Raw genomic sequence first — 230,686 nt, 5'->3', positions numbered from 1 at the left:
ACTCACGCATAAAACCTCTGGATTTATTAAAAACATTCATCCGAGATTCTCTCAATTGTCGGCGCCGACGTTGTTCCGCCGGCGGTAAAGCCGTTTCATCAAGGCACTCTTGACTGCAACAGCCTTTATATTTTTCCGCACAGGACTGGCATTGAATAAACAACAAGTGACATCCCTGATTACGACAATTGGTATGTGTATCGCAAGGCTCGCCACACTGATGGCAATGTGCAATGACATCCTCCGAGACGCGTTCCCCCATCCGTTCATCAAAGACAAAGTTTTTCCCGATGAACTTAACCGGTAATCCCAGAGCGTTAGCCTGGCGCACATACTCAATAATTCCACCCTCGATATGAAAAACATGCTTAAAACCATTATGGCGCATATAAGCGCTGGCTTTTTCACAACGTATTCCACCCGTACAGTACATGACAATATTTTTATCTTTTTCCCTGGCCAGCATATCCACCGCCATTGGCAATTGTTCCCGAAAAGTATCGGATGGAACCTCAATGGCATGTTCAAAATGCCCGACTTCATACTCATAATGATTACGCATGTCGATAAACAACGTGTCGGGATCAGCAGCCATGCGATTAACCTCCGCAGCGTTGAGATACTGCCCGACCTTGCATGGGTCGAAAGACGGATCGTCAATGCCGTCGGCCACTATTCGATCACGCACCTTAATACGCAGAACCCAAAAAGACTTGCCGTCATCCTGAAGCGCGACATTAAGTCTGATGCCGACCAATGCAGGGTGTGCCGCAAATAACGTGCATCTGAAACGTTCAAAATGGCTGGCTGGGACGCTAATTTGGGCATTGATCCCTTCTCGCGCAATATAAATGCGGCCGAAGACTTTTAAGTCGACCAAGGCGATATAAAGTGCATCGCGAAAAGACTGTGGATCATCCAACGAAAAATATTTGTAAAAAGATACCGTGGTTCGCGGCTCGGTCTCAGCCAGCATACGCGCTTTCAGTTCTTCATTGGAAACCCGGTTATGTAACACTGGCATGGTGTTAATATCCTTGCTGTCATTCATGTTAAAACCCAAACACACTTCGTTAACAAAGCGTCAAAATCATACACAAGCAAACATCCGCTGTCGTGAACGAAGGGGTATCCGAATACAAAATAATTAGTTGGCAACTTCGCTGTCTCTGGCAATACTCCAAACATCAGGATTAATTCCTCAAGGAGGCAGCTCTCATGAGTCAACTATTTACCCCGATAACACTCGGCAATCTGACGCTACCCAATCGCATCATCATCGCACCGATGTGTCAGTATTCCGCCGAAGATGGCCGGGCTACCGAATGGCATATGATGCACCTGGGCAATTTATCGCATTCCGGTGCAGGCTTGCTGATTATTGAAGCGACCGCTGTCGTGCCCGAAGGCCGCATATCTCCCCGTGATCTGGGCCTATGGGATGATGACACCGAACGCTCATTGATCCCGATAATCCGCGGTATCCGTAAATATTCGACCATCCCTCTGGGTATTCAGCTTGCTCATGCCGGGCGTAAAGCATCGACGGATGTCCCCTGGTCTGGTCGTGCATGGTTAGCGCCGGAGCTCGGCGGCTGGCCGACAGTCGCCCCGTCGCCGCTACCTTATCATCCCGATGATGCCGCGCCAGTTGCGCTGAGCCACAGCCAAATTAAAGATCTGATCGATGCTTTTGCCGCTTCGGCCCGGCGGGCAGACCGTCTGGGATTCGATTTAATCGAATTGCATGCGGCACATGGCTACCTATTACATCAGTTCCTTTCACCGCTGACGAACCAGCGTGATGATGAGTACGGGGGCTCATTGCAAAACCGCATGCGTTTTCTACGTGAAGTATATACAGCCGTCCGGGAAGTATTCCCCCGGCACAAAGCGATTGGCGTCCGGATTTCTGCGACCGACGGCGTTGAAGGTGGATGGGATTTGGCTCAATCACTTGAATTAGCGCATCTGTTGCGCCAATTGGATTGCGACTTCATCCATGTCTCAAGTGGCGGTTTATCCCCACGCCAACAACTCACTGTTTACCCGAACTATCAGGTTCCCTATGCGCGGGAAATTCGTCGACAAACAGGGATCACGACGATCGCCGTCGGTTTGATAACCGAACCCGAACAGGCAGAAGCCATTGTTGCCACCGGCGATGCCGACGCAGTGGCACTGGCACGTGCGATATTGTTCGACCCTCGCTGGCCCTGGCATGCAGCAGCCCGCCTCAACGCAGAAGTCAGCGTGCCCCCACAATTTTGGCGCAGCGAGCCGCGATATGCCCATGGCATATTTCAAAAAAATTGAATTAATTACCCCATGCCCGATGCAAATCAGTTCGTCCGGGTGCGAGTACCAAGTGGCACATATCCCTCATCGGAATCTGTCATCAAAGATTAAACTCTATTTTTTACCGGTGTTATCATGACGGCACATTGATTTTGTTAGTAAAAATAGGTGGGGGTTTCAACCACCGGCTTCAGGTGCCGACGACGGCAGGTTATCCATCAACAGTTTTCACTATTTAATTACGCTATGACACAACTCCCTTCTTTTAATCGTTCTTTGCTGCACCCTCGCTATTGGCTCACCTGGTTGGGGATTATTGTGCTCTATCTGCTGGTTTTACTGCCCTATCCCGTCATCTATCGCCTTGGCACCGCGTTGGGCCGTTTGTCCATGTCCGTTCTCAAACGGCGGGCCAGGATTGCTGATCGTAATCTGCAGCTCTGCTTCCCAAATATGTCTGAAGCAGAGCGACTCATCCTGGTGAAAAAAATTTCGAATCTGTCGGTATGGGGTTGATGGAAACCGGTATGGCATGGTTTTGGCCCGACTGGCGGATTAATCGCTGGTTCAGCGTAAGTGGTATTGAGCACATGCTCCCGTTGCGTGAACAAAAACGGGGCATTTTGCTGATCGGGCTACATTTTCTCACGCTGGAATTAGGTGCGCGGATCTTCGGTATGCAAAACGCGGGGATTGGCGTTTATCGTCCGAACGACAACAAATTGCTCGATTGGCTGCAAACATGGGGAAGAATGCGCTCGAATAAATCTATGTTGGATCGCAAAGATATCAAAGGCATGATCAGAGCCTTGAAACAGGGTGAGATTATATGGTACGCCCCGGATCATGATTACGGCCCACGCAGCAGTGTTTTTGTTCCTCTGTTTGCGGTAGATAAAGCCGCGACGACGGTAGGCAGTTATATGCTAGCCCGGGCCGCCAAACCTGCGATCGTGCCCTTTGTCCCCCGCCGTTTACCTGACGGCAAAGGTTATGAGTTGCTGATTCAACCCGCAGAACTGGCGTTCCCGCTGGAGAGCGAAGAGTCTACTGCGGCGTGGATGAACAAGATTATTGAAAAAAATATTCTGTTGGCACCAGACCAATACATGTGGCTACATCGACGCTTCAAAACTCGCCCGACGGGTGAAACATCATTGTACTAGTGCCGCTACATTCATTCTTCAGGAATGCATCTGCCGGGTTCCGTCATTCGTAACATACCGTCTTCATGGCGGTTTTGATTGTCTATATCCCCGCCCTGGCGGGGCATTTGCTATAAGCAAGAAAAAAGCAACGACTATGTCGTTGCTTTTTTCATTGCTCTACACCTTCGCATAAACCTATTCGGACTTGATAACAGGCCGAGGCAATGCCTGATAATACGCTTGCCACTGAGCATATTGCTCAGGCTGTTTCCAGACACGCTGATGCAAGCGCGCAAGGATCACCGGATCGCTAAGTAACGCAAGACGCAAATTGTTATCCACGTCTTGCGGGTTTCTACTCAATGCTTCACTGACCCGCTGTTCGCGAACCGATTCGATCGCCTGACTAAAGCGATGGCGAGCAGTAGCCATTGCGCTGGCCAACGCATTGATCGACGGATCAAACACCGCATGCATAAAGCCATCATCAAGCTTCCGTTCACGATTGCGACGGAAATATTCATCTGTCGCCACCAATTCACGGGGAGGGTTGTACTCCTCAGGAATCAGCAACAGCCTGGCGCGTTTACAAGCTAACCCGATATTGGCCCGGCTGGACAGTGTCGAGACCACCGGCGAAAGGATCAGCGAGAAAACAATCGGAGCCAGCCACCAGAGGAATCGCAGATCGAGCCATGCCATACCGAGCGCCCAAACCAGGCCCAATGTCAGTTGTGAACCGTGTCGAACAAAAGCTTCGCTCCAGGGTGTGGCATCATCATCGCGTTGCGGAGATTTCCACTGTACAGACCATCCCAGAAATGCGCTGACAACAAAAACGGTATGGAACAACATACGTACCGGCGCAAGCAAGACGGAAAACAACATCTCTATCAGCAGCGACATAAATAGTCGGTTAACGCCGCCGTATTCCCTGGCGCCTTTGGCACACACCAGAACCACACTCAGCAACTTCGGCAGGAACAGCAACACCAGCGTCGTGGAAAACAGCGCGATAGCCAACTCCGGTCGCCACTGAGGCCATACTGGGAAAAGCTGTCTGGGTTGCAGAAAATACTGCGGCTCCATCAATGTATGAACCACTTGAAGCGCCGTCGATAACGCCAGGAACATGAACCACAATGGTGCCGATAGATAAGACATCACCCCAGTCAGGAATACCGCACGATGAACCGGATGCATCCCCTTAACCAGAAACAGACGGAAATTCATCAGGTTGCCATGACACCAACGCCTGTCGCGTTTCAATTCATCCAGTAGATTGGGCGGAAGCTCTTCGTAGCTGCCCGGCAAATCGTAGGCAATCCACACGCCCCATCCGGCACGACGCATCAATGCAGCTTCGACAAAGTCATGAGACAGAATCGAACCGGCGAAAGACCCTGCGCCCGGCAACGGGGCTAACGCACAATGCTCAATGAAGGGTTTGATACGAATAATGGCATTGTGCCCCCAATAGTGGGACTCACCTAACTGCCAGAAATGCAGCCCTGCCGTAAACAGAGGACCGTATACGCGGGTCGCAAACTGTTGGCAGCGCGCGTAGAGCGTATCCATCCCCGATGCTCTGGGCGCCGACTGGATAATCCCCGCATTAGGATTGGCCTCCATCAAACGCACCAGCGAAGTTAGACACTCGCCGCTCATCACGCTGTCTGCATCCAGCACCACCATATAGCTGTACTGATTGCCCCACCGCCGGCAGAAGTCATCGATATTTCCGCTCTTGCGCTTAACGCGGCGGCGACGGCGACGATAGAAGATACGACCGGCGCCATTCACTTCGCGGCAAAGATCCATCCATGCTTTTTGCTCGGCAACACAAATATCCGGATCGTTACTGTCACTCAGTACATAAACGTCGAAATGATCCAACTCGCCGGTAGCCGCCACCGATTCATATGTCGCACGCAAGCCAGCAAATACACGTTCCACATCTTCGTTACAGATTGGCATGATCAACGCGGTACGGTGCGCCGGATTTAAAGGCTCGTCACCGACCGTTGACGATGAAATACTGTATTTATCCCGACCAATCAGCAGTTGCAGGAATCCCATCAGCGCGGTCCAAAACCCGGCGGAGACCCAGCAGAAAAGAACGGCAAACAGAATCAGGATGCCGCTTTGCAATACATACGGCAGCAACTGCATGAAGGTACGCCATAAATCCTGATGCGCCATCTCGAACGGATTAATCAGCGCCCATCCCTGATAAGGAAGAATCGTCTTCATATACCAGGTAGCGATCGCCGTTTGAAACAAAGTCAAAATCAACAGGATATAACGTCGAATCGTGCCGACGCTTCTCCAGCGATTCTCGGCCTCGTTTTCCTCTGCCGTCCGGTACTGATGACGGGGAGGACGCGCTTGCCCCCGGAAGCCATCCCACCAGCGCGCCAGAGGATTCGTCTGCCAGGCATCAGGGAACATGGATGACCGGACGATATGACGCATCGCCAACAAAGCCGTGCGCCCTTCGCGATCTTTGGACACCTGCTTTCCGCCGTTCAATCCATCTTCCCAAGCCATTTCCAGACGTCGCTGGACGGATACCAGGGGAATATCATCATCAGAATGCATGTTGACGGAAGAGCCGTCAGACAACGCCTGATGCAACGCAGCGGGATCCTGAGTCTGCGCAAGCGATGTACGCAGGCCCTCTGCCTGAGACTCAGACAGAGGGAGTTTCTCGATATAATCGAGGGAGAAAGTTGACTTATTCATTAGCAGGCAGCTGATAGCTCCAGGTTTCAGTCAATGTAGCATCACCATTAACCAACGCCGCTCTCATCTCGGTAGGTTGCTTGTTATCCTTCACTCGCAGACGCAGAGTCAGACGCCAGCCATGGGTAACAGGATTATAACGGACGCTATTTTCTACGATTTCACCGTTATCCCCGATACTAACCTGAGGGACAACAGGCGCACTCGGATCCAGATCTTTCATCTTACCGCCGGCGAAATCCACCAAAAACGCAACGGTGCCGTCAGGCTGACGAATCAGGTTGGACTGTTTCACATCCCCGGTGGAACGCATGGTACGGATAGCATATGCCTGATCCGGAGAATGCAATGCCTCTTCATCCTGACTAAAATGCAGACGGTATTTAACTTCGAGTGGTTTGCCTTTTTCCGGCAAGTTTTCCGGGGTCCAAAAGGCAACGATATTGTCGTTGGTTTCATCCGCCGTCGGAATTTCAACCAGCTCAACCTTGCCTTTCCCCCACTCGCCTTTGGTCTCTACCCAACCACTCGGGCGCAAATCATAGCGATCATCCAGATCCTCATAGCCAGAGAAATTACGCCCGCGCTGCAAAAGGCCAAATCCTTTCGGGTTGTCAATAGTATAGGTGCTTACAGACAAGTGTTTGGGGTTGTTCAACGGACGCCAGATCCACTCCCCGTTGCCGGCATGAATACCCAACCCGTTGGAATCATGCAACGCCGGGCGATAATTCAATGTCGGGGAAGGCTGATGCGGACCGAACAGGAACATGCTGGTTAATGGTGCGATTCCCAGTTTGCCCACTTTGTCGCGCAGGAAAATTTTCGCTTCCACATCGATCATACTGTCGCTGCCAGGATAGACGACAAAACGATACGCTCCTGAAGAACGTGGAGAATCCAGCAGCGCGTAGATGACTAAATGCTTGTCGTTTGCTTTAGGACGCTCAATCCAGAACTCACGAAAACGGGGAAACTCTTCGCCGGATGGCAGCGCCGTATCAATAGCCAGCCCACGAGCGGAAAGACCATAAACCTGCCCTTTCCCCAACACGCGGAAATAACTGGCCCCCAACATGCTCAGAATCTCATCATCTTTATCCTGCTTATTGATCGGATAAAGCACTTTAAACCCGGCAAAGCCAAGATCCTTTACCACATCGGTATTGTGATTGACCGACCCAAAATCAAAATAATCCGGGGAGTATTTAATTTCCTGAACACTGGTAGCCGTGACTTCATTGATCTTAACAGGAATATCAAAATACATGCCCTGATGGTAGAACTGTAATTTGAACGACGTCTGGAGAGTGTTCCAGTAGGATTTTTCCTGATTGAAACGGATTTGCTGGTAGTCAGCAAATTTCATATCCCGGAATTGCGCAGGCAGATTGCTCTTGGGCGCTTCATAGCCTTTTTCAGCGAGTTTTTCTGCTTTTTGCGCAACATCGTCAAGAGAAAAAGCCCAGGAAGGCAAAGAGATAAAAGACAACATGATAGCGGCTGAAAGCCAACGAAGATTTGCAACCGGCTGCTTAGCCCCACATTTATTAACCAGCACATCTCCCCCTGTATGTGTGCTTAAATCAACTAAAATCCATATTAATGGATAAATTAGCTTTCCGACAACTTGATAACCGACTGGTTCATCATAAAAGGTCAGCGTTTATACAACATTAACGGATAAAAATGATAAACCACCGTCTTTAAACAGAAAATATTCTCTACGCTCGACCTTGGTTAGCTTGTAGCAAATGAGAACACGTCATATGGAATCCGCTTGTTCTGAAAAACTCATGATGACCCGTTTCGCAAATCTTCAGGCTATCCCTTAGATAAATGCGGAAAGATTCTCCTCTCTCTATCCTGACGAGGCAAGAGACTTCTGTTGAAAGCGCTTATTAACAAGACATTTCTGGGAAACAGCTTCGAGATTTTTACGCCAGGCCACACCAAAAAGACATTTCATTAACAACATTACGACGACGCGAGATAACATGCCGCGTTATTGATGGCTTGCTGGTTTGGAATTTTTGCCATCATTATTCCCTTCTCTATACCGTTCCCCGCATCGCGCCGTCGAGGGCTCTTCGCCTATCTGACAGGCTACACCCAGCCGCTGCCGGCATGGTACTGATGCATTGACCGCATTGACGCAACATCACTACGTTAATTCGGTATTGCCTTATATCGAAACGACGGACACGAAGATTCACACCACCGTTTTGACGCTAAGCCCATAATTTTACCCTAAGCTCATAAATCGCACGGCGGTTAGATCAAAGTCCCGGCCCGCGAGCCAGGACTTGGTCAGCAGCCTGCGCTGATGTCAGGAAGGCTGCTTTATAGCAGTCGACACAGAGGGTTTAGAACGATGTCCATTCTTCGTTTGCAACACGTCCTTTCTCTGTTGCGACCATGCCATTCGCCAGAGCCAGTTTCGGCGTCTTATTTACGGGTTGTACAACATCCCGGCCAGCCAGGCTGCTTCCGAGCTTAAAGATATTTACAACCTGCGCGAGACTTTGCGCTTGCTCCTGTAGCGATATCGCCGCAGCGGCGGACTCCTCTACCAACGCTGCATTCTGTTGCGTCGTCGTATCGATTTGACCAATCGCCAGATTGATCTGATTAATGCCTTCACTCTGTTCCTGGCTGGCCTGCGCGATTTCATTCATAACGCCGTTGGCACTCTGCGCATTGTCAATCACCGCGCCCATGGTGTGTTCCGTATTCTCCACCAGCACCATGCCGTCCTGCACTTTCTGCACCGAGTCATCGATAAGTTCCTTGATCTCTTTTGCCGACGCCGCGCTGCGCTGCGCCAAAGCCCGAACTTCGCTTGCCACAACAGCGAACCCACGGCCTTGCTCCCCTGCCCGAGCAGCCTCAACTGCGGCATTCAACGCCAAAATGTTGGTTTGGAAGGCAATACCGTCAATTACGCTGATGATCTCAGCCATTCTCTGTGATGACTCTTTTATCTCACGCATTTCACGTGTTACGTTCGCCATCATTTCACCACTTTGTCTTACGATGCCTGAGGCCTGACTGGCGAGGCTTGCCGCGTGCTCTGTATTCTCTGCCGTATTTTTGATAGTAGATGTCAGTTGCTCTATCGAGGCGGCGGTTTGCTCCAGTGAACTGGCTTGCTCCTCTGTTCTGGCCGACAGATCCTGGTTTCCAGCGGCAATCTGCGATGCAGCGGAAGAAATCGTATCCGCACCATCGCGCACCTGCGTTACGATAGCCCGCAAACTACCGTTCATTTCATGCAACGCACGCAACAGCAGCCCCGTTTCATCCTTATGGTTTGTCACCACATCCGAGGTTAAATCGCCTTTAGCGACACGTTCCGCCACCCGTAGCGCCTGTCGCAATGGGGTAGTTACACTGCGGGTAATCGCCCACGCAATCAGCCCGCCGGCGACAATGCTGACCACAAAGACGGCGATCAACAAAATAACGATCCGGGAATAACTCTGTTTAACCGTTTCACGCGCATTGACCATCTGATCATCTTCATAATCAATGAATTCCAACACTTTGGCGCGATACTTCTGCTGGAGCCCAAGGGATACATTCAGTAATTCTTCCTTTGCAGCCGGTTGATCACCGCTAAGGATCAGCGCCATCAATTTATTACCGGAAACAGAATACTCGCCGCGGACTTGTTGAATTTCATTAACCAGCCGGGCTGTACGTTCATCCTGTTCGCTATTTTTCAGCTCATTAATCAACTGTGTTATTTTCTCGGAGTAACCTTTTATCTCCTCCGCTTTTCGCTTTATTTGATCTGGCGAATCAAGAACCAGTGTCACCTGCTGCCCTAACAGCGCATTATTAAGTGCATCAATCAGCTGGTTGCCTTTAACCGTAAGCGGATAAAGCTTGGACACCGTTTGATCCATCTTTTGGTTGAAATCGCTCAAATTCGTCAAGGCCACACCACCGGCGATCAACAACATGACAATAAGAAATGAAAACCCCATTGCCAGTCGAGCACCTATACGTAAATTAGAAAAACTCATTATTATCCCCTTTCATAAAGATTAATTTTTCGATTAAGCATAAATAATAAAAAACGGTCGTCCCCCGCATTAATAACGGCATTCCATTACACTCAGTAAAAATAAAAATTTCCCCCATCTCAAAATAACAAGACAGGTATGGGAATATAAATAACAACAAGAATCATCGTCGAGAGAACGCTGAGAGAAGGACAGTTGTGGGATGGCTATATTCGATTGCACCCAATCGTTCATAATGACATTGTTGTCATCATCAAGCAGAGCTGCCACGCTGACCATTCTACCCTCCATGGATACTGATCCACCGTATTATGCAACATGCATGAACAAGCACAACACAGACCAGACAATAATATGACATCCGCACGCCTCCCCGGTATTCGGTTAACGTTCGGCACATTCTGTTCCCGTATCACCTCACAACCGTTGCCAGGTTTCGATACAATCAACCACTCATGTCGCACAACACCTGGCCCTCAGTATTCTATTTACAACCGCCAACAATAATAATTGCGAATTGTTATAACTGTTATTGTAAATAGACTCGGTAACGGGCTTATCATTAATCATAACTATAACACAGGTAATAATTAGAAATGAATATTCCTGATTTTAACTTCCACTTCAATTAACGTTGAGATACATATCTTTTCAAAAAGACGACACTAAACGTTTAATGTGAACAGACAATAATTATGCCTGCGTATCATGTTCACTATTAAAAAATTAGAGCAGGTGATAGTTGATAAATATCCTGGAGTTCATCCCGAATACGTCATTTAATTGCCCAAAGAGCAAATAAAAATGGGATATCCATTATGTAAAATAACAGTGAATACTCAGATGGGTATTAACGAAATGCCACCGGAATACTAAGGTGGCACATCCGGTGAGAAGATTATTTTTTCTTGGCGGCGCTTTTGAGCTTCAGCAATTGCCGAAGTTTCTTGATCTCTTTCGATGTCAGTGGCTCAACACTCTCCTCCGTATTCTGACTATCAATCACATCTACTTCGCAGTCAGCAGCATGCTCGTCGATATCAAAACTTTTAAACAACCGAGCACTCACCTCGGCACTGATAGACACCTGATTCTTCAGTGCAGCTTCTTTGAGCTTTTCTTTAAGCTCAAGAGGGATCTTCAGCGACAAACTTGATATCTCACTCATTTCATTACCTTTATGGCAGTGTAAAACATCAACGTATGCCACTCTTGTTACAATGTCCATAGCGAAATAAAAAATTAATATTTATGTCATACAAATGAAGTAAATAATAAAATCGCCTGCTGTGAGCTAAATCGCAGCTGTTCAATAACCGTCAATGCAAAGAATAATGTGACAATGCTCACATCTAAACGCTGATATTTAAAGATGGCAGAGGAAAACATAATAACCCAACGCTATCTGGCGGCATCGTTTATGCTCATTTCGCCAACATGAATCGACTATTGATTTTTTGACTCACTCGTCAGAAATAAATCTCTCAGACAGGTATGCTTTGAAAAGAGAATAAATAATTCCCCACTGAATTATAACATAAGTGACATTCAGTTCCTGATAATGAGAGATCACGATTGCACAGTTACCCTAAAATAGTTCGGTCAAGGAAATGACAAGCGGGAAGATTTTATCAGAGTTAACTGATTGATTGTAAAGCAACAAGCTCATAGAATTGGCAGCCCCTGCAGCGTAAGGAAATAAATGTGTCACACCATCATATGTGGGAAACGATCAAACTGATCTATCTCATTGGTTTTTGTATAGCAATTCTGTTCACTTTCTTTATGAGCAAAGACCGTTCACTGCTCATTCGTTTTCTCGCCTCCGCGCTGATCGCCCTTACCTGGCCATTAAGTTTTCCCGTGGTCATTGTTTTCTCATTTTTTTAATTAATGTCATTTAATAAACTGGAAGCGTTCACCCACTGGCGAAAATTGCTGCGGCCAAAAAGTTATTATTGATATAACAAAAAACCATACCGGCTAATGAGCAGCCTCTCCCAATCAGCCAATAAATCACTTTTTGCCGTTGTTGCCCAAAATAGCCTGCAAATCCTGCTTCAGCACCGACATCTGGCTGGCATATTTTTCTTTTGATTCCGCATCTTCTATTAATTGCACAACGGTTTCAGACAATGTCAGCCCGCGCCTATGCGCCAGAGCAGCTAGCCGCTGCCAGACGATATATTCAAGATCGATCGACTTTTTGCGAGTGTGCTGGTGCTCAGCGTTGAAATGGCGTTTGCGGCGAGCCCTAATCGTCTGCTTCATCCGATTTTCCAGCGCCGGACTCATATAGTTGGCGATCCATTCCAGAACCTTGACCGGCTGGCTCTCCATTTTCAACAATTCATCAATCGCCGCGCCTGCGGCACTCTGTTCAATCAGGCGCGTGATCGGCTCACCCTCGCGGTGTTTCTTCACCAGGTATTTCCACTTCCACCCGCACTCAAGATTCTCTAATTGCTGATATTTCATCATGAACCCTTTAGTGACCGCGTAACGTGACTGTATATATTACCATTGTTGCCCGAGTGAATTGCACCAGGCAATCCTCTATTGGCTTTTTTTTAATCAAACCATCATTCCTAAAGAAGATCACCTCCGCATCCTTCCGCTACGGTACGTATGCAGCATAGAGAAATCTTGTATAATTGCGCTTTTCCTTAAGACGAACACAATAGACACTTTGACCAGTAACCGACTCGAATGGCAGCAATTGTTGCCCGATCTCACGCAGTTCCAATCACTTTTCAGCCAGGCAGCGCAGTTGCCCCCTGCTGAGTTCTCAGCGGTGCAATCTCGTCTGGATGATGCATTGACAGTGTTCTGCCATCCCCGCTCGCCTTCCCGCTTCATGCTACTGAAGGCACAAGAGAACAATGCTTATCTCGCACTGATCGCCCAGGCTGTCACAAGCCTGCTCCCGGCATCGGACATCGTTTACGGCAGCCACTATCACATTACGGGGCGCCAGGTTAACGTTCAGCTGGCGCAGAACATAACTGATAATTTCGCCGCGACACTACGATGTGGCTATCAGGAGTGGATCGAACCGGAACAACTTTTCGGTTGCGTGCGTATTTTTAACGATGACGTCTCTCTGCAACCGGGCCTGATTCATCGGGTTAACGGCGGCACGTTGATCCTTTCAGCGAGAACGCTGCTGGCACAGCCGTTGATGTGGCTGCGACTGAAACAGATTATCATTGATGGCGCCTATCACTGGTTGTCTCCTGACGAACATCGCCCCTTGCCGCTGGGGATCCCGCCCATGCCGCTGGAAATTCGTCTGATCGTTCTGGGTGATCGTGAGAGTCTGGGCGATATCCATGAGATGGAACCCGAGTTGGGTGAACTGGCCATCTACGGCGAATTTGAAGCACTGCTGCCGCTGGTTGACGAGGAGGATTTGAAAAACTGGTGCGCCTATATCAATGCATTATGTCTTGAGAACGCCCTCCCCCGGTTAACCAGCGATGCCTGGCCGGAGCTGATTCGTCTTGCTGTGCGTTACAGTGGGGATCAATACAACTTACCGCTCTGCCCCCGCTGGCTAAACCATCATCTGAAACAAGCCGCACTGTATGCACAGCAAGAAGAGATTACCGGGCAATCTATTATTGATGCCGAAACATCGCAGCGCTGGCGGGAAAGCTATCTCTATGAACGCATGCAGGATGAAATCGAGCAAGGGCAGATTCTGATTGAAACCGAAGGCGAAGTCATTGGCCAGGTCAACGGGCTATCGGTATTAGAGTATCCTGGTTATCCGATTATGTTCGGCGAACCGACCCGCATCAGTTGTGTCGTTCACCCTGGCGACGGTGAATTTACCGATGTCGAACGCAAAGCGGAATTAGGCGGCAATCTTCACGCCAAAGGCATGATGATCATGCAGGCGTTTTTGATCGCCGAACTGGAGCTTGAACAACAACTTCCTTTTTCAGCGTCCATTGTGTTCGAACAATCCTACAGTGAAGTTGACGGCGATAGTGCATCGTTGGCGGAACTTAGCGCACTGATTAGCGCCTTATCGCAACAGCCTATCAATCAACAATTCGCGGTAACGGGTTCTGTTGACCAATTCGGCCATGTTCAGCCGATTGGCGGCGTCAACGAGAAAATCGAAGGGTTCTTCGAAGTCTGCCAACGTCGTGGCTTAACGGGACAGCAAGGCGTCATTATCCCTTCCAGCAATCAGCGTCATCTTTGTCTGCTGCCGGATGTGATCGACGCCGTGCGTAAAGGCGAGTTCCATATCTATCCGGTAGATTCGGTTGATGAAGTGCTGGAATTACTCACGAAAGTCGCCTACGACGATGACCGACATCCTAGTTTACTGGCAACGATCCGAGAACGTATTGCCAGCCTGATGCCGCAGGAACGTCGCCGTTTTCCATGGTTTTTTCGTTAAATAGCGGCAATGTCGTGCAATCATACTGGTATGTCCAGCCGTAATAAACTTGCTCAGCGTACATCTGTACGCTAACCTGCGAGCTTCACAAAAAACAGGGTTTCAGAAACATGGTAGATAAACGCGAATCGTACTCAAAGGAAGATCTTCTCGCCAGCGGGCGCGGAGAGCTGTTTGGTGCTCAGGGTCCGCAATTGCCATCGGGCAACATGCTCATGATGGATCGCGTCATCAAGATGACCGAAAACGGTGGCCTGCATGACAAAGGCTACATAGAAGCGGAGCTGGACATCCATCCGGACTTATGGTTCTTTGGGTGCCATTTCATTGGCGATCCTGTTATGCCGGGCTGCCTCGGTTTGGATGCCATGTGGCAACTGGTCGGTTTCTATCTCGGCTGGCTGGGTGGAGAAGGCAAAGGACGAGCGCTGGGTGTTGGTGAAGTGAAATTTACCGGTCAGGTATTGCCAAATGCTCAAAAAGTCACTTACCGCATTCACTTCAAGCGTGTCATTAATCGCAAGCTGATCATGGGCATTGCGGATGGCGAAGTTTTTGTCGACGGGCGTTTAATCTACACCGCAACAGATCTGAAAGTCGGTTTGTTCAAGGATACCAGTAGTTTTTAATCCATCGTCATCAGGCAGGCGCCCCAACGTCAACAAACCAAGGGCGCTATTCTTCCGGATGCTCGACTCAATTCATTCATCCGCATTGACAATCACCGTTAATCCCGGAATGTGCTAGCCTGTTCCTGCTCTTCTCCTGCGTTCTTCAATCGTATTTTTGCGATCCACCCCCACATATGATGGTTTGCTGTTTTCAGTCGACAAGGTATACTTTCACAATTGAAATAGCGTTTTAAAAAATGTAGTTATCCGATATGAATAAAGGAACGAACATGAAAATTGCACTGATTAACGAGAACAGCCAGGCCGCCAAGAACGCCGTGATCGCCGCAGCGTTGTCTAAAGCTGTTGAGCCGCAAGGACATACCGTATACAACTACGGCCAATATGCTGTTGAAGATGCAGCACAATTGACCTATATCCAGAACGGTATTCTGGCTGCCATCCTGCTGAACTCCGGTGCTGCCGACTTTGTCGTCACCGGTTGTGGTACCGGTCAGGGCGCAATGTTGGCTTGCAACTCCTTCCCAGGCGTGATCTGCGGTCTGGTTGTCGACCCGTCCGATGCTTACCTGTTCTCCCAAATCAACAATGGCAATGCCGTATCCCTGCCTTATGCCAAGGGCTTTGGTTGGGGTGCCGAGTTGAACCTGGAAAACCTGTTCACTCAGCTGTTCAAGGAAGAAGGCGGCAGGGGCTACCCGAGCGATCGCGTTGCCCCCCAGCAGCGTAACAAGAAAATTCTGGACGCGGTCAAAGCGGTTACTTACAACGATCTGATTACTATTCTGAAAGAACTGGATCAAGAACTGGTTAAAGGTGCGATTGCCGGCCCGAAATTCCAGGAATATTTCTTTGCTAACAGCAAAAATGCTGAAATTACCGCATACATTAAATCACTACTGAACTGATATTCAGCGCATTAAACCGCCGCTTTGGCAGTAATGCCGATCAGTTGGCCGAACCAGTGGTTTCTAAGAATCCGGGAATGCTCGCCCATTTCCGGATTTTTTATGCACATTGGGCAGGGTCTTGGCCTTATTCCCCGCTACGATTCATGACGTAATCCGATAATGGCTTAGGCGATATTCCTGGCCCGAAACTGATTTCCCGCTGTCTTGCCGAATCAGGTACTGTCACTCCGCATAAACACACTCGTCAATTACTTAACCGGCTGGCATTACCCCCGTTCCAGCGGTAGTTTTTTATCTTTGTCGTAGGCAAATCAGCTAGGCCTTATCGGCTTCGTTCAACACTTGAGCAGAAAGAATAAAACGACCAAATAGCGCTTGACCGGATAATGTCGACTGCCTATAGTAGCGCCCCGTTGCCGCCTATGGCGGTGACACCCCGGTGAGGTGTCCGAGTGGCTGAAGGAGCACGCCTGGAAAGTGTGTATACGTGAAAACGTATCGAGGGTTCGAATCCCTCCCTCACCGCCACTTCTGATTGTTAAGTGTTATCGTAGATACCCTTCCACTCTTTACCCATTATCATCCTTACTTTATTTTCAAACCGACTCGTCCATTCTTGCTCATGTTAATCAATAAGTTGATGCATAATCACCAGTGATTACAACACCAGAAAACGCTTCTTGTCACCTTGCATTCGTCTTGTTCACACGACACATTGGCAGTTTCGCAATGCCAAACAATAACGTCTCTCGGCCCTACCCACAGTTGGTTTACAAAGGGGCTCACGCCATACATCAGTCGTCAGCGCCAACAAAGACAACCGCAGCCGTAAAATGTCTATCCAATAGAAATAAAACGAATATTTTGCACTTACTTTTCAATATCAATTCTTTATAAATGGAAAAATCGCCATCTATTTTTATTTATCCTAAAAAGATTATCGACCATAAAAAGAAGTAACCCATCTAATTATTAATAGCGTTATCTCTGATGCTTTTTTATAAAAAATATAAAATCCGCATCTATGATTATTAATGTTTACTTAATCTATGATGAATACATTAGCTATCGTCAGAGACCTATACGGCAACATGCAATTATCCTGAGTATATTGGCGGAGCATAAAAATGACTATTGTAAAAAAACTGGCAATCGCAATCACTATCTTTACCATCGCCCTAATCGGTGTGGGTGGCTTTGGCCTTCAATCACTTAGTCAATCCAGAGATCGGATGGATTACGTCCTGACCAATACCATGCCCAGTCTTGACAACCTGGTTCAGTCGTCCAATGCATTGGGTGATGCGCTAAATTCACTGTCGCTGTATTTTTTGACAAAAGACGAACAACACCGTAGTAACTTAAAACAGGCTATTGATACGTCTCTTGCCAAAGTAGAAAAACTGAATGCAGATTATATAAAAAATCTGATTTCAGACGATAAAGATTTAGCAATGTCAAATGCGAATCTGCAATATTTGAATGACTTCAAATCTGCAAAAGATAAACTCTTTCAGCAGTTCCAAAGTGATAATCAAGCCGCAGATAAAGCTTTCTCCGACCAGGGGTATATTAGTCTGGCACAGGATAAACTGGTTAAAGGCTTCCAGGATCAATATAACTACAACGTTTTTCTCGCTAACGGCCTGCAAGCGCAAAACAACGACAGTTTTAAACTGACCTTTATCGAACTGCTTGGGTTGATTCTCATCGCACTGATTATTGCAGGTACCTTATCAACAACAATTCTGCGCTATGTACGCAATAGCCTTAACGCCTTACGCCAGACACTGACTGCCGTGAGCGAAGACCTGGATTTGACACACCAGGCCGATGCCAGTCGGAATGACGAAGTGGGTCAAACCGCTGCTGCGTTTAACAACTTGATCCAGCGTTTCTCTTCAGTATTGCACGACGTTCGGACGGCGAGTGAAAGTGTATCGACTGCATCAGGCGAGATTGCGTCGGCTAATGAAGATCTCTCTTCTCGCACCGAAGAACAAGCGTCATCGCTGGCGCAAACTGCTGCCAGCATGCATGAGATTGCCTCAACCATCGAAAGTAATGTCGATAACACCAACCAGGCGAATCGTCTGGGCCAGGAAGCAGGAACTGCGGTAGAACATGGTGATGCCTCCGTCCAAAAAATGATGCTCGCGATGGCAGAAATTGCCCATGGTTCAGCAAAAGTGGCCGACATCACCAATCTGATAGAAGGCATCGCTTTCCAGACCAATATTCTCGCCCTTAACGCGGCAGTCGAAGCAGCACGCGCCGGCGAGCACGGACGAGGTTTTGCGGTTGTCGCCGGCGAGGTTCGCACACTTTCTCAGCGCTCATCATCCGCGGCGAAAGAAATCAAAACACTGATCGACACCGCCATCTCTTCTGTACAAAACGGTACCGCTCAGGCTGATGAAGTCCGTGATGCTATCGGGAATGTGAAAAGAGTGATTCAGAACGTATCAGGCTTAATTGCAGAAGTTTCGCTGGCATCCGAAGAACAAAGCCGGGGCATCTCACAAATCAACATTGCTCTCAACCAGATGGAGTCCGTCACACAGCAAAACGCCGCCATGGTGGAACAAGCTTCAGCCGCGGCCGACTCTCTGAACGAACAGGCATATAAACTTCAGCAGTCGGTCGAGATATTCAGGCTGCAGGGTACTGCCATATCCGAGCACGCCTCATCGCCGGCACGCCGTCATCTTCAATTGACAACCCATTAATTCAACGATGAAAAAGGGCTGCATACGCAGCCCTTTTATTATTAGCGCACGTAATCAGGAATAAGCGAATAACGCCCGCTGACACAATTCCGAACGCACACAATCTTCTTTATCGAACGTGACGATGCCTACCATATCGTCCTCCTGGAAACGCGCCAATGCATCACTCAGCCCTGATATCGCCCCCACAGGCAGATCACATTGAGTAATATCCCCATTCACAATGACGGTGACATTTTCGCCTAATCGCGTGAGGAACATGCGCATTTGATTAACGGTGACATTCTGTGCTTCATCCAGAATAACAACGGCATTTTCAAATGTGCGGCCTCGCATATAAGCAAAAGGCGCAATTTCAACTTTGGCGATTTCAGGCCTCAAGCAATACTGCAGAAAGGATGCCCCCAGACGCCGCTGTAATACGTCATATACCGGACGAAAATAAGGCGCAAACTTCTCAGCAATATCCCCCGGCAAAAAGCCCAAATCCTCCTCCACCTGCAAGACCGGGCGGGTAACGATTATCTTCTCAACCTCTTTGTGAAGTAATGCCTCAGCCGCTTTGGCTGTACTCAGAAACGTCTTGCCGCACCCGGCTTCGCCGGTGGCAAATATCAACTGTTTATTTTCTATTGCAGACAAATAATACTCCTGAGCCAGATTTCGGGCCTCTATCAACGAAGTATCGCGACTTTCCCGCGCCATGCCGATAGATTCAATTCCTCCAAGCTGAACCAGAGAAGTGACCGATTCTTCTTCACGCTGACGATGACTGCGTGATTCACGTCTGATTACGCGCTTAGCTTCACGACGTGCTTTGATCACTGCTTTTTGTCTTCCCATAGTGGCACCTTACAGTTTGTTTCAGTTACCGAACGGACTTTGGCCGATGGTGTTTCATTCACAAATAAGGTTGGCTCCCTTATTAAGCCGTAAAGAGGATAAAAAGGAAAAAAACGATGCATAACAGCATCTGACGATCTGTTGGCATCGGCTTTTGCAGTTAATCGGGAAAATACAGGATTGAAAGGATAGTGCGTAGTCAGGGATATGAGGCGGGAGACAGACTCCCCGCTTTGATGAAGCGGTAGAAGAGAACAAAAATGTTGACTATTGTGTCCACAAAAGGACTCTGTCATTCGTGCTCCTCACAGTGACAATAACTATTCTGGCGAATAATGATTGGCCGTATCAGGGTTTCTGACACCTGAAGAAAAATTACAACTTCACGATGTCAGTATTATGACAGTGCAATATTAACGATACGTCTGGCAAGCACTTTTACACTGGAATAATTTAATCCTATGAATACGACATATTCCCTCGCCGTCGTCAGGCGAGGGAGATTCATTAGTAATGTTTTTGCCAATGGAGATACTGGTCATACTTGCGCAATGCGCTGCGATAGGTGTTTTGCTCAATGTCCGGCAGATAATCGCAGATACGCTGTTGAATATTGTCACTGGCGGCAAAACTTTCCTGAGGGTAATTTTTCGCAACCAACAGTTCATCAAGCCGCCTCAGGCGAATGACATATTCACGCATGGTGCTATGCCGAACTTCTGTCTGTTCGATGAGATATTGCGTAAAAGCTCTAATATCGAAGTAATTGGCGTGAGTATTGCAAAAAACCTCGCTGCAAAACCGGCAAAGAGGAATAAGCTCTTCCTGTACGGATTCCCAGACATCATTATCAATAAGCCGATCCATAATACCGATCGATTTTTTATTGATAAGCTGATTTCGAAATACCAACGAAACGCGATCCAGTTCTTTCGAACAGTTTGCACAATGCGTTTGTCTGTGCTTGAAGTCTTTCAGATAACGGCTGAGAAGCTGCTTCTTCCTGGTTGATTGAGGCATGAGTCCATTCCTGACAGTAAGTTGATCCAACTAACATGTCTACGCTTCAAATTAAACGTCATTCATTAATTTCACGCGCAGACGCTTAATGGCCTGGCTATGCAACTGACTGACGCGCGACTCTCCCACTTCCAGAACCGCCCCGATTTCCTTCAGGTTCAATTCTTCCTGGTAGTAGAGGGTCAACACCATTTTTTCACGTTCTGGCAAATTTTCAATCGCCTCCATAACCCGCTGACGCAAATTGACATCCATCAGCTGATGAAGAGGATTGGCTTCTTCGTTCCCTTCCAGCAACGCTTCAGCACTGTCCCCATGCTCTTCCCGCCACTCATCGTAAGAAAACAGCTGGCTGTTGTTGGTATCCAGCAGAATCTGACGATACTCTTCCAGCGAGATATTCAGAGACTGTGCGACTTCCTGTTCGGTAGGTGCCCTGCCGAGCAGTTGTTCAGCTTGTCGCATTGCATGAGCCACTTCACGGGCATTACGTCTGACACTACGTGGTGCCCAATCTCGGCTGCGCAGTTCATCCAGCATTGCGCCTCGAATCCGCTGTACGGCATAGGTCGTAAATGCCGTCCCCTGAAGCGAATCATAACGCTCCACTGCACTTAACAGCCCAATGCCCCCCGCTTGAAGAAGATCATCAAGCTCGACACTTGCCGGAAGACGAACCTGTAAGCGTAAGGCTTCATGGCGCACTAAGGGAACATAGCGCTTCCATAAGGAATTTTTATCCATTGTGCCTTCAGCGGTGTACAGTTCGCTCACAGTGATAAATACCTATGGTGATAAAGTTACCGATACTATTATGCGATTGTCACATCCCCGCAATCGACCGAATAACCCTAAAAAAGAGGCTTTATTTGCAACAGACAAAAACGTCAAAGTCGCTAACTACAATACTTACCAACAAAATCTCGCACTTGATTTTTGAAGTGAATGGGCTCATCACAGATGATTTTTTTATATCCATCAAAATCTTTGATCATAATAGCAAAATCGTTAAAAATAGAAAGAATCAACATCCTGAACTTCGATAAAAACTCATCACTGTCTGAATCAAGTTTATAACTATCTGGAATGGGTATATCAACATGATTTCTAGCACTTCCTTTTATTCCCGTTACAATACAGCAGCCAGCCATAGCAGCTTCTCGAGGGAAACGATCCTTCCCAGGGTGAGAACCAAAGTCTATGTAAACTTTACTTTGCAAAAGTAAGTTTTTAACTTGTTCTGGCGTCATGTTAGCTATTGGGATAAATTTAAAATCAGGATTGTTTTCTATTAGATACTTTGTAACTTCTATACCCTTTGCCGGATTAAATGCTATAATATTATGTCGTTGAATATTTTCCGAAACTGGAGTTAAATGTTTTTCATTTAAATAGTCCGTTAGCATCTCAGATTCAATTTCATGTTTTAGCAAAAATAGTCTAGCATATTCACTCTGTACAAGATGTTTATATTTTTTCATAGCATAAACAGATAATTTACCGCCTTTCAGTATACTGCTAACTCGTTTCGTTGGATTATCTATTTCACCAAAAAAATAATTATCTACTGATAGCCACCAGATAAATGCAGAACATCTCGGTAGAGAGTTTAAAAATACCGTTACCACTTCTGGGACAACAACGATCTGATCCTTAATCTGAGCTCTATCAAACCTTGAAATCTTCACGTCATAATGCTGGTAGCGCTCAGGGACAGAATATTCATTTCCAATTGGATAATAAATCATCTGGGCGTCTACTCCAGCATTTCTAAGCTCGTGAGTGAATTGATGTAATAATTCAGGCCCACCTGTTACAACCCCGCCAGGGCAAAAAACAAACACTTTTTTTGACATATATTCCTCATGACAATCTGATCTGATAAAGGGTAAATAACATTAGTAAGAAAAATAGCACTCTAGTTTAAAGGCTGAACAAAGAAAGCAGGGATATTTTCTCCTGAATTTCTCTTTCTAAGATACATCGCTGCTGTATCTAATGCTTCAGATATTGTCACGTGCATATCCAGATATCTATAAGTCCCCAATCGCCCAATAAAAGTTATATTTTTTTCTTTATTAGCTAATTCTATGTAATCAAATAAGATATTTTTATCTTTAACTAATCTTATTGGGTAATATGGAACATCATCATTCATACACTCCCGACTATATTCTTTATAAATTAATGTGGAATCATAAGACTCCCATGGAGCAAAGTTTTTATGTTCAGATATTCTAGTCCATGGTACATTGATATCACAATAATTTATCACTGCATTGCCTTGATAGTCTCCGTGGTGATATTCAGGTTTGAAATCAAGAGTTCTATAACCTAATTTTCCTTTTAAATGATTAAACCATGCATCAATAGGTCCACTATAAAAAACATGCTCATACTCAGATGCCATTTCACGGAAAAAATGTGTATTCAAGATTAAATGAATATTTTTATGAGTGAGTATTTTTTCAACAATAACCGTATAACCGTTTTCGGGGATCCCCTGATAATTGCTATTGTAATAATTATCATCGTAATTAAATCGAACAGGGAGTCTTTTCAAAATGCTCGCAGGTAGCTCAGATGGATGAACTCCCCATTGTTTCTGTGTATAGCCTTTAAAAAAAGCCTCATAGAGATCTTTACCTACAAATTTTAGTGCTTGCTCCTCAAAAGTAACTGGAATATTAATTGCATTCTCAGCTATTGAACTAACAAAATTTTTTGCTTCATGGGGAGAAAAAACCTTCCCAAAAAAACTATTGATTGTCATTAGGTTAATAGGGAGAGAATATATATGACCGTTACTAATAGCTTTGACGCGATTAGTGAAGTTATTAATTTTGTCAAATTGATTTATATATTTCCATACTCTTTCATCGCTAGTATGAAATATATGTGGCCCATATTTATGAACCATAATCCCAGTTTGTTTATCTCTAGCGGTGTAACAATTCCCCGCCACATGGTTACGACTATCAAATACAGATACATCATAACCAGCAAGAGCAAGCTCTCTTGCTAAGACAGCACCAGAAAAACCCGCGCCCACAACGGCAATTTTCTTCATGATAGTCCTCACTTCATCATGTAGACTGAATAGTATTATAATTTAAATACATACTTCAGCTACCACATAATTTCGATGCGTAACACAGTTTCACTATTTAATGTCTTTCGGTGACGCACGTTCAATCAATTAGGTAACCAAGCCTCCCGCCATATATGCAAATTATCACCATCCAGCATCCAATCACGACTGACGGCTTGTTTTAGCATATCCCCCGTCTTTGCTGTTTCATTAAGATCGGACAAGTATTCTCTGATCGCATCCATCCACTCTTTATAACGATTGCGGACGCGGGTCACAGGCAGATCACAACGATACGGTTCAATATCACTGCAAATAACGGGATAACCACATGCACCATACTCCAGCAAACGAAGATTACTTTTACAGCGGTTAAACAGATTATCCTCAAGTGGGGCCAACGCGAGATCCAGATTCATGGACGCCAGCTTTTCCGGATAGGAATCGATCGGCACACCTTTATAAAATTCATGGATATAGGGACGAAGTTTTTCCGGACACATACCGAAAAAGACCCATTCAACCTCATCCGCCAAATCCCGGACAATATCCACAATCAGCTCCAAATCGCCGGTATGGCTACTACCGCCACCCCATCCTACGCGCGGTTTTTTCCCTTGTCGGCGCAGCGAGGTCAAGTTACCCCACCATTCAACCGGTAGCTTGTTCTCCACCACGCGAATATCTGCATGCATGCCGGCGAAGGCCTCAGCCAAAGGCTGGGTAGAAACAACGAATCGATCCATAAAACCCAGACTTTTACGCATCGCTTTGAGGATATCTTTGGGAACATCTTTGCGATGAATACTCTTCAGCGGAACGTTGGGCATGTAATCGTCCACCTCGTAAACTTTGAACGTACCCGTGTATTTGGACAGACGATGAACCCAGTCATGGAAGTAGTCGGATGTTGGGCGCTGGCAAATCAGAACATCCGGTGCATAGCGCGCCATCGTCGGCAAACTCAGATAGACGTTTGCCAGTTTGCCATCGATCAAACCAGCATCCTTTAACGCATTGAAAGGTTTAATCACGCGGTAGTGGCCGCAACCAAATGAATCAGCATTTTGTGCCATCACGATAGGCAACGGATTCCAACTCAGCGGGCGCCAGATCAATGAGGGATCGGGTTCAATTTCAAACCCTCGCCCATTAAGAGACAGGTTGATGTTATAAGCTGGATCGCGACTGATGACCGGAAGCCATTTTTCATACATCCGATCCTGTTCCACCAAAAATGCACGGTGCTTATGCTCCATTTCAGCATTATCGTCCTTCACCGATTCCGTGCTATTTGCCGCTTTGTCATGCATAACGATGGCATACGGAGTCCAGACGGTAAGATAACCGGCTTCGCGCGCCTTCAGACAAAGATCCACATTGCCGTAGGCAGTGCCGAACTGCTGTTCATCGAACCCACCAATATCATCAAACAGCGCTTTCTTAATCAGCATGCAGGCGGCGCTTATCGCGGTGTAATCTTGATCAACGACCAGGCGTTCCATATAACCGCTGGAGTTCACTGATTCACCGGCAAATGGGATATCCGCCGGGCCGCGCAATCCGAGAATCATCCCCGCATGTTGCACGCTGCCATCGGAATAAATCAGTTTGGCGCCAACAATACCCACCTCCGGGCGCTGAATATGATTAAGCATATTATCCAGCCATTCAGCCTGGATAATGGCGGTTTCGCTTTTCAGGAACAGCAGATAATCACCATTGGCGGCTGAAAACGCCAAATTGTTAACACCAAATTCAGTTGCCCCTTCCGGAGCATAAAATACCCGGATACGATGGGGATCCACTTTCGCCAGACCATCCAGCCAGACTTTGGTCTCATTATTCTGGCTGCCATGATCCACAATAATCAGTTCGTAATTCCGGTATTTGGTTTTCTCCAATAGACTGGTAACGCTGCTGGCCAATACGGAAAGTTTATCCTTGGCAGGAATAATGATAGAAACCAGCGGTTTTTCCGCATGGTTATAGACCAGTCGATAATGCCCCGGCGCCGGAGTCAAAACTCGAGCATTCTCATATCCGCGCCTTACCAAGTGACGTTCCAGCACTCGAATCTCATCCGGTATGGATCGCAACGTCACGGCATCCGATATGGTCAGGAACTCCGCCAAGTGCCCTATCGACCCAATCCCTTTCTGTTCAATCAGCCGAACAATAAATTCGAACTCGATACTTTGTGAAAATGCATTGTCAAATCCACCCAGCTCCAGCAGCACTTCCCGTTTAAACAGCCAGTGGGACGCCATAATGGCGGGAGTGCTGAGCAGATAATCTAGATTGAAATCAGGGCGACAAGACGCACCGATGTTATCGTTGTCTCCACGCAACAGTTCATCGCCGTAAACTGCAGAACAGCCTTGTGCGCTAACAAGACCGATACTGGTCATAATCAACCCGCCTGCCGTTACACACTCACCAGCACGGATATTTAAAAGCCAGTCGAACTCAACATTCGTGACAATATCGTTTAATGATTGGGCAAGTAAATTTTCTAATTTCTTATACTCCACCCCATCCATAATGGGATAGATATCATTCTCTGCCATCGTCAATACTATTGGTTTGACAATTACTCCAGAAATAGAGGAATCAAAAATACTCTCAAGAGTTTTATTAACTTTTTCCGCATCGTTAAACGCATCATAAATAACAATACAGAATGTCCTTCCATCCGGATTTTGCTCCAGATAACGGTTGATAAACTCTGACTCGATCCGGGTAGGTACGCGAGCAGCCAGCCATCCACCTTTTGATTCCGTTTTTTTAATCAGTAACTCGTTCTGTTTATTTCTTATTGCTTCATCAATGTCGAAGTCAATGAACTGTTCGGGAAAATCGAGCGGTGCAATCTGGATATATTTACTATTGCCCTTATAGGGTATAAACCAACCAACCTGAACAATCGCCTTGCCAAAAAGGGAATGCTCAACAAATTCTTTGCCATCGATTGCATCATTAATTTTCCCGGTATCAAGGATACGTATTTGTGACAGCGGTTGCGCCAACATCACCAGATCGCCGCGCATCAGCAATTTCGTATACAACACCAGGGAACCCATAGCGCCAAAACTCTGACCACCAATATGGAAAATTGGTTTTTCCACTGACAGCAGATCAGCCTTCCGGAAAAGGGTGCAGGAAAATGCACCAATAAAATTGATGACATAATCCGCAAAGAAACTTGGCACCCCTTCGCCTTTTATGATTCTGTCATCCGTAAATGGATAAACCGAGGCCGCACTTTCATTTAATTCTTGCCCATCGCTACCAATCCTTTGATGTCGGGATGATGCAATTGTCAACGAAGTATCACTATCCAGAACCCCAACCAATAATCTAACGCAATCTTCCCGGATTACATCCTTGTCAAACAAAAACTTGATATATTCGCCTTTCACCATATCAAGGGATTTGACAAAACGATTCTCAAAATCATGAGATGCATCACAGCGGTGATAATGAATGGTATAAGGAGACATCGCGAGTAATTTGTAGGCGATGTTTTCAATTACGCTGTCAGAAGTAGCATCGCATACAATAATTTCAATGTTGGCATAGTCTTGCTGTAAGGCACTTCGGAGTGACAACTCAAAAAAACGAGGATTCTCTGCAAAAATGATAACACTTACCAATGGCGTATTACCCATCACCACACCTCTTGTTGATCAGGCCTGCTAGCCTCTTTTATTTTCTTATACCGCCGAATAAAGCAGCATAATCGCTAGCATCTCATAAATTTAGCAGATTATAAACGCCTATAGCCGGTTCCAAACAGAGAATGTCAGACACTTTTTTACGGCTATTCAATCTATGAAGTGAAATGCAACTATTTCATTTATGACTTTTAATATGATCGGGAAAAAATAACCATGTATAGCATCGGTTGAAGAACAAACAGGCGCTCAATAAATATTGTCCATATAAAAGTAAAAATCCGCCTTCAAAGAAGGCGGCTTTGATGTAGCCCCCTGAAAGGGGGCACAACATCTTTATTCGCCACTCTTTAGCCTTCTTCTCGAATGCATTACCGAGGAAAAAACCTCACAGTCTCTCTGAATCATCAAAGTGTAAGATGAAACATTTACGCATGGGCTTTCTTCAGGCTAGAGCCTCACAGGAACAATCACCACCTCCCGAGGAGGTGGTTTAAAGCTGACAATAAAAAACCCCACCGAAGTGGGGTTTTGCAACACAAGGCATATTACTGCAGCAGAGACAGAACAGTCTGCGGTACAGAGTTAGCCTGGGCCAAAACAGAGGTACCAGCCTGTTGCAGGATCTGGGCTTTACTCATATTGGACACTTCAGTTGCATAGTCAGCATCCTGGATACGAGACTGAGCTTCGCTCAGGTTGGTCGTGGTGCTGGTCAGGTTGTTGATAGTAGAGTCGAAGCGGTTCTGAATCGCACCGAGGTTACTCTTCATGCTATCTACCTGAGCGATGGCTTTGTCCAGCGTAGTCAGCGGATCAGACGTCGCAGCCAGAGTCAGGTCATCAGTGCTGACCGAATCGATAGAAATAGTCAGAGTACCCGTGGTACTGTCTACAGACAGATCGTTGGAAGTCAGTTTGTAGTAAGCCGTAGTACCGGAAGCACCAACGTTAGATACGGCAGAAGTCAGAGTACCGCTGACGAAGTAGTTACCATTGTCATCAGAAACCAGAGTCGCACCGCTCAGCACGCCGCTGAAGGAACCAGAAACACTACCACCAGTCGTGCTACCAACAGTCACGCTAACACCGGTGTAAGAAGTACTGTTGTAAGTACCGGAGCTTGCATCAGTAGCAGAACCAGACAATGAAGGACCATCGACGTTAAAACCAGTCAGGTTCAGGCTGGTTGTATTGATTTTCTGCAGGTCGATAGTGATGGTCTGACCATCCTGAGAGCCAACCTGAATAGATACGGAGGTCTTGCTACCATCCAGAACTTTAACGCCGTTAAAGTCGGTCTGGGCAGAAATACGGTCGATTTCAGACAGACGCTGAGTGATTTCATCCTGGATTGACTGCAGGTCGCTTGCAGAGTTGGTACCGTTCTGAGCCTGTACGGTCAGAGTACGGATGGACTGCAAGTTTTCGTTGATTTCGTCCAGAGCGCCTTCAGTGGTCTGAGCCAGAGAGATACCATCGCTGGCGTTGCTGGAAGCCTGAGTCAGACCGTTGATCTGAGAAGTGAAACGGTTAGAAATCGCCTGACCCGCAGCGTTATCTGCAGCGCTGTTGATTTTCAGACCAGAGGACAGACGTTCAATCGCAGTACTCAACGAAGTCTTAGACTTGTTTAAGTTGTTCTGCGCAATCAGCGAAATGCTGTTTGTGTTAATTACTTGTGCCATAAGAGATTTCCTTTTAAATCATCCATCAGGACTTAAATGGTAAGGGTTCAGGCTTTGCCGCCCACGGCGTCAACCACCGTCCTTTGTGGTATCGGCTTACTGCACCCAACCTTTAGGTGTTTAGGTCAAAATTTTATATTTTTTTATTTTCAATTGGTTGCATTTATTTTTCTCAAAATCATCCGTATAAAACGGTCAAATACTCTCAGCAAATCCGTCCGGCAGAGAATAGGAATGTGTATAGATAAATCACGAGATCAATGGCTAGGATCAAATCCTATCGCCCTTGAGATAGAACGTAACAACATAGAATTGTTGATGTTTAATTCCCAGGAATGAAATTCCCAACCATCCTGGCAATAACATCAAAAAATTCCCCGAAGACACGTTCAGCAAAAGTGGGAAGAAGAGGCATCAGAAAGCTAAGAGTCAGAATACCGACAGTCAGTGTCACCGGGAATCCAATAACAAAAACCGAAAGCTGCGGCGACATCCGGTTCAAAAACCCCAGAGACAAGTTTATAACCAGCAATAATGTGATCAGCGGTAATGCCAGTCTGAGTCCATAGTTGAAAATCTGTATCCCGGCTAACGCTACCGAATAGAAAATATGACTGTCGATGGCGTCATCGTTAATTGGGATAACATGAAAAGTATCAGCGAGCATGGAGACCAACCATAAGTGCCCATTGGACGCCATGAAAAGTAATAACACGAGTAAATTCAAAAGACGTGCCAGTACCGGCATATTCGGCCCGCCAGACGGGTCGAAAAAGGTCGCAAACGATAACCCCATCTGCAGACCGATCAGCTCGCCGGCGACACGGAAAGCAGTCAATGCTAACTGCATGGTAAAACCGATACAAACACCTATCGCCATTTGTTTTCCCAGCACCCATAGCCCGCTGGCAGAAAAAATAGGAATCAACGGGATAGGTATCGTGGGACTGACAAGAAAGGTGATTAGCAACGCCAGACCAATCTTTACTCTATTGTTGATCTCTTTTTCGCTTAATACCGGTGCAGTGGATATCAATGCCAATATTCGGATAAACGGCCAGAAAAACTGATTAAGCCAATGAGTTAAGTCTGCCGCCGTCAATTCGATCATGATTAGCCAATGATCGTTGGCAGGCTGCCAAACAACGAACGGACATAATCAAGGAATACCCCTAGCATCCAAGGGCCGGCAATAATGATTGTGGCAAAGACAGCAAGTACCTTGGGAATAAAAGAAAGCGTCATCTCGTTTATCTGGGTCGCTGCCTGCAGGATACTTACGATAAGGCCTGTTACCAGTGCAGCCAGTAACAACGGAGCCGACAACGAAAGCGCCACTTTCATCGCTTCATTGCCCATTGCCATTATGGATTCAGGTGTCATGATTTCAGTCCCTACGACATTTAGTCATGGTTAACTGTAAAAGCTCTGTACCAACGAACTCAACAACAATTGCCACCCGTCAACCAGCACAAATAACATCAGTTTGAATGGTAACGAAACCGTTGCTGGAGGTACCATCATCATTCCCAACGCCATAAGTACACTGGCTACAACCAAGTCAATGATCAGGAAAGGAATGAAGATAGTGAACCCAATCTGAAATGCGGTTTTCAACTCACTGGTCACAAAGGCTGGCACCAAAACACGCATAGGAACCGCTTCAGGCCCTGATAATGCGGATATTTCGGCTAAACGGGCGAACAATGCCAGATCCGTTTCCCGCGTTTGACGCAACATAAACTGACGCAACGGCTGGGAACCCCGCTCGATTGCAGTTTCCATATTGATTTTATTCTCGCTGAAAGGCTGGTACGCATCTTGATATACCTTAGTCAAAACAGGAGACATAATGAAAAAAGTCAAAAATAGGCTGAGGCCGATCAGAATTTGGTTTGGCGGAGCCGTCGGCGTACCTAAAGCACTACGCAGTAATCCCAGCACAATGATAATGCGAGTGAAACTGGTCATCATCAGCAAAACAGCAGGAATAAATGTCAGCGATGTTAACAACACCAGCGTCTGGACTGGAAGACTCCAACTCTGAGCGCCATTTGCCAACGGCTGACTGATGATGCCGGGTAACTGAGCCCACGAATTCGGGGCGAAAAAGACAATCAGAATGGTAAAAAAGCTGCGCCGAACTAAACGCGCACGTGGTGCAGAAAACATCATCATTCTGATTTTTCCGAGCGAGTTAACACTTTATTCAGGAGTGAACGAAAATCTGTCGACTTCGATTTATCCACCGCAGGCACCTCATCTATCGTTTTTGCGGGCAAAGTATGCAAATGAGTGATCTGCTGAGGCGTAACCCCCAATACCAACCACTCATTATCCACCTCAACGATGACGACTCGCTCACGCTGACCGACCAGGCAGCTCGAAACTACCTTCAACATCTTGTTCTGTCTCATTTGTGGGGCAAAGCCCAACTTTCTGGCCAACCATGCCATCAGTAGAATGAGTACAAGAATCAGGCCTAAAACAACACCAATTTGCGTCAATGCAGAATCTGAAGAATACGACGGTGCGGTGCCAACTGCTGGCTGCACCGTCGATGTGAGCATTGTCTGATCCTGGGGTTGAGACATGGGAGCTAACGGCTCAGACGACGCATACGTTCAGAGGGAGTGATAATATCTGTAATGCGCACACCGTACTTATCAGCAACGACGACAACTTCACCCTGAGCAATCAAATAACCATTGATTAAGATATCCAAAGGCTCGCCAGCCAACCCATCAAGAGCCACTACTGACCCTTGGGACAGTCTCAGAAGCTCTTTGATTGTCATTTTGGTTCTGCCCAACTCAACAGTCAGCTTTACTGGAATATCTAAAATTAAATCAATATCTTGAGCTGTCCCAGATGCCGTATCGACATCAAGTGTTTTAAAAATCCCTTCAGCGCTGCCTGCTTTCTCTGCGGTCTGTTGCTCATTAAATGCATCAGCCCACAGATCGTCCACTGAATCTTTTTCTTCGGACGGTTTCTTCGTGTCACTCATTGGGCTGTTCCTCGTTATTCAGATTATTCAGATTATTCAAAATAGGATTAATCAAACGTTCAACCCTGAGGGCATATTGTCCTTTGAAAGTACCATATTGCCCGGTAAGGACGGGTACGCCATCAACATGAGCAACCAAACTCTCAGGTTTTTCAATAGGTAATACATCACCTGGTTTTAATTTCAATACTTTCGACAATCTTAAGGGAATGTCGACAAAATTCGCAACCAACTCCAATTCAGAATGCTGTACCTGCTTGGCCAACGTTTCCCGCCAGTTTTGATCTTCCTGACGCGAGTTCTCCAGAGGTGGATTCACCAGCAGCTCACGCAACGGTTCAATCATCGCGAAAGGAATACAAATATTGAATTCCCCCGTGAGATTACCAATTTCAACATGGAACGGCGTAGTGACCACGATATCATTAGGCGATGTCGTGATATTCGTAAACTTAACCTGCATTTCAGACCGGACATATTCCACATCCAGCTTGTAAATGGCATTCCAGGCATCACCATAAGCGTCTAATGCCAACCGAAGCATTCTTTTTACTACTCGCTGTTCGGTATGTGTGAATTCCCGACCTTCTACTTTTGTGGGGAAACGACCATCCCCCCCGAACAGGTTATCCACCGCAATAAAGACCAGGCTGGGAGAGAATACAAATAAAGCAGTCCCTCGAAGTGGTTTCAAATGCACTAGGTTAAGGTTTGTTGGCACCGGCAAATTGCGGGCAAAATCATGATAGGGCTGAATCTTGATAGGTCCAGCAGTGATATCCGGGCTACGACGGAGTAGGTTGAATAGCCCCATGCGAAACTGACGGGCAAAACGCTCGTTAATAATCTCCAGTGATTGTAAACGCTCACGAACAACCCGCCGCTGTGTATTGGGGTCATACGGTTTAATATCACTGTCAGCAGACGCGGCTGATTTGGCTTTGTTATCGCTATCATCACTATCGCCATTCAGTAATGCGTCAATTTCGGCCTGGGAAAGAATGCTGTCACTCATAATAATTATCGCAGTATAAAAGCCGTGAACAGGACATCATTCACCACCTGATTCGGTTGTCCGGGCACCAGTGGTGGACTTAACACTTGCTTAATCTCTTCAATCAGTTTTTGCTTACCCTGTTCATTCGCTAAGGCAACGGCATTTTGACGAGACAAGAGCAACAACAGACGACTGCGAACCTCCGGTAAATAGCGCGTAAAACGACCCTTGGTCTCTTCGTCCGGTAACCGCAGTGTAAATCCAATATACAAAACCCGATCCGGATTGTTATCTGGATTGACCAGATTCACAGTGAACGTATCCAATGGCATGAATACTGGCTCGGGGGGAGGAGCTTCCTTGGCTACCTGAGGTTCCACGTTCTTTTGATGGAGAAACCACCAACTAGCACCAGCAGCACATGCAGCTGCGAGCACTACAGCAATCAGTAGTAGTAACCAGACAGAACGCTTACGCCCCGACTGTGTTTTTTTTTCAGCCATAGACCAAGATAATTCCTATACGCATTGGTATTAAATGCAGGATACGAACTGCACTATATATAGTGATTATCCCGTCTATTTATTCTATCAATAGGATGAATAGACGAGGAAAATCACACTACCTTAAAGGTTTGTTTTACGCAAAAGTATCAACACCATTCAAGGATGACGCGACTCGTTGCAGCGATGCCGGAACATCCAGAACGTCTCGCGCGGCATCCACTGATGAAGAATATTGTTGCGATGACGAAGATCCAGACTGCCCCTGACTGTTTTGCTGCCATCCTGAGCCAGAATAACTCTCGCTACCTACACTGGTTTGGCCCAGTGTAATACCACTTTCTGACAACGCGGTTCTTAACTGGGGCAATGCAGCCTCCAGTGCTGCTCGAACCTGGCTATGAGCTGATGCCAGATGAATTTGGGCCTGATTGTCGTCAAGCGTCATACTAACCTGGATAGCGCCGAGCTCTTGCGGATGAAGCTTCAACTCCACATTTTGCTGATTATTGCGGCTGAACATCACGATCTGCTGGCTGAATGCCTGCTGCCATTCATCACTCCCCAGACGGGCATTAATCGTTGCCGATGCTGCAGAACTCGTAGGTGTGGTACTCAAGGTCGTACTGTTACCAACCGTTTGACTCAACGTACTATTCAGTGCATTCAGTGAGGATGTCGTTGCAGATGCATTCGCTTCTGTAGATTGTTTATGCTCCGTTACCGTCGAAGTCAACGTTACATCAGCCGATTGCACTTGCGCACGGGAGCTATCTGTGGAACTCACTTTGACATCGCTGATGGTATCTTTACTGTTTTTACCCTTTCCAGCCGTTAGCGACGAAGAACCGGTTATCGCCGTAGTCTTGGCAGAATCAACCGCTTCACCGGTATCGCTCGATAATCCAAGCTCTTTCGACGTGCTTAATTGGCGAGTTTGCGCCAACAAGAGTGAGCTCTTCTCCGTACCATCGGCCGAACCCAATGCAACTGCCGACTCCGCAGCTAAATGAACATCCGTCGAGGTAGTATCCGTCCCTGTAACAATTTTCTGAAGTTGCTGCGGAATCTCCGAGCCCAACATGGCAATGAAGGCGGAAGATGACGTAGCTGCATCCGTCCCTGCAGTAGAGTCCGTTGAAATCACAATATCGCCATCGGTGATATCAAGCGCATCATCATCTGTTGATGTATCTGCTTTCTGGCCATTGGGTACCGCAGAATCTTTACTGACTGACGTATTTTTAGCGTGTGCAGTGCGCGATTGTTGAAGCATTGCATTCAACGATGCATTCAGCAGTGTTTCACCGTTTTCCAGAGAAGCATCATCCACAGCATCACTCTTGTTTTCCACCGTGTTGGTAGCATCTGATTTTGCTTTCTCGGTAGTCGTTTTACTTTCTACCGTGGTCTGCGATGAAGTTTGTTGGGACTGAGCAGACTGCTGTGAAGATGCCGTATGCTCCTCCAGTGGTTTGCTCTCATCTTGAGAGGTCTTGGCCTGCTGCCCATTATCTGTACTGGTAGTACTGGTAGTGGTTTGATTGTTCTGACTTTGCTGAGTGCTGGCCATCTGCGAAGACAGCATGTCGCTAAAGGTACTGGGCTGGGAAGTCCCATACACTGGACTGGACGAACCAGACGTCGTGGAATCTGATTGACTTACGCCATTTTGATTAGACAAAGCGGTGGCAATAGATAAATTCATGGATTCAGTTTCCTTAATGATGCGCGCTGTGCAAATTCATCCATCAGTTTCTGGTCACGACGGTTCTCCTTGAGGAGAAATTCCTGCATCGCCCGCTCTTTCAACGTTTCAAAAGCATTCAACCGTTGTCGTTTTGTCTGCCATGTGGAGAGCGCTTGCTCAAGACGCTGAGCCCACACATGTAATTGTTTTTGGTGTTGCTCTATTGCCAGTTCCAGAGTTTTTATAAATTGCTGATAATTATACCAGTTGGCTGCATTAATACCGGTACCCATCGACTCCTGAAGGCGCAGGCGGTAGTCATTTTCATAGTCAAGCAGCATATCAAGCTGTTTTTGTGCCTGGCTATGGGACTGACGAACCTTACCTAATAATGTAGCGGCGTCGTCGACTTCCTGCTGAGCCAATTCGCGAAGCTTATCAAGAGGAGTATCGCTCTTCATAGTACCTCATTAACTATAGCGGCAATATACAGTCCAATCGTACCCAACCCATTCCTTGCGGAGACAGCGGGGAAATCCCGCTACTACCGTCACACAGTAAAGAGCTCGCCTAACTGCTGTAGGGCATGATCTTCGTCGCACCGTTCATACATACCCTGCTGTAAAAAGCTTTCCATACGTGGATAAAGCTTTATCGCTTTATCAAGCAGAGGATCGCTACCTGCGGCATAGGCGCCAACACTGATTAGATCCTTATTACGCTGGTATACCGATAATAGCTGTTTAAATTGTCGCACTTTTGCGTAATGTGATTCGTCGATTAACGATGTCATTGCACGGCTAATCGACGCTTCAATATCAATCGCAGGATAATGTCCTGATTCAGCGAGCTGACGCGACAACACAATATGTCCATCCAGTATCGCGCGGGCGGAGTCAGCGATAGGATCTTGCTGGTCATCCCCCTCGGTCAACACGGTGTAAAACCCCGTAATCGACCCGCCCCCATGAATCCCATTACCGGCACGTTCAACCAGTGCGGGCAATTTCGCAAATACGGATGGCGGATAGCCTTTCGTCGCTGGAGGTTCACCGATCGCCAATGCAATCTCACGTTGCGCCATCGCATAGCGTGTCAACGAATCCATAATCAACAGCACATGATACCCTTTGTCACGGAAATCCTCCGCAATCCGGGTCGCATAGGCCGCCCCCTGCATTCTCAGCAAAGGTGACACATCCGCAGGCGCAGCAATCACTACAGAACGAGATCGCCCTTCAGCGCCTAAAATATTTTCAATAAAATCTTTGACTTCTCGTCCACGCTCTCCGATCAACCCAACGACAATCACGTCAGCCTGCGTATACCGGGCCATCATGCCGAGCAGGACACTTTTCCCTACGCCAGAGCCGGCAAATAGCCCCATTCGCTGACCGCGACCCACCGTCAATAGCGCATTGATCGCTCTCACACCCACATCAAGTACATGATCAATCGGCGTCCGCTGCAGTGGGTTGAACGGTGGCGTTGTCAACGACGCACGGTACCCTGTTTCAGGAAGCGGCAACCCATCAAGAGGCTTACCCGCACCGTCAAGGATGCGCCCCAACAACGACATGCCCAGTGGCAATTTTTTCCCCTGCCCTTCATTATCTCCACCAATTCTGGCATAGACACGGGCGCCAGGAACGATGCCATCCACTTCTTCCAACGGCATCAGAAACAATCTCTGCCCATTAAAACCGACGACTTCGCTTTCAACTTCCTGCATCAAATCGCCATGAGGGCGCTCAATCATACAAGTAGCCCCCAGCGGCAGGTGTAATCCGGTGGCTTCAAGTACCAATCCCGTTGCGCGGGTCAAGCGCCCATAACGACGCACAGTTGGAGTAGATGCCATCCTTTTTCGATGGAATCCAGCGTTGAGAGCCAGCGAGAGAGCCGCACAGTCATTATAATTCCCCCGGCGCGGCCAACCGACACAGCTCATGCCAACGTGTTGCGATACTGGAATCCAGATCGCCATCATCAGCACTGATCTTACATCCCCCCGGATGTAATTGGTTATCGGCCAACAAACGCCAGCCATTAGCAGCCAGCGCTGGCCCGAGATGCTGCTCGATTCGCTCCATGTCGGACGGATGAACCCGAAGTTGAGGTTTCCCGCTAAATAAAGGCTCTTGCTGAATCATTTGCTGTATCTGGTTAAGCAGTGCAGAACCATCACAAACCGGTGATTGCCCGATGACTTGTTTCGCCGCAGTCAATGCCATTTGCATCAGTCTGGAAACAATGATGCTATCGAGAGAATCGAGCGTTTGTTGAAACTCAGTCACCATCTGCTGCATTTGAGCAGCCAAAGGCTCCTGCTGCTTCAGTCCTTCCTCCACACCCTGCTGGCGACCTGCTTCAACGCCTTGCCGGAATCCCTCCTCATACCCCTTTTGATGCCCCTCCTGATAACCAATTTCCTGCGCTCGCAGTTGTACTTGCTCACGCAACAGCTCCAGGCTGTTATCAGGTTCAGAATCCACCTCGGTAAACTGCGGGGCTGCATCAAGAGGCTCGTCCAACACCGGAAGAACCGGCTCACTCAGGTCCTTCAGTTTCCAGGGGCGCCACGGCAACTCGTTCGAATGATTAGACATAAGCGTCGTCACCACCGCCAATTATCATTTCACCACTGTCGGCAAGTCGGCGAACAATAAGCAGAATGGCTTTCTGCTCGTTCTCGACCTGCGACATACGTACCGGCCCGCGCGTTGCCAGATCGTCACGCAGGATTTCAGCCGCACGCTGCGACATATTGCGCAGGAATTTCTCCCGCAATGCATCGTCTGCCCCTTTCAGTGCAATCAGCAGAGATTCGGACTCCACTTCCTGCAACAGGCGCTGAATACTGCGATCGTCGACATCGACGAGATTCTCAAACAGGAACATTTCATCAATGATTTTTTGCGCCAGTTCGCCATCAAACTCACGCACAGCTTCGATAACCGCTTCTTCCTGCTGCGTTTTCATCAAGTTAATAATCTCGGCTGCAGTACGAACACCGCCCATCTTGCTGCGTTTGAGATTTTGGCCGTCTAGCAGGCCATTGAGCACTTCGGTCAATTCAGCCAAAGCCGCAGGCTGCACCCCGCCAAACGTGGCAATACGCAACATGACGTCATTACGTAACCGTTCATCAAACAAGGCCAGGATATCTGCAGCCTGGGCACGCTTCAGGTGGATAAGAATGGTCGAGATAATCTGCGGATGCTCGTCTTTGATGAGATCGGCCGCCATTTGCGGCTCCATAAAGTTGAGCGTTTCCATACCAGAAGAGGTTTCCTTGCTCTCAAGGATATCCTCCAGCAATGACGCCGCACGCTCTTCACCCAAGGCTTTGATCAGTACAGAGCGAAGATAATCGCCCGCATTGACGCTAAGCGCAGCATACTGTTCCGCTTCAGCCTCAAACTCCCGTAGCACTTCCATCAGCTCTTTATTGGAAATCTGTTTCATATTCGCCATGGCGGCACTTACATGCTGAACCTCACGCGCAGACAGGTGAGTAAAGACCTCCGCGGCGCGATCTTCACCAATCGTCATCAGTAAGATGGCGCTTTTTTCAGTTCCAGTCAGACTCATAGTTCAGTACTCATCCATTGGCGAATAACCAAGGCGCAGACGCGCGGTTCGCTTTCAGCCAGGTCACGAATTCGCTGGCTCTGATTTTCAGCGTGGACACGCTGCTGCGATTTCCGCTGCTGTTCCTGCTCCTCACGACTAAGCTGGACAACAATATCCTCTTCCTGTTTTGCGGCGGAGAGCCCTTCCATAAGTGCCTGCTGTTGGGCTCGTTTCTGCATCTGAGGTCGTACTGTTTTGCGCCACAGAATCCAGGCGACCAGCAAAACCAACAGCCACTTGCCAATGCTGGTTACGAGGTCAAGAAACGCCTGTTTCTGCCAGAAGGGCAATTCTCCGCTACCATCCGTCACTTCATTGAACGGCGCATTCACAACATTAAGGGTATCGCCCCGATCACTTGAGAATCCCATTGTTTCACGGGTCAGAGATTCGATCTGCTTAACCTGCTCTTCACTTAATGCAGCAGCCTTACCTTCGCTATTCAGCGCATAATTGACAACTACCGCCACAGAAAGACGCTGGACATTGCCCGCACTTTGCTTGGTATGACGAATCGTCCGGTCAACCTCATAGTTGATCGTCGAATCCCGACGAGTATTTGAAGACTGTAACCCTGAAGCGGACGTCCCCGCCTGTGCGCCAGCGCTGGCATTGTTCGCCGCATTTGTCTGACTGGCATTATTTTGATTGGTCTGATTGCCGGGTGTAGTAACCGGTGCCGTTGGTGTTGCGGACGGCTGGTTCGACAATGCACCAGGTACGCCGCCAATATTTCTACCACCCAATTGCTCACTTTGACTTGATTGCTGCGAACGCACAGCAGCCTGATTCGGTGTTTGATTGGGCTGATATTGTTCGTCGGTTTGCTCACGGTTTGAAAAATCGATCTGAGCCGTCACTTGCGCATGCACATTCCCCATACCGACGATTGGCGTCAGAATGGCCTCGATACGACGCTGATAACGACCTTCAACTTCCGTCGCATATTTGAGCTGCGCCGCGTTCAGATCACGTCCCGCCGCATCCGTTTGGCTCAAAAGACGACCGTTTTGATCGACAACCGTTACATTCTCAGGCGGCAGCCCAGAGACACTGCTGGAAACCATATAAACAATGGCGTTAATCTGCCCTTCATCAAGCGCTCTGCCTGGTTGCAGGTTCAGCGTCACCGAGGCTGACGGTGATTTTTGTTCCCGGACAAAAAGCGAAGGTTTAGGGATAGCCAGATGAACGCGGGCGCTATGAACAGGACCGAGCGTCTCAATCGTTCTGGACAATTCGCCTTCCAGCGCGCGTTGATAATTAATCTGTTCACTAAACTGGCTGATCCCGAACTTCTCTTGATCAAGCAGTTCAAACCCTACGGCACCGCCTTTCGGTAGCCCAAGTTGCGCCAGTCGCAAACGGGTGTCATAAATTTTGTCGGAGGGAATAAGTATCGCACCGCCATTGTCAGCAAAACGATATGGCACGTTCATTTGCGTCAGTTGAGTGACGACTTCGCCACCATCACGATCGTTAAGATTGCTGTAAAGCACTCTATAATCAGGACTTTTAGCCCATAAAGCCAATGCTGTCACAACGGCTACCGCAAATGCCGCAGCAATAAGCAGTGGCACTCTTAGGTTAGCGCGTAGCCGATTAAGTACAGCAGTAAATCCGTTCATACTCATCGCGGGCGAACTGCTTTTCACGGAGCTCATGCACTCTTCCTGCCAATTAACATTTTGATAGTTATTGATAAAAACAAAATAGACTCCCTGATAAGCAATGGCTGTTTAGCAGCTTAAGCGTTCACCTTTCTGGTTTGGGCGATATATTATTTCCCTGCACAGCACAATTCTATGGGTGAATTAGCAAATGTTTTTATAGCTATTTAAGCGCTTAGGGTGCCAGGTATTCTGGTACATTGATTACCAATTATCCATGACTGTTCTTGGGGCTTGAAAATGTCAGTGCAAGGAATTGAATCTGTTCTGCACCAACTGCAATCTGTAGCAACACAGGCGGCATCAACCAACCTGTCCAGCACTTCCGTTGATACAAATGAAGTTGCGGCAGGTGTTGGTTTCGCGCAAGAGATGAAATCCGCGCTGGATAAAATCAGCCAACAGCAGGAAACGGCTAAAACTCAGGCTCAACAATATGAATTGGGCGAAAAAGGCATCGCACTTAACGATGTCATGGTTGACTTGCAGAAAGCGTCATTATCGTTGCAGATGGGAGTTCAGGTTCGAAATAAATTGGTATCCGCCTATCAGGAAATCATGAACATGTCCGTCTGAATGTCGCAGATCACGCATCTAACCTCCGAACTCGGAGTGTATTTGTAATAAAAAACGAGTGCGGATATTATCCACTCTCGTTTTTTATTATGCATGATGCTGTTTAGTATTAAATTCAAATTAAACCAGCAAAGTGTAAATACACTGCTCAAACATGGCTAACTCGACAAACTATAATTGGTATTACAGTTGAAATAACGAGGAACGAGAATGACTGTTACTCGATCTTACCGTTTGCCACCACCAGGAAGCATCGAATTACCACTTGAGAATTTATGATATGCAGCATTAACAGACTGTTGACGGGTAGATTGACCAATCAATTCTCTTAGCTCATCCATCCGCGCTTGTAGTTTATCCCGTATAGTTTGTTCGTTATTAAGGATTTTTTCCAGATACACTTTGATGCGTTCCTGATCGAGCGGTGTAAGGGTCAGATTTTTTCCCTCAATCAGTGATGTCAGCTTACTCACTGCGCTCAGGTATTCCTGTTCTAATTCGATAAGTTTTTCCCACTCTGACTGCATCGCCAATTGCAACATGCGATCGCTTAATTCTAGTATTTGTTGGTAACAAATAAGGGCTGATTTGTGGGCATCCATTAGTCTTTTCCTGGATCTATACTATATTGACGGCTCTGTATCACTGATATCATTTGTCATTCCGTCTTATCATATGAAAATTATGTAAGCCGTATAATGAACCTATCAGAATTCAGAATTACCCTTCGGTATTAGGACTAACTGGATCGACTTGCTTCCAGGCATCCGCAATTCCCCGCAACAATTCTGTTATTTCCTGTAGCAACTCGCGGTCATTGCGTAGGTTAGCATTCAATAATTGCCGAATCATATAATCATATAATTGCGCCAGGTTAGTGCTTATCTCTCCGCCTTTTTCCATATCCAAGGAAGCCAACAGGCCACTATCAATGATTCTTACGGCCTTTGTTATGGCATTCCCTTTCGCAACAGTATCGCCTTGCTCCATGAAAATATCAGCCCGAACGAGAGCACTGATAGCCCCATCAAACAACATAGTGATCAGTTTATGAGGACTGGCGCTCATTACACCACTTTCCAGTCCAACCTGAGCATATGCTTGCGAACCATACATTGTTGCTGCCATCAGTGCCTCTATACTATTTTATTAACTGCTGGAACTCGTCAGCTGGTCGAACATAGATGTCAGCGTATCTGAGGTAGAATTAAGTTCAGATACCAGAACATCCAATGCCACAAACTGTTTTTTATAACGCGCCATTCTGGTTTCAATCTGGCTCTGAGTGGCTGTATAGTTATCCGCCAATTTATCAATAATCGACTGGACGCCTTCCTCCGCGCCATCAATCACCCCGTCGTCGTCGGTATAGGTTGAAATAGCCGAAACCATCTGGGTTGCCAGGCCTGTGGTTTTGCCATTCCCTACAAAGAAATCCGATACTGCAGACGCATCTTCAGTCAACGCATTGATTAATGTCTCGTCGTCAAGCGACAAGGTACCGTAAATGGTATTGTCATTGTCATCTTTCGAAGACGACTCAATGGATATACCGAGTTGCGTGATTACTTTGTACGTATCGCTGCTTTGAGCATGGCTCAGCAATGACTTAAGTTGGGTTTTAATTGAACTAAGGACTGAATCACCAACCAATGCGCCATTATCACTAGATTGCGACTCACCAGCGTCAACCGACGTATATTTCGATAAAGTGGCAAAGGAACTGAGCAATGTATTGTAGGCATCAACCCAATCGCTCACTGCACTCACTGCATCCGTGATGCTCTTGCTGACGGTCAACGTTTCGGCAGATGAAGACACCGAAGAAAGTTCAAGCGTTACGCCTTCCGCAGGAACATCCGTGACAGTATTGCTGCTTCGCTCAATGGAAATACCGTTAACCGTTAGCTTCGCATTCTGTGCGGCAACCTGTTCCGTCATCCCATTCGATGTGGACGTGCTATCACCATCATATCCGATGATACCGTTTAACGTCGTATCATCGCTGCTGACGGTAAAGGTTGACGCTTCACCAGTGTCGTCAGAAGTCAGAGTCAACTGATAACTGCTATCACCCGATTGAATAATACTCGCCGTTACACCAGCCTTAGCTGAGTTAATCGCACTGGCAATCCCCGAGAGAGTAGTTTGAGAATTTGTCAGCGTGACATTAACTGCTGTATTACTACCCACTGTAATCGTCACTGTGCGACTGCTCAGGCTGCTATCGCCCAGTTCGGTAGTTTTACTGCTTTGCGTTGCACTCGCCAATGTCTGGGCGGTTGCCAACTGAGTGACCTGAACAGAATAGCTGCCAGTTGAAGCAGTTGATTCAGCAGTAGCCGTGAAGGATGTGTTTGTTGACGTTTTTTTCGTTGTATAAAGCGAACTATCCGACAGTGCTTCCGTCGCGGTTGAAAACGTCTCCAGCGCACTTTGCAGCGTACCGTAGGCCGTCAACTTCGCTTCATAACTGGTCTGTTTAGTCGTAATCGCCGTAAGTTTCTGATCTTCGACTTCTTGCAGAGACTCCAACAGAGAACTCAAGTCAAGACCCGAACCAACGCCAAGCGAAGATACCAGTCCTGAGCTGCTTGTCGATGTGCTAGTACTGGTTGATGAACTCGTACTACTCGTTGTCGTTGCCATTATTCAGCCCTTTCAGAGATTTCATCCGTTCGTTTATACATTATCGGTAACAACTGATAAAAGTTTACACATATCAACTTATATCCATAGCACCGTACTTTTGCTTCGGAAGCGAAATTTTCTGCAATCAATGCCTTACCAGAGGAAATATCATCAATAGCAGGTACATCTGTTATAAACAAAAAACGGCGTATCGTTCATTTTGGTAAAACAAACGATACAGCCAAAAGAAATACGCCCGGTTTAAGCGTATTCAAAACCATAAAATCTTTAAATATCAACTATTCATTTCGAATAGCGACAAAGATTGCATTGATGAGAAAGCCGTATAAGCCGCCTGCAGCGTAGCTTTTCTCAACGTATTCTCAGCAATAATATCGTACCAGTCAGTCGCATCAGCGCCTTTCAGGCTGGTCATCAAATCAGAATAGATAAGATCCTTGCTATCACCAGCACTATCAAGAGTATCTAATTCGTTAATTTTGCTTCCAACAGAAGCCTGAATGGTGAGAACACCATCAAGCGAATCGGACATTCCTGTAGTTGCTGTACCGAGTGCAGCCGTATAGGTATCCATATTGGTGTTGTCACCATTGGTATCATCAAGCGAAATGTCTAACGCATCCAATACATTATTAATGTGGGTAAAAATATCACCAAAGACATCATCCCCCGTATCACCAACCGTCATTGTCCGACTGGCATCCACTTTCTGGCTGATTGCCGTATCGCTGCCGACATAACTGATAACACTCGGGTCGCTAGTGGTATCTTCAGAAAACGGTGCTGTATCTGTCTTATAACCGGCAAAAATATAATTGCCGTTAGAATCTGTACTATTGGCCAGACCGAGAAGCTGATCTTTATAACCCTGCAATTCCGTTTTCAAAGACTGACGATCAGTGTCACTGTACGTCGTATCACCAGCCTCAACGATCAAAGTTTGGATATTCTGAATAACATCAGTAACTTGATCCAATGTCGTCGTTTCAAGCTTCAAGCTATTCGATGCAGAAGAACGAGATGTTGCATACTGAGCACTGCTTGCCTGAGTCTGTGCCAGAATAACGGCCTGGGCAGAAGCGACAGGATCGTCCGAAGGCGAATTAACCTTTTGCAGGTTTGACAACTGAACCGACGACTCTTGATATCGTGAGTATGAATTGCTGACACTCTGCTGATTCTGCTTGTAAATTATTGCGGTACTCAGACGCATGATTTTCGTCCTCTATATTCGTAATCAATTCGAGCCAATATACTGCCTGGAGATATTTACCAATCAACCGGAAATTGCCGACAGCAGTGAGTCGAAAATAGTATTGGCTGTACTCAGTATTTTGGCATTCGCAGTATAGTATTGCTGATAACGCTGCAGATCGACGTACTCTTCATCCAGATTTACACCTGATACAGACTGCTGTTTTTCCGTCAATTGATCGACAATCGTCGACTGCGTTTCACTCTTGGTTTCAGCACCGCTTGTTTTAACGCCAATATCACTGACAAGCGCAGCATAAGCACTGTTTAATGTAGTATTACCATTGATAAGCTTACTATTCTGCAGATCTAATAATGCCGATGCGTTACGGTTATCGCTCTCTCCAGTACTGGAATCGTCCTGCCCGGCAGCCAACAAAGCCGGATCACTGATGGCGACTGACAGGTCTGAAATCACGTCACTCACCGTATTCAGTGTGAATTTATCACCCGAACTGGCAGAGCCGCTTACCGTAATCTCCACACCATCAAAACTCAACGTCGTATTACCACTGGAATCTGACCCTGTCGTATAGCTCACGCTTGAACCGTCAGATGATTTGGTGACTGACCACGAACCGCTCTTGTAGCTCAGAACATAATCACTGGCTTGAACAGAGGAAGTATCGGTATAACTGGCGGTCAACGTGGCACTCCCGCTGTTATTGCTATTGCTAACCACTGTCGGCGAAGAGAACGAGAAGAAATCGGTACCTGCGTCGCCATTAAGATCAATACCCGCTTTATGCTGCGTATTGAAACTATCGGCCAGCGTAAGCGCAATCAGGTTCAACTGATCTCTGGCGCTATCCAACGCTGACGAGCGAAAGTTAAGCAGGCCATAAACGCTACCACTCTGCAAATCATCTTCGTCTAATTCGATAGGGTCGCCAACACCAGTATCATAAGCAAGCACAGTGCGCGAAGAATCACTACTTGAAGTCACAGCCTTCATGCTGTAGGACGTATCGCCCTGAACCAGAGTTAACCCATTCTTAAGACTTACCGATACCATACTGTCCTGCGTCGTCACATCAACACCGACGATATCGTTAAGCTCGCTGATAAGTTGATCCCGCTGGTCAAGAAGCTGATTTGCAGCGCTGCCAGACGTGCCAAGCTGGGAAATCTGTTTATTTAATGTCGCTATTTGCTGTGTGTAGCTATTAATTTGATCTGCGCTACTTGAAATCGAAGAGTTAATGGCAGAGTCCATATCACGTAAATATTGATCGGTACTCACAAACTGGTTAACCATACTTTCGGCGCTACTGATCACCGTCTGACGAGCAGATGTATCGCTTGCATTTTCACTTAACGATTCCAGTGCGGTAAAAAACGAAGACATCAGTGTCGAAATACTGCTATCACTGTCTGACAGCAAGTCGTCAATTTGGGAAACTTGTTCATAATAAGCACTAGTAGCCTGATAAGTGCTTGAGGCGCTTCTAAGCTGGCTAACAACCAAAGAATCATATGCACGATCAACAGATACAACGGAAACACCATTGCCTACCGTTCCATATGTCTTGGTGGTCCCGGATGTCTGCGCCAGAGAAACACTCTGTCTGTTATAGCCATCCGTACTAGAGTTACTAATATTGTTCGATGTGGTACTGAGAGCTACCTGAGCGGCTTTCAGGCCGGAAGATGCAATGCTGATTAAAGAACTGCTCATGAGCTTCCCTTTTATTAAAGATTTGTATCGACAATGACACTTGATTCAAGTATCGGCAGCACAACACGAAACTTGAGCACCAAAAACAAAAAAAGCGCACTCAAAATAAGCCGCTTATATCGTGGGTATACGCTTTGACTGCTTTTTGAGAAACGTTTTTGATCTGCCCGATGATTTGAACCAGTTTATCGCCATACCGCGGATCAGTAGCATAACCGGCACGTTGTAAAGCATAGGCAGCCTCTTCGGCATTACCTGCATTGACTACATCTTTATAACGCGAGTTATTGGTCAGCAGAGAAATATAGTCATTAATAGATTCAAGGTAGGAATCATATACTCGAAATTTTTCTTTTACCCGATACGAACGCCCATTCTCGAACTCCGTCGTCCATATCTCCGTGACTTTCCCATCCCAACTGTTTCCCGCTTTAACACCAAACAGATTGTGACTGGTTTTCCCCTCTGACGTCATGATCTCTTTTTTCCCCCACCCGGACTCCAGCGCAGCCTGAGCCATAATGAGATAATGTGGGATACCGGTTTTCAGGCTTGCAATCATGGAAGGAATCGAAAGTCTATCGGTAAAATTGGCCGATACCGGGGGAAGTTCTGAATATTCGCGGCCATCACCTTCACGATCTGACGATTGGCCAGAGCGGCGCATCAACTCGCCTGCCAATGCAGGCGTTAGTGCCGTTGGGGAAAAATCATCCGATGTCAGCGGCATTGCCGTTTTACCGACATCATCGCCTACTTCTCCCTTAAAATTTTTCCCCAACTGCTTCACCATCATATCGGCAAGCCCCAGACCTTTGGCAGACAAGTCCTGCGATATCTGCTGATCGTACATGCTGGTAAACATGCGGGTTTGCTGACTATCCATGATTCCATCCTGAGGTAATGCGGATCGCATACTCTTCAGCATCATGTTGACAAATAGCCCTTCAACCTGCTGTGCAACCTTTTTTAATGCTGCGGGGTCACTTTTCCCCGCGTCATTACGCAGCTTATTCAACGACTTTACGTCATACGCTGCAGATGCTTGCTGGTCGACGGATTTATCAAGCGGAATCATTTAGATAATCTCCACCTGGGCTTTAATGCAGCCTGCACTGCGCATCGCCTGGATAATCGACATTAGATCCATCGGCGTTGCACCTAGCGCATTCAACGCTCGAACGACACTGTTAAGATTGGCGCTGGCATTCACGCGCTGCAATGCACCGCCTTCTTGCCTGACATCAATCTGCGTCTGCTGGGTCACTGTTGTCTGACCGCCGGCAAGCGGTGTATTGGGCTGACTGACATTTTGCTGATTATTTACGACAACCGAGAGATTGCCCTGAGCGACCGCGCAAGAATCAAGAGTCACGTTGCGATTCATCACCACCGACCCCGTCCGGGAATTGATGATCACTTTGGCATCCATTTCGCCGACATCAATGTTGATATCTTGAATCTGGGCCAGGAACCGAACCTGCTGCGTATTGTTAGCGGGAATAGTGACTTCGATGGTTCTGCCGTCTATCGCTCTGGCGGAACCCGATGCACCATAGCGATTCACCGCATCACTCACTCGCTGGGCCAGACTGAAATTGTCATCCTTTAACTGCAGGATCAAACGATTACTGGTGCCGAACGTACTTGGCAATTCGCGCTCGATAATGGCCCCGCTATTAATTCGCCCACCGGACAACTGGTTAATCTTTACCTGACTCCCCCCAGAAGAAGCGCCAGCCCCCCCCCACCAACAGATTTCCCTGTGCAAGGGCATAGACCTGATTATCCACCCCTTTCAGCGGCGTCAATACCAACGTCCCGCCTTTCAGGCTCTTGGCTGATCCCAACGAAGATACGACAACATCAATGCGTTGACCGGCTCGGGCAAATGGCGGGTAATTAGCCGTCACCATCACCGCCGCCACGTTTTTCAACTGCATGTTCGTACCACTGGGAACAGTGATACCTAATTGGGACAACATGTTGGTCAAACTCTGTGTCGTAAAGGGGGTTTGCGTCGTCTGGTCGCCCGTGCCATCCAAACCAACCACCAGCCCATATCCAATCAGCGGGTTATCGCGCACTCCCTGGATATCCACCAAATCACGCAAACGCTCAGCGCTAGCCGTCAACGACAGCATTAGCGATAACGTGATAAAGAAAAGTGTTAACCACCTTACCCGCATGATAAACCTCTTAAAATGGTGCAACGTTCAGGAAGAAGCGCTGCAACCACCCCATTTCCTGAGCTTCATTGATATAACCTTTACCAACATATTCGATACGGGCATCAGCAACTTGAGTGGAAACAACCGAGTTCGTTCCGGTAATCGTGCGAGGATTAACCACGCCAGAAAAACGGATATATTCCGCTCCCTGATTGATGGCTATCTGCTTTTCCCCGACAACTTTCAGGTTGCCGTTGCTTAACACCTCTCTGACCGTCACGGTAATCGTGCCGGTAAAAGTGTTGCTCGCCGTAGCGCCCCCTTTGCCGGTAAAGTCATTTGTACCTGCGGCATCCAAATCGGCGCGTTGATTACCAAACAGCCCTTGCAACATTCTGGGAGCCGTCGTCACGGTGCTGGTTGCTGAACCATCCCGTGAGGCACTGGCGGTCGAACTCTTACTGGCACTCACATTTTCCTGCAACGTGATGGTAAGAATATCCCCCACATTGCGAGGACGGCGATCCTCAAACAATGGCTGGTAGCCATAATTCATCGGCTGGACAGTCTGAAAAATAGAACCATTGGTGGCATACATAACGGCCGGGGCGGGCTGCGCGGTTGTGTCGCCCTCAACCAGGTTTTTGTGCGGCATATATGCACACCCGGCAAGCGCGATGGCCGCCGAAACCAGCAATACTGATCGGCCGGCCACCTCCCTTCTCCTGCGTTGATCCTTCATGCAAATCAGCATTTTTTTTCTAATTAACACCATAAATATGTGTTCTTAAATTTGCGTCAGACGTTGCAACATGGAATCAGACGTAGAAACAGCCTTACTGTTTATTTCATAGGCACGCTGAACCTGAATCATACTGACCAGTTCTTCCGCCACATTGACGTTAGATGTCTCGACGTAACCCTGATAAAGAACACCGGCGCCATTCTGCCCAGGAGTCGACTGAGTCGGCGCCCCGGAGCTTTGCGTTTCCTGATACAGATTTTCACCCAGGCTCTGCAAGCCGGCCGGGTTGATAAACGTGCTCAACGTCAACTGCCCCACCTGCGTCGATGCCGTCTGCCCCTGCAGGGTTACACTGACGGTGCCATCGCGTGCGACTGTCATTGTTTGGGCCGTAGTGGGAATAGTGATCGCCGGCTGCACGGTATAACCGCTGGCAGTGACCAGCTGACCATTAGCATCCAATTGAAATGAACCATCACGAGTATAAGCCGTGGTGCCATCCGGCATCAGCACTTCGAAAAACCCCTGGCCATTAATGGCGATATCCTTGGTGTTCTCTGTCTGTTCCAAATTGCCCTGGCTATGCAACCGCTCAGTCGAAACCGGGCGAACCCCAGTCCCCAATTGCAGCCCTGAAGGAAGGTTTGTCTGATCCGATGACTGAGCTCCCGGCTGGCGAACAGTTTGATACAGCAAGTCTTCAAATACCGCACGCTGACGCTTGAAACCATTGGTACTAACGTTTGCCAAGTTGTTGGAAATGACATCCATATTGGTTTGCTGGGCGTCGAGGCCAGTCTTGGCAATCCAAAGTGAACGAATCATATGTTTACCCTTAAAAATTTATCAGCTTACGGATAACAGTTTATTGGCGCTTTCCGCGTTTTGATCGACGCTTGCAATCACTTTCATTTGCATCTCGAAACGCCTTGCACTGCCAATCATGTCCACCAGAGACTCAACAGTATTCACGTTACTGCCTTCAAGCACGCCCGGCATCACTCTGACCGTAGGGTCAGCAGGCAGGGCATTCCCCACCTGTTGACTCGCAGCAGGAGAAACATGGAAAAGGCCATCGTCACCGCGCACCAACTGAGTCGAATCCCCTTTGACCAGCTTCAGGGCACCTACCTGAGCAACCGTATTAGGCGAATCGCCATCCCCGAGTGAGGCAACCGTACCGTTCGCAGAGATAGTGATGCTGGCTTGCGTCGGCACAACCAACGGACCTGCATCGCCGACAACCGGGAATCCCTGGATAGTCAATTGCCCCGTCGGGTCGATCTGAATAGAGCCGTTGCGGGTATATGCTTCTTCACCATTCGGCAGTTGTACCGCCAACCAGCCATCATTCTGTACAGCGACATCAAGAGGCCGTGACGTGTAATCCAGAGGCCCTTGCGACATATCAGCACCCGGTGTGGATGCTATCGACAAGGTTCTTGTCGGCAATGTCGGGCCATCAACAGGCACGGCACGCATGGCGCTCAACTGAGCCCTAAAGCCTGGCGTAGAGGCATTAGCGAGGTTGTTCGTGATGACCGACTGCTGATCAAGTGTCTGACTCGCCGCACCCATCGCGGTATATATGGCATGATCCATATTTCTACCTTGCTTCTGTTATTAACGCAGGTTCACGAGAGTATTCAGGATGGCATCCTGTGTTTTGATCGTTTGCGCGTTGGACTGATAGTTACGCTGAGCAACTATCATATTGACCAGTTCTTGACTGATATCAACGTTTGACGACTCCAATGCACCACTGGTCAAGGTACCGAATACGCCGGTTCCCGCTGTACCCAGCAGCGCCTGTCCCGAAGCAGACGTTTCAGACCACACGTTATCACCTTGCGATGACAAACCTTGTGGGTTAGAGAAACTGGCCAGGACAATCTGCCCGAGCAATTGAGTCTGACTGTTAGAGTAGGTACCTGTAATTGTACCGTCATCATTGATGGTATAGGACGTCAGACTGCCAGCGGTATAACCATCCTGACTCTTGGTATTAACGCTACTGTCCGAGTTCTGCTGAGTGGTCCCCGTAAAATCAATACTAAAAGTATTCGCGGCGGAACCATTCAGCGAATTGGTGCTGATATTGAAAGAAGTCGTCCCGGTGATCTGCCCACTGGTACTGAAAGAAATAGCCCCCAGATCCTGTGCAGTCGCCGAAGAATCGCTGCTGTCCAACGCATGTACTTCCCAGGTATTGTCTGCCGTTTTGGTGAAATACAAGTTGACGGTATGAACGTTACCCAGACTGTCATACGTTGTCAGCGACTGAGTCCAGTTATATGTGCTTGAGTCTGTTGCATCGAAGGTCGTGGTGATTGCATCTTCACCAGAGTCCAGGTTCGCAGAGAAACTGGCTGTGCTGGTAGCACTTGCCGCCATGCCCGAGGACGAAATATTCAACACTGTTGGTTGGGAGCCTGAGGCGATGCTCGGAGGAGTACCTGTAGCTGCGTACCCTGTCACATAGTACCCGGTTTTTGTCACCAGATTACGATCCGAATCCAGCGTAAATTCACCATTGCGTGTGTAATATACGGACCCACTATCATCAGTAACCCGGAAGAAACCGGTTTTTGATATAGCGACGTCCGTGCCGACATCAGTTGATTCCACCGTACCATCAGTGAAGTTCTGTGTTACGGATGCAACTTTAACCCCCAGCCCTACAGCAGAATCTGCATAAATATCTGCGAACGAGACACTTGCTGATTTAAATCCCGTCGTTTCGGAGTTGGCGATGTTGTTACCAATCACGTCCAAATTGCTGGAAGCAGCATTCAATCCACTTACCGCTTGTGAAAAACCCATTTCGAGGCTCTCCTGAATAGTTAATAACCAAATTACAGTGACAACTCACACTTAAGGAGGATTGATACCAACTTAAATGATCTGTTTTACGTCACTCAGCGAGGCAGTTCCTGAAAGCCCCAGATTAAGCACTGCATCACTGGAATCCGTATTGACGCCATAAACCAATGCATATTTTAGCGGGGTTGCAGTAACGGTAGAGCCAGAGGAGGATGTCGCTGTTACCGTATAGGTATAAGAACCTGCATCCACTGCGGTGCCGCTGTCGTTAGTGCCATCCCAGCTGTAAGTCTGAATGCCCGCACTCTGCGACCCTAGGTCTACCGTTCTTACCGTATTACCGCTGGAATCTTTGATCGTCACGACGACGCTGGTTGCAGCGCTATCCAACTCGACGCCGAAAGCCGTCGTGGAACTGTCATCACCCACAGTAATGCTATTGCCTTCGATCAGGACGCCATTACCAATCAGTGTTGAAGCCTGCAGCATTTCGTTAGTATCAAGCTGGCTGGTAATTGAACCCAGAGTGGTATTGATCTCTTCGATACCGCTGAGCATGCTGATTTGCGCCAATTGCGTTGTCAGTTGGCTGTTATCCATAGGATCCGTCGGATCCTGGTTTTGCAACTGTGCTACCAGAAGCGTCATGAACTCATTTTGGAGATCTGAACTGCTGCTTCCCGTACTTGATGTTGAAGATGTTGTGGTACTGCTACTGCTCGATTCGGTAAGTGAAACTGCAACACTCATAGCCTTCCCTCCCCTGCTATATTACTGGCCCAGCGTTAATGTCTTTTGCATCAACGTTTTGGCAGTATTAAGAACCTCGACATTAGCCTGATAGCTGCGCGATGCGGAAATGGAGTTAACCATTTCTGCCGCCACATCCACATTAGGCATGCGGACATAGCCACGCTGGTCAGCTAACGGATTACCCGGCTGGTAAACCAGCTTGTCCGGGGAGGGATCTTCGACAACGTCATCGACCCTGACTCCACCGATTTCCTGGCCTTCGGTTGCAGCCAATTTAAAAACCACCTGCTTGGCGCGATAGGGCTGACCGTCAGGCCCAGTGACACTATCCGCATTTGCCAGGTTACTGGCGCTTACGTTCATACGCTGCGATTGCGCGGTAAGCGCCGAACCTGAGATTTCAAAGATACTGGTTAATGACATAACGGTTATTTATCCTGTAACACTGACGTCATGCTCTTGATCTGACCGCCCAGCAGAGTGAGATCTGTTTGATAACGCAAGCTATTATCAGCAAAGTTCGTGCGCTCTCTATCCATATCAACGGTATTTCCATCCAGAGCTGGCTGATCGGGCACCCGATACAACAAATTCAAATCAGGAAACGATTCGCCAGATACTTCAATATGCCGAACCGACGTCGTCGTCAGAGAAAGCGAACTTTCTGATGTACGCCCTTGTTTCATCGCTTTTTTGAGCTCATTGGCAAAATCGATATCCCTAGCCTGATAGCCCGGGGTATCCGCATTGGCGATGTTACCGGCAAGAATCTCCTGGCGCTGAGCCCGTAAATTCAAAGCCTCTTGCATGAAACGAAACGACGCATCGATTTTGTCAAGCATACTTTTCCCTTAGGAAAAAAGATTAAGGTAGAGTGACGATAAACAGCATAAACTCCGCACGCTAACTTTATCGTTGGAATAACGGTGAAATGAGTAGCTATTTTCCCGTTTGATAAACGCACTATCACGCTAGACTGCGAGCACTTGAATCGACAATGTCATGCAATATTTTGATTTGTGTTCTCAGATGATGGGTGAAATAGGCTTTGGTGAACAAAATACGTAGCAAAACAGCAGCAAGTTCATATCTGTCCTTTTGTGCAGTCGCGTTTTTACTCTTCGCCCTGGCACCAATACCTTCCTTTGCTTCAGGCGGGGAGAATGTTACTGCGGCACTAAAAGCATTTATACAAAGCCAAATTACAGTTCCATCATCAGAGATTTCCGTCGCAGTACGAACGCCGCTAAATAGATTATCACCCTGCACAACACCGCATTTCGTCCTACCGCCCAACAAAAAATTATGGGGAAACATCAACATCAGGGTGACATGTGATAGCCAGCGTTATTTTCTACAAGCCGATGTTCAGGTTATCGCACCCTATGTCGTCGCCGCTAAAACAATACCAACCCGGCATCAGATCCAGGCTGACGACATCGCTGTAACAAGGGGGCGAATTGATTTATTGACAACAGCACCGATCACCACTCCGGCTGAAGCTATTGGTAATGTGACAACCAGAATGCTTGGCGCCGGGCAAGCCATCTCCGCAAAAATGCTCCGAAGCGCCTGGGCGATAAAAATGGGAGAACCGGTACAAGTCGTCGTTTCCGGTACTGGATTCAGTATCAACAGCGAAGGGAAAGCGCTGGAAAATGCAGCAGTAAATGATAAAGTTAGAGTGCGCATGGATTCTGGGCAAATCATCAGCGGTATCGCGGCTGAAAAGGGTCTGGTACGAATTATACAGTGACAATTAAAGGTTCCACATGATGTGCCGATAATCACAGTAGGAATTATTCCCGGCGCTTATCCAGCAATATTGGAGGATCTATGAGCATCGATAGTACCCGGCCAGTTTCCGGTGTGAAATCAATACAAAATAAAGACTCGGGACTTTTGCAAAGTACCAAAGGTAAGACATCGTCTGTAACAGATAATAGCGAAACAGAGCAAACCCAGGTCAACTTGAGCGAAGCGCAATCTCGTCTGATGCAGCCAAGCAGTCAGGATATTGACCTGGAAAAAGTTGAGTCGATCAAACAAGCCATTAAAGATGGTAAGCTTCAGATTGATGTAGGCAAGATTGCTGATGCTCTCTTGAATGAAGCACAATCTGATATTTGAATATCGAAGTAGAAGGTAACGAAGCAATGCAGTTAGAAGAGCTACTTGAAACCATACACAATTCTTTGGTTTTACTTCAGGATATCCTGTCTAAGGAACAGGCTGAATTGAGCGCTCTTCAGATAAACCCAGCTTTTCTGCATCGATTGACTGAAAAGAAAAATGAACAATTGGCTAGTCTCAAGCATTACGATACTCAGCGCTTACGACTGGAAAAAGAATTATCAATTTCCCCTCCATACAGCCAGAGTTCTTCTCTTAATGCGGCCTGGAATAAAATTTACGTTATCACTAAAGAGTTAAGCCGCGACAATAGACGTAATGGCATGTTGCTCGATGCTCATCTGAAGAATACACAGGATGCCTTGGCTTTTTTTGAGAAGAAAAAGCGTCAGGACATCTATGGCCCTGATGGACAAACACGCACTGGCGATAAGCTTGGCAGGAAATTCAGCGTCTGATTCGCGTCAACATTTTCGAGCGCAACTCAATACCAAAAATTAGCCAATCGATTAGTTATGGTAATTAACCATCACCTCATAACGCAAAACTGTCATCGGTGGCCTTAGCGCCCCCTTCCCAGGAATATAAAACACAAAATAGAATGGTCGATTTGCAGGGACACCTTCAAACGCCAGCGTTTTACCGCTAGCGCCGTCCAGCCGGATGCACCTGTCGGAAGTACAGAGTGACGACGAAAAACGGGACGGTATAGCGGAAGAACTCAGATTGTAACGCCATACTACTGACGTTACCGTCGAGCGTTCTGGAAACATCCCATTCGATTGCAGCATAGCCGAACGATAAACAACCCCTTTTTGTCCTAGGTAAATATTTGCACCGTCCCAGACAGGCGACTTACCGACACCAAGCACATAGCCCGATGCCAGCAGTCCAAATATTAACCAGATGCCCTTCACTTGTTGCCAGCTCCGCCGATGATCGATGTCATCCGGATCTGACGAGTATCCGTAATCTCCTGATTAGACAGCACAACAAGTTGTGGCAGGCTACGTCGGAGAAAACGCGACAATAGTGGTCTCAATGCATGAGTGACCAGCAGTACAGGAGGTGCACCAAGCATTTCCTGATGTTGCACTGCATCCTGAGACTGACTTAACAAACGATCGGCCAACCCAGGCTCCAACCCTCCGCCATTTTGTAGTGCCTGCAACAGTACGCGCTCCAGCGTCGATTCAAGACCGATAACCTGTATATCATCTTTCCCAGGGAACCATTGCTGAGTGATTGCACGTCCCAATGCAACACGAACAACCACAGTGAGTTCATTCGGATCTTTCTGCACTGGGGCATGTTCAGCCAACGTTTCTAAAATCGTGTACATATCACGAATAGACACACGCTCCGCCAGCAAATTCTGCATAACCTTATGGAATACAGTCAGCGTCACGACCCCAGGAATAAAGTCATCCGTCAGCTTAGGCATCTCTTTTGACACCCGATCCATCAACTGCTGGGCCTCCTGGCGACCAAACAGATCACTGGCATGAACATTAAGCAAATGGTTAAGATGGGTTGCAACCACCGTACTGGCCTCGACCACGGTATATCCTTGAGCTTGCGCTTGATCTTTCAACGCGCTGTCAATCCATACCGCGGGTAATCCAAACGCAGGATCTTTTGTAATATCACCGGTAAGTTTACCAACCGCATTTCCCGGATTAATGGCCATCCAACGACCTGGATGCGCTTCACCGCTTCCGATCTCGACCCCTTTCATAAAAATACGATAGCTAGCCGGTTGAAGCTCAAGGTTATCGCGAATATGCACAACCGGAGGCAAAAATCCGATTTCTTGTGCAAATTTTTTCCGGATACTACGAATTCGCCCCAGCAATTCGCCATTCTGTTGAAAATCAACCATAGGAATTAATCTGTAACCAACTTCCAGTCCTAGCTGATCTTCAAGTTGTACATCAGACCAATTGGCTTCAACAATCTGAGGCTGCTGACTTTCCGCTTTAGTTGGCTCTACTGCAGACTGAGCAGCTTTTTTCTCTTCGCTATGACGCATCCACCACGCCAGGCCAAGCAAAATAGTCGTGAACAACAAAAACACGAAGTTGGGCATTCCGGGTACCAACCCCATCAACCCCAACACTGCAGCACTCAGAACCATCACTCGCGGGTTATTGAACAGTTGGGTCACCATCTGTTCGCCGACATCCTGATCCGTGCTTACCCGAGTAACAATAACACCAGCTGCAGTTGAAATAACCAATGCAGGTATTTGGGCAACTAACCCATCGCCGATGGTCAGCAAGGTATAACTTTCTGCGGCCTTACCAAGCGGCATATTATGCTGAAGAACCCCGACCAGCAGTCCTCCGATAACATTAATGGCCATGATAACCAGCCCGGCGATGGCATCGCCACGCACAAACTTACTCGCACCATCCATTGAACCATAGAAATCAGCTTCCTGAGCGACCTCTGAACGACGGCGCTTAGCGTCAGCCTCACCAATCAGGCCGGCATTAAGATCCGCATCGATCGCCATCTGCTTACCTGGCATACCGTCAAGAACAAAACGGGCACCCACTTCCGCAATACGGCCGGCACCTTTGGTAATTACCATAAAATTTATAAGTATCAGTATGATAAAAACCACCAACCCGATGGCAAAGTTGCCTCCGACCAGGAAATGACCAAATGCTTCAACCACCCGCCCAGCCGCTGCCGCCCCAGTATGCCCTTCCAGCAGAATGATACGGGTAGACGCTACGTTAAGCGAAAGACGCAACAATGTTGAGAACAGTAGGATCGTCGGGAAAGCAGCAAAATCCAGCGTGCGCTGCGTAAACATCGCGACGAGTAGAACCATCACGGATAATGCGATATTGAAAGTAAACAGCAAATCAAGGATAAACGGTGGTAATGGCAACACCATCATTGACAAAATCATCAGGATCAGCACGGGTCCTGCTAATATTTGCCACTGTGTATCTTTGAAATTGCCTGGCAGGCGCAGCAATGAAGCCAGATTAGCCATCAATTATGTTCTCTTTAGCAAAGTCCAGTGAATCTGGCACAGGTAAATTCGTTGGTTTACGAGGGACAATCCCTCCTTCACGTTTCCAGCGCTTAATCTGGTAGACCCAGACAAGAACTTCCGCAACTGCGGCATAAAGAGTGGAAGGAATATTCTTGCCAATCTCGGAATGTTTATACAGTGCCCGGGCCAGCGGAGGAGCCTCAAGAATAGGTATCTTATGCTCATTACCTAATTCTCTGATTTTCAAGGCTATCTCTCCGGCACCTTTCGCAAGCACTTTCGGTGCACTCATTTTTTGTTCATTGTACTGCAAGGCCACAGCATAATGCGTCGGGTTGGTGACGATTACATCCGCTTTAGGCACATCTGCCATCATACGCCGCTGGGCCATAGCTCGCTGCAACTGACGAATGCGGCCCTTGACATGGGGATCACCCTCATTCTGTTTAAATTCATCACGGATATCCTGTTTGCTCATTCTCAATTTCTTGAGATGGCTCCATATCTGCCAGAACACATCAAATCCGACCATTGGGATCAAACCAATAAGTACAAAAAAACCACAAAAAATCGCAAAATGTAACGAATCAGTCACCGCACTGAATAGTGGTTCAGACACCAGCCGCAGTATATCCTGCCAATTATGCCATAGGAATAAGCTGGTAATGCCCCCGACGACCACAGCCTTGAGGATAGCCTTAAACAGTTCCGCCAACATCTGCGATGACACTAAACGTTTTATCCCAGAAATGGGGTTCAACTTATTCAGATTGAACTCCATCTGTTTGGTAGAAAAAATCAACCCCCCCAGCATGACCGGAGCGGCGATTGCTACAACAACCGTCCCCAGGATAATAGGAACCAAGGCCGAGCCTCCCAACTTGAGCAGGCCCAACATATGTTTGAGCATCTGTTTGTCGTCACTGATCATTTCATGGGTGAAAAACAACCCCTGGCTCAGCAATAGCGCTAGACGGCGGGCAACAATATCTCCGGCCATCCACAAGATACCCAACCCAACGACCAACATCATGATGGACGTTAGCTCACGCGAGCGAGGGATTTGACCTTCTTCTCGAGCTTTTTCCTTTCGGTGGGGGGTAGGAGCTTCTGTTTTCTCCAGATCGCTATCATCTGCCACTACGGCTGTTCCTGTTTGCGCTGTTCGATATTAAAGATATACAGCGTTAGCATGACAAATACGGAGAAACTTTATGGATGGAAAAAAGAAGAAAACTGGTGGCTATTTATTTTATTGGAACATAAAACACCGTGGGAATTTACGATCGAGATGGTTCCTCTCGATCGTAAAAATCCACATGCCTTGAACCACGGAAACCAGGCGTCTGCTATATGGCTCGTGATAATCAGAATCCCAGACTATCCAGCAAATCGTCGACTTGATCCTGATTGGAGACAATTCCAGCAGCAGTCTTATCAACTTGAGGTCCGTTAAGCAGCCCATCATTAGCACGTCGATCTGCAGATGGTTTGTCTGGAATATTTTCCAGCAACACCATCAACAACTGCTTCTCTATTTCCTGAACGACATCCATCATCCTTTTGATAACCTGACCAGTAAGATCCTGGAAATCCTGCGCCATCATGATTTCCAGCAATTGGGCATTAGTGAACCCCGTATGGTCAGGAACCGTCTCAAGATAATTACGAGTATCTGTCACCAACTCACGAGCATCCGCTAGTTCAATTGGGTTTTCAAACCATTGATCCCAACGATCTTTTAGAGATTTTGCTTCAACCTCCAATTGATTCTGTCGCGGCTGAGCGGCTTCCACACAACTTAGCGCACGTTCTGCCGCCTGCGCAGTCATTTGGACAACATAATCAAGTCGATCACGAGCATCAGGAATAGCTTCTGCAGCTTCGGCAATCGCTTGATCCAAACCAAGTTCTTTTAGGCTGTCACGCAACATGCGAGTCAATTGCCCGATGCGAGATATTATCTCTGTGGCAGTGGCTTGATCGCTAGAGGGCATCGGATGTGGATTCATGGCATCTCCTTAAATACCCAGCTTTTCGAAAATCTTGCTAAGCTTTTCTTCAAGTGTTGCGGCAGTAAAAGGTTTAACAACATAACCACTCGCACCCGCTTGTGCGGCGGCAATAATGTTTTCTTTCTTAGCCTCAGCAGTCACCATCAAGACTGGGAGCTTGGAAAGAGCACCATCGGCTCGGATCGCCTGCAACAATTCCAACCCGTCCATATTAGGCATATTCCAGTCTGATATTACAAAGTCGAAACCGCCTGCACGAAGCTTATTCAGCGCATCCGCACCATCTTCCGCTTCATCTACATTATTAAAGCCCAGCTCTTTTAGTAGATTTCGAACAATACGACGCATCGTCGAAAAATCATCCACTACTAAAAACCTGAGTTCTTTATCAGCCATACTTACTCCTAAATATTATTGCTCACCCGGAGCTGCTATATACGTAATGCCTGTCCAGCAGAAATTTGTGCCAGCATGCGCTGACTCACCTGGTGCAAATCCACCACCTCATCGACACCACCGAGTGCAATAGCCTCTCGCGGCATACCGAATACCACACAACTGGCTTCATTCTGTGCAATGGTGTAAGCCCCTGCCTGATGCAATTCCAGCATACCTGCCGCACCATCGTTCCCCATTCCCGTCAGAATAACCCCAACAGCATTCCGGCCCGCGTACTGTGCTACAGAATGAAACAACACGTCAACCGAAGGGCGATGACGATTGACCGGCGGGCCATCATGCAATTTTACTTGATAGTTTGCACCACTGCGCATCAACTCAAGGTGGCGAGCTCCCGGAGCTATATAAGCGTGACCAGGTAAAACACGCTCACCATCTTCCGCTTCTTTCACTGTAATCTGACACAATTTATTCAGGCGTTCAGCAAAAGATTTAGTAAATCCAGGTGGCATATGTTGAGTGATCAACAATGCCGGACTGGTTGGCGGAAGAGGCTGTAATACATGCCTGATGGCTTCCGTTCCACCCGTTGATGCACCGATTGCAATTAATTTTTCACTACTCAACAACGGCGTACTTGGCATAACAAGAGTCGGCGTTACCGTTGTATTACGCTGAGGTAAACGAGCTTTGGCAGCCATGCGTATTTTTTCAGCGATCAACTCACTATAGGCCAACATCCCTTCACGAATACCCAATTGGGGCTTCGTGACAAAATCAATCGCACCCAGTTCCAGAGCACGCAACGTAATTTCTGAACCTTTTCCTGTCAAAGACGAAACCATGACTACCGGCATAGGGCGAAGACGCATCAGTTTTTCAAGAAAATCCAACCCATCCATCCGCGGCATTTCCACATCCAGCGTCAATACCTGCGGATTGAATTTTTTAATAAGGTCACGCGCCACCAATGGGTCAGGGGCTGTAGCGACTACTTCCATATCGGGATGGCTATTAATGATTTCAGTCATGATCTGGCGCATTAACGCAGAATCATCAACACACAATACTTTTATTTTACTCATTATCTTTCCTTAGCCAGCCCATATACAGTCTGCCCGCGCAGATAAAACTCTTTACTTATCTGACTAAAATTCTCTGAATGTCCGGCAAATAACAACCCGCCAGGCTTCAGCAACGGGACAAAGCGGCGCAGAATGCGTTCTTGTGTTTCTTTATCAAAATAAATCATTACGTTACGACAAAAAATCGCATCAAATGGCGCCGGGACAGCCCAATCTGGAGCTAATAGGTTGACCTGCTGAAAATGTATCATCGACGACAATTCCGGTCGCACACGAACTAAACCGCTATGTGGACCTGTTCCCTTCAAAAAGAAACGCTGTAATTGCTGGGGTGAAAGTGAGCGCAACTCTTCCTGGCGATAAATCCCCGCCGATGCTTTCTCCAAAACCTGAGTGTCGATATCACTGGCGATAACCTGACAACTACCAGAACGATCGCCGTAAACCTCTGCCAACGTCATTGCCAGAGAATATGGTTCTTCCCCCGTCGATGCAGCTGTACTCCAGATACTATAACCACCTGGTCGTTTACGGGCATGCTCAGCCAGAATAGGAAAGTGATGCGCCTCACGAAAAAAGCAGTGAGATTCGTCGTCAATGCATTAACGAATGCCTGCCATTCAGAGCTATTAGGATCGGATTCCAACAACGCCAGATACTGGCCAAAATCATTAATCCCCAACAATCGAAGACGACGAACCAGGCGGTTATAGACCATCTCCCGCTTGTGATCGGCTAGAACAATACCGGCTCTCTGATAAATCAACTGACTGATACGCCGGAAGTGAGTATCAGACAGAGGCAACCGTTCTACCATCTGACTTAAAATAGATGTGGAACCTGAACGATTTGGCGATGGTGTATTCTTCATATCTAACCGCCCGAATATGAATAGATTATCTTATTGTTTTCCAATTAGATTTCCTATTATGAAATGCATAGACCTTTCACTGTCATTCAGGCATCCATTTTTGCATGGTACGATAAAACAACACACATTCCACAATGCCGACCTACGTCCTCCAGCCAGGAAACAGGTATGGATACCTTCGATCGAACCTGTATCTGTTCTGTATTTTATGAGTTCCCTATCAGCACCAGGTTACTCAGCATCCTCGGAGTAAACCCAGTGCTATACATTTGCCGACCTGTAGACCGCTGGCGCCCATCACAACGTTTCGAACACCCCATACTCTAGCCCGGCATTACCCATATCAATCGGCCAAAATGAACCTTTCTTTAACTAAACCAGCGTGCATTGCACAACAAAAATCAAAAACTGTTGCAACTATCCCAAAAAATGGATCCTCTGAGCAGAATTCATCCTCTCTTTGCCCAAAAACACTCAGGAAATAATCACTTCATGCCACAAACTGACAACAATTGAAGCCGTCAAGTTCTGGCTACTTCTATTGATCACATAAACATGACAGCCCGAATAACAACCTAACCAATAGGTTGCATGACAAAATGCAACCTATCAGCTTACTCAACACCGCCATTCCAGACTTATCGAACCACCAAACGCTATACGCTAGAATTTTTCCCAGTTATCCGATGCTTTGCTTTCTTTTCTATCTGATGCAACCTTCACTAGCCCAACTTTCGGAGCGCTCACTCTGGCATGATCATGACTCACTGATTGTGCCATCGATTTCCCACTGACAGGCAACTGAAAAACCGCAACAGCCTGATTCAAAATGCGTACCTGCTCTTCAAGAGCAACAGCAGCTGTTGCAGATTCCTCCACCAAAGCGGCATTTTGTTGAGTGACCTGATCCATTTCAGTGACGGCCAGTCCGACCTGTTCTATTCCACGGCTTTGCTCATCAGATGCAGATGCAATCTCACCCATAATATCCGTCACGCGAGTCACCGAGCTGACGATTTCTCCCATGGTCTCACCTGCACTTTCAACCAGGATCGAGCCTTCATCCACACGGCTGACAGAATCATCAATGAGCGATTTGATTTCTTTGGCTGCCTGAGCACTGCGTTGAGCAAGACTTCTTACTTCACCCGCGACAACGGCAAAACCACGACCTTGCTCGCCCGCTCTGGCTGCTTCTACTGCAGCATTGAGCGCCAATATGTTGGTCTGAAATGCAATACCATCAATCACGCTGGTAATATCTGCGATTTTTTGCGAACTCCCAGCAATGTTGTGCATGGTTTTCACCACATTATCAACAACCTTACCGCCTTTCTGCGCGGTTTCCGACGCATTCAGCGCCAATTGACTAGCCTGGCGAGCATTCTCCGCATTCTGCTTCACAGTCGCTGTCAGTTGTTCCATGCTGGCGGCTGTTTCTTCAAGAGATGAAGCTTGTTGTTCCGTTCTGGAAGAAAGATCATTATTGCCAGCGCTAATCTCGCTAGCACCAGTGTAAATGGCTTCAGCTCCATGCCGGACAGCACTGACCGTCGTGATGAACTCACTCTGCATATGCCGTAAATTATCAGCCAGAATGCCCATCTCATTGGAACCATGGAAATCAATACGTGTTGTCAAAACACCTTTAGCCATCTGGCGAATATGTTCTATCAACGAGTTCAGTGGATAAATCAGCGAACGAGTAATACTCACCCACATCATAAGCACCATTATCAGCAGTAATACGGCCACTGAACCGAGAATCCAAATCGAAGAAGAATAGGCCGAATTATTTTCCACGATCGCTTGATTGTATACTTTATCGTAAGACTCTTTGTAAGAGTAATAGGCCTTTTCAAATTTGTCCTGGAAACTTTGTGTCGGCTGATCAAAAAATTCTTTTAGCTGTCCGTTGGAAATAAAAACGATTAACTCATTTAGCGCACTGTTTAATGCGTTATAATTCTCTTTTATCGCCTGTGCTACAACGGCGTCTTGCTGTTCAACATAGGGTATCTTTTCATAATTAGCGAAATGGGCATTAGCAACAACTAACTGCTTTTTGGCCAAAGCGATCAAATCATTAGCGCTAACTCCACCAGATTTTCCACCGGACACATCAAGTGCATATCGGGTTCCAGCACGGTTCAACGTGTTGCGTGTCTGCAAGAGATAAGACCACGTAGAGTCTAGCTCAGATTTTTGCTGATTAATTACCTGAGTAACTTTGAATATTTCTCGGTCTGATTTTAAAGCATGAAAAAATAGACCACCCGAAGCAATTTGAAGCGCACTAAATAACCCCAGTGCAATAATCAAACTGGTGACAACTTTTATACGATTAAGCATATCTAGCCTTATTTATATAACTATTATCGATGCATTAGCATCTGTTGTAACATTACCGTGAAAAATTGTAGAAAGTAGCGGATTTAAATAAAACTAAGGGCCACCGAAGTGGCCCCCATTTAGCGATTATTAGATTTTTGTAACGCTATCAACCAAGGCCATCTCTTCACTGCTTAATAATTTCTCGATATCAACGAGAATCAGCATTCGTTCGCCCAATGAACCCAGCCCGGTCAGATATTCCGTCGACAAAGTCACTGCGAATTCAGGCGCCGGACGAATCTGATCTGCCGTCAAGGAAAGCACATCCGAAACGCCGTCAACAACGATACCTACTACACGCTGGCTAAGGTTGAGCACGATGACAACAGTGTTATCATCATAATCCACTTCCTGCTGTGCAAATTTGATACGTAAATCAACAATCGGAACAATAACTCCGCGCAGATTTGTCACACCCTTAATAAATGATGGCGTGTTGGCAATACGTGTCACTTGGTCGTAACCGCGTATCTCCTGTACTTTCAGAATATCAACACCGTACTCTTCATCGCCCAGAGTAAAAATCAGGAATTCCTGACCTACTGTCTCGCCAGCCAATTTCGTAACATTTGCAAGTCCAGTCATGTTTGTCACCTTTATTTAATAACCGTCATCTTGTTATCAAGCAGCGGTTTCAGCCACTCGCTTCTCCCGATACAGTGCCTGAAGCGCCGATACATCGACGATCAATGCTACGCTACCATCCCCTAGAATAGTCGCGGCTGAAACTCCCGGCACCTTGCGATAATTACTTTCCAGGTTTTTAACTACAACCTGATGTTGACCAATGAGCTGATCGACTAAAAGTGCATAACGCCGCCCCGCACTTTGCAGTATTACGACGATACCTTGAGTAGCATCCGTCTTGGCCTCTGCGACATCAAACACCTGATACAACTCAACCAACGGTAAATATTCGCCACGAACCTGCAGCACTCGCTCTCCGCCGGCCAACGGATACAAGTCTTCCGCCTGCGGCTGCAAAGACTCCATTACTGCATTTAATGGCAGAATAAATACTTCACCGCTGACTTTCACTGACATCCCATCAAGGATGGCCAAAGTTAACGGCAACAGAATTCGAATGGTGGTTCCTTTACCTTTCTGAAAGTGAATTTCAACGTGACCGCCCATTTCCTGGATATTTCGTTTAACAACATCCATACCTACGCCACGGCCAGACACATCGGTTACTTTTTCCGCCGTAGAAAAGCCAGGGGCAAAAATCAGCATTCCGACATCTTCATCCGTCATGCTTTCACTAACAGCCATTCCCTGTGATAGAGCCTTGGCGAGAATACGCTCACGATTAAGGCCCGCACCATCGTCGATAACCTCGATGCAAATATTCCCACCCTGATGCTCAGCGGATAATGTCAGATTACCCACCGCAGGTTTGCCTGCCGCAATGCGTTTTTCCGGCGACTCGATACCATGATCAAGGCTATTACGAACCAGATGGGTTAATGGGTCGATAATGCGTTCGATCAGACTCTTATCCAGTTCTGTCGAACTACCCAATAATGTCAGTTCAACCTCTTTGCCCAACTTGGCTGCCAAATCACGTACCAGTCGAGGGAAACGGCTAAATACGTACTCCATCGGCATCATACGGATCGACATAACAGACTCTTGAAGGTCACGTGCATTGCGTTCCAATTGCCCCATGCTGTTAAGTAAGTCACCATGAGCGACAGGATCAAGAGCGCTTGAGCGTTGAGCTATCATCGATTGAGTAATGACCAGTTCACCAACCAGGTTTATTAGCTGATCAACTTTTTCCACGGCAACACGGATGCTGGTATCGCCGGTTTTGGGCCTCGCCTTGCCTGCATCACTACCAGCCTTAGCGACAGGTGCACTTGGTTGAGACTTGGGCTGAGATTCCTCTGGAACGGCTGCCACTTCAGCAATGGCCGGCGCGGTAGGCACTACCTCAACCGCAAGAACCGGAGCCGCTTCATTGGCGCCAGAACCCTCGGATGCATTCTTGAAACTGATCTGATCGGGTTCAAGAACGAAACACAACACAGCACTGATATCATCCTCACTGGCGGAGGTTTCCAGCATTACATCAACACTATTGCTTGTTTGCTGAGTGTCTTTGATGGTTCCAAGATTTCCCAGTTCTTCAAGTAATTGGGGAATATCCTGCTCTTTCAGTTTCGTGAGGGAAATGTACAGTCCGCCATGTCCCGAAGCAGCTGATGCCGACGGGCCACCCACAGCGTTTTCTGTTTTAACTGCTACTGCCGCAGGAACAGACTCAGACGCGCTCGGTTCTTCTTTTGACTCCAGAGCGAGCTGACGCAGAGCTTGGCAAATATACTCAAAGCTTTCCGCATTGGGTTCCTGCGAGGTTTTATAAGCATCCAACTGTTCCTGCATGATATCTTTTGTTTCCAAAAACAGGTTGATAATATCGGTACTCAGTCGCATTTCTCCGCGACGGGCACCATCCAACAGGTTTTCTAATAGATGCGTGGTTTCTTGTAATATAGTAAAACCGAAAGTTCCTGCGCCCCCTTTAATCGAGTGAGCAGCGCGGAATATGGCGTTCATTTGTTCCGTATCAGGAGCTGATGGATCAAGCTGCAATAAATGCTGCTCCATATCCGCCAGCAATTCATCTGCTTCATCAAAGAATGTTTGATAGAAAGCACTCATGTCCATGCTCACGTGGGTCACCTCTGCTGTGAATCGCGGCTTATTGAAGAAGGTGTCGCCTGACTATCAGGTGCGGCAGGCAACGCAGTTGTCGGCTGCCGACGACCTGGTGTCGATGCTCCATTCGCGCCCGATGCTGGTGCCACTGCCGGAACCGGTGCTTGAGCAGGAGCCCCGGTTGCAGCCGGCGCAGGCGTCCCGTTAGTCTCGGGTTGTGGTAAAGTCATACCATTACTGTTTTCGGCAGAGCCATCGACAGATTTAGACTTATCCAACCCCATATTCTGCAAATTCTCTATTTTATCAATGTTGACGGCACTACTTTCAGCATTCTCACGCTCGATATTTTCCTGTGCCTGCTTATTTAGCACAACCAGACTGATACGGCGGTTGATAGCATCGCTGCCATCTTTGGCTTGCTTTAAGTTCATTGTATCAGCCATCCCTACAACCCGAAGTACTTTACCTTCAGTCAATCCTCCAGCAATCAACTCGCGTCGTGATGCATTTGCTCGATCGGCAGACAACTCCCAGTTGCTATAACCTCTTTCCCCTGTCGCGTACCTTGCATCATCAGTGTGTCCAGAGAGGCTGATTTTATTAGGGATATCATTAAGTATCGGCGCTATAGCTCGCAAAATATCACTCATGTAAGGTTCTACCTGAGCACTACCGGTTTTAAACATAGGCCTGTTGTTGCTATCAATTATCTGTATACGCAACCCTTCATCAACCATTTCGATCAATAAATGAGGCCGCAGTGCACGTAAACGCGGATCAGCTTCGATCAACTGATCAAGACGCTCACGCAATTTATTGAGTTTTATTTCTTCGAGTCGTCCATCCATCGTATCGATCTGCCTCGATACATCCCCTTCCTGATGAGTCGGATCAGCCCCTCCGCCCGGTATAGGATTTGATGCATCACTCATTTTGGGCCCGGATGTAATCGCAATTTTCAAGGGTGTACGAAAATACTCAGCAATCTGAGCTAGCTGGGATGGAGATGAAATAGCGATAAGCCACATAACCAAGAAAAGTGCCATCATGGCTGTCATAAAGTCAGCATAGGCAATTTTCCATGAACCGCCATGATGAGCCGCATGTCCCGATTTACGTTTTTTGCGGATAATGGGATGTTGATGTTTCATGCGTCATTTTCCGCTGCCTGCTGCGGTGGAGCTTTTACGCTACGAATATGATCTTCCATTTCAGTGAATGAAGGACGTACCGTGGAATACAGCGTTTTACGACCAAATTCAACAGCGATCTGCGGTGCATAGCCATTAAGGCTCGACAACAAAGTAACCTTAATACATTGTAATACTTTAATTTTTTCTGAATTTTTTTGACGTAATAAAGACGCTAAAGGAGAAACAAAACCATAAGCCAATAAAATACCAAGAAATGTCCCTACCATTGCATGGGCAATCATCATCCCCAACTCAGCAGCCGGACGGTCGACAAACGCCAGAGAATGAACCACCCCCATCACTGCTGCAACAATACCGAAAGCCGGCAAGCCATCACCCATCAGGTTAAGGCTGGTCGCAGGGACTTCGATTTCATGCTCAACCGTTTCGATTTCTTCATCCATTAGCGTCTCTATTTCAAACGCATTCATGTTTCCACTAACCATTAATCGAAGATAGTCGGTGACAAACTCAATAACATAATTATCGGACAGAATTCGTGGATAAGTTGAGAAGATCTCACTTTCTTTAGGATTATCAATGTCAAACTCTAACGAAAGCATACCCTGTTGGCGAGATTTGGCCATCAGACGGAATAGAACAGCCATAAGATCCATATATACAGCTTTGGTATATTTGGAACCTTTGAATAGGGTTGGAAGCGCACGCAATGTCCCTTTGATTCCCTTGCCCGTATTACCGACAATAAAAGCACCTATTGCCGAACCACCAATGATCAGTAACTCTGAGGGTTGATAAAGAGCTCCCAGCTCACCGCCAACGATAAGATAACCGCCCAGTATGGAGCCTATAGTGACAAGATAACCCAATATAACCAGCACAAGAATTCCTTATAAAATAGCAAAGGTGGTTGGGCAAGGCATAAGTACTGTAGAGCCTTAACAACACTTGCTTGGAAAGATTCCGTCACTTGAACTCACAGTGACAGAATCACGAATCAGGCTCAGACGGCGTGCTTGACCTGTTCATCCAGCAGTTGAGGTATCATATCGGCAACATGCGGAGAAAGTTTACGTCTTTTTACTGCTCGGGAAGGAGGTTGACACAGACTGCAGACGAACCCGTTTTTAGGTTGATGAGCATGAGTGATAAACATGCCTTTGCAGCAATTACAAGAGGATAGCTGCAGCATGCCACTATCAACAAAACGCACTAATGTCCACGCCCGGGTCAACGCTAGCAGAGGAGCATCGCTTTGTGGAGCACATTGCTCCAGATAGAGGCGGTAAGCCCTTATAACTGCCTCTACGCCACTATGCTGACCATTTTTCAGCAAAAATAAATAGGCGTTATAGAACATGGACGAATGAATATTCTGTTCCCATGTCATGAACCAGTCAGTAGAAAAAGGCAGCATACCTTTAGGTGGGGGACTCCCTCTCAATTCTTTATACAATTTGATTAAACGCCCACGACTCAGCTGGGTTTCACTTTCCAGCATCTGTAAGCGAGCGCCAAGAGATATCAGCTCCATCGCTAACTGAATATCTTTCGCTTCTTGAACAATGCTTTTTTCCGCCATCATCATGCCCTTTTCTTAGGCAGGTTTTCTTCTTTAGAAGACAACTCTTGTAATAAATGACTAGATAATAAGATTCCGGTATGAATTTGCTGCAAATCATCAACACGTGACTCTTGAGTCAGAAGCTTAATCGTATTGTGATCACTGAAGCGGAAATGACATATCAGTTGATTGGTTTCGGCCAGCTTGACCATCTGCGGCAAAGTAAGCTGCATCAGCGTATCGGCCATCTCTTCATTTATGCCGAGACGAAACATAGCAGATGCCTTTTCGTCGTTGATTAACCGTTGAGCAAGTAACAAGTAAGACAAATTGATGTCATAAATGTGCTTGAGTAATTCAGAGGTACCCATAATCCCATCCCGACAGGCTATGTTTTAAACTTCAGTTAGGTGATATAACGTATCGCCCGGTTAAACAGTCACTCTCCATAGGTGGCATGAAAACTATCGGTGCCAGATTATTTAAAGCGTTATAGTGTTATCTACGACGAAAATGCAGTATCAACTGTGTTGATGTACTCCACGCTCTCGTTGTCCGTTACCACAGATGTATCCTTCCTGGCTTCACTTTTCCGCCCATACCCAGAGCATAGGATTAATCCTAATTCCTGCCACTCTACCGCCTTAGCCATGACTCATACAACGAAAGCCAGAGAGCATTTTGATAAAAGTGTGATGCATGTCACATTTTAAAAGGATCTCACTTACAACATTTCACTATTTTTGCCTTCCAATGAAATTTTTCTGAACATAAAACAACCAACAACACTCCCAAAAATCTCGTTAAGTCAAAACAATATACGAATTATTTAAAATAAATCAATACGTTATGTAAACTCTGCATATTCTTTCATTCTGTTTACATGCGCTATTAGCGAATAGATTAGTTATATAAGTGCTCATTTGCCAGCAATGTCGCTGGCAAACAGAGAATAGTGTGTGGCAAGAGCTGAATATTGAGCAGGAACCTGGAAAGCAATACGCGATTTTCAAAAACTCAGGTTACGATTACTGGAATAAGTAATGTAACGGTTCTCATTACATCCTCATAAATAGCCCTGCCTACCGCCGTACACAAACATGCCTGCTATTCTCAGCGGGAAACACACTCAACCAGGTTCTCTATTGCAAGAAAAATGGAGATACCATTAAATGCATGGGGGCTACTGCATACATGATACATGCCTGGATCATTGGAGCCCTTTATTGCCGACATTATGCTCGTTCGAGAAACGTTCAAGCTGTCGCTATCTATACAAATGCCAATAGCGCTTATTTCCTTCATATCGCGCATGTTTGCACAGAATAATCGCCACACCATCAAAACAACGGTGATATCCCACTATGAGTGGGATATCAATTTTTAACATATCCAACCAGTTGAGCTGGTTTCTTCAGATCCCATTTAATTACTTAATAATGAAAACGGTTAACAGCAGAAAGAGACTTTTTCAGCCACCAGATTCGTGATCAAAATCGCACTGAAATGTATGAATGTTTCACATCATAGATGCTAGGCTATGTTCGTAATACGCGAGCAAAATTGTTGCGCTAATGTTTCCATAAGTTAACACTCTCAGGTTATGTCGGTAGTACACACAGCAAGCGATGATTCATTTTTCCTGAAACGAGCGATATGGATATGAAAATGATGTCAAAATCAAATCAACAGGGTAAAGCGGGCATATTGAGTAACCTTGGTCTGGTACCGTTATTTGTCATCATTCTGGGCGGCATCATGCTGATGTTTGCTCTGGCTATTGGTACCGCCAGCTATTTTCTGGTTCGCGCTAACCAAAATCTGGATTATGTCACCCAGGAAATCGACGTCCGTCTAGGTCTCTCCAACAGTTCCAACCATCTCAGAACCGCCCGATTGCTTATTATTCAGGCTGGAGCTGCTGTTCGCGTTGGAGATACGGAGGTATTTAACAACAATATAAAGCAAGCCGAACAACGCATCGTAATGTCAAAAGATGCGTTCAATATCTATGAAAACCGGACCGTTAAAACCGATACGGATATCGCTTTGGATCCCGATCTGAAAAAGGCTTACAACGATTATATCGAAAAAGGCATCCTGCCGATGTTGAAGGCAGCCAAAGACGGTTATTTTGAAGAAATACTGAATCATGAGGCAGATGAAGTTCGCGTACTGGATGCGGAATACAATAAGCCGCTGCTGAAAGCGATTGCATTTCGGACAGAACGCGCCAAGGCACTGAATGCCGAAGCTCAACATCAAGCCATGTTAGGTTATTCACTGATGGCGATCAGCTTTGTGATTGCCGCAGTGATGACCTTGCTGACATTCATGTTCTTGCGTGGCACGTTGATTAAACCGATGAATGTTCTGGTCACTCGCATCCAACGCATTGCGCAAGGCGACCTGACTCAATCCGATGAACGTTTCGGTCGAAACGAGATGGGGATTCTCGGCCAGAATGTCCAACAAATGCAGGCATCACTGGTGCATACGGTTTCAACGGTTCGTGATAGTGCGGGCTCTATTTATCAGGGTACGACAGAAATTACCGCCGGTAACAAAGACCTTGCCTCCAGAACGGAACAGCAGGCTGCAGCTATCGAACAGACGGCCGCCAGCATGGAGCAGTTGACCGCCACAGTAAAACAAAACTCGGATAACGCCCACCATGCCAGCCAATTGGCATCAAATGCCTCCGGAAAAGCGCGTCAAGGTGGCGAAATCGTTGAAAATGTCATCAACACGATGAACAGTATCTCCGGCAGTTCCCGTAAAATCTCTGAAATCACCAATGTCATCAACAGCATTGCCTTCCAGACCAACATTCTGGCGCTGAATGCTGCGGTAGAAGCGGCGCGGGCAGGCGAACAAGGACGTGGTTTTGCCGTTGTCGCAGGTGAAGTTCGTAATCTGGCGCAGCGCAGTGCTCAAGCCGCCAAGGAGATTGAAAATCTGATTTCTGAATCAGTTACCCTAGTCAACAATGGCTCCGCCCTGGTTGATAAAGCTGGGCAGACAATGCACGAAATCGTCCATGCAGTAACCAACGTCACCGATATTATGAATGAGATCGCCTCCGCATCTGACGAACAGAGCAGAGGGATCAGCCAGGTCGGTCAGGCGATTACGGAAATGGACAGCACAACGCAACAGAATGCGGCATTGGTACAGCAAGCATCGGCAGCCGCCGCGTCACTTGAGGAACAGGCATCAATACTGACTCACGCCGTAGCCGCATTCAAACTCGCCAATCACGCGGGTTCGTCATTCATCACGCCAGCCAAGCCAGCATTGGCGACAACGGCGGCCACGACAACAAATCTGCAGCTTGGGAAACCGCACGCCAAGACCGGCAGCGATAACTGGGAAACGTTCTGACTGATATGCCCGATACAGCGGTTGCTGTATCGGGCCGTTTATTTCAAAGTCTTTCCGGCTCAACAAAGACCCCTTCCGGGCTGTTGAGCTCGTTAAAAAACCAAATCCCATCGGGATAATCATCCAGCGCCACCAGGTACATAACGCCTTCCTGAAACATCTCTACCGCCAGAATCACGCCCTCCCTGCGAGTAGCACCATCCGTTTTTACCGTAACACGATCGTTTACATTCATAATATTGCTCTGAAAACCCAGAATATGGTCGCCTCCTGTTACTTTACAGATCTTCTCTCGTGAACCGCAATGCAGATGCAACTAATTCTCAGTGAGTGGTGATTCCGTTTACATGACAGAAGATCAAAACGGCTATCCTTGCCGGGGCAGCAACATATCATGGGAATTTCAATATAAAATCATGTTTCAACTAAATCGTGCCGCCGTACTGTTTCATACGCAAAGGGTGTTTATAATCACCGCAGAAAACCATTTGATACCCCAACACCCAATGTGCGACAACAGCGCGAGAATGCCCCAATTCCCCTTCTTTGATCATGGTACGGATCAGCGACATAGTGCACACTGCTTCTATGCTCCAGGATAACCATGGCTAAATGAACGGGCTCAACCGCAAAAAACGAGTAAAAGTCAGGTCTCCTCCCCGCTTCAAATCAAAAACAGGTAATACGATCTTGAGTACAGCCAAACAGCTGTTAAGTACGCTACGCGATACCTCTTGGTATAGAAAACGCCGCTCAAACCGCGTTTTGCTCAAACGTGAAATCATGCCACTGGCGCTGCCGATCTTTATTGAAGGGCTTTGCGTTGTTCTGATGGGGATTTTCAGTACATTCCTCGTCAGTTGGTTAGGTAAAGAAGCGATGGCGGCTGTCGGATTGGCCGATAGCTTCAACATGCTGGTCATCGCCTTTTTCACAGCGGTAGCTCTTGGTACGGCAGTTGTCGTCGCTTTCAATCTCGGGCAGCGTAAGCGATATATGGCTCTGCAAGCATCCAGGCAATCCATGTCGTTACTGGTTCTGGTGTCCTTTGTGCTGGTTGGGGTGGTTGAATTATCCGGCGCTACCATCATCAACCTTATCGCCTGGAGCGCTGAACCAGCGGTAAAAACACTGGCTTTAACATTCCTTCGTCTGACCGTTTGGGGTTATCCGGCTATAGCGATAGCGCTCGTCGGATGCGGTGCACTGCGTGGCGCTGGCAATACCCGGCTGCCTATGCTGATTAATATCGCTATGAATATCCTGAATATTATAATCAGCGGCATTCTAATTTACGGTATCGGCCCCTGGCACGGATTGGGATTTATTGGCGCAGGTTTAGGCATTACGCTTTCACGTTATATCGGCGCCTTATTTGTCATTTTAACCTTAATGAAAGGGTTCAATGGCGCGTTACGTATTTCGTTTAAAAGCTACTTTTACCCTTTTACAACAGCGATCCTCTACGAGGTACTAAGTATTGGCATTCCCGCCAGTATTGAATCCGTCATGTTTAACATCGGAAAACTGATTACTCAACGTTTTGTCGCAGGTATGGGAACCGAAGTCATTGCCGGTAATTTTATCGCGTTTTCTATTGTGGCGTTGATCAACCTACCAGGGAACTCCCTCGGCGCAGCATCAACCATCATCGTAGGAACCCGCTTGGGGAAAGGCCAAATTGCCCAGTCGGTACGCCAGCTTAAACACATTTTCTGGTTATCCAACATTGGACTTTGTGCATTGGGGATCCTATCCGTTCCTATGGCTGGTTGGCTGTCATCGTTCTATACCAATGAGCCCGATGTCATAAAGGTTGCCAAGGAACTGATATGGCTTAATGCGCTGTTCATGCCAGCCTGGGCGGCTTCCTGGGTGTTACCCGCCGGCCTCAAGGGCGCTAAAGACGCCAGTTACACCATGTGGGTTGCTTTGGCAGGCATGTGGGGATGCCGGGTTATAGCTGGTTATATACTGGGCGTTATGCTTGGCTTCGGCGTCGTTGGCGTATGGATGGGCATGTTTTTCGACTGGATCGTGCGAGGTATCCTTTTCTACCGTCGCATGGCCAGTGGGAAATGGTTGTGGCGATACAAGAAAGAAAAAACGCCCAATCCATAATCAGCCATATCAGCAACAATTAAGTTCAACACATTAATGTTGCTCTTTTGCTGCTCTCCGCCTAATAACATGAATTCCGCTGGCCCCATCCTGGGCATAGGGAAATCCGGCGAATGACTGCGGTATCGTGGTGATATCGAGAGAAAGTCTAATTATTCGACAACTCGTAAATAACTTGCTTCATATTGCGGACATTATTCCCCCTCAATTTCAGATTGATATTGTCGTTAATTCATAACCTTCATCGTAGTCACCTAAATAAGAGATCTTAGTCTCATTAATAATGGTTAATATTACACAACCAATCAATAGCTTCTTATGCAGAAGGGCTTAAAAATATATAAATATTTACATTGAAATCAGTATGGTAAAAAATATTGAATCATCATGCAGTTAATTATGAATTGCCGTTTTTTTACACGTGAAATAGACATTGTTTTAGATAACTATGCTGAGTGTAATATAAATTCCATTTGACCCCATGAAGCCGCTCATGAATACTGCCGAAAAATAACAAGCCCATCGCCTATAAGGCTTTTTAACCTGGAGTGAGCAATGAAAAAAACGATTATCGCAATGTGTCTGGCCATTTCGGCATCCGCAGCACTTCTGCCTGTTTCTGGTATCGCTGCAGTACGAGATGAAATGTCAGCCATGCAAAAAAGCTACAAAGCAGCATCCAATGCCAATGATGCTGCGACACTGAAGGCCGAACTGTTGAAGCTGAAGGAACACACCACTAAAGCGAAGGCTGACCCGCAGGCTAATAAAGGTGCTGAAAGTGCAGTATTTAACGAAGGCTTAAGTAAGCTACTCAAACAAATTGATGATGCTATTGCACTGGTTGATGCAGGCAAGCTGGAACAAGCAAAGGCCGCAACGGACGAGTTGAAGAAAACCCGTGCGGAATACCACAAAAAGCTTGGCGTATAACATCCCTCGCAATGACCGCCGTGGTTCCACAACCACGGCGGTATACATTTAAAATCTGAATGTCGCCGTGGCGGTAACACGACGTTCACTGCCCCAATAACAGGCATAATCTGAGTAGCAACTGGCAACGTATTGACGATCCAACAGATTCTCCACATTGACGCCAATACTGGATCCCGGCATGCCAAATCGCGCCAGATCGTATTTCACCATCGCATCAAGCAAACCATATGGCGCAACTTTGAAAGAATTGTCGGCATCGCCATACGAACTGCCGATATAACGGACGCCTGATCCTATACTCACCCCGCTAAGCGCTGCTTCACGGAAGGTGTAATCCAGCCATAAGGACGCCTGGTTATTAGGAATCTGGTAGGGTCGCTTCCCTTGCAAAGCATTATCCCGCGTGTACTTCACATCAACATGGGAATAAGCCGCCGTCATGTTGACATTCTGGTTTAATGCGCTTTTAGCTTCCAACTCAACACCCTGGGCACGAATTTCCCCGGTCTGAATACTGAAACTCGGATTAGAGAGATCAGTGGTCAGATTATTACTCTTCGTCAGGGTATAGACGGCAGCCGTCAGAACAACCGGCCGATCCTTCGGTGCATATTTCACCCCAACTTCATATTGTTTACCCAACGAAGGTTTGAACGTTCCCCCATCAGCATTGGTGCCCGATGTCGGTTCAAACGATTCGCTATAGCTAAAATAAGGCGTTATGCCGTTATCAAACAGGTAGTTGATCCCACCACGCCAGGTAAATTGCCCATCGTTCCGGGCTTCGGTCGAGCCTGAATTACGATTTTGCGCCGAAGTTTTCGACCAGTCATAACGCCCGCCTATCGTCAACAGCCACTGCTTCCACTGCGCTTGATCCTGTATATAAAAACCCGTTTGTTCCTGACGATTCAAATACTTCCAGGCAAACAACGAATCAGAAGGAATCGTGTCGTCCCCATAAAGGGGGTTGCTCATATCCAGCGACGAAGCGGAGCCGAAATAGGCGTCGATATCATTGCGCATACGCATATAATCGACGCCGAACAGCACGGTATGCTCGACGTCCGCCGTTGAGAATGCAGCCTGAGCCTGATTATCAACCGTGAAGCTGTTCAGATGCTCACGGGAAATAACCGATGCGCGATCTAATACATATGATTGAGAAGAGGAAACACCGGAGCCATAAATGCCGCGATAATAGGAATCCAACTGCATGTAACGCAGGTTCTGTCTTACGATCCAGGTGTCATTGAATGCGTGTTCCGCGCTGTAACCGATCATTTTCTGGTTACGTGAAAGCTTATTACTCGCTTCCCCTTCATTGAAGGAGGTCGACAGCTTATGCGCCTGCCCATCGGCATCGAAATACGGATTCACCGTTCCCTGACGCGGCAACCACCCGTAGAACCCGGTATAGGGATCATTTTGGAAATGCGTTAACAGGGTAAATGTAGTGTTCTGATCAGGCTGCCAGCTAAATGACGGCGCAATGGAATAACGCTTTTCCTTGGCCATATCCTGCTGCGCATCGCTGCTACGCGCCACACCGGTAAACCGATAGGTATACACCCCGCTATCATCCAGCGCGCCGCCAAAATCGAACCCGGTTTGATAGAGATTATCCGTCCCCATTTTGAACTGCACTTCACGGATCGTCTCGGCCGTCGGACGTTTACTGACCAGCGCAACCAACCCACCGGGGCTGGTTTTGCCATAAAGGACAGAAACCGGCCCGCGCAATACTTCAACGCGCTCAAGCATATAGGGATCCAGGACGGCTTCCGAGTAGTTATCCCCCTGTAGCTTAAGACCATCCAAATACTGGTTAGTATTGACCGACGTGAATCCCCGGATATTCACCACATCATAGGTATTGGAACTGCCGCGGTTACCGGAAAACACACCGGGTGTGTAGCCCAATGCATCTTTTACCGTATCGGGTTGACGGATCTGAAGCTCTTCACTGGTGACGACCGATACGGATTGTGGGTTCTTCTCGATTGACGTATCGGTTTTCGTACCGGTAGCGCTACGTTTGGCGACGATAGTTGGCGCCGGCCCCCAAGCGTCTTCCTTCGTAGCCGCCGACGCTTCAACGGTAATCGTTTCCTCTGCGGCGAGTGCTACCGAAGAGACACTCCCTAACGCAGCCGAAATCATAATGGCCAAATATCCACGCCGCGACAAAGCGGAGCAACCAGGATCAAAAGAGAAAGTACACGTAGTTATCATGAATAGGTTCCCTGAGCACACCTTTGTGCAAATGATAATCATTAACATAAAGGCGTGCATAATATGCGAACTAACTTATGCACTCAAGGATAGAATTTGGAGAGACGTCAGACTGACGCAACGTAACCGGCAGTTCAGTTGTGATACTGAAAAGATTCAGCGTGACGCGAAAGCTACCTTCGTCATGGCATGTGGCAGTCTCATACCGAGGCAAGGTGATTAACGCATCCAGCCCAATACGGATGGGGCCGCCATGGGAGCGCTTTGCTGAAAATGTTCCAACTGGCCATTATGAACGCCTGATTTGCGTGATTCAGGTCGTGTGGTTGAGGTGATGTGTAATCTGCCCCTGCCATCTGGTAAAGGTGCGATTAATTCAACCCCGCCACACAGCCATTCCTGGAGAAAAATCGTTGGGTTTTGCGCTTTAATTATTCAACCACGATGAATAATGCGGACTTATCAAAAATCACTTCTGCATACCGGCAAAAAACAGCGCTGCCATTTTGCTGCCACGGGCCAAATTACAGGCACAAAAAAACCGCCTTGTGGCGGTAATATTCTTTCAGTTTTTTCTTATTTATTAAGGCGTTAACACATGGTGCCCAGAGCGGGACTTGAACCCGCACAGCGCGAACGCCGAGGGATTTTAAATCCCTTGTGTCTACCGATTCCACCATCTGGGCTCAGAATTTGGAGGCGCGTCCCGGAGTCGAACCGAGGTGGACGGATTTGCAATCCGCTGCATGGCCACTCTGCCAACGCGCCTTATTTAGACATTCACTATGCAGGGTGTTTAGCCTAAAAACAATCAACAACATATTGATTATTAAGGAATTTTCACTTCCCGCATCAGGAATGGACGCTATTATGGACTGGTTCCTGATAGATGGCAAGGGCTTTGTACCATCACTAAAATCAAACGCTCAAAAGTTAGTCTTGGACGCAACATTGAATAGCGATATGGCGGAGATATATTCTCATTTTGCTTATTATGCAGGCATGTTGTTCCAGAGTTATCATCATTAACATGATCAAACAGCATAACGCTCGATTTAACAGTGCTATGCAACGGTGTTTTGGTGTTCGATTGGACGCTCAAAGACAGCTGTCATGTTGCGATTATGGTTGATGAATTTCCGTACATTCCCAGGCAAGCCTTATCGCAATATTAGATAGCAGCTTCATCGCGCATGATTTCCAGATGAAAAACCGAAAATATTCATTTACACGCGATCCGTCGTCAATAGACGCTATCATCAGCCCGCCGTTGAAATGCTGGCGCCATATTTCCTCACACAGTGATTTGTCACAGAATTTAAAAAAGTGCATACAAGTAAAACCGTTGGCTTTACATCACTCTATACTATTGATTCTATGTTGTTTTTAAACCAGACAACTCAATTGGGACAAGTAAAGGAAAAGCGATGAAAAAACTGACATTAAGTGCCGGCGCATTGATGGTCATGCTAGCGTTAACCGGCTGCGCCCAGCAACGCCAGCAGGAAGCGCAAACCGCGCTGTCTAACCAGTCTGTATTGGCGCTGAACTGGTTCCAGCAGTCCGGCGAATACCAGGCGCTGAGTTATCAGGCGTTCAATACCGCTCGTATCGCCTTTGACGCCGCCCCCGTCGCGCCGGGCAAGAAAAAAGCCGTCGTGGTCGATTTGGATGAAACCATGCTGGACAACAGCCCCTACAGCGGCTGGCAAGTCAAACAACATCAGCCGTATGACGGCAAGTCCTGGGCGAAATGGTCCCAGTCTCGCCAGGCAACCGCCGTACCCGGTGCTGTCGCTTTCGCCAAGTACGTAACCAACCACGGCGGGCAAATGTTTTATGTTTCCAACCGGTTACAGTCCGAGTTTAATGACACCCGAGAAAATATGCTGAAACTCGGCTTCCCAGGTGTAACGGATCAAACCGTACTGTTGAGTCAAGGCAGCTCCAACAAGCAAGCGCGTTTTGACGAAATCAAGGCCGCAGGCAACGACATCGTGCTGTATGTCGGCGACAACCTTAACGATTTCGGATCCGCCACCTATCACAAAGACAACGCAGAGCGCCGCGCTTTCGTCAGCCAAAATCAAACCAAATTCGGCACTCAATACATCGTACTGCCCAATCCGTTGTACGGTGATTGGGAAAGCGGCCTGAGCAAGGATTACAACAAACTGACGCCGGAACAGAAGCTACAGGTTCGAGACCAGCAGATCAAAGCCTGGTCTGGGCAGTAAGTCATCGCCATATATGATTTCCCCGGCATGAAAGCGGGCGTCGCAAGCGCCTGCTTTTTTTATGGCATACATTCCGGCAAACCACATCGTTAGCAACGGCCATGACATGTTTATACCGTCTTCACCTATTGCAATAACAGCCAAACCTTAAGGCTGCATTAACACCAACCGCGCAATTACACAACATAAAACACCATTAATTACCACCTTACCTTCTGAAACAACGCGGTAAAGTTTCCTTGCTCTTTCTAAGGTTTCTACCGGGCGGCAGACAGCGCCAACTTGTTCATTCTTGCTCATTGAGAACAGATACGTTCAGGAATCATACCGGCGACACAGTGGCCCGATTACCGGTATAGCCACCAACCCACGGCTAAATACCCAGAATAAGGCCGAATCATTGGCTGAACGGCGCGGTCGCAACAGCCCAAGTCATTATTGAGGGATAGCGCTTATTGCCCGGCACATCCGGGCAATGAACAGACCAGAACAGGGTCTGATGAATGCTTCAAGTTAACACTTGAAGTTTATTAATATAAATCAGGAGGTTGCAATATGAGCATGTCAATTCCTTCCAGCGGTGATTACTCTTCCGCTGTATCCACTTCCGTAAGCACAACCGCTAAGAACGTTGTTCCTGAAAGCACCCGCGACAATGAAGCCGCCGAGACAAGACCGGATGGTGATGAGTCAATGGCGCAGAATCTGCTGAATACTACCGGCAGCGTCGGAACCAAGATCAACACAACAGCCTGATGTAACGGCTTCATACAGTAAGAGCGCTCTCACTGAGGGCAACGACTGTCTTTATAACGCACCGTTTGCATATCGCAGCGGTGCTTTTTTGCTGCTGACGCCGTTTTGCTGTTGCTGCTCCCCTCCGCCAATAACTACTCGCCAGAAACGCCATTGCCATCCGCTTATTGTATGTGAGACGCATTATCGATAACCTTGCACCACCGCGTTAATACCTCAGGAAATCCAATGATTACGTACTCTGGAATGATACCGTATGCTACCGGCGTCAGACGCCGCCTCATCAAAGGCAAACGCAGCGGGTACCTGGCACGATGTGTGCTGCTGCTCGGCATGCTGCTCAGTGGATGCGACGACGGCAAGCCGCCGGCACAGTCCGTCACTCCCGCCCCGACAGCCGGCTGGCCCCGCACCCTCCAGACCCTCAAAGGCCCGCTGACGCTGTCAACCCAACCCAAACGCATCGTGTCGACCAGCGTCACCGTGAGCGGCACCCTGCTGGCCATTCAGGCGCCGCTGGTCGGCTCAGGCGCAACGGCGCCGCATACCGTCGTTTCCGACGATCAGGGGTTCTTCAATCAATGGAGCGCCGAGGCCCGAAAACGCGACGTAAAACCGCTGTATATTACGGAACCTAATGCCGAAGCCATCGCCGCCGCCGCGCCGGATCTGATCATCATTTCAGCCACCGGCGGCGATTCCGCCATGAAGTTATACGATCAACTGTCGGTCATTGCCCCGACGCTGGTCGTCAACTACGGCGATAAAAGCTGGCAGCAATTGGCGGAACAGTTGGGAAGCGCAACCGGTCATGAAGATGATGCCAGGCAGATCACGACACAGTTCGACCAGCGGGTGCTCGCCGTTAAACAGGCGATACAGCTACCGCCGCAGCCGGTTTCCGCGCTGGTGTATTACGAAGACGGCCGCGGCGTAAATTTGTGGACTCGGGCTTCGGCGCAAGGACAGCTGCTCACCGAGTTAGGTTTTGAGCTGGCGGAACTGCCGGACGCTATTCAGACCGGCCTCCAGCAAGGCAAGCGGCAGGATATTCTGCAAATTTCCGGCGAAAATCTGGCGGCTAGCCTCAATGGCCGCTCGCTGTTGCTGTTCGCCACCGACGACGCCACCGTCGAACAGGTCATCAAGAATCCATTCCTTAGCCACCTGGAACCGGTACAGCAACGACAGATATGGTCAATGGGAACAGACACCTTCCGTCTGGACTACTACAGCGCCAGCAACATGCTCGATCGCATCGAACAGCACTTTCGCCGGCGCTAACCATGCGTCATTAGCCCTGCTCTGAACGCGGGATCTCAGGATCCCGCCCGATCAGCGGACGCCGATGCGGACTCCAGCTCGGGTTCAGGTGCCGGCTGACACTCCGGCTCACCGAAACGACACTGTCTCAGCGGACGCACCAGTAATGCCATCATCCCACCGAAGACGGCCGCTACGCCGCCGAAGGTCAGCATACTGGCGGCAGGCAATAGCACCTTGCCCATGACGCCTAATAGCAGCGCGCCAATAGAATCGCCGGTGACATCCTGCGCCGTCCCCAGACTGTTCACCCTGCCCAGCAAATGATCCGGCGTATGCGTCTGGATCAGCGTGAACTGCAACAGCGACGTGGTGGCATTAAGATAGCCATACCCCACCAGCGCCACCAGCGCGGGCAACAGGTGAGCAAACAAACCTAGCGACGCCACCGTCAGAAACGCGCCAATCGCGCATCCCAACAACAGCAGGCCGGGACGGCGCACGCCGGACACCCAGCCGCTGGTGAACGCTCCCAGCATCGCCCCCAACGGCACCGCCGAATACATCAACCCCACCGCCGACGGCCCGGCATGATAGGTGCCGTTCGCCAACGCAGGAAATAGCACGCGCATCGCGCCGACAATGCTGACCAGCATGCCGACCAGAACCACGCAACCCACCACCGGGTGCGAACAGACAAACCTCACCCCGCTGGCCAATGACCGCAACGGGTGTTCCGGTTCACGCGGCGCCGGACGCATCGACGGCAAGCGCGTCAGCGGAATCAGCGTAGCCAGCGTTCCCGCCGCCGCCACGGCAAAATTCCAACCGACGCCGCCCGCAACAATAATCACCCCGCCCAACGCGGGTGATAAAATCGCGCCTAATCGCACCGTCAACATAGTCAACGCCCCCGCTGCGGGAAGGTTTTCACGCCCGACCAACAACGGGATCACTGCCATCAACGCCGTCATCCCCAACGCACCGAAAAAGCCATCCCATGCCGCCAGAACATAAAGCGCGATCAGCGAAGGCGTGCCGGAAAACGCATTGATGCTCAGCGCCACAAACCCCAGGCCGCAGGTGCCGCGGGCAAACAGGATCAGCCGACGCCGATCGAAACGGTCGGCCAGTACGCCGCCCAACATGAGGCCGATAAACATCCCGATGCCGTCCAGCGCCACCGCCATCCCCACCTGCAATGTGGAGCCGGTCATCGCCTGAATCTGAACCGGCACCCCCACGGTCAGCATCCCCAGCGCAAATACCGACAACATCCGGGCCACAAAAATGGCACGAAAATGTCGATTGTTCTTCAGCAGGCTGAAGTCGAGCAAAAAAGAAGGTTTAGCCATAATCATCCATTCATTGTTTGTTTTGAGGCCATCTCCCGTCATGACCGACGGCGGCCACCGTTGCCGACATCCATCGCCAGACACGTTCATCGATCCCCGCAAGCCGCCGCAAAAGGAGTGACCTCACCGGTGTCAGGTCAATGTCTTTGCCGCCAACCCTGTGTTATTCTAGCCACCAAACAACATTAATGATAATAATAATCATATGCATTTTTAATAAAGAGGAGCTTATTGATGATGCCTTTACAGCGTGTGCTGCCCGGCAATCGGGCAATCGCGCAGCTGTCGGATGCACTGACACGGCGTCGCTATTACGGCATCGCCCCTTGCCTGCTGTTGTTGTTCCTCGTCGGTATCGCCAGCCTGATGCTGGGGGCTCGCGCCATCTCCGTCGATGTGGTGTGGCAAAGCCTGGCCGGCCTCCTGCAAACACCGGATAGCACTATCGTGCTGCAGTCCCGTCTGCCGCGCACCCTGGCCGGCATTCTGATCGGTGCGGCGCTGGGCGCTTCCGGCGCGGTTATCCAGGCGCTGACCCGCAATCCGCTGGCCGACCCTGGGCTGCTGGGCATCAATGCGGGCGCCAGCTTCGCCATCGTGCTGGGCATTATCGGTTTTGGCATCAGCACCATGGCATCCTGGTTAACCTTTGCCTGGGCCGGCGTACTGTTCAGTAGCCTGACGATATGGTTGATCGGCTCGCTGAGCGGCGGCCGGGTCAACCCCATACGTCTTACATTGGCGGGCGTGGCGCTTAGCGCGGTATTGACCGGCATCACCAGCGCCATCTCGCTACTCAATCCCTATGCCTTCGATCAGTTGCGTCTGTGGGAAGCCGGCACGCTGGATATCCGTTCCCTGCAAAACATCGCACTGGTGCTACCGCCGGTTCTGCTGGGCTGCGTGCTGGCGTTTGTCTCTGCGCGCTCGCTTAACACTCTCAGCATGGGGGAAGACCTTGCCACGGCGCTGGGCACAAAAGTGACGCTGATCAGAGTGCTGGCGATGATCGCCGTCATGCTGCTGTGTGGTTCCGCTACCGCGCTGGCTGGCCCGATTGGCTTCATCGGCCTGATGATCCCGCACGTCGCCCGCTGGTGGGCCGGGCCGGATCAGCGTTGGATCCTGCTTTATTCCCTGCTGTTCTCGCCAATCCTGCTGCTGTTGGCCGATATCATCGGCCGCCTGCTGGTGCCGGGCGAACTGCGCGTGTCTATCGTTACCGCCTTCATCGGCGCGCCGGTATTAATCTGGCTGGTGCGCCAGCGTCAACGCATGTAGAGGAAAACGGATGCTGTCGACCCGACTCCCGCTGTTATACGCCGCTACGGGGATTCGTCTGCCGTGGCGCACGCTTTATGTCAACGGCCTGTTGCTGTTGCTGGGTCTGATGCTGCTGACGTTGGCCATCATGCTCGGCACCCTGTCATTCTCCGTCGCCGAAGTCTGGCAAGCCCTGTCTGGCCACGGAAACGGCAGCGCCGTCACCGTGATCACCCAATGGCGCGCGCCGCGCGCCGTCACCGCGCTGCTGCTGGGCGGCGCGCTCGGCGTCAGCGGCGCCATTTTCCAGTCGCTGACCCGTAACCCGCTGGGCAGCCCGGATATCATCGGTTTCAACATGGGCGCTTACACCGGAGCTCTCGTCACCTTTATTCTGCTGCAAGGCGGTTACTACGACGCAGCGATTGGCGCAGTGATCGGCGGCATTGCCACCGCCGTCGCGGTATACCTGCTGGCCTGGCGGCGGGGCATTTCCGGCTTCCGGCTGATCATCGTCGGGATTGCCGTCAGCGCCATGCTCTCAGCCTTCAACACCTGGTTGATGATTACCGGTTCACTCGAAACCGTGATGGCGGCGGCGCTATGGGGCAACGGGACGCTGAACGGCATGACCTGGGGCAAAGCGACACCTGCGCTAGTGCTTTGCCCCATCGCCATCGTCGTCACTCTGCTGCTATCCCGGCGGTTGCAACTGCTGGAAATGGGTGACGACAGCGCACGGGCATTGGGCGTGAATGCGGAAGCCAGCCGCCTGTGGCTGATGCTGTGCGGCATTGTGCTCACTGCGGTGGTCGCCGCCTGCGCCGGGCCGATTTCATTCATCGCGCTGGCGGCGCCGCAAATCGCCCGTCGGCTGACGCACGCCAGCAGCGTACCGCTGGGCGCATCGGCGCTGGTCGGCGCGGCATTGCTGCTGGCCGCCGACATCATTGCCCAACACGCATTTCACGGCCGGCAATTGCCGGTAGGGGCGGTTACAGTCAGCATCGGCGGTCTTTACCTGATCGGGTTGTTGATCCGCGAATCGCGCCGTTCATAACACGTTATTCATCCGTCTGCGAAGGGAAACCGTCCATGACCCATCTTTTGCATGCCTCACAGCTCACGCTCGGTTACGACCAGAAAATCATCGCGCAGGATCTGAGCGTCGCCATTCCCGAAGGGAAATTCAGCGTCATCATCGGCCCTAACGCCTGCGGCAAATCGACGCTACTGCGCGCCCTGTGCCGCCTGTTGAAACCCCAGGCAGGCGAAGTGCTGCTGGATGGCCGCAACATCCACCGGATCCCCACCAAGCTACTGGCCCGGCAACTCGGCCTGCTGCCGCAACACGCCATCGTGCCGGACAACATCACCGTCGCCGATCTGGTGTCCCGCGGGCGCTACCCGCACCAAACGCTGCTGCGTCCGTGGAGCCAGGACGACCAGGATGCGGTCGCACACGCGATGGCCGCCACCAGCGTCGGCGATCTGGCGGAACGTTGCGTGGATGAGCTGTCCGGCGGTCAACGCCAACGGGTGTGGATTGCCATGGTGTTGGCACAACAGACGCCGTTGCTGCTGCTGGATGAACCCACGACTTGGCTGGATATCGCCCATCAGATCGATCTGTTGGATCTGTTCCGCGAATTGAACCAGCGCCACAACCGCACGCTGGTGGCGGTCCTGCACGACCTTAACCAAGCCTGCCGCTACGCCGATCATCTGATTGTAATGCGCGCCGGACAAGTGATGGCGCAAGGTCAGCCGTCCGAGATTATCAGCGCGCAGCTGGTGCAGGAGGTCTTCGGTCTGTCGTGCGTGATTATCGACGACCCGGTTTCCCACACTCCGCTGATCGTTCCCTGCGGACGTCATCACCCGGCGGCCTGACACCCCCCTCCCGCCCCATCGTATCAGGCATAAAAGAAGCCCCCCTGTCAGCACCGCGCTCACAGGGGGGCTTCGTTATCATTAAACGCCGGGAGCGTTTTTCCACGACGCCCCACGTCGGCCCACAAGGTAGCGCACCGCGAGGGGCGCCATAGCAAATGGCCGACCTGCCCGGCCATCCGTTACCGCGACTGTCCTATGATTCGCGACGCAGCAGGCGATTGAGCAAGGGCCCCAGTTCAGGCTGCATCGACGGCGAGAGGATATCCACATGCTCGCAGTCCAATCGGTACTGGGTCAGGTTGCCGATGTACGGCGCCCAGGTCGCGTCGATATCCATGTCGTCTGGTAACGTCCGGGTCGCCACAAACAACACCGCGTCGCCGTCATAACGCAGCGAACGTGCCGATGGCAGGATCCGCAGCGAATCGTCGTAGTTGGCGACGATATTGTCGTACAGCGCCATCCGTTCCGCCCGCAGCTCGGGATCCGACTCCTCTTCCAGACTGGCGAGAAAATCCGCCTGCTCACGCTCCATCTCGCGGTTCGCCTGTTCATCGTCCGCATCCGGCTCGCGCCAGTCCTGCTCTTCCGGCGGGTAGGTATCCAGCAGCCCCAGGAAAGCGACTTCCTCGCCCTGCTGCTGCAAACGCGCGGCGATAGAGTGCGCCAGCATACCGCCCAGCGAATACCCCAGCAGAAAATACGGCCCTTTCGGCTGGATACGCCGTAGGGTCGCCAGATGGTGATCGCTCATGGATTGCAAATCGTCATAACGGGCGATGACCCCGTCCGGCCGCAACGACTGTAGCCCCACGATCGGGTAGTCGCCATCGAGGTAGCGCAGCAAACCGGCATACGGCCAGGCGAAACCGGATGCCGGGTGCACACAAAACAGCGTCGGGCCGTCGCCGCTGCGTAGCGGCAGCGTTTCATCCACGCCGCCGCGCCCGCTGTTCGCGTCGTCATCCATCAACGCGGCTATCCGCGCCACCGTCCGCGCCGCCATGATTTGGCCGACCCCCACCGCACGCTGCAACTGCCGCCGGATATCCGACGATAGCCGCATCGCCAGCAGCGAATGGCCGCCGAGCGCGAAGAAATCGTCGTCCGCCGATACCGGCCCGCACGCCAACACTTCGCCGAACAGCGCCGCCACCGCCCGTTCATTGACGGTATCCGGCGCCCGGCCCTGCTGTTGCAATCCCGCCGGGGACGGCAACGCCTTGCGATCCAGTTTGCCGTTGGCGCTGAGCGGGAAATCCGCCATCTGCACATAGCCCACCGGCACCATATGCGCGGGCAACTGGCGGGCCAGCGCCTGCTGCAACGCCGCACTGTCCAGCGTGACATCGGCCGCCATCACCAGCCAGGCGATCAATTGGCGGGCATCAGCGCCCTGCAACCCATGCTGCCCGCCGCCCAGTTCACGCGCACCGACGACGGCTTGCGCCACCCCCGGCAGCGCCAGCAGCGCCTGTTCGATTTCCCCCAGCTCGATACGCTGGCCGCGAATTTTGAGTTGATCGTCGCTGCGCCCGAGATATTCCACCGTGCCATCGTCCAGCCAGCGGGCGATATCGCCGGTGCGGTACATGCGCTCACCCACGGCAAACGGGTCGGCGACAAACCGGCTGGCGGTCAGATCCGGCCGGCGCAGATAGCCCTGAGCCAGCTGTACGCCGCACAGGTAAAGATCCCCGGCGACGCCGAGCGGCACCGGGCGCAGTGCGCCGTCCAAGATGCGCAGTTGCGTATTCCATACCGGCAACCCAATGGGAATGCCCGGCAGCGTGCAACGCGCCAACGCCTCGCCGGAGGCCGGTTGCCAGGTGACATCCACCGCGGCCTCCGTCGGCCCATACAGGTTATGCAACGGGGCGGCGATCAGCCGCTGATAGTTTAGCGCCAGCTCACGCGACAAGGCTTCGCCGCTACAGAACACGCGCCGCAGGCTGTGACAACCGATCGTCTGCGTCGACCGCGCCTCCAGCGCGCTGACCCAGGCCGCCAGCATGGACGGCACAAAATGCAGCGTCGTGACCGCGTAATCGTCGATCAGCTGCACCAATGCATCCGGGTCGCGGTGCGCTTCCGGCGGCGCCATCACCAACTGTGCGCCGACCATCAACGGCCAGAAGAATTCCCACACCGAGACGTCAAAACTGCACGGCGTTTTTTGCAACACCACATCATCCGCGCCCAGCGTGTATTGATGCTGCATCCACCACAGCCGGTTGACGATCGCTTCATGGCCGACCACCACGCCTTTCGGGCGGCCGGTGGAGCCGGAGGTGTAAATGACATAGGCAGCCTGTTGCGGCTCGACCGTCACCGGCGCGTAATGCGGCTGTTGACGGTCATCGGCCAGCGTATCCAGCAGCAGTACGTCCGCTAGCGGCGCAAAGCGCGATCGCAACCCGCTTTCGGTGATAATCAGCCGGGGACGGGCGTCTTCCACCATCAGCGCCAGCCGTTCGTCCGGATAGCCGGTATCCAGCGGCAGCCACGCCGCGCCAGCCTCCAGAATGGCGCTGAGCGCCAGACTCAGTCGTACCGAACGCGGCAACGCCACCGCCACGATATCCCCCGGCTGGACGCCGGCATCGATCAGCCGCTCCGCCAGCAGCCGTGCCTGATGCCACATCTGACGATAAGTCAGCCGGTGCTGGCAGTCCGACAGCGCGAGGCGTTCCGGCGTGCGTGCCGCCTGCTCCGCTACCGCCTGATGCAGGGTGCCGCGCGGCACCACATGCGCGGTGCGGTTCACCGCATCCAGCAGCGCCTGCTCCTCCGGCACCAACAGGTTCCAGGCACGCAGCGGCCGTTCCGGCTGCGCCACCAGTTGCTCCAGCAGCAGCATTAATCGCTGCGCCAGGCGCTGCGGCTGCGGCACGCTGTCGCGGTACTCCATCAGCAGACGCAGGCGTTTGCCGGGCAGTACCAGCAGCGTCAGCGGATAATGGGTATAACCGCGGTTATTAACGCCGTCGCAGCGCAACGGCTGTTCGCTTCGGCTCAGCGCGTCGCCGTCCGGATAGTTCTCCACCACCAGCAACGTATCGAACAGCGTGCCGGTTCCGGCCAACTGCTGGATCTCGCCCAACCCAAGATCGTCATGCTCAATCAGTTGAATTTGCTGTGTTTGCAGCGCCGCCAGCTGTTCCGGCAGCGAACGCGCAGGATCCAGCGTCAGACGCACCGGCAGGGTATTGCTGAACAGCCCAATCTGCCGCTCGATCCCGTCCAGATGGCCGAACCGGCCAGATACCGGCGACCCGAAAATCACATCATCGGCGCCGCAGCTGGCGCTCAACAATACCCCCAAATTCCCTGCATCAGGGTGTTGAGCGTCAGGCCGTGTTCACGACACAACGCCAGCAGCCCCTGTTCCAGCGCCGGCTCAGGCAACAACGCCAGCTCGTGGACATCACCGTGATGAGGCCCGTCGCCGAATAACAGCGTCGGACGTGCGCCCGCCAGTACCGAGCGCCAGCATTGGCGAGAAACCTCAGCGTCTCTCGCCGCCAGGCGCCGCACGATATCGGCATAGGCCACCGGGTGCGCACGCAGCGCCGTTTCCCCCTGATAGAGTACGGTAAACAGATCCTGCAGGCAGATCGGCGTCGACCAACCGTCCACCACCAGATGGTGGGCATTGAGAAACAGCTGGTGACGCTCGCCGTCGGCGTGCGTCACCAGCAAGGCGCGCAGCATGGCATCCGGCTGGCGGAACAGATCACGCTTCAGTTCTTCCTGCTCCAGCGCCAGCAACGCGGCGGCTTCATCGACGGCGGGCAACGCCGGTAACGTCCGACATGCCAGCGGCCAGTAGTCGCCATCGTCGCGCAACAGCGGCAACACCTGCAACGGCAGCGGCGCCAACCCGGTATCAAACCGGGCAGCCAATTGCGGATGATGGCGCACTACCGCCGCCAGCGCCCGGCGCAGACGGTCGACGTCCAGCGGGCCGCGCAGCGACAGCCGGGTCAGCGAATTGTAGCTGCCGTCGGTTTCCGCCATCTGCGCGTGGAACAGCAACCCCTGCTGCAACGGCAGCACCGGCAACACCGCCGCCAGCGGGCCATACTGCCGACGGAGATCCGCCAGCACCGCATCGGTCACGCCGGGGAGCGCCACCTCCGCCGCGGTTAACGTATCGGCCGCCGCCAACGGCTGCTGCTGCGCGCCCGCCAGCAGGCGATCCAGCGCCATCGCCAGCGCCTGATGCAGCGCGGTAATCTCGTCGGCGGTAAAAATGCCGTCCGCCCAGCCCCAGTGCACCGCCAGCTGCGGCGCGCCGTCCTGTTCGTCGACAAAAATATTGATGTCCAGCGCATGGGTGAGCGGCATCCGTTCATCCTGCGTCACCGCAAAGGTGTCGCGGAAATGGCGTGCGGTGCGCATCGGCGCCCAGTCGCCCGTCTCGGTGCCAAAGCGCCCCAGATAGTTGAACAGTATTTCCGGCGCATGCTCTTCCAGCGCCGCCAGCACCTCGCCGCTTTCGCTATCCAGATAGCGCAGCACGCCATAGCCGATGCCGCGATCCGGCACGACACGCAAGGCGGCCTTCACCGCTCGCACCGCCTGCCAGGGGGTTTCATCGTCGACGCCGCCGATCAACACCGGGTATTCCGCCGTCAGCCAGCCGACGGTTCTGGCCAGATCCGAGCCGGCATCCAGCTCCGGGCGGCCGTGCGACTCCAACCCAATACGCAGCGGTTGCACGCCGTAACGCTGACGGCACGCCATCGTCAGCGCGCTCAGCAGAATTTCATCCACGCCGGCGCGGTAATTTTCCGGCAGCCGGGTCAGCACCGCCTGCGTCTGGGCGGCGTTTAATGTCAGGCGCAGCAAGCGACGGCTGTCATGGCGATGTCGCTGCCGGTTCAGCGCCCGCGCCCCCAGCATCGGCACCGGTTCCTGCATCACCGACCGCCAGAACGGCAGTTCCGCGCGCCGGGACGGTATCTGCGCGTTCAGCGTTTCGGACCAGTCATACAGCGAACACTCTTCCACCGACAACGCCGCCGCCCGGCCATTGATGATGTCCTCACACGCCTGCCGCAGTTCCGGCAACAACACGCGCCACGATACGCCGTCCACCACCAGATGGTGCGCCACCAGCACCAGGGCGCACGAGCGACCCGCGCACTGTAGGAGAACGGCCTGCATCATGACGCCGCGGGCAGGATCCAGCCGCGCCGCCGCTGCCTCAAACGCCTGTTCGGCGCCGCTTTCCAACATCCCGACGTGCTCCAGCGTCAGGGTTTGTACCCACTGCGGCTCGAACGGGCGGCCGTCTATCGTCAACTGCGTTTCGGCCGCCGAGGCCGTTAACGCCGGATGCGCCTGCACCAACGCCGCCAGCGCCGACGTCAGCATCCCCGGCTGTAGCGCCGCAGGCGTCGCCAGCAACACGCCGTGCGCAAAACAGGCAGTGATCCCGGCCTGATGAGCAAACCCGTGTACCATCGGTAATCCATCCGCCACACCTTGTCGATTCGACTGCACCGACGGTGTCGATGGGCCACTGGCCTGCATCGCCAGCGCCATGCGCGCAGGCGTCCGCTGGGCGAAAATCTCTTTCGGCCGCAATTGCCAGCCTGCGCGACGCAGCAATGTTCCCAGCCCCATGGCGGAAATGCTGTCGCCGCCGAGCGCAAAGAAATCATCCTCCGCGCCGACCCGTTCCCTATTCAGCAGTTGGGCGATGGCGCCGCAGACCAGCCGTTCCTGTTCGGTTTGCGGCTCGCGTCCCGTCGATGCCGCCGCCTGCTGAGGTTTGGGCAACGCCTGCCGGTCGATTTTACCGTTCACCGTCAGCGGCAGTTCCGCCATCACCATCAGGATGGCGGGCACCATGTATTCCGGCAGGCTTTCCGCCAGCTGTGCCAGCAGACGCGCCTGGATATCCGGCTGCCGGCGCGCCGCGTCGTCCGGCACCGAGCAATAACCGATCAACCGATGCGTGGCGCCGATATTTTCGGCAATCACGACGGCGGTGCTGATTTCTGGCAGTGCTGCCAGCGCGTTTTCCACTTCGCCCAGCTCCACACGGAAACCACGCACCTTGATTTGGTGATCCACCCGGCCGATAAACGCCAGCTGGCCGTCATTGCGCCAACGCATCAGATCACCGGTGCGGTACATCACCTCGCCCGGTATAAACGGACAGGCGACGAAGCGCGTCGCCGTCAGATCCGGCCGGTGCAGATAGCCGCGGGCGATCCCCGGCCCGGCGATGTACAGCTCGCCGGGCACGCCGGCCGGCACCGGCTGCAGGCGGTTATCCAGCAACCAGACGCGGGTATTGGCCACCGGGCCGCCGATAACCGGCTGTTCGGCCGCCTGCACGCTGGCGCCCAGAGTGTCGATGGTGTATTCCGACGGCCCATAATAGTTGTGGATTTCTATCTGCGGATGTTGGCGCATCAGTTGCCACAGGCGCGGCGTCGCCGCCTCGCCGCCGATCATGATAAAGGCGGGCGGGTGGTTGCCCGGCTCCAGCAGGCCGCTGTCGATCATCTGGGAGAAAAATGACGGCGTGATATCCATCATGTCCACCGACACCTGATTCAGGTGTTGCACCAACGCCCAGGCGTCGCGCCGCAGTTCTTCATCAAACAGGTACAGCTCGCTGCCCATCAGCATGCAAAACAACGGCTCCCAGGAGGAATCAAACGAGAAGGACGCGGTATGGCCGGCGCGCAGACGCCGACCATGGCGTTGCAGAAAACGATCGATGGCCGGGCCAAACAGGAAATGAGTGTGTGATACCAGCAGATTCAGCAAGCCGCGATGGGTACTCATCACCCCTTTCGGACGCCCGGTGGAGCCGGAGGTATAAATCATGTAGGCCAGGTGTTCGCCGCACAGCGCTTCACGCCGTTCGTCGTCAAGTACCGGGCCGTCGGCGGCCAGCGCGCAGAGTTCACGTACCAATGGGTCGTCCAGGCACAGCGTTTGCGGCAAAACCGGCATCCGCGCCTGTACCGATTGATGCGTCAACAACAGCGCCGGCTCGGCGTCGTCGCACATCAATGCCAGGCGCTCACGGGGATAGTCTAGATCCAACGGCATATAGGCCGCGCCGCTGGCCAGCACGGCGAAAATGGCCACCACGGCATCCGCCGAACGGGGAATGCCGATCGCCACGACGTCGCCCGCCCCGATGCCACGGGCGATCAATACACGCGCCAGCTGCATCGAACGCCGGGTGAGCTGCCGGTAGCTCAGCGATTCGCGTGCGTCCATCAACGCCGGCGCGTCCGGCTGTATGCAGGTCTGTCGCCGCAGGCTATCCAGTACGGAGACCATGCCTTCGGGCATCGCCAGCTGCGGGCCACGCCCCCAGTCCTCAATGCGCCGCCACTCCGCCGGGCTTACCAGCGCCAGCTCGCCAATCGCCTGCTGCGGCTGCGCCACCAGCTGAGTCATCACCTGTTGCAACCGCCCGGCGTGCCACTGCAACGTTTGCGGGTCATAGCGCGCCGGATTGGCGACCCATTCCAGTTGCAGCTCGCCGTCCTGAACGCCGAGGGTGAACTCCAGGTCGTCCACCGGCCCCATCGCCAGTATGTGCGTCACCACCGGCGTGCCTTCCAGCCGCAGTTCGGCCTGGTAGACCTTAAAGTTGATGACCGGCCCGTACAGTTCCCGATGGTTGCCGACTAACCCCAGATCGCGCCGCAGTTGCTCCGCGTCGTAGCGCTGATGGCGCCGCACCGTGCGGATCTCCCGGCATAGCGCCCGCGTCACTGTTTCCAGCGTCATATCGGGGCTCAGTTCAAGCTGTAACGGCAAGACATTGACCACCGGCCCGGTGGCGCATAACGCGGCCGACCCCATGCGGCGCATGAACGGGAACCCCAGTGACAACCGCGCTTCGCCGCTCATGCGGTACAGATACACCGCCAGCGCCGCCATAGCGATTTCCGCCGGTTGCGCCAGCCCGGACGCCGCCAGCGCCTCAAAGGGCGCGCCCGGCATCACGGCCCGCTGGGTCAAGGGTCGCGAGCCGGAATGCGCCTCACCACACTCATCCGTCGCCAACGAGACCGGCATCGGCAAGTCGCGCGCGTGCTGCCGCCAGAATGCGGCGGACTGCTCACAGGCTGCCGACGTTGGCCAGGCCCGGTATTCGTCTACCACCGCGGCAAAGGATTCAAACGGCGACGGCGACGGCGTTTCGCCCGCCCGCAGCGCGTTATAGATGGCCGCAATGCGCCGGGTCAGGGCGTCGAAGCTGAAACCGTCCAACATCAGATGATGAAAGCGCTGATACCACAACCAGCGTTCCGGTTGCGCCGAGACCCGGATCACCGCCTGCCGGTACAGCGGCGCATCGCCGTCTGCAGGCAACGGCGCGTCCAGATCGGCATGCATCCATTGCCAGGCTTGCGCTTCACCGTCGACAACCGCGCTGAAATCCAACCACTCCGGCGGATTGACCTGCAACGGGTCTCGCCGTAGCGCAAGCCACTGCACCGGCTCGCCGGCAGCGTTGACGCCAAACCGCGCCAGCACCGTATCCGCTTCCGCCATCGCCTGTCGGATAGCGGTGTCCAGACACGTTCTGTCCACCGGGCCGCGCAGTTCAAGCGCGTGCGCCACCGTAAAATCGTTATGTCGGTCGGATAGTTGATCCGCCATCCAGATACCCGGTTGCGCCGCCACCAGCGGCAACTCCTGATATTTCGCCTGTTCAGCAGGCGCTACACCTAATTCTGACACCTTGTATTCCTTTATCATCCGTCAACGGTTCGGGGAGAACAGCGTCCGCCTTGTCAGGTCGGCCGGTGATGACCCGTCTGAAAACCCATCCCGTTCGATCGCCCCTGCGAGAACGGAGACACACGCACAGGCACCCCTTTCGCCGTTGTCCCCGCGGTATTTTTCCACCGGCTCGGTCAGACGAACGGCATTACGCCTGAGACGTCGTTTTCACTCCGGCAGGCCGCATATCCAGCCACTGCGCCTGCGTATAACCGATACACGCCTCGCGGCTCTGCGGCCCGAATACCGCCGCCCAGCCGGCGGGAATAGCGGCGAACTCAGGCCACAGGCTGAACTGTTGCTGCGTATTGATCAGCACCAGAAACGTTAAACGTTCATCATCAAACGGATTCACAGATTCCTGGGACATGGCGTCACTCCTTGTTGTTTGTCGTTGTCGGCTGCGTTGTCAGCAGCCAGCGTAAACCGTCAATCAATCCACCGCGCCAACACAGCATGTCGTGACCGCCGTTGTAGACGCGGTAATGCACATGATGGCCCGCCGCGTTCAGCGCGGCGTTCATCTGCTGATTGACGAAATGGATATCGCTTTCCCGGCGGCCCGCCTCCTGGAACACCACCAGCGGCCTCGCGGGACGTCCGCACTGTCGTACCTCGGCAATCAGCATGCCGACATCCTGCTCATGGCGGCCGCCCATGCAGGTCAGCACTTTTTGATGCGGCCACCAAAAGGATCCGGACTGCGTCAACACCCGGCCGAAACGTTCGGGCCAATACAGGCCGGCATACAACGACGCCAGCCCGCCGTAACTCTGGCCGGATACCAGCGTGCGATCGGGATCGTCGCTAAAGGCCGCATACTGCGCCGCCATCGGTAATAACTCATCCTGCACCGCCCGCCAGAATGCCGGATTGCAGGGCAATTCCTGGCTGCGGCGCGGCATATCGATGGCGTCGATAAACAGATAAACGGCGGCAGGCAGCCGGCCGGCATCGGTTTCCTCATCCAGCGGCGCGAACAGCGGCGTTTCCTCCGCCCACTTTTGCCCGTCCAGCACGATCGCCAGCGGGCGCGCAGCGGGCTCGTCGGTATGGCCGGTAATGTATAGCCAGATACGGCGGCGATTCCCCAACTGCGGGCTGTGCCACTCGAACGTGAATCGGCGGGAAGGATCCGCCGGTACGGCCGTACCGCCGTCGGTCGACGACCAGGCAGCTTGCGGCAATGCATCCGGCAGGTGGACGGCGGAAAGTTGCTTCCCTGTCCAGGTATCCCAAGGGGTAGCCGGATTGAGCGGATCGGCCGTCATCAAGGGAAACAGCGAACACCACCATTCGCGCTGCTGTTCGTGATCGGTGAACGCCGGCGGCAGATGCTCGCTGCCAACGGGGATCAGGCAGTAACTGCCGCGCCAGTCGCGTTCGATATCCACCGACCAGTGCCAAACATCCGTGCCGGGAAGGCGTTGCAGGCTCTGCGGCGTAAAGTGGTGATGATCGGTCACGCCGTTAACATCGATATACACCTGTCGAATGGTGGAATGCCGCGCCGTTCCGGCCGGATCGCGCCAGAGAAACGTCATTCGTACTTGCTGCTCTCCTTGCGGCTCCAGCAGCGGCGTTCCCACGCTGGCGATCTGTCGCCACCATTCCTGCGTTCCCGCCTGGGGCGACGATAGCAAGGCGGCAGCAAATCCCGGCGCCTGTATTTCCGGCATCAAACCCTCCCGGGCCGCAGCCCTTTACGTTTTTCTTACATTTAATCAAATTTATTAATGTGTCGAATGACAAGGATACCGTCATAAACATCGATAGAAATAATATTGAGAATTATTTACATTTGCAATAAGATGGGTGTCTCGATTTTTATCGGGATATCAGCAATACACTCTGGGTTATAGCAACGTTCGAAAACATTAAAAGCTATTGATTATATTTAATTTATTGATGGCTATGGTCAAAGACGACCTTTCGATATGGCTCGCCCATGTACACATACTGAACCAACAGGGCTGTTTTCTGAGGGGAAAGCCGATGTATCACACTAAAAAGAAACCATTAGCTATTTTCATATCTTTACTGGTCGCGCCGCTGGCTCAGGCGGCAACGACAACCCACAATGACACCATTGTCGTTTCCGCCAGTACCAATGAAAGTGTTACCGCGCCGCTAAAAGGCGTCGTCGCCAAGGAAAGCGCCGCGGGCACCAAAACCAGCACGCCGTTGGTGAAAACGCCCCAATCCGTCAGCGTCGTGACCCGCGATCAGATGGACAACCAGGCGGTTGCCAACGTCTCGGACGCGCTGAACTATTCCAGCGGCGTGGTGACAAACTACCGCGGTTCCTCAAACCGCAGCGATGAAGTGATTGCCCGCGGCTTCCGCTATGCGCCTAAATTCCTGGATGGATTGAGCTATGGCTTAAACGGCCAGGCCGGCGTGATGGGGAAAATCGACCCCTGGCTGTTGGAGCGCGTAGAACTGGTGCATGGCCCGGCTTCCGTGCTGTACGGGCAGGTTAACCCCGGCGGGCTGATCAGCATGACCAGCAAACGCCCGACGGCGGAAGAGATCCACAAGATTAAATTCAGCGCCGGCAACCAAAGCCTGGGCGAAGCCGCGTTTGACTTCGGCGGCGCGCTTAACGACGACAAATCGCTGCTGTACCGCCTGAACGGCATCGCCAGCACTCGCAAAGAATTCGTCAATGACTATAAACAACAGCGTGTGGCTATCGCACCGGCGATCACCTGGCTCCCCAACCCGGATACCAGTTTTACCCTGCTGACCAGCTACCAGAACGACCCAAAAGCCGGGCAGCGTAACTTCCTGCCGGCATACGGCACCGTATTCGGCACCAGCGCCGGTTATCTGCCTTATGATTTTAACGTCAGTGATGCCAACTATAACCAGTCCGAGCGTGAGCAAACCGCTATCGGTTATATCTTCGATCACTCGTTCAATGAGGTGCTTTCGTTCCAGCAGAATTTCCGTTATTCACAGTTGAACGAGAAATATAAATATCTGGTGTACTCCACCGGCGGTACCGCCACCAATACCACCCTGTCTCGTCGTGCACAGCGCGAAGAAACCGAAGCGAACGAACTGGGCCTGGACAACCAGCTGAAAGCGAAATTCAGCACCGGCGAACTCTCCCATACCCTGATTGGCGGGCTGGATTACAAATGGACGGATCGCGATTACAAGCTCTGGCGTGCAGCCGGCAGCCAGTACGATCTTAACTGGGCCAACCCAACCTACGGCCTGAAAATTGACGAAAGCACGCAGTCCCTAACCACCAACCAGCGCAAGAAACTGGATCAGACCGGCGTTTATCTGCAGGATCAACTGGAGTGGAATCAGTGGAACCTGCTGTTGTCCGGTCGCCATGACTGGAGCCAGGTCAGAACCACCAACCGCAATACCAGCACCACGGACGAAAGAAACGACGCCAAATTCACCGGCCGCACCGCGTTGCTGTACGCTTTCGACAACGGGATTTCACCGTATGTCAGTTACAGCACCTCGTTCGAGCCCAACCTCGACAGCGGCGCTCCCGGTACCGCACCGTTCGACCCGACGACCGGCGAACAGTCGGAAGTGGGGATCAAATTCCAGCCCAAGGGCAGCAATACCCTGCTGACGGTGTCGTTGTTCGACATCACCCAGAAGAATATCTCTTCTTACAACAGCACCATCGGTTACTACGAACAGATCGGCAAAGTGAAATCCAAAGGGGTGGAAACCGAGGCGCACACGCAATTAACACCGGAAATCAGCCTGATCGCGGCCTACACCTATACCGACGCGGAGACCAAAGAGAGCAACACCGCCAGCCAGGTCAACAAGTCGCCGGCGGCCATTCCTCGCCACACCGCCTCCGCCTGGGGCAACTACAGCTTCCTGACCGGTCCGCTGAAAGGCGTCACGCTGGGCTCCGGCGTGCGTTACATCGGCACCAGCTATGGGGATAACGCCGAATCCTTCAAGGTACCGGCCTATACCCTGTACGACGCCATGGCGCGTTACGAACTGGGCGAAGCGTTACCTAACCTGAAAGGCACGACGTTACAACTCAACGTCAACAATCTGACCGACAAACACTACGTCGCGTCTTGCTCCGGCACCACAGCCTGTTTCTATGGCTCGGGCCGTACCGTTGTCGCCAGCGTCAGCTACAGCTGGTAAGCGGTTTTCTCGGGCGGACGTGTTGTCCGCCCTGCTTATGCCACAACCGACTACACGCGATAGGTTTACTCAACAGACATAAGGAACAGACTGTGTCGACGCTATCAGCCACTACCCACGCTCTGCACTCCCGTTCACTACTGAACGACGATTTTCTCTTCCTGTCGCCGCAAGGCAGTCTGCACACCCGAGGATGCTACGCTTCGCTGAGCGCATCGACAGAAGATGGCGGCGATCTTGAGGGTGCCTTCCAGCAGCAGGTTTCCGGCCTGTTTGCCGCAGCCCGGCAGGATGGATTGCCGCACCCGTTGCTGGTCGGCGCCATTCCATTCGACAAACGCCAGCCGGCCCACCTGTTCATTCCGCAGCACACCCGCTGGTTCCCACGCGAAGAGCTGCAATCGCTTGACGTCGCGGACACGCCGATCGCCATCCGCCGGTTGCGGGAATCCCCGGAACACGAGGCCTTTTGCCGCATGGTCAACGCCGGCGTGGCCGATACCCGTGAAGGTCGCCTGAACAAAATCGTCTTGTCCCGTCTGCTGGATATCGATACCGACCAGCCGCTGGATTCCATCCAGATGCTGTTGAGACTTAATCGGCAGAACCCCTGGAGCTACAATTTTCATCTGCCGCTGGCGCAGGGCGCGCTGCTGGGCGCCAGCCCGGAACTGTTGCTGTATAAACGCGGCAACGACGTGCTGTCGCAACCGCTGGCGGGCTCAGCCCGGCGCAGCGACGATCCGCTGGAAGATCAGCAACTGCGCCAATCGCTGATGCAGTCGGGCAAAGACCACCACGAACACCGTATCGTCACCGAAGAGATCAGGCGTCTGCTCGCTCCGCGTTGCCAGACGCTAACGCTGCCGGACGCACCGACACTGCTCAACACCCCGGTGCTGTGGCATCTGGCAAGCCGCATCAGCGGTATCGTGCGCAATCCGCAGGAAAATGCGCTGTCGATGGCTTGCCTGCTGCACCCGACCCCGGCGCTGTGCGGCGCGCCCACACCGGCGGCCAGAGAACGTATCGCCGAGCTGGAGCCCTTTACCCGGGGACTGTTCGGCGGCATCGTCGGTTGGTGCGACGCACAAGGTAACGGCGAGTGGGTTGTCACCATCCGCTGCGGCGAAATACGCCATCATCGCGTTCGGCTGTTCGCCGGCGCCGGCATCGTGCCGGACTCGCAACCGGTTAGCGAATGGCATGAAACCGGCGTGAAACTGAGCACCATGCTGCGCGCCTTCGGCCTGCGTCAGGCCCAGGAGTGTGCCGCATGACGCTCGCATTTACCCGTTGGCCGGCGGCGCTCGCGCACCGTTACCGCGAGCGCGGCTACTGGGACGACCTGCCGCTGTGCGACATCATTGCCCGTCACGCCGACAGTGAGGCGACGGCACTGATCTGCGGCGAGCGTCGGTTCAGCTATGCGCGCATGCAGCAGTTGAGCGCCCGTCTGGCGGCGGCGCTGCGGCGACACGGCGTACTGCCGGGGCAAACCGCGCTGGTGCAATTGGGCAATACCGCTGAATTCTATCTGACCTTCTTCGCCCTGTTGCGGGCCGGCGTCGTGCCGGTCAACGCCTTATACAATCACCAACGCAGCGAACTGCGCGCTTACGCCGACCAGATAGCGCCGGCGCTGCTGATCGCCGATCGTCGCCACCCCCTGTTTGCGGATAATGATTTTTATCGACGAACTGCGCCAGCGCTGCCCGACGCTACAAACCAGTATCTTGCTCGGTCATGAAGATGAGACGCGGGATTTGGCCCGTCTGCTGTACGACGAAGCCCCCCTCTCATGGGAAGACACCCCCACTCCGGCGGATGAAGTGGCGTTCTTCCAGCTATCCGGCGGCAGTACCGGGACACCCAAACTGATCCCCCGAACCCACAACGATTACTACTACAGCACCCGTGGCAGCGTGGAGATTTGCCGTTTCGACCGGCAGACCCGCTATCTGTGCGCGCTGCCCGCCGCCCACAACTACCCGCTCAGTTCGCCGGGCGCGCTGGGCGCGTTCTATGCGGGCGGCGCCGTCGTACTGGCGAACAACCCCAGCGCCAGCTGCTGTTTCCCGCTGATCGCCCGCCACCGCATCAACGTCACCGCGTTGGTGCCGCCGGCCGTCACGCTATGGCTGGAGGCGGTAACATTGGCCGGACAACGCCACGCACTGGAGAGCCTGCAACTGCTACAAGTGGGCGGCGCGCGGCTGAGCGAATCGCTGGCGCGCCGCATTCCGGCGGAGCTCGGATGCCAGTTACAACAGGTGTTCGGCATGGCGGAAGGGTTGGTGAATTACACCCGTCTGGATGATGACGAGCAGCATATCTTCACCACGCAGGGGCGCCCCATCAGCCCCGACGACGAAGTATGGGTCGCCGACGCCGACGGCAACCCGCTGCCGCACGGCCAGGCCGGCCGTCTGATGACCCGCGGCCCTTATACCTTCCGCGGCTACTACCGTAGCCCAGAGCACAACCGCCAGGCGTTCGACGAACACGGGTTCTACTGTTCCGGCGATCTGGTGATCCTGCGGGAAGACGGGTATCTGCAGGTGGTCGGCCGCGAGAAGGATCAAATCAACCGCGGCGGCGAAAAGATTGCCGCCGAAGAGGTGGAAAACCTGCTGCTGCGTCACCCGGCGGTGATCAATGCCGCGCTGGTCGCCATTCCCGATACGCTGATGGGTGAAAAAAGCTGTGCGTTCATCGTCACCCGCGAGCCCGTTAAGCCCGTCGTGCTGCGCCGCCATCTGCGTGAGCAAGGCATCGCCGACTACAAATTGCCGGATCGTTTCGAAACCCTGCCGTTACTGCCGGAAACCGCCGTCGGCAAAGTGGATAAAAAGCAGTTGCGCCAGCTGGCCGAACAGCGTCTGGCGGCAACCGCAGGAGAGTAAATCATGAGTATTCCATCGCTGAACGACTATTCGCTGCCTACCGACGATCAACTGCCCGCCAACAAGGTCAACTGGCCGTTGGACGCCGACCGTGCTGCGTTGCTGATCCACGATATGCAGTGTTACTTCCTCAATTTCTGGGGCCAGGACAGCCAGCTGACCCAACAATTGATCGCCAATATCGTGCGCCTGAAACAGATTTGCCGTCAGCGGGGCATCCCGGTGTTCTACACCGCCCAGCCAGACCGGCAGAGCCCTGCCGATCGGGCGCTGTTGAACGACATGTGGGGCCCAGGGCTTAACCGGCACCCCGACCAGCAAAAAATTACCGACGCGCTGGCGCCGGATCCCGAGGATACCGTGCTGGTGAAGTGGCGTTACAGCGCCTTCCAGCGCTCCGATCTGGAACAACGGCTAAAACAGAGCGGGCGTGACCAGCTGATCATCTGCGGCGTTTATGCCCACATCGGTTGCCTGACGACAGCCACCGATGCCTTCATGCGTGATGTCAAACCGTTCATGGTGGCCGATGCTCTGGCGGATTTTTCCCAGGAAGAGCACATGATGGCGCTGCGTTATACCGCCGGGCGCTGCGGCCGGGTGGTCACTACCGATCAGTCGCTGTCAGCGCTGGCGCCGGCGACCGGCTACACACTGACGCAACTGCGCGCCGATCTGTTGCCGCTGCTGGACGACGACAGCGATGACATCTGCGATGACGAAAATCTGCTCGACTATGGGCTGGATTCGGTGCGCATTATGTCGCTGGTCGCCCGCTGGCGTCAGCAGGGACACGACCTCGATTTCGTCGCGCTGGTCAAGCAGCCGACGCTGCGACACTGGCACCGGCTGCTCAACCCATTACGGGAGGGCGCATGAACGGCGACTTGCACTTTCAAGGCCAGCTCGTGTGGGTTACAGGCGCGGGTCGCGGCATCGGTTACGACACCGCCTGCCGGTTCGCGGCGGCGGGTGCCGAGGTGATCGGGTTCGACCGGGCATTTCCCCATACCGACCTGCCGTTTTCCGCCCGCGAGTTGGACATCAGCGACGCATCGGCGGTTGCCGACTGCTGCGGCGCGTTGCTCAGGGAACGGCCGCACCTGGATGTGCTGGTCAACGGCGCCGGGATCCTGCGCATGGGGCAGACGGAAAACCTGAGCCAGCAGGACTGGCTGGATTGCCTGTCAGTCAACGCAGGCGGCGCTTTCAACCTGTTTCAGGCGGTGATCCCTCAGTTCCAGCGCCAGCGCCGCGGCGCTATTGTCTCGATCGGCTCCAATGCGGCGCACGTTCCGCGCGTCGGCATGGCGGCCTACTGTGCGTCCAAAGCGGCGTTGCGCAGCCTGTGCCTGACGGTGGGGCTGGAGCTGGCGCCCTATGGAGTACGCTGCAATCTGGTCTCACCCGGTTCGACCGATACCCCGATGCAACGCGGCCTGTGGCACTCCCCCGCTTCGGAACAGCACACCATCGACGGTTTTCCGGCGCAGTACAAGCTCGGTATCCCGCTGGGGAAAATCGCTCAACCACGGGAAATTGCCGACGCCATACTGTTTCTCGCCTCCGATCTGGCAAGCCATATCACGCTGCAGGATATCGTGATCGATGGCGGCGCGACGCTAGGGGCCTGATACGAATGATGATTTGGCAACGCGATGTCTCGCTGGACAGCCTTAATCACATGAGCCAAACCTGCATGCTGTCGCATTTGGGGATCGTCTTTACCCATATCGGAGAATCCTGCCTGGAAGCCACCATGCCGGTAGACGATCGAACCCGGCAACCGTTCGGTCTGCTGCACGGCGGGGCCTCCGTGGTGTTGGCGGAATCGCTAGGGTCAGTCGCTGGCTGGTTGTGCACGCCGCCGGGCGCCAGCGTAGTCGGCAGCGAAATCAACGCCACCCATCTGCGGGCGGTGAGCCAGGGCGAGGTACGGGGGATCTGCCAGCCGTTGCATCTGGGACAGCGCACACAGGTCTGGCAGATTGAAATCGTCGACCCACGGCAAACGCTTTGTTGCGTTTCGCGGTTGACCACCACCGTCATCCAGCCTTAAATACCGGCGGCAAGGTATCGGGCAAGATAGTCGCCTGTCCCGTACCCGCCGGCACTGCGCTCTGAACATGCCCATCCGGGTCTGCCACCTGACAAACGGCGCCGTTTAATATGCTTAGCCGACGCCGACATCCCCATGCCGGGTGCAACATCCGGCTTACAGAGACGAGGGAAATGCCTTGATGCGGGCATGCCCGACAAAAGGGGACGCCGCCAGCGATACAGGAAAGGAAGAGGTTGGTAGCAGGCGGGCAATCGAGATATTCAGCGCCGAACAGGCATGGCGGCGGACGCCGCCGAGGGTCACGCGGGTGGGGACAGTTTTTCGGCGAAGGACGCCAACCGCGTCAGGCCGTATTCCCATTGACCAAAGCCTGATTCGGCATTGATGTGCCCGGCTTCACCGACGTCCACCAGTTCACTGCCCCAGGCATCCGTCCAGTATTCGGCGCGGGAAAAGGTCATCAGTGGATCATTATGGCTGGCGAACGCCAGGCTCGGCGCCGTCAACCGTTCCGGCCGAATGCGATCCTCAATCTCGAAACGCATCGGCTCGGCGGGCGCCACCAGCATCACGCCGGCGATCCCAGCCATGTCTTGCTGGACAGCATAACAGGACGCCAGCGCGCCGAAACTGTGGCCAATCAGCATCGCCGGTCGATCGCAGCTCGCCAGTTCGCGGCGAATCGCCAGCACCCAGCGATCCAGATTCGCCTGATACCACTCTTTCTGGCGGATACGACGCCAGAACGGGAAACGCCGTTCCCAATAGCTCTGCCAATGATCTTCATCGCTGTCACGCAATCCCGGCACCAGCACCATCGTTAAACGCTGATCGATCTCCGCCAGCCGCTGGTCGACTTCTGTTGTCTGCATCAGGCTCGGTATCCCCCTGCTGAATGGACTGTCGGGGCAACATGGCGCGGCACGACATTGTCGTATTCATTGTCGTATTCATTGTCGTATTCGCGTTTGCCGACGCCGTTTGGCCCAACATCATTACAATCTGATAACAATATCAGCCCTGTTTAACAGCCTATCACGGGATAGGATTTTTGTATCGTGTTTGGCCGCACCAAATTTACAGGGTTCAGCGGGGGCCCAAGGCGCGGCTACAGGGCCAGCACCGGGCCGAAACCATGCCGCGCCAACACCGCCTGCCCCGCGTCAGAACAGATAAAACGGGCCAGATGGACGGCAGGCGGATACACCGGCAACAGCGTCGTCAACATATAGCAGGCCGTAATCTGGTAAGGGTCGTCCAGCTCGACGATATGCACGCCGCCCATGCGCCGCATTTGGGGAATATAGCTGGCGTAACCGATATGCATATCGCTCTGCCCGTTCAGAATCAGCGCGGCGCCCGCAGGTACGCCGGACGGCGCCGGCGCTGCGCGCGTCGCGCCCACCAGCGCTTGCGCACGCTGGCGCAGCGCCTCGCCTTGGCCGGGGTGCAACTGTTCGATACGCGCAAACAGCGCCTGGGCATAATCACCGCCGGGATCGCTGCCCGGCGTCGACGTGGATAACACATAGCGGGGATCGCCAAGCGCCGATAGCCAGTGCTGTCGCACCAGTTCCGGATCGTCACGCATCGTAATGCACAGCCGATTAGTGGCGAACGCCATCGGCTGTGCCGCTTTGCCGCATGCCGCCAGGTGCAGAGGGTGTTCCCGGTTAGCGGACGCGAACACATCGGCCGATGCGCCATCCATCAATTGTTGGGCCAGTAATCCGGCCGGTCCAAATTCAGGTTCGATATCAATGGCGTAACGGCTGGAAAAAGCATCAAACAGATCGTGGAACGCCAGCCGCAGGCTGCCGGCGGCGAAAACACGTAAAGGACGATAAATCATGGCGTGATATCACTGAAAAGAGGCACCAGCGTGCTATAGCGCTGTCCCGCCCATTCCAGCGAACAAGAACGGATAGGCACGCCATAAAGCCGGCTTAAATGGGTTTCGGTCAACGTGGTGGCATTAGGCCCGTACAGGTAGCCGCCGTCATTCATCAACAGCAGCGCACGCTGGGCAATCATGACCCCGTGCGCCGGATCGTGAGTGGAAAACATGACGCTGATCTTCTGCTCCCGAGCCAGCCGTTGCAACAAAACCAGTACCGCCGACTGATGCGCCAGATCCAGCGCGGCTGTCGGCTCGTCCAGCAATAGTACCTGGCACTCGGTCGCCAGCGCGCGGGCAATCAGCACCAACTGCTGCTGCCCACCCGATAACCGATCGAACGGACGATCCGCCAACGCATCCATCCCCAACGACGTCAGCGCGGCGCGGGCCTGCGCGATGTCATGCGCGGACGGCATGGAGAACAAACCGACCTGCCGCGCCCGCCCCATCAGCACAATATCCAGTACGCTGTAGGGAAACGGCGGCGTAAAACGCTGGGGCACAAAGCCGATGAGCCCGTGGCGCTCAACACGACCGGACAACGGCGGTAAAACCCCCAGCAATGTCTGCATCAGCGTGGTTTTCCCCCGGCCATTGCCCCCCAACACCGCCGTAATCTCGCCACGGCGCAGGCTAAGGCTGACCGGCTCGAACAACGCCTGCCCCGGTGCATGACCGCACGCCAGTTGGTCGGCGCACAAGAGGATATCGCTCACCCTTTTACCTCCTGCCGATAGCGGCACAACACCATGACCACGGCGGGCGCACCCAGCAACGCGGTCAGAATACCCAACGGCACTTCCGCAGTGGTGATACTGCGCGCCAGATCATCCACCAACACCATGAATCCGCCGCCGAGACACATGGCCGTCGGTAACAGCCGACGGTGATCCGGCCCCACCCAGAGGCGCGCAATATGCGGCACCACCAGACCAATCCAGCCGATACTGCCGCTGACCGCCACCTGCGCCGCGACGATCGCCGCGCACAGTGTCAGAATCAACCAACGCAGACGCATTCCCCGCATCCCCAGCGTCACGGCATCCTGTTCTCCCATCGACAATACGTTGATACGCCAACGCAGGCGCAGCAATAAACCGCCTGCCAGTACCAACGGAATTGCCAGCGTGAATACGCTGTGCCAGTGCGCGGTCGCGAAACTCCCCAATAGCCAAAAAACAATGCTGGGCAGTTTTTCTTCCGTATCAGCCAGATACTGCATCAGGCTGACTAACGCGCCAAAGAAACCGCTCAGGATCACCCCCGCCAGAATCAGCACCAGAATGTGCTGCCGCCCTAGCAACGAGGCGATCAGAAACACCAGTAACAATGCCGCCATCCCGGATGCAAATGCGCACAGCAGCAGCATGACCGACGGCCACCCCAACAGAATGGCGAGCGTGCCGCCGAATGCCGCGCCGGAGGAGACGCCGATAATATGCGGATCCACCAGCGGATTACGGAACACGCCCTGCAACGTGGCGCCGCACAGCGCCAGGCCGGAACCGACCAACAGTGCCAGCAACACCCGCGGCAGACGAACGTCCCACACCACCTGTTGTTCAATCGCCGGGATCGCTTGTCCCGCGCCGCCAAACGGCGACGCCAGAATCTGTACAATACGCACCACAGGCAATCGGTATTGCCCAACGCCCAGCGAGAATACGGCAATCAGCAGCATCGCGGCCGACAATACCGCCAGCAGTAGTCGATAACGTGCCGGCGTCATTTGGCCGGTTTATCCGTCGTCCGTTGGTATGTCGTGCGATAAAAACGCTGGTAGTAGTCGTTGGCGGCCTGCTGCATGTCGATGTCCTTAAAACGCTCGGGGTAGAGCTGTTTGGCCATCCACAACTCCCCGATGGCCAGTGCTTCCGGCATCGGATATCCCCAAGCCTTAGCGTATTCCGGCATCAGATAGACCCGCTGCTGTTTCACGGCGTCGATGGCTTGCCAGGCTGAATCCTGCAGGATTTTGCCCACCACGTCGGGGTAGCGATCCTGAACGAAAATCACCTGCGGATTCCACTGCAGTACGTTCTCGATGGAGACCTGTTTGAAACCCTGGATGGTCGCGGCAGCCACGTTCAGCGCGCCCGCGTGCGCCATCATCAGCCCGGTGTATTTACCGGAACCGTAGGTGGTCAAGTCCGGGTTCGCCATGTACACGCGGACTCGCTTCTCCATCGGAATATCCTGCAGACGAGCGGAGACCAATGCCCGCTGTTTAAATGTGTAGTCGATCAGCGCTTCCGCCTGCGCCTGGTGATTGACCACTTCGCCAATCAGCCGAATGCCCGCTTTCAGCCCCTCGTTGTATGCCGTTTCTTCATCATCCATCGTCGGATTGAGCTTGCCGGCTTCGCCAGGTTTGTCCTGTCGCAGTGAAACGGCAATCACCGGGATCCCAGTGCGCTCAAGCTGCGCCAACATTTCCGGTGGTGCATAGTTGGCAATAAAAATCGCCTGCGGCGACAACGCCAGTACGCTTTCGATATTGACCTGGGTCAGATCGCCCGGCATCGGCAGCGACGCCAGACGCGGCGCCAGCCGTACATAATCGGCACCCAACTGTTTTTTCCAACTGGAGAGCACCCCTACCACCGTATCCTGCGCGTCCAGTTGCACCAGCAAATTGAGTGTCTGATGTTGCAGCACCACCACGCGATTCACCTGATCCGGCAACGTCACCTGTCGCCCCAATTGATCCGTTACCTGCCGCGTCGCCAGTGTTTGCCAAGAAAACACTAACAGTACCGATGCCAATAGCACTGATCCGTATCGATTCATTATATTCCCCGGTTATCGTTATATAAAAAAGAAATAGCGATAGCATAGCGGCTGATATTGATCCAGGCATTACTGACACAACCATGATTTCAGGCAAACTCTGCGGGTAAAAAGGTAGTGGCAACCAACGGAAACCGCCGCCGCAACGGCATCTCAAACGCGCTATTGGCTCCCCATCGCCGCCGGCATCACGCTGTCATCTGCCGCCATCCCGGCAATACGCAGCCACTCCTGCCGGAAACGGGTTTGACAGTGATTTCTGATGACGAAACAGCCGATATCAGTCAGGAAATAGACTCAAACCGGCACGAAACCTTAGCCGCTACTGTTTTACGCCGAGCGCCGTCGATTTCGAGGAACGCCTATTGAATTACCCCGTGACCAGGCGTAGATTTAGCGCCGATTCCGTCATTGGCCGCCATGCTCCCGGCAATGACAGTGGGACAATCTGCAACGTTGCAGAATGATCCTGAACAGTGAAACGCACAATCGGAATCATTGCAGGCGTGACAATAACGGGAGAGAGAACAGTGAAGTACTTATTTATGGGTGTTTCATTCATTCTGTTTTTGTGGGTAGGCACGTTTTTTATGATGGTGGAATAAGCCCTGACGGCTATTCCAGGCGGCGCTGAAGCATCGACACAATTCCGGCAATCATCATCATCGATATACACAAAAAACGAACACACAACAGGCTGACGGTTCATCCGGCAGCCTGTTTTCATTTTGGTCAGCGCCGCCGACGCCACACAGATACGGCCATCGTGGCCAACTCAGCCGATAGTTGAGCCCCGTCCCGGCATGCAAAAGCACCGCGCCGCAGGGTATCGTTCTGCCTATTCTCCACCGGTTCAGGGTTAAAGCCCCCTGCCGGGCAGATCCACATCAGTACCCGAACCCGGCCAGCGCATGGATAAACAGAACAACGCCGCCGCCTACCGCCAGCCAGGGGCCAAACGCCAGCGGTTGTTGCAGGTTGACGCGCCGTATGCTGCGCCAGCACAACGTCAACAGCAACCCGGTCAGCGAGGCAATCAACACCAGATTCGGCAACGACTGCCACCCTAACCAAGCTCCCAGCGCCGCCAGCAATTTGAAATCGCCATACCCCAGCGCCTCGCGGCCGCTTAACAACCGGAACCCCCAATACACTAACCACAACGACAAATACCCCGCCACTGCGCCGATGACCGCCTCGTCCAATGGAACAAACGTATCCACCAGATTGAACAGCAACCCGCACCAAAGCAACGGTAGCGTGACGACATCCGGCAAAAGCTGGGTGCGCGCATCGATTAGCGCCGCAACCGTCAGCATGCACAACAGTAACAGCGCGCCGAACAGGGCCAGCCCCGGCGGCCACACCATGCCCGCCAGCAGGAACAGCAAGCCAGTCGCCGCCTCTACCAGCGGATAACGCCAGTCGATGGCATTGCCGCAACAATGAGCCCGTCCCCGCAACAGCAGCCAGCTCAACACCGGGACATTGTCGCGCAGCCGCAGTCGGCGGTGACAGTGCGGGCAGGAGGACGGCGGCCAGCCTAGATCGTACCGGGCCTCCGGCTTGCCCATCGGCAGGCCGAGATGAAAGCGCGCCTCTCGCTGCCAACGGCGATCCAACATAATGGGCAAACGGTAGATCACTACATTGAGAAAGCTGCCGACAATCAGCCCCAACACCAACAACGCCGCCCGCCATCCGAAGGGAAACGCGACCGCATACTGACTGACATCCATCACCATTTCCCCTGGGAATGATCACGATACCGAGCGCCGACGATATCCATCGGCGAAAAAAGCGCCGTTGAACGCATCAGGGACGTCGCTCCAGCGACAACCGAGTCACTTCCACCTGACCGGGCGCATTCGGCACCGCCGCCACATCCAGCCCTTGCGTGATAATGCCGTTCTTCTGCTCCAGCTCCGCCAGCCAGTGCAGCAACGCATTGAAGTTGCTGCGCGCCAGCGTCACCGAAATCTGATTATCCTGCGGCTGCATCCTCAGCACCGTAATGCCGAACTGGGTGGCACTCTGCGGGATTAATACCGTCAGACTGGCGTCGCGCCCCACTATCTGGCGGCGGATACCTCCGGGCGGCGGCAGCTTAGGTGCCTGCTGTTGCATCCAACGCACCGTTTGCCGTTCCCGGTCGATGGCGGTCTGCCACTGCCGCGCCAGATCCCGCCAGGGCGCCCAGCACAGGTAATAGAACAGACACAACGCCATAAACGCGCCGCATAATCCCATCATTCCGCGTTCGCGGACGCTCATGAGTTGCCAACGGCGCCGTAACTCATTCATTGCGGGCTCCTTAAGATCAGTTGACCTTCGACGTGGTCTTTTTCCTGCTTCATCTCACCCGGCGGGATTTGGAAATACGCTTGCGCCTGTTGACGAAACTGTTCCATCTGGGCAAAAGATGTCGCACGCACGCTGAGCCGCATTTCGTCCCGTCCGCGATCATAGGACAGCGACTGCAAGGCGATTCCTTCATTTTGCGCCACCAGTTGCTGCAACCGATTCATCTGCTCCGTCAGTGCAAAGCCGCTGTTGCCGGATTGCGCATCCTGCAAATGTCGCTGCATCTGGGCGCGTGGGTTGATCACCTGCTTCTCATCGGGAAAAAGCTGGCGATAGACGCGCACGCTTTCCTGGCGCCAATACTGTGCCTGACGGTACAGTTGGACGTGCATCCACACTGACTCGCCCAGCAATAACAGTACATAGGCCGCCAGCGCGATCAGGACGCTACGCCAGGGCGCCAGCGCCTGCCTCCAGGGTTTGACCGGCGCATAGTCGCCCTGACGTAAATCCATGCCGGCAGGCAGAACGGCGCCGGCGGCCAGCGTCAGCAGATCCGTCTCCGGCATCGGTTGCCAGGTTAACGCGACGGCCGGCACCGGGCTGTAGCAACGCACCGCCGGCATCGGCTGAAATGTCTCCAGCAGCGCCTGATACCAGCTTTGCTCCGCCGCCATCCCCATCCCGCTATCCAGCCGGAACAGCCACACATCATGATGATTGAGCGCGCTCCAAGCACTCTCCTGGCGAGGCAGCACCATTACATCGGGCACCACGGCCTCAATCGGCACGCCCAGCGCCTCCGTCTGCTTTAGCCAGCGCGCCAGGCAGGTACGCCGCATTACCGCCACTGTCGCCTTATCGCCTTGCCATTCCACAACCGCGAAATGCAACTGCTCGATATCGGCAGCTAACTGTTCTTCCAGCATAAAGGGGATTGCCTGCAGCAACTGGCGCCTGGAATGACGCGGCAGCGCCAGTACGTGGAAGGTGATGTCGGTTGCAGGCACTAAAACCCGCACCGATTGCGTGGGATAGTCCGCCAACACAGACTGAAGCTGCTCCACCGTGCCGCTGCCCTGAACCACGCAGTGCTGACGGCCGACAGACCAGAACTGCCACTCCGCTTCATCGGTTTCGCTCCCGGAAAAACGGGCAATCAGCCGGTACTTTCCGCCGATGTTTTCGGTTCTGTTCATGGGTTCACCGTCCTATATCCCCCGTACTGCCGTTGTATTACGTTGATCTGTTTGCCCCGATGAAACAGGCTGCGCTGATAGAACTCGCTATCATCAACCCGTACCTGAATGTCGGCGAAAAACCATTCGCTTTTGAGCGCCAGTGATTTATTCGCCCCGGATTTACCCTCTTCCGGCATCTGCGACATACTCATGAAATCATTGATTTTATCCCACCCCTGCCGCGGCCTTTGTTGTAGGATCTTTTCCGCGCTATCCGGACTGAGCTGCCCCATAAACATCGCGGAAAGCAGCAACGCACGATCAGGCGTCAGGCTGTTGACATTGATAACCAGCTTATCCACCGGCAGTACACACACATAGGGCAACAGTCGGCGGTACAGCGACGCATCCATCCCCATTACCGCTCTGAGTTCCGTTACGTCGGTCATTGGCTGGTTCCCTGGCAGGAAGGTCGGATAACTGTCGGCCTCCGCACCCTGCTCCCGCGGCTCGTTATCCTCATCGAGCCAATCACGAACCGAGTCAGTCACCCGATCAGCTCGCGCCGGATCCTCGCCTAACATGATGATCAACTGCCGCAACACCTGTGCAGCGTAAGGCGTCTGCTCCGTTCCGCCGTTGCTGCTCTGAGCCGCATTGCTTTCCGAACTGGTTTCGGTGCTGCTGGTGGTGGTGCCGGAGGCCGGCTTTTTCTTTATCGGATTCAGCGCGTTCAGGTTCAAACACGCCTGCCCATCTTCCACTTGCCCCCGGATTTCCGAGCCATCCTCCATCACCTGATGATCGACTTGCGACCAGGATTGCCCAATGAACGTATGCTCCGGCGATTCTGCGCCGTCGCGCTCCAATACGCCGGCAATCAATGCCTCCGCGCCCAGGGCATACCATTTAGCCTGGGTACGGCTCAGCAAGTGATCCGTCCGCTGCCATGCCCTGCCGCTGCGTTCAGCAATGGATGCGGCCACAGTAACCATCAGCGCCAGCATCAACATCACGATCAGTAACGCCATCCCCCGCTGACGACGGTTCATGAGCTACCCTCATTACTCTCTGGCGACGTGTTCTTTTCCGTGCTGTCGTCGCTCTGCTCGCCGCTCTCCTTCTCCTGTCCGTTGCCCTTTTTATCACTCAGTCGGTCACGTTTTTCGTCAAACCGGTGCGTCAGCAAAAACACCCGGGTAATCTCGCCGTAATCTCTCAAGGTGACGACTACCGCGATGCCATCCGGCAGCTCCTTCGCGTCACCCCAACGATCCTGCCACCCCGAGCGGCCGAAAAAGTGCAAGGTAAAACCATCGACCTGGGTCAATAGCGGCCGTATAGCGGCCTCCTGCGACGTAGCCGGTTCCGGCGAATCATAGAACAACCGCTCCAGCTGGCCGTCCCGCACCCGATATCCTACCCGCTGCAGTTCGGAGCGGGGCAAAATCCCCAGCGGATTCAACCAACCGGAACGGACAAAACTCACCGCCCAGTCATTACTCCCCAGTTGATAACGCTCAGCGAAAAACCCCAACGCATACCCCTGGCTACGACGAGGCACAATCTGCGAGAAGTCGCGTTCGATCAACGAAAACGCCCGCTGCAACTCCGCCAGACGCGCCTCTTTGCGCGCCGACGCTTCGTCATTCTTGATGACGCCATTCAGCACCTGCGAGGCCGCCACGCTCAGCGCGGCAAACACCGCCAGCGCCAGCATCATTTCCAGCAGAGTAAAGCCTTGTTCCTGGGTACGTATCACGGTTGGGGTTCCCTCGGCGGATCCTGCCGAATCACATAGCTGCGCAACACGGCATCCGCCGCGCCGTTATCCTTTTCATGCCTCACCTCGACATCAACCGATCGCACCTTGTCGACACCCGCATCCGCTCCCAGCATCCGCCAGTACCATATCGTCCCGGCAAACCGGGTTTCGCCCTCGAGCCAGAAGGTTTCCGGCTGACGCTTTTCCAACCGCAGCACCGCCAACTGGTTTTCCGCTATCCAGACGGCAAAGGTTTTCTCTTCCAGACGGCTCAGCATGGACGACTGCTGCGCCGTGGTTCTCAGCACCGTCAGCCCAGCCAGCGCGAAAATCACCAGCGCGACCATCACTTCCAGCAGCGTCATCCCCCGTTGCTTCATGCTCAATCACTGCCTCGCGTCCGGCGACATTGTTAGAAAACCGTTGGTATCCACCTGTAGCCAGGCGGTGCTGCTACCGTTACGCAACGTCAAGCGGAACGGCGTCACCTCACCGCCGGGCAAAATCAGAATGTTGGGGTCGCCGTTCCCCGGCGAAAAACCCGCGCCATCACCCGCCGCACCGGCCTGTACCGTCAGCTCCATCTCAAAGCTGGCGGGCAGTTCGTTGGGCTGAGACAGTCGATAAGGCAGCCAGGGTTGCCACTGGTAACGTAACTGCTGCCGGTCTTCCGGCGAGTTCTCAACCACCTGACGTTGTAGCAGCGCGTATTGCCAGCGGTGAGGTTGGACATAAATGCCCAAAATTTGGTCATTCATCTGACTCTCCTCCACCGCATACTGCAGTTGCGCCTGAAAACGGGCGATCTGCCAGCCGCTGTCCTGCCGTTTCGGCGTCGGGATCGCCATCATGATCAACGTGGCGGCCACGCCGGCCAGCAACACCACCAGCATGATTTCCAGCAGCGTGAATCCCCGTTGCCGCACTATTTGCTCCCGCTACCGCCGTTCTGGCCGGCATTACCGACATTCCAGTTACCGATATCGTCGTCAGTATCCGGCATACCGTCTGGGCCATAAGAGAAAACATCCACCTTGCCGTGACGACCAGGGCTCACCAGTTGGTAATCAGCGCCCCACGGATCCTGCGGCAAACGGCGAATATAACCATCCTGAGGATAGTTACGCGGCTCCGGCGGCGTGGTCGGTTTCTTCACCAACGCGCCTAAGCCCTGTTCCGTGGTGGGGTAACGGCTGTTATCCAGCTTGTACATGTCCAGCGCGCTTTCCAGCGCCACAATATCGCTGATGGCCTTTTGCCTGTCGGCTTTTTCCTTGTTTCCCATCAGGTTGGGGACAACCAGGCTCGCCAGCACGCCAAGGATGACGATGACTACCATGATCTCCAACAGGGTAAAACCTCGCTGACGCTGTTCCATCTTTTTTCCTACCTCATCAATGTGTGAATCTTTGCTACATGCTCATCAGGGTATTCAGTTGCAAAATCGGCTGAAGAATGGCCAGTACGATAAACAGCACGATGCCCGCCATGCTCACCACCAGCAGCGGCTCAAACAGCCCGAGCGCCAATGTCATCTGGGCACTGAACTCGCGATCCTGGTTATCCGCGGCGCGGGATAGCATGTCGTCAAGCTCGCCGCTGCGTTCGCCGCTGGCAATCATGTGCCGCATCATCGGGGGAAACAGCGCGGTCTGCTCCAGCGCTTTATTGAGGCTAACCCCTTCCCGCACGGCGTCGGTCGCCTGCCCCAAACGGAAACGGGCATAGTCGTTGGTCAGCACGTCGCCGCTGATGCGCATGGCTTGCAGCAGAGGGACGGCGCTGGAATTAAGAATACTGAGGGTTCGGGCATAACGGGCGGTATTCAGCCCGCGTGCGATGCGGCCGACCACCGGGAGAAATAACAGACGGCGATGAAACACAATCCGGCGCTTTTCTTCCCTTAACAGCACGCGCGCGCCCATGATAGTCAAAACCAACGCCAGCAGCGCCCAGGGACCAAACGTCCGCACCGCATCGCTGACGCTCATCAGCAGACGGGTCGATAACGGCAATGCTTGCTTCATATGGATGAACTGCTCGACGACTTTCGGCACCACGGCGGAGAGCAGAATACTGACGACGGCCACCGCCACCAGCGTCAGGACACAGGGATAAATCATGGCCTGTTGAATGCGGCTGCGCATCTGCTGGCGTTGTTCGGTATAGTCCGCCAGACGATTCAGCACAGCATCCAGATGGCCCGACGCTTCGCCGGCCGCTACCATCGCGCAATACAGGCGTTCGAAGCTGTTGGGGAAATTTCCCATCGCCTCCGCCAGCGAGTGACCTTCCACCACCTTAGCCCGCACCGCCGCCATCAGCGCCCGCAGCCTGGGTTTTTCACTCTGTCTGGCCACGGCATCCAGCGCCTCTTCCAGCGGCAGCGCCGCTGCAACCAGCGTCGCCAACTGCCGAGTCAACAATGCCAAATCGCTGGCGCTGATTCGGTGAGCCCGACGTAACGAGAATGACCCGTTGCCACGCAGCGCCGCTTCGCCGCGCTGTTCCTCGACGTTGACCGGCATCAGCCCTTTTTCCCTCAGCAATTGACGGGCAAGGCGCGCGGAATCCGCCTCCTGCATGCCCTGGCACTTTTTCCCTTGTGCATTCAATGCCTGATACTGGAACAGCGCCATGTCATTCCTCTTTAGTTACCCTGACCACCTCTTCCCAGGTGGTGATCCCGGCCAGTACCTTATCCAACCCATCCTGACGAATGGTCGCCCTGTTGCCGCCAAGCATTTCGGCGATAGCCAGTTCGCCGTCGCCGCGGTGAATTGCGGCGCGCACAGAGTCGTCAATCAGTAACAATTCATGGATACCGGTTCGACCGCGATAGCCGCTATGGCCGCATTTATCGCACCCACCGGGCCGATAAAGCTGAGTGTCGGCGGGCAACCCCGTTTGCTGTTGTTGCTCATCCGTAATGGTATAAGGCTCTCGACATTCGGGGCACAGCGTGCGCACCAACCGCTGGGCCAAGACCCCCAGCAATGAGGTGGACAACAAAAACGGCTCGATACCCATGTCCTGCAACCGGGAAAGCGCCCCCAGCGCACTATTAGTATGCAACGTGGACAACACCAGATGCCCGGTCAATGATGCCTGCACCGCGATTTGTGCGGTCTCGCCGTCGCGGATCTCCCCCACCAGTACGACGTCCGGATCCTGGCGCAGAATAGCGCGCAGCCCACGCGCAAACGTCATATCTACTTTCGGGTTGACCTGGGTTTGACCGATGCCGTCCAGTTCATATTCGATGGGATCCTCCACCGTCATGATATTGCGTTCAGCCGAATCCAGACGGCTCAACGCCGCATACAGCGTGGTACTCTTCCCCGAGCCGGTCGGCCCAGTGACCAGAATAATGCCGTGCGGACGATGTATCAGCGTGTCGAGCAACTGGCGGTTGCGCTCCACCATCCCCAACAACTCCAGGTCAAGCCGAACGCTATTTTTATCCAACAGACGTAACACGACACGTTCGCCGTAGTTGGAAGGCAAGGTAGAAACGCGCACGTCAATGGCTCGGCCGCCGATCCGCAGCGCCATGCGGCCATCCTGGGGAATACGCTTTTCCGCAATGTCCAATTTCGCCATCACTTTGATGCGCGAAACCAGCAGCGACGCCAATTGCCGCTGCGGGCGCAATATCTCGCGGAGGACGCCATCAATCCGAAAGCGGATCAGCAAATGACGTTCAAAGGTTTCGATATGGATATCCGAAGCTTTGTGTTTGATGGCCTCCGTCAGCATGGCGTTGATCAAGCGGATAATCGGCGCATCGTCTTCGGCGTCCAGTAGGTCGTCGCTGTCGGGCAATTCTTCTGCCAGCGTATAGAAATCAATGTCGTTACCGATGTCTTCCATCAGACGGCGGGCCTCTTCTGAATCCCGCTGATAACGCATAACCAGTTGCCGCTCGAACTCTTCCGGGCTGACACGGCTAATCGTCAAGGGCCGACCGGCAACTCTGCGCGCTTCCAGCAACGCGGCGGCGGACGCTTGTGGTGCGCAGATCGCCTCAGCCGTGTCGCTGCCGTCCTCCTGCAACAGCAGAACCTGCTGGGCACGGGCGAAAGCAAACGGCAATATCGGCCGCAGTTCTGGCATGGTGATGGGCTGTTCGCTCATCGCCCCTCCGAGTAGAACGAGCCAATCGCCGACTGCACCTGACGGAAGGTATAGGTATTGCCTCCAGATGGCAGACGCAACGTATTGCTATCCAAAACCTTGTTGCTGCGCTGCAGATCCTGTTCGCTGTCGAACGCTTTGTACTGGTTGATCGATGTAGCCTGATATTGCTGACGGTCGCGGATGATCGTTGGACGCAGGAACAGCATCAGGTTGCGTTTGGATACGGTGAGGCTCTTCGAACGGAACAGATTGCCCAACACCGGAATGTCACCCAGTAAAGGCACCTTGCTGTCCGTTTCGACCGTAGATTTGTTCAGCAATCCACCGACGACCACGGTTTCACCATTCGTCACCATAACCGCATTATTGACGGTACGGGTATTAAACGTAGCGCCAAGATCGCTGCTGGTACTGCTGGAAGAATCCGCCACGCTGGAAACCTCTTGCTCTATTTGCAGCAATACGGAATCACCTTCATTGATCTGTGGTTTTACTTTCAGCTTGATGCCGACGGTCTTACGTTCCACCGTACTGTAGATGTTATCCGCCGAGGTCGTCTGGGATCCGGTCAATACTGGAACCTCCTGACCCACATTGAAGGTGGCTTCCATATTGTCTATCGTCACAATGCTCGGGGTCGCCAGTACATCGTTTTTGCTATTGCTGGACAACGCCGTCAGCAACATCGACCAATTACCGTGATAGAAACCAGCGGCAATGCCGTTGAAACTACCGAGCGCACTGGAGAAATTACTGGTCAGCGTACCGTCATCCCGGTATTGGTCGACCCCAACAATCGCGGTGGAAATCGGCATTCCCGTGTTGGTGTATTGCGTCATCCCCGCGCGTTTGTTAGCCCACTGAATCCCCAGATTGAGGCCATCTGCATCCTGGACTTCGGCGATAATCGCCTCAACCAACACCTGAGGACGGCGAATATCCAGTTGGTTAATGACCTGTTCCAGGTCACGCATGATATCGGGTGGTGCAGTGATAATCAGAGAGTTGGTCTGATCATGCGCCCGCATGATCACTTCTTTGCCCTGAATAATAATGGTGCGACCGCCGGAACTGCTGCTGGAACCGAACGTGGAACCAAACCCCATGCCGGAACCGGACGAGGAGTACGCCCCATTACCGGCGTTGGAAGAAGATGACGAATTGCTGGAACTGCTGGAGCTACTGGAACTGCTATTGCTGGAGCTGCTGCCCGATCGGGTCGACGAGGAACGATTGTTGGTTGACGATGAATTACGGTTGCCACTGGTTCCGTTACCCGCCAGCACTTCGATCAGATCCAGCGCTTTGGCATATTTGAGGTAAATCACCTTGGTACCGCCCTGCACCACCTGCTTGCGGTCGAGCTGATGGATCATTTCCACTACGCGCTGACGCGCATTATCTTCACCACTGACCACTACCGAGTTGGTACGGCTGTCGGCCACCACGTTGGCCACCATGGTGCTGGGCAATGCATTTTTTTCATCCGTTTTGTTCAGATCGTTGACCAGTTTGGCAACGTCGTCCGCAGAGGCATACGTCAGCGGGATAGTAACGACGTTGCGATCGCCGGTTTTATCCACCGTGCTGACGATTTCCATCAAACGCTTCACCACCGCGGCACGGCCGGTCATCAACAGGACATTGGAGGGTTCATAATGCACCACGCTACCGGCGCCGGCATTATCGTTGAGTTGGCGCAGCAACGGCGCGAGATCGCGGGCCGCCACGTTATTCAACGGCACAACCCTTGTTACCAGCTCATCGCCGACCCCCGGTTGTTCATCGTTGGCGACGGGAATGGAGGAGGATTTGGCGTCTTTGGAACGGATGACTTTCAGCACGCCGTTATCCATCGGCACCACGGAAAACCCGTAGACATCCAGCACGCTAAGGAAAAACTGGTAATATTGTTCCTCGTTCATCATATCGTAGCTGCGCACGGTGATGGTTCCGCGCACGGTCGGATCGATAATCACGGTTTTATTCAGATTCTTACTGACGGTATTGATGAACTCCTGGATGTCAGTGCCCTTGAAACTGGCTGAAAACTCAGCCGACCAACTGTATGTCGAACTTATCAGGAGAGCGGTTAATCCCAGCCAACCCCAACGTTTCATTATCCCTTTGCCCAGCACGTTACTCGTCTCCCCCAAGTTCCAGATAGATATCCTGCCGTTGGCCGTCTCGCTCCACGGTCAGGGTAAAATTATGTACGTCAGCCATCCGCTCCATGGCTTTCTTGGCCTGATCCTGATCGCGTAAATCCAACCCATTCATCCCCACGGCGAGATCGTTATCCTGCAACCCCACGCGGTAGAAGGCATCACTCTGCGGCCCCGGATTCAAGCGATACCCTTGCAACCGGTCGCCATTCATGATCGGCGAGAAGGAAACGAAATCGCTCATATTGGTGGAGGCTCGTTGCTGCAGTTGCTCTTTGACCTGCGACATGGGGATCGACGCATCGCTGTCGCCGCCGTCCGACACATACAGTTCAAGTGCTTCATAACGCCCTTGATATTGCAGAATGACCCTATCCGGACGAATAGAAACAATGCGGGCGTTATAGCCTGGGACATCCTCGTTGATTCCCCGGCTAAACTGTTGATTGTCCTTGCTGATAATCGCTATCGAGCGGGATGATTCGTTCGTGCTGACCATGACGCCCGTCAGCATGAGTTTGAGAGAAGAAAGCGGCAGATTGGTCATTTGCGCAGTATCCAGCGCGCCAGGCTGCGTTTTTTCCGCAGAAATGCCGAACAACGTGAAATCGCTCAGCCGGACGGGCTGTTGCCGCGCCTGCGCCGGCATGACCTGTGAGTTGGGAGCTGGCGCGTTGTCCGGGAATCCGGCGCGCCAGAACAGCATTGCCAGTTGCTGACAAATAAGCAACAGCACTAACCCCAACAAAACCCGTCTGACGACAGGCGGTGATAACGGTGGCAATTGTGAGATTTTCATCTGCAAACATTGTCCCTATGTGTTCGCCGATTAGCCCATCCGCATTGCGGGATGCGAACCGGGGTAATACAGAATTCCTTTCCAGGGAGAGTAACATGCCATTCAGCCCCGGAAAGAACAACATGCGTTTTACGCAATCGCGTCGCCAGACGAATCATATTTGATATTTCACCAATCATGATATGGCAACAGAATCTGCGATCAGCATTCTCATCATGAAATTATTCATTCCCTAATCAGCCATGGATGTTATTTATCCAACAAGGCACTGGAACTTATCCTGCAAGGCACCGGAGCAGCATTTGAGGATAATAAAACGCCCCGTTGACGGCAAACCGGGCTTTCAATGCCTACCCCAGAAAAAATCAATCTGATCAACGCTTTCGCAAGCATAAAACAAAAAAACCGTGGCAATCCTTTGGACAGATATCATTTTTTCTGGTTATTTCCTTATAAAACATGGCTTGATTTATCAATCATTTCATCATGTTTCACTACAATGTATTCTGCATCCCGCAGCTATCTTTCACCTTCAACAGGTTCCTGGTTATATTTAATTCAATTCACTCAATCGCGCTATCTCTCTATTATCTGATATTCAGGATATGCGAAACACATTACAAAACCCGAACGGGTTATAACACTTATTAAACAATCCTGTTCTCGTTATCCGACCGAAAGAGTTATATTTATTCACGTAAAGATAATCTTGATAAAAAACAGAACTCAAATAGACTCCGTCACGTTTGTATGCGTATTTAATAGACGGCTATCCCGACAAACAAACCGTCGGCATCAAAAATGAGCAATTCCAATGACTTTTTGTCGCTTTCCCCGATGGCTACACGGGATAATTCAGCATGGCAAGACTCCCAAGCTCCTTTGCCTCCGGCGCATCCAGACATCGTATTCACGCATCTTAATGCGCCGTGGAAACACCCTGAATTCCCGATCAAGGGTACAATTCACGCAAACAGAAACAGCGATACCACAAGACTAAAACACCGTTTCATTAAAACATATCCCGCTATTTTTTTTGCGACCAGGCTCAAAATTTTATTTGCCCTGATTTTCAGATACGGGAAATCTTGCCGAAATGGCGGGCTGGTCACATAAATAAGATGAATGACTGCCAGCAGGGCCCTGTTTTCTGAAAAATAGCAGGTTCAGGTCATGGATGCCGCTCCTCCGGGTAAACTGGGTGAGCCAACGTTTTGAGGTCAACGTGAATAATACATCGGAAGTCAAAGCCCCAGCCCAGAGCGAAACGTCTTCAGGCTATCGAATTCCAGGTTCTCTATTGGTTGTCTATGCCTGCCTGATTTTCTTTTTAGGCTGGTTTGGTCATCAGCGCTGGGCGGAATTCAGCCCCCCGACAGCCAATCTGCCGGCAGCCGCTATCGTTGCCGCGTCGCCAGTCCGGGCACCGATTCAGGAGCAAGCACAGCCCAATATCGCCGCAGAGCAAACCGCCTCCCCTTCAACCCCCCCGGCTGTGGCAACAGAAACTGTGCCGCCGCCGGATAAAAAACCGGTCATCGGCTGGCAAACCGCCAAACCTGGAGAATTGCCTTTTATCGCGTTCAGCGCCCATGTTTACACGTCGGATCCGGCAAAACGCAGCGTAACACTCAACGGCACGCTTTATCACGAAGGCGATACGCCGTATAAAGGATTAATTATTGAACAGATTCAACAGGATGTGTTGATTTTCAGTTTCAACGGCGAGCCGTTCGTTCTGGACTCTTTGCAAGACTGGCCCGGAGGGAAACCAGACTCGGATATGATCGAAGGCGATTCGCAGTAGTCATAATACCGGCCGTGCAATGCTGACGGCCGGTTTTTTGCCAATCAGCGGCTGCGCATCGCATCAATAAAGGGCGCCATTGAGCGGTTAAAGGCGGAACACTGGGCGGTTTTCGGCGTACCATCTTTCAATAGGCCTTGATAAAGCGTTTCGCTGGTCTGAGGCAACGTGGAATAGCGGCTGGTATCCCATCCTTTCTGACCCGCGACTTTCACCGCCGTTTTCAAAATCGCCGCGTCATCAGGCAAATCACTGCGTTCACACTGGATCCGCAGGTATTTACTGGCGGCGACCAACGACGCCAATTGGTTAATCTGTTCGTTAACCGGCACAGCAGCCGCCCGGGATGCCGATGGCTTTGACGGCGTTTTTTCGGACGCCGTCCCCTGACACCCAGCCAGACCCAGACAACATACGCCAAATAACACCGCTTTTATTGAGAATAAACGCATGACTCGACTCGTCTTATTAATGAAGTTCCATCTTAAGGGGCATTAGCAAATCACTCTCCGTCTATCACGACAAGGCGTGATACGAGACAGCGTGATCAAGTCAGCAGAAAAATGTGCTGCAGTTAATACACCCGCTCAACACCGGACAACCCTACAACAATAGGATGAATAACAACAGGATGAATAACAATAGGGTGAATAACAACAGGGTGAAATTCCGGTAAGAAAACTTCACCCTGCAATGCATAAAAATAGTTATATCAAAGCGCTCACACGTTACTCATGACTTGTCGGTTAAGCATCTGCGCAACCGGAGCGGACATCAATGACATGATCCGCGCTTGATCGTACTTATTCTGGTTTATGTGCCGCTTTAGCCGCGCCGGGAAGTACCCCATCCGCCCGGAACATCGCTTTGATGCCCCTGACCGCCTGACGGATCCGATCTTGATTCTCGATCAAAGCAAAACGCACATGCGTATCGCCGTAATCGCCAAAGCCGATCCCGGGAGAGACACAGACCTTCGCCTCAGATAATAACCGTTTGGCAAATTCCAGCGACCCCAGGTGCGCATATTGTTCAGGGATTTTCGCCCATACGTACATGGAGGCTTTCGGCTCATCCACCATCCAGCCGGCTTCATGCAACCCCTTGACCAGCACATTACGCCGCTGGCGGTACTGCTCGGCGATATCGCGCACGCACTGCTGATCGCCTTCCAATGCCGCAATCGCCGCCACCTGCAATGGCGTAAACGTACCGTAATCATGGTAGCTTTTGATTCGGGCCAATGCGCTCACCAGCTCTTGATTGCCAACCATGAAACCGATACGCCATCCCGCCATGTTGTAACTTTTGGACAGCGTGAAAAACTCTACTGCAATATCCTTGGCGCCAGGAACCTGCATGATTGAAGGCGCTTTCCAGCCGTCGTAGACGATATCCGCATACGCCAGATCGTGAACCACCAGAACGCCATACTGTTTAGCCAGCGCCACCACCCGCTCAAAAAAATCCAGTTCGACGCACTGCGCCGTCGGGTTGGAAGGGAATCCCAGAATCATCATTTTCGGCTTGGGAATCGTCTCGCGGATGGCTCGCTCCAGCTCATTGAAGAAATCGACCCCCTCAACCAGCGGCACAGAACGCACCTGCGCGCCGGCGATAACCGCGCCATAAATGTGAATAGGGTAGCTGGGATTCGGCACCAGAACCGTGTCGCCATGATCCAACGTTGCCAGCATCAGATGCGCCAACCCCTCTTTGGAACCAATGGTGACAATCGCTTCGCTTTCCGGGTCGATATCAACCTGATAACGCTCGGCATACCAATGCGAAATCGCCCGACGAAGACGGGGAATACCGCGGGACGTCGAATAACCGTGCGTATCTTCCCGCTGCGCCACCGTACAGAGTTTTTCCACAATGTGCGGAGGCGTCGGGCCATCGGGGTTGCCCATGCTGAAATCGATAATATCTTCGCCACGACGGCGGGCAGCCATTTTCAGTTCGGCGGTGATATTAAAAACGTAAGGGGGAAGACGATCGATACGCGAAAAACGACGTGGAGAGTTAAAATCAGCCATAACATCCTCAGAATAACGTGAGCGCCCGGACCATCCGAGCGACGCCAGGTTCGGGATCCGAACCTTAATTCACCCTATCCGAGTTCGGTTGTGCTGTCGATATGCCAACCGTAATTATTTCCAATTGCCGATACCTCTCTTTTCGCCGTCGAGACACTTTCCTGTGACAAGCTGTTACACCTCACTTTCGTCTTCCGATGGAAACCAGTATCTTTATGCGCTGCTCGACGCGCAGCCGCCCAGCCAGACTATTTCGGTATGTTTCGGCAAACTGTCCGTCCGCTTCCGGTTTCTTCATGCCTAAACGTTTCCCTATCAATTCGACGCCGGCATGGTGTTTTTGCCCGATATTCAGTTAAGGAGTGTTGTCATGCAACGCATGGTTTATGTGGATGGACAGTACCTGCCCGAATCGCAGGCTACTATCTCTGTGTTTGATCGCGGCTTTCTGTTTGCCGACGCCGTTTACGAGGTGACATCGGTCATCAACGGCGGACTGGTGGATCTGGATGCACATCTGGCGCGCCTGCAACGCTCCTGCCGTGAACTCTCACTCACATTGCCGGTGACAATCGATACACTGAAAAATATCCATCTGGCGCTGATAGAAAAAAACGCGCTGCATGAAGGCTCTATTTACCTGCAATTAAGCCGCGGCAACGCCGGCGATCGCGATTTTCATTATCCACCGACCGACGTGAAACCTACGTTGGTGCTCTTTACTCAGGCGCGTCCGATTATTGCTCATCCAAAAGCTGAGATTGGCCTGACGGTCATCACCAGCCCGGATATTCGCTGGCAACGCCGCGATATTAAAACCGTTAGCCTGCTGGCCGCCTGCATGGCCAAAGAGTTAGCGCATGCGCAACAGGCCGATGACGCACTGCTGGTGGAGAATGGGTTTATCACGGAAGGAACATCAAGCAACTGTTATATCGTCACCGACGATAAGACGGTTATCACTCGCCCGCTGAGCCATGCCCTGCTGCCGGGTATCACCCGTCAGTCGTTGCTTGCACTGGCGCAACAAGACAACATTTCTGTAGAAGAACGGCCTTTCACACCGGAAGACGCCTATCAAGCGCGAGAAATCTTCATCACGTCGGCGACCTCTTTCGTGCTGCCGGTGGTGAAACTCGACGACCGCATTATCGGCGATGGAAAGCCGGGGCCCATCACCCGCCGGCTGCGTGAAATTTATATCGACATGGCTCAAACCCAGACCCGCATCTGACAACATCAGGACGCCCGGACTAACCACGTACAGTACGGGCCTCCCTTTTTTCGCCGGGACGTATTCCCTTCGATTGCAATCATCCCCACCGCCACTGCTCAGGGATTGCCCGACTGACGTGAAAGCGGTCTCAATTCGTTGACTCACTGGGGAGGGTCGGTATAATCCAGCGCACTGTCGTATTCCAACCGACATTTGTGCATGCGCCCTTAGCTCAGTTGGATAGAGCAACGGCCTTCTAAGCCGTAGGTCACAGGTTCGAACCCTGTAGGGCGTACCATCTTAAGTTCTCCCAAACGCTACCGAATTCACCAAAACCCCGTAATATTCATTGATACTACTAGGATTTTCTGTCGCTGAGCTCCACCGAGGTCAATCCAGCATACCGGAAATCAAGTCGATGTTGGGGGGCTCTTCTTGTTCAATGACGATCTTCTTGTTCAATGACGATTAGAGGCCCCTGAACTGGGGCTGGCGACGCGATCAACTGGCCGATCTAGCGCGTATGCTGTATCTGCTGGATGGCAAACCGATTCCCGACAACCGAGGCGATATCACCATCCGGCTGATGAACCATATCCGCGATAATCCCCATCAGCAAGAATACGAAGATGAGTATTTTAGCGTCCGTTATCTTCAGATAAGGTACTGGGCATCTCACCTTCAAGCGTCCTGACCTGATCGATCAGATGAACAATATAATCGCCAAACATTATCCGGGGATGTTGGCGGCAAGGTGATTAACCAATCATGCCACATTTGTATATCCCATTGACATATCCCATCAATATTCTATGCTATCGATAGCACAAAATTTCTCCAAGGAGACTACCATGGAAAAAACCACAGTCTTTAAAAGCAATCGTAGCCAGGCGGTACGACTCCCTAAAGCTGTTGCACTGCCCGATGATGTGAAGCAGGTTGATATCGTCGCGATTGGTCGCACACGTATCATCACTCCGGCAGGCGAAAGCTGGGACAGTTGGTTCGAAGAGGATGGCGTAACACCTGACTTTATGATCACCAGAGAGCAACCCGATGATCAGATCAGGGAAGATTTCTGATGCTGAAATATCTGCTCGATACCAATATCTGTATTTACACCATCAAGAACAAACCGCAGGAAGTCAGGGACGCTTTCTACCGTCATTACGGGCAGTTTGCTATCAGTGCTATCACGCTGATGGAACTGATATATGGCGCGGAGAAATCGGTAAACCCAGAAAAAAATCTGGCAGTGATTGAAGGATTTTCTGCACGTTTGGAAGTGCAACCTTATGGTTTTGACGCTGCCGTACATACCGGCCAAATTCGTGCGGAACTGGCAAAACAAGGAACCTCTATCGGCCCGTATGATGCCATGTTAGCCGGTCACGCGCGGTTCGCAGGTTTAATACTGGTAACGAACAATGTACGCGAATTTGAGCGTGTACCTGGGCTACGAGTGGAAAACTGGGTCAGTCGATAAGCCGTATTCTGCCCTCCCTCAAAACAGGATATAGTCTACCGCCTACTGCGGATAACCCGCAAAAAATCCAGCCAGAAAGGTTTGGGGGCCACTACGTTTTTCGAACTGGTGACAATCCTTATATTTCAATATAGATACGTGGCTAATTCGCATCCTTTAGGGCTCTCAATATCTTTCTATCCCATTCAATCACCTGATGATAAAACGCCTTGCTGTATAGGTTTGGCTAATGCCTGATTAACATCGCATCAGCCGACGCTACACCAGCAAGGCGCTTTTGTAATACCCGTTCCAGCCAACGAGATACTTAACACCAGAACAGTTGCACTGTCATACCCTGTCTTCCGGTGCGGTTGTTTTCACTTTAGGGAAGAAAATAAGGGCAATTACAGCGCACAGAGCCGAGGCTAACCAAACACTGCTCCAGCTCAGGGTAGTTTGTAGCCAGGGAATCGCAACGGGAGTGATAAACATCACAACAAATACACTGGTATTTCCCATGGCCAGGGCAGTGCCCGCCCGCTTCGCACCAGCCATAGAGGCAAGTTCTGTGTATGCAACACCGTGCCAGGCAGATACCGCCACTCCTGAAAAAATAAACAGGCCCGCGAGCAGCACAACGGTTTCCCGGGTCGGTGACAACGCTGGCCACAACCAAACCAGCACACTCAACAGAATGAACGCCAGTATGCTGAGAAGCGTGCAACCACGAAGGTAGGCTTTACGGTTTTTGTTCTTATCCGTCCAGCGTCCACTCCAGATACGCGATACCATAGCGCCAATCTGAATTGTCGCCAGGCAGACAGAAACAACGCTCACGTCAATATGAGCAAAATCATGCAGAAATACAGAGCCAAAGGTCAGTAGTGCAAACTGTGGCCCACATAAAATACCGATAGCCAGCACTATCTTCCAGATAGCAGGATCGTGTAACGGTCCTTTACCTGTCATGGAAACGGCCGCTGATGCCATATGTTTTTTTCTCTGGCTATATCGGGTTCGTGCAACCAGAGCCATGCATAGTAGCCGGCAATAATGCATAGAATCGCAGAAACAATAAATAACACGACAAAGCCATAACGGGCGGCCAGCCAAGGCAACAACAGTGCGCCCAAGCCATACCCCATCGGCACTGCTGTCTGACGGATACTCATTGCCAGACCCCGTTCCCCCTCTTGAAACCAAGCCATAATTGCCCGGCCACTGGAGCCATTAACGCTACTCCCCAGTAAGCCAATGCCTAGCACACCGGCAATCAACAGCCAATATGCAGGGACAAAACCGCTATGCGGGGCAGCAAAAGCGGCCATCAACAACAACATGGCGCCGGTGCTCAACAAGCCGGTAAGCAGAACCGGCCGGTCGCCCCATCGATCCGTCATCAACCCCCAGGGCAATTCGCTGATGGCAATCCCCAGGCCTAGCATCCCAAGCACGAACCCCAGTTCAGCATTGGTAATATGGTAATCTGTGCGCATAAAAACCGCCGTTGCGGGCAGCCCCCCCACGACCATGGAGAAACATGCATTAGCAGCAACCCCAATGCCCAAAACCTTCCAGCGATGCCGTACACCGCGCAGGGTGGTCACTGTATCCGTCATTTTATTGTCCCCTGTAATTTTTCCGATTCCGTTGTCGCCGGTAATTTTTCCGTCGTAATCAACGTTGCTATGCTGCTGATCACTTCAAGAGCAGCCTGGTGCTTTTTCTCACTGATTGCGGATACTGCATCCTTCAACACGAGGACATTAAAACCACGATCATGGGCACTCATCGCTGTTGCCAGAACAACGAACTCCGTTGATATGCCGGCAAGGATCAAGGTATCTACCCCTAAACATCGGAGCGTTAACTCAAGGTTCGATTGATAGAATGGATCAACCCGATGTTTGCGAACGATGTTTTCGCCAGGACGCGGCGCCAGCTCGGCGATGATGTCGGTTGACCACGTATTGAAGCACAGCAGATGATTTCGTCGTGCGATATCAAACACCTCAGACCCCACGGGACATTCGATATAGTTTTCAGAAAATCCAACGACAACATGCACGACCGGGATCTGGTTAGCCCGGGCGATTTCAAGGGCACGGGCCGCATGTGGCACCACATCATGTTCCTTCGCTTGCTGGAAATATCCCTTCTGTGCATATACACCGTTGGGATGAACAATCTCATTGAGAAAATCCAGCATCAGTAATGCTATTTTCTTCATTGCCTTATTCCTGATTTGCTCTCTGGGTGACAGGCAGTGCGGTCAGAATGTGTTCTGCAATAGCATCTGCATCGCAAATAAAATCCGTCCAGTAGCCTGGACGACTGCTCCCGGCGGACATAAACCACCTTGTATGTTCACTGGGTATGCCAATCACATAGAGTTGCCGGACGGCCTCACCTTGCGCATTGATGGGATGGAAAGGTGCGGGGGTGACTGCAACACCACCACTCACCACCTGGGTTTCGCCATCGTTCAGCGTAAAGTCTTGCCATATGCCGCGGCGGCACAGCGCCTGGGTGAGCGGTGACAGATCCCTGGCCAGATCCTGTGCGGGTACTCTTGCATCCAGCAGGGTTTGCACATGCCACACGGCGCCTTCAACCTGGGGGGAGGTCAGCGCAAAACGTCCCGCTGCGCTATCACAGGAAATCGTCATGTTCGGCCCAACGACATGCAGGATATTTGCATCGATCAATGCCAGCACTTGCCGGGTTCTATAGCGAGGCGGCCCCGCGGAAAGCAAAGCGCTTACAGGGGAGTAACGATGGAGGAAGGCATCTCGAAAGGAGGACGGTGTAAGCCCGCCAAAATCAACGACTTTGCGGACAAGACCCCGTGTGTCGCGTAATGTATCCAAGGCTGCCTTTAAGGGGTTATCAACATTTCCCCCCTCGGCTTCCTGATAATCACTCATCAAAAGATGCTTCAGTTCTGCATGGAAATGGCTTGCGGAAGTAAACCGGCGCTGGCTGAATGGGTCGGCAAGTTGATAAATATCCAGCGCGGGCAAATCTGTAATACCAAAATTACGCGCAATATGCGGGATATCGGCAAAGTCATTTTCAGGTAATGACTGGATATACTGGCGGAATTCACTTTCTGCCGTCACCCCATAACGCTGACGAATTGCCGTCGCGTACCAGGTCAGATTAACTTCAGCCATAAGCAAAGGCAGCACGTCTTTGTCAAAGTCAATGCGCCCTCTAAGGGCAAGCGCCTCAGCACGCTCGGCAGTAAACAACACACTGTTATAACGAAAATTAGGGTGTTTTTGGTTACGCCCACGCCCCGGAATAGGCAAGCTACTCCGGGAACCGGCGATTAACTGCGGTTCATGCCCGGAAGGGATATAACGCAGAGTGCCATCAGGCTGTTCTGTAAATTTACCGCCTCTGGCCGTTGTTAAGGCCGCCATCACATCCAGAAACGACAACCCCAATCCAATAATTCCGACATGACTGCCAGCCGGAATGTCTTTCAACGGCATATCCGCTGCGGAGTCCCCCTGAATCCAACACAGTTCAGGGTGGTTTTCAGCAAAGCGCTGCCATTGCTGTTCTTGCGCTGAAAGACGATTTTTGGGATGACCCGTTGCCAGAACGACGCGATCGACGACAACATCTTCACCCTGTTTAAAATGCAAGGTGGCATGCTGTTCGCCGTCAGGAACAATGTCGACGACCTCTGCCTGCCGGGGTAAAAAGCGCTGCTGGGGGGAGAGCGATTGTTTAATGCAGCCCAGCACAAACTGCATATATTCGCCATACAGTGCTCGCGGGGCCCAGGTATTATCGCCGGGAAAATCATCACGAGTCTGTTTCCACCAGACGGCAAGAGAAGGGCCGCAACCCGGCCTGGCATTCTCAGCATCACCTGCGCCCGAAAAAGCCGACACCTCTTCAGCAACGGTGTTCATGACAAAACAGTCATCCTGATCCCGACGCCAGATCCTCCCTGTTTCCGGATGCTGCTTATCGATATAGTGAATATCAACGGCCGCTTCAGGCTGCTTTTGTAATCTCACGGCAAGACGCTCAAGAACAGAGAGTGCCCGAGGCCCGTTGCCGATAATGGCAATACGCAGAGGCGTCGTCATGATGCCTCCTGTTGCAGCGATGCGTCATATTCCGTTATCGCTTCGGCGATGCTATCCATCGCCGCAACAATGGTTTCCATGGCACCGGCAAAAGATAACCTGATCATCATGGTTTCTTCTTTACCAAAGGCGGTTCCTGGGGTCACGGCAACATGGGCATGGGCAAGTAACCAGAGGGTGAATGTTTGTGCGTCGCCCATGCCAAGACCGCGAATATCGGCATAGACATAGAGTCCGCCTTCCGGCACATAGCATTCGATGCCAGGGATCCTGTTCAGGCTGTCAACCATATAATCCCGACGTTTTCGGTACGCCTTAACCATATCCTCCATCGGTTGACGATCCCCGATCAGCGCAGCTAATCCACCTTGCTGAATAAATGCGCCGGCACAGCCGACACTGTGTTGCTGAACCTTGAGTATTTCATTCAACACGTATTCCGGGGCGCAGAGATACCCCAGACGCCACCCCGTCATTGCCCAGGCTTTAGAAAAGCCGCTAACCGTTATAGTGCGTTCAAACATGCCCGGCTCCGCCGCAATACTTCGGTGCGGCGCAGTGATATAGCGGATATGTTCATAAATTTCATCCATGACAACGAAAAGATCATGTTCCAGCGCGACCTGGCATATAACCTGTATTTCTTCTTCTGTAAGGATGTGCCCAGTCGGGTTATTGGGATTATTTAACAGCAATACCCGTGTTTTATCAGTAATACAGGCAGCCAATGCTTTACGTGTTATTTGATATTTATTTTCACGAGTTAAAGGTAGATCAACCGCTTTTGCGCCTGCCATTTCCGCCATTGCGATATAACTCACCCAACAAGGCGATGGAATAACAATCTCATCACCAGGGTTAAGTAATGTCATTAATGTAATAAACAATGCATGCTTGGCAGAAGGCGTAACAATAATATTTTTATCCCAGCACGCTGAGATATGATTCTCTTCAAATAAACGATTAGCTATTGCTTTGAGCAGTCCTGGGGAACCCTTACTGGCTGTATAATGCGTCATGCCATTTTTCATGGCTGACACAGTAAAATTTATTATATGCTCAGGTGTGGAAAAATCGGGTTCACCGCCGCCGAGATCATAAACGACATGCCCTTCGGCTTTCATTTTTTTAACTTTATCAAGAATCGCATAGGTTTCAGAAAGGCCTATACGTTTTACACGATCGGCTACGCTTCTCATATTCGTCATCTACTTATTAATAATAATGGGAGTGGTATTAATTCGTTAGATAATTAATCCTCAACCAGACCAAACATCCCTTTAGCCCAATAAGCCTGGTATTGCTCCGCCGTTTTTTGATCACGAAAAGCGTATGTTTTCAATAACCATCGACGAGCAGCATTTTCTTTATTCTGGATATCTATTTTTTCACGATTATGTAGCCCATCCTGATTCGCGAAAACAAGAAGATCACCCTGAATAATCCTATGACGTTGCTTATCCGCTTTTGTCATCGCCTGCATAAATGCTATCAGCGCATCTTTTGCCTGCTCCGGCGCCCCAGGTGCCACATGAGTCAGTGTGTCCAGATAGCGAATACTGTGGTGATTTTTAAGGATTGCATGATCTGGAGAGCTGATTTGACGACTATTTGTTTCACGAGAATAAACATCAAACTCCGTGCGATACCAAGGCTGGCGCAGTGCCGTCTGTTGCTCCTCAGACAAATGCTTGATTAATGACTTTCCATCAATGTAGCCGGTAAAAATCAGTTCTTCATCCGGGCAATGCAGGCCAAGCAACGTAACAAAATCGGCACGAACTGCATGAGCAGTACGGTCATTGTGATAAACCAGTTCACTGTCACTGAAACCGGTTAATTGCCCACTATATTTACGAATTGCTACTACATCTGTAAAAAAGTCCCCATTATGGCGGCTACCATACGCCAGAAGCGGTGTGCCGGTAAGCAATGCAAATGTTTCTAGTAGTGCTTCGCCGATAAACGTTTTTTTCTTTTTATATTTATCTTCAAGCGGATTATCCGGATCCAATGCGGGAACATTAATATCACGAGGGCAGTTACGCAAAACATGCACATCACTGATACCATGATGTCTTTCATGTTTAATTGAATTACAGATATCAATAAAAAATCCAGGTACTTTGCGGGACTGACACAACTCATTTATTGTTAATTTAAACTCTTGATAATGGGTGTATGGGTTTACTGCGTTCTGACTTAAAAAATGTGTTAATTGATTATTCTCTTCATCTGAGAAATGATAAAAAGGTTTCATGATTTCTTGCATCCTGTCAATGAAATGATAATTAACAAATCAACTATATATACCCTATATATACATATACCCTATATATATCCGTCATACTTCAAGTTGCAGGCGCATTGGTAGCATTTGCTCACTCGAATGACTTACTTGAATAAGTGTACCGGCATTCACTGACGTGCCGCGTGACAAGACGCTTAATCAGCTTTGCCCTAAAAAGCGAACGCCAGACGTTATTCAACATGCTAACTATTTGTCCTGCAACTCGAATTATGTAGGATATAGCATTCTTAAATCATTAAAGGATATTATTTCACCCTTTACTGCGCTGGCAACCACCGTTGATGGGCTGGCGAGCCAAACTTTTCCCGGACCAGAACGCCCTGGAAAATTCCTATTAATAGCGCTAATCGTCACTTGGTTACTATTAAAAGAGGCACCGGGCCCGCAATTCGCACATGCACCACAAGCCGGCTTTAATAAAATTGCACCTGCGTTTTTAAATGTCTCTAAATATCCTCGCTCGTGACAATATTCATAAACATCCATAGTACCGAACTGAAGGTATAACATGACGTCCGACGGGATCTTCTTCCCTTTCTGTACTGCCCAGTGAAGAACTTTGTGATACTCGTCAAAATCATCCCGTTTTCCTGCCGTACAAGATCCGCCATAAGCGATGTCTATTTTTACAGGCTCAGTGAGTTGTGATAGTGCCAGACCATTACCCGGATCCCCTGGAGAAGCAACCATCGGCGACAATTCCCGACAGTCAATTTCTATCACCGCGGCATAACTTGCCCCTTCATCACTGTGCATCCAAGGCTCAAGAGTAAAATGGATACCACGACGTTCTTTCAAAAAGTTAACAGTATTACTGTCTGGTGCAATCAGGCCGGATACCCCCCCAAGTTCAGCCACCATATTCGTTAAAGTGATACGATCATCAATGGATAATCGCTCAATCGTATCGCCGCAGAACTCAAAAACTTTACCAATGCCATTCCCTTGCCGGATCCATTCTGTAGACAGCAATTGAAGGATCATGTCCTTTGCACCGGTTCCTTCAGGCAATCTTCCGGTAAAAACAACCCGAACACTATCAGGAGACATCAGCCGAAACACACCCGTTACCATGCTGGCAGCCATGTCTGTACTACCAACACCAATCGCCAGGCACCCTAACGCACCACAATGTGGTGTATGAGAGTCAGTACCAATAATAATTTGGCCCGGCAATGCATAGCGCTCCGCCATGAGTGCATGCGAAATACCTTCGGCCCCATCACCGTCCAGGTTGTAACGGTGTGCAGTCAGCCGCCACTGCTGAGTAAAAGCACGATGAGCATCCAACAAATGCTCAAGATCACCCGTCAGTTTCTGCTCAACATGCACCTTACTTTGATGCATGTAAGGTAAATGATCTTCGAAAGTAACCACCGACTCAGGCTGCCAAAGTGTCAGGTTATCCCCAAAGGTTCGCTTTAACATGTGGCCACACATGGCGGTGTAATATTCATGAATAAAACGCCAATCCGGCCGCAGATGTAATGCGTTTCCTGAAGAATGAATACCTGTAAGCAGATGTCTGGCGATGATTTTCTCGCACAATGTCATCCTCTTTTCTGTTAATTCAGTACCAACCAACTGCGGCAAACCATACTGGTTTAATTGTGCTTTCCACCAAGGGAGAAGACCTCCACATTGAAGAACCTGACGAGAAGTGTCCTCCCGCCCGGCGATGATGTCTTCAATGGTAACGACATCACCCCGTTCAAGTCGGGCAAGCAGCCCCATATCCGTAGACGTTAACAGGCCGATGTTATCCGCATTTTGCCGGTAAATACGCTCAAAACTCTCTGCAATTACAAGCTGTATACCTGCTGCTTTTTCCGCTACCGGGCTGTGCTCCCTGGATGAACCTTTTCCATAACGCAAGCCCCCAACAACAACATTAACACCCGCATTTATAACGGCGTTTTTCCGAATGGGATTCTCATTTGAGCATTTTAAGCCAGTCCAGACAAAGCTCCCCAGGCGCTCGTCATAATAGGCTAGTGCTGGGATGGGGGTAATTTCATCCGTTGAAATGTCATTACGTAAAGGCTGAGCTGATGACAACGTGAACGTTTCCCCCTGTAACTGCGCCGTGATTTTGTGCGGATCTTCGGTCAAATACAGGATTCGAGCCTGAGTTAGAATTGATTTCATGCTGCAGTATCTGTTAATCCTGATTCAACGCGATCGCCCCATGTTGCGTATATCAAGGCGCCCTGTGGTGTACGCCAGGCATGCTGACTACCTGGCGCATAACAAACTAGATCCCCCGGAAGATAGACACCATTTTCATCTTCGAATGACCCATCAAGAATGAGAAACGTTTCATGCCCTTTATGAAGATGAGATTTTGCTGATGCTCCCGGCGCGCAATGTACCAACGAGATACGTTGCCCCGAATCATCATGGAAAATATCAAAAATACGTGCATTTTTACGATCCAGCGTACTGTGGGTCTCCCACTTAACGGCATCAATGTCTTTAATTAATGAAAACAAATTCATGGTAACGGGCAAATCGTTATTCACTTTCTCTTCTCCATAAGATCTGTATGACTCTTAACTCAGCATTTCAATCACTCCAGCAATAGCCTGTTTGTAATACGCTTCGGACTGTGTAGCCCGGGCAATCACAAATGCTCCTTGCATGACTGAAATCAGTGTTAATGCTGTATGTTTAACATTCAGCTCGGCAGAAAACTCCCCTGACGCTTTGCCCGCTTCAAGTACGCTCTCTATCTCGCCAATCAACCATTCAAAATTTTGGGCTATAGGCTCACGGAGTGAATCATCGCGGATAATCTCGCTATCCTGCGCCAACCCCCCCATACGACACCCGGAAAGAATGTCACGCTCTCGCTGCAAGTAGTTTCCAATACGCTCACGTGCGCTTTTTTCCGTGTGCAAAATACCAGCGATTTCTTGTTGCAGTTCCTCTGCATTACGCAGGATGGTCTGGCGCGCCAAGTCAGCTTTCCCCTTAAAGTGGTGATACATGCTGCCTTGTCCTACACCGGATGCCTTCTGTATTTCTTTAGGACTCGTATTGGAGTATCCCTTTGTCCACAACAGTTCCTGCATTGTCTTTATCAACGTGTCTTTAGCTTTCATTTTTGTACCTATTAGTATGTAAAATTACAACCAGAAAAAAATAAAAAGTTGTTAACTCTAAAGGTTAATCGTTTGCATATTGTTAATGTTAAGTTCTGTTTTATCTGCGACATAAAAACCTTTACTATCTCCCTATTGTTAGTGCACGTTACTGTAGATTTTCTTCATAAATCACACCAAATATTCTTCGTAGCAAGTGACTCCTGCTAACAACGATCTAGCCAGACAGAACAATAATCTTTGTTTACTAATTAATAACTCATTATTTTAAATAAGAAAGTTAAAAACGAACTTTGCATTGATACGCCCGTTGTTCTACCCTCTTTCAAACTCCAATTATATTAATTTTATTAATACATAAATTAATTATTAGCTCCCTATAACAAGGGTTTAACATACGGGATCACAGCAGCTATCTGATCCGACATGTAACAAATCTGATAATTTTCGGAAGTGTAGCATGTTTATTAAATAGCCTGCGCATTCTTATCTATACCCTAAATCATTCGAGTTGCAGGACAACCGGCTGGCGTGTTGAGCAACGCCAGGCGTTAGTTCTTTAGGACAAGACGTATGCAGCGCCTTATAGCTCGGCAAATGGGTAAATCCCGATGCGCTTACTCAAGTAAGTGATTCGAATGAACGAACGCCGCAACATGCTTACCACTTGAAGTCTGCTGGAGATATAACACTACAGGTTCGGTTTAGCGGGATACTTACACTTACCGTGAGAAGATATTTACTGTTCATGCCGGGGGAATTTCGCCAACAATGCGCACGGCAACACAACCGTATTGCACGTTCTGAATCATGCGCTACCTGGACGTGGTTGATAGAGAGACGACGGTGGTGCTTACTAGATACCTAAAAGAGCCTAAGCTCTGCCGAATCGATGGAGTACGGACTTTGGTCGACGTCTATAGAAGAGAACTGGAGCGGGAAACGAGACTCGAACTCGCGACCCCGACCTTGGCAAGGTCGTGCTCTACCAACTGAGCTATTCCCGCGTTACTAACATATTGATGCAGTTCATATTACTCTGAATCAAATACGCTGTTAATGCGCCGCACGCTACTGACCAGAGCTCGCTAGTCAACAAACGAGTCCCTTGCATCCCATCACCTGCTTTGTTTTAACGCAGAGAGCTAATGTTCAAGCAAATCGTGTCGTGCGGCTTTAAGGTAGTTGAACATTGACCAGAATGTCAGCACAGCAGCGATATAGAGTGCCCCTACCGCAGCGATCTCTACCCATGGGTCTGGCCGCCATAGCAACCCCACCAGCGCGACCATCTGCGCCATGGTTTTGACTTTCCCGATCCAGGAAACAGCGACACTACTGCGTTTACCGATTTCCGCCATCCATTCGCGTAATGCAGAGATGATAATCTCACGGGCAATCATGGTGGCGGCAGGGAGGCTGATCCACCATGAGTGATAATGCTCAATGACCAGTACCAGTGCAACGGCCACCAATACTTTGTCCGCAACCGGATCAAGGAAAGCGCCAAACCTTGTAGTCTGCTTCCAGCGCCGGGCAAGAAAACCATCAAACCAATCAGTTACAGCAGCATAAACAAAGAGACTTGCACAAACCACGGGAGCCCAGCTGAACGGCAGATAAAACGCCAGAACGAAGAAAGGTATCAGGGCAACACGAAGCAGGGTCAGCCATGTAGGTATATTAAATTGCATAGCGTTCAAGAACTGTCAGGCCTAAAAAGTGAATGTGGTAAGTATGTTGCTACATTGCCCCTAGTGTTTCAATGCATGGAAAATTTTTTCTGCCAGCGCATGCGAAATTCCCGGGACATTGGCAATTTCATCAATGCTCGCGCTCATCAGCGGTTGCAGCCCCCCCATATACTTCAACAGCATCTGACGGCGCTTGGGGCCAATGCCTTCAATAGTCTCAAGCGCACTGGTACTTTTCACTTTGGCGCGTTTTTTGCGATGGCCGCTAATTGCATGGTCATGAGAATCATCGCGGATATGTTGTATGACATGCAAGGCCGGGGAATCCGGCGGCAGCGCCATCCCTTCGCCTGTAGTGTCTAAAAACAGCGTTTCCAATCCCGCTTTGCGATCGCTTCCTTTCGCAACGCCCAGCAGCAATGGTTTTGTTTTATCCCAGGGAACTTGTAACGACTCAAAAACCGCTTTGGCTTGGGCCAGCTGGCCTTTCCCTCCGTCAATGACAACCACATCTGGAATCTTGCTATCATCGAGCGATTTGCCATAGCGACGTTTCAAAACTTGGGTCATCGCCGCGTAATCATCGCCAGGGGTAATGTCTGTAATATTGTAGCGACGATATTCCGAACGTAATGGGCCATTACTATCAAAGACAACGCAGGATGCCACGGTCTGCTCGCCCATAGTATGACTGATATCAAAACATTCCATGCGTTTGATATCACCCAAACCTAATATCCTGGACAATTCCGCTAACCGCTGCTGAACCGTCGATTGCTGAGATAATTTGGTCACTAATGCCGTATGGGCATTGGTACGAGCCAGTTTGAGATAACGCGCCCGATCACCCCGAGGTTTACACTGGATACTAATTTTACGGCCGGCTATCGTCGATAACGACTCGGCAAGCAGTTGAAGATCGGGCAATGAAAAATCCAACAACACATCTGACGGTAAGGTTCGGGCCCCGCTGCCTTGTAAATAAAACTGCCCGACAAACGTCTGAACCACTTCCCCCAATGCTGTCCCACCCGGCACTTTGGGGAAATAACTGCGGCTCCCCAGCACCTGGCCCTGACGAATAAACAACACATGCAAACACGCCATCCCTGCGTCAAATGCAACACCTATTACGTCAAGATCATCCCCATGGCCGGAGACAAACTGTTTTTCCGTCACACGACGTACCGCCTGAATTTGATCACGGATACGGGCAGCTTCTTCAAACTTTAGTTCCCGGCTTGCATTTTCCATGCGGTCAACAAGCCGCTCAAGCACCTGCTGATCCTTACCAGATAAAAAAAGGCGTACATAATCAACTTGCTGCTGATACTCGTCATCACTCACATATCCCGCCACGCATGGGCCAAGGCAGCGACCGATCTGGTATTGCAGGCAAGGGCGCGAACGATTGCGATAGACATTATTTTCGCACTGCCGTATCGGAAATAATTTTTGTAGCAAAAGTAAGGTCTCACGAACTGCGCTACCGTTCGGGAATGGGCCAAAATACTCACCTTTCGCATGCTTTGCCCCACGATGGATTGATAAGCGGGGATGAATATCACCGCTGAGGAAAATCATCGGATAAGATTTATCATCTCGCAGCAGAACATTATATCGAGGCTGATAGCGTTTAATGTAGTTATGCTCTAACAACAATGCTTCCGTCTCAGTATGCGTAATCGTGACATCGATCTGGCGAATACTTTTGACTAAAGCCTCTGTTTTTCGGCTGGCTACATGTGTTCGAAAATAACTGGAAAGGCGCTTCTTTAGATCTTTGGCTTTACCAACATAGATAACCGTATTGCTGGCGTCATACATGCGATAAACCCCAGGCTGACTGGTCACGGTCTTCATGAAAGCCTGGGCATCAAAACACTCATTCACTACTGATCAATGTCTCCGCGTTAAAGAGCCCATGACGGATTGCCAGATGGGTCAACTCAACATCACCATTTATGTTCAATTTATTAAACATTCGATAACGATAACTATTAACCGTTTTAGGACTGAGATTCAACTGATCGGAAATCTCCGTCACTTTCTGCCCTTTGGTGATCATCATCATGATCTGCAATTCTCTCTCGGACAGACACTCCAGTGGTGTTTCAGTTTGTGGTTCAAGCTGACTCAATGCCATCTGCTGTGCAATGTCCGAGGCAATATAGCGCTTACCAGCATGAACGGAACGAATCGCACAGATAACTTCTTCCGGCGTCGCGCCCTTACTGAGATAGCCAGCAGCACCTGCTTGCATCACTTTGGCAGGCAACGGATTCTCCGTATAAATGGTTAACATGATAACCTTCACTTCTGGAGAGAACCGTACAATTTTGCGGGTAGCCTCAAGGCCGCCAATTCCGGGCATACTCATGTCCATCAAGACGACATCAACACTATTGGTACGGCACCATTTTACCGCATCTTCACCGCACTGCGCCTCACCGACCACTTTGAGGCCTTTGATATCGTCAAGAATGCGCCGTATCCCTGCCCGCACCAATTCATGGTCATCAACAAGAAAAACGCTAATCAAAGAACAGTTCTCCAAAAAGAAAGTAACACTTACAGCCGAAGCTTGTTGCAGGTGTACTATATGGTTTAAAAAACAATGAATACACTTTCCAATTAAAAGTGTATTTTATTCTACCGTGTGGTAATGTTTTCTAAGTCTTTGAATGATACCGCTCTGGTATCAACCGCGAACTAGCCTCCATCACAGTATTCACATTTCAAACCTGGTTTTTAGAGAAATGGATAGTAAAACCATCCCAAAATAAAAAAATCAATATAATCAATAGATTACCAAAAACTGCAACTTCAGGCAATCCATTAAATCAATTTTCAGTTATGTCGCCGTTCAGAACAACTTCCAGCGACCATTTTATATAAATAATACACCCATCAGAAAATATCCATATGAAAATTGCAATGTTTCCAATCGGACGCATTTAAAGCAACTTTACAACCTAAAGTATCGTTCCGTTATTACTGCGGACTTATTACACAATCTTCAGAAAAGATACACACCCACGGCGGAATACGTTTATTTTGCCAAACACAAATTTAGACAAATCGGTTATAGTAACTTGTCTTTTTGTTATGTAGCCGGTCGTGTATGTATATCTATCAATATGTTACCAGCTACTGTGCCACAGTCTTCCTTAGGAGAAAATGATGAACAATTGCGATTTCACCACAGAAGCATCAGCAGAGACGCTAGCTCATGAAGTCAGTTGTCTGAAAGTTATGCTGACCCTGATGCTGAAATCCATCGGCCAGGCTGATGCAGGTAAGATAATGATTACGATGGATAAATACATTTCTCAATTGGAAGAACCAACTCAATCTGCCATATTCAGCAACACCGTCAAACAAATAAAAACAATGTATCGTAATTAATTAAAGCATCAACACATTATTTAACATCCCTGATGATTCAATACTGCCTGGTTAAATATCAGGCAGCGTAATTTCCACGGAACACGCGTTAATTTCCATTGAGTAACGAAATTAATTACATAAAATTAGTTATTCTGAAATAAACCAAATACCAAGAATCTATTCGGAGAGAATAAGCACGAATTAATAACAAGGAATTACTTTTTAAAAAACGGAAGAGAATATTGCAGATAAAGAAGTGTGTTGGTGGGTCGTATAGGGCTCGAACCTATGACCAATTGATTAAGAGTCAACTGCTCTACCAACTGAGCTAACGACCCAACGGGGACGGATTATTCCCTTATTAATGCCATCTGTCAAACAGTTCGTATTATTTTTTGCCGATGCGGATATCAAAATAGGATTGTTGCATATCCTCATTTTTGTTAGGCTTGCCGGCCATATAAGTCCTGTTTATACCCAGCGCTCCAGTTGTTCCAGCGCCGGAAGACGAAACCATCCCGCGCTACACCTGACGTCTTTCACCGCACTACTTGCGTCTCACTCGCTGCTGATTATAAACACACTCAGCCATAAGAATAAATTATTCAAAGTCTATACTCCTGCAGCTGATACCTTCACCGGCATCCTTTTATTTGCAGGCATGGACAACGAGAACATAAAGCAGGAAATCACACGACATGACAGACCAACATCATACACAAACACCCCAAAGCGCCGAACATAACGGGCTACGCCGAAATTTGACTAACCGACATATCCAGCTTATCGCGATTGGCGGTGCTATCGGCACCGGCTTATTCATGGGCTCAGGCAAAACCATCAGTCTGGCGGGGCCATCGATTATCTTCGTTTACATGATCATCGGTTTCATGTTGTTCTTCGTGATGCGGGCAATGGGAGAGATTCTGCTCTCAAACCTGAACTATAAATCCTTCAGCGATTTCGCGGCGGATCTGCTTGGCCCGTGGGCAGGTTTCTTCACTGGCTGGACCTACTGGTTCTGCTGGGTCGTTACAGGGATAGCCGATGTCGTCGCCATCAGCGCCTATGCGCAATTCTGGTTTCCTGAATTATCTCAATGGATTAGCTCTCTATTGTGCGTACTGCTGCTGCTGACGCTCAACCTGGCGACGGTTAAATTGTTCGGTGAGATGGAATTCTGGTTTGCGATGATAAAAATCATCGCCATCGTCGCCCTGATCGCCATCGGTGCGACATTGGTTGTCATGCATCACTCATCCCCGGCAGGTCTCGTGGCTTCTTTTGCCAATCTGTGGCAGGACGAAGGGATGTTTCCAAAAGGTATCAGCGGGTTCTTCGCCGGTTTCCAGATAGCGGTCTTCGCGTTTGTCGGCATTGAGTTGGTAGGCACTACCGCAGCGGAAACCAAAAATCCGACGGTTGTACTCCCTCGCGCCATTAATGCCATCCCCATCCGGGTCATCATGTTTTATGTATTTGCATTGCTCATGATTATGTCGGTGACGCCATGGCGTCATATCGCCGCCGATCGCAGTCCCTTCGTGGATATGTTCATGCTGGTGGGTTTGCCTGCAGCAGCCAGCATCATCAATTTTGTTGTGACGACGTCCGCAGCCTCTTCCGCCAACAGCGGCGTATTCTCCACCAGCCGCATGTTGTTCGGCCTGGCTAAACAAGGGGATGCCCCTCATCGCTTCGGTGTTCTTTCCAAACGCGCCGTACCCTCGGCCGGCTTGATGTTTTCCTGTATTTGCCTGCTTTCAGGCGTCGTATTGATCTACCTGATCCCAAATGTCATGACCGTCTTCACTCTGGTTACGACGGTATCCGCCATCCTGTTTATGTTTATCTGGAGCATGATTCTCTGTTCCTATCTGGCCTACCGTAAATCCCGGCCGGAACTGCATGCCACCTCAACGTACAAAATGCCTTGGGGGAAAGTGATGTGCTGGGTATGTCTGGCGTTTTTTGCCTGCGTATTAGTATTGCTAACCTTGCAGCCGGATACATTGCAGGCATTGCTGGTTACGCCACTCTGGTTCATCGTTCTGGCAGTCGCTTATTGGATAAAATCGGGTAAGAAACGGATGATGGCGCAACCCGATAAATCATCCTGATGGATGACGTAACACGCACATTAGAAAAAAATCAATGCGGTCAGCTATGTGTGCAGGAATAGCTGACCGCATCCAATTCATGCGTTAACGGTCTGTCGTACACTGTTCACCGCATGTCTGGCTTGCTCACACTGATTCAGGATCGTCTGTGCGTGCGAATACAAAATTTTGCCCGCCTCCGTCGGCGTTACGCCACGACGACTGCGCACCAGCAATTGCTTCTCAAGCTCGCTCTCCAATGTGGCGACTTGTTGGCTCAGCGCAGGCTGTGCGATATGCAACATTTCAGCCGCTTGGGTAAGGCTGCCGATATCAACGATTTTCACGAAATATTTGAGCCGTCTCAGATTCATGTGTACCTCCCGAATAGTTACCTATAAGTAAAAGCAAGAAGTGCGCCAGATCATTTACGTGATATAAAAAAAGAGAGGGATCGCCTTAACCGGCTTAAAAATAAGTAAAAGCAATGGACATCGGACAGCGCATCCTCGCCCTCCCGCCATTCACCTTCTCAAACGGCGCATTATTACGCACTGCAGTGGTGCAAAATCTGCTATCTGGAAGTGCACCTGGCGACGAACACCGCCTCCACGGACAGCGCCATGCTAAATTTCAGTTTATTCGTCAGCGACTTTCCACCGACACAACGGCATCAAAACAGCCAATAAACGCAGGCGTTCGCAAAACAGCTGGAGAACGTGAACGTCAATGACGTCTGATCATCGACGACCGAAAACAGGACACCGCAAATTCAATTCATCATTACCAGATGTCCGGCTTCCACCTGCCGATAATGGCGTAGTGGCGGCTGGAAATCTGCCGGACGCAATGGGCTGGATAACTCATCCTGGATCAGCGATCGCTTGATGTTCATGTCAGGGTCTGGGACGGGGACTGCCGACAACAAGCGCCGGGTATAAGGGTGCTGCGGATTACAGAAAATAGACTGGCGTGAGCCAATCTCCACGATTTCCCCCTGATACATCACGGCTACACGGTGACTGATGCGCTCGACCACCGCCATATCATGAGAGATGAACAGATAGGCCAGCCCATACTGCTGCTGCAAATCGAGCAACAGATTGACGATTTGCGCTTTAACGGTCATATCCAACGCGGAAACCGACTCATCGGCAATGATCAGGCGGGGATTCAATGCCAGTGCGCGGGCGATACAGAGCCGCTGCCGTTGTCCACCGGAAAACTGATGCGGATAACGTTCCGCCATATCGGCACGAAGACCGACGTTCTCCAGCAGTTCGGCGACACGAGCGGGCGCCTGCCCGGCACTCACCAACCCGTGGCTTAACATAGGTTCGGCGATAGCGTCTCCAACCCGCAATCGGGGATTCAGGCTCTCGTAAGGATCCTGGAATATCATTTGCGCTTGCGTCCGCAGCCGTTTCAACGTCGGCGCATCCGCCATCAACATATCCCGCCCGCCAATCGTTACCTGCCCGCAGGTAGGAGACGTCAGCCGCAGAATGGCGCGCCCGGTGGTAGATTTACCGCAGCCCGACTCGCCGACCAGCGATAACGTTTCTCCGGGAAAGAGATCGAAAGATACGCCTTCCACCGCATGTATGCGGCCAGTCACCCGTTTCAACCAACCGGATTTCACGTCGAACCGCATCACCAGATTCTTTACCGACAGGATCGGCTCCCCATTAATGACAGTATCGACTTGCGGTATTTGTTCCGCAGGCTCAGCCGCATCGAACAACGCAAAACGCTGGGGAAGCGGGATGCCCGCCATCGCGCCCAGACGCGGTACGGCGGAAAACAGGCGTTTACTATAAGGGTGCTGGGGCTGCCGGAAAAGTTGCCGAGTCTCAGCCAGCTCCACACCTTCACCGCGATACATCACCAGCGTGCGATCAGCGACTTCCGCCACTACCCCCATATCGTGGGTAATGAACAGAATCGACATATTCTCCTCTTCCTGCAACGCATTGATCAGCGCCAAAATCTGCGCCTGAATCGTCACATCCAGCGCCGTCGTAGGCTCGTCGACAATCAACAGTCTGGGTTTGCACGCCAGCGCGATGGCGATCACTACCCGTTGGCGCATGCCGCCGGAAAAACTCATGGGGTATTCGTCCAGCCTGGAACGAGCAGCCGGGATCCGCACACGTTCCAGCAGTCGCACCGCTTCTGCCCGGGCGCTGGCGCGATCCATGCCGCGGTGACGCCGCAAAACTTCGGTAATCTGCGTCCCGATCGTCAGCACGGGATTGAGGCTGGTCATCGGCTCCTGAAACACCATCCCGATACGATTTCCCCGGATATGCTGCATCTGGGCGGCGGAGAGCGACAACAGCTCCTGCTCCTCAAACCGCACGCTACCATTGATGCAAGCCTGAGAATCGAGTAAGCGCATAATCGACATCGCGGTAACGCTTTTCCCCGAGCCGGATTCCCCCACCAACGCCAGCGTCTCTCCCGCCGCGATATCAAAAGACAAATCGCGCACGATCGGCCGCCATTCACCATGCGTCCGGAATGCTGTATTGAGCTGTTTCACGCTAAGTACCGGCTGGCTCACACCTTATTCCTCACGTCTGGTATTCAGGATATCCCTCAGGGCATCGCCGATCAGATTAATGGCGACAATCAGCAGCAGCAGCATGATGCCGGGAAACAGACTAATCCAGTAATCGCCGGACATCAGGTAGTCGAAACCATTGGCTATCAACAACCCCAGCGACGGCTCGGTAATCGGCAGGCCTATCCCCAGGAAAGAGAGCGTCGCCTCCAGCATGATGGCGTAGGCGATGCGCATCGTCGCAACCACGATCAACGGCGGCAGGCAATTGGGCAACACATGCCGGAACAGAATGCGCACATCGGAAAAGGCCATGCCGCGTGCCGCATCGACATAACTGCGACGGCTCTCCACCAGCGCTGACCCGCGCACCGTGCGCGCATAATAGGCCCACTGAGTGATCACCAGCGCCAGAATAATCTTATCGACGCCCTGCCCAAGCACCGCCAACAGAATCAACGCAATCAAGATGGGCGGGAAACTGAGCTGAATATCGACAACGCGCATACACAACGCATCTATCCGGCCGCCGCGCCAGGCGCTTAACAGCCCGACCGCCATGCCGATCAGCAATGCCAGCAGCGCACTGCTGACGGCAACAATCAGACTGGTGCGGGTGCCATAGAGAATAGCGCTGAACAGATCGCGCCCCTGATCATCCGTCCCCAACCAGTAACTCAACCCGGTCATGCCGGCGGAGCCCGGCGGCAGACGGTTATCCATGATCGCCAGTTGCGATAAATCGTAGGGATTCTGCGGCGACAACCAAGGCGCCAGCAGCGCCAACACCACAATCAGCGCCAATACTACCATCCCCACCAGGGAAAAACGGTTACGCGCCAACGCATGCAACGTCCGCCATACCGAGTCATAGCGAGAGCGCTCATGCGTCAATTCAGTAGAATCCGTCATCGTTTAACGCCCTCCCAGACGAATGCGCGGGTCGCACAGCGCGTAGAGCACATCCACCAGCAGGTTGATCAGGCTGAACATCACCACCGTCATCATCAGATACGCAAGAATCACCGGCCTGTCGAGCACGGCGATAGAATCGATAATCAATTTCCCCATGCCTGGCCAGGCATAAATAGTTTCAGTCACCACGGCAAAGGCGATCAGGGAGCCCAGCTCCAGACCAATCACGGTAATTAACGGGATCAGCGTATTCTTCAATACGTGCACCAGCAGGATGCGGCTCTCGGACAACCCTTTAGCGCGCGCAAACCGGACATAATCCTGTTGCAAGCACTCCTGAACACCCGCCCGGGTCAAGCGGATAATCAGCGAAATCTTAAACAGCGCCAGATTGAAGGCAGGCAGCAACAGGTGCTGCCAGCCGTCGAGCGTCATCAAACTCACCGGTACCCCGGCTATCTCTACCGTCGCGCCGCGACCGGACGCAGGCAACCAGCCCAGTTTGACGCTGAACAGCATGATCATCATCATGCCGATCCAGAATGTAGGCAGGCTGAACCCCAGAATGGAGAAGGTCATGATGGAGCGCGACATCCAGCCGTCCGGGCGCATGCCCGCGACGATGCCCAACGGAATACCGACGATCAATGCCACCACAAACGCCACCAGCGCCAGCTCCAGCGTGGCGGGCATCCGTTGCAAGATCAGGTGCAACGCCGGCTGGTTAAAGATGTAGGAATTGCCCAGATCGCCCTGCAGGGCATGGATAACAAACAGGGAATACTGCTGCCACAACGGCTTATCCAGCCCGAAGGCCTGAATAATCGCATCACGCTCAGCGGGGGTAGCATGGCTGCCCAGCAGCAGATCGATCGGATTTCCCACCAGATAGACACCGCTGAACACCAGAACCGACATCACCAACAAGGTCATCAGCGTCTGTCCAAAGCGATTGAGCAGGAAACCCACCATCGGATACTCCTATGCCTGCGAATGGCCGTAACGCGCCATCACCTGTGTCAGAAGAGAGAAAAAACCAGCTTCATCAATAGACTGCATAACCGTCGCGTTAGGTTCCGCATTCAGTTTGTTATGAAAATCCGCCCAGGTGTGTCCGGCGGTTTCACCGTCAGTCACCACGCCGACACGAGTACGGCAGCCGTTAAACAGTGTCGGTTGCAGCAACCAGGCGATGACGGCAGCGTCATGTACCGGCCCGCCTTCCCGACCAAGGCGTTGAACATCACTACGATCGAAGGTTTCAAACAGTCGGGCGACAGCCTGACCGGGTAATCCGCCGCATTCGCGCAGCGTCGCCAGCTCGCGGGAAGTCAACAATGCCTGGAACGTTACGTCCAACGGCATGATCACCAGCGGAATACCGCTGAAAAAGACGCGATGCGCCGCATGCGGATCGGCATAGATATTGAATTCCGCCCACGGCGTCCGATGCCCTAACGCCGTAAATGCGCAACTCATGGTGACAATCTGGCGGATACCTTTCGCCACATCCGGGTGCTGAATCAACGCCAGCGCCAGATTGGTCATCGGGCCGATAGCGCAAATCGTGATCGGATTATGATCCTCAGCCGCCTGACGCGCAGTACGCACAATAAAATCGACGGCATGCTCTTGTTGCAAGGTTAACGGTTCGGCAGGCACCAGCTCAGGCCGAAAAGCGCCGATGTGTACGTATTTGCCGAACCGTTGCGGCCCGATCAACGGCCGCGGCGCACCGGCGAAAACCGGGACATCACGACGCCCGGACAGCGCTACGATACGGCTCGCATTCAGCGTCGTATCTTCAAGCGCCACGTTGCCGGCAACGACAGTGATGCCGAGAATATCCAACTCCGGAGAGGCCAGCGCCAGCCACAATGCGACGGCGTCATCCACGCCCGGATCGGTATCGATAATAATGCGATGGCGTGTCATTGCTCATTTCCGTAACAGGAGAAAAGCTGGCAGAACAGCCGGAATACGCCGTCTGCATCCACGCGGGTCACGACCGACACATTGGCGGGCTCGCCAGACTTGGCATACAGGTCTACGACCGTCCGCCCCATACAAAGTTCGCTCTGGTGTTCGACAAACACCCGCGCCGTCTCACTGCTGAATAACCTCGGGTTCAACAACCAGGCGATCACCAGCGGGTCGTGCAACGGGCCGCCCCGGGAACCATAGCGCCTGACGTCATTGCGATCCCAAAACGCCATCAACTCCCCCAACGCCTGACGTAAACGACCGGCATTGGCGACCAGTTCCGTCACCCGCTCCGGCGTCAGAATCACCTGATGCGTTGCATCCAGCGGCAGCATGGTGATCGGCACGGCTTGCGAGAACACCACCTGCGCCGCATGCGGATCAGCCAGCATATTGAATTCAGACGTCATGGTGCGATTGCCTAACTCACGGCAGGTGCCGCCCATTAGTACAATACGTGCGATGCCTGCGGCGATATCCGGCGCCATACAGAAGGCGCTGGCGATATTGGTCAGCGGCCCCAGCGCGCACAACGTCAGCGGCTGGCCCACGCGGGCCGCCTCACGGCAGGAAGTCACTAAAAAATCAACGGCATGTTGCGTTTCCGGCGGTTTGACCGGCGCGGGAAACGCACCGTCGCCCAACCCGCTTTTACCGTGAAACTGGCCGTGAATGGGCGCGCGCAGCATCGGCTGCCAGCAACCGCGATACACCGGGATATCCTGGCGTTTTCCCAGTTCGGTGATCTGCAACGCATTGCGCAGCGTTGTCTCTACCGGCTGATTGCCGTTAACGACGGTGATCCCGCGGATATCCAGCCCAGGCGCAACGAAGGCGCTCAGCAATGCGATCGCGTCATCAATACCGGGATCGCAGTCAATAATCACCGGAATAGTCATAACGCGCCAACCGAACGCAAGACGTCAGCGATCTCCTCCAGCGCGGCTCCCGCCAACGGTTTTTGCGGCGGGAGCGGATCGCCGACCGCAAATCCTTGCAGTTGTAGCGCGGCTTTGATGCAGGCCGCCACCGAATAACGGGCAAAAATTTCGTTGACGCGCCATAGCGGCCGCTGCAGCGTCATCGCCTGCGACCAATCACCGCGCCGGGCCGCCTCATACAGCGCCAGGCTCTGTTTCGGTACGATGCAGGCCGGGCCGGCCATCCATCCGACGCCGCCTATCAACATCACACAGGCAGGAATATGCGCAGACGCAGCGAAGACGCTCATCCGTCCCTGCGTGCGTTCAATGATTGACAGCAGACGGCCGGTATTGGTCGAGGCGTCCTTGATGTAGTTAATATTCGTCACATGACTGAGCCGTTCAATCACTGGCAGGCTCAAGTCCGAACGTTGAAACTGGGGATTGGTGTACAGCACCACCGGTTTGGTTTGGGCGGCGGCGGCGATAGCGCGAAAGTAAGCTTCCACGCCGTCATCGGCAATAGGGAAATAGGCTTCAAGAATAGCCAGGATGCCGTCGACGCCCAGTTGGACAAACGCTTCCGTCTGGGCCACGGCATCCTGAATAGTGGTAGCGGCTACGCCGGCAATGACCGGAACCCGGCCCCTGGCGGCAGTAACCACGGTACTGACAATATCAAAACGTTGCCGGGCATTGAGATAGGCGAATTCACCAGTGCTTCCCAACGGAGTCAACCCATGAACACCGCTGGCGATCAAATGCTCGACCAGCTCGGTCAGCACGGCCTTATCGACCTCGCCATCCGTTTTCACCGGTGAAACCAGATAAGGGAAAACCCCACTAAATTCAACCATCTCTCTGCCTCGGTATTCTTTTTATAAAGACCCTGGTGTTAACGCAAAATTACGCACTGGATGGGTCTAGAGCCTATCTCGGTAGGGCGATGGCCTGCCTTCATCCATCGCGCGAATGAAGCACAACCCTGCTACAGATACCCCGACGACACATACGCCTACGGGGATAGGCTCTTAATCTCAACCCATCGTTATGACGGTGTGTTGGGAATGACGTGTTCTCACCCCTCCTCACCCAATACTTATTACAATTAACTAATTGATAAATCTAATAATTATAGAACCATCTACAACGACTTACTGTGAACAAAATAGGGCAAGGTATAGCCGTCGGTACGACCGGCATAGCTATAGCCTTTTTTCATCGCCCAGGTATTGGACAGGAACAGCAGAGGAATCACGCCCTGCTCTTTCATGGCCAAATCGGTAGCCTGCTGCAACAGTTTGTCGCGCTGGCTTTCATCAAGGGTACTGCGTGCCTGATTCAGCAGCCGGTCAAATTCGGCATTCGAATAACGCCCCCGGTTGCCCTGGCCGGCATTCGGCCCGAACGTCTCCAGCAACGGCCCCAACACACCGGAGGCCTCGCCGGTTTCAATCGCTGCGCCGCCCATCACCAGGCTGAACTCACGCTTTGCCGCCTTGGCGAAATAAACACTGCCCGGCATAGTGACGACTTCGGTTTTAATGCCTACCTGGCTGAACATCTGCCCCAGCGCCTGCGCGATTTTGGCATCGTTGGGATAACGGTCATTAGACGCATGGAACGTCAGCGTAAAACCGTTGGGATAACCCGACTGTGCCAGCATCTGTTTCGCTTTCGCCGGGTCATATACCGGTGCGGCTATCTGCCGGGAATACCCCTGATACCCCTGAGGTACCAATTGCGAAGACGATAACCCTTGCCCATCCAGGATGCGTTGCACAATGGCATCACGGTTGATCGCCAACGACATCGCCTGACGCACCTCTACTTTGCGCAGTGGATTTTTGCCATCCTCCCCCTGCGCAAACGGGGAAATTTCACGATCCTGATCCGGGTGCAGATAAAGAATACGATTACCCGGCACAGAGATCGTCGTCAGACTGGATTGTTTGGCGATATTGCTTTTATCCGCCGTCGGTACGCTTTCAATCAAATCCACATCGCCGGACAGCAGCGCCGCTACGCGAGCGCCGTTGTTCTTCACCAGACGCAGCGTCACCGTATCCCAGTCGGGTTTGCCGCCCCAGTAGTTGTCGTTACGCTGCAACACGACCTTATCATCCGGCGCATAGGACACAAATTTGAACGGCCCGGTGCCGATCACCTCTTTCCCACTGTTCAGCGTCTCGGTCGGTACCTCGGAAAGACGCGCTGGCATGATGGCGATACGGCTGAGGTTATTCAGCAATAATGCCGACGGCGTTTGGGTGTGAATCTCCACCGTCAACGGGTCGATAGCCTTAATATCGACAATATCCGCTACGTAAGGTGCGTATGAACTGGGGCTATTCTTCGATGCCAGCGCCACGCGCTTCACACTGGCGACCACATCGTCTGCCGTAAAAGCGCTGCCATCATGAAACTTCACATTCGGCCGCAGTTTGAATTGCCAAGTGGTATCGTTCAACGCTTTCCATGACACAGCCAGTGCCGGCGTAATCTGCTGTCTTTCATTCTGATTGACCAGGCCGTCGAAAATATTTCGTGCCATGGCACTGTTCGCCCCCCCGACATAGAACTGCGGATCCATCGAGGTAGTAAAAGACGCGAGGCCTATTGTTAAATCTGCGGCTTGCGCCAAAGGCATCAGGGCAAACAAACTGGCAAATAACACTGTTCCTTTCATACTCTATCCTTATTGCTGTCGTTATCTCAGGTATGTCGGCGTGTTACTAACGGCTATGGCTGATATCCTGAGTCTACGAGTTGGTTTATGTGATGAAAAATTGTATTTTATACGTAACTCATAAATAAATATTATACTTGGTAACATCTATGGGTCGAATCAACCTCAGACAAATTGATGCTTTTCATAAAGTGATTCTTACCGGTGGTATCACGCAGGCAGCTAATATGATGAATATTACGCAACCTGCTGTCAGCAGATTGATTAAAGATTTTGAATATGGGTTGAATTTAAAGTTGTTTGATCGGGATGGACGGGGTCTGGTGCCCCGTGACGAAGCGCTCAAATTGTTTCGCGAAATTGAACGGCTTTATCTTGGAATTGACCATATTACCCGGATTGCCAACGACATCCGCCAGGCCAAAGGCAGTATCCTGCGTATCGGCGCCGTTTCTTCACTCTCCAGTCTGTGCGCCGAGTACCTCTTTCCGCCGCTGCTGCACGACTATCCCGATATTTCTCTGTTTATGGATGTGGAAAGTACGCTCACCATTACGGAAATGGTGATGAGCAACCAGTACGACGTCGGTTTCATCAACGGTACACCTACCGTCAAGGGACTCCATGCAGAAATGATTGGCGCCGCTCACGCCGTGGCGGTGGTCTCTCCACAGCACGAACTGGCCGATGCACCGCAGATCACCCTGATGGATCTGATTCGCTATCGTCCGATCCTACCGGGCAGAAAGACCATACTGCACGATCAGATCCTCAAGGCCGTCGCACGGGAAGGGCTGGAGCTAAAACACCCGGTGGAAACCGCCTTGCGTCATTGCTGCTCTATGGCCGCAGCAGGGCTGGGCATCGGTATCGTCGACCTCATCACCGCGCAGACCAGCAGTGCCAATCTGCTGATCAAGCCGCTTCTGCCCCGTATGGATATCGCCTATCTGGCCATTTTCCCGCCGCAAAGCGCCCGTAGCCAATTGATCGACACCCTCATTCTGCGGATGAAAATGCTGATTGCCACACCAGTCAGCGGTATCGACCACTGACCCGGACAAGAACGAAAACATCGCGTCCGAAACCAGGAGGGCACACCCCCCGATTGACGTCATCAGGTGGGGGAAAACAGTTCGCCATCCGGTAGGTCGTTGACCGATAAACGTCGCAAAACCATCAATTTGGATATTCTGTTAGCAAACAGACGCAAAATGCGGTTTACCCCTTTGACATACAACATCCTCACCGTTATCATGCGCCCCACTTCACCGATTCCTCTGTAGTTCAGTCGGTAGAACGGCGGACTGTTAATCCGTATGTCACTGGTTCGAGTCCAGTCAGAGGAGCCAATTCAGAAAAGCAGATGTCGAAAGGCATTTGCTTTTATATCCAACGCGATAGCATCAAAACCCTTTCCCGATGCATTTTCAGTTTACCCTCCGCATCGGGAGAATTTGGTGGTCAGATTTGGGGTCTTTCCGGTTCGATAATGGCGTGACCCCCACATGTCGCTTAACAACACGAAAATCCACACCCTAAGCCAGGGGCGGCATCCGTAAACTGCTGGCACAGAATATCAACCCCGCACACCAGCGGGCGGCTAAACAAGCGCCCCGTTCACCAGAAAAATCATTCAGGGACGTGGCGCTGGGCTGGCACAAGAGCAACCGGACATGGTCAGAGAACCACGCCGCCCGTCTGCTTGCCAGTATGAACAACCATCTCTTTCCAGTTATCGGGCACCTGCCTGCTACTGAGCTGAAACTCCGTCATTTCATCGACCGGCTGACAGGTATCGAAGAAAAAAGTTACCCCATTCTTGTCATCTTTCTTCCCGCTGTTGTGGTTATTCTTTTCCGTCAACGATTTCTTTAGCACAGGGAATACCTGCTGTACTTCATTACCGCGGACGATTTGAAACTGGCCCCGTTTTCCACCACGCTGATCACACCGGTAATATTACGGATATGAGCCTCATTCATTCGGGAATGATCATTAAACTCCATTCGTAACCGTGTGCAGCGTAGTGCGTTGACTGACGAACATTTCCGGCCACCCACATAGTGGAGAATCTGCTTAACTGTTGCGTTGTCATTCATGATGTCCCTTAGTGTTGAGCCCCCAAAAAAAGACCAAAACAGAGACGCTCCCCGATACGGGAAAGCATTCCTATTTTAGTCTTGCCTGCTTTCGCAGTAACATGCCGCAATAAAAATGGACTATTGCGCTGGATGACTGGAATGAATTTATATTTGCACCATGCTGGTGTTAATAAATCTTGGTATTCAGCACATTAATTTATGCCAGACCCTGTCGTCTTCCCTGAAAGGGGGTGTATTCGCCTTATAACGGATTTAACTCATCCAGTTCGAAATAGCCGTTGTAACCTTTCAAATAGATCGCCGCACGATGCTGAAATAATAAAACCGCTTCTGTTCGGGTTTCCGCCTCCGTATTCAAAATACTGGAGCGAACCTTTTGCCCGATCGGGAAGCGACTGTTCCACTGGGCAACCTTCTGGGCTGCCGCTTGTGTTTTGTTATGCATCGACCCACCTGTAGCTTCAGCGACGTTTTTCGTGTCATAGGCGTCGCGTGGTAACTGAATGGCCTGTAGTTCGGCTGCCGTCGTCTCTGCTTTTATTTTTTCGACCAGACCGCTCACAACGTCACCATGGCCCAACTCCGTAAATTCAACCGCCCCCAGGCTCATGAGATATTGAATACTTTCCGTCCAGCGTACCGGGCTGGCAATTTGTTGAGCCAGACAGGTAAACAGCGTCTCATCCTGATATGGCCGGGCCGTGACATTGGCAATCACCGGGATTTTCAACGCCGAGAATTGAAAGTTTCGCAGGTATTTTTCAAACTTCTCCATTGAATCCCGCATTAGTCGGGAGTGAAAAGCACCGCTGGTATTTAAGGGAACACATCTGATATCGCCACGTTCAAAATCATCGACGGCATGCATGATATCGCCACGAGGCCCCGAAATCACAATTTGTGATGGCGTATTAAAATTAGCCAAATCAATATGATCCAACCTGTTAGCTTTCAATAATTCCCGCACCTGGGCTTCACTCGCACCCAGTACCGCTGCCATACCACCACCGGCGGCCTGCCCCATCAATTCACCACGTTTTTTCACCAGCTTCAGACCGGTGGCAAAATCAAAGCACTCGGCGGCCAGTAAGGCGTTAAATTCACCTAAGCTATGGCCTAAAACAAAATCCGGCCGGGTGCCGGTTTCCTCCAGTCTCCTGAAATAAGACAACGCATTGACGACATAAATTGCAGGCTGGGTATATTGTGTCTGGTTCAACTTTCCATCAGGATCATCCAGACAGAGTGTCTCAATTGAATAACCGAGTATATCGTTGGCAATACGGGTCAAGTCAGCAAACCGGCCGAACAACGCCTCTCCCATTCCTCGTTGTTGGGAGCCTTGTCCCGGAAACATATAAACTTGAATTGTCATGACTGTTCACTCCTTTGAATGGATTCTGTTAGGTATTTCTACTTAGCCGCCTGTTCAACAGATGCCCTCTTACGCTTTCAATTGCGACAACAGGTATTCAAGAGATTTCATCCCGTCACCGAACTGGTTTAATACATAGCCATGCTGATAATTACTTCCTTTCGAATACTTCAGAAAGTTAGACAAACTGCCTGTAGCCGATACATCAATAAAAAAGTGATCCTCCATTGCAGTAAACGCCGAACGTGCGAGGGCGGAAAAGTCAATTTTATCTCTGACAATCTGCCATAAATACGCCTGAGCATCGGCTTGTTGTAACACACCGACAGACCGTCCCAATACAGACGAATAAACGGGAATGGCCGGCGTAAAGACCGGTATCTTATGCAGTAATGTCTGATAGGCAGGCTTGATAGCTTCAATCGCATCCGAATGAAAGCCGTAGCGAACCGGCAGCGCAACCGACAGAATACCTTTACCAGCCAGCTGCTGTTTAACCGCTGTTATGGCGGCTTGATCCCCGGAAATGAAGAAATTATTGTCGAAATTCACCCCCGCCAACGTGCAACGGGAAAAAACGTCAGCACAGCCAGAGAAAAATGTCTGGAGAGGCCAGCACCGCGACCAAACCACCTTCAGGCGCATACTGAACCAACAACCGAGCTTGCTCAACGACCAACCGCAGCGCATCATCCAGCCGGAGCATCCCGGCAACAACGGCAGCAACGTACTCACCCAAACTGTGGCCGACAACGGCAGTGGGCTGGATACCACGGGCAATCAACATCTGAGTCAGGCTGTATCCCAAACAAAATAGTGCCGGATGGGTATAGCGAATATCATCAAACGCAGTCCCGCAATCGTGTTCACCATAGAGTGTTTCCAGCAGATTCACGCCACTGAGCATATGAACTTTGTGACAAAGGCTGTCCATCGTCTGCCGGAAATGCTCATCCCCCTGGTAAAAAACCCGTCCCATCTGATAATACTGACTACCCTGCCCCGCATACATGAAAACACACTTGCGCGCTGTTGCCGGTATCGACTTGGTTGACGGCTGCGGCATCGTCCTGACTTCCTGAATCGGTGTAGACACAGGCGGGACTAAAGATATCGGGGGCACGTTACCGATCGACATCGGATCTTCGACAATACGCTGGTGGAGTTTCGTTAACACATCCCCTGGACCGACTTCCACGAAATCATCATAGCCTTGCGCCAGTAACCAGGAGATGGATTCATACCAACGAACCGGGCTGGAAATTTGTCGGGTCAATAATGTCTGATACCCCGTGGCCGGATAGGCCCGGGCCGTTACATTAGACATCACGGGAACAGACAAGGGATGGAAAGTAAATTCAGCCAGAAAATCGGCAAACTCTCGCTCAATGTCCAGCATACTGCGGGAATGGAACGCGGCGCTGACATTCAACTGGACAAAACGAGCACCGGCATCAATAAAACGTTGTTCCAGCGCCGGTGCCAGCACTTCGTCATAATCCCCCGAGATGATGCACTGTCGGCGGGAATTGATATTGGCTATATCCACATGCTGAAAGCCGCTATCGGCCAAAATACGCTCAATCTCATCCAGATTAATTTCCAGCAAGGCGACCATTGCCCCCTTCGGGGCCTGGCTCATCAGTTGACCACGTTTTTGTACCAGCCGAAGCCCGGTAATAAAGTCAAACGCGCCGGCAGCAAACAGCGCGTTGTACTCTCCCAGACTATGCCCGGCCAGACAATCCGGCGGGGCCGCTCCGCGGGCCTTACGTTCTAAATAGCTCAGCGCATTCACGGTATACAATGCCGGTTGGGTATACTGAGTCTGGTTTAACACCCGCTGAGGATCTTTCACGCAAAGTTTGGCAATGTCATACCCGAGCACCTGATTTGCCTGAGCAACCAGTTCTGGATATTGATCGAATAAGTCATAACCCATTGTACGATATTGCGATCCTTGCCCTGGAAAGGTATAGACTGTCTTCATAAATGTCCCCGCTGTACTATTCTGCCAACCCTCATTTCTGCCGGACTCTCGTTCTGTTAACAGATCATCGTTGCCCGCCATCTGCGCACGGCGCGGGCAGATACGTCTGCTCAGACGTGTCGCTAAGAAGATAAAGAGTGGCTGGTTATCAACCCGATTTGTCGTGACAACATTGATGCGGCTTCCTGCATCAACATTTCCCCGATTTCATTGACATGGCGAGCACGCCAGCTTTCATAGACAGAGCCTTTCACCCATTGATTGAAAGCCCCCAACGCCGGCCCGCAATGTACCTGATAATCGACTTTGTTTTCCTGATCGCCAGCCAGCGCCAGGCGCGAGCTATAGGCAAAATACCAACGAAATATCGCTGCCATTTTACGTTTGGGATGCTCTTCTATTTTCATCAACATCTGGGGACGGTTCGCCTGATAATATTGCCTGACTTCTTTCCAGACATCGGATATCGGGCGCTTAAAATACTTGTCTTCAAGCTGCTTTTTAACGACCTGAGGTATCTCTTCCAGCGAAGCATACTGTTGATAAAGCTGATAAAGTTTATTCGCCCGCGAGGGGAAAAACACCCCTCGCCTGAGCACCTGAACTTTGGCGCCTTGTTCAAACATATCGCCGGCCGGGGCATAATCGGTATCCTGAATATTGATACTTTGCAGTAAATCTTTCACCTCATCGCTGGTAGCCGCTTCCACTGAGCACTGATTCACCGAACCGGTGACAATAAAATCAGCGCCAAGCATAAAGGCCGCCATCACCGCTTCTGGAGTACCGATCCCCCCCTGCGGCACCGATCCTGATTGGCTTTGGGTATCGCTGCCGGGCCGAAATATCCCGGCAAAGCCGGGATATTGCCGGAAACAGGACATAAGCATTACCCTGATCGGTGTGACCTGCCGAATCAGACTCGACGCAGATGTCCTGAGCCATTGGCACCCAGGGAGCCAGCTCAGCCTCCTGCTGGGTAATCACCCCTTGCTGACAGAGTTGGGCAACCAGCTCAGGCGGCGCCGGACAAGCAAAAATTTCCGCGACTTCGGGGCGCGACACTTTTGCCATCAGCGTATTGGGGATCATAATTCGTTGGTCTTCCCCCCGATGAACACCACTCAACCGATAACGAACCAACGCCGGGGTCATCGCAATATAGGCAGCCGCTTCAATAAAACGAATACCGTGGGTCAGAAACAATTCAATCCGCTGCATTTCCTTTTCAGGAAAATCATAATCCGCCAGCATATTCATGCCGAACGATTCTCCGCTCAAATCAGATTGAATCCCTAAAATCGCCTCCTCCAAAACACGAAGACTCAAACCGCCTGAACCGAAAAAACTCATCATTCCGGCTTGCGCCATCGCCACCACCAACTGGCGGGAAGCAATCCCCTGATACATCGCACCACTGGCATAGGCATATTTAACCCCATAATCCTGACGAAACGCCGTACTTCCCAACTGTTCGGCCTGAACAAGCCGCCCTTGCTGGCTGTCTGTCCTCTGAAGGGGCAGACTGGCGCAACGTTCAGCCAGCGTCGTTTGTTCAAAATGTGTCATCATCTCCCTCTCATCCACGCAGTCAGTCCTTAAGGCTCTCAACACTAGAACTCATCGCCTTGCATATTAAAGGAGGGATAATCAGGAAAATCCCTTGTCGTGGGATACTTACTAAACGTCATCACTTCCCGACCATTTGTCAAAACGGTGCTGCTGCCACGCTGTTCAAATTCATAACTGACGTAACTTTGTCCTTCTCCCCAGCGTTTATTGTAGGTTCGGGTATTAAATGTCGTCCGCAAGCGATCTGGAGATATCACTGCCAACGCATTCGATTCATAGTTAATAATAATTTCTCTCAGTTTATAGGAATCGCTGGTGGCCAGAATGTTGTAACTCCCGTAATACATTTGATTCAGCGGAGTGGCTGTTTCACCATTATGATTACCCGCCAGTGGAATCCCGCTATTATCGAGAACCGAAATGTAAAAACCCCCATCGCGGACAAGCCAACCCTCGGCGGGCAAGGCCATCCCGGCCAGTGAATACAAGCGGTAATGACCATCCGGGTTGCCGGTATAAACCTGCAATTCAATCCGTTTCTGTGCGACAAGCGCGTTAACATCAATGCCGAATTCTCGATTAAAATAAGCAATGGCATCTTCTCTTTTTTGCGCTAATTCACGGTCATTTAGCCCCATAATATGGGTGTAAAAATAATCACTGCTGCATAAAGTACCAAGACATCCCGTTACGCCGGGAAATGGCTCGCTCTTTGTAACATCAATAGCGCCGGTTCCCATAAAAACCAGTACCTGCTTAAACCCCATAGGCTTAGATAAACGGTCGGCGGCATCAGTATTCAATGCCATTAAAGCCAGAGAGAAAACAGCGATGGTTGTGGTTTGGCGTTTAACGTTAGCTAACATCATAGACATACTCCTTGGTTGTTTTTCTGTGAATAACTCGCTAGTTATAGAGAGCCTTTTAATTCCTTAAGGCCCTCCCGGGCGTTAAACATCTCTACCCGTCATACTTCAAGCGGCAGGGGTGTTGAATTTCCTGCAACTCGAATTATTGGGGATATAAAACCGTCAACGTCGATGCATCCTCTGGCGATAAACGTTCCACCAGTTTTTCCGGGACAGGAATTTCATCAACTTTCAGCTCTGGCTGTTCCACCATCATCTCCAGTAAGACCAACAAGTGGTCGGCAAGCATTTGGATCAAGTCCGGTGAAAAATAACGACGGTCATATACAAACGGCAGGCTCAGCTTGCCGTGAGTTTTCAGCAACCCCATCAGCAAAGGGGCGACTGGCTCCCTTTCTTCCAGAGACATTGGCAGCAATCGTTGGGCGAACGCCGTCACCTCAACAAAGGTATCCCGATCATTGCTGTCAACAGCAAGGCTGCCCAGCAAAGTATGGTCGTGGGCATCCTGCCCTTCAGGCGCAAGCTGTTGATGCAGTGCAACAAAATCAAAGTGCTTATATTTCTGCACCTGCAACAATGCGTCTTCATAAATACGCCACACTTGCCGCAGGCTGAAATCAGGCGCAAGCGTTAACACCAACGGCACCGACGAAGAGAAGTCGCCATAAACCAGTTCAAATTCATAGCGATCCCTGAGGTTATATGCCATCTGGATCGGCATATTTTCGCCGGTGATTCGATAGATTAGCGTCGCCAAAGCACAGGTGACGAGTTGTGTGAGCGTTGTATTTTGGCGCTGATTCGATGACTGCAAACGGTTAAGCATCTCATCAGTGATATCCAGAGAATAGGCACCTGCTTTTTCCGGCTTGCCGTGCTGTTTATCCGGGCTTTCACTCAATGCGATTTGTTTATCCCGTAACGTAAAAGACGTTCGTTTGTCATGCAATTCGCTCAACCAATAGCGGGTCGCTATTTCCTGATGTTCTCCGAACTGACTCAAGGCAAAATGTGCATATTCAGCCGGCGGTTTGGGGCAATAAAAATCGGTGCCGTTGCACCGTGCCTCATAGCGGTGATAGAGCTCTTGCAAAAACAGGAACAAGGTAAAACCATCCGCATGGAAATGGTGCGTAACCAAGTAAACCGCCCCCAGATCAGCACCGTTATGAGCAAGATACAGCTCAAACATCGGCATCCGATCCGCGTGAAACAACGTCGCATTGACCGATTGCTGAAACCCCGCGAATGCCTGTTCAAACGTCTCTCGCTCAGAGAGATAAGGCCAACAGATTTCCCGACACTCCAGTCTTACGTCATCATGCACAACCTGTGCCCAGTGTTGTCCCATCCATTCAGCGCCGGTTCTTAGAATCGCGTGGTGGCGAGCCATATCGTTCAATGCCTGATTCAGTAATGACAGGTCAACGGGCATATCGACCCAAAAGCCCTGACCGATAGTAAAGGTAGCGCGCTTTTTCACCTCGCTTTCGTGCAGAATAAAGGCCTGAATGTGGCTGACCGGGTAGTAGCGCACCCCCGCCGCTAAAGACGACCATAAGCACTCTGGCCGGTTCACTCGCTCGCGTATCTCCCCGGCACACTGGGCTTTCCGGTAGCACTCAAAATGAAGACCTGCCGCGTCTTTCCAGACGCCGATCCCCTGCTGTAATAGCCGGCTTAATTCAGCGCGTCCCAACGCCATATCATCGGCAGAAAGGGCTGCCGCCGGCGGTAAAGCCAGCGAAACCGACTGAATAAATGCCGGACAATTCGCCGGCTTATCATCAAAGGTGGCGCCCGTCGGCGCCGACGCAGGCGGATAAGACTCAGAGCGCGGTGAGTCATAAGCGGTATTGTGCGGACGGAGGGCAACAGCCTGGGCAATCTCTCCGGCGATCGACCGAAGTGATGCTTTCGTCAGCAGGTAGGCATCAAACTCAGCACCAAACGCTGAATTGATTCTGTTTAACAGACGGAGTCCCAACAGTGAATCAATACCGTAACTGGACACCGGTGCATTCAGATCAATTTCGGTGACGGACAAACCGGCCAGTTCCGCCAGCATCCCCACCAGTTGTTGCGCTATCTGTTGTGATTGCGCCTGTTGTGATTGCACATGTTGTGATTGCGCCTGTTGCTTCGTCCGGCGATCAGTTTCCTCCCGGCGTAATTTCCCGTCGGGCGCCTCCTGGATAGCCCCAGCCCAGCACAACCGTTTGTCAAACGGATATCCCGGCAGCGATAACGGAAATTTTTCCGCCGCTGAATAGGCCGCATCCATACGGATTTCAGCGTTGAAGTCAGGCGTAAAAAAGTCCACACCCGTGACATATAACCGGGCCAGAGCCAACAGATTATCGTTATCTGCCGGAGCGTGAACCGCCTGACGAACGTAGGCAACAGCGGACAATGCCTCGTTCCCGGCTAATGGTTGGCGGCCTGGGCTGACTTTACCCCGGTAGCCGTTGTCCTCCTGAGTCAAGGCTGTCCCGGCAATCATCCGATCCAGAAAATCGTGCAATGCTTTGGCGTCAGAAACCACACAGGCACACCGATATGAGAAATGGCTACGGCGCAACAAGAGGTTTGCCGACAGTTGTTGCAGATCCAGTCCATGCTGAGCCTGCACAAAATCTTGCAGATCCCGGCAGCGTTGTTGCAAAGCGCTTTCACTCTTTCCAGACAGCACAATGCACACCGGTTGTTGACCGCCGCGCTCCGTTGATGCGCCCGGGGATATATTTTCTGGCGACCCTTCACGCCCGCCCCCGTTTTTGTGCGGTTCCGCGACAACAAGGTGAACATTGATCCCGGTCGCCCCTAATGAACTGATCGCCGCCCGACGTACCTGCCCGGATTCAACCTTCCAGGGAACGGTTTGCGAATTGATATAAAATGGACTGTTTTCGAGCGGTAACAAAGAGGCCCGGTCTTCCGTATTCGGCGTTGCGGGAATGGCCTGATGCCTGAGCGCTAACAGCACTTTGAATAGATGGTTCATCCCCGAACTGTGGAAAGCATGGCCGATGTTGTTCTCAACACTCCCCAGCGCACAGCCTGGCTGGCTGGCTGATTGCCCCTTCCTATCATTTTTCCGAAAGACGTTTGTCAGCGATGCAACTTCTGCGACATCAGCCGCAGGCATCCCGGCAGCATGGGCTTCGACCAGCGTAATGCTGTCCGGGCGGATATCAAACCGCCGGTAGATATCCGATAACAGCGCTTCCTGAGCACTGGCGCTCGGCGCCATAATCCCATTGGTTTTACCGTTGTGATTACTGCCCCAGGCTTCGATCACACCATGAATTCTGTCGCCATCCGCCAGCGCCTGCTGCAATGGTTTCAGAATAACGACGCCAACGGACTCTCCGGGCATCATGCCACTGGCGTGTGCTGAAAATGCACAACCGCGGTCAGCCGGCGACAACAGCCCGAGACGGGAAGCACTGAGCAACATATTCGGTGTGGAATAAATCAGGGCTCCGCCGGCAATCGCAACCTCACACTGGCCCAACACCAGATGATCGCAAGCCTGCGCGACAGCCAATAGAGAAGAAGCACACCCCGCTTCTACGCTCAGACAAGGGCCTTTCAGGTTCAGGCTGTAAGAAACCCGGCCGGGCACCTGAGACAAGGTAATATTCGGGGCAAAATGTTCTCCCTGAGCAAAACGTAGCGTATAGTCGCCGCCACTACCGCAGAACACTCCCCAACGTTTGCCGGACAACGTCTCTGGAATCATCCCTGCATCTTCAATGGCTTTCCAACTTTCCTGCAAAAACAGGCGCTCGCAGGGATCTAACATTGATGCTTCGCGCGGCGATATCTGAAAAAACAGCGGATCAAAGTATTCGATATCCGAGAGAAAACCGCCATAGCCGGCATATTCACCCTCGTTTTCGGGGCTAACTGACCACCCGCGACTATCCGGCAGCGTCGTAAACGCTGACTGTCCCTGTTCAAGCAAGTGCCAGAAATCATTGGGATTTTTTGCCCCGGGAAACTGCCCAGACATGCCGATAATCGCTATGCTATCCTGGCCCGCCCTACGCGGCGTATCCCCCCGTTTTCCGCGGCCCTCCGGTGGCGTGCTCCCTGCGGGTCGGCCCCGGTAAATCTCCCGACAGCGGGCAGAAATCATTTCAACACTTTCGCGTTCGGACAAGAGATGAAAGTGATCCCTGGCTCTGGTGCGAAATACCTGAGCCCCCGGTAAATATTGCAACCATCGCTGACAATGGCTTTCATCATGCGTCAGTTCTTCACCCAGAACATGGCGATTATTTTCAGCCAGCGCAGACAACTTGTCTTGGTGCTGCGGCCTGTCATCGGATGATGACGTAATGGTCATATAGTGCAGATCAATATCATGGGCATTCGGTAACGCTTTCACCGCATAGGCCGCCATGGCTTCACGGTTGCATTTAAGGATCTGAGCCATATTCTCAATTTTGTCTTTCACCACCGACAACGGCTGGGCCACGCCTTTTTTCAGGCAACCCTCAGCCAGCCATGTCGCCTGGTTATCGACATCAACACACATTAGCGCCTGTTCAGTGTAGGCGATGGTTTCAAACGCTAGCTGGCCGGATGCCAGCGCTTCACTCATGCTGTAGTGCAAAAAGAAATTCGCACTCATCAACAATGCATCCCGATAACAAAACGGCGACGACCTGGAGTGATTGCCTGGCTGTGGAAACGGGGGTTCCAGAAGAATCAGACTCGACACCCTGAACCCTGCCAGTTGCAGTTGCCTGGTCATTTCATAGGCAATAATGCCGCCCATTGAATACCCTGCCAGCGCGTATGGCCCGGTCGCATTACTGGCTTGAAGGATTTCAATATAGTAACGCGCCATGCTTTCGATGCTTTCCAGCGGTTGAAACCGGGTAAGAAATCCACGCGACTGAATCCCCCAGATGGCATATTCATCTGCCAGATTTTCAGCAATCTTCAGATATAAACCGGTCGAACCGGTCAGTGGATGAATCCAGAACCGAGACGCATCCGGCTCCCGTTCATCTTGAATATGTCCGCGCTTACGTAATTGTTGGCTGAGCGGAATACACTCGGGATAGTGTTTCAACCATGCCATTCCTGAATGCGGGCGTTGTGAGCCAACATGTTCATCGGACGTGTCCTGCACGATAACCGACGCTGCCGGGAATGCGTTTCCCTGCAGGTTGGGCGGCGAGGACTGCATACCGTTATCCAGATATAAAGACAGCGCATCAATACTGGGATAATCAAAAATGGCGTTGATCGTCAGTCCGGATGCAAACGTCCGGTTCACGGCTTCAATAAAGCCAACCGCATTGATCGAATTGAGTCCCAGCTCGGTGAACAGTTGAGGATTCTCAATTTCACTCTCGTCAAAATACATCGTTTGTATCAGTAAAGCGCGAACCTGACGGGTGAGGATTTCAAGCCGCGATGAGCCATTTTTATTCACCGCCGCCGCCCCCGGGATCACCGACGTTTGCTCATCCATCACCCTAGGCTGGCTGGGTATCCGAGGCTGTGCTGTTACCTCGGCAGGGGGAAGATGAGCCCAGTAACGTTTGCCCTGAAAAGGATAGACCGGCAGACCTATGCGTTTCGGCGGTATCTGTTGCGGCGATAATGATTCAGGGTATAAATCAAACCAATCCACATTGACGCCGTTAACCCATGCATTCGCCAATTCCTGCCATTGCCCTGCGGCGATCCAACCTTGAATCTGGATCAACTGTGCCGACGTGTTGCCATCATCCCATTCATTCTCTCTTGCCCATCCGCTTGCATCATCGCGACGTTGTTCACCATGATAATAAGTACCGGGAGACGTATCGCCGGGAAAAACATCGCCGGTCATGAACAACGCTAATTTTTCGCGCAACTCCGTCATATCAGACACCACAAACGCCACTCGTTTTGCCATCGCATCTCGCCCGGTTTGCAGGCTATAGGCCAGTTGATCAAGCCGCGTCGCCGGATGACGTTGCAGAAATTGCACAAAGGCCCGCACATAGGCTTGCAGAGCGGCGGTGGTTTTCGCCGAAATGGGAATGATCGACGGGTGAGCAGCGATGCCTAACGAACGAAACCTGTCCCCTTCCGACGGATGAGCTTCTGCGCCCGTCAACGATTGGGGGTCATCGGCAATATATTCTTCAATCACCGCATGAGCATTGGTCCCGCTGATCCCCGTAGCGCTGATTGCACCAAGCCTGGGCTGATTGCCCTGACGCAACCAGGGTTGATTCTGCTGTTGAATCGTAAAGGGAGTCCGCTCTAATTTAATGTAGCGATTACAGGTGGCAAGCCCATGAGTCGCCGGCATTGTCTGATGTGTCATAGCCTTGAGCATGGCAATAAGGCTCACGACACCGGACGCGGCAAAAGTATGCCCGATTAAGGGTTTAATCGAACCTAAAACACAGCGATGCGAATCGCTGCATCTGTCGGCAAAGGCATCGGTAAGCGCTTGAACCTCAATCGGGTCCCCTAACTGCGAACCGGTACTGTGGGAAAGCACATATTGAATATTTCCTGGGTCAATGCGGTATCGGTCATAGACATTTTTCAAAAGCTCAGCCTGGCGAACCGGGTTCGGTGCCGTGATACCGTTGGTCTTGCCATCGTAATTCACCCCGCTGGCTTTGATGCAACCGTAGATTCGATCACCATCGGCTTTAGCTTTAGACAGCGGTTTGAGTAACACCACGGCGACCGCTTCTCCTGGAACCAGCCCGTTTGCACGTTGATCAAACACGCTGGCATTGCCGTCAGGAGAAAGCATTCCCGTTCGGTTCATACTCTGATACACCCACGGGGTCATCAACAGATTGATGCCCCCGGCCAGCGCCATTTCGCAATCCCCCTGACGCAGGGCCAGACAAGCCTGATGCACAGCCACTAACCCTGAAGCACAAGCGGCGGTGAGGGCCATATTCGGGCCTTTCAGATCCAGGGCATAAGAAATACGCGCCGCCAGGGTCGCATTCTGATTACCGTTTATCGACCCCTGAGCACCGACAACCGCGCCATAATCACTCTCTTCCGCGCCGACATACACGCCACAGGACATTCCCCGGATGCGTTGCCCCATATAGCCGGCATCCTCAAAGGCGTGCCAGGCTTCTTGCAGGAAGATCCGCTGTCTGGGATCCATATCCATCGCTTCTTTGGGCGCAATATCAAAAAATGCGGCGTCAAACTGCATGATATCCGTCATGAATGCCCCCCATTGCGGGAGCGTGTCATGCGTATGCCGATCGTCTGACGATCCTGATGGCGTATTCCCGGTGACAGACTGCCAGTCCCAACGCGGTTCTGACATCTCACCAATACAGCGTTTTCCCTGAATCAGCGCATCCCAGAACGCATCAATATTATCCGCCTGCGGAAAACGCCCGCTCATCCCAATCACGGCTATCGGCTCATCCATGACATCGCAAGCAGCCGTATACGTTGCCGCAGGAACCGGCTGATGATTTTCCGCCGTTGTCGTCACTCGCCCAGGCTCGAGGCCCGATGATGGCGCGGCGTCTTCCCGCCCGACAGCCAGATGGCTGCTGGCAATGGCCGGGGGCGCCTGGCGCGAAGCCATGTCACCTAAAACCATGTCATCTAAAACCAGGTCATCTAAAACCAGGTCATCTAAAACCAGGCCATCTGAAAACATGGCCTCTAAAGCCTGCGCATGTTCACGACAAAAATATTCCGTCAGCCGTTTAACCGAGGAGTGACCAAAGAGCACAGCCGGTGTGATTTCAACCTCAAAATGTTGACTCAACGCCCGGGAGAATGAGGCCAGCGTGATCGAGTCAAAACCAAAATCAGCAAAACTGCTATTCACCCCGATCCGATCAACCGGCGTGCCCAGTAACTGACTAATCTGCGTTTTCAGGACGTGGCTCACCGCCGTCCGAATGTCCGCGGCATCCCCGGAGGGTCGCGCAAGATCGCTTCTGGAACGCATGCCCACCGCTTGACGGTCATGTTGCGCCGGGTTATGGGGAGCCGCGTGATTGCCAGTCCTCTTTTTACTTCCGACATCGCCCTGATCACTTACCGGATGAGGTTCGGTACGTCGGGCTACCGGTGGTTCATCAGTCCCCAAAAACCGGGCAACACGGCTGGGTTTTCCGGCAATCACCAGGTGTTGCCCTTCGCTTTGCCGTAGCAATTGCTCAAAGACCTGCACCCCTTCTTCACTTTCAAGGGCGCGTTGGCCGCTGGATCGGAGATAAAATTCGGTGCTCTCCCGATCCCGGATGCCCATTTTCCCTTCTTTCCAGAAAGGCCAGTTAATAATCAGTGTTTTACCACGAAGCTGGCCTTGTTGAACCAGCGCCATTCGGTGCTTGCCATACCCCATCTGGAAACGGTTCCCCATGGCGTAATCACAAGAGCCAAAATCGCCCAGAAACGCGGCGCTGGAGGAGAAATAACAGACAAAATCCAACGGATCCTGCATCAGCAGTTCGTCTAATAATTGTGTTCCTTCAACTTTCGGCCGCAAAATGGCATTGAACGCCTGCCGGGATTTCTCAAATACGGGTTCGCTGGCTTCCAACCCTGCGGTGTGGATAACACCGAGGATCGAACCCAGCGATTGCCTGGCCTGTAACAGATTAAAACGCATCGCACCGACATCACAGACATCGGCCTGGATATACTGTACCTGTCCCCCCAGGCGGGTCAGCTCATCAGCAATCGCTTTCCGCTCTGCGTTCATTGGCGAACGCCCGGTCAGTATCAATCTGGCGGAATAGCGCTGCGCCAGATATCGGGCAAAAATTAATCCCAGCCCACCGAATCCCCCGGTGATCAGGTAGGTTCCGCCTTGTTTAATTCCGGCCTCCGCCACCGCTGGCCGGGCCAGCGCAACAGGACTGGGTTGAACTGTCAGCACATATCGCTCTGCGCCTTCATAGCAGACACTGGCGAAATTTTGCCCCGTCAACTCCTGATAAAGCATGGATACATATTGCCTGGTAAAGACCGGTTGCTCGGTCAAAAGCGATGCCCCCCCGACCGTACCGTCCCCCACAGCAACACTCACTGCAACTGCGCATTGGGTATTGGGTAATACGGATGTCAGGGAACGTTCGATACCAATCCATGACTCCAGATAAGCACGCTCCAGTGAATGATGGCTGGCGCCTGCCAGCAGTAAGCGTGTCGGCGCCATGTTTGTCGCCACCATGGAAGACAACAGGTCATGTAGTGCGGCGAAATCTTGTATCTGACGGCGTTCCTCCAGTGGCCATAGATAGAGCATCGCGCTGTGTTGGGGTGCTATCCCGGCAGATTTCAGTTGTGCAAAGCAGTGCTGATAACGTTCGGTGTTTTCCTGCTCCGTGTCTTTGGGTTGCAGATGAAAACCGCTCACCCCCTCTTCCAGCGGACGTCGGGATACAAACACAATCGCTGTCTGTGGCGCCAGTTCGTTCATTCGGGATTGCAGCAAACGCTGACTTTCCGGCTCCGACAAAAAGCAGATTAAGGTTTTAAACCCAGGATGTTGCCGGGATGCTGCCGGATGAGGCATCTTCTGCCAAGACTCGGTAAACAACATCAGCTCTTCACGCTCTTCCTGATGTGCTGATGCCGCCGTCGACGCCGTCGGGGATGATGTCTCGGCAGATGATGCATCATGAGCAATCCGGCCCAGATCTTCCGGTGCCTGAATCCAATGCCGCTCTCTGGCAAACGGATAACCTGGCAGGCTGATACGGCAAGGCGCCGCTATCGGATATAGCTGATACCAGTCCACATGGAAACCTTCCGTCCAGAAGCGGGCAATCTTGTGAAAAGCGCGTTGTTCTACCCAACGCTGAAGCAGAGCAGTGCTGTCGTCCGCCGACATAAAACCGGTATCCCGGCCGCTTTCCTTACCGCTACCACCTGCGCCATACCCCCGCCAGCAGCGCTCTGGTAAGGCGTCATCCTCAGCAAATGCGACCAGTTTTTGCTGCAACTCCCTGAGATCCGGTACGACAAACACCACCCGTTCTTCCAGCGCCCGCCGCCCAACTTGCAACGTGAAAGCCAGATCCGCAGGATGAATGCTGTCGATATCCGGGTGAACCGCCAGAAACTGAGCCAGATTGCGGGCCATAACCTGGAGCCGATCGGCACTTTTCGCCGACAAAGGCACAATCAGCGGCGTGTTGTGCTGTTGGGTGTTCACCGCTCCCCGGGAGATTTGCGGCAGAAACTCTTCAACAATCAGGTGTGCATTCGAGCCGGTGGCACCAAACGAGCTAATCCCCGCCCGCCGTGGGACGTTGATCTTGTCGCCCTCTTCACCCACCGAGGGTTGCTCCCAGTGCTGGGTCTCACGCTGAATATAGAAAGGCGAATTATCCAGCTCCAGATATGGATTAATCCGCTCGGAATGTAACAGTGAAGGAACCAGCGTCTTATGATGCAACTGGAGAATAACTTTACTTAATCCACTGATGCCCGCCGCCGACTCTGCATGGCCGATGTTCGATTTAACCGAACCGATCGCACAAAACTGTTTATCTGTAGTGTGTTGTCTGAAGGCTTTCACCAATCCCTGAATTTCGATCGGATCACCCAGTGACGTACCGGTACCGTGCGCTTCGATATAACTGATGGTTCGTGGGTCAATCCCGGTTTTTTCGTAACAACGCAACATCAAATCAGCCTGTGCAACCGGGCTGGGGACAGTAATCCCGCTCACTTGCCCGACGTGGTTGATAGCGCTGCCCTTGATCACCGCATAAATATTGTCCCGATCCTTGATCGCCTGTGACAGTGGTTTGAGCAATACCGCCCCCACCCCTTCGCCCGAGACAAAGCCATTCCCGCCGTCACCGAATGTCCGGCAACGACCGTCGGTGGAATACATGTCAGCCAGCCCATACGTCAGATACTTATAGGGATGCAACGACAGGTTCACCCCTCCGGCCAAGGCAACCTTACTTTCTCCCCGGTGTAAACTTTCCAGAGCCAGATGCAACGCCGTCAGCGATGAAGAGCACACCGTATCGACGGCAAAAGAAGGGCCGTGGAAGCCACAGAAATAAGAGACTCGGTTGGCAATGGGGGCATAATTCATTGACAGAGGCACGACCTGACCGCGGTTGACGATTTCAGCCGCGATCAAGGCGTAATCCTTATGCATGACCCCAACAAAAACACCGACGTCACGACGCTTGTTAACGCCCTGTTCTGCAACCAATGTCTCTGGGGTGTAACCCGCATCTTCGATGGCCGACCAGCATGTTTCCAGAAATAGCCGTTCCTGAGGATCCAACCACTGAGCTTCTCTGGGCGAAACCCGGAAAAACTGTGAATCAAAACAGTCCACATCCTCGATAAATCCCCCCCATTGGGGAATCGGTCGGCCAGAAGGCGAAGTCATGCCATTCAGCACGCTTTTCTGCCATCTCGAACCAGGGATTTCGGTTACACAGTCCTTACCGGCTTTGAGATTATCCCAAAACTCGGCCATCTGTTTCGCACCGGGATATCGCCCAGCCATCCCGATCACAGCAATATCTTCGCTTTCCGATGCCTGTTGTATGATGGGTGATGAATGGAAAGCGGCCTGTTTGACGTTTATCCGCTCAGTGCCTGCCTGATTTACTCCTGCGGTAATGCCCGTATCGGATAACAGCCCCTCGGTCAATTGATGCGCGTCGTCCCGCGCGGCGGCCGTGGCGACCTCAGGCACGCTACCGACAAGCGACCTGAACGACGCCGGGTACTGTTGCAGCAGATACCCGGCCAGTTCACCAACAGTGGCATATTCAAACAGTAACGTCGGATTCAGCTTTACCTTGAGCGACTGTTCCAGTGACTGCACCATTTGCAACAACCCAGCCGAATCCAACCCCAACTCGTAATAACCGATATCGGTCTCGATCTCTTCTATGCTTTTCGCCAGCGTATCAGCCAGTATCTTTTGCAGAGTATGTTCAGCACGCTCCAATGCCGAATCATTGCCCTCCGACGAAAGGGATGGCGCTTCGGATACCGCCGGCAGGGTGTCATGCTTCATCGGCACAACAGGGCTGACCGGCATCATGTGGTTGACAGGCATCACGGCAGGCTCAGCAACCTGAGCCGCAGCGTGGGTTCTGGATGCGTTGATAGCGGCGGGGTCGCGCACTCGCTTGCAGGTGAAATTTTTCAGCTCACCTATTTTTTCACCGCCCGGCGTGAAAAATTCCATAGTCAGGTAAGAAAGTTGACGGGTTTGCTTCAGCGAGTCACGGCTGACCCGGGTAATACAGTGTCCCGACAACGGTTCCGATGCCCGGAAGGACTCATAGTAAAGCGGTAAAAATATATCCTGCTCTTTGTTTTGTTCCAGAAACAGATCCCCGGATCCAATCGCACTGCCGTCAATCAGAACCGGGTGAAACAGATAATGTTCTGCACCGAATAGTGATTCGTCTGGAACAGCAATATCAATCAGGTTTGCCGAAGGCAGGTGATAGATAACGCCGTCGCCGACCATCGGCCCGCAGTGACGGATATCTTCCCCACCAAATTCCGCATACGCGTCCTGTAACGTCACCTGACTGATTGCCGTTTTTTTCAACCCATCGACATCGAGCGTTTCATTAAATACCGATACTGGAACCGGATGCATTTCCGCACTCATATACAGCTTCAGTCCTGACTGCTGGTGAGCATCAGAGACTTCCCGTCCTTCAACTTTCAGATGCCAGTACCCTTGTGCACTCTTTTGACAGCTAATGTGCGCATCCACCCCATAGTCATCGCCGATAGTAAAGGGGTAATGAATCGTGAGGTTGCGCATTTCCAGTTGCCGGTAATCCACGCCTTGCCGATGGAAAAACTGAAAGAGCAAATCGATGTATGCCAGTCCGGGCAGCAGCGATTGGCCAAACGCCTGATGGTTACGCAAAATGCGGTGATGGTGGTTAAACGGTTGACTCCAGGGGTGATGTTCCGTGAATAACCCGACACGACCGATGGGGTAACTCCCCTCTTCAATGAGGTCGCCGTCACCCGTGCTTTTTTCAGCCATGCTGGCTCCAAATGCAGGCGACAGGGCACGAAAGACGTCTTTGGCAAAGACATAACCGGGCAAATGCATTCGCATCGGCGGTTGCAGATAGAAGCTTTGCCAGTCAACCGGTTTTCCCTGTAGCCAGGCTTGCCCAATCGCCTCCAGTTCCGAACGGGACAATTGGTGTAAACCGCGGTGTTGATACGCACCGGCAGCCAGCGCTGGTTGTCTTCTTCCCGCAATCGGAACGTGCCCGAAACAATGATTCGTCGAAACCGTCTGACGGCAGCACGCCTGTAACTGTTGCAGACAGTCACGATAATCTGTTGCGATCAGCAAGAAGCGTTCCGGCATCGCTTCCCGTCCGACCTGCAACGTATACGCCATTGATTGTATGAAGGACGAAGAGGGTATGAAGGACAAGGCATCATCGCGTTGTCCACTATTTGGCCGGTCAGTATGTTGCCGGACAACCTCTTCAAGATAGGCGCACAGCGCCTGCATCTGAGCGTGCAGACTTTGCGTCGTTTTGGCCGATAACGGAATAATCCAGCCGGCGCTGACCGGTTCAGCGACCGGCTCCCGATGCGCTAAATACTCTTCGATGACCACATGCGCATTGGTTCCGCTGTGGCCGAAAGAGTTCAGGGCGGCCAGACGTGGTTTATCTCCGGGGTGTTGCCACGCGGAGGTTGCGTTTTGAATATAAAAAGCGGAATCCTGCAACTCAAATAACGGATTTATCTGCTGATAGTGCCTTAAGCCCGGTAGTTGCCGATGGCGCATCGACAACAATATTTTGATAAGCCCGATCACCCCGGACGCTGCCGATGTATGCCCAATATGAGATTTCACACTGCCCAGAGCACAATAATGCTGCTTATCGGTTAATGCCTTAAATGTGCGCGCCAGTGCATTAACCTCAATGGTATCGCCCAATTTACCGCCGGTCGCATGCGCTTCAATGTAACTAATCTCTTCAGGGTTGATGTGGTATTGATGGTAGACCTGCGCCAGCAATTGTTGCTGAGCCGTTCCACTCGGCGCCGTAATACCGTTGCTCGCGCCATCCTGATTAATGCCAGAGGCACGAATCACCCCGTAGATGGGATCACCCTCCGCAATCGCCTGCTCCAGACGTTTCAGTACGACTATCCCGATCCCTTCAGATAACAACATGCCATCGGCCGTCTGCTCAAAAATAGGGCACTCTGCGCGGTGGGACAACATGCCGATACTGGACAGACTGGTCAGTGCGCCGGCATCCAAAGCCGCGAAGACACCACCGGCCAACGCCAGATCCGTCTCTCCGCGACGTAGACTTTCACAGGCCAGATGTACCGCTACCGCAGAAGATGAGCAGCCGGTATTCACAACCAATGCCGGGCCTTTCGTATCCAGAAAATAAGACACACGCGATGCAATAATCGCTTCAGAGGAGCCGACAAAAGAGCCCTGATGGTAATGCGACGGTTCCGCGCCAATAAAAACCCCCGTATTGGTGCCGGCCAGGGCCTTGGGGTTATAGCCAGCATCTTCCAGCGCTTTCCAGCTTTCTTGCAATACCAGTCGCTGATGGGGGCTCATCGACAAGGCATCCTGCTCGGTAATCCGGAAAAATTTCGCATCGAAACAGTCTCGGTCTTTTACGATCCCGCCCCATTTGCAATATGTTTTTCCGCTCGGCACAGCGTCTGCTTTGTCTGTATCGACTTTGTCTGTATCGACAAAATACCGGGCTTGATCCAGGTAATGCCTGGGTAACTCATCAATCCCTGACTGGTTTGCAACGAGATTCGCCCAGAAATGCTGGATATCTTCCGCGCCGGGGAATTGCCCTGCCATCCCGATCACCGCAATGGCCGCAGGTTCGGTTTGCCTCTTTTCAGGTGTCACCGGATCATTGATGACCTCCGGCCATACGGCGGACGGTGACGCTACCGATGGCTGCGGCGTGGGTTCCGGTCGCCGTTGCCATTGCGGCTGAGATTGAGGTTGAGCGTAGGGTTGCGATGAGGATGGCGGCTGAGGAATGCGGATCTGATCGACACAAGTCCGGGCAATATACGCACTCAAGGTTTCGACCGTCGTATAATCATAGAGCAACGCCGGGTTTAAATTGATCCCCAGCGATTGATTAACCTGATTGAGAAAGTTAACGCTAAGAATCGAATCAATCCCCAAATCAGAAAAGGCCATCTGTGCATCGATTTGCTCAGAGGGGACATTGACCGTATTGACTAACCCCTTGATCACACTGGTTGTTATATATTTCTGCATGACGTCATCGCACTCATCGGCGGCTACGCCGGTCTGCTCCTGACCCACCGGAATTGCCGACTGAACGCCCGGCGCTGCGTATTCTTCCCGTGACGACATCTCATCACCGCGCCCGGATGTCGTTGTCGTACCTGAAAAAGGCGTATCGGATGCCAGCGTAGAGAGAACCTCCGCTCCCGCAGTACGGACGATATGGCTGCTCAGCGCGGTGGCGGAACGGTAGTCATAAAGGGCGGCAGGATTCAGACGGATACCAAGCACATCATTGATTTTATTTACAAAATTAACACTCAGAATAGAGTCGATCCCGTATTCGGAAAACGCGATCTCCGCATCGATCTGCGCAATTGGAAGATTAATCGCTTGTGCCAAGGCAGACACGACCGCGTCATGAACGTGATCGTCAATCTGCGCTGCGGTGATATGCGCTTTGGGTATTTCCGCAGCCACCGCCGATCGTTCGGCGACGCGAGAAATGGCGTGTTGTTTAGCATCCACCGGAGCATAGGGCGGCGTCTCAGCCGTCAACGGTTGAAGCGCGGGTTGCACCTGCTGGCGAATCACCCCGTCACTGAGGGCAACGATAATGGTTTGTCCTAGCGCATGGGCGCTTTGCGCCGGAAACGCAACCGCCAGGAACCCTTCTTCCTCCAGTATTTCCTGCCACGTTTCCGGCGCGATGGCCGGGCTGCCCGCAATGCGTAACGCAGTATCCTGATGTAACCACCATCCTTTGAGCAGCCCAAACGTCAAATGGGTAAAAACCGACTTATCGCTAAGCTCATTAATCACCACCATTCCCCCACGCCGCAAAGCGGCTTTGCAATGTCGCAACGTAGCCCGAATGTCTCTGGTGGCGTGCAAGACATTGGTCGCAATCGCAACGTCAAAAGCGCCCGGAGGGATAGGCTGCGTCGCGAGTGGTTGTTCAATATTCCACAGTGCATAGCCAAGAAACGGGCAATCCGGCCCATAATGGCTACGGGCATGCATCAAAAATGCCTGGGAGAGATCCGTGTACAGGTATTCCTGGATATTGCGCCGGTATTTCATCAACGCCGGCAACAGCATTGCCGTTGTTCCTCCCGTACCCGCGCCGATTTCAACCAGATGCAACTGCGCGTCGTGATCACACTGCAACACGCCATTCACGTAGTCACCCACGGTTTTCGTCAATACCCGATTAAAAAAATCAGAGACCGGATTATTTTTATAAATCCCTTCCACGTTCTCCATCGACGCATTGGGGAATAGCACCTCCGTCGCCTGCACCTGTCCCGTCAGAATCTGGGGTAGATGGCGCAAGCAGGTATCGACAAGATTGATCTGGGCCATACGTGCATGGTCATGACGATAACTGTCACGATAATCATCCCATGCCTGCCATATCGCTTCCGGTTGCTCCGCTAACGGCGGCCGGCAAACAAGCGCATCACCCTGTTGGGCTATAAACCCGGCTTCAAGTAACTGCGCCATCGACTCCTGCCACCAGGCACGGAACTGATGATCCAGCCCCAAACGCCCGGCAATCGCAGGGAAATCCCGAAGGTTCAACGGCAAGGCAAAAACACCAAGCTGATCAAGCTGTACATACAGCAGTTGCACCAACCACTGATTAATGGCTCGAGGATGATGGGATTGCAGCAACGCATTAGCCTCTTCATCCCATTGATTGTCAGCGATATTATTCATTGATCAGCCTCCTGCTGTTGGTATCAAATGAAGAGTGGGTTGATGACAGTTGACGTTGATGACTCAAAAAAACGGACTCGTGCGGATGCAGGTTCATCAGTTGCTGTACCGGAACCGACGCATTCAGGCACACCTGCTGCTCCAGGCGCCCCTGCTGTAACAACGTGGCAAAACGTTCAAAACAGGCAAAACCGTCCGCATCGCTCAGCGCAAAAATGCTCTGGCTGGCTGGCAGCCCGGCAAGAGATGCCTGCCAGAATCCCCAGTTGATGATCCCGATAGGAAAAGCGGCACGATGTTGTAAAGCACGCACCAACGTGTCGGAGAACGTAATCCCGGCGGCATAGGCCGACAGTGTCGCGGCACCGGAGAAAGAGAACGCCTGACAGGAAGAGAAATAGACCAGAAAATCCAGCGCTTCGTGCTGGAGCGCCTGATAGAAATTGAGGCTTCCCGACGCCTTGACCTGAAGTATCTGCCAGAATGTCTCTTCCGTCGTCTGGCTAAGGGTATTCTCGGCATCAAAGACCAGACCGGCGAATATCGCGCCATTAATGCGGGGATATTTCCGTTTGATCTGCGTCACCGCAACGTGCAGAGAGGCCAGATCCGTGGCATCCGCCTGAAGATAATCCGGTCGGATACCGGCGGTTTCCATTGCTGCCAGCGCGTTCTGAACCGCGGGACTGGATTCGGGCTGACGTCCCAGCCAAATCACTTTTGCCTGATAATGCTGCAACAGTTGACGGGTCATCACACGGCCGACCGTTCCGCTGCCGCCCAGAATCAGGTATACACCGCCATGCTTGATACCGCTCTCCCCACTGAAACTGCGGGGATCCAGGCGAAGGAAGGTCTGTCGGTAGCGACGTCCAGAGAGCAATCGAATCTGTTCACCCCGCTCGCTGGCCACTTCGTTGACGACCTGCTGCACGAGTTTTTCCCGCCGTTCAGGCGTCTGTAGATCACGTCCCGACACATCCAGATTTCTGACTCTGAAACGGTGATCCCCTTGGGCGAGAGCGAAAGCCAGACCACTGATCCCGGCCCCGTGATACCGAATCTCTCGGGAAGATAAGGGATGGTTATCCTGCGTGATCACGGTGAAATCTATGCTTGCCTCTTTCGCCCCCCCTTGTTGTAACGATTTCACCAGGCGCAACAACTGCAGTTCGTTCTGTTTCAGACTGGCCGTGATCGCTGCTGCATCGGCCAAATCCTGCGCGGCAGTGCCAGCAATAAAAAAGACCTGCTGTATCGCGCCGACCTCATTCAGACAATGACCCATCGCGTTTTCATCCTGAATATCGCACGCCCAGTGATCCTGCCCGATCAGGTACGTCTTGCGTGCGGCATCACTTCCCAGAGAGATGCGCAGCAGACGTTTGGCCTGACCGGTCAGCTTATTGACTAACGCTTTTTCCAGTTCGGTTTCCTGCCGACTCCCGACAACCAAAACCTTATCCGCCATTCGCGTTGCCATCGTCTTGCCAGAAGAGGTTTCATCAGCGTCCCATAGCGCAACATAGCTGAAATAATCATCAGTTTGGGGCTTATCCTCCGGGCGTTGTCGCTCCACGGCCAGCGACGGGTGTACGAGCAACGGAGGGGGTGGCGCGCTTCCCTTCACATCAGGCGGCAAAATAGCGGCATCAGGCGGCAGCGTGGTGGGGGACTGAGCCACATGCATCGCCGCATGATGGGCATGGGTGATCCAGTATCGGTCAGTAGCGAACGGATACGTCGGTAAGCTGATCCTTTTGGGTCGCTGCTGCGGATATAACCTGTACCAGTCAACCGGCATTCCCCTGACCCATAACGCGAGGATCCTGGCGTACTTACGCTTATGGAACCAAAGATCAAGCGTGGCCATCATGTCTTCATCTACCGCGACCATGGCCAACATCTCTTTATTCTGTCTGACATTGCCGAGAAACAACGCATCAATGACCGCGTCTCCGGCCAGAAATTCGCTAAGTTTTTCAGCCAGTTCATCAATAGACGAGGCAATAATACCCAGGCGCTGCTCCATCGCCTCCCGTCCGACCTGCAAGGTATAGGCCAGCTCGCTCAGCTCCGGCGGTTGTTTATTTTCTGCCGTAATTCGGGTGAGCAAATTCCTCGCTGCCGCCATGAGACGGTCGGTACTTTTGGCCGAGAGTATGACCATGACGGGTTCCGATTTACCTGTGTTCTGACCGACATCTGACGTTGCCTTTCCCCCGGTATATTCTTCCAGCACGATATGCGCATTGGCGCCGCCAAAACCGAACGAGCTGACGCCGGCCCGACGAGGCAGCGCCTGCCCCTGCACGTCCACCGGTGCAACCCAAGGCATATTCTCCCGCACCACATAAAAAGGGGAATCGTCCAGCTTGATGTAAGGATTAAGCTGCTCAGCGTGTAAGCTTTTCACCAAAGTTTTATGCTGCAGCTGCAATAACACCTTGATTACGCCGGCAATACCGGCCGCCATCTCCAGATGACCGACATTCGTCTTAACCGAACCCAAACCACAGTGTTGCGGCCTGTTCCCCAGATCGGTGGTGGCTGGTGTCTTGCGGTATAAATCCTTAAAGGCGCTTTTCAGTCCATCAATCTCTATCGGGTCGCCAAGCGGCGTACCTGTACCGTGAGCCTCAATGTATCCGACACTGCGCGGATCAACGCCTGCGTTGGTGTAAGCGCGTTTCAGCAAAACCGTTTGCGCTTTCGGATTCGGTGCCGTTAACGAGTTGGCCCGGCCACCGTGATTTTCAGCGCTGGCCCGAATCAAACCATAAATATGATCGCCTGCCGCTTCAGCAACACTGAGCTTACGGAGAAAGAGCATACCGACCCCTTCGCCCCGCACATAACCGTTTGCCTCACTGGAGAACGTCTTGCAACGACCGTCCTGACACAGCATTCCCGCTTTGCTGAAGCTGATATATCCATCGGGGGTCACTAGCGTGTTTACGCCGCCGACAATGGCTTGCTCGCATTCGCCGGCACCGATAGATTGAACGGCCCGGTGAATCGCAATCAGTGATGAAGAGCAGGCCGTTTCTATCGGCTCGCTGGGGCCGTGAACATTCAGGAAAAAGCTCATACGGTTCGGCCCGACCGAAGGAACGATGCCGGTCAGAGAATAACCTTCGATAGGACGCTGGGCTGCGGTGATGAGGCTACTGTAACCACTCATGCCGGTTCCCACGAAAATCGCCGTGTCAGTGCCGGAAATCTCACCGGCACGGTACCCAGCATCTTCAATGGCGCTCCATATGTACGTCATCAGTAATCGTTGCTGAGGATCCATTAACTCAGCTTCTTTCGGCGAAATCCCAAAAAACAGCGGATCGAATTCATCAATACCCTCAATGAATCCCCCCCATTTCACATTGGATTTATTCACCTCACGAACCGGATCGCCATACAACGCCTGCCAGTCCCATCGCTGTTTCGGAATCTCCTGAATACAATCTTTGCCGCTCACCAGATTGTCCCAAAAGGCGTCCAGATCCCGGGCCATCGGGAAACGGCCGCTCATTCCCACAATGGCTATCGGTTCAACCTTATGCGCGGTTGATGCGATAGCTACAGGGTGTTTATCAGACGCTGACCGGGGAAAAGCCGGATTCAAACGCCCCCGTGAACGGAAAGTTTCGCGCTGGGAGGCATCATCGCTTACGGTGAATTCGTTTATCGCTGCGGTTGTTTCTGGCTCTCCGACATCGGCTGACTTCGGCGACCCGATTAACGCCGGCGGCACGAATGGGGTCTGCTCAGGAAACTGATTTGAGAATGCTGCCGCATGTACGTCTACCAGATAATCAACAAACTCGCTCAGCGTGGGATATTCAAAAAACACCGTCGGCGTCAGTGTCAGGCGATATTGGCGATTCAGTTGGTTGCTAAACTCGGTCAGCAGAATAGAATCCAGCCCAAATTGAGACAGTTCAGTCTTGAGATCGATCTGCCCTGGCTCCAGCTTGCGTAGCTTTGCCAGTGATTTTTGCATCAGAGGGATCAGTTTTTCCCGCAGCGTCTCTTTCGCTGTCTTCGCCGCCGATCTCGGCATCATCACCACGGGGTCATCCATTTTGACGGCGGGTTGATGCATGGCGGGGAGCGCCACCTCACGGCTAACCCCGGTTTCAGTGTTAACCTCGGCTTCAGCCTCCGGTGTGACGGAAACCGTCGCTGTCACCGCTCCCGCCGACGCATCGTCAACCACTCTGGACGAAAAACCACTGAGCCTGACCCAGACATGACCGGTCTCATCGCATAAGTCATAATCCATTTTTCTGACTCTGTCGGCTTTAGACGATCCGGCTTTACGCCGCGCCCAGACCCAAAGATTTTCGGGTAACGCGGCGGCGGTATCCCGGGGGAACATTTCCAGACGTTCCAAAGCAAACGGCAACGCGAACTCAGGATGCCCGGCATCCACCAGCAAGCCCGCCGCTATCTGTAATGCGGAATCCATCAGACTCGGATGTAGAAAAAACTGACTGCGGGTATCAGCCACACACGCGGGCAATTCAATTCTGGCGATAGCCTGGCTGTCACCTTCATCAATCGACACCACGCCCTGATACGCCGGACCATGCAGAATGCCCATCGCGGTGTAGGCGCGATAACATGCCGCGCTGTCCAGACGTCTGGTGACACATTGGGCCTGTAGCGCATGGATATCGACCGGTGATGGCGTTGCCGGAGTCGCATGAGACGTCTCGTCATCGGGCAACGATGTCACTCGCGCCTGTCCCCGACAATGTATGATTCTGCCGGTTCCCTCCACAGACGACTCCGCGCTGTATATCTCAAAACCGACGTAGTCGTTACCTTCCGGAGACAGTTCGATAGCAACGTTCAACCCCGCATCCAGAACGCTCATCGGCCTCACCCAACTGATATTTTCCAGCATGAGCCGGCTTGCCTGGCCCACGGCGTCCGTTATTGCCGCTCTCGCTAATTCCAGATAGGCAACCCCCGGCAGAACTTTCTGTCCTTTAACCAGGTGATCAGCCAGGAAAAATTCGTGCCCGGTAAAAAAACTGCGGTAACGCTGGATAGAGAAATCCGACGTGTTTTGCTGCACAAGCGGGTGTATTTCTCGCCGCATCCGATGTCGACCAGCGTCCGGAGGCGATATCGCAGTGGTATCCGCTGTACTCCAGTAGTGTTCAAGATGAAAAGGATACCGCGGCAGCGAGATCTTACTAAAACCAGACGACCCGACGCTCTGCGCCAGTGGGAAATCAACACCTCTGACCCACAGTTCCATCAGAAAATTTTTGTCGTGCGTCCAGTCCAGCGTTTTCAGCAAATCAGACAGCCGGTTATGGCGGGTAAATATGTCGAACGCCTTATTCTCATCCGGCTGTCCGGTTTTCAGGTAAAAAGATTTCTGCCCATTGGCAGCAATAAACTGGGCCAGTTTCTCCTGTAAATTGTCGATACTGGTGTAACGAAAGACCACCCGCTGATCAAATTTGTGCCTTGCCGTCAGATAGACATATTCCAATGCGCCGGGAGGCACGTCGTGGGCGTGCTGCAAAAAGGCCAGCATAGATTTAGCATAGTGAACCCACTGCCATTCATGCCGGGTTGACAGTGCCAGAAAATACACATCCCCCTGCGGCTTCGTCTCATCACTGGCGGCATTGCTGTGCACCGGAAGATCAACGGTTCGGGGATATTCTTCCAACAGCAAATGGGCATTCACACCGCCGGCGCCGAAGTTATTAATCGCGGCCCGGCGCGGAATGTCCCGGCCACACTCATCCCGCAGAGGCGGCCACTCTTCCGTCATGTCATTGATATAAAAACGTGAGCCTTCCAGCCTGATTTTGTCGCTACAGGCTGAAAAATCTTTGATTCCTGGTTTTTTCTGCGTGTTAAAGGCATGCAGTACGCGAACCAGTGCAACCATCCCGGAAGCCGAATTGGCATGACCCATATTCGGCTTGAGTGTACTGACTTTACACGGGCTGCCCTTTGATGGTTCAAGATCTGATGGCGCCAAATGCGCGTTTAGCTGCGCATCGGCACGCTTGAACCCTTTGATTTCTTCAGCATCGGCCAGAAGCGATGAAGCACCGTGAGCTTCCACATAGGTCACGGTATTCGCATCAATACCCGCCTGACGGTATGCATTAACAATCACACTGGCCTGTGATTCCGCCGAAGGCATCGTCAGGCTGCCATAACCCCCGGTATGGTTGACATCAGAGCCTAAAATCACGCCATGAATGTTGTCCCGATCGGCAACAGCCTGCGACAACCGCTTGAGCAAGACGGTCACTGTCGCCTCCGCCGGCAAGAAACCTTTAGCATCGGCCTGAAAAGGGGAACAAACCGTTGCGCCCCCGAGAATACCTAACGATTCCTGCCCCAAATACGATCCCGCCAGCGCATCGCCAAATAAAAGATTGGCGGCACCGACCAGTGCATAATCGGCGTCTTTGCGCAGGAGTGCTTCTTTCGCCTGATGCAGAGCTACACTCGCACCGGAACAGGCGGTATCGATATAGAGGCTTTTACCGTTGAAACGAAACGCATGGGAAATGTAATTCGGCAGCGACCAGGACATCATGCCCAATATGGAATAACTCGTCAGTTCCGCTTTAGCGAGAAAAGGCGTATAAGCAGCGCCTTCCGAGGCAATATAAACATCGACTTTCGCCTCTCGTAACTGCTGAGGCAGATAACAGGCATCCTCCAGAGTGTGCCATGCGGACATCAAAAGCAGGCGGGTTCTGGGATCCATATACTCGGCTTCCATCGGACCAATATTGAACAGATCAGGATCAAATCCGGCGATATCTTTCAGAAATGCCCCATACCTGTTGCGCATCTCGGCACCCGGAAAATGATTCTCCGGCACGCGAGAAAACAGAGACTCCTGTTGATCCAGTTTCTGGCAAAAATCTTCGATAGAATCAGCCCCTGGGAAAAAACCACCCACACCGATAATGGCAACGGCGTCTTTTTTATGAATCGAAAAAAGATCATCGGGACAGGCAATATTACCGGCTACACCGTCCCGTATATCCGTTAATATCGTGGCATCTTTAGTGTCGTTATTCTGCGTCGTCAATTTAAAGCCTCCAATTGCCTTACCTGACCTCGTTATCCAGTCGCTGCACGCCCTCTTTTGGGTATATACCCGTCATACTTCACGTTGCAGATGTGTTGGCTTTCCTGCAACTCGAATTATTTCGGGGTATAACGCAGCAACGGAAAATCAAAAGAGGGCGTGCATTCCTTTTCTCTTCAGACGGACAACGTATTAATTCGCTGACAGTGGTAACTTGTCCCGTTTAAATACCTTGACGTTACCCGTCTGGACGTCTCGAACCGCCACCAGACTGCCAAAGTTAAACTTCTTTAATACAAAGCGATCGATCAGCTCCGCTTCAGCAAGTTCCTGCCCCAGGCGGTATTCTTTTTTATCAAAATCCTGCCATGATTCGTCGGCCCGATACCGAAACCAGAGTGGCTTAAGTCGGCTATATTGCACCCTGTTTCCCTCCAGAAATTCCTTGAGCGTATCGGCGGATGCCTGATCATCATTCAGGATGTAATACGCTTTATCCTTCGGGCAAATAATCATATTGAATTGACCGGAATTTATCAGATACTCGTTCATCTTTACTCTCCCTTACTCAAGACGTCGCTGGTGGTGTTGTAGGCAGAGAAATAATTTTCATCTCCGATAGTTTTGGATTTTTTACCTAAATTGTTAAAAATATCGAATTTGAATTTGATAAAAGACGGATCTGAATTCAGGATATTGTCATACACCGGCATAAGCGTTGGGACATCTTTTCCTTTTGTCATCGTATCCAGATCCACTTCTGTCATCCGCATATTCGCCATGATCTGCAATGGCGTCGTATTGATGACAGCATGAGGCCAATATTTTGTGAAAAAGATGACATCACCCGGCTCAAGATCGACATAAAATTTCGGCGCATAGGCATAAAGCGGATGATGAATTTTATGGAAATTGATATCCAGGCGAGCGTCCATTTTGGCCGACATGCCGTTTGCACCATCAAGAAACGGGCGCAAAATATATCCCAGCCGAGGGTCGACAAAGTACCAGCGTTTTACCCCGCTGATCATCAAAGCACAGGAAATATCATTCCCCTGATGCCAGTTAGTTCCCCAGGTTCTAAGATTACCGACAAATAATTGGCTGAAACTATTCGCGGAATGACCATGGAAAAGATCGAGAATTTTTCCAGCGCCGACTTCATCAATCAAATCAGGATAGTCATTAAAAATTTCCGCAGAGTTATTTATGTAATAACTCACCTTAGAATCTTTATCCAATTGCGAACGGAGTATTTTTTCCAGCTTGAGTTTTTTCAGGCTGGTTTCTTTTTCATCATAGCCGACCGCGATAATCTCCGTATCTTTATAGTGCTCAATCAGATAATCGTGGCTCCACTCCTGAACGGCTTTGGTGTCATTGAGAAAACCTTTGGCAATGATCGGCGGATTACTGGCATCATTAATCATTGTCTGAAAAGTCGCCCGATCCATATTTGAAAAATCGTAGGATTTCATTTTGATGAAAGTATCGGCACAGTCCGTAGCGGCGAAATCAGAATATGCCGCTTGCAGATCCGCTAATTTTTTCTCAAATAAATCACGTTCGAACGTCGCCATAAAATCGGGAGACTTTAGCAACAGACGCATATGCATCATAAAGTGGAAATTTGCCTGTTCTTCCTGATCGAGAAAGAACGATGGCATCATTTCAAATACTTTCCGTTGCGTTTCACTTTGAATGTCATATTTTTCCATAAATATTTTCCTCTTTTTCCAAATTCAGAGAAGCGTTACTTCAAGGCGATTGAAATGATGCTTTTTAAGATATTCACTCAATCCCTGAAGCGAATTGACTTCCAGAAACACCACCGGAGTCAACTTGATAGAAAAAAACGTATTCAAATCCATGCAATATTGATTAACCTCCATCGACTCAAATCCATATTCATCAATGTCGCTTTCCCACGCGATATCCGCCTGGTCACATTTCAATATTTTTGCTGCTAACGCAACAAGATAACTTGACAAAGCTTCATCCAACTCATTCATTATTCACCTCTATTTCATCCAGAAAATAACCACACTCACTCCTTGTTTACTCCACAACAGCGCGCTGTTCTGCTGCCGTCGATACTGAACTGTTTTCATCAGCCGCGTTGATATCGTCGAAACCGTCGTGCCAACAGAAGACTTTCTGCAATGGATTGGCCGGCAGATGGAGTTTGGGTATCAACGCCTCCCGCCCTTCAGCCAGACGCAACGTCGCCCAATCCACAACATGACCAGCCAGCCAATCCATCACGGCTTGCCGCATGCCATCATCGAAATGAGACAGGCGCGCAGCGATATCCGGCGACACATAACGACTGTCATAAATGTCAGGCTGATTGCCCGCATGAGATCGCCAGCGCTGCAAACTATCCTGCAACTGCGCAATACTTGCTGCGCAGATAGCCAGTCGCACGGTTCGTTGTTCCCGGCCCTGTTGCAGGGTGTATTCGAGTTGCTCCAGATAGACCGATTCCATCGCCGGTTGCTGTGCTGCCGCCGGCGCGCCTGTAAGAAACTTGCCTGCGGCAATATCTGCCTGCACGCGAGGCAAAAAATCCAGGTAATCACGCACCAGCGTGTCTAATCTGTCTTCATCCGATTCAGAAAACAGAAAAATAAAGGGCCGGTTTATCTGCCTGGCGGCAGACGTAAGCCACTCAGCGCGTTGAACATCGTCATATTCCTCAAGCAGCAGGTGTGCATTCACCCCCCCAATACTCATAGAGTGGATAGCACCGCGCCGGGGGAGATGGTCAGGCTTCGCCCAGTCCCGATCGGCTCTGAGTAGCTCGAAACCATCGGTCAGGGTGATTCCTTCGTTCAGTTCTCCCAGCCCCTCGACTTTTGCCAGACGGCGGTGGTACATCGACAGCACCATGTTCACTAATACCGGAAAAGTCGATGCCGTTTCGGCATGGCCGGTCAACGGTTTGAGAGAGCCAATGGCAATCGAAGGCGCATGACTATCCGCTGGGATATGGCTCGTCTGGATAGCGGCCTGTCGTGCTTTGCTCTCTTGCAGATAGGGGCCATATACTGCCTGAATGGCCACCAATTCAGACGCATCGCCCAACTGGGAACCGTTGGCTTCAGGTTCGATATAAGAGATGGTCGCCGGGTCAATGCCAGCTTCGCTGAACGCGGCCACGATGGCCGATTTCTGCCCTTCAATATTCGGGCTATACCACTTCAGCGGCGCTTTGCCGCCATGACTGACACCGACCGCTTTCACATTGGCATAGATGGCGTCTCCCTGCGCCAACGCCTCTGTCTCGGCTTTCAGGATAATGGCGCCGACGACTTCACTTTTCACATACCCATCCGAGTCATGGGCAAAGCTTTTCGTCACGGGATGAGCGCTATACAAGGCTTGATCATCCGTGCGGTTCTGAACGAAGGGAGAAAGCCCCAGTTCCGCCGTGGCAACAATAGCCTGCTGGCAGCGCCCTTCTTTAATGGCGCTCATGGCATGTCTGATTGCCACCAGAAAGCTGGCGCATCCGGTTTCTACAATTTCACTCAACCCCGACAGGTTCAGAATATTGGAGATGCGATTGGCATAAGCGGATATCTGTTCCGCCTGAAAACGCCACTGTGCCGCCTGAGTGGGATCCATCCTGGCAGGAATATCCTGATAACCTGAATGCCCGCGCGTCGCCACAAAAAGTCCGGTTCGTTTTTCACGGAACTGGCTCAGGGTGTATCCGGCATCCGTCACGGATTGCCAGATGACTTCGAGCAACTTCCGTATCTGGGGATCCAGCTTTTGGGCCTCCTTGTGAGGAACTTTAAACAGCTTGTGATCGAAATACTCGACCCCATCAAGATAACCGCCGATTCTATCGCTACCCCTGTCGCGCGCATCCAGAGCCATCAGATACCTGCGCTTGCCACTCAAAGCAGAAAGCGTTGTACGGCCAGCACTCAGGTTTTCCCAGAATCCGGAGATATGCTCCGCCTGAGGGAAAATACCGGCCATGCCGATAATACTGATATTCTGCCCCGGTTCTTTTCCGGTTACTGCGCTCTGCTCATCCGTCGGTTTTTCGCTATCCGCCCGTGCGGTAGGCAAGGTTTGGCTACCCAGCTTCGCCAGTTGATCGCCAAAATGGCTGCTCAGGTATTGCCGAATTTCCCCTACGGTGCGGTACTCCATAAACAGCGAGCGGGACACATCCGGGAATTTTTCCCGGATATTTTTTAACAGGCCAGCGGACACGACCGAATCCATCCCCAGCTCTTCCAGCGCGCGATCCGGGCTAATGATCGCTTCGGAGACTTTGAGCTGCCGACTGACCAGCTGTATCAGATAAGTATCAAGATTAAAGTGTGTGTTTACGCCCTCGGGGGCGAGGTTTTCCGATGACGACGAAGGGACGCTGGCCGATGCTTCCCGTACCGGGTCAGCGCCATTCTCATCGGGTAAGCGCTCAGCGGCACGGCGTTGCCCCTGGTCTTCCGGAAGCCAGAATCGCTGACGATCGAAGGGATAGGTCGGCAGGCTAAGACGACGCGGACGTTGCCCTTGGTACAAACCTGACCAGTCAAACGCCAGCCCCTGACACCACAGGTTCAGCAACTTGGCATACTTCCCACGCTCAGCCCATTTCGCAATGGCTTCACTCAACTCTTCATCAGCAGAAAACTGGGCCATCAGCCCTTTATGACTGCCGCGTTGCCCCCGGTATGTGTCATCGGAATTTCCGGTGTTTTGCAGAAAACCGTCAATCTTCGCCATCAGTTCATCGAATGACTTCACGATCCATCCCAGCCGCTCATCCATCGCATCACGCCCGACTTGCAGCGTATAGGCCAGATTCGTCAACGTCAGTTCAGGGTTTTCCCGATGCTGTGCCAGATACTGCCTGAGATTCTGGGCTACCTGCCGTAAACGCACATCGTCTTTGGCAGACAACAGGATCACATAACGATCCTGTACGGCTGGTGATACCGGACGGGTATCCCGGTACTCCTCTATCACCACATGCGCATTAGCCCCCCCAAAACCAAACGAGCTGACACCGGCCCGGCGCGGCAAAGTTTCTCCGCGGGCGTTTTTCAACGCTGGCCAGGGACGATTCTCGCCAACGAGATAAAAAGGGGTTCCCGTGAAATCGATGTAGGGATTCAGTTCTTCGCCATGCAGGCTCTTCACTAAGGTTTGATGCTTCATTTGCAGCAGCACTTTAATGACGCCAGCAATCCCTGCCGCCATCTCCAGATGCCCGATATTGGTTTTCACCGATCCAATACCACACTCTGTATTGTGATATCCCTCATCTGGATAATCGGCCTTCATAGCCTTAAATGCGGCTTTCAGGCTATTGATTTCAATCGGATCACCGAGCTTCGTCCCCGTACCGTGAGCCTCGATGTAACTCATACTCCGGGGATCAATACCGGCATTCCGGTAGACGCTTTCCAGCAATGCGACCTGCGCCCTGGGATTCGGCGCCGTCAGCGAGCTGGCCCGACCGCCGTGATTCTGCGCACTGCCACGGATCACGCCATAAATGTGATCGCCGTCTGCTTCTGCAGCATGTAAGCGTTTCAGCAACAACATCCCGACGCCCTCGCCCCGGACATAACCGTCAGCCTTGCCGGAGAAGGTTTTGCAACGACCGTCGGCGGCAAGCATGCCGGCCTTGCAGAAGCTGACAAACGTATCCGGCGTAACCAGCGTATTGATCCCACCGACAATCACCATATCGCAGCCTTCATGGCGCAAGGCCGATACCCCACGGTGAATCGCAATCAACGAGGATGAGCACGCCGTTTCAATCGGTTCACTCGGGCCGTGGACATTAAGAAAATAGCTCATTCGGTTCGGGCCGATCGAAGGAACGATTCCCGTTGCGGTGAAGCCTTCTGCCGGAAGCTTCGCATCGACGATCAGGCCGGAATAACCGGTGTTCCCCGTTCCGATATAGAGGCCCAATGAGCTGCCGGACAGCGAGCTGGCCGAATAACCGGCATCTTCAATCACTTTCCAGACATGGGTCATCAACAAACGTTGTTGCGGATCCATGAATTCAGCCTCCCGGGGCGAGATGCCGAAAAACAGCGGATCGAACTCCGCCATATCTTGGATAAATCCGCCCCAGCGAATACTGTCGCTGTTGTCAGCGCCCTGCACATCTTGCAGGTAATCCCGCCAGTTCCAGCGGGTTGGCGGAACTTCACTGATACAGTCCTTGCCTTGAAACAGATTTTCCCAGTAGGTCTCCAAATCCGGCGCCATCGGAAAGCTGCCGCTCATACCCACAATCGCAATCGCTTCCTGTTCATCTCGCGGGCGGGCTGGCGCTTGCGATGGTTGCCGCTCTGTCAGGGGTGAGTTATCCGCCAAATGCATCGCCGACCCGCGGCTACGCTCATTATCCTTCACGGCCGGTACGTCATTCGCCGGTGATGTTTTATGCGTCGATGATGTTTCATTCGCCGGTGAGCAAGAGCGCGGCGATTGCACCCTCACTTTTTCGGCAAAGAGATGACTAAAGCGTTCCTGATAATGATCGGCCAGATAAGTGGTCAATCCGGCGATGGTCGGATATTCAAAAAACACGGTCGGGAGCAAATCCAACCCATATTGCCGGTTCAACGTATTCGAAAAACCGGTCGTCAGAATTGAGTCAAAACCCAGCTCATTCAGTTCAATATCGCTATCAATGTCCGCCACGCTCACTTGTAACAACGTTGAGACTTCCTGCAACAGAAGCGACTGAATCACCTCATGCAACGCCTGAATATCCAGCTCAATAGGGCGAGATGCGGTCTGTTCCCCGGTCGGCACTGATTGCCAGCAATCAGCCACGGTCTGAACCGAGTGCTCCGCCGGCGAAGACTTGACGGCCCCATGATGGGCCGATGTTTCACGGGCGCTCTCTGGATGCCAAAGATCCGTAAATCTTGCAGCAAATACCGTCTGATAGGTTTCCGTCAGGTAACGGCTTAATGCCGAAAGGGTTGGATACTCGAAAAAGACGGTAGGTAGCAGGTCAAGCCCGTACTGGCGATTCAACGTGTTGGCAAACCCAGTCGTCAGAATTGAGTCAAAGCCCAGCTCCGTCAATTCAAGATCCAAATCGATTTCGGCCTTGTCCACATCAAGTAATGCGGATACGTCTCGAGTCAACAGTTGCTGCACCGCCGCTTCCAGACCCTGCTTATCGATCCGTGATCTATCAGTCCGTGGCATATCATCAGTCCGTGTGGTTGCCATGTGGTCAAATCCTTGTGCGCGCTCGGCTAATCTCGGCTCTTCACAGCGCTTTTCATCCGCGTTTACCCACTGAACAGCACTGAGCGTCTGGCGCAATTTTTCAATGTCGCCGGCAATCACCAGCACCTGGTTTTCTTCCCGCCCGATAGCCCGGTAGAACGCCTGAAGACCGGCATCCGTAGACATCGCGATCATGCCCGTACTTTGGTACATCATGGTTTCGAAGGCGTCATCAACCCTCATCCCACCCGCTTTCCAGAGCGGCCAATTGATCGCCAGGGTTCTTCCCATCCGCAACTGCGCAGCCACCCGTTGCTGGCGATAATGGGCGTAGGCATCCATGAAACTATTGGCAGTCACATAATCGGCCTGTCCCGGATTACCCAAACCTGCCGCCGTTGAAGAAAACAGAATAAAGAAATCCAGCGGATGCTGCGCCAAAGCCTGATCCAGATTCACTACGCCCTGAACTTTCGGTGCCAGCACGGCCTGGAAATCCGCCGCAGACTTTTTCAGTATGTAGCTGTCACGCAGTACGCCGGCACAGTGCAGAACACCGTTGATCGTTCCGTACTGTGCGGTCACGGTAGCGATCAGCGCCTCAACCCCTTGCCGGTCACACACGTCGAGCATGCGGTAATCGACCTGTGCGCCCAGCGCCGCCAACGGGCTGATCGACGACTGGATCCGGGCGTTCATGGCGGAACGCCCGGTTAAAATCAACCTTGAATGCCGGGTCTGACGGGCGATTTCCGTGGCGAAAATAAGTCCCAACCCGCCAGCGCCGCCAGTAATGAGATAAACGCCCTGCTCCTTCCACGGCAGGCCAGCCTGTCCAGACGCCGGGGACAACGCTGAGGCATTGGGCACACCCCGCCCGCCCGTCGTCGAGCACACTTCCTGCCAGGACAGAACCTGACGCCCTTCCCGGTCATAGCGGATGTGAATATCTTCCGGCACGAGGCTACTTTCCCGCAGCTTCTCACCCACATCATCGGCGCTGACGCCCATATCCAGCTCAATCAGTTGACCGATAAAGTGGGGGTTCTCTAAACGTGCCGTTTTTAACAATCCATTGAGGGCGGTTGATAGCCGGGTCGGGAAATCGCCGGCAACCACCAGTTGCAGTAATATCGCCTGTTTGGGTTTACCGGCTAACATCGTTTGCACCTGTGCAAACAGTGCCAGCGCATTCTGATGAAAATTCTGCGCGATATCGTCCGAAGCCTGCATCGGCAAAACGACGTCATCCGTCAGACCAATATCGTTTGCGATAGCACGATCGCCGCAAAATAAGACCTGGCGACTCGCGTATGAATACGGAGCAACCGTATTGACCGGCACGGGTTTACGAAGCCACTGCGGCACCAGCATGAGCGTCCCCTTTCCCTGAGTCGTAGCCTGCTCAGGCGTGCGGGCGCTAAAGCCACGCAGATAAACGCAAAGCTGCCCCGCGTCGTCATATAACTTGATAGTCAGTCGCTGTACCTTTGCCTGGGGATCGGGTTCAATTCCGCCGTCATAGGTAATACAAGCCCACATCGCTGATGTGCATCGATGAAGAATATCCATTGATTCCATATCAAACGGTAAACCCAACCGATGCTCTCGGGATAAACCCAGTGTCGCCTGTAATGCCGCATCCATCAGGCTAGGATGTAAGACATAATCCCCAAGCGTTTCACTGAGCGTTTCAGGCAACGTCAACCGCGCCAGCACACGCCCCTTCGCCAGATACAGGCGCTCAATGCCCTGATGCCCAGGGCCGTATACGATCCCCAGTTCACGAAAAGCCTGGTAACACTCAAGCTTATCCATGATTCCTTGCTGATGTTCAGCCATAGCGACAGACAGATCGAGTCTTTCGCCGTCATCTGAAAGCGGGTCGATGACGAGCACTTTCCCCTGACAATGCACCTGGGTTTGGCCATCCGCCATCAGAGAACAGATGTCAAACCGAATCACCTTGGCCGACTGCGGCAACAGTTTCACAGTGAGCGGATAGCTTTCCGTTGAGGTTGAGGGTGCCGCTGCCCCCTGATGTTCGGCAATGAATGGGCGTACCCACACAATCTGCGTTAATTGCAAATGAAGTCCCACGCCGACGACCTGCTCAACGGCAGCCCGGGCCATTTCCAGATAAGCCACTCCGGGTAACAGCTTTTTCCCCATAACCAGATGATCAGCCAGGAAAAATTCACGGCCATCAAACCAAGAGGTAAAACAGAGCGAAGTCATATCCGAAGTATTGCGATGCACCAGAGGATGCAAACGATAAGGGCTTATTTTTACCGGGGGTGGCGCCGTCCCTTGCCCATTGCGCTCACTCGTCGGCGTCTTTACCTTTAGCCAGAAACGATCTCGTGCAAACGGATAGGTCGGCAAACCGATTCGACGGGGTTTAACGGCTGCCGGGTACAGTTGCTTCCAGTCAATCTGGCCGCCCTTCACCCACACATCAAGCAGTTTGTTGTAGTTGCCGGTTTGCAACCATGTTTCGACCATCGTCTGCCATGTTTCTTCCTCGGTCAGCATCGACAGAGAGGCTTTACCGGCTTTCACACTACCGCGATAGAGAGCTTCCGGCGCGTCTGAACCCGAGAGATAAGCCGCTAATGTTTGTTTCAATGCCTGCACGGAATGGGTGACAAAGGCCAGACGTTGATCCATCGCTTCACGCCCCACTTGCAGGGTATAGGCGATCTCCGTCAGGCTGGGCGGCTGGGCGGTAAACTGCGCAGAATCCAGAAAAGCCGCCAGTCCTTGTACAACTGCGGCTAAGCGCTCGGCCTTTTTGGCCGACAGCACAATGGCCACCGGCAGCGCAGAAGACGATGAAGCATTCTCGACGTCCGCTACCGGTACATATTCCTCAAGCACAATATGTGCATTAGCCCCACCGATACCGAAGCTACTGACGCCGGCCCTTCTCGGTATTGGCTGACCCGCAGCATCTTCCATCGCCGGCCACGCTTGTGTCTCCTGAACCAGATAGAATGGGCTATCGGCTAAATCCAGATAAGGGTTCGCCGTCTTAAGGTGCACGTTGCCCGGAATTTTTTGGTGACGGAACATCAGCAAAATTTTCACGACACCGGAAATACCGGCAGCGGCTTCCAGATGTCCGATATTGGTTTTCACCGACCCCAGGCCACAATAAGCCTTTCGGGTCATCGTTTTATTCCGCTCCCGGTACAGGGTTGCAAACGCTTTCTTCAACCCATTGATTTCAATTGGGTCGCCCAGTTTAGTTCCGGTGCCGTGGGTTTCGATATAGCCCACCGTCGCTGGATCAATGCCACTACGGCGATAGGCCTGAACCAACAGTTCTTGCTGCGCAACCGGATTCGGTGCCGTCGGCGAGGTGGCTTTGCCGCCGTGATTCTCGGCACTGCCACGGATCAGACCGTGAATGCGGTCGCCATCGGCTTTCGCCTGACTGAGGGGTTTGAGCATAATGACGCCGACGCCTTCACCACGACCATAACCATCGGCACTGATGTCAAATGTTTTGCAACGGCCGTCTTCGCTAAGAATGCCGGCCTCTCCGGCGGTAATGGTGATCCCCGGATTGACGATAATGTTGACGCCACCCACAATCGCCACGTCGCAACTGCCGGCGCGCATCGCCTCGATCGCCCGATGAATGGCAACCAGCGAACTGGAACATGCGGTATCGATAGGCTCGCTGGGGCCGTGCAGATTCAGGATATAAGACACTCGGTTTGCCAGCGCAAAATGAGACAGCCAGGGTGGATCACCGATACCGAATTTATCGTGGGAATACTTCAGCCAGGCATCTTTATACTCAGAGGTCGATACCCCGACAAAAACCCCGGTATTGCTGCCCGATAAATCACTGGCACAATAGCCGGCATCCTCAATCGTGGCCCAGACCGTTTCCAGAAAAACCCTGAATTGCGGATCCAGTGATTGAGCCTCACGCGGAGAGATCCCAAAAAACAGCGGGTCGAAACAATCGACATCCTGCATAAACCCCCCACCATTGACTTTGGTTTTTCCAGGGGTTTCATGTGGATCGCCATAATAGTCCTGCCAGTTCCAGCGATCTGCCGGAACCTGGCTTATCAGATCCTGATTCGCGTCCAGTTGTTGCCAGAACTCATCCAGGTTGCGGGACTGAGGAAACCGACCACTCATACCGATGATCGCTATCGCTTCCGGTGCTGGCGATGTTGCTGGCGCGAGTGGCGTGCTCACCGCCGGTGCCGTCGCGGTTGAAATGTCTGAGGCGGCCACCGCAGAAACGGCGGTGTCTAATACGGCGGTGTCTGGCGACGCAACCGCGGGCGTTGACCGGGACTGGATGCGCGGTGCAGCCCGCCAGGCAAATGTTTTTCTGTCTGCATCCGTTTTCACGGTGCTGGTGACGGTCATCTGAGGCGGGTGTTTAGCCGCCGCCCTTCCCGCTGTCGATCCAGCGGTGACGGGTGCCGCAGCCGCTTTATCAGCAAAAGCCGCGGGGTAAGTATCAGCCAGATAGTTCCCCATCGCCCTCAGAGTTGAATGCTCAAAGAAAACCGTCGGCATCAGTGCCAATCCGTAGGTTTTATTGAGACGACTGGCGAACTCGGTGAAGTCGATAGAATTGAAGCCATATTTGGACAGCTCCATATCCAACTCGATCTTCTTCTCATCGAGCTTTTGCAGTTGCGCGACCATGCTGACCAGCAAGGCACAAACCTGACCGACCCGAACCGGGCTGTTTGCCGCGGTTGTCAAACCTGCCGCATTTTTTATCTCTGATGCATACCCGGACGACGAATGGTTTGACGTTTGTCCATCAGAGAGCCGGGCCCGGATTTTCTCTGCCTCACCATAGATGACGGCAAGCTGAGATTCCTGACTTTGCAGCCCCAGCATCAATGCCCGAATCCCTGCCTCGGTGGGCATCGGAATCAACCCTGTCTGCTGTCTGAGCAGTTCAGCATCTGGCGCGGAAATCCCCATGCCGCCATCACGCCATAGCGGCCAGTTTACCGACAGGGTTTTCCCCCGACGCAGGCCACTGGCAACCTGCTGGTTACGCCAGAAGGCAAATCCATCCATAAAGCCATTGGCACAGGCATAATCGGCCTGACCGGCATTACCAAAAGCACTGCTTAATGAAGAGAACAACACCATAAAATCCAGGTTGCAATCCTGGGTCGCGTTGTCCAGCGCCAGAGTTCCTGCCACTTTCGGCGCGAAAACGTCAAGCAGCTCGGCTTGCGTTTTATTGACAATGAAAGCATCACGAAGAATACCTGCACTATGGATGATGCCATTCAGTTGACCTTCAGCTTGCAGAATCTGTTGTACCCACTTGCGGGTTTGTGCCGGATCGGCCACATCCCCCGGCAGGTAAGTCACCTGAATGCCCTGATGCCGCAAATCCAACAGGCGTTGCTCACTGCGTTCATTCAGGGCAGAGCGGCCGCTAAGCACCAACCGGGCCTGATATCTCGTCCCAAGTTCACGGGCAATCTGATAACCAATCCCCCCCAAACCGCCGGTGATCCAGATAACACTGTCAGAAGAAATCGGCAGCGCCTCAGTCACCTCTGCCGGCGTTATCGGGCACCATTCCTTCACCGACCGGTTTCCGGTTGCATCGTAATGGATCTCTGTGGCGTCATTGGCGCCATGCATGTCAGACGGTAACTGAGCGAGCAGCGATTGAATGGCGTCAGGTGAAGCGTGGTATCGGATCACTTTTCCATTGAGCCCCGATTGCTCCTGCCGGGCGGTGTTGAGAAGTCCCGCACCGGCTAATAACCACGCTTCATTAACCGGTTCCGATGCCAGTATAAATAGCGCCTGTCGCTGAGAGTGCTCCCGGCAAGCCAGCACCCCTTCTTTTATCCGGACGAATAACTGTTGCAGACAAGATGTCAATTGTTGCTGGTCGTGGCCCACAGACAGGTTCATCACCTGACCCTCGGGCCAGGTCGTTTGTAACGCGGTTTGCAGCGCCTCATTCTCATCCGACAGAATAAAACAAGGCGGCAATGCATCTGGAGCACGGTCACGCTCCTTCACCGATCCCACACGCTGCATAATCCATTGAGGCCGGGCAAAAACCAGCGACGCGGCTGGCGAGGCCTGAGCACCGATCATGCTCAGTCCTTTCATCTCAACCAAAATCTGCCCGTGATGATCGGTAAACCAGATATCACAATGCACAACACGATGTTCTTGTTCTGAACCCGTATCAGACGGCTTTTGGCGAATATAAGCCAGGACGCTTGCCGGCAACGGCTGGTAGATCCGCAGCGTATCCAGGCTAAAAGGCATCAGCGGACGGGCGCCTTGCCGTTCACCGCCGACAGCCAGCATAATGGCCGCCAACACCGCCCCATTCATCAGCGCCGGATGTAACGCCTGCACCTCGCCCACACCGACAACCTCCTGGTGAACCGCCAGCGTCACCAGCGCTTCATGATCCCCCTGCTGATACTCGGTAATCCCAAGCAATCTGGGCCCAATAGCGATACCGAAAAATTCAGCACAGGCATGATGGGATCGACGCTGCCGGCAGCGAAGTTCGATGTCTTCAAGCGGCAGCGGCTGAGGTGCTGCCGCACCGACAACACCGGTCATCACCCGCCCTTGTGCATGAATCTGTCCTTGTCTACTGATAACGCAGTGATAGCCTTGTTCATCCCGATGTAGAGCCAGATCGATATCCGCTCCCGCCTCGCCCACTATCACGGGCTGATGCCAGATCACCGCGTTGAGGCCCACCACAGCCTCGGAGTCCTCGGTTAGACGTTGTGATTCCGCCAGTTCTCTCATCCATTCCAGAGACAGCATTCCAGGAAGCACACCACCGTGATCCTGCAAAAAATATTCGGTGCCGCGTAATGCTTTACTCGTGATGCCAACGGCCATCGCTGCGCTCGCCGTCGTATCCACAGCAGTCACCGATCCTGGCGCGACATCGTTCTCGGCAGGGTGAGATAGCGGCAACATCCGGGTTGAGAATCCACGCAGGCTCACACAGATACGACCTTGATCATCGCAAAGGTCGATATCCATTTTCTGCACTTGCTCATCCGCCGGGTTTGCTGTTGATACCAGCCGTAGCCAGACCCAAAGCTGGGTATCAACCTCACCGAATACATCCAGTTGCTCCAGCGCAAAAGGAACATAGGCAGCGCCAGGCTGCAGGCCGGAGTGATTCAACCCCAGACTGGTTTGCAAGGCGGCATCCATCAGGCTCGGGTGCAGGCCGAACGCGGAGGATGGCGCCGTATCCGGCAGCGAAATCCGGGCCAGTACCTGACGCTCGCCGGTGAGTAGCTGTTCAATGCCCTGAAATGCCTCGCCATAGTTCAGCCCCATGTCGAGAAACGTCTGATAACAGTACGCCGCCGGGTATTCAGGGCCCGTCATCTGTTTCTTCAATAGATCCAGATCCAGATAACCCTGCGCTAAGGCTTTATTCTCCGTGAGGGCATTATTCATACAGGGATCAATGATTCCCTGGCCATGAATCGTGCGCTGCTGTAACTCGTTTTCCGAATAAATCTGGTAGTCAATAAGACCATTTTCCTGCTCGTAGAGACCCAGATAGATGGTGGTTGTCTGTTGCGTTGCGATCACCGGCTGAAGCCAGAGTACCTGCTTCAAGCTGAAATGCGGCGGTTGCGATGCTGACATGAGGGAAGAGGAGGCATAGGTATACGCTGCCCGGGCCATTTCCAGATAGCTGACGCCCGGCAGCACCTTCTGACCATGAATCTGGTGATCCGCGAGGAAAAACTCCTCGCCGCTAAACTCGGAGCGAAAACGAAGCTCAGCAAGCGTTGAAGCATTCTCCTGCAACAACGGATGCCGTTGCCCCGGTCTGGCAGCGACGATGGGATCTGGCGATGAAGATAACGCGCCGGATTCTACCCAGTAATGCTCTCTGGCAAAGGGATACGTCGGTAAGACAACACATCTGGATACATCCGGCAACAGTACCGCCCCGTCCAGCTCGTACCCCTGGCAATAATAGTCTGCCAGTGCGGACAGGTTTTCCTGATATTCCTGCCCCGCCATAGGTTGCGACTGGTGTAATAAAACGTCGATATGTTGACGAATGGCTTTTTGCCCGGTGAAACCCAAGGGGACTTTACCGCGAAACAGATTGGGACGCTGCGAATGCTCTGCCTGTCGCAAAGTGATGATGACACCGTCCCGATCTTCAACCACCACCGCCAGACGATATTGAAAATGACTCCGCCCCCGGAGCAAGGTATAGCTGATCGCCGCCAGCCCCTGAGCGCGGGTTTCCGGTTTTTGCACATGCAAAATCAGATCATCGACCTTACGGTATAACGCCTCCTCAGTCTTGGCCGACAAACAGAGAAGATAGTGGCTGCGTGTTGGCTCTGGGAGCGAAACCGGCTGAGGGTATTCCTGCATCAGCAGATGAGCATTGGTTCCGCTCATGCCGAAAGCACTCACGGCCCCCATTCTCTGCTTACCCACCTGTACCGGCCAGGCTTTGGGGGTTTTATTCACATAAAAAGGACTCTCTGCCCAGGTAATGTAATCATTTTCCTGTTGGCAATGCAGGCTTGCGGGGATGACGTGCTGATTCAGCGCCTGAAGTAGACTCACGGCACTCAGGAGCCCCGAAGCGGCAAACGTATGGCCAAAATTCGTTTTGGTCGACGTCAGGGCGCAAAAAGCCTGTTTATCGGTGTATGCGCTGAACGCATCATTCAGCGCATTAATCTCGACCGGATCCCCCAGTCGGGTGCCCGTTCCGTGTGTCACGATATAGTCAATCTGCGCGGGATCAATGTGAGCACGTTGATACAGGTTCTTGAGCAAGTCCGTCTGTGCAACGCCATTCGGTGCGGTGATCCCGTTAGTTTTACCGTCATAATTGATACCACTGGCCCGAATCAAACCGTGGATCAGATCACCATCGGCTTCGGCCTGTGACAAGCGTTTCAGTACCAGCACCACCACCGCTTCGCCCGGCACCATGCCGTTAGCGCGCTGATCGAAGGTATAGCAGACCCCGTCCGGTGAGAGCATGCCTGAGCGCTGCATGATATCGAAGCCTTCCGTCGCGAGTTGCAGACTCACGCCGGCTGCCAGTGCGGTATCGCATTCCCGGTTACGCAGACTGGCACATGCCAGGTGCGCGGCGACCAAACCGGATGAGCAGGCGGTATTGATCGCCAGCACGGGCCCATGCAGATCAAGAAAATAGGCCAGCCGTGAAGCCAGAATACCGTTGTGATTGGCGGTAATTTCAACCTGTTCAGCCCCCGTGAAACGACCGTAAGCGCCCTCTTCCACACCGACAAACGTGCCGATGTGATGCTGCCGCAACTGTTGCGCGCCGTAACCGGCATGCTCCAGCGCTTTCCATGCTTCCTGTAAGAGCTGGCGCTGGCCCGGATCCATGTTCTGTGCTTCTCGGGGCGAGATTTCAAAAAACAGTGGGTCAAATTCGGCCGCACCGGGTATGACGCCACACCACAACCCCGGTTCTGTCGTACGACTATCACGCTCAGACTCGTCCCGACCACGCAAGTATGCGGCGCTCACCCGGCTCACCGCCGATTTTCCCTCTGCCAGATACCGCCACATTTCATCAATGTCACGGGCACCGGGAAAACGGCCGCTCATACCGATAATCGCAATCGGCTCTTCTGCTTCGACAAAAGCCGCCTTCACCTCGCCAGACCCTTCTTCCCCGCCAGTCACGCTGCCTACAGGCCGGGCGTCCGAGGCTGAATGTACCGATTCGGCACGGTGGTCAGATACCTCGGCATCCCCGGCGGATTCGCCGTAATACGTCTGCATCAATGCGCCATGTGTCAGCATAAAATACTGACAGAGTTGCAAAAGGGTGGAATGCCCGAAAAACAGGGCGGGCGAAACCACGATGTTCCAGTGCCGACTGAGGCAAGAGGCAAACTCAGCCAGGCTTATCGAGTCAAACCCGAAATCGGCCAGATTCACGTCCTGGTGCAAACGGTGCCGTTCAATACTTAAAATCTCGCTCACCGCCTGCTGCAATTCCCAAAGTACGCATTGCTCAACCGTCAATCCCTTCATTTCGGGACGATGGGCTATGGTTGCCGCCAACGAGTGCTGCGACCGGCCCTGATCGTTACTGGATCCGTTCTGCAAACCCTTCTCCAGCAAGCGTTGAATCTTGTCGGGCTGTCCGACCATCACCAGTGACGAGCCGGCTTCACTGGCAAGCAACTGTTCAAACACCCTCAAACCTTCTTCACTGCGCAATGCACGTTGCCCGCTGGTTTTCAGGTAAAGGGATGTTGCCTGTACTCGCTCAGCCGAGCGTTGTGTCATTCCTCCGTCCTGCCAGACAGGCCAGCTGATGGCGATAGTCTTTCCTACCAGGAATGGTGTGTTTCCTTCGACAGACACCTGTCTATTTCGGCTGTTGGCATAGGCCATTTGAAAACGGTTCGCCACTGCATAATCACCGGCACCAAAATCGCCCAACATCGCCGCGCTGGAAGAGAAATAAACGATAAAATCTAACGTGTCTTCAGCACCGAATACGCTGTGCCATGCCTGATCCAAGGCCAGCGTCCCCTGAATTTTGGGTGCCAACACCTGGCGGATGCCAGCAAGATCTTTTTCTGCCAGTGTCTGTGTCGTTTGAACGCCAGCGGTATGTAATATGCCGTTGATCTTAATGCCCTGACGCTGACAATCAGCGAACAGGGATTGCATCTGAGACAACTCACTCACATCCGCTTGCAGATAAGTCACCTGACCGCCGAGCTGTTCAATTACTCGTAATGCGGCCTGTTTTTCCAGATCAAGCGGAGAGCGGCCAACCAGAAGAACCTGCGCCATAAAGTGCTCACACAGATAGCGTGCAAATACCGTCCCTAAACCCCCGAGCCCACCGGTAATCAGATAACAGCCGCCGATTTTTAAACAACTCTCTGTTTTCACCCCATTGTCTGTTTTCAAGCCATCATCGGGTTCTAAACCATCACCGGGTTCTAAACCATCACCGGCGTTTAAAACACGGTTAGCGTTTTCCATCCAGGTCGGCTCGACAGTCAACACATGACGCTTGCCCTGGAGATACAGCACACTTTGAGCAAGTTCGGCCTGCAATTCAGCCCAGATGTCAGCAATACATCCGGCGATCGATTGCCATTGATCGGTATCCGCTGCTGCTGTCAGTTCAAATCCGGCAAACGTGATCCGTGTTTCCGGCAGAACCAAACGTAAGGAAGCGCCTAAAGCCACCAGGGCATCGGCATAGCAACGCCCCAGATCGTGGGTAAACGCACTGACCACCAAAATACGACCGACAACGAGTCCGCTGGACAGCAGCCCCTGAAACAGCGGAACCAATTGATTCATTCCCGATTCGGGCTCAACAAAACACAGCAAAGCCGCAGCCGTTTCCTGACCGCTCGCCGTTTGGGCGTGCGTTTTCCACTGGGAAAAGGAGTGGTGATAGGTTGTTGCATCGGTTGCCGACAGATCATCCGGTGTGAAAAATTCCGTCGCTACGTCCCCGGCCATTTGATTGATGCCAAGACGCATCGCCGTCTGACCGGCGGCGGGGATGATGCAAAGCAAGCGCTGCACCTGGTCGCGGTTCAGCGCACCCGGCAACGATTGTTGCCGCCACCGCTCACGGTAGACCAGAACAGCATCCTCCTGTGCTGGCGCCACGGTTTCATCGGGTTCAATCAGTACATGTGGCGGGTCAGATTCAACCTTCCGGCGCTCCTGGATCGGTACGGATGTTCTGACGACAGAGCGGCCTGTTACAGGACTGTTCGTCACAGAACCGTTCGTTACAGGACTGTTCGTTACAGGGCTATCCACCGTGGAAATCCAATAGCTTTCCCGTTCAAACGGGTAAGTCGGCAGGTGCATCCTGCGCGGTGTCGACCCTGGGTATAAAGCGCGCCAGTCTGCCGGTTCACCCCGCAACCACAATGTCAGCTGTCTGAAAACAAGCGGGGAAATTCCGTCGTGCCGGGCGTCGGGTACAGGATGTAAGCGTTCCTCGCCAGAAAGTAACGCCCTGGCAGCACCGGAACAGGCCGTTCCCGACAAATCGACATAATACAGATCGCTACATGCGCTTACCCCGTCTTCGGCGGTAAGATACCGGCCCACGGCCTGCTGTAAGGTCTGCCAGCCGTCGGCAATCAACGCCAGACGATGAGGCATCGCCGTTCGTCCGACTTGTAGGGTATAAGCAAGATCCCGTATGCTTTCCGGCTCATGGTCGGCGATCAGGTTTGCGGCCATCTGTTTTAACTGCGGTTCACTTTTTGCGGATAACACGATCAGGTAAGAATCCGCTTCACCTGACTGCGCCCCCTGTTCTGTCCCCTCAGTTTCGGCGTTCTGCAACACCACATGGGCATTGGTTCCCGTATGCCCGAAAGAACTGACCGCCGCAAAACGCGACTTCTGCTCCCAGTGTTTAAGCTCGGTATTCACATAAAAAGGGCTATCGGCAAAAGCAATATCTTCATTTGGCTGGGTATAATTGAGCGAGGGCGGGATTTCCCGATTTTTCAGCGCCAGCGCCGCCGTAATTAAATTAACAATACCGGCCGCGGCTTGAGTATGGCCAATATTGGTCTTCGGCGAGGTCAATGCACAATACTGCTTGTTATCTGCTCCAGCGCCATGAAACGCATCAATCAATGCATTGCATTCAACGGGATCCCCTAACATGGTGCCGGTACCGTGGCTGACGATATAGCCTATCTGTTCGGGTGCAACGCCGCTTTGCCGGTAAACCTGGGTGTAAAGTTCACTCTGCCGGGCGCCATTGGGCGCTGTCAGGCCATTGGTTTTACCATCATAGTTAATGCCGCTGCCTTTGATGATGGCATAAATATCATCGCCATCTCGCCGTGCTTCGGCGTAACGCTTCAACACCACCGTCGCACAACCCTCACCGACCACCATACCGTTAGCCCGAGAATCAAAGGCATAACAGGTGCCGTCGGGAGAGAGCATATCGCCCATCCGGGACAATGCATGCAATATCCGCTCAGGCTGACAGATCAGGTTACAACCGCCAGCAAGCGCCAGTTCGCTTTCACCGTTTAAAATACTCTGGCATGCGTAGTGTACGGCAACCAGAGATGAGGAACAGGCGGTGCCGATAGAAAGCAAAGGGCCTTTGGTATCAAGAAAATACCCGATGCGGGCCGGTGCCGTTCCCGTATGTACGGAGGTAATCACAGAGTGTTCGGTCAGTGGATAATCCGATTCCTCCATGCCGACAAAAATGCCGTGCTTTTGCCCGTACCACCCATGCGGGTCATAACCCGCATCTTCAATCGCCCGCCATGCAGACTGCAATAACAAGCGATGGTGGGGATCCATGTTGCGGGCTTCCCGGGGAGAAATCTTGAAAAACAGCGGATCAAAGTGGTCGATATGAGCCATAAAACCACCCCGGGTGGTTTTCATCCGCAGATCATCCCGGACTCGCCGAGTGTCAGGAACCGGCCCAATACTACACCGACCTTCCCGCAGCAGTTGCCAGAATTCCGCCGCGTTATCGGCACCGGCAACATTCATATCGATACCAATAATGGCAATATCATCATTGCGATGATCATCATTACGGCTGCGCGCCGGTTGCGACGATGCATCGCCGTGACGGCGTGCTTTTTCTGAACCGTCGGCCTGCATGCGTTCTGCGATCATGCGCGCTAAAGCCACCGGTGTCGTGTAGCTGAATAAATCCGAACGCCGTAATTTAACCGGATATGCCGCATCCAGCCGATTGACGAAGGCCGCAACCGAGACGGAATCCAAACCGAGATCGGTAAATGCCTGCTGATAGATTTCGCTATCCGAGACATTCAGCCCCAGCAGACGGCCGATTGTCGCCAGTACATCCGGTACCACATCCGCAACCGAATAGCTGGCTGCCATGTTGTCCTGGATAAGCGGCTTATCATCAACAGGCTGCGTGTGGAGGGATGAAGGTTGAAACCAGTAATATTCACGGGCAAAGGCGTATTGGGCCGACGCCGACGGAAAATCGGCGCCCGCGACCTGGGCGCCCCGATATTCTTCGATCAATATATGGGCGTTATTGCCGCCGGAACCATAACTATGAATAGCCGCCAGCCTGGGGTGCTCGCCTGCCGGCCACGCCTGCGTTTCTGTCGCCAAACTACAGGGCACATCTTGTGTATCGCAATATTCGTTCGCTTGTTCAAAGCCCAGAATTTTATGAATTTTACCGGTTTGAAGACTTCGAATGACTTTCAGCAACGCCCCCAGCGACGAAGCCGAATGCATGTGTCCCAACAGCGGTTTTAGACTGCTAACCCGGCAGTAGCCCGGTTCGAACGCCACCCCTTGTTCATCACATAGCTGGCTTAGCGCACGGTTTATAGCTGTCCATTCGGCGATATCCGCAACAGGCAGCCCCATTCCCTGAGCTTCAATATAAGACACCCGCCGCGGATCGATCCCCGCTTCACGATAACAGTCTTTGATCAGTTCACAATGCGCATCCGTATTCGGCGAAGCCATTGAAACACCCCCCTGGCCATTGAAGTTGACCCGAGTGTGTTTGACGACGGCATAGACCCGGCGTCCGGCCTGCTCAGCATCGGCCAGACGCTCCAGAAGAAGGGTGCCGACCCCTTCCGAACGCATGAATCCATCGCCGTTTTTACCGAAAGAACGTACCGTTTTCCCGTGAGTCAGTTGCTGAGCATCGTTCAGTTGATTGGTCACGTCCGGCACCAGAATCACATTCGCGGCACCGATGATTGCCCGATCAATCATACCGGCTCTGAGCGCCAGGGTAGCTCGGTGCAACGCCACGGCAAAGCCGGCACAGGTCGCATTGATCAATTCACTGGGCCCTGCTAAATCAAACTGGTAGGAAATCCGGTTTGCAATCATGCTATCGGCCTGCGCCAGACCGAACTCGGGCCGATAACCGTGGCGTGCCATCAGGCTCGCATACTCATTGGATTCACAGCCGATAAATACGCCGGTATGCGTTTTGCGCAGCGATTCGGGGGAAATGCCGGCATCTTCCAGCATGTGGTAGGTTGACATCAACAACAGACGCTGCCGTGGATCCATCTCTTCAGCTTCTATCGGTAAAATCCCGAACTTCTGCGCATCAAAAGAGGCGATATCGGGAATAAACCCGCCCGCAAGCACAGACCACGGCTCTCCTCCGCCAGTCTCCCCCTGCTGGTACCACGCTTTGCGTTGCGGCGGGAGCTCGGTGATTAAGGCATCGTCAGCATCCAGATGCCGCCATAATTCAGCAACACTCATACACTGCGGGAAATACCCGGCCAGACCCGTAATGGCCAGCGGTGCGGTATTGTCGTGAGTCGCCGACACATTCAATACCGCATCTGATGAAGAGGTTTTATGATTTTGAATCCACTGTGTAATGAAAGACAGCGATGCTGATTGATCATTCATAAGCAACCTTCTCCCGCTTGAGATTGAGTTCAACGAGTTGCTGCAAATAACCCAGCGCATTGTTGACTGCGGTATAGTCCATGCCAAAATCCTGAAGGAATGCAATTTCATTGACCCCGGATGCCACTGCCAAATCAATCTGTTGCTGGCATACCTCAAGCGGGCCAAATATTCCTCCGGTTTTGAAATAGCGGGCATAGGCATAATCGAGAATTTGATCAATCTGGCTATTATCGAAATGCTTATCTCTGGCTTTCATCTGCGGAATAATGCTACTGCGGATATAGGCCTTAAACGGCTCGCAAACCACCTGCTGTACCCATGCCATATCCGGGTGAACAAAGGTGTGCATCATCAATGTGACCCGACCGCTCTGCGGTTCCAGCCCTGCTTCGGCGCGGGCAGCACGGTAGATGTCTACATATTTTTTGAATTCGTGGAGATCGATCCCATGCAGCATGCCGAAGACGTTATAACCATGCAGGCCCGCATGCCGAAAGCCATGTTCAGAAATACTGAAATACCAGATGTTTATTTCTTGCTGAATCGGCCGCGGATAAACCACCGTCGGGAAAACTTCTCCGCCAGGGCCGGGAAAATCCACCGTTTCCCCCCGCCATAATTTCTGTATCACCGGAATACGTTGATCGCGGATGTTGGCCCGATCCTCATAGGTGTCCGGTGACAGAATAAAGTCCGCTTTGTTCCAGCCACTCCCTACCCCCAGGTCAACCCGCCCATCGGAAAGGATATCCACCATCGCCCAGTTTTCGACAATTTCTACGGGATGATGCAGCGTGTTGGTCACAGCGGCGGAACGCAGACGCACGTTTTTGGTTAGCGGTGCAAAGTAAGCCGCAGCAATGCTGTTATTGGCGTAAATAGAGCCAAACTCATAAAAATGGCGTTCGGGAAAGCAAACCGATTCAAAACCAGCCTGATCGGCAAATTCGACCAGCTCACGGGCAAAACGATATTTATCCCGATCTGAGACATCTTTACGGACATCCGAAAAAAACAGGTAACTAAAAGAAATGTCCGCCCCAGGTTCACTGCGCTTAACCCCAGAATCGGAGGGGCGATGTCCAGAGAAAAAATCGTCCAGTTTTTGATTTACTGTAGTCATAGCCGGATTGCTCCTGTTCCAACCTGGTTACGTAATTTTTTCAGCAGTAGATTGGGGGTAGGATGTTCGATCAGCCAATTCGGCTGTACTGGAAATTTCATCTGCTTTTCCAGCGTGGTACTCAATTGCATAGCAATAATCGAGTCCATCCCGTAGTCCTGTAGGGGCTTGTCCCAGTCAAGATCACTGCCCAGCTTCATGACTTTTTCGATCCCGGAGGCCAAAACGCGACGAATCTCACCGTCGTTTTCAGCCGGTTTTATACCCTCGTTATCTCCTGGCGTTGCAGGTCTGGCATTTTGGGCGGCGGACAGCGCAGTAGTATTCAGCGTCTGTGGCACATGCCGGGCCGCTGTAATCACCGTGCCGACCTCTTGTTGCAGATCTGCCGGTAGATCGGCCAACGACAAGGACGACAAATAATCCGCAAATGCCGTCGGCGATAACTGCCCCAATCTGAAATGGTGGATTTGGCGGCGAACCGCTTCTACGGTGTGATGTTCGGGGCGGGCAGTCACCGATTCCGTCTGATGATCACTGAGCCCCAGCAACGTTCTGGCTTTACGTCTGTCCGTGACGGCCACCAACGCCGTGACACTATCGGTGAACCCGATTTGCATCTGCTGCACCGCCGCAACGGCATTAATACTTCCCATGCCCTGTTGCGCTAAAGACGCTAACCGACCAGCCAGTCGTGTGCTGTCAACGGCGCCGTCAACGTCCCATTGTCCCCAACAGATGGAGGAAACCAGCCCCTGTCTTTGTTTGAGCGCGACCAGCCGTTGCCGGTATCGTGCAAACGCATTCTGGAACGCGGCGGAATAGGCATAATCAGGAGACCCCTGAATGCCAAAAGCGGCAACGGAAGAAAACATCAGGAAAAATTCCAGCGGTTCGCCGGCGGTGACTGCATCGATGTTCAGAGTTCCTGAAACTTTCGCCGCCATCATGTGCCGGAACGCATCCCAGGACTTATTCAGAATAGAACCATCACTCACCTGTCGGGCCATATGTATAACCCCATGAAGTGTGATTCCTTCGGCTTTTAGGGTCTGCATCGCCTGCTTAACAGACGCAATATCAAGGATATCGACAGTACGGTAAATCACTCGCGCCCCTGACGCTCTGATACGCGCCAACATCGGGGCGACCTGATTTTCCAGACGGCGAGAGAAAATAACCAACTGCGCCTGATAGTTCTGACCTAACACCTGACAAACCTGTTCCCCCGTCTCACCCAGAGCCCCCACCATTAAGTAGGTTGCCCCTGTACGGAAGCATGCCCCGGGCACTGCGGGCGCATCCGTTTCGCTGACACGTAACTCGTATCGACGGCCTGCGCTGAAACGGACAGTCGGCGTCCTGACTGCCTGCGCATTTTTCCCTGGTTCATGCTCCGACAGGTCATCGCACAGCCAGGTTTGTATCAATTGCAGAGCCACTTCCTGCCCCGTTGAACGAGGGTCAACGATGAGACTCCGATAGCGATGACCGACGGTTTCCAACATCGCAGAACGAAACAGCCCAGAAAGCGCTTCATGTTGTACATCGGTAACAGTCAGGCTCTGTTCATAGTCCGCGCGATGACAACAATAGAACTGTACCGGGTTCAGCCGGGCAAACGCCTGTACGGCCTGAACACAAAGGTAGGCGAGCTGTAAGCCATGCCCGGCCTCCGCTTCTGTGCCATGAGGTAAGATCAGAAAAACCACCAGCGGTTTGTCGGAATCGGGAATCGCCGCCGAGAGTCCGACTTTCAGGGCATCGATACCCCACTTATCCTGTGGCGCACCGTCCGGTAAAGGAATATGCCGCACTCCCCAGATCGACTGTGGCATATCCGCGATGTGTTGAACCTGTCGGCAAACCTGCTCAATGTCGCGGTAATCCGAATCGGCATGGCTGAGCACCAGAATTTGCCGATCACTGCTGGCCTGGATACGTTCAACCCATGGGGTGTCTTCATTTGACTGCACGTCAACCCAAGTCTCTGTGGCGCGGAGCCATTGGGTTTCTTTGGCTATCGGCTGTGCATTTGCGCCGATTTCTGTTGCTTCCGATGTCCTGACTGCTTCCGATGTTCTGACTGCTTCCGACGCTTCTGACAACGGAAGATGGGCCTCCACGGATACCACCGATGTTGGTTTTGCTTTTGCTTCAAACCAGCACGACTGCTTGAAAAACGGGTAAGTGGGTAAGTGTATTCTTCCGGGAAAACGATGTGCTGCGGCCTGCTCTGACCTGGGATAAAGCAACTCCCACGCAATATCCAGACCTGTCACCCATAATCCTGCCAACTGATTCAGATGTTGCTGACGGGTCCATTGTTCGATAACCGCGCTGAACGCCGGTGTGTCGATAACGGCCTGATAAGACGGCGCATGGTAATTTACCCGGCCCCTGAACAACGGCGGCGCTGAAATATCCCCGGCAATAAATTGGGTCAGTTTCTCTTGCAGTTCACTGACGGAGCCCGCAACAAAAGCGAGACGCTCCTCCATTGCCTGGCGTCCCCGCTGTAAGGTATAAGCCAGTCGCCGTAAATCGACGTGGCGCTCATCGGTCTGTTCCCGCTGGAGCCAGGTCAGCAGATTCTCCGCCATCAGTGGCAGACGATCAGCCCGCATGGCCGACAGTACGATCAAAACCGGTTCAGTCACAGGGGCGGTGTTAACCGATGGCGGCAGATACTCTTCAATCACCAAATGGGCATTGGTGCCACTGTAACCAAAGGAGCTCACCGCCGCTCTTCGCGGTTGTCTTACATCATGTAGCCACGGCTTAAGCTGGGTATTGACATAGAAAGGCGATTCATCAAAACCAAAGTGCGGGTTCGGCGTACTAAAATGTAGCGATGGCGCGAGTTGCCTGTGTTTCATAGACAACAACACTTTCTGTACACTTGCCATACCCGAGGCGGCCGAAGTATGACCAATATTGCTTTTCACCGATCCCAGACCGCAGAAGTTTTTGCGTGGAGTCCATTCTCTGAACACCGACGCCAGGGCTTCAAGCTCAATAGGATCGCCCAGTTTGGTTCCGGTTCCGTGTGTTTCAATATAACTGATCGAATCCGGGTCAATCTGATGTTTCCGGTAAACGTCTCTTTCCAGTTCGATCTGGCTGTTCACGCTAGGTGCCGTGATACCATTGGTTTTACCATCTTGATTGATACCTGAACCAATGATGACCCCATAAATAGGATCTCCATCAGCTTCAGCCTGCGACAGACGTTTCAATACCAAACACCCAACCCCTTCGCCGGGTACAAATCCATCCGCGGTATTATCAAACGCTTTACACTGCCCTTCGGCAGACAACATGCCGGCAGAACACATTCCGATATACGTTTCCGGCATGAGGTACAGGCTAACGCCACCGACCAAAGCCAGGTCGATTTCACCATTTTGTAGCGCCTGAACAGCCAGATGGGTCGTCACCAGAGACGATGAACACGCCGTGTCGACAGGAATGGCGGGGCCTTTCAGGTTCAGAAAATACGGAATTCGCGCAGCGCCAATCGCAAAACTGTTGCCAGTACCGGACAGAGGGGCAGCAGAATTCAGCATCATATGAGCATATTCATAACTCATAATCCCCATATACACGCCGCATTTCTTATGACTCAGTTCTTCAGGGCTGTAACCTGCATCTTCAAACGCTTTATACCCTTCCTGCAGGAATAGACGATGCTGAGGATCCATACCCTCGGCCTCGGCGGGAGAAATCGAGAAAAATAACGGGTCAAAATTATCGATGTCACTTAATGCTCCGAGCCACTTGCAATATATCTTGCCGTCTTTGCTACGATCCGCATCGAAATAGTGCTCGACGTCCCAACGCGCCTTCGGGACTTCACGAACAGAGTTGCGTCCATTCGCTACGTTATCCCAGTATTGCTCCAGATTTTCCGCATCAGGATAGCGGCCCGACATGCCGATAATGGCAATTTTCTCGCGCTGCCGATGAATACCCTGGTCATCTTCTGGTATCGCCGCAGATACCGGGGCGGCCAACTTTAACGTATTCCGAGGTAAATCCTCATGTTCTGGAATACAAGTTGAAGTGGCCGCCACCGGCTTTGGGGGCAGCGTTATTCCATGAGTCTGGGTCGCAATATATTCCGCCAAAACATGAATATTCGGATAATCGTACAAACGGGTAGCGGAAAGATGGGTTCCCAGTTGCTTATTCAGCGTATTGATCCATTCAGCGCCGATAATTGAATCCAGCCCCAACTCCGAGAATATTCGATTATTCTGGATGTCTTCTGCCGTGATATAAAGCGCATCGGCCAGGCTGGTTTTCAGTCGCTGTATTATCTCGGCCAGCTGTTCATTCTGACCTGATGATATGTGGGCAGCTTGTGGCGAATGGGCCGCCTGAGGCGAATGAATAACCGCGTTGCTCGGTTCAGTGACTGTAGGATTGTTTTCAGGCTGGAACACAGCCCTATTGTCTGTTTCCGGCAAGTGCTCATCCGCCGCGTCACGTTGCCCCCCATTGAGCACAATAAACTGCGCCAACTGACGAACACTGGAATAATCGTATAGACGAGTAGCCGACAACGCGCTTCCCAGTTGTCGATTGATTTCATGAACCCATTCGGCTCCGACAATCGAATCCAGCCCCATTTCGGCGAAGGAGCGATCAAGCTGAATCTCCGTCTCTGGAGAACACAGTGCCCGGGCCAGGCTCACCCGTAACGTTTCAATAACACTCGCCAGAGGAACCCCGCCACTCTTTTGCGCTGGGTGAAGGGTGCCATTACCGCTTCCGTTTATTCCCCTGGCGCTGCTTGTAATCTGGCTATCCGTCGCAACGCCATTGATGCCGCGGCCTTGATGACTATCAGCCGTCTTGCCGTTGCGCCGCTCTGTTGCTGATACAGACGGGCCGACCGCGCTCTTCAGCATCAGCGGCTGTAACGTCATTTTCCCAGCATCATTAACCTTTACAGCATGATGAGCCGTTACCGGCTCGGTCGTTGGCTGTTCAACCGCCCTTTCCAACGCTGACTTACGCCGGGTTTCGTTTATCCAATAGCGCTGACGGTCAAACGGATAGGTTGGCAGCGCCAAACGCGAATAACGCTGGCCTGCGTATAATTGCAGCCAATCAATCGCTCTCGTCTCAACCCATACCTGGGCAATTTTTGTCCACTGCCGGGTCTGCCACCAGTGCGCAATATCCTGGGCATCAATACCGGGTAAGCGAGTGGCTGCATCACAATTGACAAAAATAGTCCCCTCACCGGCCGCCGCCTGTGGATCCCTGGCAATGATGGCCAGTTGACGCGAAAGCGATGCAACATCTTCGGCAACAAACGCGACTCTGGCATCCATCGCGTCGCGCCCGGTTTGCAACGTGTAGGCAAACTGTTTGAAGTGATTCGCTACATTAGCCGAATTTTCAGTGACATATTGCATCAGGCGTTGCGCATAGATCCGCAACCTTTCGCTGTTTTTCGCCGATATAACGATAATTTCCGGCTCACGCTCAGGCGACATAACCTTGTCAGGCTCCTGGCGATATTCTTCAATCACCAGATGAACATTCGAGCCACCCGCACCGAAAGAACTCACGCCGGCCCGTAACGGCTGCTGAACAAAACCGATTGTCGGACGTTGCCATGTCTGTCCCTCCTGGAGCACATAAAACGGGCTATCCTCCAGTTCAAGTAATGGGTTCAGCTTCTGGCAGTGCAGCGATTGGGGTAAATATTCATCCCGCATCGCCAGCAGGACTTTGATGACACCAGCAACCCCGGCGGCAGTTTCCGTATGCCCGATATTCGATTTAACCGAGCCTAAAGCACAGTGCTTCTCCACTGCTTTCCCTGCGTTAGCCTCTGGGTCAAGCCCATGCTCCTGATAAAGGTGTTTAAACGCCAATTTCAGGCCATTGACTTCAATAGGATCCCCCAGCGGCGTCCCGGTTCCATGGCACTCAATATAGGTAATACTGCGGGGATCGACCCCGGACTTCATATGCGCATCGCGAACAAGCTGAGCCTGAGCCTTCGGGTTGGGGGCCATCAGAGACGTTGCCGCCCCACCATGATTCTCTGCCGAGCCGATAATCACACCGAGAATATTGTCTTTATCCGCCTGTGCATCTTTCAGTTTTTTCAGCAGTACAACGCCAACCCCTTCTCCACGGGCATAACCATTGGCATCTTCAGAGAAAGTCTTACACCGTCCATCCTCGCAAATCATCTCTGCCTTACTGTACAGAATATGCATTTTCGGACTCAGGATCAGATTGGCGCCACCCGCAATCGCCATGTCACAATCACCGTGCTGAATGCTCATCACCGCACGATGAATCGCGACTAAAGAGCTTGAACACGCAGTATCGATAATTTCACTGGGGCCATGCACATCCAGCAGATAAGAGAGACGGTTCGGGCAAAACATATGAGGGATAGCCGTCAGCTCCACAATGTCGCGGGACTGGGCATTCAGTACGGTTTCGGCGTAATCCTGTAAATTGATCCCGGCAAATACCCCGACCTTTTTGCCAGCTAATGATGAGGGGGCATAGCCGGCTGACTCGATGAGTCGCCAGCTCGACTCCAGAAACAGCCGGTGCTGAGGATCCATGGTCTGCGCTTCACGGGGAGAGATGCCAAAAAAGGCAGGATCAAACTTATCCACATCCTCAATAAAGCCAGCATATTTAACATTGGTAAACTCACCGTCTTTAGGATTACCGTAGATTGCCTTCCAATCCCAACGTTCCTGAGGAATTTCGCTGATACAGTCCTGACCTTGATAAAGATGACGTTGCAACGCTTCAACTGAGGACGACTGGGCAAACCGCCCATCCATCCCGATAATGGCAATAGGTTCATCATGCCCACCGGGCTTATTTACCTCGGCGTTATCGGTCGACTGGCATTTATCGTGCGTCGAATGAAATTGATCACGTTTTTGATTGAGCCGGTGACTTCTCGCCATCAGCTCCCGAATTCCTCTGGCTGATGTGGTACCAGAGGGTAAAGACTGCGCGACCGGCTGCCGAACATCGTTCCGGCGTTCATCGCCAGCAGACTGATGAGCTTCACTGACGGGCCGGCCATCATAACGTTGCACGACTTCCTGGCCGAAGCGTTTGATGATGATATCGGCCAGTTCTTCAATATTTCTGGCTTCAAAGAAAATAGCGGCAGAGAGAGACACGCCCAGCGAATCGGCAATACGTCCCATGATTTCTGTGATGACAATCGAATCAACACCGTAGGTCGATATTTTTTCTTCTTTGTCAATTTTTGCCGTCGGCAGCTTTAATATCGCAGAAAAAATACCCACGATGTCTTGCAGCAATATCCCACGATAATCTCCGCCGTTGACTTCAGAAAATGGGCTATCCTGAACGGCTCCGGCAGTATTGGAAAGCGTTGGCGAATATTCCATGGCAGACTGCATCAGCTCAGCCTCCAGAATGTTCCGGGCTGACTCGTGTAAGTCTCGGGTTCTGTTCTCTTTGCCTATCATCATTGTCTACCTTCTATTAAGTACGTCACGGTACTGCGCCAATAACTTGAGAAACTTCCACAGATCCACTTCCCACTGATGCCGGAAAGATCCGATGTAATAGTTCTGCCCCAGGTCAGGATCCTGTTCTTTTTTCATCTGACTAAAATCATGCAGCCCTTTGGCCTGTAAGAAATACGCCTTGAGATAGTCCACGACAAACAGACCATGAGAGCGGGCTGAGACACCTAACCCAGTGGCAGAGTTGATGTAGCCGACAAATAACAAGTTATCGAAATTTTTGGGGACAATATGTAAGAAGCAATCGGGAATACCCTGCTTCATTTCCAGATATTTATTATCCAGAAAGGAAAAACGGCGGTTATATCCTGTCGCATAAATAATGGTATCAACATCAATATGTGAACCGTCTTCAAAGAAGACCGTATTATCCTGAAAAGCGCTCACATCGCCTTTTGCCTGAATATCGCCGTGACCGATAAAATACAAAAGTTGTGAATTCATAATTGGATGGGAGGCATCCAACGGATAATCCGGTTTTTTCAAGCCATAATCCGTACCGTCATAACCGGCCAGTTTAAATACCTGCTGTATATAAGCGATGGTTTCTTCGCGGGTGTTAAATTTATTGCCCAGCCCTTCCATCCATCTCGGTGTCGGCATGCCATTGATAAATTTAGGCTGATAGTAGTAACCACGGCGGGTGCTATGGTAAACAGCCGAGCAATGATGAACCGCATCAACCGCAATATCGCAACCAGAATTACCGGCGCCGATAATCAAGACCCGCTTACCCTTGATACGCTCCGGCGTCCGGTAATCGATCGAATGCATCACTTCACCGGTAAAGTGACCGGGATAGGCCGGCTCAGGATAACGGGCTTCCCGCTGCATACCGTTGCTGACCAGCACAAAAGCATAGAACTTGCGCTCTCCCGTTGATAATTCAACCTGCCAGCCATCTGCCTGCGGTTCAATACGGGTAACAGCAACATTAAAATGGGCCTTTTCATAAACCCCGAACGTTTTCGCATAATCACAGACATACCGATGCATCAGTTTATGGCTGGGATAATGGGGGTAATCCTCCGGCATGGGGAAATCTGGATACTGGGTATTGACCTTCGGCGAGATCAGATGCAGCGACGGATAGGTGCGGCCACAGCGGCTGTCGGCATTCCATACTCCGCCAAAGTCCGACTCCGCTTCATACAGATCGTAATCGATACCGGCCTGATTCAGCTCCTTACCAAGACTGACACCGTAAGGGCCACCACCGATAATACATACGCGTCTTCCTTGTACATTCATCATTGAATCCTTTTAACGTGCGGCAATCCGTATTGTTTGTTCGGGCAGTCATCGCGCTCGTCACGCTTCAGACGGTTCAAGTGTCAACAGCGCTTCTTCTTTCGCCATTTTTAAGTTCCTGAGCCACAGACATAGCCCCCCCGATTCGTCGTACAACCTCAGGTCGTACCCCGGCAGATCGCCGGTGATAATCAAAGGCTGTTGTTCTACTGGCGTTGGCGAGATACACACCGTCACTCGTTCTGTCAGCGGCTTATAGGCAATGATCGAATCCAGAGAGAACGGATACCACGGGTTGCGGCCTATCGACTGTGGATGAGAATAGTGATTTAGCGCAGAAAGCAACTGCCAGCAGGTCGTCAGAAGTACCGGACGGAAAGTCGGTACATGCCGTTGACGGGGCAGTTCCGCAACGGAACTGAATGTCACCAGCAACTGCTTGCCATCAAAACCGATTTTTTCGATCAAAGCCTGATTTTTCAGCGCGTCTTCATCGACTATCTGCCTGATTTGGTGGGTTATCTGATGATTACGGGATGCTTCCAACTGCTTTTCCAGCGCGCGGATATCCAGCGTGTCGCCCGTGCCGCCGTCGGTGGCGTTCAGGACAATTTGCCCAAAATTATGAGTCACGGATTCACCCGCTTTCTCAGTCACACACTGGAAATAGAGACCATCATCTTCCCGGGAGATATAAGTCTGTATATGCCCATTGAGGGCATCCTGCGTCAGGGCAGGCTGCCCCCACAGGATATAATTCAGTTCGACAATTCGCTCTTGGGTTGAGAGTTCCCAGGCACGTCGTACCCACTCCAATAGCAACAGTCCGGGGAGCTGGCCCTGAGCTGCAATCACGCCTGTCGCCATCATGTTCCCATAGGCAGAAAAATCCCCTGGAATTTTCAGTAACGCCTGAGCTGCCCCTGCCGCTTGCAACACGTTGTCGGTCTCTTCAGCCACAACACCTTTGCTGTGCGAAAACGCAGGGTGACTGGCCACAGAATCGGAACCCGTTGCCTCAGAAACGAGCGAGGCATTAGCAGAAAAAGCCGCCTCATCTGAAGCTACCCGGGCATGTTCTGTACCCATAGTCGGCAGATCGACCCAATAACGTTCGCGGGCAAAAGGATACGTCGGCAGAGAAACCCGTCTGGGTCTGAGTGATGGCATCACACTGGGATAGAGGATCGCCCAGTCGATATTGATGCCTTTCACCCATATCTCCAGAAGTTTGGCAAATTTGCCTTTACTGGCCCATGCCTGAACCAGGTCATGCATATCTTCATCAACATCAAACACGGACAGCACATCACGATGCGATTTACTCTTTCCCTGATAGAGTAAATCGACTGTCTGTGACTCACCGGCAAGCACGGCTGCAAGCTTACTTTGCAATTCATCAAGGGTGTGGGCAACCAACCCCAAACGCTCATTCATCGCTTCACGACCGGTTTGCAGGGTATAAGCCAGTGAGTGGAGGTAGGCTTGCGCCCGCCCTGCACTGTTTGTATACCCAGCGCTATCTCCTTTCGCCGGTATCCGCTCCACATATTCGCGCACATGAGCCAGCAGATTGGCTGTCATCTGCCGGAGCTGCGCATCATTTTTTGCCGACAACAGAATCAGTGCCGGATCGCGGGAGACAGCGCCTCCCGCCGCACTATCCCTGGTAGGTGATCCCAAAACGGGTAGCCCCTCAGCCGGGAATTGCTCAATGACTAAGTGGGCATTGGTTCCGCTGAATCCGAAAGAACTCACGGCAGCCTGACGTCGCTGACCGGACTCCACGACCCAGTCGCTGAGTTCCCGGTTGACGTAGAACGGTGTGCCGTCCAACGCAATATGCTCATTGAGTTTTTGATGGTGCAGTGTTGGAGGGATCTGCTGATTCTTCATGGCCAGCACCACTTTGAGCACCGAGGCGACCCCGGCAGCCCTCAGCGTGTGTCCGATATTGCTCTTCACCGATCCCAATGCGCAGTAGTGCTCTTTGCGGGTAAATTGAGCGAAGGTCTGTTTCAGGCCAACGACTTCCACAGGATCCCCCAGTTTGGTTCCTGTCCCGTGCGTCTCTACATATTGAATTTGCTCAGGATCGATACCAAAGCTGGCGTATACCGACTGCTCCAGACGAGACTGGGCATTGCCGTTAGGGGCCGTAATGCCATTACTTTTACCATCCTGATTCACCCCCCAGCCCTTGATCACGCCGTGAATAACATCCTGGTCTTCAATGGCATCTTCCAGGCGTTTTAACAGCACCACACCAACACCTTCTCCAGGGACAAAGCCATTAGCCCGTTGGTCAAAGGTAAAACAGCGGCCGTCTTCCGACAGCATTCCGGCTTTGCTGGTCATAATGTGCATGCTTGGGCCAGCCAACACGGAGACCCCGCCGGCCAAAGCCAGATCGCTATTTCCCAGCACCAGGCTGTCACAGGCAGAGGCGATCGCCACCAGAGATGACGAGCACGCCGTATCAATAGCCAGACTTGGCCCCTGCAAATCCAGATGGTAGGCAATTCTTGCTGCAAGAATGGAAATAGCATTCCCCATAAAGGTTTGTGCATTGAGTTCCATGCCAAAGCGCGCGTCGTAGTCACCGTCCCCACAACCGACGAAAACACCACACCGACTCCCCGATAAATCAGCAGGATTGTAGCCAGCGTCTTCAATGCACCCCCAACACGCTTCCAGAAACACCCGCTGCTGCGGATCCATCATTTCGGCTTCACGAGGAGAGATATTGAAAAACAGCGGATCAAACTTGTCTGCATCCTCCAGCACGCCCATCCATTTGGAATAGGTTTTGCCGGGTGTCTGACGATTACGATCGAAAAAGTCATCTATTGCCCAGCGATCCGCCGGAATGTCTGAAATACAATCTTCCCCTTTGCTCAAATTGTCCCAGAATTGTTGCAAATTCTTCGCTTTCGGGAACTGACCGGACATACCTACAATCGCAATCGCCTGGTGCCTGACAGGCGTCGGGCTTATCGCCGATTCGGCGTTTGCGGCGTAAGGCGTTATTGCCGCTGCCTGCGGCTTGATACGTTCGGCCTGGAGCGTCTGTGTGGCACTCGACGATGTCTGATGCAGACCGGCCATAAACCCGGTGCCGGTGTCAGGAGCAATCGGCGGGGGCAATGTTGCGTCGTCACTCAAAACCACAGCATCAGGACGCGGAGATTGCCCCAGACCGACACAACGCTGAACCAGTACAGCGAACTCGTGTAACGTTGGATGGCTGTAGACTTCCGCAGCATTCAGATCCAGCCCGTAGTGTTGATTGATCTTTCTGATCCAGGTGACACCGGTAATCGAATCCAGCCCCAAATCGACAAACGCAACATGCGGATCGAGCGCCTGAGGTTTGATTTGCAGCTCTTGAGACAACGTCCGGCTCAAAAATTCCAGCATGCTTCCTGAGGGGGTTTTCGCGCTTTCCCGAACGTCAGCCCCTGTTTCCCGCACATTGCCGCCCACGGTAACGCTGGATACCCCCACCGGGGCGGTGATTACGGAGCCGAGAGTCGTTTCTGTTTCGATTCCCCTGCGTTCACCCGTTGCATGATTTAGCCCCGCCTCTTTGATTACCAGCCCGGTGAATACGTTCAGATTGGGATAGCTGTACACGTCGGCCGCATTGAGCGTCAGCCCGTATTCCGCATTGATTTTTCTAATCCAGGTGACGCCGGTAATCGAGTCCAGGCCAAGATCAACAAAGGGCTGTTCGGGTTCAATTTGTTCGGTTTTGATTTGCAACTCTTCCGCCAGCATTCGACGCAACAGGGGATAAACCTGTGCAAACACCGCGTTACTGTCTTGTTGTTTCTGCACCGCTCCCGCTAAACCGGACGTTTTCGCGCCTTGGACTCCAGCAATTTGCTGATGATTTGCCGACGCCTGACCACTGGCCGGTGCCTCGCGGCTGAACATTCCCTGGTTAAAATGCTGTTGGAGACGAGCCAGCACCGCCTGATTGCCGACAAAAGTATGCTCATGCATCCGTAACTCCAGAGCATAGTTTGCTTCGACCTGGTTTCTGATGTACCGCGACCGCTGTGTTTTCCAGGCAACCAGCTCATCCCGGGACATGCGAGCCATCTCATTTGCAGCCGCCAGAGCAAATGGCAACACTTGCGCACGTTCAAGTACCGGGTTTTTGAGCCCGCGATCCCGAAGTTCAAAACCTTTATATTCTTTGGCGGTAAACAGCACTTCTCTGGCAATATCCAGACCCAGGCGGCAGGGCAGAATGAGGGTTGAACCGGCGCCGGGGGTAAATCCGTACCGCATATAAGGGCTGTAATAGACGCTTTCCTGACTGAAAATCGCATCATCACAAAACATACCCACAGCCCAGCCGGGACCAATGCCATGCCCTTGCATGGCGGCAATCACCGGGATGTCGCACTCCAGCGGTAAGGCAAAGATCTTCTCATCGGTAAACTTTGCATTTCCCTTTTGGATCGCCTGCAACGTTTCCATCGTACCGCCACTGGCGAAATAGTGGTCATACCCGGTAAGCACCACCACTTTATAAGCCTGATTCTGATGAATATGAGTAAAGACCTCGTCAAAACCGGCAACAAACGCTTTCGAGAATTTATTGCGACTGTCACGCTCACACAACCGAACCAGCAGAACACCATTGTCATAGACTTCCGCTTCGATCACCGACGTATTGAGCGCCACCTTGCGCGGCTTACCCAAAGGTAATTCCAGTTGACCAGCCTCAAATGCCGGTACCGTCGGCAACGCGCTTTCATAAACGTCTGGCACCGCATGTTCAACAGCAAAAGCAACCGGCGGCTCAGTCAACGCAACAGACTGGCGGACAAGATTGGCGGCCAAATGCCGCTTCAAGTGAATGAGCGCGTCTCGGGGCATGCTCGCCAGTTCCTGCGCCAGCTTCAGGCTTTCCCCGGCAACCTCCGTCGCAGGGAAAACCGGCATCAGCAACCCCAGTTCTTTCAGATGTCGCCCTTCGATTCCCCGCCAATCGGTCAGCAATACCTGCGCCGCAGAGGGGGTAAAACGCGCGCTAAGAAGATGATACAACTGCTGCGATATCCTCTGTTTCCGGCTCCGGCTGACATACTGATAGCGGCCAGAGGTACTCAAAACAGCAAAATCGCACAGGCAGACAAACAGCCACGCATAACCGCTGCAATCTCCCGGTACAGAAGCAATCACAGGAAACGGCAATGCCAAAACGCTCCGATACAGTGCCTGTTGCAAAAACAGCTCGTCATCCTCTTCAAGCGCGGGAAGAAAACGGTGTTCATCTGCGCTGATCAGCAGAACGCTGATGTCCGTCCGGTGTTTTATTTCATCGAATAGACGGTGAAGATGGCTGAGCCGTGCCACTCCCGGAGAATCCTCGCCTTGCAAACCGCCATCAGTACCGTGAAGTCGAAGACAAAATATTCCCTGGCCTTCATCCGTCAAATGACATGGCGACGTCCCGACGTTTAGGGTCGAAATCTGTAATGGCGCTGTCGCCTGAAACGTTTGCAGAGAAGTCAGTACCCGTTTACCGTCTGCACGTTCGTCGATGTTTTGACTGTCAGCCAGGGCCAATGCAGATAGCTCAGCATCTGCCGACATCACCGCGGAGGATCGCGTTGCCGCGTCATGCATGGTATCCGGCGTCGCGTCGCCATCATCAGGCAACCAGTACCGGTCTTGCTCAAAAGGATAGAGCGGTAAACCTGCAACACGTTGGCGCGGGGCCTGATACCATGCAGTCCAATCAATGTGCCGGCCTTCAAGCCATTGTCCGGCCAGCCCCCGTAAATCACGCCGCTGGATAGAGGTATCGATTTCCGCCTGTTGCCGCCTGCTGTTACCTTTGTTTTTCTCTCCTTGCGCAACCGTACCGGCCAGATAACGTTGAGCAAATGTGTCCCGGTTTAGATAATCCTCCAACCCGGCGAGGATCTCATCGTCACTTTTTCCGGCCACCGCCAGGCGATGGCCTAACGATTCACGTCCCAGTTGTAACGTATAAGCAATGTCTTTTAACTCACGGATTGTCAGATGTGGATGCCGCTGGATATATGCTTTTAGTTGCCGAGCCAAGACATGCAATTGCGCTTCACTTCTGGCGGAAAGCAATAACAGCGCGGGCTCAGACTCCCATTCCGGGAACGATTTTGCCGATGACACGTCCGCCGGTCGAAACTCTTCAAGCACCATATGGACATTGGTTCCGCTAAAACCGAAAGAACTCACTGCGGCGATCCGTTTCCCCTGAGCGTTCGGTTGCCAATCCTGAATCTGGGTATTGACGACAAATGGCGTTTCCTCAAAAGGAATCAGTGGATTGGGCTTTTCATAGTTCACACTGGGAGTCAACTTACGATGCTTGAAAGACAACAGCAGCTTGATCAGCGCACTGACCCCTGAAGCATGAACACAATGGCCGATGTTGCTTTTTACCGAGCCGATGGCACAAAAACCGGTACGCTGGGTCTGTCTGCGGAAGGCATCTGTCAGGGCGGTGATCTCGATGGGATCACCTAACTTCGTTCCGGTGCCGTGCGCTTCAATATAGGTCAGTTCATCAGCACGGAGATTCAGCTCATCGTATACCTGGCAAATCAACTCCGTCTGCGAGCGACTGCTGGGTGCCGTAATCCCGTTCGTCTTGCCATCCTGATTCATGGCAGATCCTTTGATCACACTGTAAATGTGGTCTTTATCGTCAATGGCATCCTGCAACCGCTTTAGGATCACTACGCCAACCGCTTCACCGGGAACAAAACCATCAGCCCGGTGATCAAACGGTTTACAACGTCCATCCGCCGACAACATCCCGGCTTTCGCACACAAAATGTGGAAGTTGGCCGTGGTATGGATTGAAACACCACCGGCAATGGCCATATCGACAGCGCCGTTTCTCAAGCTTTCACACGCCAAATGTACCGCAGCCAATGACGATGAAGAGGCGGTATCGATCGCCATCGCCGGGCCTTTCATGTCCATAAAATAGGCAATTCGGGCCGCCAGAATCGATGAGTCGTTGCCCATAAATGAAGAAGCATCGAGTGGGATATCATGCTGTCGCAGATTAGCCTGATAGTCTCCGGCATCAGCACCGGCATAAACTGCCCACTTTTTGTTTTTTATCTCACGGTTGGCATAGCCAGCATCTTCCAGCGCGTGCCAACTTTCCTGTAAAAACAAACGCTGCTGAGGATCCATTTGCCTGGCTTCTTTGCCGGAAATGCCAAAAAAAGAAGCATCAAACTTATCAATATCTTCAATAAACCCGCCCCATCGGCCATAGGTCTTATTTGGCTTGGCACGGTCTTCATCAAAATAGGCGGCAATATTCCAGCGCGTTGCCGGAACGTCAGAAATACAGTTGCCCCCTTCCAGTAATAAAGACCAGAAGGCATCAACGTTCACAACACCAGGGAAACGAGCGGACATGCCAATTACGGCAATATCACCATCATCGATATGCCGGGCCGTCTTGCTGGCATCATGCGTTTTTTGCGGGATATCTCTTGTCTGTTTTGCCTCGCCGCGGTGTGCCGCATCATCCTGAATATTGATGCCCTGCCGATCCGACGGCATACGCGCCACAATGGCATTCTGATGATTTGCCATCAGATAGCCGCGCAAATCATTCACACAGCCATAATCAAACAGCACGGTACTGGGAAGTTTTATCGCAAAAGCGACGTTCAGTTTTACCACCAGATTGATGGCCGCAAAGGAATCAACACCATACTCAGAAAATGCTTTAGCCTCGTCGATATCAACCTGTTTCTTCAGACATTCAAGCAAGTTCTGCACGATCACGGCGTTGATATACGTCAGGATGGCGTCTTCGTCGATATCACCGGATTGCGACACCGTCTCTTGTACTGCCTGCTGACACGCGGCCTGTTCGCATTTCGATTCCAACCGAAGAGTCGGTAATCGTCCACGATGATCGCCGAGCTGTTGCATCAGGAACGTATCTGCCGGTTGCAACCTTTGCTGCGGCGCTGTTGCAGGCTCGGATGGTGCGTTTTCATGCGTCGGAGCAATCGTCTGTGATGAGGGAGTAAAAACCAGTTCGGCTAAGACGGTGGCGGGTATGGTGTAAGTCCACACGCCGGAAGATTCGGCTACAGACGTGATGGCAGTGATACTGCGCAGGAAATTTTCAGCCGGTTTGTTTTTATCACTTGCCACAAATCGGATCTCAACCGTCTCTTTCTTGCGTTCCAGCGCTTTCCGGCCTAATACATTCAGCATCTGATATTCAACGCCACGCCCCAGCACACGGCAACTGAGCAGCCCCCCATCAACGGATAACACATTTTCCCGCTCGGAGAAAAAGCACAAACCGCAAATACCATAATTGCCGAATCGATCAGCGACGCTGATGCTCAGACACCCTTGTTCCGGGCTTTGAATGCTGGCGAGCATATCGGCGACGGAGTATGGCGCTTTGACAAAGTTAAACTGATTGGTGCGATGCGTCAGTTGTGACAGTCTCTCGGCCTGGTCTTGCGTCGCTGGCTGGATGGTAATCTCAAGCTCCAGTCCGCGAATGAACGCCTCCATGCTGAATACACTCTGACGGAATGCTTCACGCTGAACCTGCTCCTGATACATATGGGTACGTTTTGCGTCTTCATTTGTTTGACGACGCACCTGATCAAAGGCCCAGACATGAGCCAGGAATCCCGGAATATCGTCGCTATTTTCAGGCAATCGCAAACTGAATACTTGTGGGCAGCAGGCAGAGACTTCAGCACATTCAATCGGACTATCGTCAAGAAAAATAAAGCTATCCAAGCCCAGGTTTAGATTTTTTGCCAGACGTTGCAGATTATCCGACTTGGCGTTCCAGTTGATTTTCGTGTCAACAAAATCACTCCATTGCAAAATCATGTCGTCACGGCTGTCAAATACCCGCTTGACATCCTCATGATTATTCTTGCTCACCAGACATAAAAGCATGCCCCGCTGTTTCTGGCGTAACATGAACTGTTGCAACGCACGATAACCCGAATCGATTTTGATGCCTTCGGCCCCCAGTTCACCCACCACACCGGACCACAGCGTGTTATCGCAATCAAGGGCGATCACTTTACAAGGCGGGCGCCGGACAGCATGGATGTGACGCACCAGAACCGACGCAATAACCTCAAAAAGCGCGGGGGTATAAGGAATATGCCCCATCTCATCACGAACGGCATCGTGATAGTCGGTGACTTCATAAGCCGCCAATTCGCGGTTCAGGTCAATGCCGATAATATCCGTCTTCTCACCCAGAATCTGTTGCATCATCTGAGGCATGTTCTCAAGCAGATCGGCAGAAAACAGTTCCCGCATCGCTGGGGACGGCGGGCAAAGCACGAAGAGCGTCGGCCCTTGACGGCTACGTTGCGTCTCTCTGACCAGGGTCAGCAATTCCTTAAAATTATCGCTGATCCCCTGCTCGAATGGTGGCAGGCGATGCGGATTGTCAGCATGAGCGACGGGACGTCTGGCATAAAAATTGGCTAAACCTGAAGACTTGAGTATCTCTTCTTCAACAATCGCCAGCTCGAAACCTTTATCCCGCAGCAACTGGGCTATGTTATCCGCCGTTTCACCTTCTTTATCATGAACTTCAACAACAACCTGGCGAATATTCGGCCATATTTCATCAGCAATGGTACTTAAGATTTGCCATTCACATTTTTCGGCATCCACTTTCAACAGATCGATAGTCTCAATGTGATGCTCTTGCATAATGCTGGCTAACGAACGCATCTGTACCTGATAGGTTTGTTTTTGCAGACGCTCGCTAATCATGGTATCCAAATGTTCCCGAATGGCTTCGCTATCCGTATCGCCGAAACGCTTGGTCACTTCATTTTCCATTGATTTTTTCAGCGCTTCGCCATCTTCCGTTTCATCGGTATGAAACCCTGACCAGACCGAAGCATTTGGATAGAACACGAATTCGGCGTCTCCGTCCTTGTCGGCAATCCCCACTTGCAACGCTTTCGCCTGGGGCGCATACAATGCGAGGTTTTTTCGAAGAACTGCGTAAGAAATCGGTGAAGGTTCACAGGAAAAAATACGTAAATCAGGACATTGAGTGGTAGCAAACAAAGAGAACATGCCGATATTGCCGCCAATATCGACGACCACATCTCCCGGTTCAAAAGAAATGCCGTGCTTCACGTATGTTTTCTCTACGAAAATCTCTTCATAGAGGTAGGTGGTTTCATAGGATTTTAAATGTGCGACCTCCATACCATTAGGCAGTACGAAGCGTTCACAATCCGTCAAGTGATGATTAATTTGCGCCAACGAAACCTGAGGTGACTCACTTTTTCCCGGGGAAGCGGTTTTCGGATCATTGGCAGCCAGATCCTCTAACCGACAGATAATCGCATTTACACCTTCGGTGTTCGCCATCAGTAAACTGTGCTGATCCAGAAGTTCCTGATAAACCTGATTGTATGGCGCAAATTTAATCTGATCACGCCAGTTCAGGTGAGAGAACCACGCCTGTAAAGGTTCAGCGATCGGCTCTGCGGTGAAGGTCGCAGCAATGGCCCACGATTGACCCGTAATACTCCCCGGCTGATGGTGTTGACCCGTTCCCCGCGCGTTGTCGGTCAGTGGTTCTATTGCTGCCGCTTGCTCACTTTGTTCGGCTCTCTGATATGAGCGAATATGTAACCCTTTCATTTCCACTAC

General features: G+C 51.8%; 145 protein-coding genes, 7 tRNA genes and 10 pseudogenes (2 of these 162 running past the window's edge). 39 read left to right on the top strand and 123 right to left on the bottom strand.

All coding sequences use genetic code 11. The features are described from left to right. Nucleotides 1-1,024, bottom strand: partial view of an oxygen-dependent tRNA uridine(34) hydroxylase TrhO gene (trhO, locus tag DPA2511_RS08110; protein ID WP_012765190.1) — the 5' portion only. It extends 35 nt beyond the left edge of the window; only the first 1,024 of its 1,059 coding nucleotides appear in the window; it begins with the start codon at nt 1,022-1,024; the stop codon falls past the left edge of the window. A 194-nt stretch (nt 1,025-1,218) separates the two neighbouring features. Between trhO and DPA2511_RS08105 the strand changes: the two genes are divergently transcribed. After that, complete coding sequence (locus DPA2511_RS08105) at nt 1,219-2,316, top strand: NADH:flavin oxidoreductase/NADH oxidase (RefSeq protein ID WP_012765189.1); 1,098 nt, start codon at nt 1,219-1,221, stop codon at nt 2,314-2,316. 228 nt (nt 2,317-2,544) lie between these two features. Beyond that, a pseudogene (locus DPA2511_RS21330) lies at nt 2,545-3,464 on the top strand (Kdo(2)-lipid IV(A) acyltransferase). Between the two features lie 177 nt (nt 3,465-3,641). On the opposite strand, the gene mdoH reads toward DPA2511_RS21330, so the two are convergent. From mdoH to DPA2511_RS08080, 4 genes are all read right to left on the bottom strand, one after another. Continuing rightward, the gene (gene mdoH / locus DPA2511_RS08095; RefSeq protein ID WP_012765187.1) at nt 3,642-6,191 is read right to left on the bottom strand and encodes a glucans biosynthesis glucosyltransferase MdoH; all 2,550 of its coding nucleotides are present in this window, start codon (nt 6,189-6,191) and stop codon (nt 3,642-3,644) included. Further along, nucleotides 6,184-7,686: a glucan biosynthesis protein G gene (locus tag DPA2511_RS08090; RefSeq protein WP_153247088.1), complete on the bottom strand. Its 1,503-nt coding sequence runs from the start codon at nt 7,684-7,686 to the stop codon at nt 6,184-6,186. Before DPA2511_RS08090 ends, mdoH begins: the two co-directional genes overlap by 8 nt. Before the next feature lie 871 nt (nt 7,687-8,557). After that, on the bottom strand, nt 8,558-10,222 hold the full coding sequence (locus DPA2511_RS08085) for a methyl-accepting chemotaxis protein (protein WP_012765185.1): 1,665 nt from the start codon (nt 10,220-10,222) through the stop codon (nt 8,558-8,560). 898 nt (nt 10,223-11,120) lie between these two features. Next, complete coding sequence (locus DPA2511_RS08080) at nt 11,121-11,390, bottom strand: hypothetical protein (protein ID WP_012765183.1); 270 nt, start codon at nt 11,388-11,390, stop codon at nt 11,121-11,123. Nucleotides 11,391-11,926: 536 nt separating this feature from the next. On the opposite strand from DPA2511_RS08080, the gene DPA2511_RS22745 reads away from it, so the two are divergent. Next, the gene (locus DPA2511_RS22745) at nt 11,927-12,112 is read left to right on the top strand and encodes a GhoT/OrtT family toxin (RefSeq protein WP_012765182.1); all 186 of its coding nucleotides are present in this window, start codon (nt 11,927-11,929) and stop codon (nt 12,110-12,112) included. Between the two features lie 126 nt (nt 12,113-12,238). On the opposite strand, the gene matP is transcribed toward DPA2511_RS22745, so the two are convergent. Beyond that, nucleotides 12,239-12,700, bottom strand: a complete 462-nt coding sequence (gene matP, locus DPA2511_RS08065) for a macrodomain Ter protein MatP (protein WP_012765181.1) — start codon at nt 12,698-12,700, stop codon at nt 12,239-12,241. 211 nt (nt 12,701-12,911) lie between these two features. Here matP and DPA2511_RS08060 point away from each other — a divergent pair, with 211 nt between their 5' ends. The 6 genes and pseudogenes from DPA2511_RS08060 to DPA2511_RS08040 all read left to right on the top strand — a co-directional run bounded on the left by DPA2511_RS08060 (nt 12,912) and on the right by DPA2511_RS08040 (nt 18,911). After that, nucleotides 12,912-14,639 (top strand): S16 family serine protease, encoded by a 1,728-nt coding sequence (locus DPA2511_RS08060; RefSeq protein ID WP_012765180.1) that lies wholly within the window; start codon nt 12,912-12,914, stop codon nt 14,637-14,639. Between the two features lie 110 nt (nt 14,640-14,749). Continuing rightward, nucleotides 14,750-15,268 (top strand): bifunctional 3-hydroxydecanoyl-ACP dehydratase/trans-2-decenoyl-ACP isomerase, encoded by a 519-nt coding sequence (gene fabA / locus DPA2511_RS08055; protein WP_012765179.1) that lies wholly within the window; start codon nt 14,750-14,752, stop codon nt 15,266-15,268. Between the two features lie 272 nt (nt 15,269-15,540). Beyond that, nucleotides 15,541-16,179, top strand: a complete 639-nt coding sequence (locus DPA2511_RS08050; RefSeq protein WP_012765178.1) for an RpiB/LacA/LacB family sugar-phosphate isomerase — start codon at nt 15,541-15,543, stop codon at nt 16,177-16,179. 102 nt (nt 16,180-16,281) lie between these two features. Beyond that, nucleotides 16,282-16,418, top strand: a pseudogene (locus DPA2511_RS23880) (IS4 family transposase); the annotation flags it as partial. A 202-nt stretch (nt 16,419-16,620) separates the two neighbouring features. Beyond that, nucleotides 16,621-16,710: transfer RNA gene (locus tag DPA2511_RS08045), tRNA-Ser, on the top strand. A gap of 599 nt (nt 16,711-17,309) precedes the next feature. Next, nucleotides 17,310-18,911 carry a methyl-accepting chemotaxis protein gene (locus tag DPA2511_RS08040; RefSeq protein WP_012765177.1) on the top strand — a complete coding sequence of 534 codons (1,602 nt, stop codon included), beginning with the start codon at nt 17,310-17,312 and terminating at the stop codon, nt 18,909-18,911. Between the two features lie 54 nt (nt 18,912-18,965). Here the strand turns inward: DPA2511_RS08040 and phoH are convergent, their stop codons facing one another. The 21 genes and pseudogenes from phoH to fliF all read right to left on the bottom strand — a co-directional run bounded on the left by phoH (nt 18,966) and on the right by fliF (nt 40,730). Next, entirely contained in the window at nt 18,966-19,754 is a 789-nt protein-coding gene (gene phoH / locus DPA2511_RS08035; RefSeq protein WP_012765176.1) for a phosphate starvation-inducible protein PhoH, read from the bottom strand. Beyond that, nucleotides 19,733-20,050, bottom strand: a complete 318-nt coding sequence (locus DPA2511_RS23680; protein WP_153247087.1) for a hypothetical protein — start codon at nt 20,048-20,050, stop codon at nt 19,733-19,735. Before DPA2511_RS23680 ends, phoH begins: the two co-directional genes overlap by 22 nt. Before the next feature lie 211 nt (nt 20,051-20,261). Continuing rightward, nucleotides 20,262-20,774, bottom strand: coding sequence for a flagella biosynthesis regulatory protein FliZ (gene fliZ / locus DPA2511_RS08030; RefSeq protein WP_012765175.1), 513 nt, complete (start codon nt 20,772-20,774; stop codon nt 20,262-20,264). Nucleotides 20,775-20,825: 51 nt separating this feature from the next. Next, a complete protein-coding gene (locus DPA2511_RS08025; protein ID WP_012765174.1) occupies nt 20,826-21,548 on the bottom strand; it encodes an RNA polymerase sigma factor FliA in 723 nt (240 codons plus the stop codon). Between the two features lie 122 nt (nt 21,549-21,670). Next, nucleotides 21,671-22,630, bottom strand: a complete 960-nt coding sequence (locus DPA2511_RS08020; RefSeq protein WP_012765173.1) for a hypothetical protein — start codon at nt 22,628-22,630, stop codon at nt 21,671-21,673. A gap of 62 nt (nt 22,631-22,692) precedes the next feature. Continuing rightward, nucleotides 22,693-23,847: a UDP-galactopyranose mutase gene (glf, locus tag DPA2511_RS08015; RefSeq protein WP_318842329.1), complete on the bottom strand. Its 1,155-nt coding sequence runs from the start codon at nt 23,845-23,847 to the stop codon at nt 22,693-22,695. Nucleotides 23,848-23,969: 122 nt separating this feature from the next. Further along, the gene (locus DPA2511_RS08010) at nt 23,970-27,536 is read right to left on the bottom strand and encodes a glycosyltransferase (RefSeq protein WP_012765171.1); all 3,567 of its coding nucleotides are present in this window, start codon (nt 27,534-27,536) and stop codon (nt 23,970-23,972) included. Nucleotides 27,537-28,090: 554 nt separating this feature from the next. Beyond that, a complete protein-coding gene (locus DPA2511_RS08005) occupies nt 28,091-29,230 on the bottom strand; it encodes a FliC/FljB family flagellin (RefSeq protein ID WP_012765170.1) in 1,140 nt (379 codons plus the stop codon). Between the two features lie 322 nt (nt 29,231-29,552). Beyond that, the gene (fliR, locus tag DPA2511_RS08000; protein WP_023638248.1) at nt 29,553-30,341 is read right to left on the bottom strand and encodes a flagellar biosynthetic protein FliR; all 789 of its coding nucleotides are present in this window, start codon (nt 30,339-30,341) and stop codon (nt 29,553-29,555) included. Nucleotides 30,342-30,343: 2 nt separating this feature from the next. Further along, nucleotides 30,344-30,613 carry a flagellar biosynthesis protein FliQ gene (gene fliQ / locus DPA2511_RS07995; RefSeq protein ID WP_012765168.1) on the bottom strand — a complete coding sequence of 90 codons (270 nt, stop codon included), beginning with the start codon at nt 30,611-30,613 and terminating at the stop codon, nt 30,344-30,346. Between the two features lie 30 nt (nt 30,614-30,643). Continuing rightward, nucleotides 30,644-31,405, bottom strand: coding sequence for a flagellar type III secretion system pore protein FliP (gene fliP, locus DPA2511_RS07990; RefSeq protein ID WP_226376649.1), 762 nt, complete (start codon nt 31,403-31,405; stop codon nt 30,644-30,646). Further along, nucleotides 31,405-31,800: a flagellar biosynthetic protein FliO gene (fliO, locus tag DPA2511_RS07985; protein WP_404821615.1), complete on the bottom strand. Its 396-nt coding sequence runs from the start codon at nt 31,798-31,800 to the stop codon at nt 31,405-31,407. Before fliO ends, fliP begins: the two co-directional genes overlap by 1 nt. A gap of 29 nt (nt 31,801-31,829) precedes the next feature. Beyond that, entirely contained in the window at nt 31,830-32,240 is a 411-nt protein-coding gene (fliN, locus tag DPA2511_RS07980; protein ID WP_012765165.1) for a flagellar motor switch protein FliN, read from the bottom strand. Then, entirely contained in the window at nt 32,233-33,255 is a 1,023-nt protein-coding gene (gene fliM / locus DPA2511_RS07975) for a flagellar motor switch protein FliM (RefSeq protein WP_023638246.1), read from the bottom strand. The genes fliN and fliM overlap by 8 nt, the downstream gene beginning before the upstream one ends. Nucleotides 33,256-33,260: 5 nt before the next feature. Continuing rightward, entirely contained in the window at nt 33,261-33,740 is a 480-nt protein-coding gene (gene fliL, locus DPA2511_RS07970; RefSeq protein ID WP_012765163.1) for a flagellar basal body-associated protein FliL, read from the bottom strand. A gap of 136 nt (nt 33,741-33,876) precedes the next feature. Continuing rightward, entirely contained in the window at nt 33,877-35,448 is a 1,572-nt protein-coding gene (locus DPA2511_RS22385) for a flagellar hook-length control protein FliK (RefSeq protein ID WP_012765162.1), read from the bottom strand. Next, complete coding sequence (gene fliJ / locus DPA2511_RS07960) at nt 35,445-35,891, bottom strand: flagellar export protein FliJ (RefSeq protein WP_012765161.1); 447 nt, start codon at nt 35,889-35,891, stop codon at nt 35,445-35,447. Before fliJ ends, DPA2511_RS22385 begins: the two co-directional genes overlap by 4 nt. An 89-nt stretch (nt 35,892-35,980) precedes the next feature. Further along, nucleotides 35,981-37,344, bottom strand: a pseudogene (gene fliI / locus DPA2511_RS21320) (flagellar protein export ATPase FliI). Continuing rightward, nucleotides 37,344-38,039, bottom strand: coding sequence for a flagellar assembly protein FliH (fliH, locus tag DPA2511_RS07950; protein WP_012765159.1), 696 nt, complete (start codon nt 38,037-38,039; stop codon nt 37,344-37,346). Before fliH ends, fliI begins: the two are co-directional and overlap by 1 nt. After that, on the bottom strand, nt 38,032-39,024 hold the full coding sequence (gene fliG, locus DPA2511_RS07945; RefSeq protein ID WP_012765158.1) for a flagellar motor switch protein FliG: 993 nt from the start codon (nt 39,022-39,024) through the stop codon (nt 38,032-38,034). The genes fliH and fliG overlap by 8 nt, the downstream gene beginning before the upstream one ends. Beyond that, entirely contained in the window at nt 39,021-40,730 is a 1,710-nt protein-coding gene (gene fliF, locus DPA2511_RS07940; protein ID WP_012765157.1) for a flagellar basal-body MS-ring/collar protein FliF, read from the bottom strand. Before fliF ends, fliG begins: the two co-directional genes overlap by 4 nt. Nucleotides 40,731-40,976: 246 nt before the next feature. On the opposite strand from fliF, the gene fliE reads away from it, so the two are divergent. Then, nucleotides 40,977-41,312, top strand: coding sequence for a flagellar hook-basal body complex protein FliE (fliE, locus tag DPA2511_RS07935; protein WP_012765156.1), 336 nt, complete (start codon nt 40,977-40,979; stop codon nt 41,310-41,312). 227 nt (nt 41,313-41,539) lie between these two features. On the opposite strand, the gene fliT is transcribed toward fliE, so the two are convergent. From fliT to flgB, 14 genes and pseudogenes are all read right to left on the bottom strand, one after another. Beyond that, nucleotides 41,540-41,914: a flagellar protein FliT gene (gene fliT / locus DPA2511_RS07930; RefSeq protein WP_012765155.1), complete on the bottom strand. Its 375-nt coding sequence runs from the start codon at nt 41,912-41,914 to the stop codon at nt 41,540-41,542. Nucleotides 41,915-42,032: 118 nt separating this feature from the next. Further along, entirely contained in the window at nt 42,033-42,440 is a 408-nt protein-coding gene (gene fliS, locus DPA2511_RS07925; RefSeq protein WP_012765154.1) for a flagellar export chaperone FliS, read from the bottom strand. A 21-nt stretch (nt 42,441-42,461) separates the two neighbouring features. Continuing rightward, nucleotides 42,462-43,961 carry a flagellar filament capping protein FliD gene (gene fliD, locus DPA2511_RS07920; protein WP_012765153.1) on the bottom strand — a complete coding sequence of 500 codons (1,500 nt, stop codon included), beginning with the start codon at nt 43,959-43,961 and terminating at the stop codon, nt 42,462-42,464. A 277-nt stretch (nt 43,962-44,238) separates the two neighbouring features. Continuing rightward, nucleotides 44,239-45,177 (bottom strand): flagellar hook-associated protein FlgL, encoded by a 939-nt coding sequence (gene flgL, locus DPA2511_RS07915; RefSeq protein ID WP_012765152.1) that lies wholly within the window; start codon nt 45,175-45,177, stop codon nt 44,239-44,241. A 63-nt stretch (nt 45,178-45,240) separates the two neighbouring features. Then, nucleotides 45,241-46,896 carry a flagellar hook-associated protein FlgK gene (gene flgK, locus DPA2511_RS07910; RefSeq protein WP_012765151.1) on the bottom strand — a complete coding sequence of 552 codons (1,656 nt, stop codon included), beginning with the start codon at nt 46,894-46,896 and terminating at the stop codon, nt 45,241-45,243. A 100-nt stretch (nt 46,897-46,996) separates the two neighbouring features. Continuing rightward, a complete protein-coding gene (gene flgJ, locus DPA2511_RS07905) occupies nt 46,997-47,974 on the bottom strand; it encodes a flagellar assembly peptidoglycan hydrolase FlgJ (RefSeq protein ID WP_012765150.1) in 978 nt (325 codons plus the stop codon). Beyond that, a pseudogene (locus tag DPA2511_RS21315) lies at nt 47,975-49,085 on the bottom strand (flagellar basal body P-ring protein FlgI). It abuts the gene before it with no gap. 10 nt (nt 49,086-49,095) lie between these two features. After that, on the bottom strand, nt 49,096-49,809 hold the full coding sequence (locus DPA2511_RS07895) for a flagellar basal body L-ring protein FlgH (RefSeq protein ID WP_051122241.1): 714 nt from the start codon (nt 49,807-49,809) through the stop codon (nt 49,096-49,098). Between the two features lie 45 nt (nt 49,810-49,854). Continuing rightward, nucleotides 49,855-50,637 carry a flagellar basal-body rod protein FlgG gene (flgG, locus tag DPA2511_RS21310; RefSeq protein WP_012765147.1) on the bottom strand — a complete coding sequence of 261 codons (783 nt, stop codon included), beginning with the start codon at nt 50,635-50,637 and terminating at the stop codon, nt 49,855-49,857. 21 nt (nt 50,638-50,658) lie between these two features. After that, nucleotides 50,659-51,414 carry a flagellar basal body rod protein FlgF gene (locus DPA2511_RS07885; RefSeq protein ID WP_012765146.1) on the bottom strand — a complete coding sequence of 252 codons (756 nt, stop codon included), beginning with the start codon at nt 51,412-51,414 and terminating at the stop codon, nt 50,659-50,661. A 21-nt stretch (nt 51,415-51,435) separates the two neighbouring features. Then, nucleotides 51,436-52,635, bottom strand: coding sequence for a flagellar hook protein FlgE (flgE, locus tag DPA2511_RS07880; RefSeq protein ID WP_012765145.1), 1,200 nt, complete (start codon nt 52,633-52,635; stop codon nt 51,436-51,438). A 72-nt stretch (nt 52,636-52,707) separates the two neighbouring features. Continuing rightward, complete coding sequence (locus DPA2511_RS07875) at nt 52,708-53,385, bottom strand: flagellar hook assembly protein FlgD (RefSeq protein WP_012765144.1); 678 nt, start codon at nt 53,383-53,385, stop codon at nt 52,708-52,710. Nucleotides 53,386-53,406: 21 nt separating this feature from the next. After that, a complete protein-coding gene (flgC, locus tag DPA2511_RS07870) occupies nt 53,407-53,811 on the bottom strand; it encodes a flagellar basal body rod protein FlgC (RefSeq protein WP_012765143.1) in 405 nt (134 codons plus the stop codon). A 5-nt stretch (nt 53,812-53,816) separates the two neighbouring features. Continuing rightward, on the bottom strand, nt 53,817-54,230 hold the full coding sequence (gene flgB, locus DPA2511_RS07865) for a flagellar basal body rod protein FlgB (RefSeq protein WP_012765142.1): 414 nt from the start codon (nt 54,228-54,230) through the stop codon (nt 53,817-53,819). 209 nt (nt 54,231-54,439) lie between these two features. Here flgB and flgA point away from each other — a divergent pair, with 209 nt between their 5' ends. The 3 genes from flgA (at nt 54,440) to DPA2511_RS07850 (ending at nt 55,979) form a co-directional block, all read left to right on the top strand. After that, a complete protein-coding gene (gene flgA / locus DPA2511_RS22740) occupies nt 54,440-55,144 on the top strand; it encodes a flagellar basal body P-ring formation chaperone FlgA (protein ID WP_012765141.1) in 705 nt (234 codons plus the stop codon). 80 nt (nt 55,145-55,224) lie between these two features. Next, nucleotides 55,225-55,518: a flagellar biosynthesis anti-sigma factor FlgM gene (gene flgM / locus DPA2511_RS07855; RefSeq protein WP_012765140.1), complete on the top strand. Its 294-nt coding sequence runs from the start codon at nt 55,225-55,227 to the stop codon at nt 55,516-55,518. A 26-nt stretch (nt 55,519-55,544) separates the two neighbouring features. Beyond that, the gene (locus tag DPA2511_RS07850; protein WP_012765139.1) at nt 55,545-55,979 is read left to right on the top strand and encodes a flagella synthesis protein FlgN; all 435 of its coding nucleotides are present in this window, start codon (nt 55,545-55,547) and stop codon (nt 55,977-55,979) included. Between the two features lie 51 nt (nt 55,980-56,030). On the opposite strand, the gene DPA2511_RS24230 is transcribed toward DPA2511_RS07850, so the two are convergent. The 14 genes and pseudogenes from DPA2511_RS24230 to flhD all read right to left on the bottom strand — a co-directional run bounded on the left by DPA2511_RS24230 (nt 56,031) and on the right by flhD (nt 71,054). Beyond that, nucleotides 56,031-56,393, bottom strand: a complete 363-nt coding sequence (locus DPA2511_RS24230) for a flagellar protein FlhE (RefSeq protein ID WP_226376648.1) — start codon at nt 56,391-56,393, stop codon at nt 56,031-56,033. A gap of 41 nt (nt 56,394-56,434) precedes the next feature. Next, nucleotides 56,435-58,531 carry a flagellar biosynthesis protein FlhA gene (gene flhA / locus DPA2511_RS07845; protein ID WP_012765137.1) on the bottom strand — a complete coding sequence of 699 codons (2,097 nt, stop codon included), beginning with the start codon at nt 58,529-58,531 and terminating at the stop codon, nt 56,435-56,437. After that, entirely contained in the window at nt 58,524-59,675 is a 1,152-nt protein-coding gene (flhB, locus tag DPA2511_RS07840) for a flagellar biosynthesis protein FlhB (protein ID WP_012765136.1), read from the bottom strand. Before flhB ends, flhA begins: the two co-directional genes overlap by 8 nt. A 226-nt stretch (nt 59,676-59,901) precedes the next feature. Further along, nucleotides 59,902-60,546: a protein phosphatase CheZ gene (gene cheZ, locus DPA2511_RS07835; RefSeq protein ID WP_012765135.1), complete on the bottom strand. Its 645-nt coding sequence runs from the start codon at nt 60,544-60,546 to the stop codon at nt 59,902-59,904. Between the two features lie 9 nt (nt 60,547-60,555). Then, nucleotides 60,556-60,945 carry a chemotaxis response regulator CheY gene (gene cheY, locus DPA2511_RS07830; protein ID WP_012765134.1) on the bottom strand — a complete coding sequence of 130 codons (390 nt, stop codon included), beginning with the start codon at nt 60,943-60,945 and terminating at the stop codon, nt 60,556-60,558. Between the two features lie 35 nt (nt 60,946-60,980). Further along, the gene (locus DPA2511_RS07825) at nt 60,981-62,033 is read right to left on the bottom strand and encodes a protein-glutamate methylesterase/protein-glutamine glutaminase (protein ID WP_012765133.1); all 1,053 of its coding nucleotides are present in this window, start codon (nt 62,031-62,033) and stop codon (nt 60,981-60,983) included. Continuing rightward, nucleotides 62,033-62,904 (bottom strand): annotated as a pseudogene (gene cheR / locus DPA2511_RS21305) (protein-glutamate O-methyltransferase CheR). The gene DPA2511_RS07825 and the pseudogene cheR overlap by 1 nt, the downstream one beginning before the upstream one ends. A 663-nt stretch (nt 62,905-63,567) precedes the next feature. Next, on the bottom strand, nt 63,568-65,256 hold the full coding sequence (locus DPA2511_RS07815; RefSeq protein ID WP_012765131.1) for a methyl-accepting chemotaxis protein: 1,689 nt from the start codon (nt 65,254-65,256) through the stop codon (nt 63,568-63,570). A 129-nt stretch (nt 65,257-65,385) separates the two neighbouring features. Continuing rightward, nucleotides 65,386-65,883, bottom strand: a complete 498-nt coding sequence (gene cheW, locus DPA2511_RS07810; RefSeq protein WP_012765130.1) for a chemotaxis protein CheW — start codon at nt 65,881-65,883, stop codon at nt 65,386-65,388. Between the two features lie 36 nt (nt 65,884-65,919). After that, nucleotides 65,920-67,971 carry a chemotaxis protein CheA gene (cheA, locus tag DPA2511_RS07805; RefSeq protein WP_035049559.1) on the bottom strand — a complete coding sequence of 684 codons (2,052 nt, stop codon included), beginning with the start codon at nt 67,969-67,971 and terminating at the stop codon, nt 65,920-65,922. A gap of 11 nt (nt 67,972-67,982) precedes the next feature. Then, the gene (gene motB, locus DPA2511_RS07800) at nt 67,983-69,116 is read right to left on the bottom strand and encodes a flagellar motor protein MotB (RefSeq protein ID WP_012765128.1); all 1,134 of its coding nucleotides are present in this window, start codon (nt 69,114-69,116) and stop codon (nt 67,983-67,985) included. After that, on the bottom strand, nt 69,113-70,000 hold the full coding sequence (gene motA / locus DPA2511_RS07795) for a flagellar motor stator protein MotA (RefSeq protein WP_012765127.1): 888 nt from the start codon (nt 69,998-70,000) through the stop codon (nt 69,113-69,115). The genes motB and motA overlap by 4 nt, the downstream gene beginning before the upstream one ends. A 122-nt stretch (nt 70,001-70,122) precedes the next feature. Further along, nucleotides 70,123-70,701 carry a flagellar transcriptional regulator FlhC gene (flhC, locus tag DPA2511_RS07790; protein ID WP_023638243.1) on the bottom strand — a complete coding sequence of 193 codons (579 nt, stop codon included), beginning with the start codon at nt 70,699-70,701 and terminating at the stop codon, nt 70,123-70,125. A gap of 2 nt (nt 70,702-70,703) precedes the next feature. After that, the gene (gene flhD / locus DPA2511_RS07785; protein ID WP_012765125.1) at nt 70,704-71,054 is read right to left on the bottom strand and encodes a flagellar transcriptional regulator FlhD; all 351 of its coding nucleotides are present in this window, start codon (nt 71,052-71,054) and stop codon (nt 70,704-70,706) included. A gap of 1,285 nt (nt 71,055-72,339) precedes the next feature. Here flhD and DPA2511_RS07775 point away from each other — a divergent pair. Beyond that, nucleotides 72,340-74,067 carry a methyl-accepting chemotaxis protein gene (locus DPA2511_RS07775; RefSeq protein WP_026595152.1) on the top strand — a complete coding sequence of 576 codons (1,728 nt, stop codon included), beginning with the start codon at nt 72,340-72,342 and terminating at the stop codon, nt 74,065-74,067. Nucleotides 74,068-74,110: 43 nt separating this feature from the next. On the opposite strand, the gene dsrB is transcribed toward DPA2511_RS07775, so the two are convergent. Both dsrB and DPA2511_RS23400 read right to left on the bottom strand, forming a co-directional pair. Next, nucleotides 74,111-74,302: a protein DsrB gene (gene dsrB, locus DPA2511_RS07770; protein ID WP_012765123.1), complete on the bottom strand. Its 192-nt coding sequence runs from the start codon at nt 74,300-74,302 to the stop codon at nt 74,111-74,113. Between the two features lie 190 nt (nt 74,303-74,492). Beyond that, nucleotides 74,493-74,639, bottom strand: coding sequence for a hypothetical protein (locus DPA2511_RS23400; protein ID WP_023638241.1), 147 nt, complete (start codon nt 74,637-74,639; stop codon nt 74,493-74,495). Nucleotides 74,640-74,679: 40 nt separating this feature from the next. On the opposite strand from DPA2511_RS23400, the gene DPA2511_RS07760 reads away from it, so the two are divergent. Further along, nucleotides 74,680-76,188 carry an EmmdR/YeeO family multidrug/toxin efflux MATE transporter gene (locus tag DPA2511_RS07760; protein ID WP_012765121.1) on the top strand — a complete coding sequence of 503 codons (1,509 nt, stop codon included), beginning with the start codon at nt 74,680-74,682 and terminating at the stop codon, nt 76,186-76,188. A gap of 555 nt (nt 76,189-76,743) precedes the next feature. After that, complete coding sequence (locus DPA2511_RS07755) at nt 76,744-77,121, top strand: cytochrome b562 (RefSeq protein WP_012765120.1); 378 nt, start codon at nt 76,744-76,746, stop codon at nt 77,119-77,121. 48 nt (nt 77,122-77,169) lie between these two features. On the opposite strand, the gene fhuA is transcribed toward DPA2511_RS07755, so the two are convergent. From fhuA to DPA2511_RS07735, 3 genes are all read right to left on the bottom strand, one after another. Continuing rightward, nucleotides 77,170-79,359 (bottom strand): ferrichrome porin FhuA, encoded by a 2,190-nt coding sequence (gene fhuA / locus DPA2511_RS07750; RefSeq protein WP_012765119.1) that lies wholly within the window; start codon nt 79,357-79,359, stop codon nt 77,170-77,172. A gap of 599 nt (nt 79,360-79,958) precedes the next feature. Beyond that, a tRNA-Leu gene (locus tag DPA2511_RS07740) sits at nt 79,959-80,045 on the bottom strand. A gap of 8 nt (nt 80,046-80,053) precedes the next feature. After that, nucleotides 80,054-80,127: transfer RNA gene (locus DPA2511_RS07735), tRNA-Cys, on the bottom strand. Between the two features lie 659 nt (nt 80,128-80,786). Between DPA2511_RS07735 and DPA2511_RS07725 the strand changes: the two genes are divergently transcribed. The 3 genes from DPA2511_RS07725 (at nt 80,787) to fepB (ending at nt 83,636) form a co-directional block, all read left to right on the top strand. After that, entirely contained in the window at nt 80,787-81,596 is an 810-nt protein-coding gene (locus DPA2511_RS07725; RefSeq protein WP_012765118.1) for a 5'-nucleotidase, lipoprotein e(P4) family, read from the top strand. Between the two features lie 555 nt (nt 81,597-82,151). Further along, complete coding sequence (locus DPA2511_RS07720) at nt 82,152-82,352, top strand: hypothetical protein (RefSeq protein WP_012765117.1); 201 nt, start codon at nt 82,152-82,154, stop codon at nt 82,350-82,352. Between the two features lie 228 nt (nt 82,353-82,580). After that, on the top strand, nt 82,581-83,636 hold the full coding sequence (gene fepB, locus DPA2511_RS07715; RefSeq protein WP_012765116.1) for a Fe2+-enterobactin ABC transporter substrate-binding protein: 1,056 nt from the start codon (nt 82,581-82,583) through the stop codon (nt 83,634-83,636). Between the two features lie 35 nt (nt 83,637-83,671). Here fepB and entS read toward each other — a convergent pair whose 3' ends face one another. Then, a complete protein-coding gene (entS, locus tag DPA2511_RS07710) occupies nt 83,672-84,970 on the bottom strand; it encodes an enterobactin transporter EntS (protein ID WP_012765115.1) in 1,299 nt (432 codons plus the stop codon). A 234-nt stretch (nt 84,971-85,204) separates the two neighbouring features. Here entS and fepD point away from each other — a divergent pair, with 234 nt between their 5' ends. Genes fepD through DPA2511_RS07695 form a run of 3 tightly spaced genes read left to right on the top strand, consistent with a single transcriptional unit; the run spans nt 85,205 to nt 88,126 of the window. Further along, on the top strand, nt 85,205-86,251 hold the full coding sequence (gene fepD / locus DPA2511_RS07705) for a Fe(3+)-siderophore ABC transporter permease (RefSeq protein ID WP_012765114.1): 1,047 nt from the start codon (nt 85,205-85,207) through the stop codon (nt 86,249-86,251). Between the two features lie 10 nt (nt 86,252-86,261). Beyond that, nucleotides 86,262-87,293, top strand: a complete 1,032-nt coding sequence (fepG, locus tag DPA2511_RS07700) for an iron-enterobactin ABC transporter permease (protein ID WP_012765113.1) — start codon at nt 86,262-86,264, stop codon at nt 87,291-87,293. Between the two features lie 35 nt (nt 87,294-87,328). Further along, a complete protein-coding gene (locus tag DPA2511_RS07695; RefSeq protein WP_012765112.1) occupies nt 87,329-88,126 on the top strand; it encodes an ABC transporter ATP-binding protein in 798 nt (265 codons plus the stop codon). A 196-nt stretch (nt 88,127-88,322) separates the two neighbouring features. Here the strand turns inward: DPA2511_RS07695 and DPA2511_RS21300 are convergent. The 3 genes and pseudogenes from DPA2511_RS21300 to fes form a co-directional block, all read right to left on the bottom strand. Then, a pseudogene (locus DPA2511_RS21300) lies at nt 88,323-96,880 on the bottom strand (amino acid adenylation domain-containing protein). 172 nt (nt 96,881-97,052) lie between these two features. Continuing rightward, entirely contained in the window at nt 97,053-97,274 is a 222-nt protein-coding gene (locus DPA2511_RS07685) for an MbtH family protein (RefSeq protein ID WP_012765110.1), read from the bottom strand. A 4-nt stretch (nt 97,275-97,278) separates the two neighbouring features. After that, nucleotides 97,279-98,583, bottom strand: a complete 1,305-nt coding sequence (gene fes / locus DPA2511_RS07680) for an enterochelin esterase (RefSeq protein ID WP_012765109.1) — start codon at nt 98,581-98,583, stop codon at nt 97,279-97,281. A 316-nt stretch (nt 98,584-98,899) separates the two neighbouring features. Between fes and DPA2511_RS07675 the strand changes: the two genes are divergently transcribed. The 6 genes and pseudogenes from DPA2511_RS07675 to DPA2511_RS07650 all read left to right on the top strand — a co-directional run bounded on the left by DPA2511_RS07675 (nt 98,900) and on the right by DPA2511_RS07650 (nt 106,018). Next, complete coding sequence (locus tag DPA2511_RS07675) at nt 98,900-101,053, top strand: TonB-dependent siderophore receptor (RefSeq protein ID WP_012765108.1); 2,154 nt, start codon at nt 98,900-98,902, stop codon at nt 101,051-101,053. 92 nt (nt 101,054-101,145) lie between these two features. After that, nucleotides 101,146-102,333: an isochorismate synthase gene (locus DPA2511_RS07670; protein WP_012765107.1), complete on the top strand. Its 1,188-nt coding sequence runs from the start codon at nt 101,146-101,148 to the stop codon at nt 102,331-102,333. Continuing rightward, nucleotides 102,330-103,959, top strand: a pseudogene (locus DPA2511_RS21295) ((2,3-dihydroxybenzoyl)adenylate synthase). The gene DPA2511_RS07670 and the pseudogene DPA2511_RS21295 overlap by 4 nt, the downstream one beginning before the upstream one ends. 3 nt (nt 103,960-103,962) lie before the next feature. Beyond that, nucleotides 103,963-104,838, top strand: coding sequence for an isochorismatase (locus DPA2511_RS07660; RefSeq protein WP_012765105.1), 876 nt, complete (start codon nt 103,963-103,965; stop codon nt 104,836-104,838). Next, on the top strand, nt 104,835-105,593 hold the full coding sequence (dhbA, locus tag DPA2511_RS07655; RefSeq protein WP_012765104.1) for a 2,3-dihydro-2,3-dihydroxybenzoate dehydrogenase: 759 nt from the start codon (nt 104,835-104,837) through the stop codon (nt 105,591-105,593). Before DPA2511_RS07660 ends, dhbA begins: the two co-directional genes overlap by 4 nt. Before the next feature lie 8 nt (nt 105,594-105,601). Then, the gene (locus DPA2511_RS07650) at nt 105,602-106,018 is read left to right on the top strand and encodes a hotdog fold thioesterase (RefSeq protein WP_023638236.1); all 417 of its coding nucleotides are present in this window, start codon (nt 105,602-105,604) and stop codon (nt 106,016-106,018) included. Between the two features lie 302 nt (nt 106,019-106,320). Here DPA2511_RS07650 and DPA2511_RS07645 read toward each other — a convergent pair whose 3' ends face one another. The 18 genes from DPA2511_RS07645 to gspC form a co-directional block, all read right to left on the bottom strand. After that, nucleotides 106,321-106,893, bottom strand: a complete 573-nt coding sequence (locus DPA2511_RS07645; protein ID WP_012765102.1) for an RBBP9/YdeN family alpha/beta hydrolase — start codon at nt 106,891-106,893, stop codon at nt 106,321-106,323. A 236-nt stretch (nt 106,894-107,129) separates the two neighbouring features. After that, the gene (locus DPA2511_RS07635) at nt 107,130-107,873 is read right to left on the bottom strand and encodes a molybdate ABC transporter substrate-binding protein (protein WP_012765101.1); all 744 of its coding nucleotides are present in this window, start codon (nt 107,871-107,873) and stop codon (nt 107,130-107,132) included. Continuing rightward, on the bottom strand, nt 107,870-108,637 hold the full coding sequence (locus DPA2511_RS07630) for an ABC transporter ATP-binding protein (RefSeq protein ID WP_012765100.1): 768 nt from the start codon (nt 108,635-108,637) through the stop codon (nt 107,870-107,872). Before DPA2511_RS07630 ends, DPA2511_RS07635 begins: the two co-directional genes overlap by 4 nt. Further along, a complete protein-coding gene (locus DPA2511_RS07625; RefSeq protein WP_012765099.1) occupies nt 108,634-109,650 on the bottom strand; it encodes a FecCD family ABC transporter permease in 1,017 nt (338 codons plus the stop codon). Before DPA2511_RS07625 ends, DPA2511_RS07630 begins: the two co-directional genes overlap by 4 nt. Continuing rightward, nucleotides 109,647-110,711 (bottom strand): ABC transporter substrate-binding protein, encoded by a 1,065-nt coding sequence (locus DPA2511_RS07620; protein WP_012765098.1) that lies wholly within the window; start codon nt 110,709-110,711, stop codon nt 109,647-109,649. Before DPA2511_RS07620 ends, DPA2511_RS07625 begins: the two co-directional genes overlap by 4 nt. A gap of 370 nt (nt 110,712-111,081) precedes the next feature. Next, complete coding sequence (locus tag DPA2511_RS24330; RefSeq protein ID WP_264175901.1) at nt 111,082-111,420, bottom strand: hypothetical protein; 339 nt, start codon at nt 111,418-111,420, stop codon at nt 111,082-111,084. A 178-nt stretch (nt 111,421-111,598) separates the two neighbouring features. Further along, a complete protein-coding gene (locus DPA2511_RS07615; RefSeq protein WP_012765097.1) occupies nt 111,599-112,450 on the bottom strand; it encodes a prepilin peptidase in 852 nt (283 codons plus the stop codon). A 76-nt stretch (nt 112,451-112,526) separates the two neighbouring features. After that, the gene (gspM, locus tag DPA2511_RS07610) at nt 112,527-113,015 is read right to left on the bottom strand and encodes a type II secretion system protein GspM (RefSeq protein WP_012765096.1); all 489 of its coding nucleotides are present in this window, start codon (nt 113,013-113,015) and stop codon (nt 112,527-112,529) included. Then, nucleotides 113,012-114,214, bottom strand: coding sequence for a type II secretion system protein GspL (gspL, locus tag DPA2511_RS07605; protein WP_012765095.1), 1,203 nt, complete (start codon nt 114,212-114,214; stop codon nt 113,012-113,014). Before gspL ends, gspM begins: the two co-directional genes overlap by 4 nt. Beyond that, entirely contained in the window at nt 114,211-115,248 is a 1,038-nt protein-coding gene (gspK, locus tag DPA2511_RS07600; RefSeq protein WP_012765094.1) for a type II secretion system minor pseudopilin GspK, read from the bottom strand. Before gspK ends, gspL begins: the two co-directional genes overlap by 4 nt. Then, nucleotides 115,245-115,958 carry a type II secretion system minor pseudopilin GspJ gene (gene gspJ / locus DPA2511_RS07595; RefSeq protein ID WP_012765093.1) on the bottom strand — a complete coding sequence of 238 codons (714 nt, stop codon included), beginning with the start codon at nt 115,956-115,958 and terminating at the stop codon, nt 115,245-115,247. The genes gspK and gspJ overlap by 4 nt, the downstream gene beginning before the upstream one ends. Then, the gene (gspI, locus tag DPA2511_RS07590) at nt 115,955-116,341 is read right to left on the bottom strand and encodes a type II secretion system minor pseudopilin GspI (RefSeq protein WP_012765092.1); all 387 of its coding nucleotides are present in this window, start codon (nt 116,339-116,341) and stop codon (nt 115,955-115,957) included. The genes gspJ and gspI overlap by 4 nt, the downstream gene beginning before the upstream one ends. 6 nt (nt 116,342-116,347) lie before the next feature. Further along, nucleotides 116,348-116,887, bottom strand: coding sequence for a type II secretion system minor pseudopilin GspH (gspH, locus tag DPA2511_RS07585; RefSeq protein ID WP_012765091.1), 540 nt, complete (start codon nt 116,885-116,887; stop codon nt 116,348-116,350). Next, nucleotides 116,887-117,339, bottom strand: a complete 453-nt coding sequence (gspG, locus tag DPA2511_RS07580; protein WP_012765090.1) for a type II secretion system major pseudopilin GspG — start codon at nt 117,337-117,339, stop codon at nt 116,887-116,889. Before gspG ends, gspH begins: the two co-directional genes overlap by 1 nt. 34 nt (nt 117,340-117,373) lie before the next feature. After that, on the bottom strand, nt 117,374-118,546 hold the full coding sequence (gene gspF, locus DPA2511_RS07575) for a type II secretion system inner membrane protein GspF (RefSeq protein WP_404821624.1): 1,173 nt from the start codon (nt 118,544-118,546) through the stop codon (nt 117,374-117,376). Between the two features lie 55 nt (nt 118,547-118,601). After that, a complete protein-coding gene (gspE, locus tag DPA2511_RS07570) occupies nt 118,602-120,098 on the bottom strand; it encodes a type II secretion system ATPase GspE (RefSeq protein ID WP_012765088.1) in 1,497 nt (498 codons plus the stop codon). Then, the gene (gene gspD / locus DPA2511_RS07565; RefSeq protein WP_026595149.1) at nt 120,095-122,221 is read right to left on the bottom strand and encodes a type II secretion system secretin GspD; all 2,127 of its coding nucleotides are present in this window, start codon (nt 122,219-122,221) and stop codon (nt 120,095-120,097) included. The genes gspE and gspD overlap by 4 nt, the downstream gene beginning before the upstream one ends. A gap of 19 nt (nt 122,222-122,240) precedes the next feature. Next, the gene (gene gspC / locus DPA2511_RS07560; RefSeq protein ID WP_012765086.1) at nt 122,241-123,065 is read right to left on the bottom strand and encodes a type II secretion system protein GspC; all 825 of its coding nucleotides are present in this window, start codon (nt 123,063-123,065) and stop codon (nt 122,241-122,243) included. Nucleotides 123,066-124,266: 1,201 nt separating this feature from the next. Between gspC and gspB the strand changes: the two genes are divergently transcribed. After that, nucleotides 124,267-124,872 carry a type II secretion system assembly factor GspB gene (gene gspB / locus DPA2511_RS07555; RefSeq protein WP_026595148.1) on the top strand — a complete coding sequence of 202 codons (606 nt, stop codon included), beginning with the start codon at nt 124,267-124,269 and terminating at the stop codon, nt 124,870-124,872. 44 nt (nt 124,873-124,916) lie between these two features. Here gspB and outS read toward each other — a convergent pair whose 3' ends face one another. Then, nucleotides 124,917-125,324, bottom strand: coding sequence for a GspS family T2SS pilot lipoprotein variant OutS (outS, locus tag DPA2511_RS07550; RefSeq protein WP_012765084.1), 408 nt, complete (start codon nt 125,322-125,324; stop codon nt 124,917-124,919). Between the two features lie 351 nt (nt 125,325-125,675). Beyond that, the gene (gene alaC / locus DPA2511_RS07545; RefSeq protein WP_012765083.1) at nt 125,676-126,911 is read right to left on the bottom strand and encodes an alanine transaminase; all 1,236 of its coding nucleotides are present in this window, start codon (nt 126,909-126,911) and stop codon (nt 125,676-125,678) included. Nucleotides 126,912-127,281: 370 nt separating this feature from the next. Here alaC and DPA2511_RS07540 point away from each other — a divergent pair, with 370 nt between their 5' ends. The 5 genes and pseudogenes from DPA2511_RS07540 to vapC all read left to right on the top strand — a co-directional run bounded on the left by DPA2511_RS07540 (nt 127,282) and on the right by vapC (nt 129,613). Further along, entirely contained in the window at nt 127,282-128,145 is an 864-nt protein-coding gene (locus DPA2511_RS07540) for a D-amino-acid transaminase (protein ID WP_012765082.1), read from the top strand. 203 nt (nt 128,146-128,348) lie between these two features. Continuing rightward, nucleotides 128,349-128,425, top strand: a tRNA-Arg gene (locus tag DPA2511_RS07535). 180 nt (nt 128,426-128,605) lie between these two features. After that, a pseudogene (locus tag DPA2511_RS22730) lies at nt 128,606-128,885 on the top strand (DUF4942 domain-containing protein); the annotation flags it as partial. Nucleotides 128,886-128,978: 93 nt separating this feature from the next. After that, a complete protein-coding gene (gene vapB / locus DPA2511_RS07525) occupies nt 128,979-129,209 on the top strand; it encodes a type II toxin-antitoxin system VapB family antitoxin (protein ID WP_012765080.1) in 231 nt (76 codons plus the stop codon). Further along, nucleotides 129,209-129,613 carry a type II toxin-antitoxin system tRNA(fMet)-specific endonuclease VapC gene (gene vapC, locus DPA2511_RS07520; RefSeq protein WP_012765079.1) on the top strand — a complete coding sequence of 135 codons (405 nt, stop codon included), beginning with the start codon at nt 129,209-129,211 and terminating at the stop codon, nt 129,611-129,613. Before vapB ends, vapC begins: the two co-directional genes overlap by 1 nt. 330 nt (nt 129,614-129,943) lie before the next feature. On the opposite strand, the gene DPA2511_RS23665 is transcribed toward vapC, so the two are convergent. The 13 genes from DPA2511_RS23665 to uvrY form a co-directional block, all read right to left on the bottom strand. Next, a complete protein-coding gene (locus tag DPA2511_RS23665; RefSeq protein WP_196805853.1) occupies nt 129,944-130,585 on the bottom strand; it encodes an MFS transporter in 642 nt (213 codons plus the stop codon). Next, nucleotides 130,561-131,214, bottom strand: coding sequence for an MFS transporter (locus DPA2511_RS23660; protein WP_196805852.1), 654 nt, complete (start codon nt 131,212-131,214; stop codon nt 130,561-130,563). Before DPA2511_RS23660 ends, DPA2511_RS23665 begins: the two co-directional genes overlap by 25 nt. Further along, entirely contained in the window at nt 131,211-131,825 is a 615-nt protein-coding gene (locus DPA2511_RS21285) for a cysteine hydrolase family protein (protein WP_012765077.1), read from the bottom strand. Before DPA2511_RS21285 ends, DPA2511_RS23660 begins: the two co-directional genes overlap by 4 nt. Nucleotides 131,826-131,829: 4 nt before the next feature. Continuing rightward, nucleotides 131,830-133,704 carry an FAD/NAD(P)-binding protein gene (locus tag DPA2511_RS21280; protein ID WP_012765076.1) on the bottom strand — a complete coding sequence of 625 codons (1,875 nt, stop codon included), beginning with the start codon at nt 133,702-133,704 and terminating at the stop codon, nt 131,830-131,832. Beyond that, nucleotides 133,701-134,903, bottom strand: coding sequence for a pyridoxal phosphate-dependent aminotransferase (locus DPA2511_RS21275; RefSeq protein WP_012765075.1), 1,203 nt, complete (start codon nt 134,901-134,903; stop codon nt 133,701-133,703). Before DPA2511_RS21275 ends, DPA2511_RS21280 begins: the two co-directional genes overlap by 4 nt. A 53-nt stretch (nt 134,904-134,956) precedes the next feature. Beyond that, nucleotides 134,957-135,964, bottom strand: coding sequence for a TauD/TfdA family dioxygenase (locus tag DPA2511_RS07495; RefSeq protein WP_012765074.1), 1,008 nt, complete (start codon nt 135,962-135,964; stop codon nt 134,957-134,959). 258 nt (nt 135,965-136,222) lie between these two features. Next, the gene (locus DPA2511_RS07490) at nt 136,223-138,163 is read right to left on the bottom strand and encodes an aconitase family protein (protein WP_012765073.1); all 1,941 of its coding nucleotides are present in this window, start codon (nt 138,161-138,163) and stop codon (nt 136,223-136,225) included. Continuing rightward, nucleotides 138,160-138,537, bottom strand: a complete 378-nt coding sequence (locus tag DPA2511_RS22725; RefSeq protein WP_012765072.1) for a cupin domain-containing protein — start codon at nt 138,535-138,537, stop codon at nt 138,160-138,162. Before DPA2511_RS22725 ends, DPA2511_RS07490 begins: the two co-directional genes overlap by 4 nt. A gap of 30 nt (nt 138,538-138,567) precedes the next feature. Then, entirely contained in the window at nt 138,568-139,119 is a 552-nt protein-coding gene (locus DPA2511_RS07480) for a TetR/AcrR family transcriptional regulator (protein ID WP_012765071.1), read from the bottom strand. A 931-nt stretch (nt 139,120-140,050) separates the two neighbouring features. Then, nucleotides 140,051-140,126, bottom strand: a tRNA-Gly gene (locus DPA2511_RS07475). Between the two features lie 138 nt (nt 140,127-140,264). Then, entirely contained in the window at nt 140,265-140,813 is a 549-nt protein-coding gene (gene pgsA, locus DPA2511_RS07470) for a CDP-diacylglycerol--glycerol-3-phosphate 3-phosphatidyltransferase (RefSeq protein WP_012765070.1), read from the bottom strand. A 60-nt stretch (nt 140,814-140,873) separates the two neighbouring features. Continuing rightward, nucleotides 140,874-142,706, bottom strand: coding sequence for an excinuclease ABC subunit UvrC (uvrC, locus tag DPA2511_RS07465; protein ID WP_012765069.1), 1,833 nt, complete (start codon nt 142,704-142,706; stop codon nt 140,874-140,876). Beyond that, nucleotides 142,699-143,355, bottom strand: coding sequence for a UvrY/SirA/GacA family response regulator transcription factor (uvrY, locus tag DPA2511_RS07460; protein ID WP_012765068.1), 657 nt, complete (start codon nt 143,353-143,355; stop codon nt 142,699-142,701). The genes uvrC and uvrY overlap by 8 nt, the downstream gene beginning before the upstream one ends. 641 nt (nt 143,356-143,996) lie before the next feature. Here uvrY and DPA2511_RS07455 point away from each other — a divergent pair. Continuing rightward, nucleotides 143,997-144,221, top strand: coding sequence for a DUF2594 family protein (locus DPA2511_RS07455; protein WP_012765067.1), 225 nt, complete (start codon nt 143,997-143,999; stop codon nt 144,219-144,221). A gap of 244 nt (nt 144,222-144,465) precedes the next feature. On the opposite strand, the gene DPA2511_RS07450 is transcribed toward DPA2511_RS07455, so the two are convergent. Together DPA2511_RS07450 and DPA2511_RS24085 are read right to left on the bottom strand one after the other, a co-directional pair. Then, a tRNA-Lys gene (locus DPA2511_RS07450) sits at nt 144,466-144,541 on the bottom strand. A gap of 50 nt (nt 144,542-144,591) precedes the next feature. Beyond that, the gene (locus tag DPA2511_RS24085) at nt 144,592-144,720 is read right to left on the bottom strand and encodes a hypothetical protein (protein ID WP_023638228.1); all 129 of its coding nucleotides are present in this window, start codon (nt 144,718-144,720) and stop codon (nt 144,592-144,594) included. 181 nt (nt 144,721-144,901) lie between these two features. Between DPA2511_RS24085 and cycA the strand changes: the two genes are divergently transcribed. Beyond that, nucleotides 144,902-146,323, top strand: coding sequence for a D-serine/D-alanine/glycine transporter (cycA, locus tag DPA2511_RS07440; protein ID WP_012765066.1), 1,422 nt, complete (start codon nt 144,902-144,904; stop codon nt 146,321-146,323). Between the two features lie 86 nt (nt 146,324-146,409). Here cycA and DPA2511_RS07435 read toward each other — a convergent pair. The 8 genes and pseudogenes from DPA2511_RS07435 to DPA2511_RS07400 all read right to left on the bottom strand — a co-directional run. Then, a pseudogene (locus DPA2511_RS07435) lies at nt 146,410-146,676 on the bottom strand (LysR family transcriptional regulator); the annotation flags it as partial. 398 nt (nt 146,677-147,074) lie between these two features. Beyond that, the gene (locus DPA2511_RS07430) at nt 147,075-148,868 is read right to left on the bottom strand and encodes an ABC transporter ATP-binding protein (protein WP_012765064.1); all 1,794 of its coding nucleotides are present in this window, start codon (nt 148,866-148,868) and stop codon (nt 147,075-147,077) included. A 3-nt stretch (nt 148,869-148,871) separates the two neighbouring features. Then, nucleotides 148,872-149,780, bottom strand: coding sequence for an ABC transporter permease (locus tag DPA2511_RS07425; protein WP_012765063.1), 909 nt, complete (start codon nt 149,778-149,780; stop codon nt 148,872-148,874). A gap of 3 nt (nt 149,781-149,783) precedes the next feature. Further along, on the bottom strand, nt 149,784-150,755 hold the full coding sequence (locus tag DPA2511_RS07420; RefSeq protein WP_012765062.1) for an ABC transporter permease: 972 nt from the start codon (nt 150,753-150,755) through the stop codon (nt 149,784-149,786). 9 nt (nt 150,756-150,764) lie between these two features. Then, the gene (locus DPA2511_RS07415; RefSeq protein WP_012765061.1) at nt 150,765-151,718 is read right to left on the bottom strand and encodes a nucleoside hydrolase; all 954 of its coding nucleotides are present in this window, start codon (nt 151,716-151,718) and stop codon (nt 150,765-150,767) included. Then, on the bottom strand, nt 151,715-152,665 hold the full coding sequence (locus tag DPA2511_RS07410) for a nucleoside hydrolase (RefSeq protein ID WP_012765060.1): 951 nt from the start codon (nt 152,663-152,665) through the stop codon (nt 151,715-151,717). The genes DPA2511_RS07415 and DPA2511_RS07410 overlap by 4 nt, the downstream gene beginning before the upstream one ends. Continuing rightward, on the bottom strand, nt 152,662-153,546 hold the full coding sequence (locus tag DPA2511_RS07405) for a dihydrodipicolinate synthase family protein (protein ID WP_012765059.1): 885 nt from the start codon (nt 153,544-153,546) through the stop codon (nt 152,662-152,664). Before DPA2511_RS07405 ends, DPA2511_RS07410 begins: the two co-directional genes overlap by 4 nt. Before the next feature lie 287 nt (nt 153,547-153,833). Next, entirely contained in the window at nt 153,834-155,378 is a 1,545-nt protein-coding gene (locus DPA2511_RS07400) for an ABC transporter substrate-binding protein (RefSeq protein WP_012765058.1), read from the bottom strand. A 149-nt stretch (nt 155,379-155,527) separates the two neighbouring features. Between DPA2511_RS07400 and DPA2511_RS07395 the strand changes: the two genes are divergently transcribed. The 3 genes and pseudogenes from DPA2511_RS07395 to DPA2511_RS23870 all read left to right on the top strand — a co-directional run. Next, entirely contained in the window at nt 155,528-156,433 is a 906-nt protein-coding gene (locus DPA2511_RS07395; RefSeq protein ID WP_012765057.1) for a LysR family transcriptional regulator, read from the top strand. A 221-nt stretch (nt 156,434-156,654) separates the two neighbouring features. Further along, nucleotides 156,655-156,730 (top strand) — tRNA-Asn (locus DPA2511_RS07385). Between the two features lie 193 nt (nt 156,731-156,923). Further along, nucleotides 156,924-157,187 (top strand): annotated as a pseudogene (locus DPA2511_RS23870) (phage integrase central domain-containing protein); the annotation flags it as partial. Between the two features lie 537 nt (nt 157,188-157,724). Here DPA2511_RS23870 and fabD (DPA2511_RS07370) read toward each other — a convergent pair. From fabD (DPA2511_RS07370) to DPA2511_RS07305, 16 genes are all read right to left on the bottom strand, one after another. Continuing rightward, the gene (gene fabD, locus DPA2511_RS07370) at nt 157,725-158,858 is read right to left on the bottom strand and encodes an ACP S-malonyltransferase (protein ID WP_012765053.1); all 1,134 of its coding nucleotides are present in this window, start codon (nt 158,856-158,858) and stop codon (nt 157,725-157,727) included. A 69-nt stretch (nt 158,859-158,927) separates the two neighbouring features. Further along, a complete protein-coding gene (locus tag DPA2511_RS24080; RefSeq protein ID WP_264176041.1) occupies nt 158,928-159,410 on the bottom strand; it encodes an acyltransferase domain-containing protein in 483 nt (160 codons plus the stop codon). Nucleotides 159,411-159,438: 28 nt separating this feature from the next. Next, nucleotides 159,439-160,848: an ACP S-malonyltransferase gene (gene fabD / locus DPA2511_RS21270; RefSeq protein WP_264176040.1), complete on the bottom strand. Its 1,410-nt coding sequence runs from the start codon at nt 160,846-160,848 to the stop codon at nt 159,439-159,441. Between the two features lie 122 nt (nt 160,849-160,970). Next, nucleotides 160,971-161,618: a beta/alpha barrel domain-containing protein gene (locus DPA2511_RS23865; RefSeq protein ID WP_226376637.1), complete on the bottom strand. Its 648-nt coding sequence runs from the start codon at nt 161,616-161,618 to the stop codon at nt 160,971-160,973. Beyond that, the gene (locus tag DPA2511_RS23860; RefSeq protein ID WP_226376636.1) at nt 161,593-162,420 is read right to left on the bottom strand and encodes a beta/alpha barrel domain-containing protein; all 828 of its coding nucleotides are present in this window, start codon (nt 162,418-162,420) and stop codon (nt 161,593-161,595) included. Before DPA2511_RS23860 ends, DPA2511_RS23865 begins: the two co-directional genes overlap by 26 nt. 41 nt (nt 162,421-162,461) lie before the next feature. Next, nucleotides 162,462-163,289: a hypothetical protein gene (locus DPA2511_RS07355; RefSeq protein WP_012765050.1), complete on the bottom strand. Its 828-nt coding sequence runs from the start codon at nt 163,287-163,289 to the stop codon at nt 162,462-162,464. A gap of 142 nt (nt 163,290-163,431) precedes the next feature. Then, nucleotides 163,432-180,270 (bottom strand): SDR family NAD(P)-dependent oxidoreductase, encoded by a 16,839-nt coding sequence (locus tag DPA2511_RS07350; protein WP_012765049.1) that lies wholly within the window; start codon nt 180,268-180,270, stop codon nt 163,432-163,434. Beyond that, nucleotides 180,263-187,354 carry an SDR family NAD(P)-dependent oxidoreductase gene (locus DPA2511_RS07345; protein ID WP_012765048.1) on the bottom strand — a complete coding sequence of 2,364 codons (7,092 nt, stop codon included), beginning with the start codon at nt 187,352-187,354 and terminating at the stop codon, nt 180,263-180,265. Before DPA2511_RS07345 ends, DPA2511_RS07350 begins: the two co-directional genes overlap by 8 nt. Before the next feature lie 192 nt (nt 187,355-187,546). After that, nucleotides 187,547-187,906, bottom strand: a complete 360-nt coding sequence (locus DPA2511_RS07340; RefSeq protein ID WP_012765047.1) for a hypothetical protein — start codon at nt 187,904-187,906, stop codon at nt 187,547-187,549. 2 nt (nt 187,907-187,908) lie between these two features. After that, entirely contained in the window at nt 187,909-189,072 is a 1,164-nt protein-coding gene (locus DPA2511_RS07335) for a cupin-like domain-containing protein (RefSeq protein WP_012765046.1), read from the bottom strand. 24 nt (nt 189,073-189,096) lie between these two features. After that, on the bottom strand, nt 189,097-189,366 hold the full coding sequence (locus DPA2511_RS07330) for an acyl carrier protein (protein ID WP_012765045.1): 270 nt from the start codon (nt 189,364-189,366) through the stop codon (nt 189,097-189,099). A 46-nt stretch (nt 189,367-189,412) separates the two neighbouring features. Continuing rightward, nucleotides 189,413-210,043, bottom strand: coding sequence for an SDR family NAD(P)-dependent oxidoreductase (locus tag DPA2511_RS07325; protein WP_012765044.1), 20,631 nt, complete (start codon nt 210,041-210,043; stop codon nt 189,413-189,415). Continuing rightward, nucleotides 210,036-211,169, bottom strand: a complete 1,134-nt coding sequence (locus tag DPA2511_RS07320) for a MupA/Atu3671 family FMN-dependent luciferase-like monooxygenase (protein WP_012765043.1) — start codon at nt 211,167-211,169, stop codon at nt 210,036-210,038. Before DPA2511_RS07320 ends, DPA2511_RS07325 begins: the two co-directional genes overlap by 8 nt. Further along, nucleotides 211,166-218,599, bottom strand: coding sequence for a beta-ketoacyl synthase N-terminal-like domain-containing protein (locus DPA2511_RS21260; protein ID WP_023638225.1), 7,434 nt, complete (start codon nt 218,597-218,599; stop codon nt 211,166-211,168). The genes DPA2511_RS07320 and DPA2511_RS21260 overlap by 4 nt, the downstream gene beginning before the upstream one ends. 75 nt (nt 218,600-218,674) lie before the next feature. Next, nucleotides 218,675-219,982, bottom strand: coding sequence for a flavin-containing monooxygenase (locus tag DPA2511_RS07310; protein ID WP_226376635.1), 1,308 nt, complete (start codon nt 219,980-219,982; stop codon nt 218,675-218,677). A gap of 57 nt (nt 219,983-220,039) precedes the next feature. Then, a protein-coding gene (locus DPA2511_RS07305) for an FkbM family methyltransferase (RefSeq protein WP_226376634.1) crosses the window boundary here: on the bottom strand, nt 220,040-230,686 show its 3' portion. It continues 924 nt past the right edge of the window; the window shows 10,647 of its 11,571 coding nt (coding positions 925-11,571); its start codon lies off the right edge, out of view; it ends in the stop codon at nt 220,040-220,042.

It is taken from the genome of Musicola paradisiaca NCPPB 2511 (assembly GCF_000400505.1).
Lineage (GTDB): Bacteria > Pseudomonadota > Gammaproteobacteria > Enterobacterales > Enterobacteriaceae > Musicola > Musicola paradisiaca.
This window is presented reverse-complemented; position numbering and strand designations above follow the sequence as displayed.

Excerpts from the sequence above, each read along its gene's own strand:
- DPA2511_RS08105 (WP_012765189.1), top strand. The coding sequence starts at position 1,219 with ATGAGTCAACTATTTACCCCGATAACACTCGGCAATCTGACGCTACCC.
- mdoH (WP_012765187.1), bottom strand. The coding sequence starts at position 6,191 with ATGAATAAGTCAACTTTCTCCCTCGATTATATCGAGAAACTCCCTCTG.
- DPA2511_RS08090 (WP_153247088.1), bottom strand. The coding sequence starts at position 7,686 with ATGTTGTCTTTTATCTCTTTGCCTTCCTGGGCTTTTTCTCTTGACGAT.
- DPA2511_RS08085 (WP_012765185.1), bottom strand. The coding sequence starts at position 10,222 with ATGAGTTTTTCTAATTTACGTATAGGTGCTCGACTGGCAATGGGGTTT.
- DPA2511_RS08080 (WP_012765183.1), bottom strand. The coding sequence starts at position 11,390 with ATGAGTGAGATATCAAGTTTGTCGCTGAAGATCCCTCTTGAGCTTAAA.
- matP (WP_012765181.1), bottom strand. The coding sequence starts at position 12,700 with ATGAAATATCAGCAATTAGAGAATCTTGAGTGCGGGTGGAAGTGGAAA.
- fabA (WP_012765179.1), top strand. The coding sequence starts at position 14,750 with ATGGTAGATAAACGCGAATCGTACTCAAAGGAAGATCTTCTCGCCAGC.
- DPA2511_RS08050 (WP_012765178.1), top strand. The coding sequence starts at position 15,541 with ATGAAAATTGCACTGATTAACGAGAACAGCCAGGCCGCCAAGAACGCC.
- DPA2511_RS08040 (WP_012765177.1), top strand. The coding sequence starts at position 17,310 with ATGACTATTGTAAAAAAACTGGCAATCGCAATCACTATCTTTACCATC.
- phoH (WP_012765176.1), bottom strand. The coding sequence starts at position 19,754 with ATGGGAAGACAAAAAGCAGTGATCAAAGCACGTCGTGAAGCTAAGCGC.
- DPA2511_RS23680 (WP_153247087.1), bottom strand. The coding sequence starts at position 20,050 with ATGACAGAGTCCTTTTGTGGACACAATAGTCAACATTTTTGTTCTCTT.
- fliZ (WP_012765175.1), bottom strand. The coding sequence starts at position 20,774 with ATGCCTCAATCAACCAGGAAGAAGCAGCTTCTCAGCCGTTATCTGAAA.
- DPA2511_RS08020 (WP_012765173.1), bottom strand. The coding sequence starts at position 22,630 with ATGTCAAAAAAAGTGTTTGTTTTTTGCCCTGGCGGGGTTGTAACAGGT.
- DPA2511_RS08010 (WP_012765171.1), bottom strand. The coding sequence starts at position 27,536 with ATGGGTAATACGCCATTGGTAAGTGTTATCATTTTTGCAGAGAATCCT.
- DPA2511_RS08005 (WP_012765170.1), bottom strand. The coding sequence starts at position 29,230 with ATGGCACAAGTAATTAACACAAACAGCATTTCGCTGATTGCGCAGAAC.
- fliR (WP_023638248.1), bottom strand. The coding sequence starts at position 30,341 with ATGATCGAATTGACGGCGGCAGACTTAACTCATTGGCTTAATCAGTTT.
- fliQ (WP_012765168.1), bottom strand. The coding sequence starts at position 30,613 with ATGACACCTGAATCCATAATGGCAATGGGCAATGAAGCGATGAAAGTG.
- fliP (WP_226376649.1), bottom strand. The coding sequence starts at position 31,405 with ATGATGTTTTCTGCACCACGTGCGCGTTTAGTTCGGCGCAGCTTTTTT.
- fliO (WP_404821615.1), bottom strand. The coding sequence starts at position 31,800 with ATGCTCACATCGACGGTGCAGCCAGCAGTTGGCACCGCACCGTCGTAT.
- fliN (WP_012765165.1), bottom strand. The coding sequence starts at position 32,240 with ATGAGTGACACGAAGAAACCGTCCGAAGAAAAAGATTCAGTGGACGAT.
- fliM (WP_023638246.1), bottom strand. The coding sequence starts at position 33,255 with ATGAGTGACAGCATTCTTTCCCAGGCCGAAATTGACGCATTACTGAAT.
- fliL (WP_012765163.1), bottom strand. The coding sequence starts at position 33,740 with ATGGCTGAAAAAAAAACACAGTCGGGGCGTAAGCGTTCTGTCTGGTTA.
- DPA2511_RS22385 (WP_012765162.1), bottom strand. The coding sequence starts at position 35,448 with ATGAATTTATCTATTGCCACCGCTTTGTCTAATCAAAATGGCGTAAGT.
- fliJ (WP_012765161.1), bottom strand. The coding sequence starts at position 35,891 with ATGAAGAGCGATACTCCTCTTGATAAGCTTCGCGAATTGGCTCAGCAG.
- fliH (WP_012765159.1), bottom strand. The coding sequence starts at position 38,039 with ATGTCTAATCATTCGAACGAGTTGCCGTGGCGCCCCTGGAAACTGAAG.
- fliG (WP_012765158.1), bottom strand. The coding sequence starts at position 39,024 with ATGAGTCTGACTGGAACTGAAAAAAGCGCCATCTTACTGATGACGATT.
- fliF (WP_012765157.1), bottom strand. The coding sequence starts at position 40,730 with ATGAGCTCCGTGAAAAGCAGTTCGCCCGCGATGAGTATGAACGGATTT.
- fliE (WP_012765156.1), top strand. The coding sequence starts at position 40,977 with ATGTCAGTGCAAGGAATTGAATCTGTTCTGCACCAACTGCAATCTGTA.
- fliT (WP_012765155.1), bottom strand. The coding sequence starts at position 41,914 with ATGGATGCCCACAAATCAGCCCTTATTTGTTACCAACAAATACTAGAA.
- fliS (WP_012765154.1), bottom strand. The coding sequence starts at position 42,440 with ATGGCAGCAACAATGTATGGTTCGCAAGCATATGCTCAGGTTGGACTG.
- fliD (WP_012765153.1), bottom strand. The coding sequence starts at position 43,961 with ATGGCAACGACAACGAGTAGTACGAGTTCATCAACCAGTACTAGCACA.
- flgL (WP_012765152.1), bottom strand. The coding sequence starts at position 45,177 with ATGCGTCTGAGTACCGCAATAATTTACAAGCAGAATCAGCAGAGTGTC.
- flgK (WP_012765151.1), bottom strand. The coding sequence starts at position 46,896 with ATGAGCAGTTCTTTAATCAGCATTGCATCTTCCGGCCTGAAAGCCGCT.
- flgJ (WP_012765150.1), bottom strand. The coding sequence starts at position 47,974 with ATGATTCCGCTTGATAAATCCGTCGACCAGCAAGCATCTGCAGCGTAT.
- DPA2511_RS07895 (WP_051122241.1), bottom strand. The coding sequence starts at position 49,809 with ATGAAGGATCAACGCAGGAGAAGGGAGGTGGCCGGCCGATCAGTATTG.
- flgG (WP_012765147.1), bottom strand. The coding sequence starts at position 50,637 with ATGATTCGTTCACTTTGGATTGCCAAGACTGGCCTCGACGCCCAGCAA.
- DPA2511_RS07885 (WP_012765146.1), bottom strand. The coding sequence starts at position 51,414 with ATGGATCATGCCATATATACCGCGATGGGTGCGGCGAGTCAGACACTT.
- flgE (WP_012765145.1), bottom strand. The coding sequence starts at position 52,635 with ATGGGTTTTTCACAAGCGGTAAGTGGATTGAATGCTGCTTCCAGCAAT.
- DPA2511_RS07875 (WP_012765144.1), bottom strand. The coding sequence starts at position 53,385 with ATGAGTGTTGCAGTTTCACTTACCGAATCGAGCAGTAGCAGTACCACA.
- flgC (WP_012765143.1), bottom strand. The coding sequence starts at position 53,811 with ATGTCATTAACCAGTATCTTTGAAATCTCAGGTTCGGCGCTTACCGCG.
- flgB (WP_012765142.1), bottom strand. The coding sequence starts at position 54,230 with ATGCTTGACAAAATCGATGCGTCGTTTCGTTTCATGCAAGAGGCTTTG.
- flgM (WP_012765140.1), top strand. The coding sequence starts at position 55,225 with ATGAGCATCGATAGTACCCGGCCAGTTTCCGGTGTGAAATCAATACAA.
- DPA2511_RS07850 (WP_012765139.1), top strand. The coding sequence starts at position 55,545 with ATGCAGTTAGAAGAGCTACTTGAAACCATACACAATTCTTTGGTTTTA.
- flhA (WP_012765137.1), bottom strand. The coding sequence starts at position 58,531 with ATGGCTAATCTGGCTTCATTGCTGCGCCTGCCAGGCAATTTCAAAGAT.
- cheZ (WP_012765135.1), bottom strand. The coding sequence starts at position 60,546 with ATGAATCCACATCCGATGCCCTCTAGCGATCAAGCCACTGCCACAGAG.
- cheY (WP_012765134.1), bottom strand. The coding sequence starts at position 60,945 with ATGGCTGATAAAGAACTCAGGTTTTTAGTAGTGGATGATTTTTCGACG.
- DPA2511_RS07825 (WP_012765133.1), bottom strand. The coding sequence starts at position 62,033 with ATGAGTAAAATAAAAGTATTGTGTGTTGATGATTCTGCGTTAATGCGC.
- DPA2511_RS07815 (WP_012765131.1), bottom strand. The coding sequence starts at position 65,256 with ATGCTTAATCGTATAAAAGTTGTCACCAGTTTGATTATTGCACTGGGG.
- cheW (WP_012765130.1), bottom strand. The coding sequence starts at position 65,883 with ATGACTGGACTTGCAAATGTTACGAAATTGGCTGGCGAGACAGTAGGT.
- cheA (WP_035049559.1), bottom strand. The coding sequence starts at position 67,971 with ATGGACATGAGTGCTTTCTATCAAACATTCTTTGATGAAGCAGATGAA.
- motB (WP_012765128.1), bottom strand. The coding sequence starts at position 69,116 with ATGAAACATCAACATCCCATTATCCGCAAAAAACGTAAATCGGGACAT.
- flhC (WP_023638243.1), bottom strand. The coding sequence starts at position 70,701 with ATGGCGGAAAAAAGCATTGTTCAAGAAGCGAAAGATATTCAGTTAGCG.
- flhD (WP_012765125.1), bottom strand. The coding sequence starts at position 71,054 with ATGGGTACCTCTGAATTACTCAAGCACATTTATGACATCAATTTGTCT.
- DPA2511_RS07775 (WP_026595152.1), top strand. The coding sequence starts at position 72,340 with ATGGATATGAAAATGATGTCAAAATCAAATCAACAGGGTAAAGCGGGC.
- dsrB (WP_012765123.1), bottom strand. The coding sequence starts at position 74,302 with ATGAATGTAAACGATCGTGTTACGGTAAAAACGGATGGTGCTACTCGC.
- DPA2511_RS23400 (WP_023638241.1), bottom strand. The coding sequence starts at position 74,639 with ATGTCGCTGATCCGTACCATGATCAAAGAAGGGGAATTGGGGCATTCT.
- DPA2511_RS07760 (WP_012765121.1), top strand. The coding sequence starts at position 74,680 with ATGAACGGGCTCAACCGCAAAAAACGAGTAAAAGTCAGGTCTCCTCCC.
- DPA2511_RS07755 (WP_012765120.1), top strand. The coding sequence starts at position 76,744 with ATGAAAAAAACGATTATCGCAATGTGTCTGGCCATTTCGGCATCCGCA.
- fhuA (WP_012765119.1), bottom strand. The coding sequence starts at position 79,359 with ATGATAACTACGTGTACTTTCTCTTTTGATCCTGGTTGCTCCGCTTTG.
- DPA2511_RS07725 (WP_012765118.1), top strand. The coding sequence starts at position 80,787 with ATGAAAAAACTGACATTAAGTGCCGGCGCATTGATGGTCATGCTAGCG.
- DPA2511_RS07720 (WP_012765117.1), top strand. The coding sequence starts at position 82,152 with ATGAGCATGTCAATTCCTTCCAGCGGTGATTACTCTTCCGCTGTATCC.
- fepB (WP_012765116.1), top strand. The coding sequence starts at position 82,581 with ATGATTACGTACTCTGGAATGATACCGTATGCTACCGGCGTCAGACGC.
- entS (WP_012765115.1), bottom strand. The coding sequence starts at position 84,970 with ATGGCTAAACCTTCTTTTTTGCTCGACTTCAGCCTGCTGAAGAACAAT.
- fepD (WP_012765114.1), top strand. The coding sequence starts at position 85,205 with ATGATGCCTTTACAGCGTGTGCTGCCCGGCAATCGGGCAATCGCGCAG.
- fepG (WP_012765113.1), top strand. The coding sequence starts at position 86,262 with ATGCTGTCGACCCGACTCCCGCTGTTATACGCCGCTACGGGGATTCGT.
- DPA2511_RS07695 (WP_012765112.1), top strand. The coding sequence starts at position 87,329 with ATGACCCATCTTTTGCATGCCTCACAGCTCACGCTCGGTTACGACCAG.
- DPA2511_RS07685 (WP_012765110.1), bottom strand. The coding sequence starts at position 97,274 with ATGTCCCAGGAATCTGTGAATCCGTTTGATGATGAACGTTTAACGTTT.
- fes (WP_012765109.1), bottom strand. The coding sequence starts at position 98,583 with ATGCCGGAAATACAGGCGCCGGGATTTGCTGCCGCCTTGCTATCGTCG.
- DPA2511_RS07675 (WP_012765108.1), top strand. The coding sequence starts at position 98,900 with ATGTATCACACTAAAAAGAAACCATTAGCTATTTTCATATCTTTACTG.
- DPA2511_RS07660 (WP_012765105.1), top strand. The coding sequence starts at position 103,963 with ATGAGTATTCCATCGCTGAACGACTATTCGCTGCCTACCGACGATCAA.
- dhbA (WP_012765104.1), top strand. The coding sequence starts at position 104,835 with ATGAACGGCGACTTGCACTTTCAAGGCCAGCTCGTGTGGGTTACAGGC.
- DPA2511_RS07650 (WP_023638236.1), top strand. The coding sequence starts at position 105,602 with ATGATTTGGCAACGCGATGTCTCGCTGGACAGCCTTAATCACATGAGC.
- DPA2511_RS07645 (WP_012765102.1), bottom strand. The coding sequence starts at position 106,893 with ATGCAGACAACAGAAGTCGACCAGCGGCTGGCGGAGATCGATCAGCGT.
- DPA2511_RS07635 (WP_012765101.1), bottom strand. The coding sequence starts at position 107,873 with ATGATTTATCGTCCTTTACGTGTTTTCGCCGCCGGCAGCCTGCGGCTG.
- DPA2511_RS07625 (WP_012765099.1), bottom strand. The coding sequence starts at position 109,650 with ATGACGCCGGCACGTTATCGACTACTGCTGGCGGTATTGTCGGCCGCG.
- DPA2511_RS07620 (WP_012765098.1), bottom strand. The coding sequence starts at position 110,711 with ATGAATCGATACGGATCAGTGCTATTGGCATCGGTACTGTTAGTGTTT.
- DPA2511_RS24330 (WP_264175901.1), bottom strand. The coding sequence starts at position 111,420 with ATGAACCGTCAGCCTGTTGTGTGTTCGTTTTTTGTGTATATCGATGAT.
- DPA2511_RS07615 (WP_012765097.1), bottom strand. The coding sequence starts at position 112,450 with ATGGATGTCAGTCAGTATGCGGTCGCGTTTCCCTTCGGATGGCGGGCG.
- gspM (WP_012765096.1), bottom strand. The coding sequence starts at position 113,015 with ATGAATGAGTTACGGCGCCGTTGGCAACTCATGAGCGTCCGCGAACGC.
- gspL (WP_012765095.1), bottom strand. The coding sequence starts at position 114,214 with ATGAACAGAACCGAAAACATCGGCGGAAAGTACCGGCTGATTGCCCGT.
- gspK (WP_012765094.1), bottom strand. The coding sequence starts at position 115,248 with ATGAACCGTCGTCAGCGGGGGATGGCGTTACTGATCGTGATGTTGATG.
- gspI (WP_012765092.1), bottom strand. The coding sequence starts at position 116,341 with ATGAAGCAACGGGGGATGACGCTGCTGGAAGTGATGGTCGCGCTGGTG.
- gspG (WP_012765090.1), bottom strand. The coding sequence starts at position 117,339 with ATGGAACAGCGTCAGCGAGGTTTTACCCTGTTGGAGATCATGGTAGTC.
- gspF (WP_404821624.1), bottom strand. The coding sequence starts at position 118,546 with ATGCAGGAGGCGGATTCCGCGCGCCTTGCCCGTCAATTGCTGAGGGAA.
- gspE (WP_012765088.1), bottom strand. The coding sequence starts at position 120,098 with ATGAGCGAACAGCCCATCACCATGCCAGAACTGCGGCCGATATTGCCG.
- gspD (WP_026595149.1), bottom strand. The coding sequence starts at position 122,221 with ATGAAACGTTGGGGTTGGCTGGGATTAACCGCTCTCCTGATAAGTTCG.
- gspC (WP_012765086.1), bottom strand. The coding sequence starts at position 123,065 with ATGAAAATCTCACAATTGCCACCGTTATCACCGCCTGTCGTCAGACGG.
- outS (WP_012765084.1), bottom strand. The coding sequence starts at position 125,324 with ATGCGTTTATTCTCAATAAAAGCGGTGTTATTTGGCGTATGTTGTCTG.
- alaC (WP_012765083.1), bottom strand. The coding sequence starts at position 126,911 with ATGGCTGATTTTAACTCTCCACGTCGTTTTTCGCGTATCGATCGTCTT.
- DPA2511_RS07540 (WP_012765082.1), top strand. The coding sequence starts at position 127,282 with ATGCAACGCATGGTTTATGTGGATGGACAGTACCTGCCCGAATCGCAG.
- vapB (WP_012765080.1), top strand. The coding sequence starts at position 128,979 with ATGGAAAAAACCACAGTCTTTAAAAGCAATCGTAGCCAGGCGGTACGA.
- vapC (WP_012765079.1), top strand. The coding sequence starts at position 129,209 with ATGCTGAAATATCTGCTCGATACCAATATCTGTATTTACACCATCAAG.
- DPA2511_RS23665 (WP_196805853.1), bottom strand. The coding sequence starts at position 130,585 with ATGGCATCAGCGGCCGTTTCCATGACAGGTAAAGGACCGTTACACGAT.
- DPA2511_RS23660 (WP_196805852.1), bottom strand. The coding sequence starts at position 131,214 with ATGACGGATACAGTGACCACCCTGCGCGGTGTACGGCATCGCTGGAAG.
- DPA2511_RS21285 (WP_012765077.1), bottom strand. The coding sequence starts at position 131,825 with ATGAAGAAAATAGCATTACTGATGCTGGATTTTCTCAATGAGATTGTT.
- DPA2511_RS21280 (WP_012765076.1), bottom strand. The coding sequence starts at position 133,704 with ATGACGACGCCTCTGCGTATTGCCATTATCGGCAACGGGCCTCGGGCA.
- DPA2511_RS21275 (WP_012765075.1), bottom strand. The coding sequence starts at position 134,903 with ATGAGAAGCGTAGCCGATCGTGTAAAACGTATAGGCCTTTCTGAAACC.
- DPA2511_RS07495 (WP_012765074.1), bottom strand. The coding sequence starts at position 135,964 with ATGAAACCTTTTTATCATTTCTCAGATGAAGAGAATAATCAATTAACA.
- DPA2511_RS07490 (WP_012765073.1), bottom strand. The coding sequence starts at position 138,163 with ATGAAATCAATTCTAACTCAGGCTCGAATCCTGTATTTGACCGAAGAT.
- DPA2511_RS07480 (WP_012765071.1), bottom strand. The coding sequence starts at position 139,119 with ATGAAAGCTAAAGACACGTTGATAAAGACAATGCAGGAACTGTTGTGG.
- pgsA (WP_012765070.1), bottom strand. The coding sequence starts at position 140,813 with ATGCAATTTAATATACCTACATGGCTGACCCTGCTTCGTGTTGCCCTG.
- DPA2511_RS07455 (WP_012765067.1), top strand. The coding sequence starts at position 143,997 with ATGAACAATTGCGATTTCACCACAGAAGCATCAGCAGAGACGCTAGCT.
- DPA2511_RS24085 (WP_023638228.1), bottom strand. The coding sequence starts at position 144,720 with ATGGTTTCGTCTTCCGGCGCTGGAACAACTGGAGCGCTGGGTATAAAC.
- cycA (WP_012765066.1), top strand. The coding sequence starts at position 144,902 with ATGACAGACCAACATCATACACAAACACCCCAAAGCGCCGAACATAAC.
- DPA2511_RS07425 (WP_012765063.1), bottom strand. The coding sequence starts at position 149,780 with ATGACGGATTCTACTGAATTGACGCATGAGCGCTCTCGCTATGACTCG.
- DPA2511_RS07420 (WP_012765062.1), bottom strand. The coding sequence starts at position 150,755 with ATGGTGGGTTTCCTGCTCAATCGCTTTGGACAGACGCTGATGACCTTG.
- DPA2511_RS07415 (WP_012765061.1), bottom strand. The coding sequence starts at position 151,718 with ATGACACGCCATCGCATTATTATCGATACCGATCCGGGCGTGGATGAC.
- DPA2511_RS07410 (WP_012765060.1), bottom strand. The coding sequence starts at position 152,665 with ATGACTATTCCGGTGATTATTGACTGCGATCCCGGTATTGATGACGCG.
- DPA2511_RS07405 (WP_012765059.1), bottom strand. The coding sequence starts at position 153,546 with ATGGTTGAATTTAGTGGGGTTTTCCCTTATCTGGTTTCACCGGTGAAA.
- DPA2511_RS07400 (WP_012765058.1), bottom strand. The coding sequence starts at position 155,378 with ATGAAAGGAACAGTGTTATTTGCCAGTTTGTTTGCCCTGATGCCTTTG.
- DPA2511_RS07395 (WP_012765057.1), top strand. The coding sequence starts at position 155,528 with ATGGGTCGAATCAACCTCAGACAAATTGATGCTTTTCATAAAGTGATT.
- fabD (WP_012765053.1), bottom strand. The coding sequence starts at position 158,858 with ATGACAATTCAAGTTTATATGTTTCCGGGACAAGGCTCCCAACAACGA.
- fabD (WP_264176040.1), bottom strand. The coding sequence starts at position 160,848 with ATGAAGACAGTCTATACCTTTCCAGGGCAAGGATCGCAATATCGTACA.
- DPA2511_RS23865 (WP_226376637.1), bottom strand. The coding sequence starts at position 161,618 with ATGGCGGCCTTTATGCTTGGCGCTGATTTTATTGTCACCGGTTCGGTG.
- DPA2511_RS23860 (WP_226376636.1), bottom strand. The coding sequence starts at position 162,420 with ATGATGACACATTTTGAACAAACGACGCTGGCTGAACGTTGCGCCAGT.
- DPA2511_RS07355 (WP_012765050.1), bottom strand. The coding sequence starts at position 163,289 with ATGATGTTAGCTAACGTTAAACGCCAAACCACAACCATCGCTGTTTTC.
- DPA2511_RS07350 (WP_012765049.1), bottom strand. The coding sequence starts at position 180,270 with ATGAATAATATCGCTGACAATCAATGGGATGAAGAGGCTAATGCGTTG.
- DPA2511_RS07340 (WP_012765047.1), bottom strand. The coding sequence starts at position 187,906 with ATGAACGAGTATCTGATAAATTCCGGTCAATTCAATATGATTATTTGC.
- DPA2511_RS07335 (WP_012765046.1), bottom strand. The coding sequence starts at position 189,072 with ATGGAAAAATATGACATTCAAAGTGAAACGCAACGGAAAGTATTTGAA.
- DPA2511_RS07330 (WP_012765045.1), bottom strand. The coding sequence starts at position 189,366 with ATGAATGAGTTGGATGAAGCTTTGTCAAGTTATCTTGTTGCGTTAGCA.
- DPA2511_RS07325 (WP_012765044.1), bottom strand. The coding sequence starts at position 210,043 with ATGAATGATCAATCAGCATCGCTGTCTTTCATTACACAGTGGATTCAA.
- DPA2511_RS07320 (WP_012765043.1), bottom strand. The coding sequence starts at position 211,169 with ATGACTACAGTAAATCAAAAACTGGACGATTTTTTCTCTGGACATCGC.
- DPA2511_RS21260 (WP_023638225.1), bottom strand. The coding sequence starts at position 218,599 with ATGCAGTCTGCCATGGAATATTCGCCAACGCTTTCCAATACTGCCGGA.
- DPA2511_RS07310 (WP_226376635.1), bottom strand. The coding sequence starts at position 219,982 with ATGATGAATGTACAAGGAAGACGCGTATGTATTATCGGTGGTGGCCCT.